The sequence below is a fragment of the Janthinobacterium sp. GW823-FHT01H08 genome, from assembly GCF_058797855.1.
The window spans coordinates 5808602-6033667 of the sequence record NZ_CM179504.1; the positions used below are offsets into that span (position 1 = coordinate 5808602).

Sequence of the window (225066 nt, forward strand, 5' to 3'; positions counted from 1 at the left end):
CCAGCGCGATATCGAGGCCGAGCGAACCGGTCGACACGACTTGCACTTCTTCGATCGGTGCGCTGGCATCCATGCGCATGACCGAACCTTTGCCAAACTGCTTCTCGATCTGCGCCAGTGCGGCGGCGAGCGCCTTGGCTTTTTCCGATGCGGGTACTACAGCTTTTTTATCGTCCATATGTTCTTTCAGCCGTTCTACAGTTGCGGATTCACGTGACGCATCTACGTGAACCGTGCAGCCTGCGATAGCGCCAGTGGGTTAAATTCTTTACACAGACAGTACTGTATAAAAAAACAGTGATCAATGCAAGCGGAACGTGGATTTGTTTTGAAACAGATCAATACAAGCCTGGTTTTTCACAAAAACTCGCCACCTTGCGGGAAATGAAACACAATACAAGCTTCTATGCCGCAAGCCGAGGAAGTCTCACCATGCGTATTTTACTTGCCGAAGATGACAGCGTACTGGCCGATGGCCTGACCCGTTCGCTGCGCCAGTCGGGCTATGCCATCGACTGTGTCAAAAATGGGCAGGAAGCCGATACGGCCCTGTCCACCCAGGAATTCGACTTGCTGATCCTCGACCTGGGCCTGCCGAAGATGTCCGGCCTGGAAGTGCTGCGCCGCCTGCGCGCGCGCGCCTCGCTGCTGCCCGTGCTGATCCTGACGGCCGCCGATTCCATCGAACAACGCGTGAATGGCCTCGACCTCGGTGCCGATGATTATATGGCCAAGCCGTTCGCCCTGTCGGAACTGGAGGCAAGAGTGCGCGCCCTGACGCGCCGCGGCGCCGGCGGCGGCGCCACCATCATCAAGCACGGTCCCCTCAGCTACGACCAGGTGGGGCGCAGCGCCTACATCAACGACCAGATGCTCGACCTGTCGGCGCGCGAACTGGGCTTGCTGGAAATCCTGCTGGGCCGCACCGGCCGCCTCGTCTCGAAAGAGCAGCTGGTCGACCACCTGTGCGAATGGGGCGAGGAAGTGTCGAACAACGCCATCGAAGTGTATGTGCACCGCCTGCGCAAGAAGATCGAGGTGGGCGGCGTGCGCATCGCCACCGTGCGCGGCCTCGGCTATTGCCTGGAAAAATACTCGGAAGCGGCGCGCCTGAACGCCGAAGCGGGCGAGTCGGCAGCCCCGGCCAGCGGGTCCGCCAGCAAGTGAAGGCGCGCGAGGCGCCAGCGGACGAGCCGGACGACGACGACTGGTTCGAGCCGCCCACGACGGAGCAGGACGACACCATCGAGCATTCGTTGTTCGGCGAAATCCTCGACTGGATGCTGGCGCCCTTGCTGCTGCTGTGGCCGATGAGCATCGCCATCACCTATCTGGTGGCCAAGGGCATCGCCAATCAGCCGTTCGACCATGCGCTGGAAGACAGCGTCACCGTGCTGACGCAACAGGTCAAGCAGGCCGACGGCGCGCTGCTGCGCCGTGTGCCGGACAAGAACAGCAATAACAAGGGCCGCGACTTCCTGCGCGGCGACGACGTCGACACCCTGTATTACCTGGTGGTGGGTCCGCGCGGCGAATACCTCGACGGCGACCGCGACTTGCCGCCGCCGCAGGACCCCGACAAATACCGCAGCGGCATGGTGCTGTTTCGCAACGACACCATCCACGGCACGCCCGTGCGCGTGGCGTTCAGCTATCTCGATATTCCCGCCGGCAACGACGATGAACCGCACCGCGCGCTGGTGCAAGTGGCCGAGACGCTGGAAAAGCGCGCCCAGCTGGCCAATGAAATCATCAAGGGCGTGATTTTGCCGCAGTTCATCATCCTGCCCGTGATCCTGGCCCTGGTCTGGTTCGCCCTGGCGCGCGGGCTGTCGCCGCTGGCGCAATTGCAGGAGCGCATACGCGCCCGGCCGCCCGACGATTTATCTCCCATCGAATCGGGCCAGGTGCCCGAGGAAATCACGCCGCTGGTTGGTTCGCTCAACGAGATGCTGGCGCGCCTGTCGCTGTCGATCGACATGCAGAAACGCTTCATCGCCGATGCGGCGCACCAGATGAAGACGCCGCTGGCCGGCATGCGCATGCAATCGGAGCTGGCACTGCGCCAGACCGACCACGACGAGATTCACCGCTCGCTGCTGCAGCTGGCGAAAAGTTCGGAAGCGGCCACGCGCCTGGTCAACCAGCTGCTGGCCCTGGCACGCGCGGAAAACCAGCCGCAGGCGGGCACGGCGTTCGAGCCGATCGAACTGAGCGAACTGGCGCGCGGCGTGGTGCAGGACTGGGTGCAAGCCTCGTTTGCCCAGCATATCGACCTGGGCTTCGAACAGCCCGCCTATTCGATCATGATTTCCGGCAATGCCATGATGCTGCGCGAGCTGCTGAGCAATCTGATCGACAATGCCCTGCGCTACACGCCAGCTGGCGGCAGCGTCACGGTGCGCGTGCGCAGCACCCTGGAACTGGCCATCCTGGAAGTGGAAGATACGGGGCCCGGCATTGCGCCGGCAGAGCGGGCTCACGTGTTCGAACGTTTTTACCGCATTCTTGGCAGCAATGTCGACGGCAGCGGCCTGGGGCTGGCCATCGTGCGCGAGATTGCGCAGCAGCATGGTGCCGAAGTCGATATTTTTAACAATCCGCGCGCCACTTCGCCGAAGTTGCCAGGCACCCTGCTGCGCCTGAGCATCGCCCTGCTGTTGCCGGAAGCGCCAAAAGAGGACGACATCACGTATGGATAAGCCCAGCCTTCCCGCGGCGCCGCTGCAGCCCGCGCGCGCGCCCGGCCCCGAACTGCAGGCGCGCCGCGATGTGCACTGGCGCAAGACGCGGCGCCTGACGGCCATCCTTCTGCTGATCTGGCTGCTGACGGGCTTTCTGACCGTGTTCTATGCGCGCGAGCTATTGCACCTGAACCTGTTCGGCTGGCCCTTGCCCTTCTATATGGCGGCCCAGGGCGCCTCGCTCGTCTACCTGGCCATCATCGCCTTGTATGCCTGGCGCATGCGGCGCCTGGACCGGGCTTTCCATGCCGAGGAGCAAGCATGAGCTGCCAGCGCAGCTTCTTTGCGCGCCTGTGCCGTTACTACCTGCTGTTTACCGCCGGTTTCGCCGCTTTCCTGCTGGCCCTGTCGGTGCTGGAACAGGAAGGCATGCCGCGCGCGTGGATCGGCTACCTGTTCATGCTCGTCACCATCACCCTGTACGCCACCATCGGCGTCATCAGCCGCACCTCGAACGTCACCGAATACTATGTGGCGGGGCGCCGGGTGCCGGCCATGTTCAACGGCATGGCCACGGCCGCCGACTGGATTTCGGCGGCCAGCTTCATCAGCCTGGCGGGCGGCCTGTACCTGAACGGCTTCGACGGCCTGGCCTTCATCATGGGCTGGACGGGCGGCTATTGCCTGGTGGCGCTATTGATCGCCCCCTACCTGCGCAAGTTCAGCCAATACACGATTCCCGACTTCCTCGCAGCACGCTACGGCAGCGGCACCGACAAACGGGGCGCCAGCGTGCGCGTGGTGGCCGTGGCCGCCACCATCATCGTGTCGTTCACGTATGTCGTGGCGCAGATCTACGCCGTCGGCCTGATCGCCTCGCGCTTCACGGGTGTGGATTTTTCCGTCGGCATCTTCCTGGGGCTAGCCAGCATCCTCGTCTGCTCCTTTCTGGGCGGCATGCGCGCCATTACCTGGACGCAGGTGGCGCAGTACATCATCATCCTCGTCGCCTTTCTGATTCCCGCCATGTGGCTGTCGGTCAAGCATGCGGACAATCCCGTGCCGCAGATCGCCTACGGCAAGGTGCTGCCGCAACTGAGCGCGCGCGAACACATGCTGGAAACGGACCCGAAAGAAAACGAAGTGCGCGCCATCTTCCGCCAGCGCGCGCAAAGCTACCAGGCGCGCATCGACGGCTTGCCCGGCTCCTGGGAGCAAGGCCGCCTGGCGGCCCAGCGCCAGCTCGACAGTTTGCGCCAGCGTAATACCTCGCTGTTCGACATCCGCAACGCGGAGCGCTACCTGATCGCCTATCCGAAGAGCCCCGACGAGGCACGCGTGCTGTGGCAGGCGATGCAGGCGCAAAACCAGAAACGCGCCGAGCCGATCATTCCGCACGCGCAACCGTTTCCCGCCGCCGACCGCGAGCAATCCGATATCAAGCGCAACAATTTCCTGGCCCTCGTGTTTTGCATGATGCTGGGCACGGCCGCCCTGCCCCACATCCTCATGCGATCGTACACCACGCCGTCCGTGCACGAAACGCGCGTGTCCGTGTTCTGGACCCTGTTCTTCATCCTGTTGATCTATCTCACGATTCCCGCGCTGGCCGTGCTGGTCAAGTACGACATTTACTCGGCCCTGGTCGGCACGCAATACGCGAACCTGCCCACCTGGGTATCGTACTGGGCCAACGTGGACAAGCTCAGTCCCCTGATCAGCATCGTCGACGTCAACCGCGACGGCATCGTGCAACTGGCGGAAATTTCCATCGACGCCGACGTGCTGGTGCTGGCCACGCCCGAGATCGCCGGCCTGCCCTACGTGATTTCCGGCCTGGTGGCGGCCGGCGGCCTGGCCGCCGCCCTGTCGACGGCCGACGGTTTGCTGCTGGCCATCTCCAACGCCCTGTCGCACGACGTCTATTACAAGGTGGTCGATCCCAGCGCCTCGACGCAAAAGCGCGTGACGATTTCCAAACTGCTGCTGCTGGCCGTGGCCTTCATCGCCGCCTATGCGGCCTCGCAAAAGCCGGCCGACATTTTGTCGCTGGTGGGCGTGGCCTTCTCCCTGGCCGCCTCGACCCTGTTCCCGCCGCTGGTGCTCGGTGTCTTCTGGCAACGCGCCAATTACCAGGGCGCGCTGGCCGGCATGCTGACGGGTTTTGGCATCTGCCTGTACTACATGCTGCATACGAGCACCATGCTGGGAGGCAATGCCAGCGGACAATGGTTCCATATCGCACCGATTTCCGCCGGCATCTTCGGCGTGCCGGCCGGCCTGGCCGCCGCCATCCTCGTCAGCTGGCTGACGCCGGCGCCGGGACGGCGCAGCAGGGGACTGGTCGAGCATATCCGGGCACCGGAATGAATAGGCAGGCAGGCCCGCCAGATCAATTCCCCTTGCGGCTTAGGGAAAAGACAGCGTCCCGCTAAAAAAGGAGTAGGCTGGAGGGCCGCTTTACTTACGAGGAGATCCCATGCCGTCTGGAAAAATTCTTGTTGCCCAGGGAGGCGGCCCCACCGCCGTCATCAACCAGTCGCTGGTGGGCGTGGTGCTTGAATCGCGGCGTTTCCAGCACGTCACGCGCGTGTACGGCGCCCTGCATGGCGTGCGCGGCATCATCAATGAAGAGTTCGTCGATCTGACGCAGGAAACCAGCCACAACCTGGAACTGGTGGCGGCCACGCCGTCCTCGGCGCTCGGTTCCACGCGCGACAAGCCCGATATTGCCTACTGCCAGCAAATCTTCGAAGTGCTGCGCGCGCACGAAATCGAGCACTTCTTTTACATCGGCGGCAACGACTCGTCCGACACGGTGCGCATCGTCAGCGAGGAAGCGCACAAGGCAGGCTATCCGCTGCGCTGCATCCACATCCCGAAAACCATCGACAACGACCTGGTGGGCAGCGACCACACGCCCGGCTTTCCCTCGGCCGCGCGCTTCGTCGCGCAAGCGTTCGCCGGCGCCAACCTCGACAACGCGGCCTTGCCCGGCGTGTACGTGGGCGTGGTGATGGGCCGCCATGCGGGCTTTCTGACGGCCGCCTCGGCGCTGGGCAAGAAGTTCCCCGACGATGGCCCGCACCTGATCTACCTGCCCGAGCGCGTCTTCGTGCTGGAGCAATTCCTTGCCGACGTGAAGGCCACCTATGAAAAGTATGGCCGTTGCGTGATCGCCGTGTCGGAAGGCATCCACGACGCCTCGGGCGAGCCGATCGCCAGCCTGCTGGCCAGGCAGGTGGGCAATGAAGTAGAGCGCGATGCGCACGGCAATGTGCAATTGTCAGGCACGGGCGCGCTGGCCGACCTGCTGTGCGACGAAATCAAGGCCAAGCTCGGCATCAAGCGCGTGCGCGGCGATACCTTCGGCTATCTGCAGCGTTCGTTCATCGGCTGCGTTTCCGACGTCGACCAGCGCGAAGCCCGCGAAGTGGGCGAGAAGGCCGTGCAGTTCGCCATGTGGGGCGACCGCGACGGCTCCGTCGCCATCAAGCGCACGGGCTTTTATTCCGTCGACTACGAACTGCTGCCGCTGACCGAGGTGGCGGGCAAGACGCGCACCATGGAAGACGAGTTCATCAGCGCCAGCGGCACGGACGTGACGGACGCCTTCCGCCTGTATCTGCGCCCGCTGCTGGGCTCGGGCATGCCCGATGCGTTCCGCCTCAGGGCGGCCAAGGTGGCGAAGGTCTTGAAACCTTAGCTGGACTCCGCCAGCAATAGCGGCCGCAGCTTGACGGCCGCCTCTTTGAGCTGCGGCACGTGCTGCATCAGCTGCTCCACGGACTTTCTCGCCACGGGCGCGTGGCAGGCGACGGCCGCCACGATGCGCCCGTCCGCGGCGCAGATGGGCACGGCCACGGCCACCATGCCGTGCACGAATTCCTCGTCGTCGATGCCGATGCCCAGCCGGGCGATGCGCACGATCTCGCGTTCCAGCAATGCTGGGTCGGTGATGCTCTTCGGCGTGCGCGCCTGCAGGTTTAGCATGGCCAGCAAGGCGCGCCGCTCCAGCAAACTCATGTGCGCCAAGAACAGCTTGCCGCTGGCCGTGCAATGCATGGGCGCGCGCGTGCCCAGCACCAGGTGCAGGCGCAGCGGTTCCTGCGTTTCCACGCGGTCCACGTAGACGACGGCATTGCCCTCGGGAATGGCCAAATTGCAGGTCTCGCCCGTGACGGCCACCAGGCTGCCCAGGATGCTGCGGCTCACGCGGATCAGGGCATTGTTGCGCAAGGTCGCCAGCGCCAGGTTGGTCGATGCGGCACCCGGTACATAGCCGCGCCCCACGGGCGTGCGCAGCACATAACCGTGCTGTTCCAGGGTATCGAGCAGACGCATCATGCTGGCCTTGGGCACCTGCATGCGCGCCGCCAGCTGCGACAAGGTCAGGGGCTGGCTGGCGCTGGCCAGGTGCTCGATCAGGCGCAGCACGCGCAAGCCGCGCGCCTCGTCGCCATGGCTGGCCGCCGCGCCGGCCCCAACCGCTCCACCCGCCGGGCTGTCTTCTTCGGCCTCGGCCTGCCGTTTTTGAAACGCATCATGCATGTTCTGTTTCACCTCTCGCGTATGCGGCGGTTTCCGCTTGTCCCGGTGCTGCACGTCTTTTATAAATGGAACCAGACGTTCCAAAAATAATCAATAAAGACCAGTGTATCGCAAAAAACGCCCGCCGAGGCAAGCTGATACCGCAACGCAGGAGACAAGCACCATGTTGCAAACACACTACGATTACATCGTCGTCGGCGCCGGTTCCGCCGGCTGCGTGCTGGCCAACCGCCTGTCGCACGACAGCAACAACCGGGTATTGCTGCTGGAAGCTGGCGGCAAGGACAACAATCCCTGGATACACGTGCCGGTCGGCTATTTCAAGACCATGCACGACCCGAAGCTGGACTGGTGCTACCGTACGGAAGCGGACGCCGGCATCGCCGGGCGCCAGTTGCAATGGCCGCGCGGCAAGGTGCTGGGCGGCTCCAGCTCGCTCAACGGCTTGCTGTATGTGCGCGGACAGAAAGAGGATTACGACCGCTGGGCCGAACTGGGCAACGCAGGCTGGAGCTATGCCGAGGTGCTGCCCTATTTTAAAAAATCGGAAGACCAGGAACGCGGCGCCAGCGATTACCACGGCGTGGGCGGCCCGTTAAAAGTGTCGGACCTGCGGCTGCGCCGTCCCATCGCCGAGCACTTCATTGCCGGCGCCACGGAAAGCGGCATCCCCTTCAATGCCGACTACAACGGCGCCACGCAGGAAGGCGTCGGCTACTTCCAGCAGACGGCCAGCAAGGGCTTGCGCTGGAGCACAGCCAAAGCCTTTTTGCGGCCCGCCCGCAAGCGCGCCAATCTGCGCGTGGAAGTGCGCGCGCAAATCACGCGCGTGCTGTTCGAGGGCAAGCGCGCCGTCGGCATCGAGTTCCGGCAGGATGGCCAGCTGCGCCAGGCGCGCGCCAGCGGCGAAGTGATTTTATGCGCGGGCGCCATCGGCTCGCCGCAAATCCTGCAATGCTCGGGCGTCGGGCCACGCACGCTGCTCGAGCAAGTGGGCGTGCCGCTCGTGCACGACTTGCCCGGCGTGGGACAGAACCTGCAAGACCATCTGCAAATCCGCCTCGTCTTCAAGACGCGCCTGAAAACCCTGAACGATGAAGTCAACAGCCTGTGGGGCAAGCTGTGGGTGGGCATGCAATATGTGTTTTCCCGCTCCGGCCCCCTCACTCTGGCAGCCAGCCAGGTGACGGTATTTACCCGATCCTCGCCCGAAGTGGAGCGGCCCGACATTCAGTTCCACATGCAGCCGCTGAGCGCCGACAAGCCGGGCGAAGGCGCCCATCCGTTTTCCGCGTTTACGTCGTCCGTGTGCCAGCTGCGTCCGCACAGCCGCGGCCACGTGTCGATCAAGTCCGCCGATCCCCTCGCCTATCCGGGCATCTACCCGAACTACCTGTCCGACCCGCGCGACCAGCGGACGGCGATTGCCGCCCTGCGCGTGGCCCGAAAAATCGCCTCCGCGCCGTCGCTGGCGCCGCACATCATTTCAGAGTTCGTGCCCGGCCCGCAGTTCGAGACGGATGCGCAGCTGCTGGACGCGGCACGGCGTTTCAGCCAGTCGATCTATCACCCGAGCGGCACCTGCAAGATGGGCCACGACGCCATGGCCGTCGTCGACGAGCGCCTGCGCGTGCACGGCATGCAGAACCTGCGCGTGGTCGACGCGTCGATCATGCCGGAAATCGTCTCGGGCAATACGAATGCGCCCACCATCATGATCGCCGAAAAAGCGGCCGACATGATCCTGGCGGACGCCGTGCGGCTGCCGCAGGCGGCCTGACCCACCCATTCCATTCCCGGCAAGGAGGATGTCAGCGGCGGGCAGGCGGCCCCGCCTCCAATGACCCGGCGACAAGCCAGGCATCAAACACATAATCGATATCGATTGGAGACTAGATATGGACAACAATCCCAGCAATCCGAAAAAAGCCCAAGAGCTGCGGAAAGTCGTGATGGCCAGCGTGATCGGCGCCACCATCGAATGGTACGACTTCTTTTTATACGGCGTCGTGGCCGGCATCGTATTCAGCAAACTGTATTTCCCGGGCGGCGATCCGCTCGTCTCGACCATGCTGGCCTACGGCACCTTCGCCGTGGGCTTTCTGTCGCGTCCCATCGGCGGCGTGATCTTCGGCCACTTCGGCGACAAGATCGGCCGCAAGAGCATGCTGGTCATGACCCTGATGATCATGGGCATCTCCACTTTCCTGATCGGCGTGCTGCCCACCTATGACTACATCGGCTACTGGGCGCCGGGCCTGCTGCTGTTCCTGCGCGTGCTGCAAGGCATCGGCCTCGGCGGCGAATGGGGCGGCGCCGTGCTGATGGCGTACGAATATGCGCCCCCAAAAGAGCGCGGCTTCTACGCCAGCCTGCCGCAGATCGGCCTGGCCATCGGCCTGTGCCTCGCCTCCGGCGTGGTGGCCATCCTGTCGTACAGCTTGAGCGACGCGCAATTCCTGTCCTGGGGCTGGCGCGTCGCCTTCATCCTGTCGGCCGCCCTCGTCTTCATCGGCATGTGGATACGCCTGAACGTGATGGAAACGCCCGAGTTCCAGGCCGTCAAGGAAAAGAACGCGGAGACGCAGATTCCATTTTTCGACCTGCTGAAGCGCTATCCGGGCAATGTATTAAAAGGCATGGGCGCGCGCTATATCGACGGCGTGTTCTTCAATATCTTCGGCGTGTTTTCCATCACCTATCTGACCAACACCATCAAGATAGACCGCACGGAAGCGCTGATGGGCGTGATGGCGTCGGCCGTCGTGATGTGCTTCTGCATCCCCTTCTTCGGCCGCCTGTCGGACCGCATCGGCCGCAGCAAGGTGTTTTTCTGGGGCTCCCTGATCACGGGCGTGTCGGCCATCCCCGCCTTCTGGATCATGCTGCACCACGCCGGCAATCCGCTGCTGCTGTGGTGTTCCGTGATCATCCCGCTGGGCGTGCTGTATTCGGCCGTGTACGGCCCGGAGGCGGCCCTCTTCTGCGACCTGTTCGACGCCAGGGTGCGCTACACGGGCATCTCCTTCGTGTACCAGTTCTCCGGCATCTTCGCCAGCGGCCTGACGCCCATCATCGCCACCTACCTGCTCAAGACGGGCAATGGCGAGCCGTGGCACATCGTCGGCTACATCCTGTTCGCCTCCCTCGTCTCGGCCGTCAGCGTGGCCATGATCGGCAGGGGCGGCTCGCAGCCGGATGGCCGCATGAAGCCGGCGCACGCAAGGTAAGCTGGCAACAGGCGTAAAAAAGCAGGCTCTCGAAGAGGCCTGCTTTTCTGCATTGCCGTCTCAAAATAATCATGCACGCCACCACATTTACTGCAAGTCAATTCCCCATAACATATATTCACTCAAAAAACTTTCTTATTTTCACAGAAAGGATTTTTTATAAAAATAAGTCCATTTGACATTCATCAAACCACCAGCACCAGCAGGACCTACCATAACCTTCCGAATTTAATAACGCATGCCCCGGCAAAAAATAGACATTTCAGGCTCCCTGCCAATTAAAAATAATCATACGTAATTTTCTGGCGCAGAAAATAATTTAATAAGGAGAGATAATGAAAAAATGTCTATTGAAAATCAATAGCAGTGGCAGCGATGTTGTGGCCCTGCAATTGGCTCTGGCAGAACGGGGGTTCAATCCCGGTGCGCAAGATGGCATGTTCGGGCAAGCAACGGCCGCCGCCGTGGTCGCCTTCCAGGAAAGCGAAGGCTTGCTCATTGATGGCGAAGCTGGCCCCCGTACCTTGTCATTGCTTGACCTGTGCGACAACGATGACTTGCCTGACGTCAGGACACAAGTTTCGGTGCAAGTGGTGAGCCAGATGTTTCCCGATACGCGCATCGATAACATCAAGCGCTATCTGCCGCCTGTACTCGATGCATTGGGCAATCATGGCCTGGGAGACAAAATCATGGTATTGGCCGCGTTAGCCACAATCCGGGCAGAAACAGAGGCATTCCTGCCTGTCGATGAAGGCATTTCCAGATACAACACCTCTCCCTCTTCCAGACGGCCCTACGATTTGTATGACTATAAAAAGAGTCTGGGTAATCAGGGGCCTCCCGACGGGGACCGCTTTCATGGCCGTGGCTTCATCCAACTAACAGGTCGCGACAATTATGCGCGCTATGGAACGCGTTTGACACCATCACAAGATTTATTGAATGCCCCCGAGCGTGCGAATATGCCTGAATGTGCGGCCAATATTCTGGCGCTTTTTCTCTCGGATAAAAAAATAGAAATAAAACAAGCATTATTGCAACACAATTTTATTTTAGCCAGAAAGCAGGTTAATAACGGCAGCAATGGCCTGGAACGCTTTACGTCCGCATATTTAGTCGGAGAAAAACTTATCAATAACGGATTCCAATAACGAACAAGCGCTGGTATGCAATTTCACGAAAGGACGGGATCATGAACACAAGCATAGAAAAACTCATTTTTCTTGCGCGTAAAGAAAAAGGAGTGCGCGAAGGCCCCATCAATAACACCGGACAGCGGATCGAAGAGTTTCAGTCAGCGACTTGGATGATGCCGGGTGCCTGGCCTTGGTGTGCAGCCTTTACAGCCTGGCTCATGCGCGAATGGCTGCACGAAGAAAGCGTGCGTGACGCGTTGGGCATCGATTCCGTCAACGCTGCCGAAAAGTGGCGCTGCCGCGACGCCAGTGCATTTGGCTGGGAAAAGTGGGCGGCACAGAAAAACATCGAGCTATTACCAGAAACAGAAGCCGCCAGGGCCGGCGACTTCGTTGTCTACGACTTTTCGCATATTGGCTTGGTCATCAAGGATCAACCTTCTCAAGCTGGTGCGATCACGACAATTGAAGGCAATACCAACGGCAAAGGTGAGCGCGACAGCAATAGCGGGGATGGCGTATGGGAAAAAACACGCGCGCGGTCGCTGACAAAATCGTACATCCGCCTGTTTGCGTAACGCGAGCAGCTGCATAAAAAAAAGCAGGCACACTGTCGAGTGCCTGCTTTTTTTCTGCCAGTGTGAGGCAAGGCATGAATGCCTTGCCTCATATGCCCTCAGCGCCAATAACGCTCAGATCACGATGGTCTGATGCTCATCGCCTACGCGGGCGCGGATGGTGCCGATGCGCGAGACGGTTTCGCCGGCCGCTTGCAATTGCGCGATGGCGGCGTCCGCGTTTTCCTGCGAAACGATGACGGTCATGCCGATGCCGCAGTTGAAGACGCGGTGCATCTCGGCGTCAGCCACGCCGCCGTGCTGTTGCAGCCACGTGAACAGCGGCGGCATGGTCCATGCCTTCGAGTCCAGTTCGGCCACCAGGCCAGGCTGCAGCACACGCGGGATGTTTTCCACCAGGCCGCCGCCGGTGATGTGCACCATGCCCTTCACTTCCATGGCATCCATCAGCGCCAGCAACGGCTTGACGTAGATGCGCGTCGGCTGCATCAGCACGTCGGCCAGCTTACGGCCATGGAAGTCGCCTTCCAGGTCCGGCTTCGCCACTTCGATAATCTTGCGCACCAGCGAGTAACCGTTCGAGTGCACGCCCGACGAGGCCAGGCCCAGCACCACGTCGCCCGGGGCGATCTTGGTGCCGTCGATGATTTTCGATTTTTCCACGGCGCCGACGGCAAAGCCTGCCAAGTCGTATTCACCGGCCGGGTACATGCTCGGCATTTCCGCCGTTTCGCCGCCGATCAGCGCGCAGCCCGCTTGTTCGCAACCCTGGGCGATGCCCTTGATGACGTCGGTGGCGATGGCCACATCCAGCTTGCCGCAAGCAAAATAGTCGAGGAAGAACAGCGGCTCGGCGCCTTGCACGAGGATGTCGTTGACGCTCATGGCGACGAGGTCGATGCCGACCGTGTCATGGCGGTTCAGTTCGAACGCCAGGCGCAATTTCGTGCCCACGCCGTCGGTGCCCGAGACGAGCACCGGTTCCTTGTACTTCTTGCTGATTTCAAACATGGCGCCAAAACCGCCCAGGCCGCCCATCACGCCTTCGCGCAGGGTGCGCTTGGCAAACGGCTTGATTGCTTCGACTAAAGCGTCGCCTGCGTCGATATCGACGCCAGCGTCACGGTAGGAAAGGGAAACATTAGAAGTCTGGTTCATGGTGTGGTGGCAGCGGAGGCGGTAAAATAGAAGGCGGATACCCGCCGGCACGCGCGCGCAAGCATGTTTTTCAACATCGTGCGGCAGGGCGCCAGCGGGTGAATTCGGTCGATCAAGACGCTATTTTATCAAACTGCCCCGCCATTTCGTAATTAACTGCCTTTTTTTAACGCAACAGCACAAACTCCATGCCATTCGCCATCACCGCCGAACAGAAGCAAACAGCATTTTGGATCGCGGTCTGGCTGGCATTTTTGCTGCTGCTCGTCAGCCTGGGCCCCATCCTGACGCCCTTCCTGGCCGCCGCCATCCTCGCCTACGTGCTCAATCCCGGCGTGGACCGCTTGCAGCGCCTGCATTACCGGCGCTTTTACGTGCCCCGTCCGCTGGCCGTGCTGGTCGTCGTAGTGTTGTTTTTCCTCGCCATCACGGCGCTCGTGCTGATCGTCGTGCCTGTGCTGCAAAAGGAAATCCCCTTGCTGCAGGCGCAGATTCCGCAATTCCTCAGCAAGGCGAACGAGTTCCTGGCGCCGAAACTGCGCGACCTGGGCATCCGCGTGCGCCTGGACGGCACGGGCATCAAGCGCATGCTGAGCCAGCAGATGGCCACCAGCGGCGATGAAATCTGGAGCACCGTGCTGGCCTCGGCCCGCATCGGCGGCACTGCCGTGCTGGGCTGGCTGGCCACCGTCGTGCTCATTCCCGTGGTGCTGTTCTATCTGTTGCTGGACTGGCATCCGATGCTGGCGCGCATCGCCGGCGCCGTGCCGCGCCGCTGGGTCGGCCGCACGGTGGGCATGGCGCAGGAAGTCGACACCCTGCTGGCGCAATACCTGCGCGGCCAGTTGCTCGTCATGCTGGTGCTGGCCACGTATTACTCGGTGGCGCTGGCCATCGCCGGTTTTGAAGTCGCATTGCCTGTGGGCATCATCACGGGCTTGCTGGTGTTCATCCCCTACCTGGGCTTCGGCCTGGGCCTGATGCTGGCGCTGATCGCCGCCCTGCTGCAGTTTGCCGACTGGAGCGGCGTCATCGCCGTGGCCGTCATCTATGGCTGCGGCCAGGTCATCGAGGGCTTTTTCCTCACGCCGCGCCTGGTGGGCGAGCGCATCGGCCTGAACCCGCTGGCCGTGATCTTCGCTCTATTGGCTTTCGGACAATTGTTCGGTTTCGTCGGCGTTTTGCTTGCTTTACCCGCTTCTGCCGTCCTGATGGTCGCTTTTAAGCATCTAAGACGCCACTACCTGTCCAGCACCTTCTATAATGCGTGACAAGGTGACTGACATAAGCGACATAAGCGACTGCGCGTCGCACTTTGCGGCCGGCGATGCTCACCGTACTCAAGTACGGTTGCGCTTCTCGGCCACAAATCGCTGCCGCTCGCTACGCTTCTATCAGGCACCCGACACAAAAATGTTAAACTAACAACAGCGACGACGACGCACAAGCAGTAATGAAAAACAGGACAAGGCGTACGCCATGAAACAACTGGTGCTCGATTTAGGCACAGACCAGGCGCACAGCCTCGATACCTTCGAGGTGGGACAGAATGCCGAAGTGGCGCAGCTGATGCGCCAGTTCGCCGCGCGCACGTCGCGCGAACATTTTGCCTACCTGTGGGGCGAACTGGCCGCCGGCAAGAGCCACCTGCTCAAGGCCCTGGCCAGCACCGAGCGCGCGCGCTACATTTCGCCGTTCTCGATCGAGTCCGAATTCGTGTATTCGCCCGACGTGGATCTGTACCTGCTCGACGACTGCGAAAAACTGTCGCCGCTGGCGCAGATCGATGCCTTTGCCCTGTTCAATGAAATCCGCGCCAACAAGGCCTTCATGGTGTGCAGCGGCGCCGTGCCGCCGGCCGTGCTGCCCGTGCGCGAAGACTTGCGCACGCGCATGGGCTGGGGCCTGATCTACCAGATCCACGGCTTGACGGACGATGAAAAAATCGCCGCCCTGACCCAGGCGGCCACCACCCGCGGCTTGACCTTGTCGCCCGGCGTGTTACCCTATCTGCTGTCCCATTTCCGGCGCGACATGCGTTCGCTGTCGACGATGCTGGACTCTCTCGACCTCTACTCCCTTGAAACCCAACGCCCGATCACCTTGCCATTGTTGCGCGAGTTGCTGCAGGCGGAAGCGAAAGAATGATGAATCTGGCCCTGTTTGACCTCGACCACACCCTGCTGCCCATCGACTCGGATCACGAGTGGGGCGAATTCCTGGTACGCATCGGTGCCGTGGACGCCGCCGAATTCACCCGCCGCAACGACGAATTTTTCGCGCAATACCAGGCCGGCACGCTCGATCCGGTGGAATACCTGGAATTTTCGCTCGGCACCCTGGCGCAATTCCCGCGCGAACGCCTCGAAGCGCTGCACCGCCAATTCATGGCCGAAGTGGTCTTGCCGGCCATCCGCCCGGAAGTCGTTGCCCTGCTGAAACAGCACCAGGACGCAGGCGATTTGCTGGCCATCGTCACGGCCACCAACCATTTCATCACCAAACCCATCGCCGATGCGCTCGGCGTCGAGCACCTGCTGGCTGCCATGCCCGAATATGACGACGCAGGCAATGTCACGGGCAAGCTGCTGGGCACGCCGACCCTGGGCGCGGGCAAGCTGACCCACACCCACGCCTGGCTGGAAAAGATGGGCAAGGAACTGGGGCAGTTCGAGCGCAGCTATTTTTACAGCGATTCGCACAACGATATTCCCTTGCTGTCGGTCGTGACCCACCCGGTCGCGACCAATCCCAACACCGCTTTGAGCGCACACGCATCCCTCCACGGCTGGCCATCACTCCACTTATTCAATGATTAAAAAATTCATCCGCAAGATCCTCGGCGTTAAAAAAGAGGCAGCGCGCGACACCACGGCACCCATCGTGCTCGGTCCTGCGCAACACGGAATCGATCCGAAACTGGTATCGTCGAATGCCATCCGCGTCACCAGCAGCCTGCAGGAAGCGGGCTTCGAGGCCTTTGTCGTCGGCGGCGCCGTGCGCGACCTGCTGCTGGGCGTCAAACCCAAAGACTTCGACATCGCCACCAACGCCACGCCGGAACAGGTCAAACGCTTGTTCCGCCGCGCCTTCATCATCGGCAAGCGCTTCCAGATCGTGCACGTGATGTTCGGCCAGGATTTGCTGGAAGTGACGACCTTCCGCGGCGCCGGCGCCGATTCCGCGCCCAAGGATGAACATGGCCGCGTCCTGCGCGACAACACCTTCGGTTTGCAGCATGAAGACGCGCTGCGCCGCGACTTCACCATCAACGCCATGTACTACAACCCGGCCACGCAGGAAGTGCTCGATTACCACGGCGGCGTGGAAGACATCCGCGCCAAGACCTTGCGCATGATCGGCAAGCCGGAAGAGCGCTACCGCGAAGACCCCGTGCGCATGCTGCGCGTGGTGCGCTTCGCCGCCAAGCTGAAATTCACCATCGAGCCGCACACGGCCGCGCCGATTCCCGTCATGGCGCCGCTGATCAACAACGTGCCGGCGCCGCGCGTGTTCGACGAAATGCTCAAACTGCTGATGAGCGGCCACGCGCTGGCCTGCCTGCAGCAGCTGCGCAAGGAAGGCTTGCATCACGGCCTGCTGCCGCTGCTCGACGTGGTGCTGGAACAGCCGCTGGGCGCGAAATTCGTCACCCTGGCGCTGGACGCCACGGACCAGCGCATCGCCGCCGGCAAGACCGTCTCGCCGGGCTTCCTGTTTGCCTCGCTGCTGTGGCACCAGGTGCTGGAAAAATGGACGGCCTACCGCGCCGCCGGCGAGTCGACCATCCCCGCGCTGCACCTGGCGGCCGACGACGTGCTCGATTCGCAGACGGAAAAACTGGCCTTGCAGCGCAAGATCGGTTCCGACATGCGCGACATCTGGTCGATGCAGCCCCGCTTCGAGCGCCGGGTCGGCAAGGCGCCGTACAAACTGCTCGAGCACCTGCGCTTCCGCGCCGGCTACGACTTCCTGCTGCTGCGCTGCGCCTCGGGCGAGATCGACGCGGACATCGGCGAATGGTGGACGGCCTTTTATGAAGGCGACGAGGAAACGCGCGAAGCGCTGCTCGTCAGCGCCAATGCCGCGCCGGGCGCCGTCAAGAAGAAGCGCCCGCCGCGCCGCAGCACGCGCAGCAAAACGGGCGGCGGCACCACCACCGGCAGCACCAGCGGCGAATAATGTCAGTGATCGCTTACATCGGCATCGGGGCCAACCTGGGCGACGCGCGCGCCAACGTGCAGGAGGCGATCGCGCGCCTGGCGCGCCTGCCCGGCGCCAGCTTGCTGGACGCCTCGGCCAGCTACCGCACGGCACCCATCGATTCCAGCGGCGACGACTACATCAACGCCGTGGCGCGCATCGCGACCACCCTGCCGGCGGAGGAACTGCTGCTGGCCCTGCACGCCATCGAGGCGGCGCACGGGCGCGAACGGCCCTACCGCAATGCCCCGCGCACCCTGGACCTGGACTTGCTGCTGTACGGCGATGCACAGATCGCCAGCGCCACCCTGACGGTACCGCATCCGCGCCTCACCGAGCGCGCCTTCGTGCTGGTGCCGCTGCTGGCCCTGGCGCCGGCCATCGCCGTGCCCGGCCTCGGCCCGGCGCAAGGCTACCTGGCGGGCGTGGAGGACCAGGCCATCAGCCAACTCTGAGCGCCACGCGGCATTGCTCTACAATGCCGCCCCTGCACGCCGCCCTATAAAGTACTACACTAGCGGCGTCGCAATAGCATCACCCCCCTTTCACTCTAGAGAATACCTATGTCCGCTTATTTGCAAGGAACAGATCTGGCCGCAAAAGACAAGGCCGCCACACCGGCGCCGGCGCCATCCAAGCCTGTCGCCAACAAGGCCGTGACCATCCATACCCTGGCCACGTTGCGCGCCGCCGGCGAAAAGATCTCCATGCTGACCTGCTATGACGCCAGCTTCGCGTCGCTGATGGACCGCTGCGGCGTGGAGATCCTGCTGATCGGCGATTCGCTCGGCATGGTCTGCAACGGCCTGAACTCCACCCTGCCCGTCACCGTGGCCGAACTGGCCTACCACACGGCGTCCGTGGCGCGCGGCAGCAAGTCGGCCATGATCCTTTCCGACCTGCCGTTCGGCGCGTACGGCACGCCTGAAACGGCCTATGCCAACGCCGTCATCCTGATGCAGGCGGGCGCGCACATGATCAAGATCGAAGGCGGCGCCTGGCTGGCCGAGACCGTCCGTTTCCTCACCGAGCGCGGCATCCCCATCTGCGCCCACATCGGCCTGACGCCGCAATTCGTGCACCAGCTGGGCGGCTATAAGGTGCAGGGCAAGAGCACGGAAAGCGCCGCCGAGCTGAAAAACGACGCACTGGTGCTGCAAAACGCGGGCGCCGCCATCGTGCTGATGGAAGCCATGCCGTCGCAACTGGGCAAGGAAGTGACCGACATGCTGACGATCCCCACCATCGGCATCGGCGCCGGTCCCGACTGCTCGGGCCAGGTCCTCGTCATGCACGACATGCTGGGCGTCTTCCCAGGCCGCAAGGCGCGCTTCGTGCGCAACTTCATGGAAGGCGCGGCCAGCATCGACGACGCCGTCACCGGCTATGTGAAGGCCGTCAAGGATGGCAGCTTCCCGGCGCTGGAACACTGCTTCTGATCCAGTCTATTGAGGCGATATCGCCCCGGCACTCGCCGGGGCGATTTTTTTTTCGCGCAGCGTTTCTGTCCGTACAAAGGCCACCTCCAGGCCAAAGAATTGCCCGATACGGTTCAGCGTCTGGATGGTCGGGTTGCCCTTGCCGCTCTCGATCTCCTTGATAACCTTCGTGCTCACGCCCCGATGCGTCGCAAACTCTGCCTGCGTCATGCGCGAGATGGCGCGCATTTCCTTGACGGCATGCTGTAGCGTGACGGCTCCTGCTTCAATGGCTTCGTAAAGCACTGCCCTGCGCTGCCGCAACTCTTCCTTGTCAACGGTCTTCTTTGTACGCGCCATGTCAGTGCTCTCCCAATGCCTTGAGCTGTTCGATCTGCCCGGCGATATGTGGCCGGAGGAAAGCAATGATGTCATCATCCACGCCAGCCTCCTGCATATGCTGTTCCAGCGCAACCAGGTGCTGGGAAAATCCGTATAGCGCGAGGCGGATCTGCTGGCGCTCCACGTCCGGCATGTCGATCGTAGCTAGTATCGTCGTCCAGTCATGCAGCTCGTTTTTGGTATCCGGGTGATACCAGCGGGCCGCGCGTGGTATGCCATCCGGGTCCAGGTACATCGGCGCAAAATCGAACAGCGGCGTGAGGCGCACCTCGGCACCAATTTGCTGCACCGCCGTATTGCGTGCGTGATTATCGGTATTGCGCATGGCCAGGTTCAAGATATCGCGTTTGAGAAATTCGATGGTTTCCGCAGTCTTGTCGCTGACGACGGCGCGCAGCGCCTGCAATAGGTCGAACTGGCTGGGCGTGGCTTCAAAGCCGACGATACCTGCCAGTGAAGCGGCGCTTTCCTGATGCAGTCGCAGCACTTTTCCATCGAGGATGCGGCGGTCAAAACGGGGAATGAACAAGGTATCGTCCTGGTAGCGCAACTGGCCTTCGGTGCGCAAGCCGACCGCGCGCGCCACAGTCATGTATGCGGCCTCATTCCGCAATACCTTGGCGTCGCTGGCGGTCTTTCCGCGCGGACGCTTGACGATGAAATGGGCAGCCGCATCCTGGTCCGCCAGGGCGCCATCGGCATGCCAGAGACCGGCATGGTCAGTGGTCAGAAGATATTTCGGCGCCGCTCCTTGCACCCCCAGACTGCCGGCGGCCAGCATGCCATGCATCAGCATGCGCTCATTGAAGGCATCGCCGCGACCTATGATCTCGTCCAGTGAAAAGCCGCTCAGCGGCTTGCCCTTGTCATGGCGATGCATATGTTGTGCGTAGTACTGCACGGCCTCGGCGATGCGCACGCGCCCGACGGGATTGAACGCGCCGGCGCACATCAGCGGAAAATCGGCAGCCGGACCATCGGCCAGCTGCAGCTGCCCAAGCAGATATGTCCGTCCGCTTCCCTGGGGAATCAGGTCAAAGATAAAGGCTGGCCATTGCGTCAGCTTCTGCATCTCTGCCGTGACGGGAAAACGCAGCGAGACAGGTCCACTCTCAAGCTTGAAGAAGGCATAATCGAGATCATACTCGAACAGGGCAGCGGTACGTGGATTGCCGCCTGCAGGCTCAAGCAAAGTCAGCGATGCGCAATCGTGCCACGCATCATCATGAAAAATTTGAAAATGGCATTGCATGGCCGCTCCAATTGGATCTTATAGTAGCTAATTGTGTTCAGTTTATCCTTAAATTAGCACTTATACGATCCAAATTTTAGCAAGTGCAGCGCCATGAAAAATTTAATAGCACCCAAAAGGACTATTTTAAGCCAAAAATACTCTTAATTAGCCCTTTTAAGTACCCTTATAGAAATTATCCCACCTGTATCCACGTCGTCTTCAGCTCCGTGTACTTGTCCAGCGCATGGAGCGACTTGTCGCGCCCGTTGCCCGACTGCTTGTAGCCGCCGAACGGCACGGTGATGTCGTCGCCATCGTACTGGTTGACGTGCACGGTGCCCGCGCGCAGGGCGCGCGACGTCTGGATGGCCTTGCTGATGTCCGAGGTCCACACGGCCGCCTGCAAGCCGTAGGGCGTGGCGTTGGCCTGTTGGATGGCTTCGGCGATATCCGTAAAGCCCAACACGGACAGGACGGGCCCGAAGATCTCTTCGCGCGCGATCGTCATGCCGGCGTCCACGCCGAAGATGGTCGGCTGCACGTAATAGCCGCCCGTATCAAGGCGCACGGCCTCGCCGCCGCCCAGCAATTGCGCGCCTTCGTTCTTGCCGGACGCGATATAGCCCATCACTGTTTGCATCTGCGTGGCGTCGACGATGGCGCCCATGACGGTGGCTTCATCGAGCGGATCGCCTGGCTGGAAGCGGGGCAGCATGGCCAGCGCCTTGGCGATAAATGCATCCTTGACCGATTCTTCCACGAACAGGCGCGAGGGCGCATTGCAGCTTTCGCCCTGGTTGAAAAAGATGGAGCCGACGGCGGCCGCCACGGCCTTGTCCAGGTCCGGACAATCGGCGCACACGATGTTGGCGGACTTGCCGCCCAGTTCCGTCCACGCCCGTTTCAGATTCGACTGGCCCGCCATCTGCACGATCAGTTTCCCCGTGCGCGTGGAACCCGTAAAGCCGATGCAATCGACATCCATGTGCAGCGCCAGCGCGGCGCCGGCCTCGTTGCCGTAGCCGGGCAGCACGTTGAAGACGCCCGCCGGCACGCCCGCTTCCAGCGCGATGTCGGCCAGGCGCAGGGCCGTCAGCGGCGATTTTTCCGACGGTTTCAATATCACGCTGTTGCCGGCCGCGAGGGCGGGCGCGATCTTCCAGGCGGCCATGATCATCGGGTAATTCCACGGCACGATGGCGGCGACGACGCCCACCGGTTCGCGCGTGATCAGGGCCAGGCTGTTGGCGGGCGTCGGGGCGATTTCATCGTAGACCTTGTCGATCGCCTCGCCATACCAGCGCAGGCAGTTGGCCGTGGCGCCCACGTCCACGCTCTGGCTGTACTTGATCGGTTTACCCATGTCCAGGGTTTCCATCAGGGCCAGCTCGGGACCGTATTTCTGCACCAGGTCGGCGAACTTGATCAATACCCGCTTGCGCTGCGCTGGCGATTTCCCGGCCCAGCGGCGGTCGTCAAAAGCGGCGCGCGCGGCCTGCACGGCCGCCTCCACGTCGGCGCCGTCGCAGCGGGCCACCTGCCCCAGCAGACGCCCGTCGATGGGCGACAGGTTGTCGAAAGTCCGGCCTGACCTGGCCGCGACCCGTTCGCCGTTGATGAAGGCGCGCCCATCGATCTTGATCTCTGCGGCCCGTGCATGCCAACTGGTGTTTTCCGTCATGGTCGTCTCCTGTGTCAGTTTACAAGCAGCTTACTCCTGGTCCGCCGAATACGCCGCGGACATCTGCTTGCGGCGTCTGCGGTCGGCGCGCGCCAGCATCACGGCATACACGATCACGGCAATCGTCACGACGAGGATGGTCAGCGCGGCGATGGCGTTCACGCGCGGGTCAAGCCCCAGGCGCGCGCGCGAGAAGATCACCAGCGGCATCGTCGTCGAACCGGGGCCGGACAGGAAAGCGGAGAGTACCACGTCGTCCAGCGACAGGGTAAACGTCAGCAGCCAGGCAGACGCCAATGCCTGCGTGATGTTCGGCAGGGTCACGAGGAAGAACACCTGGTGCGCGCGGCAACCGAGGTCCATGGCCGCTTCGGCCAGCGACTTGCTCATTTCCTGCAGGCGCGATTGCACCACCACGGCCGCATACGCCATGCCCAGCAAGGTGTGACCGAGCCAGATGGTCAGCACGCCCCGCTCGGGGAAACCGAAGACCTTTTGCATGGACACCAGCATCAGCAGCAGGGACAGGCCGATGATCACTTCCGGCATCACCAAGGGCGCGCTGACCATGGCGGAAAACACCGTGCGGCCGCGGAAGCGCTGGTAACTGCTCAAGGCAAAGGCGGCAAAGGTGCCGAGGATGACGGACGACGTGGCCGACATGAAGGCGATCTTCAGGGATAAACCGAAGCCCGAGATGATTTCCGCATCGCTCATCAACTCGCTGTACCAGCGCAGCGAGAAGCCGCTCCACACCATGTCCTGGCGCGAGCTGTTGAACGAGAAGACGATCAGCACGATGATGGGCAGGTAGAGGAACAGGTAGCCCAGCGAGAGCCAGCCGCGCCCGAACCAGCGCTGCAGGAAGGTACGTCCGTTCATGTGCGCTCTTCCTCGTCCTGGTCGGTCTTGTATTTGTTAAAAATGGCCATCGGCACGAGGATCAGCAGGATCACCAGCACCGTCACGGACGAAGCCATGGCCCAGTCGTTATTCGTGAAATACTCATCCCACAGCACGCGGCCGATCATCAGGGTTTCCGGGCCGCCCAGCAGCTCGGGAATCACGTATTCGCCCACGGACGGAATGAACACCAGCATGGCGCCGGCGATGATGCCCGACTTCGACAGGGGCACGGTGATGCGCCAGAACGCCTGCAGGGGCGTGGCGCCCAGGTCGGCCGCCGCTTCCAGATAGCGCACGTCCATTTTCACCAGGTTCGCGTACAGGGGCAGGATCATGAACGGCAGATAGGCATACACCATGCCGACGACCAACGAAAACGAGGTGTTCATCATATGCAGCGGTTCCTGCACCACGCCCAGCGCGATCAAGAGATCGTTGAGCAAGCCGTGATTGGCCAGGATGCCCTTCCACGCATACACGCGCAGCAGGAACGAGGTCCAGAACGGCAGCATCACCAGCATCATCAGCACGGGGCGGATGGCCGGCCTGGCGCGCGCCATGAAGTAGGCGAACGGGTAGCCGATGAACAGGCAAATGGCCGTGGTGATGGCCGCGTACTTGATGGAACTGAGGTAGGTGAGCAGATACAGTTCATCGGCGGCGATGAACAGATAGTTGGCGATTTTGACCTTCAGCACGACGATGCCGTCGACGTACGACAGCAAGCCGCCGAACGGACTGCCCGCCGTGTCCATGTCGGACAGGCTGATGCGCAGCACGATCAGGAACGGTACCAAAAAGGCGGCCGTCAGGAACAGCGCGGGCACGGCGATGACGGCGTTGCGCCCAGTGACCCAACGCAGGGTGACGAGCTTGCGCAGCGATTGCAAAATGGACGTCATGGTGGCCTCAGCTGGTCAGCACGACGATGTCGGCGCCGTCCCACCACACCCACACGCGCTGTTCGCGCTCGAGGCGCGCGGCGTCGTGGCGGGCCGCGTTGGTGCGCGAGACTTTCACCACCGTGCCGCTGTCGAGGCGCACGTGGTAGCTGGTTTCATTGCCAAAATACGCCATGGCGACGATCACGCCCTGGGCGCAGTTGTAGCCGTGTTCCGCTGGCGAAGCCCGTTCTTCCAAGGCGGGTGGTTCGGTCTGGATGCCGATCTTTTCGGGGCGCACGGCCACCGAGACATCCATGCCCAGGTTGCCCGTGATGCCATGCGCGACATAGTGGCGGCCGTCGGGCGTGTCGATGACCACGTGATCGGGTTCGTCTTCCGTGATGCGGCCGTCGAACAGATTGACGCTGCCGATGAAGTCGGCGACGAAGCGGCAATTCGGCGTCTCGTAGATTTCACCGGGCGCGCCCACCTGCAGGATGCGCCCTTCGCTCATGACGGCGATGCGCGTGGCCATGCTCATGGCCTCGTCCTGGTCGTGCGTGACCATCACGCACGTCACGCCCACCTGCTCGATGATGTTGACCAGTTCCATCTGCGTGCGTTCGCGCAGTTTCTTGTCGAGCGCGCCCAGCGGCTCGTCGAGCAGCAGCAATTGCGGACGCTTGGCCAGGCTGCGCGCCAGCGCCACGCGCTGCTGCTGGCCGCCCGACAGCTGGTGCGGCTTGCGCTTCGCGTATTGGCCCAGCTGCACCAGCGCCAGCATCTGTTCGACCCGCGCCGCCACTTCCGCTTTCGGCAAGCCGTCGCGGCGCAGGCCGAAAGCGATGTTGTCCCACACGGACAGGTGGGGAAACAGCGCGTACGACTGGAACATCATGTTGATGGGCCGCTGGTGCGGCGGCACGTCGACGATGCTGTTGCCCGCCAGGGCGATGCGCCCCGAGGTCGGCGTCTCGAAACCGGCCAGCATGCGCAGCAGGGTCGACTTGCCGCAACCTGAACTGCCCAGCAGGGCAAAGATCTCGCCCTTGTTGATCGTCACGGAAATGCCATCGACGGCGCGCACGCCATCGAATTCCTTGACCAGCTGATCAATCAGCAAGAAAGGCGCTTGGGCGTCGCTGGCCGACGCGGCAGGTGTTGCTATCGTCATGTGTGGGTAGCTTCTGGGTAAGAGGGTGTCAAAATGAAAAACTGGCCACTACAGGAGCGGCCAGGATGGAAGTTTAGCGGAACTGCCGCGATTCCGGTCCAAAAAACTTGAGTTAGCGTCTATTTGGGTGAAAAACTGACACCAACCCAAGAGCCAACCCCGGGGTCGTACCCTGAGGGTACGACCCCAGCCCTTGCGTTTGGGTTCAGCCAGAACCTACACCCAGCCCTTCGCCTTCACCTCGTCATATGTCTTGTCCAGGCACAGCCGTATCAGCGCCACCATCTCATCGATCTGCGCGCGCGTCATGACCAGGGGCGGGGCGACGATCATGCGCTCGCCCACGGCGCGCATGATGACGCCGTTGTCGAACATGTGGCCGCGGCAGATCATGCCCACGCCCTGGTCCTCGTCGAACAGCTCGTTGTCGTGCACGGTGGCGCCCTTTTTACGCACCAGGTTCAGGCCCGCGACGAGGCCGCAGCTGTCCGCATAGCCGACCAGCGGATGCTCGCCCAGGCTGGCAAAGCACTGCTTCAGGTACGGTCCCGTATCGTCGGCCACCTTGGCCACCAGCTGCTCTTCCTCGATGATGCGGATGTTTTCCAGCGCGGCCGCGCAGGCCACGGGGTGGCCGGAATACGTGAAACCGTGCGTGAATTCGCCGCCCTGCTCGATCAGCACCTTGGCGACCCTGTCGCCCACCAGCACGCCGCCCAGCGGCACGTAACCCGAGGTGACGCCCTTGGCAAACGTGATCAGGTCGGGCTTGATGCCGAACAGTTCGGAGCCGAACCAGCGCCCCAGGCGGCCGAAGCCGCAGATGACTTCATCGGCGATCAGCAAAATGCCGTACTTGTCACAGATGCGCTGGATCTCGGGCCAGTAGGTCGATGGCGGGATGATGACGCCGCCGGCCCCCTGCACCGGCTCGCCGATGAAGGCGGCCACCTTGTCGGCGCCGATTTCGAGGATCTTGTCTTCCAGCCAGCCGGCCGCCTTCAAGCCGAAGGCTTCCGGAGACAAGCCGTGGCCCGATTCCAGGTAATTGGGCTGGCCGATATGCGCGATGCCCGGTATCGGCAAGCCGCCCTGCGCATGCATGCCGTCCATGCCGCCCAGCGATGCTCCCGCCACCGTGCTGCCGTGATACGCGTTGTGGCGGCTGATGATGGTGTGGCGCTCCTTGTAGCCGAGGATATCCCAGTAGCGGCGCACCATGCGCAAATTCGTGTCGTTGCCTTCCGAGCCGGAACTGGTGAAGAACACGTGCTGGAACTGCGGCGGCGATATCTGCGCCAGCTTGGCCGCCAGCTGCGCGGCCGGCACGTTCGTCGTGCCAAAGAAGCTGTTATAGAAGGGCAGCGTCTCCATCTGTTTGTACACGGCTTGCGAAATCGACGTGCGGCCATAGCCCACGTTCACGCACCACAGGCCCGACATGCCGTCGACGATCTTCTTGCCCTGGCTATCCCACAGGTAGACGCCGTCGCCGCGCACCATCACCCTGGCACCCTTGCTTGCCAGGTCCTGGAAATCGGTGAACGGATGCAGGTAGTGGGCCGAGTCCATTTTCTGGATGGCGGCCGTGTCGTACACCTGCGGCGCCGCGTTCTTTTGCGCCACGGACGATACAAAAGCGGCGCTCGGCGCCAGCGGATTGTTGGATGTGCTCATGCGTGTTCCTTTTAAACGTGTAATAACAGGTGTTCGCGCTCCCACGGACTGATGACGGTCATGAATTCCTGGTGCTCCAGGTCCTTGATGGCCGCATACACGTCGATGAAGCGCTCGCCCAGCACCGTGCGCAGCTTGTCTTCCGCGCGCAGAAGCTGCAGGGCCTCGGGCAAGCCTTGCGGCAGCTCGAATTTCATGTCGTAGGCGCTGCCCACCATCATCGGCGTCGCTTCCAGCTGCTCCGTCATGCCGAGATAGCCGCAGGCCAGCGTGACGGCCAGGGCCAGGTAGGGATTCGCGTCGGCGCCGATGATGCGGTTTTCCACGCGGCGGTCCTGCACGCCCGACTCGGGCACGCGGAAGCCCACCGTGCGGTTGTCCAGGCCCCACTGGATGTTGATCGGCGCGGCCGTGTGGCGCACGATGCGGCGGTAGGAATTCACGTAGGGCGCGACGATGGCCATGGCCGACGGCATGTAGCGCTGCAGGCCCGCGATGTAATGCTTGAAGATGGGCGCGGCCGAACCGTCCTCGTTGCTGAAGATGTTCAGGCCCGTCTTCGCATCGACGACGCTCTGGTGCACGTGCATGGCGGAACCCGGCTCGCCCGCCATGGGCTTGGCCATGAAGGTGGCGTACATATCGTGTTTTAACGCCGCTTCGCGCAAGGTGCGCTTGAAGAAGAAGACCTTGTCGGCCAGGCCCAGCGGATCGCCGTGCAGGAAGTTGATTTCCATCTGACCCGCGCCGATTTCGTGGATCAGCGTATCGACGTCAAGGTTCATCAGTTCGCAGTAATCGTAGATATCCTCGAACAGCGGATCGAATTCGTTGACGGCGTCGATGCTGTACACCTGGCGGCTCGTCTCGGCCCGGCCGCTGCGCCCGATGGGCGGTTTCAATGGCAAATCGGGGTCCGTGTTTTTCGCCGTCAGGTAGAACTCCAGTTCCGGCGCCACCACGGGTTTCCAGCCCTTGTCCGCATACAGTTTCAGCACGCGCCGCAGCACGGAGCGGGGAGCAAAATCGACCAGCGCGCCATCGGCAAAATAGCAGTCGTGGATGACTTGCGCGGTGGGGTCCGTAGCCCACGGCACCATGGTGATGGTGGTGGGATCGGCCTTTAAAATCATGTCGCGGTCGGTGCTGGAAATGGCGCGGTCGTAGCCGCCATCGTCGACCGGGTAATTGCCCGTCACCGTCATGCCCAGTACCGCTTCCGGAATGCGCATGCCGCGCTCCTGGGTGAATTTCCCGCGCGGCAGGATCTTCCCCCGCGCCACGCCCGTCAAGTCGGGTACCAGGCATTCGATTTCCGTGACGCGCTTTTCATTGAGCCACAAATCCATATCCGTATAGGTGAAATTTTCGCGTATTGCCATGTTTCCCTCTCGCTGGTCTTGATCAAACACCGCGTGCTACTCGTGCGGTGCGCCTGTCATTCTGTCTTTCTGTGCTGCTCCTGGTAGTCGCGGCAAGCCTGGCCGAAGGCGCCGAACAGCCGCATGGACTGCGGATTGTCCTCGACCTGCCATTCCGGGTGCCATTGCACGGCCAGCGCAAAGCCGGCGGCGCTGGCCACCGTGTACGCTTCCACCAGGCCGTCGTCGGCCAGCGCTTCCACCAGCAAGCCATCGGCCAGCCGGGCGATGCCCTGGCCATGCAGGGAATTGACCATCATTTCGCTCTCGCCGCCCAGCAACCGTGACAGCACGCCGTCGGGCATCAGCTTGATGCGGTGCGCGGGCGCATACTGGCGCGCCAGCGGATCGAGCACGTTCTCGCGGTGGTCCTGCATGCCCGGCACCGCCTGCACGGCCTGGTGCAGGCTGCCGCCCAGGGCCACGTTGACTTCCTGGAAGCCGCGGCAGATGGCCAGCAGCGGCAACTGCAACGTCAGTGCGGCGCGGATCAGGGGCAAGGTGGTGGCGTCGCGCGCGGGGTCCTGCGGCAGGTCGGGATGCAGGATCTCTTCGCCATACAGGCGCGCGTCGACGTTCGAGGCGGAACCGGTCAGCATGACGCCGTCGGCGATCCGCAGCACCACTTCCAGGTCCGCATCGGCGCCCAGGGCCGGCAGCAGCAGCGGCATGCAGCCGGCGCCGCGCAGCACGGCGTGCAGGTATTTGTCCTGCGCCATGTGCCAGGCATGGCTGCCCAGCTGGCGCTGGCAGGCGGGAACGAGAACGATGGGATGGCGCATGGTGCTACCTCGCTGGCGTGACGATCCAATGACAGCGCCATGACAGCGCTGCCGCTCGCTTCACTGTACAGCAGAGCCGGTATAGTCGGCCACACCGATGGACGTGGCCAGCGGCGGCACACATCGCCTACACTACGGCTTTGCAATATTGCCTTTATTAAAATCATCATATGCCCGTCCGGCGCCAAACACCAGCGCCGCAGGCACAGTTGCCTACTTTCCCATGCATCCACACCGTTTTCCCGCCCTCCCGAACACCTTTTCCCCCTTGCGGGGGCAGCCATGAAGACCATGCCGTGGCGCGACTTCTTCGCCCTCGTGGTCAGCATCGGCGTGGTCGGCCTGGGCCTGGGAGCCACCATGCCGCTCACCGCCCTGACCCTGCACCAGCGCGGCGTGGGCACGGACATCATCGGCATGATCACGGCCGTCAGCGCCCTCGGCATCCTGGCCGCCTCGCCGTTCGTCTCGGGCTGGGTGGGGCGTTTCGGTGCGCGCGCCACCATGCTGGGCGCCGTCTGGGTGGCCTCGCTGGCGACGATCGCCATGCAGTTCAGCGACCACCTGCTGGCGTGGAGCGTGCTGCGCTTCCTGTTCGGCGGCGCCATGGGCGTGCTGTTTACCATCGGCGAAGCGTGGGTCAACCGCCTGGCGCCCGACAATTCGCGCGGGCGCGTGGTGGCCATGTACACCACCAGTTTTACCTTCTTCCAGCTGATCGGCCCCGCCCTCGTGGCCCTCTTCAACGACAAGATTGCGTGGAGCTTCGCCGCCTGCGGCCTGCTGTTTCTGCTGGCCGTGCCGGGCCTGATGCTGATCTCGAACAGCGGCCCGGAAAAGGAACCGCAAGAACACGGCGTGAAGTGGACCCTGATCCTGCCGCGCATGCCGATGATCGTGCTCGGTGCCGCCTTCTTTGCCCTGTTCGACACGCTGGCATTGAGCTTGCTGCCCCTGTATGCGATGGAGCACGGCATCGGCACGGACCTGGCCCTGCTGTCGGCCACCGTGGTGCTGGTGGGCGATACGGGCCTGCAATTCGCGCTGGGCTGGATGGCCGACCGTTTCGGCCGCGCCAGGGTGCACGCGGGCTGCGGCGTGGCCGTCTGCCTGCTGCTGCCGCTGCTGCCGTTTGCCGTCGGCACGCCATGGCTGTGGTGGACCCTGCTGCTGTTGCTGGGCGCGGCGGCGGGCGGCATCTACATGCTGGCGCTGGTGGCCTGCGGCGAGCGTTTCACGGGGCTGTCGCTGACCAGCGCCAGCGCCATCGTCAACGCCACCTGGGGCATCACGAGCGGCGGCGGTCCCCTGCTGACGGGCGTCCTGATGCAATCGGCGGGCGTAAACGCCCTGCCGGCCGTGATGTGGGTGTGCTGCGCCATTTTCGTCGGCAGCGCCGTGTGGGAGCGCAGGAAGGGGATCGTGTAACGCGCTATTTCTTTTCCAGCCGCTGCCGCAGCTCCTCGGCCACCGGATAGTCGGGATACGCCTGCCGGAACGCCGTCCACTCCTCGTGCGCCAAGGCACCCTCGCCCGCCTTGAGCAGGGCGTCGATCTTCACCAGCCACACGCCAGCGTCGAGTTTTGCGGGCGGCGGCATCGGCGCGGAGCGGGCCGCCACGGGAGCGGGCATGGCCAGCGCGCGCTGCACCGGCGCCTGACGCTGCAGGCCGGCCTCGGCCTGCATGACGGCTTGCTGCTCGATTGCCGCAGCAGGCGCCGGTGGTGGCGGCGGCGCAGGAGGAGTCACGGGTACGGTCACCGCCAGCGGAGGTGCTGACGGCACGGCTGCTACCGGCTCGGCCTGCACCGGCGGCCTCGGTGCCGCCTTGGCCATGGCGCGCGGTGCCGGTGCCGGCGGCGGCGCGGACTCAGTCGCAGGTGCAACGGCCGGTGCGGCTTCCCGCATCACCTCCTGCGTGACCGGTTCCCCGACCACGGGAAACTGCGCCGGCTTCGATCCGAACCAGTCCACGCCGATCAGGTTTACCGTCAGCAGCACGGCAGCGGCCAGCCCCAGTGGAACGCGCCAGCGCTGCAGGTAGTCCGGTGATTTCTTGGCCGGCAGAGTGCGCAGCACGCCATCGGCGCTGTCATTGGCCGCTGCCGGCTGGTGCAAGGCTTTTTCCGCGTCGGCCAGGATGGCCGCATCGAGCGCGCTGGAAGGCGCCGGCTGCGGCAGGCTGGCCAGCAGCGCGGTCAATTCCTCGTCATTCGGTTCGTCGTGATTGTGCGTATTCATGCCTGTCCTCCCGCGCCAGCGGCGCTGTCCAAGCCCGCGCGCAATTTCTGCATGGCGTAGCGCAGCCGGCTCTTGACGGTTTCCGCTTCCGCCCCCGTCACCGCGGCGATCTCGAGGATGCTCATGCCGCTGAACTGCTGCAGCACCAGCGCTTCCTTCTGTTCCGCCGGCAGCGCGGCGATGGCCGCATGCAGCCGCGCGTGCTGCTGTTTCTGCTCCAGCGACTGCGGCGGCGATGCGCCCTCGTCCGCCAGTTCGCCTGCCTCGCCGTGGTCCTGTCCTTCCCGCTGGCGCAGGAGGTCGATCAGGCGGTTGCGCGCGATCTGGTACAGATAGGTGCGAAACGCCGCCTGCGGCTGGTAGCCGGCGCGCGCCGCATGCAGGCTGGCCCACGCATCCTGCACGATCTCGTCCACCCACGCGCGGCGCGGCGAACGCCAGGCCACGAAGCGGTACAGGCCCTGGCTGTGGCGCCGGTACAGCTCGCGAAACGACGGCAGGTCGCCGGCGCTGTAGCGCAGCATCAGGTCTTCATCCGTCGCGGTCAATAAAGTGTCGGGCATGCGGACCAGTGTAGCCGAACTACGCGGCGGCGACAATTTCCCTGCGCCTTCAGCGCAAAGAGGAGGCATTGGGCGCATAGCTGACGCGGCGCACTTCGCGGATCTGTCCCTCCTTGAGCGCCCCTTCCACCAGTTCATAGCCGAGCAAGGCGAAGACGCGGCCCTGCAGGAACAGCGGACGCGCATTGCCGTACCAGTCGATGCACGACGCGCGGCAGCCGTCGTCCGGTGCCGGACCGGGCCGCGCCGCCAGCGCGCCCAGTTCACTCAATTGCAGGCCGCTGTTGCGCAGGTACAGGACGGAGGCGGCTGACTTGTTGAGGCCAGACCGTTCGTCCGCGCCCAGGATGGGCAGGCCGATCAAGCCCTCGCCGGCCGTTTGCGGCTTGTAGAAAAAGCCGTGGCTGCGCGACTCGCCCTGCGCCGCATCGGCGCGGATGTAGCGCGTGGCGACCGCCGCCTGCGCCCCCAGGCCGATGGTGCTGAAGTGCAGATCCCTGCCCTGCGCGCCGATCACCACGGCGTCATTGCCCAGCGCCTCGATGCGCTCCACGCCGTGCGGCAGCGACAAGGCTTGCACGCTGCCCGCATCGGCCCAGCGCAGTGCATACAGGGGCTGGCGTGGCCAGGCCTGGTCGGCCTTGCGGCGTCCTGCATTGCCGGGATTGCCGTACAACAGATAGGGCCCCACATAGCGGTTCTGCAGGCCGTAGCCGCCACCGCCGGGCAGCGGCTTGTAGCTGCCGGCCGGCGCACTGTCGCGGCCATCGGAAAACGACGCCAATGGCACACGCAGCAGGGCCATGTCGCCACGCCCCCGCGTGCCATCCCACATGGCGTCGCCCTGGCCCTCGGCGCGCAGCAGGACGTTCAGGTGGCCATCGCCGCTTTCGAGGAACGAGAACTGGTCGACGGGCGCGCCAGCCACCTTCAGGGCGCTGGGCGCCGAGCCGTCGAGGGGAATGCGGAACACGCCCGAGTCACTGCCCCGGCGCGTGGTCCACACGAAAACGGATTCGCCCGACACGTAAAACACGCGCCCCTGCGGTCCCATCACGGCCGTCGCTTCGCAGCGCATGTCGCGCTGCGCCAGGTCGCACACGGTGACCGTATGCAGGGTCAGACCAAAGCCCGGTTCGGGCTCTTCATCGGTGCGGTAAATGCGCGTGGCCGGCGCGATGCGCTTGAAGTCGGACGGCACGGCGTCGGGACGCCAGCGGCGCAGCGCGGGAAAGCCGCCAAACGGGTCGCCCCGGCGCAAATTCAGCGACAGGGGCGAATAGAACACCAGCTTGCCGCCGACCAGGCGGCTGGCGTAATTGCGCGACGAATAATAATCGTTGGAGCGCAAATGATACGTGGCGCGATAGGCCAGCTTGCCATCCGCACCGATGTCGAACAGGCCGATCTCCGTGCCGCCACGGCTGTAGCTGTAGCCGATCACCACGACCGTGTCGCCATCGATCAGCATCTCGTCATACCAGCTGCCCGACGGGTCGCTGCCCGGCGCGAATGCATCGAGCGAGGCGACGGGCTGCAGGGCATTGCCGCCCACCTGCACGGTAAACAGCTTGCCGCGCCGGAGCATCACCAGATGCTTGCCGTGCAGCTTGACGATGCCGCCTTCATCCACGCCCGCCGTCTGCACATTGGTGACCGATTCGGCCGCCTCTGCCGACGCCGCCGGCGCCGCTTTCGCCACCATTGGCGCTGGTGCTGGCGGCGGTGCGGGCGGCGCCGACATGTACTGCGCCGTGGCGCGCTGCAGTTTCTGCTGCTCCCGCAGCAAGGCCGCCTGGCGCGCCTGCAGCTGCTGCAGGTAGCTGCTCAAAGCTTGCTCGCTGGCGAACGGCGCCAGGGTCTTGCGCGGCGCCGTGCCGGCGGCATGGCTGCCTGCCGACAGCAGCAGGGACAGCATCAATATGATCTTGTGGGCGCTGGACATCGCTTCTGCTCCGGTTGATTGGGGTAATGACCATGAAACGGCATGCGCGGCGAAACGGGGTTAAAAAAGGTCAACTATTTTTGAAGGCCAGACGCCGCACGTGGGACGCAATCGTGCGCCCGGCAAAAAGGACTACCATGGACGATCACGCAACCACTGCTGAAAGTCTGCCATGCTCACACTGAAAGATCCCACGCTGCTACGCCAGCAATGCTACCTGAACGGACTATGGCTCGATGCCGACGGCGGCCAGCACGCCGACGTCCGCAATCCCGCCACGGGTGAAGTGATCGGCCATGTGCCCGTGATGGGCACGCAGGAGACAAGAAACGCCATCAGCGCTGCCAACGCCGCCTGGCCCGCCTGGCGCAAGAAGACGGCCAAGGAACGCGCAGCCGTGCTGCGCCGCTGGAATGACCTGATACTGGAAAACGCGGACGACCTGGCGCTGATCATGACGGCGGAACAGGGCAAGCCCTTGCTCGAAGCCAAAGGCGAAGTGCAATACGCCGCCTCCTTCATCGAATGGTTCGCCGAAGAAGGCAAGCGCGTCGCGGGCGACACCCTGCAGTCGCCGTGGCCGGACCGGCGCATCGTCGTGACGAAGGAGCCGATCGGCGTGTGCGCCGCCATCACACCCTGGAACTTCCCGGCCGCGATGATCACGCGCAAGGCAGGACCGGCGCTGGCGGCCGGCTGCCCGATGCTCGTCAAGCCGGCCGGCATGACGCCGTTTTCCGCGCTGGCGCTGGCCGTGCTGGCCGAACGCGCGGGTGTGCCTGCGGGCGTGTTCAATGTCATCACGGGCTCGTCGCAGGAGATCGGCGATGAGATGACGTCCAATCCCCTCGTGCGCAAGCTCAGTTTCACGGGATCGACGGAAGTGGGCCGCATGCTGATGCGCCAGTGCGCGCCGACGATCAAAAAGCTGTCGCTGGAACTGGGCGGCAATGCGCCGTTCATCGTCTTCGACGACGCCGACCTGGATGCGGCAGTGGAAGGCGCCATCGCCTCGAAATACCGCAACGCGGGCCAGACCTGCGTGTGCGCCAACCGGCTGTACGTGCAGGATGGCGTGTACGAGGCCTTTGCGCAAAAGCTGGTGACGGCCGTGCAAAAACTCAAGGTGGGCAACGGCGCCGACGAAGGCGTCACGCAGGGGCCGCTGATCGAGGAAAAGGCCGTAAAAAAAGTGGAGCAGCACGTGGCCGACGCACTGGCCAAGGGCGGGCGCCTGCTACTGGGCGGCAAGCGCCATGCGCTGGGCCACAACTTCTTCCAGCCCACCGTGATCGCCGACGTGACGAGCGACATGCTGGTGGCCAGCGAAGAGACGTTCGGGCCGCTGGCGCCCCTGTTCCGCTTCAAGACGGACGAGGAAGTCATCGCCCTGGCCAACAACACGGAATTCGGCCTGGCGTCCTATTTCTATTCGCGCGACATCGGCCGCATCTGGAACGTCGCCGAAGGCCTGGAATCCGGCATGGTGGGCGTGAACACGGGGCTGATCTCGACGGAAGTGGCGCCGTTCGGCGGCGTCAAGCAGTCGGGCCTGGGCCGGGAGGGATCGTCGTACGGGATCGACGATTACCTGGTCATCAAATACATCTGCATGGGCGGTATTTAACGATATGCCCGACGGCGCCGCCGCTATTCGAATCCCCGGATCCGGTCGCCGTTGAAATTCGGCAGGCGCCACTCGAAGTGCAAGGCCAGGAAGCGGAACAAAAAGCCCGCGCCGATGGACGACAGCTGCGCCACCGAGCTGTCGACCTCGAAGTGCAGCAGGCCGACATACAGGGCGCCCGTAAACAGGGCCACGGTGGCATACACTTCGCGCTGCAGCACGAGGGGAATCTGGTTGCACAGGATATCGCGCAGCAGGCCGCCGAAAACGCCCGTGATCATCCCCGCCAGCACGACGATGGCCGGATGCATCTTGGCCGACATGGCGATGTCGCAGCCGATCACGCAAAACGCCACCAGGCCCAGGCCGTCGACCAGCAAAAAGATGGCGCGCAGATGGTGCAGGTAGCGCGCGACAAAGGCCGTCACAATGGCCGCGCCGATGGTAAACAGCAGGTATTCGGGATGCGCGATCCAGCCCAGCGGATAGTGCCCCAGCAGCACGTCGCGCACGGTGCCGCCACCGAGCGCCGTGACGGTGCCGATCATGCAGATGCCGAACAAATCCATGCCGCGCCGCATGCCCATGATGGCGCCGGACATCGCTTCGGCGACAATCGCCACCAGGTAGATCGTATATAACAGCATGGTCTTACTCTTCCGAAAATGATTTGAGAATTTGTTCGCGTTCGCGCGCTTCGCTCAGGGTGCGCGCTTCATTCGTGCCCGTGCTGGAGCCGCCATCGCCGCCGGCGCCAGCGTCACCGTGCGCCATGCGCGTATCGGCACCGCCGCTGCCGCAGCCGACGCTGCTGTGGATAAAGGCGAAGTTATCCTTCAGGCAGTCGCCGGCCAGGTATTCGGCATACACGTAGTCGCCATCGAGCAGGGCCAGGCCAGGCGGTTCGGCCAGCACCTGCTCGCGGCGGCCCTGCACGGCTACCTGCATGTAGTCGCGCCAGACGGGCAGCGCCAGCGTCCCCCCGGTGGCGTTGCCCAGGCTCTTGGGCTGGTCGTAGCCTAGCCAGACGACGGACACGAGGCCCGAGGAATAACCGGCGAACCAGGCGTCATAGGCATTGTTCGAGGTTCCCGTCTTGCCGGCCGCGTCGCCGCGTCCCAGCGCCAGCGCGCCGCGTCCCGTGCCGCTCTTGACGACGTCGCGCAGCATGCTGTCCATGACGTAGGCATTGCGCGTGGAGATCACCTGCGTGCCCGGTGCCGGCTCGCCCTTGGCGCGCGGCGCCGCGTCGGAAAACAGCACCGCGCCGCTGCGGCTGCGCACTTCCTTGATCAGCTTTGGCGGCATCTGCACGCCGCCGTTGGCGAACACGGCATACGATTGCGCCAGCTGCAGCGGCGTGACGGCGCCCGCGCCCAGCGCCAGCGGCAGGGACACGGGATTGCGCGCGCCCTCGAAACCGAAGCGCGTGGCGTAGTGCTGCACGTAGCCGGGCCCCGCCGCCTGCATCAGGCTGACGGCGACGAGGTTTTTCGAGCGCACCAGGCCGCGCCGCACGCTGATGAAGCCTTCATAGTTGTTGCCGTAATTGCGCGGACGCCACGGCTGCGCCCCCGTTTCCCGCGGCAGCAGCAGGCGCTGCGTATCATCCACGGCCGTGCCGGGAAAATAGCCCTTTTCCAGCGCCGCCGAATACACGAAGGGCTTGAAGCTGGAACCGGGCTGGCGGTAGGCCTGCATGGCGTGGTTGTAGTGGTTGCGGTAGAAATCGAAGCCGCCCGCCATGGCGACGATTTCGCCGCTGTGCGCCTCGACGGAAATGAGCGCGCCTTCCATCTCGGGCAGCTGGCTCACGAGCCAGCGCTTTTTCGCCGCGTCGTGCACCACGCGGATGACGCTGTTTTCCAGGATGGCGCGCTTGCCGTCGAGCGGCAGCTTGCCGCCCAGGCGCGCGTCCGATGCCGTCAGCACGATCTCGTCGCCATTGCGCAGCTGCGCCGTCAGCTGGCGCTTGCCGCTCGTCTCGACCTTGCGCACCAGGGCGGCGCGCACCTCTCCGCTGTCGGGGTAGGCGGCCAGCTGGCGCGCCACGCTGTCTGCGGAGGTGGCCAGGCGCGCTTCCGGGCCGCGATAGCCGCGCCGCGCCTGCGCGTTCAATAGCCCATCGCGCAGCGACTTGTCGGCCGCCCGCTGCGGCGCCATGCGGATGGTGGTGGTCACGTCCAGGCCCATGCTGTAGGCGCCTTCGGGGTAGCTTTGCACGATCAGCTGACGCGCTTCCTCGACCGCATACGCGGCCGCGTGCACGGAGCTGTTGCGGTCCTTGTTCAGGGCCAGTTTTTCCGCCACGGCCGCGTCGTATTCGGCTGGCGTGATGTAGCCGAGTTCGCGCATGCGCTGCAGGATGTAATGCTGGCGCACGGTGGCGCGCTGCGGATTGGCGACGGGGTTATACGCCGACGGCGCTTTCGGCAGGCCGGCCAGCATGGCCGCTTCGGCGATGCTGACGTCGGCCAGCGGCTTGTCGAAATAGATGTTCGAGGCGGCGGAAAAGCCGTAGGAGCGTTCGCCCAGGTAGATCTGGTTCATGTACAGTTCCAGCAGCTTGTCCTTGCCGTAGTGCTGTTCCAGCTTGTAGGCAAGCAGCATCTCCGTCAGCTTGCGCTGCACGGTCTTTTCGCGCGACAGGAAGAAGTCGCGCGCCACCTGCATGGTGATGGTGCTGGCGCCCTGCGCATGATGGCCCGTGACGACGTTGGCCAGGGTGGCGCGCGTCAAGCCGTAAAAGTCGACGGCGCCATGCTCGTAGAAACGCGCATCCTCGATGGCCAGCAAGGCCTGGCGCATGCGCAGCGGGATCTCCTTCAGGGGCAGGAACTCGCGGCGCTCTTCGCCATATTCGGCCAGCAGCTCGCCTTCGCTGGAAAAAATACGCAGCGGCAGCGCGGGCTTGTACTGGGCCAGGTGCTCGACGGGCGGCAAGTCCTGCCATGCCTGGCGCAGCCACCAGCCGCCCGCGAGGGCGGCGGACAAGCCCAGGCCCAGGGTCAATCCCAGGCCGAATTTCAGACTGCGCGCCAGTTTCGATGACGGCTTGCGGGGCTTTGTATCTTGCGCTTGTGCTTCCATGAGGTGATTCCCTTGCTGCCAGGAGGCCGCGCTGCATACGCGTACGCGGCACTCCATCAAAGAGGCATTGTGCACTGCAACACACCCATCCTTATGAAAAGTAAGTATTATTTAGTATTGATAAATTTTTCTTATGTAAGGCAGCGGTCATGGATCTCAATCCCAAGCACACGGAAGCGTTCCGCGCCGTCGTCGAAACGGGCAGTTTCGAACAGGCGGCGCTGCGGCTGCACCTGACGTCGCCGGCCATTTCGCAGCGGGTGCGGGCGCTGGAAAGCCAGCTCGGCAATGCGCTGATCGTGCGCAGCCGTCCCGCGCGCGCCACGCGCATGGGCCAGCGGCTGATGCAGTATCTGAAGCGGGCCAAGCTGCTGGAAGCGGACTTGCAGGCGGAACTGGCGGTGCAGCAGGATGCCCCGCTGACCCTGGTGCTGGCGCTGAACGCGGATTCGATGGGCACCTGGTTCTTTCCCGCCCTGTCCGAGGTGTTGATACGCGAACGCGTGCTGCTGGACCTGACCGTGGAAGACCAGGACCACACGTATACCTTGCTGGAGACGGGCATGGCCATCGGCTGCATCAGCACGGAAGCCAAACCCATGCGCGGCTGCACGGCCGAACCGCTGGGCGTGATGCGCTACTGGCTGGTGGCCACACAAGCGTTCCGCCAGCAGTGGTTTGCGCACGGGCTGACGCGCAAGGCGGCGCGCACGGCGCCCGTCGTCGCCTACACGCGCAAGGATACCCTGCAGTCGTCGTTCCTGCTAGAGGCGCTGGGCTTGCCCGAAGGCGCCTACCCCTGCCATTACGTGCCCGGCGCCACCTCGCACTTCAACGCCATCCGCTACGGCCTCGGCTACGGCATGGTGCCGGAATTGCTGCTGAAAGCGAACACGGACGGCGAACTCGTGGAAATGCTCACGCCCAAGACCCCGGCCGACGTGGCCCTGTACTGGCACACGTGGAAAGTGCAGTCGCCGCGCATGGAGCAGCTGTCGCGGCAAATCATCGCGGCGGCGCGCAAGATCCTGAAATAAGTATGGTGAGATCACTACCGCTGCATGCCCCAGCGTTTCAAGGTGACGCGCTCCAAGGTGCGAAAACCGATGTTTTCCACGATTAAACCGATGACGATGACGGCCGCCAGGCCCGCAAACACCTTGTCCGTGTACAGCTCGTTGCGGTTCTGGAAGATGTACCAGCCCAGGCCGCCCTGCCCCGACGTGGTGCCGAATACCAGCTCGGCCGCGATCAGGGTGCGCCAGGCGAACGCCCAGCCTATCTTCAAACCCGAAACGATGGACGGCAAGGCGCCCGGCACGAGGATGTGCAGCACCAGCCGCAAGCCGTTCAAGCCGTAGTTGCGGCCCGCCATGCGCAGGGTCTCGGGCACGCCCTGGAAGCCCGCATACGTGTTCAGGGCCAGCGGCCACATCACGGAATGGACGATGACAAAGATCAAACTGGCGCGCCCCAGCCCAAACCACAGCAGGGCCAGCGGCAGCAACGCAATCGCCGGCAAGGGATTGAGCATGGCCGTCAGGGTTTCCAGCACGTCACGCCCGATGCGGCTCGACACGGCCAGCAAGGTCAGCACGAAGGCGGCCAACACGCCCACCGCATAGCCTTGCAGCAAAACGACAAGGGACGCGGTCGTGCGCGTGAGCAATTCTCCGCTGGCGATGCCGCCGATAAACGCCTGCGCCGTCTGCAGAAAGCTTGGCAAGAGTAGATCGTTTTGCGTCCAGCGCGCCGCCCCTTCCCACAGCAGGGCCAGGCTGAGCAAAATGAAGGCCTTGCGCCACAGCGCGTGCTGGCTCCAGCGCTGCCAGCGCGACAATGGCCGCTCGACGGTGACGCCGGCGGGCGGCGGTGCCGCATAGACGAATTCCTGGCGGATGGGCGGCTCCAGCAGCGCGCTCATACGGCCTCCCGCTGCGCGCCAGCTGCTTGCGGAACAGGAACAACTTCCTCATCGAACAGCAAGCCGTGGATGCGGCGGCTGGCAGCCTGAAATTCCGTACTGCCCGCGCTGTGCAAGCCGAACTGATGGCTGTTGAGTTCGGCGCGCACCCGGCCCGGATGGGGCGACAGCAGCAGGATGCGGTTGCCGACCACCAGCGCTTCTTCGATCGAATGCGTGACGAAGACGAGGGTAAAACGCAGCTCTTCCCACAGGCGGCTCAGCTCTTCCTGCATCTTGCGCCGCGTCAAAGCGTCGAGCGCGGCAAACGGCTCGTCCATCAACAGCACTTCCGGCTGCATGGCCAAGGCGCGCGCGATGGCCACCCGCTGCTTCATGCCGCCCGACAAGGTATGCGGATGAGCATCTTCAAAGCCGGCCAGGCCCACCTTGGCGATCCAGTGATGGGCACGCTCGCGGGCCGCCTGCTTGTCCAGCCGCTTGCTGGCCAGCAAGGGGAACATGACATTTTCCAGCACGGTCTTCCATGGCGGCAACTGGTCGAATTCCTGGAACACGACGACGCGCTCCGGCCCCGGCTTGCTGATAGGAACGCCCTGCATGGCGATGCTGCCCGCGCGCGGCGCGATGAAGCCGGCCACGGCTTTCAGCAAGGATGACTTGCCGCATCCCGATGGCCCCAGCAGCACGAAACGGTCGCCGCGGAACACGTCGAAACTGACGTCGTGCGTGGCGCGCACGGTGCGCTGTTCCGTGCGGTATTCCAGGCTGACATGTTTGACACTGAGCAAGGGCTCCAGCGCAAGCGGAGGACGTACGAGGTGAAAAGCAGGCGCGTTCATTTCAGCCTCCTTGCGTGATGGCAGGGTCGTCAAAGAAGTAATCGCGCCAGCTGTCGGGCAGGTTGCGGATGGCACTCACGCGGTGCAGGAATTGCGCCAGGCCATAGGTGTTTTGCGGCGCGATCTTGAATTGCACTTGCGGATTGGCAAAGATTTTCAACAGCAGATTACGGTCCACCTTGCTTTTATTGACCTTGATATAGATGTCGGCCGCGCCTTGCGGATTGCTGCTCGCGTACTGCGCCGCTTCAGCCAGGGCGGCGATGAAGGCGCGGTACGTCTTCGGATTGTCCTTGCGGTACTTTTCCGTCGCATACAGCAGGGTCGACGAGCTGGGTCCGCCCTGCACGTCATACGAATTCAGGATGATGTGGGCGTTCGGATTCTGCGCCAGTTCCTGCTCCTGGAACGGCGAATTGCCGAAATGGCCGCTCAATTCCGTGCCGCCGGCGATGATGGCCGCGGCCGCATCCGGATGCGGCAGGGTTTGCGTGATTTTATCCAGGCGGGCAAATTCCTTGTCGCCCCACTGCTTCGCCACGGCCATTTGCAATATCCTCGCCTGGACGGACACGGAGACGGCGGGCAAGGCGATGCGGTCCTTGTCCGTCAAGTCGGCCAGGGTTTTTACCTTCGGGTTGTTGCTGATCAAATAGTAGGGGAAATTACCGAGCGAAGCCACGCCGCGCACGTTCTGCCGTCCCTTGGTGCGGTCCCAGATCGTCAGCAGCGGCCCCAGGCCCGCCCCCGCGATATCGATATTGCCGGACAACAAAGCGTCGTTGATGGCAGGGCCGCCGGACAGGGTAATCCACTCGACTTTCACGTCCACGCCCTGCTGCTTGCCATGCTTTTCGATCAGTTTTTGTTCCTGCGCAATATTGAGCAGCAAGAAGGTGATGCCGTGCTGGCCCGCGATGCGGATCTGCCCTTCGGCCCGGGCCATGGGCATGGCCATGCACAGCATGGCGATGGCGGCGAGAAGGCGGCGGGAAAAGGTCAAGATCGGCAACATGGACACTCCTTGGGTCAGATCAACAGTCAAAAAATCAGTACGGCGCATCGCCTTCGATGGTGGTGCGGTAGAGTTTGCGGCGCTGGTCGAGCGGGCAGCCCGTCGCCAGGTGCATCAGCGAGCGGTTGTCCCAGAACACCAGGTCGTGCGGCTGCCAGCGGTGCACATACAGGTGCTCGGGGCGCACGCTGTGGGCAAACAGTTCGTCGAGCAGGGCGCGGCTTTCATCCTCGGGCAGGCCGACGATGCGCGTGGTGAAATGCTCGCTGACGAACAGGGCACGCCGTCCCGTTTCCGGATGCACGCGCACGACAGGGTGCGTTACGGGTTTGACTTCATCGATCTGCGCCTGCGTCAGCGCGGGCCGCCACGGGTTGCGGCGACGCAACTCCTCATACTGGCTCAGGTAGCTGTGCTCGGCGCGGGCGCTGCGTACGGCGTGGCGCAGCGCGCCCGGCAAGCTTTCCCAGGCCAGGTGCATGTTGGCAAACACGGTATCGCCGCCCTCGTCCGGCAACTCTTGCGCGTGCAGCATGGAGCCGAGGCTGGGCACTTCCTTGTACGACAGGTCCGAATGCCAGAAGTGACCCGCGTCACCCAGGCCGATGGGCTGGCCATCTTCGACGATGTTCGAGATGATCAGCACCTCCGGCTGCGTGGGCAGCTGGAACTGGCGCAGCACGTGGATTTGCAGGGGGCCGAAGCGGCGGCTGAAATCGACTTGCTGCTGCGGCGTGATGCGCTGGTCGCGGAACACCAGCACGTGATGGTCGAGGTGGGCGTGGTGCAGGCGCTGGAAGTCGCCCAGCGACAGCGGCTGCGCCAGGTCCAGCCCCAGCACTTGTGCGCCGAGCGGCGCGTCGAACGTTTCGATACGGAACTGGCTGGAAGAAAACGCGGATTTCAGGACGGCCGACATGGGAACTCGACTAGAGTCTGGGGAAGTCCACTGTATGCCGGCCTGCGTTCCTTGCAAACGAAGCATTTACTATATGGATATGCGCGGCGCGTTGCGCCATGCTGCAACAGGCGCTGTCACGCAATGGCGCAGCAGCAGGGACTTTGCCCGGGAATGGGGTGAGCATGCAACTTGCTTACCCACCAATCTTTACAATAGACCAGGAAAACCATGCGCACCTACGCCCTGATGCTCGCCGTTCTGTTCGCTGTTCCCGTCCACGCCCAGGACAGCCAGGATGAAAGTGATCTCAGCTACAAAGCCTATGTGCACAGCGACAAGCGCATCAAGTGTTTGTACGGCTATGCGGCCGACAAGACGGGCGACCATGCGGCGGCCGTCGCCATCTTTGAAGACTGTATACGGCGCTGGAACGATGTGTATTCGATGATTTGGCTGGCCCAGCTGTATGAAACGGGTATCGGCGTGACCAGGGACCTGGCGCAGGCGACGGCGCTGATGCGGCGCGGCGCCCATACCAACGATGACGCCGCCTATGCGCGGTTGGCGCGCTATCACTATGGCGTGGCGCTGGCCGAAGGCCGGGGCACGCCGCAGGACCTCCCCCAGGCCAGAACCTGGCTGCGCCAGGCGGCGCAGGAGGGCGTGCGAGAGGCGGCCGACTACCTGGGCCGCCTGGAAGGCGCCGCGCCATAGACGCGGCGCCAGCGCCGCTTACGCGATTGCTTCGTAGCGGGCCAGGCGGGTCGCCATGCGCGGCGCCAGCTCGTGGCCGGCCGTGACCGTCACTTCGAGGTCGTTCAGCAAGCCATCCTTCAAGCCGTAGACCCAGCCATGGACGCTGAGTTCCTGGCCCCGTTCCCACGCATCTTGCACGACGGTGGTCTGGCACACGTTCAAGACTTGCTCGACCACGTTCAGTTCGCACAGACGGTCGCCGCGCTGGCGGCTCGTCAATACGTCGCCCAGATAGCGCTCGTGCTTCTGGCCAACGTCCTGCACGTGGCGCAGCCAGTTATCGACCAGGCCGATGCGCGTGCCCGTCATGGCCGCATGCACGCCCTTGCAGCCGTAATGGCCGACGATGATGATATGTTTGACTTTCAGCACGTCCACGGCAAATTGCAGGACGGACAGGCAATTGAGGTCGGAATGCACGACCACGTTGGCAATATTACGGTGTACAAACACGTCGCCAGGCGCCATGCCCAGCAATTCATTGGCGGGCACGCGGCTGTCGGAGCAGCCGATCCACAGGTATTCGGGCGATGTCTGCGCTTCCAGGTTCTTGAAGAAGTTCGGGTCCTTCGCCACCATCGAGTCGGCCCAGCGGCGGTTACGCTGCAGCAGTTCCGCCAGGGCCGGGCCATTTTTCTGTTCGGTCATATCGCTCCCATTGTGTGCGTACGACTGAATTGGCCGCAGATCGCGCCCATAGGCCGGCGATGCGCGCACATTTCTCAGTCGTGATGAAAAAAACGCCGGGATGTTTCAGCATCCCGGCGCATGGTGTTACGTGTGCTTATTCAAAAAAATCCTTGACCTTGTCTTTCCAGGTCTTGCTTTGCGGACTGTGCTTGGCACCGCCCTCGGTCGTCGACTTTTCAAAGTCGCGCAGCAGGTCTTTCTGTTTTTCCGTCAGTTTCACCGGTGTTTCGATGGCCACGTGGCAGAACAGGTCGCCCGCGTAACCGGAACGCACGCCCTTGATGCCCTTGCCTTTCAGGCGGAAGGTCTTGCCCGACTGGGTGCCTTCCGGGATCGTGAACGACACTTTGCCGTTCAGGGTAGGCACTTCGATTTCGCCGCCCAAAGCTGCCTTGGTGAACGAGATCGGCATTTCGCAATGCAGGTCGTCGCCTTCGCGCTGGAATACGGCGTGCGGCTTGATGTGGATTTCCACATACAGGTCGCCCGACGGGCCGCCATTCGTGCCCGGTTCGCCGTTGCCGGACGAACGGATACGCATGCCGTTGTCGATACCGACTGGAATTTTGACTTCCAGCGTCTTGTTGCGCTTGATGCGACCGGCGCCGCCGCATGGCGTGCAGGGGTCGGTGATGACCTTACCGCTGCCATGGCATTTCGGGCAGGTTTGCTGGATGCTGAAGAAACCTTGCTGCATGCGCACCTGACCGTGACCACCGCAAGTACCGCAGGTGGTGGGCGACGTGCCCGGCTTGGCGCCGCTGCCATGACAAGTGTCGCACTTGTCCCAGCTCGGCACGCGAATCGTCGTGTCGAAGCCGTGCGCAGCTTGCTCCAGCGTAATTTCCAGGTTGTAGCGCAAGTCGGCGCCACGGTACACCTGTGGACCCGCATTGCGGCTGCGACCACCGCCACCGCCAAAGATGTCGCCGAAGATATCGCCGAAGCTGTCGGCAAAGCCGCCAGCACCGCCGCCGAAGCCGCCGCCACCGCCCATGTTCGGGTCCACGCCGGCGTGACCATAACGGTCATACGCATCGCGCTTTTCCGGATTGGTCAGCATCTCGTAGGCTTCTTTGACTTCCTTAAACTTTTCTTCCGATTCCTTGCTATCCGGATTGCGGTCCGGATGGTATTTCATCGCCAGTTTACGGTAAGACTTTTTGATCTCTTCTTCCGAAGCATTTTTTGCGACACCGAGTGTCTCGTAAAAATCACGCTTTGCCATGTTGTCGGCACCTTGCAGTCTATCTACTGATGTAAAAATTACACGAAAAAGCCGAGTCGAGTGCTGCACTGGGCAGCGACTCGGCTCGGCCGGTCTTCGCGGCTAATCCCGCGATGTAGCGTTCAGCCCGGCTGCCCCCGGTTCATGGGAGCGCAAGACAATTATTTGCTGTCTTTGACTTCCTTGAAGTCAGCGTCAACAACATCGTCCTGCTTGGCGCCTGCGTCCGATGCGCCAGCAGCTTGCTGTGCACCTTCCGCGCCGCCGGCAGCTTGCTGCGCTTGCATGTCGGCATACATTTTTTCGCCCAGTTTCTGCGATGCGCTCGACAGTGCTTCCACCTTGGCGTCGATCTCAGCCTTGTCGCCCGCCTTGATGCTTGCTTCCAGGTCGGTGATCGCCGCTTCAATCTTCTCTTTCTCGCCCGCGTCCAGCTTGTCGCCGTATTCGGTCAAGGATTTCCGGGTCGAGTGTACCAGAGCATCGGCCTGGTTGCGCGACTCGGCCAATTCTTTGACCTTCTTGTCTTCTTCCGCGTTCAGCTCGGCGTCTTTCACCATCTTCTGGATTTCAGCCTCGGTCAAGCCGGAATTGGCCTTGATCGTGATCTTGTTTTCCTTGCCGGTGGCCTTGTCTTTCGCGCCGACATGCAAGATGCCGTTGGCGTCGATGTCGAAGGTCACTTCGATCTGTGGCGTGCCGCGCGATGCTGGCGGGATGCCTTCCAGATTGAATTCGCCCAGACCCTTGTTGCCGGCGGCGATTTCGCGCTCACCCTGGAAGACCTTGATGGTCACCGCAGGCTGGTTGTCGTCGGCCGTCGAGAACACTTGGCTGAACTTGGTCGGAATCGTCGTGTTTTTGTGGATCATCTTGGTCATCACGCCGCCCAGGGTTTCGATACCCAGGGACAGAGGGGTGACGTCCAGCAACAGCAAGTCCTTGCGTTCGCCCGACAGGACCGAACCTTGAATCGCTGCGCCCACGGCGACGGCTTCGTCCGGGTTCACGTCCTTGCGTGGATCCTTGCCGAAGAATTCCTTCACTTTTTCCTGCACCTTCGGCATACGGGTCATACCGCCGACCAGGATGATGTCATCGATGTCCGACACTTTCACGCCAGCATCTTTGATGGCGGTGCGGCATGGTTCCATCGTGGCCGTGATCAGCTCTTCCACCAGCGATTCCAGCTTGGCGCGGGTCATCTTCAGGTTCAAGTGGACCGGTGCGCCGTTCGCCATGGCGATGTACGGCTCGTTGATCTCGGTTTGCTGCGACGACGACAATTCGATCTTCGCGCGCTCGGCCGAAGCCTTGATGCGCTGCAGGGCGATCGGATCTTTTTTCAGGTCGATGCCGTTGATCTTCTTGAACTCGTCGATGATGTAATCGATGACGCGCTGGTCGAAGTCTTCGCCGCCCAGGAAGGTGTCGCCGTTGGTCGACAGCACTTCAAATTGTTTCTCGCCATCAACATCTGCGATTTCGATGATCGACACGTCGAACGTACCGCCACCCAGGTCATACACGGCGATTTTACGATCGCCTTTTTCGGTCTTGTCCAGGCCGAACGCCAGCGCTGCCGCGGTTGGCTCGTTGATGATGCGCTTGACGTCCAGGCCAGCGATACGGCCGGCATCCTTGGTGGCTTGACGCTGCGAGTCGTTGAAATACGCAGGCACGGTGATGACGGCTTCGGTGACTTCTTCACCGAGGTAGTCTTCTGCCGTTTTCTTCATCTTGCGCAGGACTTCAGCCGAAATTTGCGGCGGCGCCAGTTTTTTGTCGCGTACGCCGATCCATGCATCGCCGTTGTCGGCTTTCATGATCTGATACGGCATCAGCGCGATGTCTTTTTGCACTTCTTTTTCGTCGAACTTGCGACCGATCAGACGCTTGACTGCGTACAGCGTGTTTTTCGGATTGGTCACGGCCTGGCGTTTCGCTGGCGCGCCGACGAGAATTTCGCCATCTTCTTGATAAGCAATAATCGACGGCGTCGTGCGTGCGCCTTCAGCGTTTTCGATTACCTTTGGTTGACCGTTTTCCATGATGGAAACGCAGGAATTCGTGGTTCCCAGATCGATACCGATAATTCTACCCATGATTTTTTTCCTTTTATTTGCTAGATTTCAGATGGTTCTTATATGTGGCAAAGCGGCATGGTTTCAAGGCTTGCTTGATGCCGCACTCTGATTATTTTGCTTGCGCGGTCGTGACAATGGCTGGACGCAGCAGGCGGTCCGCAATCATATAGCCCTTTTGCAGGACGGATACGATGGTATTGGCTTCCTGCTCCGCTGGCACCACGGCAACGGCCTGGTGTTTCATCGGATCGAGCTTTTCACCCTGCACTGGCAAGACTTCTACCAGGCGGTTACGCTCGAACGCGGCGTTCAGTTGCTTCAAGGTCATCTCGACGCCTTCTTTCAGCGATTCGATGGTCGGTGCTTCCACCGTCAGCGCCGTTTCCAGGCTGTCTTTCACCGGCACCATGGCTTCGGCAAAGCTTTCCACTGCGAATTTATGCGCTTTAGCAACATCTTCCTGCGCACGGCGACGAATATTTTCGCCATCGGCCTTGGCGCGCATGAAGGCATCGTGCATCTCTGCAAGACGCGCTTCGGTACTCGCCAGCTGCTCTTCCAAAGTAGGCTCTGCGGGAGTCGATGGGGCAGTCGCCGCGGCGTCCGCTTGCGGATTAGGTACAGCTTGGTTTTCCTGATCTTGCATCTAGAAAGCTCCTACAATCAATGACTTAAATGAGTTAGTCTAACTATCTTTACAACACTAACGGGCAGATGGGGCTATATCCTATTGTTTCAAGGGGTATACACGGCAAAACCAGAATTACAGCGATTCATGTTACAGCTTATTACAAAAGGCGACCCATTTCGGCCAGTGAGCCGTGCGCACCCCCTTGATTTTCCAGGCTTCCCCGGGCAAAGCGGGCATTCTACCAGCCCCGCCACGGCCATCGCCACTGGCGGCGTTGCTATCTGGATAGTACTTTTGTCGCGCCACACATGACAAAGCCGCGCAAGCGCGGCTTTTGATTGTGAAAAAATCAATTATCTTTAATTCGCCGCGCCCAGTGCCAGCGCCGCGGCGCGCGCCTGCTCGCCCGCCTTCTTGTCCGCGCCGCGCTGCGGTGCCGTCTTCATCGTCGGCCAGCCGATCATATGCTGCTCCGCAATTTCCGCCATGCCCGCGATCCAGGCCGGCGTTTCGTTCAGGCAGGCGATGTAATGGAAGTGCTGGCCGCCGGCCGTCTCGAAATCATGCTTGGCTTCCATGGCGATCTCTTCCAGCGTTTCCAGGCAATCGCTGGTAAAGCCCGGACACAGCAGGTCGACCCGCTTGACGCCCTGCTGCGCAAGCGCCACCAGGGTGGGCGCCGTGTACGGCTGCAGCCATTCGGCCTTGCCGAAGCGCGACTGGAAGGTCACCACGTATTGCTCTTTAGTTAATTTCAGCTTTTCTGCCAGCAATCGCGCCGTTTTCAGGCATTGGCAGTGGTAGGGGTCGCCCAGCAGCAAGGTACGCTTGGGCACGCCATGGAAACTCATCACCAGTTTTTCCGGACGGCCATGCGCTTCCCAGTGGTTCAGCACGGAATCGCGCAAGGCGTCGATATACGTGTCGTGCTCGTGATATTGCTTGATAAAACGCAATTCCGGCACATTGCGCACCGTGGCGTAATGGGCGAATACGGCGTCGTAGATGGACCCCGTCGTCGTACCCGAATATTGCGGATAGGCCGGCAGGATGGCGATGCGCTCACAGCCTTCGCTTTTCAGCTGGGCCAGCACGTCGGGCAAGGAAGGCGAACCGTAGCGCATGGCCATGGCCACGGTCACACCATCGTGACCACGTTCGGCCAGGGCGCCGGCCAGCAGTTTCGCCTGCTTTTGCGTGTGCACTTTCAGGGGCGAGCCCTCGCGCGTCCAGATCGACGCGTATTTCTTGGCCGACTGGCCCGAGCGGAAGGGCAAAATAATCAGGTTCAGGATGAACCACCAGACGAGGCGGGGTATCTCCACCACGCGCGGGTCCGACAAAAATTGCTTCAGGTAGCGCCGCACGGCCGACGAGGTCGGTGCATCGGGCGTGCCCAGGTTGACCAGCACCACGGCGCTGCGGTCGATGCTGCCATGCGTGTACGGCGGTTCTGTTTGAAATGACATGAAGGCTCTTCGAAGGCGTTGGATGGATTAGGCAGTTATTATAGTTACATTGCGTCAACATCGGGGGTCAGACCCTCAATGCCGCTAACGTCAAGCTCAGCGCTAACGCGTCCGGGGGTCTGACCCCGGATTTAAGCCTGCGTTCAAATCGCCAGCAATTCGCGGGCATGCTTGCGCGTGGTGGCCGTGATTTCCAGGCCGCCCAGCATGCGCGCCACTTCTTCCACCCTGGCCTTGGCGTCGAGCATGTCGATGCGCGACGCCGTCTTGCCGTTGTCCAGGGTGCTTTTTGCCACTTGGAAATGCTGATTGGCCTGGCTGGCCACTTGCGGCAAGTGGGTCACGCACAGCACTTGGCGTCCCTGCCCCAGGCGTTTTAATAAGCGTCCGACCACTTCGGCGACGGCGCCGCCGATGCCGCTGTCGACCTCGTCGAAGATCAGGGTCGGCGTGGTGGTGGCGTGCGAAGTGATGACGGAAATGGCCAGCGCGATACGCGCCAGTTCGCCGCCGGACGCTACCTTGGCCAGCGAACGGGGCGCCGTGCCCGCATGGCCTGCAACGAGAAACTCGACTTGCTCGAGGCCATGGGCGGCCGGATCGCACGGGTGCAGGGCGATTTCGAAGCTGCCGCCCGTCATGCTCAGTTCCTGCATGGCGCGCGTGACGGCTTGCCCCAGCTCCAGGGCGGCGGCGCGGCGCGTGGCGGACAATCGCTCGGCCACGGCGCGGTACTCGGCCTCGATCTTCGCTTCCTGGCGCAGCAAGCCCTCGATATCGGAAGCGTCGGCCAGGTGCTGCAGCTTTTCCGACAGCTTGGCGTGTTCCTCCGGCAATTCTTCTGGCGTGACGCGGAATTTGCGGGCCGTGCTGTGCATGGCTTCCATGCGCGCGTCGAGCTGGTGCAGACGCTCCGGATCCAGTTCCACGCGGTCCAGGTAATTGTTCAGCGCGTACACGGATTCCTGCAGCTGGATGCGCGACGACTCGATCAGGTCGACGATCGGCTGCAATTCCGCATCGACGGACACGAGCTTGCCCAGCTTCTGGTTCAGGGCCGACAGTTGCGACACGATCGGATGATCTTCCTGTTCCGAAATGATCGCCAGGGCTTCCTGCGCCCCTTCCAGCAGGCTGGCCGCGTGCGACAGGCGGCTGTGCTCGTTCGTGATCTCCGTCCATTCGCCGGGCTTGGCGGCCAGCTTTTCCAGTTCGCCCACTTGCCATTCCAGGCGTTCGCGCTCGTACAGCACGTTGGCGGCATTCGTTTCGAATTCCTCGCGCTGACGCACGAGGGCGCGCCAGCGCTTGTGCAGCGCCGCCACTTGCCGCGCATCCTGCTCCGCGCCCGCTTCGCGCGCCGTCGCCTGGCCGTCGAGCAAGGCGCGCTGCGCTTCGCTTTTCAGCAAGGACTGGTGCGCGTGCTGGCCGTGGATGTCGACCAGCATGTCGCCCAGTTCGCGCAGCTGGGCGGCCGTGGCGGGAATGCCGTTGATATACGCCTTCGAGCGGCCCGCATTGTCGATCACGCGGCGCAGCAGGGCGCCGCCATCGTCGTTGGCGAATTCATGCGCCACCAGCCAGGCCTGCGCCACTTCGCTGACGGAAAAATCGGCTGTGATGTCGGCCTTGGCCGCGCCTTCGCGCACCACGCTGGCGTCGCCGCGCCCGCCCAGCGCCAAAGTCAGCGCATCGATGAGGATGGACTTGCCGGCGCCCGTCTCGCCCGTCAGCACGCTGAAGCCGGCGGAAAATTCCAGTTCAATGGTATCGACAATGACAAAATCGCGAATGGACAGTGTATGGAGCATGGCTTCTGTGGTTAGGCGGCGCACCGCGGGTTGAGGTGGAGAAACTATTAGCTGAGCTTGCCCTCGCCCGACGGGTACTCATTCCAGTGCAGTTTTTCACGCAGGGTGTTGTAGTAGCTCCACCCTTCCGGATGCAGGAAGGTAATCGTATGGGGCGAACGGCGGATCAGGATGCGGTCTTGCTGCACCAGGCTGGCAAAGGTCTGCATGTCGAAATTGACGCTGATATCGCGCCCGCGCACGATTTCCACGACGATCTGGCTGGAATCGGGCAAGACGATGGGGCGGTTCGACAGCGCATGCGGGGCGATCGGCACGAGCACGATGCCGCCCAGGGTCGGATGCAGCAGCGGGCCGCCGGCCGACAGCGAATACGCGGTCGAGCCCGTGGGCGTGGAAATGATCAAGCCATCCGAACGCTGGTTGTACATGAAGTGACCGTCGACCTCGACGCGCAATTCGGCCATGCCGGCGCCGCCGCCGCGCGAGACGACGACATCGTTGACGGCCATGCCCACGTGAATCGACTCGCCGTCGCGCAGCACGCTGCCTTCGAGCAAAGTGCGGCGCTCGGCCTTGAATCGGCCGCCGAGAATTTGCGCCAGCACGGGCAGCATGCGCTCAAGCGGAATATCGGTCATGAAACCCAGGCGCCCCTGATTGATACCGATCAAGGGGACGTCGAATGGCGCCAGCTGGCGCGCAATGCCGAGCATGGTGCCGTCGCCGCCCATGACGATGGCGCAATCGGCGGCGGCGCCGATCTCGGCCGGCGACATGGCGCGCACGCCGGGAAACGCCAGGTTCAGGTGCGCGGCCGTCTCCGCCTCGAAGACCACCGTGTGGCCCAGCACTTGCAGGAAATCGACGATGCTTTTCACGGGCTCGGCAATGCCATCCGTATTCTGGCGCACGACCAGGGCAATGGTCTTGGCGCCAAGGTTGAAGCGCTCGCCCGGGGCTGGCAAGGTCGCGGCTGGCTGTTCGGCTCGCTGGTCGGCGTAGTTATCGACGGGCATAAAAATCTCGGTAATAAATTCGGTGGCAAGCCGCCCCAGGCTGTCGCGTCGCACGCCGCCATCGCATGATACTGTATATATCCACAGTATAGTGCGGCTGCCGTGTGCCCGCAAGGGGCGTTCTTGGTGTTGCACGCAGTGTAGCGCAGAAAAAGAATCATCCATGCGTGCGCCAGCGCTCCCTGGATGGACAAATCCGCTTGCAGGCAGCCTGGCTGCGGCAGGACACTGATCCCACGTCAATTCTTCTGTCAGGAGGCCATATGGTTACCCAGCATAGCGAACGCAAGATCAATACCGATGAAAAGGTCAAAAATGACGGCATCGACCGTCTGCCGCACGAGCGCGACGAATCGCCCGATGCGCAGAACGTGCGCCCACGCAAGATCATGCAGCAGGCGGCCAGCGACCTGGAGCAAGGGCTGGTCGATACGGACCTGCACGCCCAGCCGGGCGTGGAAAAGGTCAAGCCCTCCGCGCCGCAGCAAGCCCGTCCCGACGCGCAACTGGAACCAAAGAAGGCGCGCTGACTCCAACGGTCACGCTCTGCTACCCGCACTGTTCATGCTCCGGAGTACGCCATGCACCGTTACGCCTGTTCCTTCCTGCTGGCCGCTGCCTGCGGCGCCCATCTCGCCCACGCCCAAGCGCCCGCCATGCCCGTGGGCTTCGGCCCGCAGCCCACCCTGCCCGCACCGGACAAGCAGCTAATTCCCACCGTGAATGTGGCGCCCGTGCAGCGCTGGACGGCCGCGCAGCACCCCGCTGTCGCGGCGGGCCTGGCCATCCATGCGTATGCGCGCGACCTCGACCATCCGCGCTGGCTGTACGTCTTGCCGAACGGCGACGTGCTCGTGGCGGAAACGAACGCCCCGCCGAAGCCGGACGACAGCAAGGGCATCAAGGGTGCCATCATGCAGATGCAGATGAAAAAGGCGGGCGCGGCCACGCCCAGCGCCAACCGCATCACCCTGCTGCGCGGCGTCGACGCGAGTGGCGTGGCGCAGACGCGCAGCGTGTTCCTGCAAGGACTGAACTCGCCGTTCGGCATGGCCCTGGTGGGTAACGAGCTGTACATCGCCAATGCCGACGCCTTGATGCGTTTTCCTTACAAGGAAGGCCAGACAGCCATCACGGCGCCCGGCGTCAAGGTGATGGATTTGCCGGGCGGCCCCATCAATCACCACTGGACCAAGAACGTCATCGCCAGCCCCGACGGCAAATTTCTCTATGTTGCCGTCGGTTCGAACAGCAACGTGGGCGAAAACGGCATGGCGGCCGAAGATGGCCGCGCCGCCATCTGGCAATTCACGCGGGCCACGGGCAAGGCCCGCGTGTATGCGACGGGCTTGCGCAACCCCGTCGGCCTGGCCTGGCAGCCCAGGACGGGCGCCCTGTGGACGGCCGTCAATGAGCGCGACGAGCTGGGCAACGACCTGGTGCCCGACTACATGACGTCCGTCAAGGATGGCGCCTTCTATGGCTGGCCCTACAGTTATTTCGGCCAGCACGTCGACGCGCGGGTCAAGCCGCCTCGCCCAGAGCTGGTGGCCACCGCCATCGCGCCTGACTACGCGCTGGGCGCGCATACGGCCTCGCTGGGACTGGCGTTTTATGATGCCACGCTGCTGCCGGAACGCTACCGGGGCGGCGCCTTCATCGGCCAGCACGGCTCGTGGAACCGCAAGCCCTTCAGCGGCTATAAAGTCATTTATGTGCCCTTCGCCGATGGCGTACCCAGCGGGCCGCCGCAGGACGTCGTCAGCGGCTTCCTCGACGGCAATGGCAAGGCGCAGGGACGCCCCGTCGGCGTGGCCGTCGACAAGGCGGGCGCGCTGCTGGTGGCGGACGACGTGGGCAACGTCATCTGGCGCGTCACGCCGGCGCCGTGAACACATTGGCGCCGTGCATGCGCCCCCTGTGTGGCGCAACGAACGGAAGGGCAAGGATGCCACGCGCATGATGGACCTTCGAACCACGCAAGGAGTACATCATGAAAAAAACAGGATCAGCCGTCTGGAGTGGCGGCCTTAAGGATGGCAAAGGGTTTATTTCCACCCAAAGCGGCGCGCTCGACAATGTGGCTTATGGTTTCAACACGCGCTTCGAAGACGGTCCCGGCAGCAATCCGGAAGAACTGATCGGCGCGGCCCACGCGGCCTGCTTCACCATGGCCCTGTCCGGCCAACTTGGCGAGGCGGGATTGCGCGCCACCGCCCTGAAAACGACAGCCGACGTCAGCCTGGAAAAAATCGATGGCAGCTATGCCATCACGGCCGTGCACCTGACCCTGGTGGCCACCATTCCCGGCGCCACCGACGAAGCGTTCCAGGACGCGGCCCTGCGCGCCAAGCTCGGCTGCCCCGTATCGAAGCTGCTGGCCACGGAAATCACGCTGGACGCCCGTCTGGAGTAATTCCGGCAGACCGCCCGCTGCTGTCCAATCAGCGGACGGCAAGGGCGGTCTCGGCAAGAAAGCCGTAAAACGCATAAAATCCTGCCATTCCCCTCTCACCCTCAAGGATTTACGATGCGTATTTTGCACACCATGTTACGGGTCGGCGACCTGCAGCGCTCCATCGACTTTTACACGAACGTCCTGGGCATGAAACTGCTGCGCACCAGCGACAATCCGGAATACCAGTACACGCTGGCCTTCGTCGGCTATGGTTCGAATCCCGACCACGCGGAACTGGAACTGACGTATAACTATGGCACCACCAGCTACGAGCTGGGCACGGCGTACGGCCACATCGCCATCTCGGCCGACGATATCGTCGCCGCTTGCGACGCGGCACGCGCGAACGGCGGCAACGTCACGCGCGAACCGGGCCCCGTCAAGGGCGGCAACACGGTCATCGCCTTCATCACCGACCCGGATGGCTACAAGATCGAATTGATCGAGCGCAAGTTCGACGGCCAGGGCGGAGGCCTGTAACACCTCAGCCTGGCTCGGCGGCCGACGCAATGGCCGCACGCAGCCAGGCGATCCCCGCATCGCCGTCCGTGCGGCGGTGCCGTATCGCTTCAAACGCAAACGGCGCGATGGCAAACGGCGCGGAGCACAGCGCCAGCCCCTGCGCCTCAATGCCCTGCAAGGCACGCCGCGCCACCGTCAATATCAGATCCGTCCCCATCACGACATCCGGTGCGACCGTCCAGTACGGCACGCGCACAGCGATGCGGCGCGCCTGGCCCAGTTGCGCCAGCGCTGCATCGACTTCGGCCGCCATGCCGCCTTCGCCGGACGCCACCAGCACATGGGGGCGCGCCAGATAGGTCTGCAAGCTCAAGCTCTCGCCCGGCGCCAGGCTGGCCGGATCGAGCGCGCACATGAACGTTTCCTCGAATAAGGTTTCCCTGTGCAACTGCTCGGGCAGTTGCGGGAACACGCCCAGCGCCAGATCGATCTCGCCATCCTGCACGCCGGCCACCACGGCAGAACGGCTGGCATAGCTGACGGCCACGTCGATGCCGGGCGCTTCCACGCGCAAACGCCGCAGCAAAGCGGGCAAGATCAATGCCGCACCGTAATCCGACATGGCCAGGCGAAACACGCGCTGCGCCGTGGCCGCCTCGAAGACGGCGCCACCGAGCACGGAGCGCACGCTCTGCAGGGCTTCGGCCAGCGGCCGCGCCAATTCCAGGGCGCGCGCCGTGGGCTGGAAACCGCCTTTGCCGCGCAGCAGCAACGGGTCGTCGAGCAGATGGCGCAGGCGCGCCAGCGCATGGCTGACCGCAGGCTGGCTCATGTGCAGGCGTTCCGCCGCGCGCGACAGATGGCGCTCGCTCAGCAGCGCTTCGAGGATTACCAGCAAGTTCAAATCGACGGCGCGCAAATTATTCATTTGGTGCATAGTTTAATGACAAAATACGAATTGGATTTAATCATGACAGCATAATACGATGACGCCATCAACTCAACACGCAGGGAGTCGCACATGCACGGATGGATCACCTTGTTTGCCCCGCTGGCCATGCTGGCCGGCGCCGTCGTCCCCTTCCAGGCGGGCGCGAACGCCGCGCTGGGCCGCAATCTGGGCCACCCGCTATGGGCCACCATCGCCTCGCTGGCCGTCAGCGCCGTGCTCGCGTCACTCGTGATGCTGGCCTGGCGCGTGCCGGCGCCCGATTTGCACCTCGCCATGCGCGGGCCGGGCTGGTCCTGGCTCGGTGGCGCGGCCGGCGTGTTTTATATTACGGCCGCGCTGATGCTGGCGCCGCGCATGGGTTCCGGCCCCTTCATGGCAGCCGTCATCGGCGGGCAAATGCTGGCCGCGCTGGCCATCGACCGCTACGGCTTGCTGGGTTTTGCCATCAAGCATATTTCTCCGCTGCACTGGGCCGGCGCGGGCCTGGTGGTGGCCGGTGTCGTGCTGACCCAGTTCGCCAACAGCCGCGCCGTGTGAGCACACGTCAAGGCGAAAAAAAACCAGCGCCGTTGCCGGGGCTGGTTTTCATGTAGAGCAGAGCGCGCTTACTTGACGAGCAAGGCGTTGACGGGCATCAAGTCCGTTTCCTTCAAGGTGCCGGCGGCGGCCTTCAGGCGCAAGCCGTTCATGATGGTGTCATAGCGGGCTTTCGACAGGTCTTTTTGCGTCGAGAACAATTGTTTCTGCGCATTCAAGACGTCGATATTGATGCGCACGCCCACTTGATAGCCGAGCTGGTTCGACTCCAGCGCCGACTTGCTCGACACTTCCGCCGCTTCCAGCGCCTTGACTTGCGCCAGGCCGCTATTGACGCCGAGGAACGCCTGGCGCGCGCCTTGCGATGCCGTGCGGCGTGCCGTTTCCAGGTCGTTGCGGGCCTTGTTTTCCAGTGCGATCGATTCGCGCACCTTGCTCGTCACGGCAAAGCCGCTGAAGATGGGGATGCTCCACTGCACGCCGATGGCGTTATTGTTATTGCCGCTGCCGGTCCCGCCACCCGAAGTGTAAGTATGGCCCGTGTTGGCGATCAGATCCAGGGTCGGATAGTGGCCGGCGCGGTTGCGGCCGATGTCACGCTTGGCCGATTCCACGTTGAACTGGGCCGTGACGACGCTGTAGTTCTGCTCTTCCGCCGAGCTCACCCACGGCTCGATGGCGGCCGGTTCCGGCGCGCTGATGACCACGCCCGCGCGCATCGGCGCCAGGCTCGTCGGCGCTTCGCCGATGATGGTTTGCAGGGCGCTGCGCTTGTTGGCCAGGTCATTGATGGCGGCAAATTCCTGCGCCACCACCAGGTCATAGGCCGCTTGCGCTTCGTGCGTGTCGGTAATTGTTTGCGTGCCGACTTCGAAGTTGCGCTTGGCCGATGCCAGCTGCTCCGTCGTGGCCACTTTTTGCGCCTGCGTGGCGCCCAGGTTGTCCTGCGCGCTGAGCACGTCGAAATACGCTTGCGCCACGCGCGTGATCAAGTCTTGCTGGACTTGCGCAAATTGCGCTTCGGCAATCGCCTGCGCCAGCTTGCTTTGCTGGTAGGTTTCCCAACGGTCCCAGCGGAACAGCGGCTGCGCCAGGGTCAGGTTGTAGCTGTTCGCGCGGACGTTGACGGACGGCGAAGTGATCTTGTTGCCGCCATTGTTCTGGATGATCTGTTCCTGATTGCCGCGCGTATTGCTGCCCGAGGCGGAGATTTGCGGCAGCAAGCCTGCCAGCCCCTGCGGAACCCGCTCCATCCCGGCAGACAGGGCCGCGCGCGCGCTGGCGTACTGCGCGTCATTGGCCAGCGCCTGCTGGTACACCTGGATGAGATCGGCCGCCTGCGCTTGCAGCGAGCATGTCATCGAGACAAAGGCGCTGGTCATCAGCACGGCGATAAGGGGTTTCCGCATTGCATTTCTCCGTTGGAGTCGTCAAAAGTTGATGGAATCAAAAATCGGTTACAGCCTGCCTGGCGGCCGCGCCGGCAGGAGCGGGGTACAGGCCTCCGCAGGCATGCAGAAAAACATGCCTGGAAGTGCATCTACTGCGAATTCACTTAGTATTTCGGCATGGCGCTGTCGACTTGCAGCGCCCAGGCATGCACGCCGCCTGTCAAATTACTGATCTTGCCAAAACCATTGCGCTCCAGGAAGGCCGCCACTTGCATGCTGCGCATGCCGTGATGGCAAATGCAGACGATTTCGGCGTCTTCATCGAGGTCATCGATGCGCGCGGGAATCGAGTTCATCTGCATCAAGGTGGCACCGTCGAGGTGGCACAGGTCGAACTCCCACTGTTCCCGCACGTCCAGCAAGAACGGACGCGGGCGGGAAGGGTCAGCCAGCCAGGCGGCCAGCTGCGGTGCACTCAAATGCTCCATCGAATCGGTCGCCTCAGAACTGGAAATGCGACGGTGCCACGGCTTGCAGCGGCGTGACATTGGTTTCAAACAGCTTGCGCGTGTCATAGGCTTTGTCCGAGCTGCGCGTGATCAGGTGCGCCGACATGATCGGCGCTTCGCCGATGATGGCCAGGATGCGGCCACCGACTTTGACTTGTTGCAACAGCGCTTCCGGCAGCACGGCCAGGGCGCCGGACACGACGATCACGTCGTAGGGTGCACCCTTGCTCCAGCCCTGGGCGCCGTCGCCCAGTTCCACGGTCACGTTGGTCACGCCGTTGGCGGCCAGGTTCTGCTCGGCCAGGGCTTTCAATTGGGGAACGATTTCCACGCTCGTCACATGACGCGCCTTGTGCGCCAACAACGCGGCCATGTAACCGCTGCCGGTGCCGATTTCCAGCACATTTTCATGCTTCTTGACGGCTACGTCTTGCAAAATACGCGCTTCCAGCTTTGGCGTGAACATGCATTCGCCGCCGCCCAGTGGAATTTCCGTATCGACGAAGGCCAGGTTTTTATAGGCGGCCGGCACGAAATTTTCACGCTTGACCACGTTCAACAGCTCCAGCACGTCGATATCCAGTACGTCCCATGGACGGATCTGCTGTTCGATCATATTGAAGCGGGCTTGTTCGATATTCATCTTTGGACTCGGTAAGTGAAGTAATAATCCGCCATTTTATCGTTGAACTGGCTGAAAGCACATGTTAACCATAAAGGCGGGGAATGGAGGAAATTTGCGACGATCTGCAGATTTGGGGGGGCGAACCTTGGAAAAGGGGTAACTGAACGGTAGTAGCCAGGCCCGGTGCATCAGCTTTTCCCGGGTGCCTCCGCCTGCAGGCTGCGCAAGCTCATGTCGATAAAGGCATCCATATAGGCGAGCGGATCGATATCCTTGACCTCGCACGGCACGAAGGAGTGCGTCCACATCATGAGCATGGTGACGGGTGCGCTGAGGATGGTGCTGACCAGCACGGGATCGATCTGGCGGAATTCGCCCCGCTGCATGCCCCGTTCCAGCAGGCTGACGATCAGTCCATTGCCGCGCGCGACGACTTCTTCGTTGTAAAACTGCGCCAGTTCCGGGAAATTGTTCGCTTCGGCCAGCATCAGCTTGGTCAAACCGGCCAGTTTGGTGGCGCCGAACTCTTCCCACCACTGCATCATTACCTTGCGCAACAATTCGGCGCTGGTACTGTCCGAAGCGGCCATGCTGTCTTCCGCCTCGCCGATCGACTGCACGATATTGTCGCGCACGACGGCCTTGAACAGCTCTTGTTTATTCTCAAAGTACAGGTACAGGGTGCCTTTCGACACGCCCGCCCGCTTGGCCACATCTTCCAGGCGCGTCGATGCAAAGCCCCGTTCGACAAACAGGTCGAGGGCGGCAGCGAGTAATTCCTGCGGGCGGGCATCCTTGCGCCGCTCCCAGCGGGGCTTGGTATCAATCGGGGCTTGCATGTGTCTTTCCAAGTAACTTACTTTTGAGTCATTAATAGTAGCCCTGTCTACGGGCAAGGTCAAGCACGGGCGACGCGGGGCACCGCCCAGCATGCCGAACACGGGTATTGTACGCTCCGTACCGGCGTTGGCGACACCTCCTCTGGCGCAGGACCTGTCGCGCCAAAAGAAGCAGAATGCGTTTCAGCCCCCGTTTTGCGCAGTTCATCGCATTTCCACTGAGCAAGCGTGTCGGATTTGCTACCTTGTCATCGACGGCACGGCAGCCGCGGCGCGGCAGCCGGCTTTTTCCCACATTAAAACAATCATAAAGGAAACACCATGCGTATCTTGCTGGCCCTGTGCTGTGCCCTTGCCCTCGGCGGTTGCGCCATCGTCATCCACCCCAACGATGGCGAAGTGCGCCATGCCGATTCGGGTAGCAATGCCATCCAGGGCAACGAGCAAGTGAGCCGCGACGTGCGCCAGGTCAGCAACATCACCACGCTCGAGATCGACAGCATGAAGCGCATCGATATCAAGATCGACGTGCGCGTGGGGCCGGCAACATCGCTGGTGATCGAAGCGGACAGCAATCTGCAGCCGCGCATCCATAGCGAAGTGAGCGGCAATACCCTGCGCATCTGGAGCGATACGAACATTCGCAGCAGCAATGGCATCCACGTCATCTACACAACGCCGCAATTGAGGAAGATCACCATTTCCGGCTCGGGCCGCCTGGTGGCCAGCGGTTTCAATGGCGACGATTTCAGCCTGGAGCAGCGCGGTTCGATGAAGAGCGAATTGTCGGGCACCGTGGGACGCTTCGACGTGGCCAACAATGGCTCGGGCAGCATCAACGCGGCCGCCCTCGCCAGCGGCAACACGGACGCGGTGCAAAACGGTTCGGGCAGCATACAGCTGGGCAATGTACGCGGCGAACGCGTCAACGTGGCCGTCAACGGCTCGGGCAGCATCAGCGCCAGCGGCGCCGTGCAGCGTCTCGACGCCAACGTGAATGGCTCGGGCGACATCAACCTGGCTGCCCTGCGCAGCGACGTTGCCTATCTGGCGAGCAACGGTTCCGGCGACATCGACGTGACCGTCCAGAATGAAGTCAACGCCCGCGCCAGCGGTTCCGGCCGCATCACCGTGCATGGCGATCCGGCCCGCCGCACCCTGTCGGGCAAGCGCGTCAGCATCGTGCGCTAGGCAAGCGGCGGGAAGCGGCAGGCCGCGCCGACTTGCTATACTGTCGGCCCCTGATCCCTTTCCAGCCATCGCCATGCCGTCCTGCGCCTGCTCCCTGGCAGCCGGATGGCAAGCTGGTCGTCCACTAAAGAATAACCATGAACTGCCGCGACCACTGCGGAGCGTGCTGCATCGCTCCCTCCATCACCAGTCCGATACCGGGCATGCCGAACGGGAAACCCGCTGGCGTCCGCTGCGTGCAGCTGGGAGACGATAGCCGCTGCCGCATTTTCGGACAGCCGGAACGGCCGGCGTTCTGCGCAGGATTGCAGCCGTCGGCAGAGATGTGCGGCGCCAGCCGCGAACAGGCGATACGCTGGCTCGACGACCTGGAGCAGGCAACGGCGCCGCAGACTTGAAGAGAATGCCTAGGCCTTCGGCAACATGGTCAGCACCATGCGGAACTTGACGTCCCCGGACTGCATGCGCTGACAGGCTTCGGCCGCACGTTCCAGCGGCATGGTTACGATACGCGGACGCACGTCGGCCAGCACGCTGAAAGCAAGCGTCTTTTCATTGTCATACGGCGTGCCGGTGATCGAGCCGAGCACGCCGCGTTCGCCCACCACCAATTTACCGGAAGACACGAGCAGCGGATCCTTGCCCGCGCCCAGCACGACCAGCCGTCCGGCTGGCGCCAGGCCATCCATCAGCGCCGTCACGGCGGCCGCGCTGGAGACGGTGGTGATGACCGCCTGCGCCCCGCCATGCGCTTGCAGCACGGCGGCCGCATCCTCGGTCAGGCTGTCGACATACACGTGCGCGCCCAGCTCCAGCGCGTCCTGCGCAATATCGCCGCCGCGCCCGATCGCCACCACCTTGAAGCCCATGCGGCGCGCATACTGCAAGGCCATATGCCCCAGGCCGCCGATGCCCAGGATGGCGACCGTATCGCCCGCCTGCGCCCCGCTCTTCTTGAGCGCATTGAAGGTGGCGAGTCCGGCGCACAGGATGGGCGCCGCCTCTTCCGCATCAAGCTGCCCGGGAATGGATACCAGGCCGGTGGCGCGCGCCAGCATCATCTCGGCATAGCCGCCGTCGCGGCTGGCGCCCACGAACGGCTGGTCCTGACATAACTGGAAACGGCCTTGGCGGCAGGGCGGGCAGGCGTTGCAGTGGCCGCCCAGACGGCCGACGCCGACGCGCTGGCCGATTTGCCAGATGCCCGGCGTGTGTTCGCCCAGCGCGACGATGCGCCCGACCACCTCGTGACCGGGCACGCGCGGCGGCTGCAGCGCCGGGTCGGCGCCGTCGATATCGGCGCTGTCGGCGCCACAGATGCCGCAGGCTTCGACGGCGATCAAGACTTCGTCCACGCCAGGCAGCGGCGTGGCGCGCTCGACCAGTTCCAGCACGCCGGGGCGGCTCACTTGCATGGCGCGGTAAGTGGCTTTCATCTTCATTTCTCCTTCGTTGAGTTAAGTCACGGAATCGCCGGGCGCTGCTGCGCCGCTTGCCAGGCTTGCACGCCCAGAGCGGCCGCCTCGACCGCGCCGGCCAGATAGCCGGGAAAGCGCGGCGACCATTCGCTGGCGATGGCCGTCAGGCGGCCCTGCCAGGGACCGGCCGCAGGCGCCGCTGCCGGGGCGTGACCGTGCTCGCCGCCGGCGTCGAGGTCGGCGGCGGTGGCGGTCAGCGCATCCTGCGACCAGTCCTTGATGGCATCGGTGCGCGGCGCGGCCGCTTGCGGGCCGAACAGCCGTACCAGCTGGGCCCGGCAATGCGCCAGCAAGACCCCATCGTCCAGGCGCTGGCGCGTGCGTGCCGGCATGGCCAGGAAACCAAACAGGGCAGCGCTGCCGCCCGGCATCGAGGCATCATGGATCTCGCCCAGCGGCCCGCTCTGGCTGCGCGCCGAACCGGACAAGCCCTGTTCGCGCCAGAACGGCCGTTCGTAGACGGCGACGTACTTCGCATGGGGCGCCATCCAGGTGGCGGTGGCGGTCCACTCGCGCGCCAGCGCCGCAGGCAGGGCCGGCTCGTACGCGATACCGGCGGCAGCTAGGCGCGGCGGCAATGCCAGCAGCACGTGGCCGGCGCGCCACGCGGTGACGGCGCCCGCCGCATCCGCGCTCGCCACTTCGACGTGCTCGGCCGCATGGCGCAGGCGCAGCACCTGTTGTCCGGTGACGATGCGCGTGCTGCGCAAGGTGCCGTGCAAGGCATCGGTCAGCGCATTCATGCCGCCAATCAGGCGCATCGATGGCGGCGCGCTCGCGTACGTGCGCATGCGCACCGGCGCCTCCCCTGCGGCGCGCTGGTACAGCATGTCGCCCTGGTCGTACTGGGCGAAGCGCTGCAGCCCCAGCCCGTCGACCAGCTGGTGCAGCGCGCACTGCTGCTCGGGCCAGAACCAGGCCGGGCCCAGGTCGAAGCGGTCGCTGCCGCCAGCTGCCTGCATGCCGGCGATACGCCCGCCGATGAAATCGCGCGCTTCGAGCACGACGACATTGGCCACGCCCAGCCGCTCCAGCAAGTGGGCCGCGTACAGGCCGCTCAGGCCGGCGCCGATAATGATGATGCGTGCGTGTTGCATGCTGATCCTTTCAAAGTCGTGTCCGCCACATGCCGGACTTTCAGGTAAACGGTGGCTCCCTGCGCACCGGCAACGATGGCGGGCAAGGTGCCGGCAGGCAGGCGCATCCAGCTGCGCGGCGCGCAGGCATGCTGGCGTGCGCGCACCTCGCCCTCGAGCACCAGCAGTTCCTGACTGCCGCCTGCCTCGGCCAGCAAGGCTTCATGCGGCATCAGCCGCTGCAGGCTGACCTGCTCGGCAGCATCGTCGAACAGCGGACAGACGGCCCGCCCCCGCTGCTCGCGCCAGTTGGCGGGGTCGCGGGTGTCGATGCGGACGTGGCGCTGTTCGCGCGGCTGCATCTGCTGCAACTTGACGAAGATCACCGCCCCCGCGCCGCTCGACGGCCGGTGGCTGGAGCCGGGCGGATTGCGCAAATACCAGCCGGCGGGATAATCCACGCCGTCTTCGGAAAACGTGCCGTCGAGGACCAGGATTTCCTCGCCGCCCGGATGTCGATGCGGCGGGAAGAAGGATTCGGGCGCATAGCGCACGATGCTCGTTGCGCGCGCTTGCTCGGCGCCGATGCGATCGAGCATGATGCGCTCGACGCCGCCCTGCGGCGACGCGACCCAGCGGTACTGGTGCGGCGCCAGGATGACGGGGCGCGAAAAATCGGCATTGATCAGCATGACAAACTTCCAGAGTTGAAAAAAACGGCCAGCGCTTACTGCTTCGGCAGCTGTTGGTAGGCTTCCATCACGCGCGCCGAATACGTCAGCGCGGCGCCCGTATTGAGCGCGATCGCCACGCCGAGCGCTTCGGAAATTTCTTCCAGGGTCGCACCGGCTTCCACCGCTTTCTTCGTGTGCACCGAGATGCAGCCGTCGCAACGCGTGGTGATGGCCACCGCCAGCGCGATCAGTTCGTGGATCTTCGGCGCCAGGTGGCCGGTCTTGGCGGCGGCGCCGTCGATGGCCATCACGCCGCGCATCACGTCGGGGCTCTGGGCGGCGTAATCGCCGACTTTTTCCAGCAGGGAGTCGCGGTAGGTGTTCCAGTCTTGCATCATGATTGTTGCTCCAAAAAAGGGAATAGTAGGTAGCAGCGGGCGGGTGCCCGCTTACGCCACGGTATAAATGCGCACGTCGGGCGCCGCGTCCAGCAGCGGCGTGAGCGCCACCACCACGTCGCTGTTGAACAGCGCGCTTTGCAGATAGGCATTGGCGTTGCCCACGCTGTCGAAGCCATGCAGCACTTGCACGTCTTCCTCGCGGATCAGCAATTGCTTCGACTGCGCGCCCGCGATGCCGGCCAGGAACGGCGCCTTGTACTGCTGATAGACGCCAGCCGCCGCGGCGCGGTTGGCGTTGGCGATCTTGAGGGTGATTTGCAGATAAGCCATGCGATGCTCCTTGATGATCAGGTGAAGAAAAGGCGGGCAAGGCGGGCTTGCCCCAGGTATTTAGTTGCGGCCGGCCATCACGCCGCCATCGACGTCCCACACCGCGCCGGTCACCCAGGCGGCCTTGTCGGACAGCAGAAACGCCACCACTTCCGCCACGTCCAGCGGCGTGCCCACGCGGCCGATCGGGTGGAAACCGTTGAAGCCCTGCAGCGCCTCATGGACCTCCGCCTTCGGAATAAAACCTTCGTAGATCGGCGTCTGCACGACGGCTGGCGAGACGGCGTTGACGCGAATCTGCTTCGATGCCAGTTCCATCGCCAGATGCTGGGTCAGCGAGTGCAGGCCGGCCTTGGCCATCGAATACGCCGACGATGGCGTGGCGGCGATCGCCTGCTTGCCCCACATCGAGCCGATGTTGACGATAGACCCAGGGCGTCCGCCGGCGACCAGGTGCGCGGCCACCTTTTGCGTGATGAAGAACAAGGCCTTGTTGAGATTCATATACTGGTCGTAGTCGGCGGCGCCGTGTTCGAGGAACGGTTTGGGGAAGAACACGCCTGCCGCGTTGACCAGCAGATCGATGTCCGCATGCTGTTCGTCCAGCGTTTTGAGCAGCGCGGCCAGGCCCGCGTCGCTCGACAGGTCGGCGGTCACCGCCCACACCGTGCCGAGCGCCGACAATGCCTTGCGCGCCTCTTCGGTTTTCTCTGCGCGGTGGCCGACGATCACGGTGCTGCCGCCTTGCTCCAGCACCACGCGTGCCGTCGCCAGACCCATGCCGCTGGTGCCACCCACGACCAGCAGTTTCTTGCCTTCGAATTGCTTGCTCATTTTCATTCCTTTCCTATGCCCGCCGTCCAGGCAGGCGCTGTTGAAGAAAAACTTCCGGGCAGTTGTGTACTGCCGCGATGCAATGCATTCTGCGCTTGGCGGGGAACGGGAACAAACCAGATTAAATATCAGTCATTGAAAGAAAATCTTTAGTGGCACGGCTGCGGAGTGACTAAAATAGCCACGCAGAGACGCATAATCACGCGACACCATGGAAGAAAATCATGAAGACACCGATCCATCTGAACGCCTTGCGGGCATTCGAAGCCAGCGCCCGCCACCAGAGCTTTTCAGCCGCCGCCGCTGAACTCAACGTCAGCCCCGCTGCCGTGGGCCAGTTGGTGCGCAACCTGGAAGACTGGCTGGGCGCGCCGCTGTTCCATCGGCACACGGCGGGCAAGACGCGGCTGGTGGCGACGCAGGCCGCGGAGCGCGCGCTGCCGGATTTGCGCGCCGGCTTTGACCGCTTGCTGCTGGGTCTGGAAAGGCTCAAGGAAGGTTCGCTCAACGGGGTGCTGACGGTGACCGTCAGTCCCGCCTTCGCCGCCAAGTGGCTGTTGCCACGGATTGAACGCTTTCAATCGGTCTGCCCGGAAACCGACGTGCGGCTCGATACCAGTCTGAAGCCCGTCGATTTCGTCTCGCAACGCATCGATATCGGCGTGCGCTACGGCACCGGCAACTGGCCGGGACTGAGCGCCGACAAATTGATGGATGAAGAAGTCTATCCCGTGTGTTCGCCCGCGTTTCTGCAACAGCATGCGCCATTGCGGCAGCCGGCCGACCTGGCGCGGCAAACGCTGATTCACGACCTGTCGATGGATGGCCATGGCGATTTTCCAACGTGGGAAGCGTGGCTGCAGAAGGCGGGCGTGCGCGATAGCGCCGCCTCGCGCGGCATGAAGATCAACAATTCGGCGGCGGTGCTGCAGGCGGCGGCCGAGGGCCATGGCGTGGCGCTGGCGCGCAGCGTGATGGCGCATGACGATATCGCCTCCGGGCGGCTGGTACGCCTGTGCGGCGCGATGACTTTTCTTTCGCCGCTGGCCTACTACGTGGTCTACCGGCCGGAGTCCGCAGGCCTGCCGCGCCTGGCGACCTTTCGCGGCTGGCTGCTGGAAGAGGCAGGCAAGCAGGCCGCCGCGGTTGCACGGTAAGCCAGCCGTTGGCCGCCGTGACGCGCAGATAAGCATTGACCGCGTCTGCACGTTTGCGTATATTCATGCGCATTCCTGCACGTTTTAATTAAAATCCATGTCCGCCACTCTGCTCCTCAAACAACGCCACGCGCTGATCCAGCAACAATTGCATGCCGACGGCCGTGTGCTGGCGCTGGACCTGGCGCGCCAGCTCGACGTGTCCGAAGACACGATACGGCGCGATCTGCGCGAGATGGCGGCGGCCGGCCTGTGCCAGCGCGTGTATGGCGGCGCCCTGCCGCTGGCGCCCGATGGCGGCACCTTGACGCAGCGCAAACAGGAAGCGCCGGAACGCAAGGCGCGCCTGGCGCAGGCCGCCGTGTCCCTCGTGCGCACGGGCCAGGTGCTGTTTCTCGATGCGGGCTCGACCAACCTTGCCATCGCCGGCGCCTTGCCGCAGTTGGCGCTCACTGTCATCACCAATGCGCCGTCCATCGCCATGGTCCTGATGGAGCGTCCCGAAATCGAGCTGATCATGGCTGGCGGCCGGGTCGACCGCCGCGCCGGTGCCAGCCTGGGTCCGCAAGCGCTGCGCACGGTCGAGCGCATGCATCCCGACCTGTGCTTCCTCGGTGCCTGCGGCGCCGACGCGGACGCGGGCGTGACGGCGTTCAACTATGACGAGGCCGAGTTCAAGCGCAGCATCGCCGGCGCCAGCAAGGCGGTCGTCGTGGCCGTCACCAGCGACAAGCTGGGCACGGCCGCGCCTTTCGGCGTACTGGCCACGGGCTTGCTGCAGCACCTGGTGCTCGAAGCCGATGCCGATGCCGTGCACGCGGCTGCCTTTGAACGGCTGGGCGTGCAAGTGTTGCGCGCCCACGCCTGACTTATCCACCCCGACTCTTGAAAAGCTCCCCCATGCATCTCACCGGCACCCTGCAACAACGCGCCACGCGCCTGGTCTTCTTCGCCGCCGGCCTCGGCATGGCCGCCTGGGCCCCCCTGGTTCCCTACGCCAAGGCGCGCCTGGGCCTCGATGAAGCGACGCTCGGCATTTTGCTGCTGTGCCTGGGCGCCGGCTCGCTGTGCGCGATGCCGTTTACGGGCATGCTCACGGCCCGCTTCGGCTGCCGCAAGGTCATCGTCGGCGCCGGCCTGCTGCTGACCGCCATCCTGCCCGGCCTGGCGCTGGCCGCCACGCCGCTGCAACTGGGCCTGGTGCTGCTGGTGTTCGGCGCGGCCATGGGCACCTTCGACGTGGCCATCAATATCCAGGCCGTGATCATCGAAAAAGCCAACGGCGGCGCCATGATGTCGGGTTTTCACGCGCTGTTCAGCGTGGGCGGCTTTGCCGGCGCGGCCTGCATGGCCCTGCTGTTGTGGCTGGGACTGACGCCGGCCTGGTCCTGCGCGGTGGTGATGCTGCTGCTGTGCGGCGTGCTGGGCGCGGCGCAAGGCCATCTGCTGCCGACGGCGTCCGCCTCCGGCGAAAAGACGCCGCTGTTCGTCATGCCGCATGGCGCCGTCATTTTCATCGGTCTGCTGTGCTTTATCGTCTTCCTGGCCGAAGGCGCGATTCTCGACTGGAGCGCCCTGTTCCTGACCACCACGCGCGGCGTGGAAGAAGCCAAGGGCGGTCTCGGCTACGCCGCCTTCGCCATCGCCATGACGGTGGGCCGCTTCACGGGCGACAAGGTGGTCACACGCTTTGGCGGCAAGCGGGTGCTCACTTTCGGCGGTCTGTGCGCGGCGGCAGGCTTCTTCCTGGCCGTGGTGGCGCCGCATGCCAGTCTGGCCATGGCCGGCTTCGTGCTGATCGGCCTGGGCGCGGCGAACATCGTGCCCATCCTGTTCACGGCGGCGGGCCAGCAACATGCCATGCCGGCCAGCCTGGCGGTGGCGGCCATCACCACCATCGGCTATGCGGGCATCCTGGCCGGTCCGGCCGTGATCGGCTTCGTGGCGCACGCCACCAGCCTGAATATCGCCTTCGCCATGCTGGGCGCCGCCCTGCTGCTGGTGGCGGCCAGCGCGCGCCTGGTGGCGCCGGCCAAACAACGTTCCTGATCCTCCTTCTGCCTGTCGGACGATGCTAAAAAAGCGCCGCCCGACAGCGCCCAAATCGGCTCGACGGGCCTGCGGCATGGTAAGCTTCGACCCCGCGCACATTGCGGGCGCCACGCACACACCCCATCCTGTCAATTACACCCTTGTATACATCTATGGATCTCATTCTTGCGCTAAAAGCCATCATCATGGGGCTGGTCGAAGGTTTTACCGAATTCTTGCCGATTTCGTCCACGGGACATCTGATCCTGGCCGGCAGCCTGCTCGACTTTACCAAGGATGTCTCGAAAGAAGTCATGGATGTCTTCGAGATCGCCATCCAGGCCGGCGCCATCCTGGCCGTGTGCTGGGAATACCGCCAGCGCATCGGCAGCGTGCTGTCTACCTTCGGCAGCGAAGCGAAGTCGCGCAAGTTCGTGCTGAACGTGGCCATCGCCTTCCTGCCACTGGCGGTCATCGGACTGGCTATCGGCAAGATGATCAAGCATGCGCTGTTCAAGCCCGTTCCGGTCGCCATGGCCTTCATCATCGGCGGCATCGTGATTCTGCTGGTGGAGCGTCGCGCGCGCACCAATCCCGTCACCGTGCGCGTCAACTCGGTCGACGAAATGACGCCGTTCGACGCATTGAAAGTGGGCTGCGCGCAGGCGTTCGCGCTGATTCCCGGCACCAGCCGTTCCGGCTCGACCATCATCGGCGGCATGCTGCTGGGACTGTCGCGCAAGACGGCTACCGAATTCTCGTTCTTCCTGGCCATCCCCACCCTGCTGGCGGCCACCGCCTATTCTCTGTATAAAGCGCGCGACATCCTGTCGGCCACCGACGTGCCCCTGTTCGGCCTGGGCACCGTGGCCGCCTTCATTTCCGCCTTCCTGTGCGTGCGCTGGCTGCTGCGCTATATCAGCTCGCACGACTTCACGTTTTTTGCCTGGTACCGCATTGTGTTCGGCTTGCTGGTGTTGGCCAGCGCCCACTACGGCTGGGTTGTTTGGGCAGAATAAGGCACTATGAATCAAGATCTTAACCAGCGCGCGCTGCACCTGCTGCAAACCGTTTTCGGCTACCCGGCCTTCCGCGGCCAGCAAGCCGACATCGTCGACCACGTCAGTCATGGCGGCGACGCGCTGGTGCTGATGCCCACGGGCGGCGGCAAGTCGCTGTGCTACCAGATTCCCGCGCTGCTGCGCGATGGCGTCGGCGTCGTCGTCTCGCCGCTGATCGCACTGATGCAGGACCAGGTGGACGCGCTGGAAGAAGTCGGCGTGCGCGCCGCCTTCCTGAACTCCACCCAGACCTACGAAGAAGCGAGCCGCATCGAGCGCCTGGTGCGCACGGGCGGCATCGACGTCGTCTACGTGGCGCCCGAGCGCCTGATGACGCAGCGCTGCCTGGACCTGTTCCAGGCGTCGAAGATCTCCCTGTTCGCCATCGACGAGGCGCACTGCGTAGCCCAGTGGGGCCACGACTTCCGCCCCGAATACATCAAGCTGTCGGTGCTGCACGAGCAGTTCCCGGACGTGCCGCGCATCGCGCTCACGGCCACGGCCGACCCGCAGACGCGCGCCGAAATCGCGCTGCGCCTGCAGCTGGAAGACGCGCGCCAGTTCGTCTCGTCCTTCGACCGCCCGAACATCCGCTACCAGATCGTGGAAAAGGCGAATGGCCGCAAGCAGCTGCTCGACTTCATCAACACGGAACACGCGGGCGACTGCGGCATCGTGTACTGCCTGTCGCGCAAAAAAGTCGAAGAGACGGCGGAATTTCTGAACCAGAGCGGCATCCGCGCCCTGCCCTATCACGCCGGCATGGAGTACGCCAAGCGCAGCGCCAACCAGGCGCGCTTCCTGCGCGAGGAAAACATCGTCATGGTCGCCACCATCGCCTTCGGCATGGGCATCGACAAGCCCGACGTGCGCTTCGTCGCGCATCTGGATCTGCCGAAAAGCATCGAGGGCTATTACCAGGAAACGGGGCGCGCGGGCCGCGACGGCATGGCCGCCAACGCCTGGATGGCGTACGGCTTGCAGGACGTGGTGCTGCAGCGGCGCATGATCGACGAATCGGAAGCGGACGACACCTTCAAGCGCGTGCTGGGCGTGAAACTCGACGCCATGCTGGGCCTGTGCGAAACGCTCAGCTGCCGCCGCATGCGCTTGCTCGAATACTTCGGCGAACCGGCTTCGCCGTGCGGCAATTGCGACACCTGCCTGGTGCCGCCCGTGTCGTTCGACGGCACGGTGCCCGTGCAAAAACTGCTGTCGGCCATCTACCGCGTCGACCAGCGCTTCGCCGGCGGCCACGTGATCGACGTGCTGCGCGGCGTGGAGTCGGAACGCATCAAGACCTGGCACCACGATTCGCTGTCGGTCTTCGGCATCGGCTCGGACCTGGGCGAGGCGGAATGGAAATCGATTTTGCGCCAGGCTATCGCGCTCGGTCTCGTCTCGGTCGACCATGAACAATACAGCTCGCTGAAACTGACGGACGCCTCGCGCCCCGTGCTCAAGGGCGGCCAGAAAGTGCAGCTGCGCCAGTACCAGAAACCGGTGAAAACCAGCAAGCGCAGCACCAGCGTGGCGAAGGGTTATGTCGAGACGGACTTGTCCACCAGCGAGCAGGCGATCTTCGACAAACTGCGCTGGTGGCGCGTAGAGACGGCGCGCACCCACAACGTGCCCGCCTACGTGATTTTCGTCGACGCCACCCTGCGCGAAATCGCCAAGGCCAAGCCCACCTCGCTCGAGCAGATGCGCGGCGTGAGCGGCGTGGGCGAGAAAAAACTGGCCTCGTACGGCGACGAAATCGTCGCCATGATCCTGGAGATGATTTGATGGAAGCACTCTCGCCCGACCTGATTTACCAGGCCGTGAAAATCCTCGGCGCCCAGCCTGACGCCGAAGACGCGGTGGAAGCGCAAGTACGTACCCTGGTCGGCGACGACCTGACGGTGCGTCGCCTGGCCGACGTGGTACCGGAAGCCTTCGGCCTGGTGCTGGTGTCGCACCTTCCCGGCGCCGAAAACATGACCTTGCCCGCCACCTTCCGCGCGCAGGACGAGGACGGCGAATGGGTGGAGTTCCCCTTGCGCCGCGAGCCGATCTTTGTCGTCGCCGCGGATATCGCCCAGCATACTTTCCACAACGGCCCGCGCGCCCTGATCAAAAATCTCGCCGACCGCAGCTCCTTGCTGTCGGCCATCAACAAGGCCTTGAACGCGGGTGGCTCGCTCGATGGCACGACCCTGGGTCCGCCCTCCTTCTTCGGCCTGCCGGCATCGCTGTACCGGCCGGCGGCATCGGCCGAGACGCCCTGACCACTCCACCTAGCCCCTGCCCTTGACAAGAGAACGCCGCCGCGATGGAAACCAAATGGCTGGAAGACTTCATCTCGCTCGCTGAAACGCATAATTTCAGCCGTTCCGCGGCCCTGCGCCACGTGACCCAGCCGGCCTTTTCGCGGCGCATCCAGTCGCTGGAAAACTGGCTCGGCATCGACCTGGTCGACCGCACCTCGTACCCGACGCGGCTGACGCCCGCTGGCGCCGTGTTCTACGAGCAGGCGCTGGAAATGCTGGGGCAGATCAACGGCGTGCGCGCCCTGTTGCGCGGCAAGCGCGCGGCCACGCAAACGAGCGTCGACTTCGCCGTGCCGCACACCCTGTCGCTGACCTTCATGCCGAAATGGCTGACGGCGCTGGAAGAAGGTTTTGCGCCGATCAACAGCCGTTTGATGGCCCTGAACGTGCACGACGCCGTACTGCAGCTGGTCGACGGCGGCTGCGACCTGCTGCTGTGCTATCACCATCCGCGCCAGCCGGTGCAGCTCGATCCGGGCCGCTACGACATGCTGGTGATGGGCCGCGAAACCCTGCGCGCATATGCGCGCTGCGGCCAGGACAAGGTGCCGGACTTCGTCCTTCCCGGCAGCGCCAGGGAGCCGCTGCCCTTCCTCTCCTATACCAACAATGCCTACCTGGGGCGCATGGTGGAACTGCTGCTGGCCGACGCCAAGGCGCCCCTGTTCCTGGAAACCTGCTACGAAACGGACATGGCCGAAGGCTTGAAAATGATGGCGCTGGAAGGCCGCGGCATCGCCTTCCTGCCCGAATCGGCCGTCATGCGCGACGTCAAATACAAGCACCTGGCACGCGCCGACGGCGGCGCGCCTGGCTGGGAAATCGAGCTGGAAATCCGCTTGTACCGCGAGCGCCCGTCCAGCCTGCGCCCCGGCAAGCAGATCGTCGAAAGCCTGTGGCAATACCTGGTGCAGGTGCAGGAAAGCGCCGCGCGCGGCGGAAAAAAACGCCGGCGCGCGGCTGTCACCACCATTCCATCCTGACCTCCTAACTATGCAATAAATGCATAACCGGATGCGCACAAAGCATTGGCCGGGGCATGAGGCTATCGCCTACGATGCGGTTCCGCTGCGCGCAACTCAATTGATTGCGCCTACCACAGCATTTTTGAATGCCAGGAAAAATCGTAGCGAGCGGCAGTGATTTGTGGCCGAGAAGCGCAGCTGTACGAAGGTACAGCGAGCATCGCCGGCCGCAAAGCACGACGCGCAGTAGATTTTTCGGCATTACACCACCGTTTTGTCCAGGAGCTTATCAAGCATGACCAGCAAGCACGCACTTCCTTCCTACCTCAATCCTGAAGACCTGGGCCCATGGGGCGTCTACCTCGAGCAGATCGACCGCGTCACGCCGTACCTGGGCAACCTGTCGCGCTGGGTGGAAACGCTGAAGCGTCCAAAGCGCATCCTGACGGTCGACGTGCCTATCGAGCGCGATGACGGCACCATTGCCCACTACGAAGGCTACCGCGTGCAGCACAATCTGTCGCGCGGCCCGGGCAAAGGCGGCGTACGCTTCCACCAGGACGTTACCCTGTCGGAAGTGATGGCGCTGTCGGCCTGGATGACGGTCAAGAATGCAGCGGTCAACGTGCCATACGGCGGCGCCAAGGGCGGTATCCGTGTCGATCCGAAGACCCTGTCGCGCAACGAACTGCAACGCCTGACGCGCCGCTACACGAGCGAGATCAGCATGATCATCGGACCGAACAAGGATATCCCGGCGCCGGATGTCAACACGAATGAACAAGTCATGGCGTGGATGATGGACAGCTACGCCATGATCGGCGGCAATATGTCGACCGGCGTGGTGACGGGCAAACCGATCTCGCTGGGCGGCAGCCTGGGTCGCCGCGATGCGACGGGCCGCGGCGTATTCGTCGTCGGTTGCGATGCGGCCGCCAAGGTCGGCATGTCGCTCGAAGGCGCGAAAGTCATCGTGCAAGGTTTCGGCAACGTGGGCGGCGTCGCTGCACGCATGTTCGCTGAAGCCGGCTCGAAAGTGGTCGCGGTACAAGATCACAAGACCACCGTCGTGCATTCCGGCGGCTTGAACATCCCGCAACTGCTGGCACACGTGGCCGAAGTGGGCAGCGTCGAAGGCTTCCCGGGCGCCGAGGCATTCGTGCCGCGCGAAGATTTCTGGGGCATCGATTGCGACATCCTGATCCCGGCCGCGCTGGAACAGCAGATCACGGCCGAACGCGCACAAGTCATCCGCGCCAAGATCATCCTGGAAGGCGCCAACGGCCCGACCCTGCCTGCAGCGGACGACATCCTGACCGACCGCGGCGTGCTGATCGTGCCGGACGTGCTGGCCAACGCCGGCGGCGTGACCGTCAGCTACTTCGAGTGGGCGCAGAACTTCTCGAGCTTCTTCTGGACGGAAGAAGAAATCAACAGCCGCCTGACCCGCATCATGCGCGAAGCGTTCGACGCGGTATGGCAAGTGTCGCAAGAGAAGAAAGTGTCGATGCGTACCGCCACCTTCATCCTGGCGTGCACGCGCGTGCTGCAGGCGCGCGAAGTACGCGGCCTGTATCCATAATGGCTGCCTGAGAAAATGCCTGGGGCGTTGTTGCCTGCCCCTCGCCGTACTGGCGTACTGTCTTCGGATTTGCGCCTGGCCCCAGACATTTTTCAGGCGCCAAATGGCTGCCTGAGAAAATGCCTGGGGCGTTGTTGCTTCGCCTCGCCGTACTAGCGTACTGTCTTCGGCTTTGCGCCTAGCCCCATACATTTTTCAGGCGCCATTGAGTTACTGGCGCTGTTAAAAAAATCCCGCCACACTTGCGTGTGAGCGGGATTTTTTGTATCTGGCGGACTTTTTTACGCCGCGTAGCCTTGCGGATTCTGGTACTGCCAGCGCCAGTGGTCGCGGCACATGTCGTCGATATTTTTCTGCGCTTGCCAGCCCAGCAATTGCTTCGCCTTGTCGGCCGAGGCGTAGCAGCTGGCGATGTCGCCGGGGCGGCGCGGCACGATCTCGTAGGGAACCTTGCGGCCGCTGGCGGCCTCGAAGGCGCGCACGGTGTCAAGCACGCTGTAGCCGTGACCCGTGCCCAAATTGACGGTAAAGCCGCCCTCGGTGGAGAACAGGCGGTTCAGGGCGGCCACATGGCCCAGCGCCAGGTCGACCACGTGGATGTAGTCGCGCACGCCCGTGCCGTCCGGCGTGTCGTAGTCGTTGCCGAAGACGGCCAGCCGCTCGCGGCGGCCGACGGCCACCTGGGCGATGAAAGGCATCAGATTGTTCGGGATGCCGGCTGGATCTTCGCCGATCAAGCCGCTGGCATGCGCGCCGACGGGATTAAAGTAGCGCAACACACCGACTTGCCACTGCGCATCGGCATGCACGAGATCGGCCAGGATCTCCTCGACCATCAGCTTTGAGCGGCCGTACGGATTGGTCACGGACAGGCGCGACGATTCCACGATCGGCAAGGCTTCCGGATCGCCATACACGGTGGCCGACGAGCTGAACACAAAACGCTTCACGTTCGCCGCCGCCAGCACTTCCAGCAGCGCCACGGTGCCCGACACATTGTTATCCATATACATCAGTGGCTGCGCCACGGATTCGCCCACGGCTTTCAAGCCGGCGAAATGGATCACCGCATCGATGGCATGCTCGCGCAAGACGGCGGCCATGGCCGCGCGGTCGCGCACGTCCGCTTCATAGAAGGGCACGCTTTTGCCGGCAATGCGCTCCACGCGCGCCATCGCTTCGCGCGCGCTATTGCACAGATTATCCACCGCGACCACCTCAAAACCGGCAGCCAGCAATTCGATACAGGTATGCGAACCGATGAAACCGGATGCGCCGGTCACGAGTATTTTCTTGGACATAATATCAATCAATGCAAAAAAGATAAGACTAGCGGAATTTCCCCGCTTTGCCAAGCCCGCACAAGGCTGCGCAAGTAATAAAAAAGCCCGCCGCATTGCTGCGGCAGGCTTCATTTTTATGCAAATGGCAGGGGTGGGCAAGCCGCCATAATGCGTTTATTTCTTGATGAACACCAGATCCCACACCCCATGGCCCAGCTTCAAACCGCGGTTTTCAAACTTGGTCAGCGGACGATATGCCGGTTGCGGCGCATAAGCATCGGCGCTATTGCGCAGTTGCGGCTCGGCGCCCAGCACGTCCAGCATTTGCACCGCGTAATCTTCCCAATCGGTGGCGCAATGCAGATAGCCGCCCGGCGCCAGGCGGTCGGTCAATTGCTTGACGAATGGCGACTGGATCAAACGACGCTTGTTGTGGCGCGCCTTGTGCCATGGATCAGGGAAAAACACATGGATGCCGGCCAGCGAATTGGCTGGGATCATGTGCGTAAGCACTTCCACCGCATCGTGCTGCAGCAAGCGCAGATTCGTCAGCGACTCTTCGCCGATCAGCTTCAGCAGGCTGCCGACGCCAGGCGTATGCACTTCGACGCCGATGAAATCCTTCTCCGGCATGGCTTTGGCGATATGCGCCGTCGTCGCGCCCATGCCGAAACCGATTTCCAGGATCACGGGCGCCTTGCGGCCGAACACCTGCTCGAAATCCATGGACTCCTTGGCGAATGGCAACAGGAACTGCGGCCCCAAGGTCTCAAGCGCGCGCGCCTGCGCGACAGACAGCCGTCCCGCGCGGGTGACGAAACTGCGGATGCGGTGTTCGGTCGGATCGTACATCATCGGCCGCGCCGGGCCGTTTGCTGGGGTATCAGAAGACATGGGAATGGAGAAATAAGTAGCCGCGCCGCATCAAGCCAGGCGCCAGCGAAAAATGGAGCGGGTGAAGGGAATCGAACCCTCGTCGTAAGCTTGGGAAGCTCGACAAGGAACTCAACACCCATGCGGGCTTGCGGCCCGTTTCTGCTCCGCAAAGGTGACATTATAGCAGCCGCACAAGCGGCCATCCATGCGGTGTGGTTTGCGTTTGTGGAGCTAACTATTTCGGCTCTGACGACAACCGATTTGTCACCTAAGAACAGGGCGATCAATAGAACTCCAGAGGTAGACCTATCAATAGGACTGGTGCTCATTTATACTCAGTACAAATAAATCGAGTAGGTTTCGAAAAGACACATCCACATGCGTTTACAATGTTGTGAGTCAATATTTTATTGATACATAGGCAACTGTTTGATCAAATCAGTCCAGCAGATTTGGCCCTGTTCGCCGCTAAGGCCGACCAAACCTAAAACCTCGACTTGGACCTACAATGACCATAGGAAAATTGCAAGATGTAATCATTGACGTGGCCACATGGCACGCTGATGATCTCTATGCATCCTATCCTGAAGGTGCTCGATCAAAGGACGCTTACTTTCCTCCTACGGATGTCGAACACACATTTATCGAGAAGAATCGGCGCTACCTTTACAAACGTTCCAACAAAAAATATCCAGACCAATTGTGGGGAGAAATTGTTGCCTACCATATTGGGTGTTTACTCGACGTCACTGTCCCACCAGCCTTTGTTGCCAGAAATAGCAAAGAGGATGATTGCGCGGCTCTGATTGAATGGTTTTACGAAGACGGCAAAGCGATTTTTACTCCCGGCGGATCGTTTATGCAGGCCTTAATTCCAGAATTCGACCGCAAGCGGGGTGAGCTGCACAATTTTCATACTGTCCAGACCCTGGGTAGATTGTTCTCAATGACCCACAGTAGCACCGATAACTGGCAAGAAAAATGGGCGGAAGCGCTTCTGTTCGACGCTTTAATTGGAAACACTGATCGACACCAAGATAACTGGGGGTACTTGGCAGTAAAGCGAAACGATACTGTAATGTCTAGCTTTGCCCCTTTGTTCGACAATGGCACGAGCTTAGGTCATGAGAGGTTTCCTGCCCATATCGTCAAATGGACCGAAAATGATTACGCACGATATGTTGACAAAGGCACTCATCACATCCGCTGGCAAAAAGGGGATGAAAAAGGATGTGGGCACATTGAACTATTGTTAAAGCTCGTGCAACTGCAGCCGCTGTTGCAAGCTTTCATGTATGACAAAATGGCACAATTCGATGTGCCCGCGTTGGAAAAAAATTTAGATTTCCTGTGTACACTTCCGCTCTCTGTTGCCTTAACGCAAGAGCGAAAAAACATGTATATTAAACTCATAAAAATTCGGAAACAGAAAATCATGGCGGCGCTAGGATGAATCAGATCGAACACATAGTCGAACCTGCACGTCTTCTGCTAGTCTGGCGCGCTGGTCATGCGAAAAAATCCCCCAGCAGAAGGATTGTTGCTGAGATTGTTCGTCAGACTCCTGGTGAGTCGCCTACACTCCGCTATCTGGTCGACACACATGACTATGCTCATGCCATAGTTGACGGATTTATAGGCTATCCTGCATTCCCGATCAAAAATCCGGAGTATTCATCGGGTGTACTTGATTCATTTTTAAGGCGACTTCCGCCTCGGAAACGTGATGATTTCGAGACATACCTGCGACGTCATCGGTTGCCTTCGTCAGCTTCTTTGCCAGATATGGCACTGTTGGCTTATACCAATGCAAAGTTGCCGAGTGACTCATTTGAGCTTTTTCCTGACTTAACTAAGGCTAGACCCCCATTTGAGCTCATTATTGAAGTAGCAGGTTTTCGCCACCAACAAAATGTTTCGCCAGACGATCTTTACATTGGAGATCCCGTCACCTTCAAACGCGACAAAGATAACGCCCATGATGAAAATGCAGTTGCTATATTTCATAGCGGCAAACGCATAGGCTTCGTGGACAGAGCACAAGCTCCATCCTTCTGCTCGTGGTTCAAGAATGGCTTTTCTGTTTCCGGCAATATTGACCGAGTAAACAATCAATCAGGGCATCCAATCGTCTACATTTTCGTATCTGTACGATAGAGCTTTGCCATTGCATAAACACTGATGGTTTCATCCTGTGGAAAGCAAACTAGGCCGGCGGCATGGTCGAAATTATCGACAGCCGCCCGCCGCCGTCAAGCCAAAGATACACACCCCACTGGCTCGTTCCCAAGCTGACGCTTGACAAAGCTGTGTACATTGCACGCTTGGAGATGCTCGATGCCGACCTGTTTGAATGTCATGCCGTCAGCACGGAATTGAGCCGTGGCCGGACGGATTGCAGGTTGCCCCGCCGCTGGCCAGCACCGAATAAGCACGAGCCATGTGGCTTCGATACAGCCCCACCAGCACACGAAAACAGCCATTTCCACGCTACCTCACCACGCGCACGAAAAAGCGCTCAAAGTGCGTCAAAATGCGTCAAAACGCACGCCCCCTCTTCGCCCCGCCGCGCCAGTCCTCATGCGCCTTCGGCCATGGCGCACATTTGAGTCAAAAGAGCCCTATATAGCGGGCAGGTGTGGAGGGGGGACAACTGCGCGCGCCGGGCCGAAACGGGCCTTTTTCTTGCCTCAATAGCAACATAAATCATCTGGACGTGAAAAAGCCGCCTCGTGGGCGGCCTGTGCGGTGGCTGGGGCGCGCTGGCGTGGCTGGCCTGTCGCGGCCCCACCCCGCCGGCTATCGCGGCGTGACGGTCATCCTGGACGGCCGGCGCGCGCCTTCGCGGCCTGCTCCTTCTCGTAGTCGTCGCGACAATCGACGTTGCAGAACGGCAGACCGGGCGCCAGCGGCTCGTCGCAGTAGTGGCAGGCGCCGCGCGCCACCAGGGCGAGCCGTCCGCGCACGGCGGCCAGGCCGCGCGCCACCTCGGCAAAGATGATCTTGTCCGTGTTGTCGATATGGTCGCTCATGCCGCGCCCTCCCCGCCTCTGGCCAGGTCATACGGGGCGAAGCGCACCACTTCCACGCCGGCCCACTCATTGATCGCTTCGAACTGCGCCTGCAGCGGCACCAGCTCGTTGCGCGCGAAGACGCGCGCGGCCGGCTCGACGGCGCCAAAGCCGCCGGCATTGTTCGGCAGGATGCCCATCAGCTGGGGCGGCACGCGGTGCGCGGCCAGCTGGTCATCGCGCGTCACGCTCTTGATGTTGAAAAACTCGTCCTTGGCGGCCACGTCGGACACGGGCAGAATCTGGATGCCGTCCTTCTTGCCGTTCGGCGCGTACATGAACAGGTTGCGGAAGTTGCCCGGCCCCTTGCTGTCGCGCATGGCCTGGCGCAGGTTGTCCACGTCCTGCGTGTTGGCGGCGGCGTCGGTCATGTAGAAAACGAAACCCGCATGCGAGCCGTTCTTGTAGTACTTGCGGCGGAACAAGGTGGCCGCCTCGTTGAGCCAGGCCGATTGCAGGGCGCTCAGGTATTGCGGTACGCCGTACAGCTCCTGGTTGACGTCCGGCTCCATCAGGTGGAACACGCGGCCCTTGTCGAACTGGTGCACGGCCTGGTAGCCGTTCACGAAATAATAGGTATCCAGATCGACGCCGCGCCGCATGTACTTGGCCAGCGCATGCTGATAGCTTAGCGCCTTGCCGCTGCGGCTGGGCCGGTCTTCCAGGTAGGCATTGCCGAACGTCAGGAAGTCCAGGGCCATGCGCTTGAAGGCGTCGCGCGACAGGTACTTGCTGGGAATCAGGGTGGACGCCAGCACGTTGGCCTTGAAGTGGATGGCGCTGCTGTGGTGCACGCCGGCATTGAAGGACTTGGCCAGGCCGGCCAGATTGACGGGCGGCTCATACCAGTGGCCGTTCTTCCAGCATTCGAAGCAATCCAAAATGTCGGCGTGCTCGAGCACGGGCGTCGGGTCGCCGAAGGAAAACGCCTCGATGCCGGCGGCGGCCGGCGCCGTGGCCGTGACTGTGGCCGCTGTGGATGGCGCGCCCTGGGCCTGCCGGCCGCGCGCGCGCATGTGTCGTGCTTTGCTCAAGAATAAATCTCCATGAAAGAGTGGTGGTTGTCGGTGGTGCCTTCGAACGGCTCGTGATCGAGGGCGTGCATGCAGGCCCACGCCAGATCGGCGTGGCCGGTTTCATCGCTGCGGCCGGCGACATAGGTCACGTGCCGCCCGCTGGGGGTGAGGGTCTTGTGGATGGCCATGAAGGACTGCGCAATGTCGGTCCAGCCGGCGTCGAATTCCAGCCGGCCTTTACTGATGATGTTTTTGGCTTTTAGCACCATGCGGGTTTTGACTTCAGGCGAGTAGTTCAGGGCCGTGACGGCCGGGAAGAAGCCGCGCACGATCGGCAGCACGCCGATGCCCATGCCGGTCGTGTCGATGCCGATGTATTCGACGTTGTAGCGCTGCGTCATCTGGCGGATGGCGTCGGCGTGGTCCTCGAAGCTCTGCCCGCGCCACTGGTGGCGCTCCAGGATGCGGAACTTGCCGCCGGCCGTCATGGGCGGCGCCAGCACCACGCAGCCGGCGCTGTCGCCGTTCAAGGCCGGGTCGTAGCCGATCCACACGGGCCGGTTGCCGAACGGGCGCAGGCCCAGCAAGGGCTTGTAGTCGTCCCACTCGACCCAGGAATCGACCATGCAGCGCTGCAGCTCGGCCAGCGGAAAGACCGAGGCCGAGTCGTCGATGAAGTTGCACATCAACAGGTTGTCGAACTGGTCCGGGCTGTATTCGAAATTGCGCAGCTCGTCGATGTCGAACAGGTTGCAGCCGCCGCGCTCGGCGTCCAGGATGGTGACGATCTGGCGCCAGATCTTGTCCTCGCCCGTAAAACCCGACGACAGGCGGCCGTGGCTCACGTCGATATTCACCTGGTCGGCCTTGGCGCGGCGCTTGTTGAACAGCTCGCCCGTCCAGAACGGATAGGCCTGGTGCGTGGTCGAGGACGGCGTGGAAAAATACGTCTTGCGCCATTTCTTGTGAATGGCCATGCCCGAGGCCACCTTGTTCAACTCCTGGAAATTCTGCGTCCAGAAAAATTCATCGAAATAGAAATTGCCGTGGTAGCCCTGCGCCGTGCGCGCATTGGTGCCCAGGAAATACAGGTGCGCGCCGTTCGGCAGCACAATGGGGTCGCCCGTCAGCTCGATGCCGGCCGCTTCGCGCGCGAATTGCACGATGTATTGCTTGAAGACGTGCGCCTGGCTCTTGGAAGCGGACAGGAAGATTTGATTGCGGCCCGTCGCCATGGCGTCGGCCAGCGCCTCGCGCGCAAAGTACCAGGTGGCGCCGATCTGGCGGGACTTGAGGATGGCGCGCGTGCGCTGGTCGCCGTTGCGATACCAAACCTTTTGATAGTCGAACAGCGAATCCTGGAAGGCGTCGAGCAGCTCGATTTTCTGTTCTTCGCTGAAATCGTTGCGCGTCGGCTTCTTCTTCGGGCCGGCATTGCGGTTCGCCAGCTTCGGGTTGAGGTCCACCTCGTTACCGCCCGGCTGCTCGTAGCGGCGCACGCGCGCCATCTGCACGATGGTGCGGGCGAGTAAATCGATTTCCTTGTAATCGCTGCCGCTCTTGACCTCTTTTTCGATCAGTTTTACGAGACGCAGCTCGGCCGACGCCTCGACGTGCTCGATGGCCTGGGCCTTGTCCCATTCGTCGCGCAGCTTCCAGCTATTGATCGTGCTGCGCTTGATCCCCAGGTGGCGGGCGATGGATGAAATGCGCCAGCCCTTCCAGTACAGGGCGCGCGCGGCTCGGCGCGGCTCGGATTCGGGCACGGCCAGTTCGGCGATTATTTCGTCGGGTTTTTGTTCAATGACTAGCATGCCGCCAGCGTAGGCCGCGCGCGCGCGGAGCGGGGAAAGGCAAAAGTCGCTATGGCCCATAGCAACCCGCAGCGCATTGAATCGCAGCGCCAAGACGTTGACCATGGCGTTATCCGATCAACCGAGACACGCCACCATGCCTAAATCCCAATTCTTCCGCGTCGCCACCGAAGGCGCCACCACGGACGGCCGCAACATCGACCGCGCCACCATCGAGCAGATCGCCGCCACCTACAACCCGAAAACCTACGGCGCGCGCATCTGGCTGGAGCACATTCGCGGCATCCTGCCCGACAGCCAGTTCAAGGCCTACGGCGACGTGATCGCCGTCAAAGCCGAGGAAGTGGACACGGACAGCGGCAAGAAACTGGCCCTGTTCGCGCAGATCGAACCGACGCCGGAACTGGTGGCCATCAACAAGGCGAAACAAAAGCTGTACACCAGCCTGGAAATCCAGCCCGACTTTGCCGACTCGGCGCAACCCTACCTGGTCGGCCTGGGCGTCACCGACAGCCCCGCCAGCCTGGGCACCGATGCCCTGAAATTCTCCGCCGCCCGCAAGCAGCAAAGCACCAACCTGTTTACGTCGGCCGTCGAGGTCGAGCTGGAATTCGAAGAGCAAGGCATCAGGCTGGCCGACGCCGTGAAAAACCTGCTGTCGCGCTTTTCGAATAAATCCGGCACCGACGCGGCGCAGTTCGCCGACATCAGCGAAGCCGTGCAGGCGCTGGCCGGCCACGTCGTCACCGCCAACGACAACTACGCGGACGCCGTGACCCGCCTGGAGAAAGCCGAAACAGCATTGACGGCCACGCAGGACGAGCTGGCCGCCTTCAAGGCGCAGATGGACGCAGCGCCCGGCAACGGCCCGCGCCGCCCGGCCGCCACAGGCAACGACGGCGCCGTGCAGACCGAGTTTTAAGCGCCCGCGCCATCCACCAACACCTCATTCAACAACGGAGCACCGATATATGAAAAAGCAAACGCGCCAGGTCTTTGGCCAATACGAAACCCGCCTGGGCCAACTGAACGACACGGACAACGTGGCCAAGACCTTCAGCGTCACGCCCAGCGTGCAGCAAAAGCTGGAAAACAAGATGCAGGAATCGAGCGAGTTCCTGTCGAAAGTGAACATCATCGGCGTGGGCGAGCAGGAAGGCGAAAAACTGGGCCTGGGCGTGTCCGGCCCGATTGCCAGCCGCACCAACACCAAGGACAAGGAACGCGAAACGCGCGACCTGTCCACCCTGGACAGCACAAAATACCGCTGCGAGCAGACCAACTTCGACACGCATTTGAGCTATGCCAAGCTCGACGCCTGGGCCAAATTCCAGGACTTTCAATCGCGCGTCGCCAATGCCATCTTGACGCGCCAGGCGCTGGACCGCATCGTCATCGGTTTCAATGGCGTGAAAGTCATGGCCACCACTGACCTGGCCGCCAATCCACTGCTGCAGGACGTGAACAAGGGCTGGCTGCAGCACCTGCGTGAACAGGCGCCCGAGCGCGTGCTGGGCCTGGTGGCAGCCGGCATGCCGGGCAAGGTGGTCATCGGCGACGTGGACGGCGCCGACTATGCCAACCTGGACGCGGCCGTCACCGATGCCGTCAACCTGCTGGACCCGTGGTATCAGGAAGACACCAACCTGGTGGCCATCGTCGGGCGCAAGCTGCTGAACGATAAATACTTCCCATTGGTCAACACCAAGCAGGCGCCCACGGAAACCCTGGCGGCCGACATCATCATCAGCCAGAAACGCATTGGCGGCTTGCCGGCGGCGCGCGTGCCCTACTTCCCGGACAACGCGATCCTCATCACGCGCTTCGACAATCTGTCGATCTACTTCCAGGACGGCGCGCGCCGCCGCCGCGTGGTGGACGAGCCCAAGCGCGACCGCATCGAGAATTACGAGTCGTCCAACGACGCCTACGTGATCGAAGACCTGGGCCTGGCCGCGCTGGTGGAAAACATCGAGCTGAAAGACAAATGATGGCGAACCAATCCCCCGCCCTGCGCCACCGCGCGCGCATGCTGGCCGAGCGCACGGCCGGCGCCGCCGCGCCGCAGGGCGTGACCACCGGCACGGCCTACGAGCTGATGCTCTACAAGCTGGCCGATGACCGGCGCCGCCTGAAATCCATTCAGTCCGTCGAGCGCAAGATCGAGGTCAAGGCCACCTTGCTGCCGGATTACGCGCAATGGATCGACGGCGTGCTGGCCGGCGGCAAGGGCGCCCAGGATGATGTGTTTGCCACGCTGCTGGTGTGGCACATCGACACGGGCGAGTACGCGCGCGCCCTGGTCATGGCCGAATACGCCCTGGCGCACAAGTTCACGCTGCCCGACACCTACAGCCGCGACATCGCCACCCTGATGCTGGACGAGTTCGCCGAGGGCTACCTGCACGGCAAGCTTGCCGTCGATCCGCAGCACGCGGCCCAGGTGCTGGGCACCGTCGAACAGTTGACGGCGACCAGCGACGCACCGGACCAGGCACGCGCCAAGTTGCACAAGGCCATCGGCCTGGCCATGATCGCCGTGCTCGACCAGGCAGACGAGACGGACATCGCCCCGGAACTGGTGGCGCAGGCGGAAAACGCCATGGCTCAGTTGAAGCGCGCCCGCGCCCTGTCGGAGTCCTGCGGCGTCAAGAAGGATATGGAAAAGCTGGAACGGCGCCTCAAGCGCGCGGCCGGTTCCACGTAAAGAGCATCCCCCGCAGCACGGCGGCACGGGGGGATTCTGGCCACGCATTGGCAACAATCTCGGCCTGATGAACCCCGTCCACCGCCCCATTTTTGAAAGCGCCCCGTATGTCCTTCATGGCCCTGCCCCCGTCCATCCCGCCCGGCACCACCCCGGCGCCGCCGGCGCCTGCCGCCGGCATCATCGAGAACGACGGCTGGTTTCCCGACATCCTGCTCACCGACATGCGCGACACCATGCGCCTGGATGGCACCGTCACCGACGCGCGCCTGGTGCAAGCCGTGGTCGATGCCATCCTGCAGGTCAACCGCGAGCTGGCCGACTGGCAGGGCAAGCAGGCCGCTGCCGGCATCGCCGCCCTGGTGGACGTGCCGGCCACGCGCATCAACCGCGAATCCCGCCTACTGGCGCAGTACCGGCGCGCCGTCTACAGCACGGCGAAGGCCGACCTGATCGAGCGTTACCGCGACTACGACAGCACGGCCACCTCCGTCAGCGACAAGAAAAGCATGGAATGGCTCGACGAGGCGCCAGGCGCGCAGCGGCGCAATGCGCAATGGGCCATCGCCGATATCGTCGGGCGCACGCATTTGACCGTGGAATTGATCTGATGCAGGTACGCACGCAACAGCACGACACGGTGGACGCCCTGGTGTGGCGCTACCTGGGCGACGGCGCGGGATATGTCGAGCAGGCCTTGGCCCTGAATCCCGCGCTGGCGCGCCACGGCGCCGTGCTGCCGGCCGGCCTGCTCGTCACCCTGCCCGAACCGGCACCCAGCACGGGCCAGGTGGTGGCAGCCGATCTTGTGCAGCTATGGGATTAACGCAGCCATCCACCATTTTTACCCTCATGAAAAATCTATCTAACTTCACCTCGGAGTATCAAGTAATGTCCGCAGAATCGTTTGGTGGTTTCGCCACCCTGGTCAAACTGTACGGCTTCAAGGCGGCGCTGGGCATGGTCGGCGCGGCCATGCTGTACATCGTGCTGCCGCCCTTGAATGCTGACGGCACCTTCAACAAGGGCGAATTCGTCGCCCGCCTGGCCTGCGCGGGCGTGTTCTCGTGCCTGCTGGGCGGCACCGTGTACCAGCTGCTGTGCGCCCAGCTCCCGGCCATCGGCGCCATGGTCAACGCGTCTGCCATCGACCTGATCGTCGGCGCCCCCGGCTGGTGGGTATCGCGCGCCGTGGCGCTGTGGTTCCAGCGCCGCAGCGACAAGGACATCGCCGAGCTGGTCAAAGACGCGAAGGAACACTGATGGCCAGCACCGACAATCCGCTGATCGCGCGCACCATCGACGCCATCCTGCGCGCCGAAGGCGGCTATGTGAACGACCCGGCCGATAAAGGCGGCGAAACCAACTTCGGCATCACCTTGGCCGTGGCGCGTGCGAATGGCTACACGGGACCGATGCGCGACCTGCCCGTGGCTGTGGCGCGCGCCATCTACACGACGCGCTACATCACGGAGCCGAAGTTCGACCAGGTGCTGGCCCTGCATGCCGGCATCGGCGCCGAAGTGATCGACACGGGCGTGAACATGGGGCCGCACCGCGCGGCCGAGTTCCTGCAGCGTTGGCTGAACGGTTTTAACGACACGGGCGCCCGCTACCCGGCCCTGTTCGTCGACGGCCGCCTGGGCGCGCAATCGCTGGGCGCGTTGGCCGCCTTCCTGACATGGCGCGGCCAGGATGGCGCCACCGTGCTGCTGCGCGCCTTGAACGGCCTGCAGGCGGCGCGCTACCTGGACATCACCGAGGCCAACAAGAGCCAGCGCCGTTTCCTGTTCGGCTGGATCAAGGAACGGGTGGCCATGTGACCGCAACCACCTGGCGCCCGCTGGTGGCTTTTCTCCTGTGCGGCGCCCTCGCGGGCTGGACGGCCCAGGGCTGGCGCAAGGACGCCAGCATCGCCGAACTTCAGCGGGCGGCGGCCACATACAAAACCACCGCCGCCGCCGCACTGGCCCAGGCCACCGCCCGCGTGCTGATGCTGGAGCGCGCCGCCGGCGCCGCCCTGGTGCTGCGCGCCGAACAACTCACCCAGGAGCAAACCCATGCGAAAACTGAACGCGACCGTTTTAACGCTGACGTGCGCAGCGGCGCTGTGCGCCTGTCAATCCCCGTTGCCAGCGGCCAGTGCGCCGCCGCTGCAGATTCCACCACTGCCGCAAGCCATCGGATTGAAGCGCGCGCCGAACTTGACCCGGCGACTGCGGCAGCTCTTGACGCCATTGCCGGCGACGGCGACGACGCCGCCCGCCAGCTGAACGCCTGCATCGACGCCTACAACCTAGTGCGAGACACCTACCATGTACAAACCGAATAGCCTGCGCCAGCACCTGGCCGCCGCAATTCCCCAGTTGCAGCGCGACCCCGACCGCCTGCTGGTCTTTGCCGACGAGGGCAACGTGGTGGCGTCGGCCACCGCTTCGCTGTCCTTCGAATACCGCTTCAAGCTCAACCTGATCGTCACCGACTACGCGGGCGACGCCGACGCCATCATGGTGGCCCTGATCGCCTGGCTCAAAGTCCACCAGCTCGACCTGATGGCCAACGAGGAAACCCGCAAGCACGGCATCGCCTTCGAGGTGGACTTCAACAACCACGAAACGGTCGACATTTCCATCAAGCTCGACCTGACCGAGCGCGTGGCCGTCAAGACCGGCGAGGCGGGCCGCCTCGACATCAAGCACCTGGCCGAAATACAGCACATGCCGGCCTACGCGGATGAGTTCTGGAAGCTGTATGACGGCGACACCCTGCTGGCCGAATGGCGCACGCCCGAGGCCACGCCATGAGCGACGACCTGCACGCGCTGGAAGCCTGGGCCGGCGCCTTGCTGGCCAAGCTGCAGCCGGCCCAGCGCCGCGCCATCCATCACAAGGTGGCCATCGACCTGCGCCGCAGCCAAGCGCAACGCATCAAGGCCCAGCAGGGGCCGGATGGCGCAGCCTACCCGGCACGCAAGCGGCGCAAGGAATTTAAGGGGAAGAATGGGCGCATCAAGCGGCAGAAGGCCGCGATGTTTGCCAAGATTCGTACCGCAAAACACCTGAAGGTGAAGGTGACCGGCGACCAGATCGAAGTCGGCTTCTTTGGCTGGGTGGCACGCGTGGCACATGTGCATCAGTTTGGCCGGCAAGACCGCGTTACCAAAAAAGGGGCCGCCTACAAGTACCCGGAGCGGCCGCTGCTAGGCTTGAGTGAACCGGATCGGACGTTGATACGCGAATCTTTACTGCAACACCTGAGACACCCCTAATGGTGTGTGATTCGAACCTCAACAGACATCAATTTGCAAATTAGTTGAAGTGAGTGGAGCCTTCTTCGAGATGCTAAAATTAGCACAAAAATAGCATGCCAAATTTTTTCTCATCCATCCATTTTCAGAAGCTCCTTACTTTTGCAAATATCAACTTCCGAATCAAGGAATAAAATTGTCATTATACATAGATAAAAAACAGCCTTCCCATTATGGAGGTCCCAACCCTAACTTAGATGGTTGGATTTATATTGCATACGACTGCCGGCATTTGGATGAATCAAAAATTGGATTTACAACTAAATCTCTTTGGGGCAGAGTCCAGCAATCTACAACCAATCCCTACTATACTCTTTTCGCTGCTTTCCACGTTTCAGCCGAACAACATGGCGAAATTCGTTATATCGAACATTACTTGCAAAAAATAACAGGTGCCACCTCGATCCAACACCACTCAACTGGAAGCGAATCAGAATGGTTCAATTCTTCACCAGATGCAGTTTTGTCCCAAATGGTAGGAAAAGCGGTAAACGTATTAAAAAACGTTATGACGGAAGATTTAGAATTTGATTACACCAAACATGTATATATTCCAAACATAAATCCTTATGCAGCCAGATTGAAGCGTCAACAAGCTGAAGATTTCAAGAGATTTTCCGCTCCAGATATTTTTATTTACGATCTTGAAAAAGGTTGGTCAAAATGGCCAGAAAGACCTAATTTCCTTGCGGAGTTAGCCGCAATAGATATTGCTGCCGACATGCTAGTAGCTGGGCCCGATATTCTTGTAAGACGGCTAAACTACGATTATGCACTTCGCTAAAAAAATAGCAATTTCAAATCATAATAGATATCAAAAATACATATTAATTCTATTTTTTAATAGATAGGAACGCACTGAACCAAATCAACGCATAAATATCAATGGTAGTCGCTATCCTCTTTATCAACCCGTCCCCGCGTGCATCCGCACGCGGATTTCGGCAACATGCACTGCATGAACGCCGACCTGTCCGACCTCACCCGCCTGCTGCAAAACCTGATCCGCCTGGGCACCGTTGCCGAGGTCAACGGGGCCAAGGCGCGCGTGCGGCTCGGGCCGACACTCACCACGGAATGGCTGAAATGGGCCGCCCGACGTGCCGGCAGCACGCGCACCTGGTCGGCGCCCACGGTCGGCGAACAAGTCATCATCTTTTCCCCCGGCGGCGACCTGACGCGCGGCATCATTCTGCAAGCGCTGTACTCGCAGGCATTTGACGCACCCGAAACCAATCCCACCATCCACACCACGCATTACCCCGACGGGGCCGTGGTGCAGTACGACCATGCGGCCCACGCCCTGACGGCCACGCTGCCAGGCGGCACGGCCACCATCACCGCTGACAAGGTGACGTCGAACGCCCCAAGCACCATCTGCACGGGCGACCTCACCGTCATGCAAAACCTGATCGTCAACGGCGCCACCGCCCTGAACGGCGGCGTGAACGCCAAGGCCGGCGCCGCCGGCGGCGTGGCCATGGCCGTACAAGGCACGATCAAAGCCAGCGAGGACGTGCTGGCCGGCGCCATCAGCCTGGTCAAACATGCGCACGGCGGCGTCAAGGCCGGCGGCGACCAGTCGGGCGGGCCGCAAGCATGATGGGCATGCACGCCGCCACCGGGCGCAGCCTGACGGGCCTGGACCACCTGCGCCAGTCCGTGGCCGACATTCTCACCACGCCGATGGGTTCGCGCATTCGGCGCCGCCGCTATGGTTCCGAAGTGCCCGAGCTGATCGACCAGCCCCTCAACAGCGCGACGCAGTTGCGCATCTACGCCGCCACCGCCTTTGCCCTGCGCCGCTGGGAGCCTCGCTTGCAACTGGCCAGCGTACAGCTCACGCGCGACACGGACGGCGCCATCGCGCTGCTGCTGGACGGCACGGCCAACGGCCAGGGCATCACCCTGTCCGTGCCCGTCAAGCAAGGCGGCGCAGTATGAGCACGCCCATCGACCTGACCCAATTGCCGGCGCCCAGCGTGGTGGAAGCGCTGGACTTCGAAGCCATCCTGGCCGGCCGCAAGGCGCACCTGGTGAGCCTGCTGCCGGAAGCCCAGCGCGCCGCTGTCACGGCCCTGTTGGAGCTGGAATCGGAACCGGCCACCAAGCTGCTGGAAGAGAACGCGTATCAGGAAACCATCCTGCGCAACCGCGTCAACGAGGCGGGCAAGGCCGTCATGCTGGCGTTTGCGCTCGACGGCGACCTGGACCAGCTCGGCGCCAACGTCAATGTGGAGCGCTTGACCATCACGCCGGCCAATCCCAACGCCCTGCCGCCCGTGCTTGCGGTCATGGAAGACAACGACGCCTACCGCCTGCGCATCCAGGAAGCGCCGGACGGCCTGTCCGTCGCCGGCCCGAAAGCCTCCTACGAATTCCACGCCCGCAGCAGCGATGGCCGCGTCAAGGACGCGAGCGCCACCAGCCCGGCGCCGGCGCACGTCGTCGTCACGGTGCTGGCGAACAATGACACCGGCATCGCCGATGCCGCGCTCTTGGGCACCGTGGCGCGCGCGCTCAACGCCGAGGACGTGCGCCCCCTGGGCGACCGCCTGAGCGTGCAGGCCGCCCAGGTCATCGATTACCAGATCGAGGCGACCTTGTATATCGGCGTCGGGCCGGAAGTGCCGATTCTGCTGGACGCCGCGCGCGCCAACGCCGTGCGCGTGTCGCAGCCGCGCCGCCCGCTGGGCCACAGCATTTATCGCTCCGCCTGCAGCGCCGCCGTGCACGTCGAAGGCGTGCGCAAGGTGGTACTGGCCAGCCCGGCCCTTGATATCGAACTGGACGCCACCCAGGCCGCGCGCTGCACCGCCGTCAAGCTCAATGTCGTGGTGCTTGATGAATAAGCACGTTGCCACTCTTCCGCCGAACACCACGGCGCTGGAGCGCGCCATTGCCGTGGCCTGCGCCGAACTGGTCAACGTGCCCGTGCCGCTGCGCGACCTGTGGAACGCCGACCGCTGCCCCGTCGCCCTGCTGCCGTTCCTGGCCTGGGCCTGTTCCGTCGACCGCTGGGACGACGCCTGGCCCGAATCGATCAAGCGCGGCACCATCAAGGCGGCCTATTTCATCCACAAGCACAAGGGCACGATTGCCGCCGTGCGCCGCGTGGTCGAATCCCTGGGCTATCTGATCCGCATCACGGAATGGTGGCAGACCACGCCGCCCGGCGTACCGGGTACTTTCCGCCTCGATGTGGGCGTGCTCGACACGGGCATCACGGATGCCATGTTTCAGGAAATGGAACGCCTGATCGCCGACGCCAAGCCCGTCAGCCGGCATTTGACGGGCCTGGCGCTGTATCTGGAAACCCGTGGCCAGGTGCGGATCGGCCTGGCCACCTATCACGGCGATGCGATGACGGTTTATCCGTGGATCGCCGAAGAAATCGAAGTGCGCGGCACGCTGTTGCAGGGCGGCGCACCCCATACCATTGACACCATGACCATCTATCCATGAGCACATATTTCGCCATTCTGACGCAGGTGGGCGAGGCCAAGCTGGCCAACGCCATCGCCCTGGGCCACACCCTGAAACTGAAAAAAATGGGCGTCGGCGACGGCAACGGCGCCCTGCCGATCCCCGACCGCTTGCAAAAGGCACTGGTGCATGAAGTGCGCCGCGCCGACCTGAACCAGCTCGCCATCGATCCGGCCAACGCCAGCCAGATCATCGTCGAGCAAGTCTTGCCCGAGGACGTGGGCGGCTGGTGGCTGCGCGAAATCGGCATCTACGACGAGGCGGGCGACCTGTGCGCCGTGGCCAACTGCCCGCCCAGCTACAAGCCCTTGATGGTCGAGGGCAGCGGGCGCACGCAAGTGGTGCGCGTGGTGCTGATCGTCGCCAGCACGGCCGCCATCGAACTGAAAATCGATCCGTCCGTCATCCTGGCCACGCGCCAGTATGCCGATGAGCAGGACATCGTTGTCCGCGCCTACAGCGACACGCTGATGGCCCAGCACCTGGCCGCCCAGGACCCGCACCCGCAATACAGCCTAAAGGAGGTGAAGACGCTGGCCAAGTTTGACGCGTCGAAAAAACTGGTCAATGCCGATTTTGTACAGCAGGCGCAAGGAAACCTGGTGCGCGATGCCGAGGTCACTGAAAGCCGCACGCTCACCGCCGAGGATATGGGCTGCGCCCTGTACTTCCCGACTGCGGGCAAGGCCATCACCATTCCCGACCCGGTATCGCTTGGTATTCCCAACAATTCCGGCAAGTGCGTCAAGTTTTTCGGGCTGTTCAATGGCGGCACCATTCTTGCCGCGCCAGGCGTGAGCATTGGATTTGATGTCAGCAGTGTGCCGAGCATCACAATCAAGCCGGGACAATTCCTGACCCTTATGGCGACCGGGGCAAAGGTTTGGCAAGTCATCGACTCGACCGCCGAGCTGTGGCGCAACGCCGACTTTGCGGCAATGTTGTCTTCGAGCGGCTACCAGAAACAACCCGGCGGCATGATCCTGCAATGGGGCGGCGGCGCGCAGACACCGGAATCCGGCTATGTCGATGTGATCTTTCCGATTCCGTTTCCAAACGCGTGTTTTCACGTCTTCACTGGATATGAAGGGCAAGGCGGAAGCGGGTCCAGTCTGCCCAGCAACATCAACGTCGGTATGAGGACAAAAACGGGCTGTCGGCTGTTCACCTACAACGGAAATGCGCTGTCGGCCGGCATCACCCCATCCTATTTTGCGATTGGAAACTAATCATGCCCGTCAGATATTCCCCGAGCACAGGTTTTTTTTACCCCGTCAACATCACGTACCAGGATATCCCGTCCGATGTGTTTGAGGTATCCGAGGCGGACCATCTGGCCGCCCATGCCGCCCGCGCGTCGGGCGGATCGTTCAAGTTTGTCAAAGGCACGCTGCGCACCACGCCGCCGCCAGCCATTCCCTACGCTCAAGTGTCCGCCGCCTATCTCGATAGCGTTCGCGCGCGTCGTGACGCCATCCTCAACCGCCTGGCCGGCATCGGCTTTGCCGCCATGGCCAACGGCGACGCGGACACGGTGCGCGCCATCACGGCGGCACGTGCCTGCCTGCTCGACATCACCATCTGCCCGACGGTCGCCGCCGCGCAGGATATGGATACGCTGCAGGCGGCCGTCAGCGCCGAATTCACGCGCATCGCCGCCACCCTGTCCGACGAGGCGCGGCGCGCCTTCGATGAGGCCGGCACGGCAGCACCCCAGTAACGCCTTTTTTACCACTCACCAGGAGAGCCACATGGCCACCGACTACCACCATGGCGTGCGCGTCATTGAAATCAACGAGGGTTCGCGCCCCATCCGCACCGTGTCCACGGCCGTGCTGGGCCTGATCGCCACGGCCGACGATGCCGACCCGGCCGCCTTTCCGCTCGACACGCCCGTGCTCGTCACCAACGTGCTGGCCGCCATGGGCAAGGCCGGCAAGACCGGCACCCTGTACCGCGCGCTGGAAGCCATCGCCGCGCAGACCAAGCCCTTGTGCGTCGTCGTGCGCGTAGAACAGGGAGAAACGGAAGCGGAAACCACCACCAACGTGGTGGGCGGCGTGTCGCCGGACGGCAAGTACCTGGGCGTGAAAGCCTTGCTGGCCGCGCAAAGCAAACTCGGCGTGAAACCGCGCATCCTGGGCGCGCCGGGCCTGGACACCAAGGCCGTCACCAACGCCCTGGCCAGCGTGGCGCAGCAACTGCGCGCCTTCGTGTATGCCTCCGCGTACGGCTGCAGCAACGTGGTGGCCGCCACTACCTATCGCGGCCAGTTCGGCCAGCGCGAGGTCATGATTATCTGGCCCGATTTTGTGAACTGGGATACCGCCATCGACGAGGAGGCCAGTATTTCCGCCGTGGCCTACGCCATGGGCCTGCGCGCCAAGATCGACGAGGAAACGGGCTGGCACAAGACGCTGTCGAACGTGGTCGTCAACGGCCCGACCGGCTTGACCCAGGACGTGTTTTTCGACCTGCAAGACCCGGCCACCGACGCCGGCGTGCTCAACGCCAAGGAAGTGACCACCCTGATTAACATGGGCGGCTACCGCTTCTGGGGTTCGCGCACCTGCGAGGCGCCGGGCGGTTTCTTCTATTTCGAGAACTACACGCGCACGGCCCAGGTGCTGGCCGACACCATCGCCGAGGCGCATTTCGCCTTTGTCGACCTGCCCCTGCACCCGTCCCTGGTACGCGACATGCTGGAAAGCATCAATGCCAAGTTCCGCGACCTGAAATTACAGGGCTACATCATCGACGGCCACGCCTGGTATGACGAGCAATACAACGACAAGGACACCTTGAAGGCGGGCAAGCTGGCCATCGACTACGACTACACGCCCGTGCCGCCGCTGGAAAACCTGCGCTTCCAGCAGCGCATTACCGACCGCTACCTGGCCGACTTCGCCTCGCGCATCGCCGCTTAACCGACCCCGTGCCCGCCGGGCGCGGGCGCAACTGACCACTGGAGAACGCTATGGGCATGCCCCACAAACTGAAACAATTCAACGTATTTCAAAACGGCGTGCTGTTCATGGGCATGGTGCCCGAAATCACCTTGCCCAAGCTGAGCCGCAAGATGGAAGAGTACCGCGCCGGCGGCATGAGCGGCCCCGTGTCCGTGGACTTCGGCAACGAGGCCCTGTCGCTGGAATGGAGCGGCGGCGGCCTGATTGCCGAAGCCTTGAAGCAGTACGGCGCGCATGCGCACGGTGCGGTGATGCTGCGCTTTGCCGGTGCTTATCAGAACGACGAAGACGGCAACGTGGCCGCCGTCGAAGTTGTCGTGCGCGGCCGTTATAAGGAAATCGACATGGGCGGCGCCAAGATGGGCGACGACACCACGCACAAATACACGATGGCCTGCAGCTATTACAAGCTGATGATCGACGGCGCCACCGTCATCGAACTGGACTTCATGAGCGGCATCGAGAACATCGGCGGCGTCGATACCAATGCGGCCATCCGCAAGGCCAGCGGCCTGTAATCCCCCTTTTACTGACCACCACACCACAAGGACAACACCATGACCAACGATACCCAAAACCAATCCGTCATCGAACTGGACGAGCCGATCAAACGCGGCGACACCTTCATCACTTCGCTGACCGTGCGCAAGCCCAAGGCGGGCGCCCTGCGCGGCATTTCCCTGATCGAGCTGGCCAACCTGAACGTGTCGGCCCTGCAAATCGTGCTGCCGCGCATCACCGAACCGACCCTGACGGCGCACGACATCGCCAACATGGACCCGGCCGACCTGCTGGCCGTGGGCGTCGAGGTAGGCAGTTTTTTGGCGAGCAAAGCAGATCGCCTTTCGGTATCCCCGGCGAAGTAGAAGACGCCATGGCCGACATTGCCGGCGTCTTCCACTGGACGCCGGCAGCGATGGACGGTTTTACGATTGATGAACTGATGGCCTGGCGCGAACGCGCCCGGCAGCGAAGCGGAGCGGAATAGATGGCTGGTCGGGATCTGAAATTACAGGTGGTATTTGCAGCGCTGGACAAGATTACCGGCCCGCTGAAAAAAATCATGGGCGGCTCCAGCGACACGGCCAAGGCCTTGAAGGCCACCAGCGACCGCTTGCGCGAGCTGAACGCCCAGCAAAAGAACATCGGCAAATTCCGCGAGTTGCACGGCGGCCTGGACGCGACCCGCACCAAGCTGGAAGCGGCCCAGCAGAAGGTGGCCAGCCTGGCCACCAAGATGAAACAGACGGAAGCACCCACGCGCGCCATGACACGCGAGTTTAACGCCGCCGTCAAAGCGGCCGCCGCCTTGAAGACGGCCGGCCAGCAGCAGGCCCAGCAACTGCAGGTCATGCGTGAGCGGCTGGCGGGCGCCGGCATCGGCACCAAAGACCTGGCCAACCACGAGCGCACCTTGCGCCGCGAGATCGAGGCCACCAACAAAACCATGACCTTGCAGCAGCAGAAGCTGGCCAACGCCGCCGCAAAGCAGCAGCGCGTCACCAACGCCACCCAGCATGCCGATAAGCTGCGCAACAAGGCGGGCAACCTGGCCATGGCCGGCGCCGGCGCGACCGCCACGGGCGCCGTGCTGGGCGCGCCCATCGTGAAGGGGCTGAACGAGGCCAAGCACTATCAAACGGAAGTGGGCCGCGTCAACGCCCTGGGCCTGGGCGACAAGGTTTCAGCCGAGGCCGTCGCTTTCGCGCGCAACATGAAGACCTACGGCACCAGCCAGCTCGACAACCTGCAGTTGATGCGCGACGGCATGAGCGCCTTTGCCGACGTGCACCACGCGGAAATGGTCGCCCCTACCCTGGCAAAAATGAAATTTGCCAATCATGCCTTCTTCGGCGAGGCCGAGGGTGCCGACAACGAACGCAAGTTCATGGACATGCTCAAGGTCATCGAGCTGCGCGGCGGCCTGGAGAGCAAGGAAAAGTTTGAAGCCCAGGCCAACATCGTGCAGCAGGTCATCACCGCCACGGGCGGGCGCGTCGGGCCGAATGAATGGCTGAACATGATTAAAACAGGCGGCATCGCGGCCAAGGGCTTGAAGGATGACGCCTTCTACTACCAGATGGAACCGCTGGTGCAGGAGATGAGCGGCAACCGCGTCGGCACGTCCCTGATGAGCGCCTACCAGAACTTGTACCAGGGCCGCACCACCAAGCGCTCGGCCAAGAAACTGGAAGAATTTGGCCTGATTGGCGACAAGAGCAAGGTCACGCATGATAAAGCGGGACAACTTTCCTTCCTCAACCCTGGCGCGCTGCTGGGTTCCGAGCTGTTCCGCGAAAATCAGTTTGAGTGGATGGAAAAGGTGTTGTTGCCGCAACTGGCCAAGAAAGGCATCAAAGACAAGAACCAGGTACTCGACGCCATCGGTAGCATCTTTTCGAACCGCACCGCGTCGAACCTGTATTCGCAGATGTATTTGCAGCGCGGGCAAATCCACAAGAACGAAAAGCTCAACCGTGGTGCCGCCGATATCGGCCGGCTGGAAAAGCTGGGGCGCGACTCGGCCGCCGGCAAGGAACTGGAGGCGCAGTCCAAGCTGGCCAACTTGAAACTCACCATGGGCGAAAAGATCCTGCCGCTGTACGCGCAGGGGCTGGAAATGGCGATTTCCGCCGTCACGCGCCTGAACGGTTTCATGGAACGCAACCCGACCGTGGCCAAGGTCATGATTACCGCCTTTGCCATCCTGGCCGGCCTGCTGCTGGTGCTCGGCCCGCTGATGCTGGGCATTGCCGCCATGATCGGCCCGTATGCCATGCTGCACATCATGTTCGCCAAGATGGGCGTGACGGGCGGCGTGCTCACGCCCATCCTGCGCGGCCTGGGCGGCGCCTTCATGTGGGCCGGGCGTGCCGTGCTGTGGCTGGGCCGTGCCTTCATGCTCAATCCGATTGGCATCGCCATCACGGTCATCGCCGGTGCCGCCTTCCTGATCTATAAATACTGGGAGCCGATCAAGGGTTTCTTTACCGGCATCTGGTCGCACGTCAAGACCGCCTTTGCCGGCGGAGTCAAAGGCGTCAGCAGCCTGATCATCAACTGGTCACCGCTGGGCCTGTTCTATCGCGCCTTCGCGGGCGTGCTGGGCTGGTTCGGCATCGCGCTGCCAGCCAAATTCAGCGAGTTTGGCGCCAGCATCCTGCAGCGCATTACCGCGTCCTGGGCACCTATCGCCGCCTTCTTCGCCGATATCTGGTCGCGCCTGCGCACGGTGTGCGCCGGCGGCATGGGCAGCATCACGGCCCTGATTATCAACTGGTCGCCGGTCGGTGTGTTTTACCAGGCGTTCGCGGGCGTGCTGAGCTGGTTTGGCATCCAGCTGCCGGCCCAGTTCACCGAGTTCGGCGCCAATATCCTGCGCGGCCTGGTCAACGGCATCACGGGTTCCATGGGCGCCGTCAAGGACGCCATCAGCAATGCCGGGTCCAGCACCATTGCCTGGTTCAAGGAAAAGCTGGGCATCCACAGCCCGAGCCGCGTGTTTGCCCAGCTCGGCGACTACACCATGCAGGGTCTGGCCGTGGGCCTGGACCGCAGCGAGAGCGCGCCGATTGCCAAGGTATCGAGCATGGCGCAGCGCCTGACGCAACTGGGCGCCGGCATCGCCATCGGCACGGCCACCGCCCTGCCGGCCAGCGCCTTCGATACGCGCGCCCCGCTGTCCCAGGGCGGGTTCGGCGCCGGCATGACGATCCAGGGCGACAAGATCGAAATCACTTTCAACGTGCAGGCCGGCACCGATCCCCAGGCCATCGCCCGCGCTGTGAGCATGGCGTTAGAACAGCGTGACCGCGAAAAGGCGGCACGCATCCGCTCGTCCTTGCGCGACCACGATTAAGAAAGAAGCACACCATGATGATGATTTTAGGAATGTTCGTGTTCAGCCTGCCGACCCTGGCCTATCACGAGCTGCAGCGGCAAACGGAATGGAAGCACGCCAGCACGGCCCGCGTGGGCCTGCGCGACGCGCACCAGTACGTGGGGCCAGGTGACGACACCATTACCCTGTCGGGCTGGGTGGCGCCGGAACTGACCGGCTCCCTGTATTCGCTTGATGCCCTGCGCATGATGGCCGACACCGGTAAATCGTGGATTTTGATCCAGGGCACGGGCCGCATTCTCGGTTCCTACCGCATCACCAGCATGACGGAAGGCCGCACCATCCTGGACGGCAGCGGCGGCGCGCGGCGCGTGGAATTTTCGATTGCCCTGAAACGCGATGACGACGGCGTGCTGGCCATGGTGGGCCTGGGCGACATCGGCGACCTGAAAAACATGCTCAGTATCGACGGCATGACCAGCAGCATCGCGGGCGCGGCCAAGAATGCCGTGGGCAGCGTGGTGGGCAATGTGGTCGGCGGCATCACGTCGAAATACGGCGGCGTGGTCAGCAAGATGAAAGACAAGATCGGCGGCAGCATCAGCGGCGCCATCGGCAGCGCGGCGGACAAGTTCAAATGAGCGAGCATATCCCCGCCTTCAAGGTCAGCATCGAGGACAAGGATTTGACGGCCATCGTTTCTCCGCGGCTAATCAATCTCACCTTGACCCTGTGCCGTGGCGACGAGAGCGACCAGCTCGACATTTCGCTCGACGACAGCGACGGCAAACTGGCCCTGCCGCCGCGCGGCGCGCAGATCGCCCTGGCGCTGGGCTGGCAGGCGTCCGGCCTGGTGGATATGGGCAAGTTCACAGTCGACGAGGTAGAGCACAGCGGCGCGCCCGACACCATCACCTTGCGCGCCAGGTCGGCCAACCTGATCGACACCTTCAAACAGCAGCAGGAGCACAGCTTTCACAAGACCACCCTGGGCGCCATCATCGAGGCCATCGCCTTTCGCAACGAGCTGGCATCAAGCGTGTCGGCGCGCCTGCGCGATACCGCCATCGAGCACATCGACCAGACGCACGAAAGCGATGCGGCCTTCCTGCGCCGGCTGGGCAGGAAATACGACGCGGTGGCCACCGTCAAGAATGACACCCTGCTCTTCATTCCCATCAACCAGAGCCGCACCGCCAGCGGCAAGGCGCTGCCCGTCATCCCCATCACGCGCGCCCTGGGCGACGGCCACCGCTACCACAGCGCCGAGAGCGACGCCTACACAGGCGTGCGCGCCTTCTGGCATGACGAGCGCTATGCGCGCCGCCGCAGCGTGGTGGCCGGCGTTCCCGGCAACAGCAAGCGCCTGCGCACCACCTTCGCCAACGAGACGGACGCGCGCGCGGCGGCCGTGGCCGAATGGCAGCGCATCCTGCGCGGTCTGGCCACCTTTGAAATGAGCCTGGCCCTGGGCAACCCGGCCGTGTTCCCGCAATCGCCCGTGACCGTGACAGGTTTCAAGCCCGAGATCGACGCCACCGAATGGCTATCGGTCAAGGTCACGCACAGCCTGGGCGGCAGCGGCTTTACCACGCGGGTGGAATTTGAAACGAAGACGGAAGCGGTCGAGGCCGAGCGCGAGGACGAGAAAGACCCGGACGAAGGCATCACGGGCGTAGTGGCCAAGTGGAAGGATGTAGCGGCGAAGAAGAAAAAGGCGGGGCAGGAGCAGGCCGGCGCCACCGGCAAGCTCATGACGCTGGAACACACTTACAAAAGTAAGCAGGCCGCTAAACGGGCGGCTCTGCATGCGTGGAGGCATATTGAAGAAGTGCGGGACATCATCCGCGAAAACAGCGAGGAACCATAGGGGCATATAAGTGTAAACCCAACGATGTGATCCGATGGCCTACTATCTGATCCATATGCTCCGATTAGACAGTAGGTCGGTCACGCCATATCAGCTCGCCTGGTTATGCAATTTTGACATCGGCCAACAGGACAGTGGGCTCGTTTTTGATTTCAGCCGCTGCCTGGTGGAACATCTTGATCCCGAGAGACAGTTGCTTAATGTACTGGCCGCGCGCAGCAACAGTATTGAAAGCCGTTTGCGGATCGACGCCGCCTTTCTCAATGATTTCTACAGCCTTTTTCAAAAGCAGGCCGAGCTCATCTTTACGTTCAGCCTCGAGATACGCATACGTCTCGCTAGTTGCATTTAATGCAACTACAGCGGAGTCGGCGGCCGACATAGTCCGGCCAACGATTTCATTCACGATTTTCATTTCACACTCCAAATTATCAAAGTTTTAAAAGGTACAGGGAATACATTCAGCCGAGACACAACCAACGTGCAAAGTGCTGAAGGTGGTGCCAACAAATGATGCGCTCACGGAACGGCAGGCGCCACAACTGCTATACTGATAGCATGATTGCTAAACAAATCAAAATTCCGCTCTTCGTTCGTATTCCACGCGCGCTGGTGCAGAGGCTTAAAAGGTCAGCTTCCAGCAAAAACACTTCAATGTCGGTAGAGGTAGCGCGCGTATTGGAGGAAGGAATCCACACGTCCCTTCCACTTGAACTCAAGCATCAGGCCAATGCGATCCGGGCAAAATTATATAAAATGCAATTTGAGACTTTGGAGACATTGATACTGGATACTGTCGCCAATAAAGACGGAGCTGAAGCAGCAGACGCGTTGCTCTCCTTAGGTAATACAATCCGAACGATGCGGAACGAAAGGCAGCAGGCTGCTACGAATTTCCAACGCGAACTGGAAGGTCGGCAAGCGTCTCTTAAGGAATCGACGCAGCGATCACTAGGCGTTTTCGATGCACTACAACCTGGCTACGCAACAAGAGCCCCAGAGAGACTAGCTAAGGACGAGTGGCGCCGTCAAAATCTGATTAAAGCACTTGAAGCAAGAGGGTACGGCGCGCAAGCCCGGCTGGCCGTTTCCTTCGGGTGCACCCGAGGATATATAAGCCAGTTGTTGGCAGAGCCAGGTTCCAAGGGGCATCGAAGCATCACCGAGGAAACGGCTCGAAAGATCGAGGCAGCACTCGACCTGGACGATGGGGCGATAGACAACGTGCCGCCGGCATCTGACGTAGAGAAAATCCTTCACGCCGCAGGTGAGCTGAGCAAAGCTCTAAGAAGCATAAAAGACTGACCGACGGCAGCTCTTCCAGCGGTAGTATTCCCATCGCGAACAACGTGATTATTGGGCTTTGCGCCATTGGCTAACTCCAGCCGCCGTTCACCCAAGTTGGCGACGCATCAGAGGCAGTGGAAGAGCACTCGCATTTGATACCCGGCGCCGTCTCAATGACAATGCCGACAGTGAAAGCCTTCCCGTCGTAATAACATGAATTTCTAATGAATCTGTTTGCCGCCGTGGCCATCACTTCACACTTATACAGAGGCCAGCAGCAGGCAAACGCCAGTATGGAAAGTGTGGCGATTTTCCATCGGCTCACCCGCTTTAGCAGCGAGAACTTTCGTTTCTGCCATGAGTTGCGTTGACTATTTTTTTTTGCCGCCGACGTTGATCGTTTGGGGCGCTGTGATGTCTCCGTGAATCTGCTGGCCTACTTTGCCATGAAATACCATCTGGGTATTACGTTCTGCCGATTTTGCTGGCGGCACGTTCGTAGGTTCTGTAATCCCCTCAACAACGCCAAGTACGCGCGCTTTCCCACGCAAATCCAACTTACGATAGCCGACTAGCAACTCATTCTCGTCATCCGTCAATGCACTACTTGCCGCCGTACCATGCAGCACATATTGCGTATCAACACCCACTGATGCGATAGCAATTAGATAATCCGCACTTGGAAATCTCTTGTCTTGTTCGTAATTTATTTGCGTACCCTTCTCGACCTTCCCAACCAGTGCGAATTCCGGTTGAGTCATGCCAAGTCGTTTCCGTTCGCTTTTTAAGCGCTGCCCAAATGTATCCATATGTCGATCTTTTAGTTACAAAGTACAATTTTTTGTACTAAAGTGACGTCATTACCATGTGACGTATACAAATCATATCCTATGACATCTACCGCTCCAGTCACGCGCCAGCCGAAGAACGCACTTTCGCAGCCAATCCCGATTCGCTTGCTCCCCCCTGAGATCGAACGCGTCGAAAAATTTGCACAGCAAGACTCCCGTTCGCGAGCATCGTTTATGCGCCTGATGCTGCTACGTGGCCTTCAATCTTACGAGGCCGAACTCGAACAATTCTCCCTTATCCATCACGCTTAACTGCACAGGAGCAGGCCCATGTATCCCGATCCAAAACGCGTCCGCAACAACCGTGTCATGGTGCGCCTTGACGAATATGAGTATGACGTCCTGGCCGCCATCGCCAATTATCAGGGCGAGGAACTGGCTCCGTTTCTGCGGCAGCTCGCGCTTCGCCAGGCGGCAATAGTGCTTGGCTACGACAACAGTGCCACATTACCCGGCATTGCTGCCTAAATGAAGTCACCAATCAGCAACTTTTGAGCAGCCGAAAATATGCCCGACCGTTCCGTACCTGTAGAAACATGCGATGAAGACCAAGACACGTTTGAACGTGTCCGAATACAGCAGGGCTTGGACACCATCGACCAGGCTATCGAGTGGTTGATTAAGGATAACGTACGAATCGGGATTCGCAAGATGAGCGGCCGAGGCCGTGCCCTGTATCAAGTGAAAAGAAAGAACAAATGAGAGTCATCGGCCTGCCCTGCCCGCATTGCGAATACACCGTCCGCGCCGTCAAAAGCCGCACGATGTCCGCCATGTTCAAGGAAATTACCTACATGTGCCAGAACCCGGACTGCGGGCACTCCTTCGTGGCAGGCCTGGAAGTGCTGCGCACCCTCTCGCTGTCCGCCATGCCCAAGCCGGATATCCGCATCCCGATGTCCCAGCATGCGCGCACGGCGGCCACCAGCCAGCTGGCCCTGGATCTGACAGCGAGCTGCTGATGACTATCCCGATCCTCGCGCCACCGTAGCCCGGCCGCCGTAACTCCCCTCTTTTGCTGTGCCCTGCTGCGCTCCCTTTTGAGCGTGCGGGATTCGTTCAACCTGAAATAAGGAAAACCGATGGAAAACACGCTGCACGCCACCCGTCATGCCGACAAATCCATGGCATCAAGCACGATCCGCCCAACCTTGCAAAATTGCATTGTCCCCGTGGCACCAACGTGTTTTCTGCTGCAAGCCAGCGCGGGCATCGGCATCGCGGCGCTGACCGCCCGCATCCATGAGATTGCCAAGACCTACCACGCCTACGGCGCTGCCAATCTGACCTTCATCGTCAGCGATGCACATGCGCTGGAGCGTAACGGCTTTTTCGCGCCAGCCAAGCAACGCGACCTGGTCGGCAAGCTGCCCATCGAGGTGAACTACATTTTCGCCACTGAAGCGGGTTCCCGGCACTGCAGCGGCGCATCGCACACGCTCCCGTACTGGGCAGAACATTTTTTCAAGGCAGGAGCGCGCTGATGCAGCGCCTGGCCAAGACCTGCGGCATCTGGCTGCTGTCGCTCCTGATCGTCATTACTCCCGACGTGCTGCGGGCCATTGGCTTCATCAAGGACTGAACCATGCCGGCGTCCCTTATCGACAATCACCTGTCCTTCCAGCCTGCTGCCGAGATTCTGGCCGCGCGCGACAAGGACATGCCGACGCCGCCGGGCGCCGGGCATGCGCTGGCCGCCATCGCCGAAGCCAAGGCCCAGCTACGCAGCATCAAGCCGCGCAACCTGGCGCCCTTCATGGCCCAGGCCTGGGGATTGTCTCCACGCGGCGCACGCCGCTCCGTGCTGATCGCCGCCGGCATGGACGCCGACCGCTGGGAATCGCCCATCCACTCATTTACCGAGGAAGAGCGCATCGAACTACGCGCCGCCACCTCTGCCGCTATCCGTGTGTACGAAAGACTGTTGAATGCAATCTAAACAAATCCTGCTGCCTGCCCCGCAACGTCACGAAGCCTTCTTGCGATCCGCCCAGTTCGCGCCCGAGCTGGCCCGCATCCCGTACAAATGGCGCAACCGTGTCATCACGGCCGCCCTGGCCAAAATGGCCTGGTCGTCTTGGTACAAAGTCTATGAATCCGTCGCCACCAGCTTTGTGCGCGAGTTCGCCGAACAGTACGTGCCGGCCGGCGTGGACCTGTCGCAGAGCGATGCCGACATCGTGGCCACCGCCGAGCGCGCTGCCTCTGGCGTCACCAGAATGCTGTGGATGGCCATATCTGAAACGCATGCCCTACAGATCATGGAAGACGAATGCACTTCGTATGGCATCGAGCTGCCCGAGTTCGACACGCTGGCCGACACCATCGCCCGCCTGGTGGACGCCCGCTGGTGGCGCCGCCAGTTGCGCAAGCGGGTCAAGCGCGCCTTTGAAGCGGGAAATATCCGCCTCGGCTACGTGAACTATCGCGGCGAACCCTACGCCAGCAACGACGCAGTGCTGTCGCGCCTGGCGCAGAACCGCCGCAACGCGGCAGCGCTGGCCGCCACCCTGGTGCAGAACGAGAACGGCCAGCAATTCAGCATCGCCGAACTGGCAGAGAAAACGACGGCAAACAAGGCCATCCGGCGCGGCGAGCTGATGTTGCGCATCAACGGCTTTGAGCAGATCGCCCGCGAGTGCGGCGACCAGGGCATTTTTATCACCTGGACGTGCCCATCTCGCTTTCACGCCATGCAGCACAGCGGCAAGCCGAACGACAAGTTCGACGGCTCGACGCCGCGCGAGGCCAATGCATATTTAGGCAAGATGACATCGCTGTGCCGCTCCGCGCTGGCGCGCCGTGGCATCGGCCTGTACGGCTTTCGCATCGCCGAGCCGCACCACGATGGCTGCCCGCACTGGCATTTGCTGCTGTTCGTGCGCCCCACCGCGAAATACAAGACGGCCCACCTGCGGGACGTCGCAGGCCGCGCCATCCGCATCATGAAGCGCTACGCCTGGCGCGTGGACCGTGGCGAACCGGGCGCCTTCGCGCGTCGCCTGGACGTGAAACGCATCGACTGGGCCAAGGGCAGCGCCGCCGGCTATATCGCCAAGTACGTGGCCAAGAACATCGACGGCGTGGCCGAGCACAAGACGAAAGAAGGCTACGTCGTCACGGCCGACACCGAAGGCGATGTCGAGCTGACGCCCTCCGCGCGCGTCGAGTCCTGGGCCGCGTGCTGGGGCATCCGCCAATTCCAGCAATGGGGCGGCGCGCCTGTCACCGTGTGGCGCGAACTGCGCCGCATCGAGGAAAACATGCTCAACGAGGCGCCGGCCGCGATGCGCCGCGCCTGGGATGCCGTGCAAAAGATCGACGGCGAAAAGCGCGCCTGCTGGGCCGAATACCTGCGCGCCCAGGGCGGCGCCCTGGTGCCGCGCAAGGAACTGGTCGTCACGCTGGCCAAGGACGAAAAGACCGTCATCGGCCGCTACGGCGAAACCCAGCGCATCACGCCCTACGGCGTGCGCTGCAGCGATCTGATCGGTGTGGTCTTCAAGTCCGTGCGCCATACGTGGACGCCGGTACAGGCCACAGGCGCGCGCGGGGTGGCTGTTGGGGTTGCCGTTCCTCGGACTCGTGTAAATAACTGTACGCACCCCGTTGGCCCTGCCCCGGCCGCGCCGCCAGCGGCGCCTATCCCTGACCTGCCTGACGAGGCAAAAACAGCCGTGATTGCCGCCTGGGCGGCCGTCAACGCCTGCCCGTATCCCCGGCTGATCGTCCCCGACAACCCACCCAATGAAGGAAATGGCACATGAGCACCTTTGCCGTGATCGTTCGCACGCAAACCGAACGCTTTGAATATGCCGCGATTGCCGCTTCCAGCGGCGACGCGATCCAGGCCGCCCTCGACCACTTCGGCGTGTGCGGCGTTACCGCCAAACTGAAAGGAGCACCGCAATGCTGAACACCCTGACCAATTCGCCGCGGCAAATCGCCCTAGGCGACCGCGTTACGTTCGATACCGACGAAGGCTACCAGGCCGGCACCGTCAACGACCTGCGCCGCGACGTGGGCAATGGCGAGCTGCACGCCTGGGTGGAGCTGGATCACCAGTGGCCGGGCATGTTTCGGGCCGTGCCGCTGGCAGCAATCTTGCCCGCATTGAGTTAGGGACACGGTATGGCAAACCGCATCGCGACGAATGCCACCTTCCTGTCGATGGACGATATTTGCGCCCTGACCGGCCGGAAGATGAAAACGAAGCAAATTGAGGCACTGCGGAAGATGGGCCTCCCATTTTGGGTCAATGCCATCGGACGGCCGGTTGTCGCGGTCGCTGCAGTTGAGGGGCGCAAAGAAGCGCCACGGGAAAAAACATGGGTAATGCCAAGGATCAATAAAAATGGGCCGACGAAACACACGTAATTTGAACATGCCGCCGTGCATGCATCCGCGTACCCAGCGCAGCGGCAAGGTGTACTACTACATGTACACCAAAGACAAGCCGCGTAAGGAAATTCCACTTGGACCCGACTTCATCCTGGCACTTAGGAAGTATGCCGAGCTAAACATCGTGGTTGAGCCAACCGCCGGCGCGACGTTTTCCGATGTACAAAAGCGCTACCTGGTCGAGGCAGTGCCAAAGCTGGCCGTCAGCTCAGCCCGCATGTATCGATCAGACATCAAGCATCTGCTCGCAGCCTTTCACGAGGCACCGCTCGACCAGATCAAGCCTATGCACATTCGGCAGTTTCTCGATGACCATGCAGACAAGCCGACCACTGCGAACCGCTGCAAACGCGTATTTTCGACCATGTGGAACCATGCACGTGGTTGGGGTTATACAGACCTGCCAAACCCATGCGAGGGCATCCAGGGCCATTCTTTGGCAAAGCGAACCGTCTACATTACCGACGAGGTATTTGCAGCGGTACGCAAACATGCCAGTGCCCCACTACTCGATGCGATGGACTTGGCATACCTGACTGGCCAGCGTCCCGCCGATGCGTTGCGCATGACTGTGCGTGACATCGTCGACGGCTATCTGATCATCACGCAGCAAAAAACCAAGCAACCACTGCGCATCACGATTACAGGCGAGCTGGCCAAGCTGATGGAGCGGATCCGGGCACGCAAGGCGACGCACAAGATTGTGACAGGTGCCCTACTGACCAATATGCATGGTAAGCGCCTCACGGCGCCTGCACTGCGCACACAATTCGACGCGGCAAAGAAGCAAGCGGCAGAACATGCGCCCGAGTTGGCGCAGGACATCATGGCATTTTGGTTCTACGACCTGCGCGCGAAGGCGGCCGATGATACTTCGGATGACCGCGGCGATCAGGCAGCCAGCGATCTTTTAGGGCATGACAGTGTGAAAACGACTCAGCGGCACTACTTACGACGAGGCAAGATTGTGGCCCCGACGAAGTAGATTTATGCCAGCCGTACTTCTCAAATATCGACACTGACGGCCTTTAGGAAAATGACGAAAAATAGACGATTTCCGTCTATTTTTCAAAATCTATATCAAACCCTATTTTGGCCCTTTATGTGTATTTTTATGTGGTGTGAGGTTTAAAGTTTTTACTGCTACAACATTAAGGTGAGCCAGCGCAGCATTTACCGCAGATAAAGCATCATCCTCCGTCAGGTCGGTAGATACGGAAACCAGATAGCCTCCCATAACCGTTTTTATTAAAGTGCAAATACAACCTGGTACTGCGCTCAATGCAGCGATCACAGCTTGCAAGTTCGCGGGAGTTACGCCCTTTAATTCAAAGTAATAAGTATTCATTTTTAGGATATCAAATGGTTAAGGAATCTTCGTACTACCAAATGAGCCCGGTAGTGAACATATATTGATGGCTAGAAAGATATTCATATTCGTTAGCATCGAACACTTACTATGATATCTAACACATCGGCAGCCAAATGGTTGCCATAAACCAATAATAGCTCGGTAGCTTACCAAAATATCGATGAAAAAAAGTCACACATTACCACGCCAAACAAAACACTCCAGCTGGGCAAAAAGTGGACTTTTAAACATTATATTTTTCAGAGGTGTGTGAGAGGTTCAACCCCAAAAAAAATGGTTTGATACCGTTTTGTGGAGCAGTTTGGCTTTGAGGAGCGGCGAAAACGAGTTTTTCGCCATTTTTGACTGGAGCGGGTGAAGGGAATCGAACCCTCGTCGTAAGCTTGGGAAGCTTCTGCTCTACCATTGAGCTACACCCGCGAAGCCTGCATTTTACGCGGGATGGCGAGTACTTGGCAAATTTGTGGAGTGCCGCGCATGGCTGCGACGTCCTCTTCAGGACCTGGACCATATGGCAAACATGGATATCGTTTTCAACGATCAGGTCTTTGGACTTCCGGTCGTTGGCCAGCATTCTGTCGGCTCCGCCTGAGCAGCCCGGGACCTGGCTTGCCCCGCTAGTTCAGCTTTACAACGGCAATTGTTTCTCTTACATGTTTTATATCCTCAGTCCTGGCATAGCTTCAACGCATCCTGCCACTGCGGCAATCCGCAGAAGGTCTTCTTCAACCGTTCCGAAGACAGCACCGAATTGGCAGGCCGCCGTGCGGGTACCGGGTAGGCTTGCGCGAGTATCGGTCTGAGACGCGGCTTCTTGGCAATCGAGGCATGTGCCATGATCGCCTCAGTGAAGCCGAACCAGCTGGTTTGTCCTTGTGCCGTCAAGTGATATAAACCAGAGCGTTTGTCCCACCACGCTTGGCGGTTCGTGGCAACGACGCTTTGCGCCACGATATGCGCGGTGGTGTCGGCGATGGTGCGGCTCCAGGTGGGTGCACCGACCTGGTCGGAAACGATACTGAGCTCGTCGCGCTCCTGCGCCAGGCGGAGCATGGTCAGCAGAAAGTTCTTTCCATGCATGCTGTAGACCCAGCTGGTGCGCAGGATCAGATGCGGGATGCCGGCTGCCTGGATCGCCTGTTCGCCGGCCAGCTTGCTACTGCCGTACACATTGACAGGGCACGTCGGATCGGTCTCGACATAGGGACCGTTTTTCGATCCATCAAAGACATAATCAGTGCTGTAATGAATCATTGCAGCACCTAATTTTTTTGCTTCCTCGGCCATGACAGCCGGCGCCTCGCCATTGATGCGCATGGCCAACTCTGGCTCGCTTTCCGCCTTGTCGACGGCGGTGTAGGCGGCCGGGTTGACGATCAGCGTCGGCTTGATGCGGCGGATCATGTCGCGTACCTGGGTCAAATCGGCCAGATCCATCTGCCTGCGGTCGAGCGCTATGATTTCTCCCAGGCCTTGCAGGCTGCGTTCCAGTTCGTAGCCAACCTGGCCGGTTTTTCCTGTAATTAAGATACGGCTCATAATTGTTCCAGTGAATGCGGCACGGCTGTCTTGCCGTGCTCAGGCAAAGACGTCGGCATGGGCCAGCAACGTCGCGGCTTTGTCCTTGCCCGACAAGAGCGGTTCGCCGTCCAGCGGCCAGTCGATGCCGATTGCCGGATCATTCCACAAGATACTACGCTCAAATTCCGGCGCCCAGTAATCGGTGGTTTTGTACAAAAATTCAGCGTTGTCGCTGGTTACCAGGAAGCCGTGGGCGAAGCCTTCGGGAATCCATAGCTGGCGTTTGTTGGCAGCCGACAGCACCACGCCGACCCAGCGACCGAAGCTTGGCGAATTTTTACGCAGGTCGACAGTGACGTCGAATACTGCGCCGGCGGTGACGCGCACCAGTTTGCCTTGCGGCTGCTGGATCTGATAATGCAGGCCGCGCAACACCCCCTTGGCCGACTTGGAATGATTGTCTTGCACGAAAGAGCGCGTAACGCCGGTCAGTTCGGCAAAGCGCTTCTGGTTAAAGCTTTCATAGAAAAAGCCGCGGTCGTCACCGAATACCGTCGGTTCGAGTATCAATATGTCAGGTATGGCTGTGGTCTGGATTTGCATGGTATATCGGTATCGTATGAACTAGGTGGAAAGCGCAGCGCACCTCAGAATATTTTGTCGTCGAGCAAACGCAACAGATATTGACCGTAGGCGTTTTTCTTCAACGGCCGGGCTAGCTGCTCCAGTTTGGCGGCATCGATATATCCCTTGCGGTAAGCGATTTCCTCGGGGCAGGCAACTTTCAAGCCCTGGCGGTTTTCAATGGTAGCGATGAATTGGCCCGCTTCCAACAAGGATTCATGGGTGCCCGTATCAAGCCAGGCCATGCCGCGGCCCATCAATTCGACGTTCAATTGGCCGCGTTCCAAGTAGGCGCGGTTGACATCCGTGATTTCCAGCTCGCCACGCGCAGAAGGCACGATACTGGCGGCGATGTCGCAGACCTGGCTGTCGTAGAAATACAGGCCGGTGACGGCGTAATTCGATTTTGGCTTGAGCGGCTTTTCCTCGATGCTGACGGCGTGACGTTGCGCGTCGAAATCGATCACGCCATAGCGTTGCGGATCGGTGACATGGTAAGCGAACACGGTCGAGCCGCTGGTGCGTGCCGAGGCTACGCGCAACTGCGTTTCAAAGTCATGGCCATAATAGATGTTGTCGCCCAGAATCAGGGCCGATGGCGCATTGCCGACAAATTCTTTGCCAATGATGAACGCCTGTGCCAGGCCATCCGGCGTGGGTTGCACGGCGTAGCTGAGTTTGATGCCCCACTGGCTGCCGTCACCCAGCAACTCCTGGAAGCGCGGCGTATCTTGTGGTGTGGAAATGATCAGGATGTCGCGTATGCCAGCCAGCATCAGCGTGGTCAGCGGATAGTAGATCATCGGCTTGTCATACACGGGCAGCAGCTGCTTCGACACGGCCATGGTGACAGGGTACAGGCGCGTGCCGGAACCGCCTGCGAGGATGATGCCCTTGCGTTCGATGGCGTTTCCCATTATTGCTGCTCCTCGGCTGTGTCGCGTGCCGCGTAATTTTTCTCTACCCACTTCAGGTAATCGCCCGACTGCACATCACGTACCCAGACCTGGTTGTCCATATACCACTGGACGGTCTTGCGGATGCCAGTGGCGAAGGTTTCGGCCGGCTTCCAGCCCAGTTCGCGCTCGATCTTGCGCGCGTCGATGGCATAGCGACGGTCGTGGCCTGGGCGATCCAGTACGTAGGTGATTTGTTCGCGATAGCTGCCGGACGCCTTGGGATCGAGCGTATCGAGGATGTCGCACAAGATATGCACGACTTCCAGATTGGCCATTTCATTCCAGCCGCCCACGTTGTAGACCTCGCCCAGGCGTCCCGCTTCCAGGACGCGGCGGATCGCCGCGCAATGGTCGCCCACGTACAGCCAGTCGCGCACTTGCATACCATCGCCATAGATAGGCAAGGCCTTGCCGGCACGGGCATTGCTGATGATGAGCGGAATCAGTTTTTCCGGGAAATGGAAGGAACCATAGTTGTTAGAGCAGTTGGTGGTAAGCACCGGCATGCCATAGGTATGGAAATACGCGCGCACCAGATGATCGGACGCCGCTTTCGATGCCGAATAGGGACTGTTGGGCGCATACGGCGTCGTTTCCGTAAATGGCGGGTCGTTCGGTCCCAGGGTGCCGTACACCTCGTCGGTCGAGACGTGCAGGAAACGGAAGCCGTCCCTGGCGTCGCCTGTCAGGCCAGACCAGTAAGCACGTGCGGCCTCGAGCAGGCTGAAGGTGCCGTTGACGTTGGTGGTAATGAATTCGCCGGGGCTATGGATCGAGCGATCGACATGGCTCTCTGCGGCAAAATGCACGATGGCACGGGGCTGGTGTTCGGCCAGCAGGCGGGAGACGTGGGCAGTATCGCAAATATCGCCGCGTACGAAGATATGCCGCGGGTCTTGCTCCAGACTGGCCAGATTGCTGAGATTGCCAGCGTAGGTCAGTTTGTCAAAATTGATTACAGGCTCATCGTTGAGCGCCAGCCAGTCTCTTACAAAGTTGGAACCGATGAAGCCGGCGCCACCAGTCACTAAAATCATATTAATTTCCTTTGCTCACTTGAACGAATTCACAGGCGTTCCCGAGTGTGCAATCGTCGATGGACGACCTGACTGAACGTACTACTGCGACAGAATATTATGTGTTTGATATTTTTTTTGAATATTATGATACTCTCATTCGGGATTAATATGCGCAATCTTTCTTGAAGATGGCGTTAACCGTTTTCAGTAAAATAAAGACCCATTCTTGACATACCTGGCATCCTCAATGCCAGCGTGGCGCGCGACGATTTTAATGAGAGCGTGAATTAATCGGCCAGCGCTTCCAGGCGCTCGCGCACCTGGTTCAGATCCGTCTCGCGCATGCGCGCCGCCGTCTGGCGCAGGGATTTTTCCGCGCCGGCCACGCCGGCCGCCGCGGCCATCGACAGCCAGATATACGCCTGCTGCAAATCGAGCGGAGCGCCCTGGCCGCTTGCGGCCATCAGGCCCAGATTCATCTGCGCCCGCGCATGGCCCTGGCGCGCGGCCAGCGCATACCAATCCCAGGCGGCGGCATAGTCCTGCGGCACGTCCTGGCCATTGTCGTGCCGCAGGCCCAGCGCGAACTGGGCCAGGCTGTGGCCCTGGGCGGCGGCGCGGCAGTAACAGGCGCATGCCTGCTGGCTGTCGGGTGCAGGACCATCGTCGCGGTCGTGCAAGACGCCCTGCATGTATTGCGCCGGCGCGTAATCCTGCTCGGCGGCGCGGCGGTACCATTCCAGCGCCAGCGACAGATCCTGCGGCACACCCTGGCCATGCTCATAGCGCAGGCCCAGGTCGAACTGCGCGCGCACATGTCCCTGGTCGGCCGCCTTGCGGTACCAGAAGATGGCTTCCTGCGCATCGGCAGGCACGCCCTGTCCATGCTCATGCAGCAGTCCCAGCTGATACTGCGCGGCGGGGAAGCCCTGCTCGGCGGCCTGGCGGTAAAACGCTTGCGCCTGCGCGTAATCGTGGGCGCCATGTTCATGATGCAGGCCCAGGTTGTGCTGGGCCGCCGCATGACCCAGTCCCGCCGCCTTGACATACCACTCCAGCGCCGCCTGTTTATCGCAAGGCACGCCCTGGCCATTGTCGTAAATCAGGCCCAGGTTGAACTGCGAACTGGCGTGGCCCTGCTCGGCCGCGCGCCGGTACCAGCTGATCGCCTGCCGGCTGTCCTGCGGCAGCACGTCGCCATTTTCATAGCGCAGCGCCAGGTTGAACTGGGCCGGCGCATAACCCTGCTCGGCGGCCTTGCGCATCCAGGCCGTCGCCTGCTGGCGATCCTGGCGCACGCCCTGGCCATTGTCGTAGCGCAGACCCAGGTTGAACTGCGCACGCGCATAGCCCTGTTCGGCCGCCTTGCGGTACCAGGCGATGGCTTGCACGAAGTCCTGCGGCACGCCCTTGCCATTGTCATACATCATGCCCAGGTTGTTTTGCGCGCCCGCGTCGCCCTGTTCCGCCGCGCGGCTGAACCACAGCATGGCTTGCCCGCTATCTTGCGCGAGTCCCTGGCCCTTGGCATACAGCCAGCCCAGGTTGTACTGGGCCGCCGCGTAGCCCTGTTCGGCCGCCTGCTGGTACCAGTGCGCCGCCTGCGCAAAATCCTGCGGCACGCCCTGGCCCTTCTGGCACATCACGCCCAGGTTGTATTGCGCATGCTCGAGTCCCTGCGCGGCAGCCAGGCCGTACCAGTGCAGCGCCAGCGCATAGCTTTGCCCGATACCCTGGCCATTGAAATACATGAAGCCCAGGCTATGCTGGGCGTTCGCATTGCCTTTCTCGGCCAGTCCTTTCAGGCGCAGGTAATCAGCCGTGTAATGAGCAGCCGTGTAGCGGGGATCGGCAAGCGACACGGTCAAGCCTCGATGGTCAGCGTCGGGGACGGCGCGGGAGCGGCATCGGCGATCAGGCGGTTCTGCTCCTGCAGCACGCCGATAAAACTGCCCAGCGAAATGGGCCGGTGGTACAGATAGCCCTGCATCGTGGTGCAGCCCTTGTCCTGCAGGTAGCGCGCCTGCCCTTCCGTCTCCACACCCTCGGCGATCAGGTGCAGGCCCAGGCCGCGCGCAATCGAGATGATGGCCAGGATGACGGGATAGTGTCCGTGCTCGTCGTGGATTTCCTTCACAAACGACTGGTCGATCTTGATGGTGTGGATGGGGAAGCGATGCAGGTACGACAGCGAGGAATAGCCGGTGCCGAAATCGTCGATGGCCACCGACACGCCCAGCTGGCACAGCTTGTTCAACTGCTCGATCGCGTACTGCGGGTTGCGGATGCAGATGTTTTCCGTGATCTCGACTTCGATCTTTTCCGGCGCGATGCCGTAGCGCGTCAGCGCGCCGCGCATCTTCTCGAAAAAGTCGCCCCGGTCCAGGTATTGCGGCGACAAATTGAGCGACAGGCGCACGGCTTCGCCGCCAGCCGCGTTCCACTGCACCAGGTCGCGGCACAGGGCGCCCAGCATCCAGTCCGAGATCGGCAGCATCAAGCCGTTTTCCTCGGCGAACGGCAGGAATTCGCCGGCCGTCAGCAAGCCCCGCTGCGGGTGGTTCCAGCGCATCAGGCCTTCGGCGCCAACGATGCGGCCCGTCATCACGTCCACCTGCGGCTGGTAATACATCTCCAGCTGATTCAGCTCCAGCGCCTTGCGCAGGCTCTGCTCGAGCGCGATCTTCTGGTGCGACACGTCGAGCATGGACTCGTGATAGAAACTGTGGCCGTTCTTGCCCAGCGCCTTGACCTGGTACATGGCGATGTCGGCGTGGCGCAGCAGCTCGTCGATGGTCTCGCCGTCGCCCGGATAGATGGCGATGCCGATGGACGCCGAAATATGCACCTGGTTGCCATCGAGGTCGAACGGCTGGTGCAGGCATTCGAGGAATTTGTCGGCGATCAGGCGCGCATCCTGGCGGTCGCGCAGTTCCGGCAGCACGATGGTGAATTCATCGCCGCCCTGGCGCGCCAGGGTATCGCCGCGGCGCAGGCAATCCTTCAGGCGTAGCGCCACCTGCTGCAGCAGCTCGTCGCCCTTCACGTGCCCCAGGGTGTCGTTGACCAGCTTGAAACGATCGAGGTCGATGAACATCACGGCCAGTTCCGTCAGCTTGCGCCGCGCCTGGATGACGGCCAGCCCCAGGCGGTCCTTGAACAGCATGCGGTTCGGCAGGTCCGTCAGGATGTCGTGATAGGCCTGGTAAGAGATGACTTCCTCGGCGCGCTTGCGGTCGGTGATGTCGCGCGCCACGCCGTAGGTGCCGAAGTACTCCTGCTTTTTCGCTTCCTGGTCGTGGCCGTGCATGCCGATCGAGTTGAGCGGAATCGTCATCAGGGTGTTGTTGAAGGTCCGGTCGCTGCCGCTGCCGCTATGGCACTTCAGGCGCAGTTCCACATTGCGCGAGGCGCGCTCGTCGAGGCGGCGCTCGTTGAAGGCATAGCGCGCCCGCTCCTGGTCTTCATCGTGCACGAGAATCGAGTAATGGCTGCCGATCAGCTCCTCGCGGCTAAAGCCCAGCAACTGGTGCACCCTGTCGTTGATGAAAGTGATGCGGCCTTCGTGGTTCAGCGTATAGATGATGTCGGGCGAGCTGTCGACCAGGTAGCGGTACATCTTTTCCGAGTTTTCCAGCTGCAGCGCGATGCGCTCGTTCTCCAGCGCCAGCTGGCTCTTTTGCAGCGCGTTCTCCACCGTCTTGAGCAGCTCCTCGCGGCTGTAGGGCTTGCGCAGATAATCGTAGGCCCCGCGTTTGAGGGCGCCGATGGCCGCCTCGATGCCGACGTCGCCGCTCATGACGATCACGTCGCCCTCGATGCCGCGCCGGTTGATGTGGTCCATGATTTCATGGCCGCTCATGTCGGGCAGGCGCAAGTCGAGCAAGATCAGGTCGAAGCGCAGTTTCGACAACTGCGCCAGCGCCTCGCTGCCGCAGGTGGCCGTGTGCAGCTGGTAGCCGCGGTCCTTCAGCAATTCGTGGAGAGAGGCGAGCAGGCGGGGCTCGTCGTCGACCAGCAAAATGCGCGGGCTGTTTTCCAGGTCAAACGGAATGGCGGAGGAGTTCATGGACGTTACGAAGACATGGCGGTATTGCCGGGCGAGGGCAGCGCGGCTGCAGCGCTTGCCGGCAAGGGAATGGGCAGTAAAATTTCAAACGAGGTGCCGGACTTGCTGCTGCGGCAGCCAATCACGCCATGCAGGCGCGTGACCAGGTCATGCACGATGGACAAGCCCAGGCCGTGATGCGCGCCTGCCTTGCTGCTGCGCACTGGGGAAAACAGATTGGCCAGCACGTCCGGCGCCAGGCCTGCGCCATTATCGCTGACGCACAGCTCCAGGTACAGGCGGCGGTCGCGGTTCACGTGGCCACGGTTCGCCACTTCGATGCGCCCGCCATCAGGCAGGGCTTCGACGGCGTTTTTTAGCAGGTTGAGCAGGATTTGCTTGAGCATGTCGGCATCGGCCTCCACCTCGCATGGCGCGTCCTGCATGCGCGTGACCACCTCGATCTTCGGCGGCAGGAAGTCGGTGGCGCGGAACAGGCGCAGCACATCGTCGACCACGCGCGCGCAATCGGTCACGCCGCTGGCCGCCGCCGGCTGCAGATCGGCCAGGCCGCCGATCAGCTGGCCGACCCGGTCGATTTCCTCGTTCAGGATCGCCATTTCGCCCGACACCGGTTCCTGCTTCTCGAGCTTGTGATCGAGCACGCTCAGATAGTTCTTGATGATGGACAGCGGGTTATTCACTTCGTGCACGACGCGGCGCGACGCGGCGCGGTATTCCTCGGTCACGTGATCGAGCTGGCGCCGCGCCAGCCCGCGCGCGCTGATGGCCGTTTCCAGCGCCGTGGCGGCCTGGTTGGCATACGCGCGCAGGAAACCCTCGCGCTTCTGGCAAGCGGGAATCTGCCACGCCGCCACGCCGCCAATGAGCACGCCCAGGCTGCGCTGGCCCGACGCCAAGGGCACGCAGACCAGGCTGTCGGTACCGAGAATGCGGAACAGCTGCTCCTCGACGATGCCCAGCGCCGGCATGTCGCGTTTCAGGAACGCCAGCTGGCACTCCAGCGCCGAGGCGGCCAGGAGGCCGCCCTTGGCCAGCGGGATCGAGAAGCCGGCCAGGCGCTGCTGATGTTCGCCCGCCGCCACGCCGACGAGCGCATGGCCGGTGGGGTTTTGCAGCAGGATGACGGCGGTGTCGAAATCGAACAGAATGCGCGCCGAGCGCGTGATGGCTTCGAGCAGGCTGCTCTCGCCCTGCTGCCGGGCGAAGGTCTGGCCCACTTCGGACACCAGCACCATATTGCGCACTTCGTCGGACAGGCGCCGCTGCACCGGATCGACGGCTGGCGGCGCATAGGCGGGCGGCGTGGCGATATCGTCCGCGCCGGCCAGGTCGATGCCCAGGTGCTGCGCGGCCTGCTCCACCTGGCGCGCGACGCTGCCGGCCAGCTCGTCCAGTGTCTCGACGTCCAGCGCGCACAGGCTTGCCGCCTGCGTGATCGACTCCGCATCGTCGGCATGGCAGCACAGCAGGTGCGCCAGGCGCACGATGCGGATCAGGGGATGGCTCGCTTCCAGGCGCGCCAGCGGCTCATGGTGATACAGCACGCTGTCGGCCAGGAAGGAATCGAGATGCCAGCGCTCAATCAGCCAGGCGCCCGCTTCGGCATGCGTGATCTGCAAGGTACGCTGCTCCACCGCGCACAGGGCGGCATCGTCGCGCGCCGTGAAATTGAACGCGTATTCCTTCGGCGCCGTGGCCAGCAGGGCCAGGCGGCCCACGTTGTGCAGCAAGCCGGCCAGATATGCTTCCTCGACGTGCGGATAGGCCATGGCCTTGGCCAGCGCGCGCGCCATGACGGCGGCCGACAGCGAACTTTTCCAGAAGGCGCGCAAATCCGTGCTGCCGGAATGGGGAAAGCTGTTGAAGGTCTGGAAGACGGATTCGCTGATGACCAGGGTCTTGATCATGTCCGTGCCCAGCGACACGAGCGACTGTTCCAGGCTGACGACCTTGCTCTGCCGATGGTAGGCCGAGCTGCTGGCCACGCCGAGGATCTTGCTGGTCATGCCCGCATCCTTGGCGATCAGGGCGGCCAGCTCCGGCATGCCGGCATCGTCGGCCTGCAGGTGGGCGATCAGTTTGAGGAGGATCTGCGGCATGGCCGGCAGGCGGGCAATCAGCAGGCGATTGCGAATATCTTGATCAGATTGATGCATCGTATCAGGCATTGCCGGTTTGAAAAGGAAGAGCGCTCAGCAGCGAAGCGCGGCCACGTTCAGAGGAATCCTCCACTCCTGTAACCCAAAAAATGTCGCCTGAGAGGATGCCGGGAAAAGCAGTCATCTTATCATAAGCGCCGGATATTACTTGCAATATAGAAAATTAAGTTGAAATAAATCCAGCGTTCTGCGATGGAAACTTATGCCTTGAAGGAACCCAGCAAACGGTGGCGGAAGCGCCGCGATATCAGCCACAGCGCCAGCGCCAGGCCCGTAAACGCCAGCTGGCCCGACGCCAGCCACAGCACGGAACCGGACAGCAGCGGCGAGATCACGCCGGCCACCACGGCGCCCAGCAAGGTGCTGGCAAACGACTGGCACGAGGCCACCGTGCCGCGGATGTGCGGGAACAGGTCGAGCGCCAGCAGGGTCGCGCCCGGGCCCACCAGCGACATGCCGAAGGTATAGAAGAACAGGGGCAGCACCGACCAGGGCAAGGAGGGCGGCAGGAACAGGTGATACACGACATTGACGCTGGCGGCGCACAGCAGGAAGGCAAAGCCGATGCCGATCTGGCGCGCGAACGTGACCTTGCCGGCGATGCGGTTGGCCGCCGCGGCGCCCATGAAGATGCCGCTCACGCAGGGAATGAACAGCCAGGCGAATTGCGATGGCCCCAGGCCCAGCTGCTTGGGCAGCATTTCCGGCGCGGCCGTGATGAACAGGAACAGGCCCGCGAAATTGAGGGCGACGATGCCGGCCTTGATGTGGAACAGCGGCGAGCGCAGGATCTGGCCATAGCTCGACGCCAGGAAGCGGGGATTGAAGGGCTGGCGCTTTTCCATCGGCAGGGTTTCGGGCAGGCGCCAGTAGCAGAACGCCAGCAGCACCACCGTGTAGAAGGCGAGGAACAGGAAGATCGAGCGCCAGTCGAACCAGATGACGATCCAGCCGCCGAGAATCGGCGCCACGGCCGGCGCGATGGAAAAGATCATCGTCACCAGCGACAGCAGCCGCGCCGCCGCCGCATCGGCATACAGGTCGCGGATGATGGCGCGGCTGATCACCACGCCGGCGCCGGCCGAGACGCCCTGCATGATGCGGAAGAACCACAGGTAATGCACAGTGTGCGCCGAAGCGCAGCCCAGCGAACCGATGGCAAACATCAGCAGCGACACGAGAATGACGTTGCGCCTGCCGAAGGTATCCGAGATCGCGCCATGCCACAGCACCATGCCGGCAAAGGCCAGCATGTAGAACGTCAGCGACTGCTGCACTTCCAGCGGCGACGCCTGCAGCGAACCCTGGATCGCGCCAAACGCGGGCAGATAGGTATCGATCGACAGGGGACCCAGCATCGACAGCCCGGCCAGCATCATCGCCAGCGCACCGCGGCTCAGCGGCGCCATGTGGCTCGGTGTGGGAGGCGGAACGGGCGTGACCGGGTCGGGCGGCACATCGGCCGGAGGGGTGGGAAACATGGCGGATCCAAAGTGGCGCGCGGACCGGTTGCGGTCCGCGCGAGGTACTGCGTTACTACAGACGTCTACAGACGCCAAAATAGCTGATAAAACCGTCGCGAGCGGAAGGGAGAGGTGGCCGAGAAGCGCAGCCGTACACGAGTACGGCGAGCATCACAGGCCGCCTATCCCGACGCGCAGCAGATTTGATCAGTTATTTTTTGGCTTGGCTTCTTCGCGGCGGTTGTAACCGGCGACCATATCAAAGCGGAACAAACGGCATTCCAGCGCACCGTTGAAGAATGGCGTCTTGCGCGCTTCCTTCAGACGCAGCAGCTTGGGCAGGCCCAGGTCGGCCGTGAACAGGAACACGGTCCAGCCGGCGAAACGCTGCTTTAGGGTCGTGCCCATGGCCGAATAGAACGACGTCGACAGTTCATCTTCCGGGATGGTGCTGTCGCCGCGCACGCCGATACGCTCGCCGTACGGCGGGTTGGTCAGCATGATGCCCGGCACGTCGCTCGGCGGCTTGACTTCCTGCGCCTCGATCTGTTTCAGGGGCACGTCGAAGCGCACGCCGGCGCAACGCAGGTTATGGCGCGTCATGGCGACCATGTCGCCCGAAATGTCGCTGCCGAAAATGGTCGGTTCGGCCGGCAGCGGATTGACCTTGATGGCGTTTTTCATGGCATTCCACGGCGCGGGATCGAAGTCGTGGAAGTTTTCAAACGCGAACTGGCGCGAGGCGCCCGGCGGTATCCCTTGCAGCATCTGCGCCGCTTCGGCCAGGATGGTGCCGGAACCGCACATCGGGTCGAACAGCACCATGCCAGGCTTCCAGCCCGACACGCGCAGCAGGCCGGCGGCCAGGTTTTCGCGCAGCGGCGCGTCGCCCGTCTCTTCGCGCCAGCCGCGCTTGAACAAGGCTTCGCCCGAGGTGTCGAGATAGACGGTGAAGGTATGCGCGTCGAGGAAGCCGACGATGCGCATGTCCGGCGTCTTGGTGTTGACCGATGGACGCTCGTTGAACTGGTCGCGGAAGCGGTCGCAGATCGCATCCTTGATTTTCAATGTCGTGAATTCCAGGCTGCGCAGCGGCGATTTCACGGCCGTGACGTCAACGCGGATCGTGTGGTGCACGCCGAACCAGTCTTCCCAGGATTGCGCCAGGGTCAGGTCGTAAATATCGTTTTCCGTCTTGTAGCCGGAATGCGCCATGCGCATCAGCACGCGCGAAGCGATGCGCGAATGCAGGTTGATGCGGTAGGAATCGAGCAGGTCGCCGGAGCAATGGACGCCGCCCGGCACCTGGTTGTGCACCTTCATGGTCGCACTATCCTGAGCGATCTCGCCCAGTTCCTCGGCCAGCGCCGCTTCCATCCCGCGCGGGCATGGGCAAAAATATGAAGCCATGGTGTACCTTTTATCCGTTGAAAAACAATTAACTAAAAATTTCAAAACTTGTCGGATTACGCGCGCAGCGCCAATCCGACCTACATCCAATATCTTGCGCAGGTCGGCGCAGGTTGGCGTAGGTTGGCTTAGCCCGCCAGGGCGTAAGCCGACAAACACCGCTGCCGACTGAGCTTGTCGGATTACGCGCAAAGCGCTAATCCGACCTACATTGACATCTTTCCATAATTATTTCGCCAGCGCGCGCTCGACAAAATCGAGGCGGTCCTGCCCCCAGAACCCTTCGCCATCGACGATGTACCACGGCGAACCGAACACGCTGGCGGCCGTGGCCGCTTCCGTGTTGGCGTCGTATTCCGCCTGCACGCTGGCCGTCTCCGACGTTTTCAGCAACTGGCGGCCGTCGAAACCGGCGTCAAACGCGATCTGCACCAGGGTTTCCTCGTCGCCGATGTTGCGCTCCTCCGCCCACAGGCCGCGCATGATGGCGTGCGCCAGTTTCAGCGACGCTTCCACGCCGTGCGCCAGGCGCGTGGCGATGATCAGCTTGGCCGACGCTTCCGGCGACACGGGGAAGAACTTCGGCTGCAGGGTCAATGGCACCTGCAAAAAGGCCGACCAGCGCGCCAGTTCGGCCAGGCGGTACGCCTGGCGCTGCGGTGCGCGCTTGGCCAGCGGCAGGCCGCCCGAGACGCTGAAGACCTTGCCCAGGTCAAAGGGCCGCACGTCGATCTGTGCGCCCGTCTTCGCGGCGATGGCCATCAGGCGCGCGTGCCCCAGGTAGGTCCATGGCGAGTGGGGCGCAAAAAAATACTGCACGACTTTGCTCTGGCTTGCACTCATTTCGACTCCCTTAGAAAGGCTTGACCACGACCAGCACGACGACGGCCAGCAGCATCACCACCGGCACTTCATTAAACCAGCGGAACCAGGTGTGACTGCGCTTGTTGAGACCTTTTTCAAACTTGCGCAGGATGGAACCGCAAGCGTGGTGATAGCCGAGCAGCAGCACCACGAACGTCAGTTTGGCGTGCATCCAGCCCGGCATCTTCATGCCGCCCTGGCTCCCGCCATACAGCATCCACATCAACGCCAGCCCCAGCACCATCGCCGGCAGCGCCAGCAGCGACATGAAGCGGTACAACTTGCGCGCCATCAGCAGCAGGCGCTCGGTGGCCACCGTTTCCGTCTCCATCGCCAGGTTCACGAAGATGCGCGGCAAATAAAACAGGCCGGCGAACCAGGAAATGACGAAGATGATGTGGAAGGCTTTGGTCCAGAGAAAGAGCATGGGGTTCCCAGTGTCAGAGGTGGAGAGAAACAAGAGCACGGGCCGCCTTGTGGGCCGCCCGCGAATGAGACTATTTGCGTACTTCGCCGTGGCCGAAGACCACGTACTTGAGCGAGGTCAGGCCTTCCAGGCCCACCGGGCCGCGCGCGTGCAGCTTGTCGTTCGAGATGCCGATCTCGGCGCCCAGGCCGTATTCGAAGCCGTCGGCGAAACGCGTCGAGGCGTTCACCATCACCGAGGCGGAATCGACTTCGCGCAGGAAGCGCAGCGCATCGCTGTAGTCTTCCGTGATGATGGACTCCGTGTGCTTCGAGGAATACCGGTTGATGTGGTCCATCGCTTCGTCGATGCCGTCGACCACCTTCACCGACAGGATGGCGGCCAGGTATTCGGTGGACCAGTCTTCCTCGGTGGCCGCTACCAGGTGCGGATAAGCGGCGGCGGCCAGGATCGCATGGCTTTCCGGATCGGCGCGCAGTTCCACCTGTTTGGTCAGGTACAGTTCGGCCAGCTGCGGCAGCACGGCCGGTGCGATAGCGCGCGCCACCAGCAGGGTTTCCATGGTGTTGCAGGTGCCGTAGCGGTGGCACTTCGCGTTGAAGCCGATATTGATCGCCTTCCTGATATCGGCCTTGGCGTCGATGTAGACGTGACAGATGCCGTCGAGGTGCTTGATCATCGGCACGGTGGCCTCTTCCATCAGGCGCGCGATCAGGCCTTTGCCGCCGCGCGGCACGATGACGTCCACATACTGCGGCATGGTGATCAAAGCGCCGACGGCCGCGCGGTCGGTGGTGTCGATCACTTGCACGGCATCGGCAGGCAGGCCGGCGCCCAGCAAGCCCTCGGCTACCAGCTTGGCCAGCGCGCGGTTGCAGTGAATCGCTTCCGAGCCGCCGCGCAAGATCGTCGCGTTGCCGCTCTTGATGCACAGGCCGGCCGCGTCCACCGTCACGTTCGGACGCGCTTCATAGATGATGCCGATGACGCCCAGCGGCACGCGCATCTGGCCCACCTGGATGCCCGTCGGACGGAATTTCATGTTCGAGATTTCGCCGATCGGGTCGGCCAGCGACACGATTTGCGTCAAGCCTTCGACCATGGTGGCGATGGCGGCGTCGGACAGGGTCAGGCGGTCGAGCATGGCCGGCGCCAGGCCGGCGGCAGCAGCCGCATCGAGGTCGCGCTGGTTGGCCGCGCGCAGCAGATCGGCATCGCGCACGATGGCGGCGGCGATCAGGGTCAAGGCGCGGTTGCGCGTGGCGCTGTCGGCACGCGCCATGGCGCGCGAAGCGGCGCGTGCGCGCGTGCCCACGTCCTGCATATATTCTGTGATGTCCATGCTCGTATCCATATTGTAAAAAACTAGCCTCGGGCGATCTTCAGTCCCAGTTGCAGCATGGCGTCCCAGGCATCGCCCGCGTAGCCCTTGGCGCGCAAACCCTTGATCATCTTGTCCACCTGCGCCGCCTGCTGCAGCGCCGCTTCCAGCACGGGCAGCGAAATGCGCCGCAGGGCCGGTTCCATCATCCGCTCGCGCGGACCCCAGATGCGGTATTCCTTCAGCAGCGCGCCCAATGGACGCCCCTGCGCCATGCCGGCCTTCAATTTTAACAGCGTGCGGATTTCCTCGGAGACGGCCCACAAGACCAGCGGCAGCGCCTCGCCCTCGCCTTTCAAGCCTTCGAGCATGCGCACCAGGCGCGCCGGGTCGCCGGCCAGCATGGCTTCGGACAGCTTGAAGACATCGTAGCGGGCCACGTTCAGCACCGCGTCCTGCACTTGTTCGTACGTCAGCTTGCCCGCTGCGTGCAGCAAGCCCAGTTTCTGGATTTCCTGGTGCGCCGCGAGCAAGTTACCTTCCACCCGTTCGGCGATGAAGTCGATGCTGGCACGCTCGGCGCTTTGCCCCTGCGCGGCCAGGCGCTGCGATATCCACGCCGGCAACTGTGCCCGTTCCACATTCGGAATGTCGATATACACGGCCGCCTGCTGCAGGCTGGCGACCCAGGCCGCCTTTTGCGTGGCCCAATCCAGCTTGGGCAAGGTGATCAGGGTCAGGTTGTCGGGACTGAGGTTTTTCGCGTAGCTTTGCAGCGCCGCGCCGCCATCCTTGCCCGGCTTGCCCGTGGGGATGCGCAGTTCGATCAGTTTTTTATCGCCGAACAGCGACAGCTCCTGGTTCGCCGCCAGCAGTTCACCCCACTTGAAGCTGCGCTCCACCGTCAGCACGTCGCGCTCGGAGTAGCCCTGCGCGCGCGCCGCGCGGCGGATCTTGTCGGCCGCTTCCAGCGCCAGCAAGTGTTCGTCGCTGGTGATCACATACAGCTGCGCCAGCGGCTTGGCCACATGCCCATCGAGCGCATCTATCCGCAATTGCATGGCGTCCCCGTTACTGCTGCGGGGCGGCCGGCGCGGCCGGCGTCACGGGCGCCACCGACATGGCCGGCAGCACCGGCTTGATGGCGGCCAGGCGGCGCATGATCTGCTGCACCAGGTCGTTGCGCATGTCGCGGTACAGCGCCGCTTCCTCGGTTTCCTTGGCCAGTACCTGCCTGTCGTCGAAGGTGATGGGGCGCACCAGGCTGATGGTCGTCGGCGCCAGCAACTGGTTGCCGGCCTTGTCCACCACGCGGAAATTGATCGAATAGCCGAGTTGATACTCTTGTACGCGGCCGCTGGTGTTCAGGGACAAAATGGTCTTGGTACGATTCATCTCCGGATCGGAGATCACTTCAAGGACGGCGTCGGCGCCATCCCTGGTATTGACCACCTCCGTGCTGCCAATGGCGCGGATATAGCGCTTCAGGCCGATCGCCAGCGGCGACGAGTCGGGCAAGCCGATGTACATCGTCGCGAACGGCAGCATGAAACTGCCGTTCGAACCGCGCAAGTGAAAGCCGCAGGCCGACAGCAGGACGGTCAGGCCCAACGCCAGCACGGCGCGGCGGCCCAACAGCGATACTTGAGAGGAAGTCGTCATGATTACACCACGATGCTGATTAACTTGCCTGGCACGACGATGATCTTCTTCGGCGTGGTCTCGACGTACTTCTGCACACTTTCGCACGCCAGCGCGGCCGCTTCGATGCTGGCCTTGTCCGCATCCTTGGCCACCGTGATCGAGCCGCGCAGCTTGCCGTTCACCTGGATCATCATCTCGATCTCGGACTGCTCCAGCGCTTGCGGGTCGACCTGCGGCCAGGCTACGTTCAGCAAATCGCCGTGCACGCCCGCATAGCCCAGCTCTTCCCACAAGACGTGGGTGATGTGCGGCGCGACGGGATTGAGCAGGCGCAGGAAGATCGAGAAGCCTTCCGCGATCAGCGCCTTCGACTGCGCGCTATCGTCCAGCTTGGCCGATTCCAGCGTGTTGAGCATCTTCATGCAGGCCGACACCACGGTGTTGTACTGGATGCGCTTCAAGTCGTAATCGGCTTGCTGCAGCAGCTTGTGCAATTCGCGGCGCAGGTTTTTCTGCGCGTCGCCCGTGGCCGGTGCGGCGCCGCCAGCCAGTGCGGCCTGGATCGTTGCCGACTGGGCATAGCCGAAGTTCCACACGCGGCGCAGGAAGCGGTTCGCGCCTTCGACACCGCTGCCCGACCATTCCAGGGTCTGTTCCGGCGGCGAGGCGAACATGGTGAACAGACGGGCCGTGTCGGCGCCGTACTGCTCGATCTGCGCTTGCGGGTCGATGCCGTTGTTCTTCGACTTCGACATTTTTTCCGTGCCGCCGATTTCCACGGGCTGGCCGTCGGCTACCAGGACGGCGGACTGCGGACGGCCCTTGTCATCGAGCGACAAGCGCACGTCGTCCGGGTTGAACCAGGTGGTCTTGCCGGCGGCGTCCTTGCGGAAGTACGTTTCGTTGAGCACCATGCCTTGCGTCAGCAGGTTGACGAACGGCTCGTCGAACTTGACCAGGCCGAAGTCGCGCATGATCTTGGTCCAGAAGCGCGCGTACAGCAAGTGCATGACGGCGTGTTCGATGCCGCCGATGTACTGGTCCATCGGCATCCAGTAATCGTTGCGCGCGTCGACCATGGCGTCGTTCGAGCCTGGCGAGGTATAGCGCATGTAGTACCACGACGAATCGACGAAGGTATCCATGGTGTCCGTCTCGCGGCGCGCCGGCTTGCCGCACTGCGGGCAGTCGCACTGCAGGAAGGCTTCATATTTGTTCAGCGGGTTGCCCGTGCCGTCCGGCACGCAGTCTTCCGGCAACACCACCGGCAGGTCTTTTTCCGGCACCGGCACCACGCCGCAGTCGGCGCAATGGATCATCGGAATCGGCGTGCCCCAGTAGCGCTGGCGCGAAATGCCCCAGTCGCGCAGGCGGAACGTGGTTTTCTTTTCGCCCAGGCCCAGCTCCGCCAGGTCGGCGGCCACCGCATCGACGGCGGACGCGAAATGCAGGCCGTCGTATTTGCCGGAGGCGATGCAGACGCCGTCCTTGCTGCCATACGATTCCTGCCAGGCGTCCGTCGAGAACTCCTGACCCTTGACTTCGATCACTTGCTTGATCGGCAGATTGTATTTCTTGGCAAAGCCGAAATCGCGTTCGTCGTGCGCCGGCACCCCCATCACGGCGCCGTCGCCGTAGGTGATCAGCACGTAGTTGCCGACCCAGACTTCCACTTGCGCGCCCGTCAGCGGATGGGTGACGAACAGGCCGGTCGGCATGCCCTTCTTTTCCATCGTTGCCATGTCTGCCTCGATCACGGAACCGAGCTTGCATTCGGCGTTGAACGCGGCCAGAGCAGGATTCGTTTGCGCGGCGTGGATGGCCAGCGGGTGTTCGGCGGCCACGGCGCAGAAGGTCACGCCCATGACGGTGTCCGGACGGGTAGTAAAGACGTACAGCTTGCCGTCGCCGATCAGGGCGCCGTTCGCGTCCTTGATCGCATGCGGGAAGGCGAAGCGCACGCCCGTCGATTTGCCGATCCAGTTGGTCTGCATGGTGCGCACGCGCTCGGGCCAGCCCGGCAGCTTGTCATCGACATAGGCCAGCAGCTCTTCCGCGTAATCGGTGATACGCGCGTAGTACATGGGGATTTCGCGCTTTTCGATCAGCGCGCCGGAACGCCAGCCCTTGCCGTCGACCACTTGTTCGTTGGCCAGCACGGTCTGGTCGATCGGGTCCCAGTTCACGGTGCCCGTCTTCTTGTAGATGATGCCTTTTTCCAGCATCTTGAGGAACATCCACTGGTTCCATTTGTAGTATTCGGGCTTGCAGGCGGTCATTTCGCGCGACCAGTCGATGGCCAGGCCCATCGATTCCATCTGCTGCTTCATGTGAGCGATGTTCGAATACGTCCATTGCGCGGGCGGCACGTTGTTGGCCATGGCCGCGTTTTCCGCCGGCATGCCGAACGCATCCCAGCCCATCGGCATGAGCACGTTGTAGCCGTTCATGCGCAGGTAGCGGTACATCACGTCATTGATCGTATAGTTGCGCACGTGACCCATGTGCAGCTTGCCCGAAGGGTAAGGCAGCATCGAGCAGGCAAAATACTTGCCTTTTGGGAAACGCGGGTCGTGTTCGACGGCTTTATAGGCGTCGATCGCCTTCCAGTGCGATTGGGCGGCTTGTTCGACGTCGGCGGGACTATATTTATCTTGCATGATGTGCGGCCAATAGTGGATATGAACCGAGCATTATACTGGTTGTCGCCGCCCGATAGCGCGGCGCGCTGGCGGCCCGGGCCGGCAAATTTTGGCAAGCGCACAATTATGCTGTGTAATATATGGGCAATCTTGTTCTTTGCATCAAAGCCGGCCATGATCGTCTACCAGGAATATCCGCCCCTCCCCGCCCTGCACCCCTGGCTGGACTGCGTCTGGACCTGCCGCGTGCAGACGGGCGCCACGCCCTTCACGCACCAGGTCTTGCCCGACAATTGCATCGACATCCTGTGCCAGGACCAGCAGGACGCCAGCTTTGCCGTCGGCATGATGACGGCGCCCGTCACCGTCGTCAACCAGGGTCTGGTGCAGACGGTGGCGGCCCGCTTCAAGCCGGGTGCGGCGGCACGCTTCTTCCAGCTGCCCTTGTGCGAACTGAGCGATGGCCGCACGGGATTGCAGCAGCTGTGGGGCCGCGAGCTGGCGGCGCGCCTGGGCGACGCGCTATGGTGCGAGCCCTTGAGCAATGCACAAAGGGTTTCTATTTTGCAAGAATATCTGCTGCTGCGCCTGCGCACCGCGCCGCCACGGCGCCAGGCCGGCGCGGCCGAACATGCCATCGCGGCCATTGAGGCGGCATCGGGGCAGGTGCGCGTGGATGGCCTGGCGCAGCAGCTGGGCGTGTCGCGCCAGCACCTGGCGCTGCAATTTCGCCAGCAAGTGGGCATCAGCCCGAAGCTGTTTGCCCGCATCTGCCGTTTCCGCGCCGCCAGCCAGGCCATGCAAAGCGTGGCGGGACAGCAGGACTGGGCGCAGGTGGCCTTGCAATATGGTTATTTCGACCAGTCGCACCTGATCCACGACTTCCAGGAATTCGCCCGCAGCTCGCCCGACGCGTGGCTGACGGGCCGGCGCGCGTGAGCACCTTCCATTTTTCCAATCGCCACGCGCACGCCGGTGGCATGATGGCGTTATTCTTCATTCACCAGGAGCAGAACATGATCAAGGGCTTGCGCACCGTCACCTATCCCGTCCCCGACCTGGACAAAGCCAAAGCCTGGTACAGCCAGGTATTCGGCACGGCACCGTATTTCGACCAGCCGTTCTATGTCGGCTTTGCCATCGGCGGCTTCGAGCTGGGGCTGCTGCCGGACGGCCAGCCTGGCACGCAGGGCAGCGTGACGTACTGGGGCGTGGATGGCATCGAGCAGGAAGTCGAACGCATCGTGGCACTGGGCGGCAGCCTGCACCATCCGATCACTGACGTGGGCGACGGCATCCGCACGGTGGAATTGCTCGACCCCTTCGGCAACCAGATCGGCCTGATCGACAATCCCCACTTCGATACGGCCAAGGTCGTCTAGGCCGCCTCGTCTTGCAGCCATACGCGGAACTGCTGCAAGGCCAGTTTCTCATGTGCCGCCTCGGGCGTGATCAGGTAATACGCGCGCTGGCCGCGCAGTGGGCGCTCGCATGCGATGCGCAGCTCGCCGCGCGCCAGTTCCGCTTCGACCAGCATACGGGGCAGCAAGACCACGCCCTGCCCCTGCACGGCCGCCATGGCCAGCATGGAAAACAACTCATAGCGGGCGCCATAGCGCGCCAGTTCCCCATCGACCTGCATGGCGTCAAACCACTGACGCCAGGCGCCCGGGCGCGTACTTTGCTGCAACAAGGTCAGTTCCAATAAATCCTGCGGCTGCCAGGCGCTGCGCGCCGCCAACAGGCGCGGGCTGGCGACAGGCACGATTTCTTCGTGCATGAGCAAGGTGGCGCGCGTGCCGGGCCAGCGCGCCAGCTGCTCGGGCGTGCCCGCGTACAAGGCGCCGTCGTATTCCGTATCGGCAAACATGAACGGCTTTGTATAGGCATCGATATGCACGACGATATCGGGGTGCAAACCGGCCAGCGACGACAGCCGCGGCATCAGCCAGCGCGTGGCAAACGTGGGCACGGACGCGAGCTGCAGCGCCCCGCCGCCGCCCTGGCGCGCCATGGTGTCGAGCGTGTCGCGCTCCAGGCCGTCGAGACGGGCCGCGATCTGGCGCGCATACGCAGCGCCGGCGCTGGTCAGCAGCACGCCATGGCGCGTGCGCTGGAACAATTGCACGCCAAGAAAGCTTTCCAGGGAAGATATCTGGCGCGACACGGCGCTTTGCGTCAGCGACAGTTCGCGCGCCGCATGCGTGTAGCTCTGGTGGCGCGCGGCCGCTTCGAAACAATTTAGCGCTTGCAGCATGGGAATTTTGCGTGACATGGGGGTATCGGGCCGGTGAAAGGCTCCAGTATGCCGCAAGATATGCGCATCACGCATGTCTGGGTGCAAAAAAATCGTTTGCGCAAGGCTAGGCAAAAACCTACCATGAGCCATATTCAATCTTGCGCCGATCACCGGCGCTCACCTGCGAGGCCTGTGATGAGCAAAACCGTATTCGACTGGAATTCCCCCCTGCTGCTGGAAGAACAACTGACGGGCGACGAACGCGCCGTGCTGGAAGCGGCCCGCGACTATTGCCAGGGCAGCCTGGTGCCGCGCGTGCTTGAATCGTTCCGCCATGGCCGCACGGACGCCGCCATCTTCCGCGAAATGGGCGAGCTGGGCTTGCTGGGCACGACGATACCCGAAGAATACGGCGGCGCCGGCCTGAACTACGTCTGCTACGGCCTGGCCGCGCGCGAAGTCGAGCGCGTCGATTCGGGCTACCGCTCGATGATGAGCGTGCAATCGTCGCTGGTGATGGTGCCGATCAATGCCTTCGGCAACGAAGAAACCAAGCAGAAATACCTGCCGAAACTGGCGACGGGCGAATTCATCGGCTGCTTCGGCCTGACGGAACCGAACCATGGTTCCGACCCTGGCAGCATGGTCACGCGCGCGCGCAAGGTGCCGGGCGGCTACAGTATCTCCGGCGCCAAGATGTGGATCACCAACAGCCCGATCGCCGACGTGTTCGTCGTCTGGGCCAAGGACGATGAAGGCGCGATCCGCGGCTTCGTGCTGGAAAAAGGCTGGAAAGGCCTGTCGGCGCCGGAAATCCACGGCAAGGTGGGCTTGCGTACCAGCATCACCGGCGAAATCGTCATGGATGAAGTATTTTGCCCGGAAGAAAACGCCTTCCCCGACGTGCGCGGCCTGAAAGGTCCATTTACTTGCCTGAACAGCGCCCGCTACGGCATCGCCTGGGGCGCGCTGGGCGCGGCCGAAGACTGCTACCTGAAGGCGCGCCAGTACACGATGGACCGCCAGCAATTCGGCCGCCCATTGGCTGCGAACCAGCTGGTGCAAAAGAAACTGGCCGACATGCTGACGGAAATCACCATGGGCTTGCAAGGGTGCTTGCGCCTGGGCCGCATGAAGGATGAGGGCTCGCCCGCCGTGGAAATCACGTCCATCATGAAACGCAACAGCTGCGGCAAGGCACTGGACATCGCCCGCATGGCGCGCGACATGATGGGCGGCAACGGCATTTCCGACGAATTCGGCGTCATCCGCCACCTGGTCAACCTGGAAGTGGTGAACACCTATGAAGGCACGCACGATGTGCACGCGCTGATCATCGGCCGCGCCATCACCGGCATCGCCGCCTTCAGCAACTGATGGACGCCCTGGCTTCCACCCTCGCCTCCACCCTGCGGCCCGCGCCGTTGACGGGCTTGCGCGTGCTCGACCTGTCGCGCGTGCTGGCCGGCCCGTGGGCCGGGCAAATGCTGGCCGACCTCGGGGCCGACGTCGTCAAGGTCGAGCAGCCGGGACGCGGCGACGACACGCGCTCCTGGGGTCCGCCATATCTGAAGGACGCGGACGGCCGCGATACGGCCGAGGCCGCTTACTTCCAGTGCGCCAACCGCAACAAGCGCTCCTTGTGCATCGACCTGGCTGCCCCTGAAGGGCAAGCCCTGGTGCGCAAGCTGGCCGCCGAATCGGACGTGCTGCTGGAAAATTTCAAGCTCGATGGTTTGAAGCAATACGGCCTCGATGCGGCGAGCTTGCTGGCGCTCAACCCGCGCCTCGTGTACTGCTCCATCACGGGTTTCGGCCAGGATGGGCCGTATGCGGCGCGCGCCGGCTATGACTTCTTAATCCAGGGCATGGGCGGCTTGATGAGCATCACGGGCGTGCCCGATGGCCAGCCGGGCGCCGGACCGCAAAAAGTGGGTGTGGCGCAAACGGACATCCTGACGGGCCTGTACGCCACCATCGCCGTGCAGGCCGCATTGGCCGAACGCGAGCGCTCGGGCCTGGGCCAGCATATTGACCTGGCCCTGCTCGACGTGCAAGTGGCCGCGCTGGGCAACCAGGCCGCCAACTACTTGTGCGGAGGCAAGGTGCCGCAGCGCATGGGCAATGCGCATCCGAACATTGTTCCGTATCAAGACTTTCCCACGGCCGATGGCGACATGATTCTGGCGATCGGCAACGATGGACAGTTTTCGCGTTTTTGCGCCGTCGCCGGCCACCCGGAATGGGCGCAGGACGAACGCTTCGCCACCAACCCGCAGCGCGTGGCGCACCGGGCGGTGTTGATACCGTTGATGCGCCAGACCACGGTCATGCGCACGACGGCAGAGTGGATCAGCGCGTTCGAGGCGCAAGCCGTGCCGTGCGGCCCCGTCAACCGCATCGACCAGGTCTTTGCCGACCCGCAAGTGGTGGCGCGTGGCTTGAAAGTGGAGATGCCGCATCCGACGGCGGGCACGGTGGCGCTGGTGGCCAATCCCGTGCGCCTGTCCGGCTCGCCGGTGCAATACCGCTTGCCGCCGCCCTTGCTGGGGCAGCATACGGACGAGGTATTGCAGCAGTGGCTGGGGTTGGACGGTGCGGAGATTGACGGCTTGCGTGAGCGCAAGGTGGTGTAAATGTTGGTCGTCTGGACGTAGGTCGGATTGGCGCTTGCGCGTAATCCGACTTGCACAGCCAACAATGTTGTCGGATTACGGCCCGCAGGGCCTAATCCGACCTACGATTCCATTCACTTGAGTACCAGTTTCAATGCCGGTTTTTCACCGTAATCGTCATAGCGCTCATTGATGCCGGCGATGCAAAATGTGATTTCTTCCAGCAAATCAGGCACTTTCGCCTTCATCGCGTCAGCGTCCTGCACCACGATGTCCAGCACTTCGTTCGGTTTCAAACGGAACTGCGTCATGTTTTCATCGTCGCGCAAGTAGCTGAGGCAATCGACCCAGGCATCCATGCTGTTGCCGTAGAACGCGGGGAAACCGAAGGCTTGCACGCATTGCGCGTGAAAGCTCGCTTCATCGGTGATGTCTTTTCCATTCAGGATGGCTGTGGCCATAGTCTTCCTCAGTTCTTCAGCGACAGCACATCCTGCATGTCGAACAGGCCCGTCGGCTTGTCGGCCAGGAAACGCGCGGCGCGCAGGGCGCCGTGGGCGTAGGTGACGCGGCTGCTCGATTTGTGGCTGATCTCGATGCGCTCGCCGATGCCGGCAAACAGCACCGTATGGTCGCCGACGATATCGCCGCCGCGGATGGTAGCAAAGCCGATGGTCGACGGATCGCGTTCGCCCGTCACGCCTTCGCGGCCGTACACGGCGCATTCCTTCAGGTCGCGGCCCAGGGCGCCGGCCACCACTTCACCCATTTGCAGGGCCGTGCCCGACGGCGCATCGACCTTGAAGCGGTGATGCGCTTCGATGATTTCGATGTCGTAGCCTTCGGACAGGCTTTTCGCGGCCAGTTCCAGCAGCTTCATGGTGACATTCACGCCCACGCTCATGTTCGGCGCGAACATGATGGCCGTCTTTTCGGCGGCGGCGGCAATGGCGGCCTTGCCCGCGTCATCGAAACCGGTGGTGCCGATGATCATCTTGATGCCATGCTCGGCGCAATACGCCAGGTGCTGCAAAGTGCCTTCGGGGCGCGTGAAGTCGATCAGGTAATCGGCATTGGCCAGGCCGGTGGCCAGGTCCGACGCGATCAGCACGCCGGCAGGCTTGCCGAGAAAGGCGGCGGCATCCTGGCCGACGCTCGGCGAGCCGGCGCGGTCGAGGGCGCCGGCCAGCACGGCGTCGGGTGCGTTGCTGACCGCTTCGATCAGGATATGGCCCATGCGGCCGCTGGCGCCAGCGATGGCAATTTTCAGTTCAGTCATTTTATTCTCTTACAACAACTTATTTGGTGGGTTCGGCGGCAGGCGTCGGTGCTGGCTCGGCGGCAGGCGCCGTTGCTGGTGCTGGTGCAACGTCAGGCTTGCTCACAGGAATGGCAGGAGCGGCATCGGCCGGTACCGGCACGGCGCTCGGCGCCACGGGCGATGGCACGACGGCGGCAGGCACGTCAGCCTTGGCGACCTTGGCGAATGGCGACGGACCGGCGATGCGGTCGATATACTCTTTCTCCGTCGGCAAGTTGCCGCCTTCGAAACGTTCAACCTTGCCATCCTTGCCGAAGTACACGACCACGCGGCTGCTGGTGGTTTCGCCACTGCCCCGCGCCAGGCGGAATGGATAATCCCAGCGGTCGGCATGGAAGATATCGGTCAGCAGCGAAGTGCCGAGGACGAAACGCACCTGGTCGCGCGTCATGCCTACTTTCAACTGGGCCAGCATCTCTTCGGAGACAAAGTTGCCTTGTTGAATGTCAGGACGGTAGGGCGAGAAAAACCACATGAATTTTTGCAGCGGCGTAATGGTGGTCGTTTGTGCGCCCTGTTCGGGAACCAGTTCCTTGCCTTCTTTTTGAGCAGCTGCCGGCTTTTCGCCAAGAATGCCACGGTTGGCGCAGCCGGACACGGCCAGCGCGACACAGACCATGCCTGCCACGACTGGTGCTCGAAATGAAATACGGTGCCAGAGAGATGGCAATACAGCCGGGGTTACGCGCATAAATGACCTCAATTGGATGAACAAAACGCCAGGAGTGACCGGCCCGCCAAAAAAAAGCATATTTTGGCACTCTCCGACAAAACGCTATATGATAAAGCACCTGACCCACATACGAGCAACAAACATGAGTAACAATCCTAGTGATCTCAAGGCAAGCGGCCTGAAAGCCACCCTGCCACGGCTGAAGATACTCGATATCTTCCAGAGTAGCCCGGTACGCCACCTGACCGCGGAAGACGTCTACAAGATTCTGCTGGCCGACAATATGGATGTCGGCTTGGCAACTGTCTACCGTGTCCTCACGCAATTCGAACAAGCCGGCTTGCTTAACCGCAACCATTTTGAAACCGGCAAGGCGATTTTCGAACTCAACGAAGGCTCCCACCATGACCACCTGGTGTGCCTCGACTGTGGCCGGGTCGAAGAATTCTTCGACGAAGAAATCGAAATCCGCCAGCAAAAAGTGGCCGAAGAGCGCGGCTTCAAGATCGCCGAACACGCCCTGGCCATCTACGGCAACTGCACCAAGACAGCTTGCCCGCACAAAACAGCCTGACCCACGCCGGCCGTTCCCGCAAGGGGCCGGCCGGCGCAGCATTGAACCGCATCAATGATGGCTGAGCGCGCTCGACAGCAGCTTGGCCGTGATGTCGACGATCGGAATGACGCGCTCGTAAGCCATGCGCGTCGGTCCGATCACTCCCAGCGTTCCCACGATCTTGCCGTTGACTTCATACGGCGCCGTCACCACGCTCATCTCATCCATCGGCACCAGGTTCGATTCGCCGCCGATGAAAATCTGCACGCCCGTCGCCTTGCTCGACACGTCGAGCAGCTGCATCAAGCCCGTCTTTTGCTCGAACATGTCGAACATCTGGCGCAGCGAATGCATATTCGATGACAGATCGCTCACGCTGAGCAAGTTGCGCTCGCCGGAAATGACCATGTCGTCGCTATGGTCGGCCATCGCTTCGCTGCCCGCTTCTACGGCCGCCTGCATCAAACTGCCCATGTCGTCGCGCAACTGGCGCAGCTCGCCTTGCAGGCGCACGCGCACGGCGTCGAACGACAGGCCGCCATAATTCTGGTTGATGTAATTAGCCGATTGCACCAGTTGCGCCGGCGTATAGTCGGCCTCCGTCAGCAATAAACGGTTCTGCACATCGCCGCCGGGCGCGACGATGACGAGCAGGATGCGCTTTTCGGACAGGCGCAGGAATTCGATTTGCTGGAACACGGATTCGCGGCGCGGGCTGAGCACGACGCCGGCGAACTGCGACAGCGACGACAGCATCTGCGCCGCGTTGGCGATGGTTTTTTGCGGCTGCGGCGTCTGCAGGCGCATGCGCGACTCCACCAGGTGCTCGTCCAGGTGCCGGACGGTCAGCAAGGTGTCGACAAAGATGCGGTAGCCGCGCGGCGTGGGGATGCGTCCGGCCGAGGTATGCGGACTGGACACATAACCGAGCTCTTCCAGGTCGGCCATGATGTTGCGGATCGTGGCCGGCGACAGGTCGAGGCCGGAAATTTTCGACAAGGCGCGCGAACCGACCGGCAGGCCGTCGGCGATATATCGCTCGACCAGGGCTTTCAGCAGTGTTTGGGCACGTGTATCGAGTTGCATGGTGTCTTAGGTAAGCAAATATTCTTTAAACAAGCATATTGTTAAGCAAGCGGCAACGAAAGCGGCCGAACGTGCATCAACAGCGCCTATTATGCACGTTCGCCCGTCCGACGGCGATCAATCTTCCAGCTGCCCCTGCAGCCACAGCAGCAATTCATCAAAGTTGGCGCAGATGGCGTCGGGCTGCACGCCGGCGGCCAGATGGGCATCGCTGCCCTTGCGGTTCATCCACACGGCACGCATGCCCGCCCCTTGCGCCCCCGTCACGTCGAAATACAGGTCGTCCCCCACATACACGGCCTCATGCGGCGCCACGCCCAGCGCGGCGCAAGCGGCCAGGAAGATGCTGGCGTCAGGCTTGGCGACGCCGAAATCGCTGGCGGCAATCGACACTTTAAAATGCTGCGCCAGGCCGATAATTTCAAGGTCCGCATTGCCATTCGAGATCGAGCCGACCAGCATGCGCTGCCCCATCCAGGCCAGGCCGGGCAAGACATCGTCATACGGCTGCACGCGATGGCGCGCCGCCAGGAACTGCGCGATGGCGCCGTCGACCAGGGCGGGATCTTCGCCGGCGGCCTCAAAGGCGGTCAGCAATCCCGCGCGGCGCAGCTCGATCAAATTGCCATGGAAATGCGGTTGTTCATTGAGCATGGCCAGACGGTGCTGGCGCAACAGCTCGATGGAAAACTGCTGCGCCACCTTGGGCGCATGCGTGGCCAGCCAGTCGTGCAGCAGGGTTTCGGCGGCGGCAATCACGGGCGCGATGGGCCACAAGGTATCGTCGAGGTCGAACAGGATGGCCTTGGGCGGCACGGCAGGTTTTACAGGGGCAAGAGACATGGAACTCACTATATAGATGCCGCGTCACGGTGCGCAGCCCGCAGCTATTGTCGCACCGATCGCCGCCGCCGGCATGGCGGCGCCCCCATGAAATGGGGCCGGGCCGGCGCTTCCCGGCGAAAAATTGTTACAGGGTGATACAAGGCAAGATCATCCGGCTTGCCAGATAGACTAAAATAGGCGCCATTCCAATGCGGCGCCAGCGTCCGCGTTGCGCTACCCAACCTAATTCGTTTTGGAGAATGTATGAAAAATTTGTACCTGCGCTCGATGCTGGCGGCGGCTTGCGCCGTCACATTGGCGGCCTGCGGCGGCAGCGGCGGCAATCTGTATCTGAGCGGCCAAGTCGTCAATCTGGCAAAAGATGGCCTGATTCTGCTGAATGACGGCGAACGCCTGCCTGTCACCTCAGGCCAGACTTCCTTTGTTTTCACCAAGCTGGTCAGCACCGATGACCGCTACGATATCACCATCGCGCAACAGCCAAAAGGCGCCGTGTGCACGATTACCAATGGCGCCGGCAAGGCATCGAGCTATACCGTGACCACGGCCCAGGTGATTTGCGTGACCAATACCTACCCGCTGAGCGGCACGATCACGGGCCTGACCGCCGACGGTTTGACCCTGGCCATCGGCAATATCACCACCAGCCCGCTGAAAGGCAGCACCAGCTATACGTTCCCGAATGTCAACGACGGCATTGCCTACAATATTTCCATCGCGACGTATCCAACGGGCCAGACGTGCAGTTTCGTGGGTTCTGCCAGCGCCAACGGCCGCGATGTCGTCGGCACCATGGGCTCAGCCGCCACGACCGGCGCCGCACTGAACTGCACGGCGCAGTAAGCCACGCGATTCGTCACCACTATATTGGATTGGAGAAATACATGAAGTTATCCTGCCTGCGCCCTATCGCCGCGCTGCTGTTGACCCTGGGATTGGCTGCTTGCGGCGGCAAGGCCTCGTATGATGTCAGTGGCACCGTCAGCAATTTGAACACCGAAGGCCTGGTCCTGGTCAATGGCGGCGATCCGCTCCCGATCAAAGCCGGCCAGACCTCGTTTACCTTTGGCAAGCGCATCGACTATGGCACCGACTACAACATCACCGTGCAGACCCAGCCAGCCCACATGACTTGCACCGTCAGTGGCGGAACCGGCTCGGCCGGTCACTACGTCAGTATCCAGGCATCGGTTTCCTGTGCGCGAAACGCGTACACGGTAGGCGGCACGGTGACTGGCCTGACAGCCGACGGCCTGGTTCTGATCAACGGCAATGCGCAAACCACGGTGGCCAAAGGCAGCACGACCTTCACTCTGGCATCGCCTGTTGCCGATGGCGACAAGTATGGCATCAGCGTATTTACCCAGCCTACCGGCTTGAAATGCACCGTGGCACCCAACACGGGCGTCGGTGTGATGGGTGAAGCAAACGTGACCACCGTGCAGATCGCCTGCAATCCAGGCTAAGACTGTGGCGCTGGCAGCCGCGACGCGGCTGCCAGGAAGAGATATCACGAAAATCTATATTTGATATTCGAAAGATAAATTGGAGTTATATGTGGCGATGCAGCATAATGCATCTGTCTCCTCCAACTCTTCCAAGAATTGGATTTAGCCCGCTTTCACCAGCGGGCTTTTTTTTGTCCAAAATTCCTCAGGCGGGTTTATCCAAGCCCGGCTGCAGCATCTGCACGATGCTGGAGAAATCCTGCTGCGCATAGCCGGCTTGCGCATGCATCTGGTACAGCTGGCGCACCAGCCCGCCCAGGGGCGTGGGCGCGTTCGCCGACAGGGCCGACTGCTGCGCCAGACCCAGGTCCTTCAGCATCAGCGCCGTGCCGAAGCCGCCCGTGTAATTGCGCGACGCGGGCGTGCCGTCCATGACGCCGGGCCACGGGTTGTACACTTCCAGGGTCCAGTTGCGCCCCGAACTCTTGCCCATGATGTCGGACAAGACTTTCGGATCGAGGCCATGCGCCACTCCCAGGTTCAGCGCCTCGGCCGTCCCCGCCATCAGTATGCCCAGCAGCATGTTGTTGCAAATCTTCGCCACCTGGCCCGCACCCGCCTCGCCCGCATGGAAGATGTTCTTGCCCATCTTTTCCAGCAGGGGACGCGCCTGCTGCAAGGCAGCCTCGCTGCCGCCGACGATGAAGGTCAGCGTGCCGGCCGCCGCGCCCGCCGTGCCGCCCGAGACGGGCGCATCGATCATGGCAAAGCCCCGCTCGCTGGCCGCCTGCGCCACTTGCCGCGCCACGTCGGCGGCGATGGTGCTGCAGTCGATGAACAGGGCACCGGGCTTGGCCGAATCGAGCACGCCGCCTGCCGCCAGGTACAGTTCCTGCACGTGCTTGTTGGCTGGCAGCATGGTGATGACGGCGTCCGCCGTCTGCACGGCTGCGCTGGCGGATGCGGCCGCCGTGGCGCCCGCCTCGACCAGCGACGCCACAGCCGCCGGCGCCAGGTCGAACACGGACACGTGGAAGCCGGCGGCCACCAGGTTGCGGGCCATCGGCGCGCCCATGTTGCCCAGGCCGATGAAAGCGATATGTTGCATATGTGTCTCCTGTTGTTCTTTTAATGCAGGTCGCGCAAAGGATGGCTATCCCATGGCGCCGTGAAATATTCATTGAGATACGTCTCGCTGACCTCGGCCAGGCTGGCCGGCTGCCACTGCGGCGCGTTGTCCTTGTCGATCAGCAAAGCACGCACGCCTTCGCTGAAGTCTGCATGGGCGCAACATTGCACGGCGACAATGAGTTCCAGCTGGAACACTTGCGCCAGGCTCATGTGCCGCGTGCGCTCGCGCATGGCCCACACCAGGGCGGCCGAAGTGGGCGCGCCCTTGTCCAGCGAGTGGGCCGCCTTTTGCAGCCAGACCGAATCGCCGTCATACGCGGCGATGGCGGCCACCACTTCGGGCAAAGTGGGCGCTTGCGTCAGCGCCGCGATGGCGTCGAAGTTGGCGCGCACTTCGGACACGGGCAGCATGGAGGCTGGCGCCGAGAAGCCACGCAGCAGGCGGTCCAGCTGCTCGCTGTTCACCTGCGGACTGGCTTGCCATTGCGCCAGCGCCAGCGCGTCGAGCACCATGTTCCGCTCTTCCTGGCGCAGGAAATAGTCGCCCAGGCCCGTAAACAGGGCGTCGGACGCGTTCATGGGCGCGCCCGTCAAACCCAGGAACAGGCCGCTGCGCCCTGGCATGCGGCCCAGGAACCAGCTGCCGCCCACGTCGGGGAACAGGCCAATCGTGATTTCCGGCATGGCGATACGCGTGCTTTCCGTCACGACGCGGTGGCTGGCACCGGCCATCAGGCCCAGGCCGCCGCCCATGACGATGCCGCCGCCCCACACCAGCAGCGGTTTCGCATACGTATGGATGCGGTGGTCGAGCCGGTATTCCTCGGCAAAGAAGGCCAGCGCCTGCGGGTTCGGCACGACACCCGATTGCTCGGCCACGGCCGAACGCAGGCTGCGCACGTCGCCGCCCGCGCAAAAGGCCTTGTCGGTCGACGAGTGCAGCACCACGCAGGCGACGGCAGAGTCACCGGCCCAGCGCACGAGAGCGCCGTCGATGGCGCGTATCATGTCCAGGGTCAGCGCGTGCAGGGATTTGGGCGCGTCGAGGGTGATGACGCCCAGCTTCATGCCGCCGGGACAGTCGCGCTCCTCGATTTTCACGGTTTCAGGCAAAGTCTCAACCATTCTTCCACTCCGCCGGACGTTTTTCCAGGAACGCCTGCACGCCCTCTTTCTGGTCTTGCGTATCGAACAAGCCGAGGAACAGGGTGCGTTCGTCCGGCAAGGAGTTGACCAGCGGATGGCTGCGCGCGCCCTGGATCAGGGTCTTGCATGCCGTCACGCTGCTGGGACTCTGGCGCGCCACCTTGGCGGCCAGGGCCAGCGCCGTGGCGGCAGCCTTGCCGGTTGGCACAACTTCCTCGACGAGGCCGATGGCCAGGGCCTTGGCCGCATCGACTCTCTCGCCGCACAAAATCATGCGCTTGGCCCAGCCTTCGCCCACCAGCCACGGCAAATGCTGCGTGCCGCCCGCGCATGGCAGCAAGCCGACCGAGGCTTCCGGCAAGGCCATCTGCGCGTGCTCCTCGGCGATGCGGATATCGCAGGCCAGCGCGCATTCAAGACCGCCGCCCATGGCATAGCCATTGATGGCGGCGATGCTGACGCCGCGGAATGCGGACAGCGCCTCGAACGCTTCGCCAAAGGCCGCGGCCATGGCGAAGGCCGTGTCCTTGTTACCGTCGGCAAACACGTTCAGGTCGGCGCCGGCCGAGAAGAACTTGGCGCCGCCGCCCGTGATCACCAGCGCGTACACGTCGGCGTCCGCATTCAGGTCGGCCACCAGTTCCTTCAGGGCGTTCAGGCTGGCCAGGGTCCACGTGTGGGCGGGCGGGTTGTCGAGGGTCACCAGGGCCGTATGGCCACGGCGTTCCAGCAGTAAATTTGTATACACTTTGCTCATCGTAAGGTCTCCGTGGCGCCGTCTTTCAAAATCGCTCGCGCGACGATCAGGCGCATGATTTCATTCGTCCCTTCCAGGATCTGGTGCACCCGCGTGTCGCGCACGTGGCGCTCGAGCGGATACTCGCGGATGTAGCCGTAGCCACCGTGCAATTGCAACGCATCGTTGGCGACATTAAAACCCACATCCGTCGCGAAACGTTTTGCCATGGCGCAATATGCCGTCGCATCCGGGCTTTCCTGGTCAAGTTTCCAGGCTGCCAGGCGCACCATCTGGCGCGCCGCCACCAGTTCCGTCAGCATGTCGGCCAGCTTGAATTGCAGGGCCTGGAACTGAGCCAGCTCGCGGCCGAACTGCGTGCGCTCCTTCATATACGTTTGCGCGCGCGTGAGGGCCGCCTGCGCCGTGCCCACCGAGCACACGGCGATGTTGATGCGCCCGCCGTCGATGCCCTTCATGGCAATCGTAAAGCCTTCGCCTTCCGCGCCCAGCAAGTTGCCAACAGGCACTTTCACCTGGTCGAAGCTGATGATGCGCGTAGGCTGGCTGTTCCAGCCCATCTTTTCTTCTTTCTTGCCATACACGATGCCGGGCAAATTCGCCGGCACGGCAAAGGCGGAAATGCCGGCCGCGCCCTCGCCGCCCGTGCGTGCCATGACGATCAGCATATCCGTCTGCCCCGCGCCCGAGATAAACGCTTTCGTACCGTCCAGCAGATAAAAGTCGCCCTCCTTGACGGCTTTCGTGCGCAAGGACGCCGCATCCGAGCCCGACTGCGGTTCCGTCAGGCAATAGCTGGCCAGCTTCTGGCCGGCAGCCAGGGCCGGCACCCACTCGTCGCACAGGGCTTCCTGCCCCCAGCGCGACAGCATCCAGGTGGCCATGTTGTGGATGGTGATGTAGGCCGTGGTCGAGGTGCAGCCGCCGGCCAGTTCCTCGAAGACGATGGCCGCGTCCTGGCGGGAGAGGCCCAGACCGCCCCAGCGCTGCGGCGTGTACAGGCCGCAAAAACCCATCTCGCCCGCCTTGGCGATGGTTTCCACGGGGAAGATCGATTCCGCATCCCAATGGGCCGCGTGCGGCGCCAGTTCGCCTTCGGCAAACGCGCGCGCCGCCTGCTGGAACTCGCGCTGCTCGTCGCTCAATTCAAAGTCCATGGCAGCTCCTTACTTGAGGCTGATGGTGGTGTTGACCTTGCCCACCGAGGCCGCATCCGTGAACCAGCGCTGGGTAATCGTCTGCGTCTGCGTGTAGAACAACACGACCTGCTTGCCGAACGGGCCCAGGTCGCCCAGCTTGGAGCCGCGCGAGCCCGTAAAGCTGAACAGGGGAACGGGAACGGGAATCGGCACGTTGATGCCGACCTGGCCCACGTCGATTTCTTCCTGGAAATAGCGCGCGGCCGCGCCGCTCTGCGTGAACAGGGCCGTGCCATTGCCGTTCGGATTCGCGTTCACCAGCGCAATCGCTTCATCGAGCGTGTCGACTTCGACGACGATCAGGACGGGACCAAAGATTTCCTGGTCATACACGACCATGCCGGGTTTTACGCCGGACAAGATCGTCGGGCCGACGAAGTTGCCGTTCGGATAGCCATCGACCTTCACGTCGCGGCCATCGAGCGTCAGCACGGCGCCCTGCTCCACGCCCTTGGCGATCAGGCCAAACACGCGTTCTTTCGCCGCGCACGAGATCACGGGGCCCAGGTCCGGATTATCCTTGCCCGCGCCCACCGTCAGGGTTTGCGCCTTGGCGGCCAGTTCCGGCAGCCACTCGCGCGCCTCGCCCACCAGCACGGCGACGGACGCCGCCATGCAGCGCTGGCCGGCCGCGCCGAAACCGGCGCCCAGCAACTGGTTCAGGGTCTGTTCTTTATTGGCGTCCGGCAAGACGACGGCGTGGTTCTTGGCGCCCATCATGCATTGCGCGCGCTTGCCGTTCAGGCTGGCGCGCTGGTACACATGCGTGCCCACCTTGCTGGAGCCGACAAACGAGATCGCCTTGATGTCCGGATGGTCGCACAGGGCGTTGACCACGTCTTCGCCGCCGTGGATGACGTTCAACACGCCAGCCGGGATGCCCGCCTGCAAGGCCAGGCGCACGAGTTTTTCCGTCACGAGCGGGTCTTGCTCCGATGGTTTCAACACGAAGGTATTGCCGCAGGCAATCGCCATCGGGAACATCCACAGGGGGATCATGGCGGGGAAATTGAATGGGGTAATGCCGGCGCACACGCCCAGCGGCTGCATCACGCTGTAGGTGTCGACGCCGCCGGCCACGTTTTGCGCGTATTCGCCCATTTGCAGGGTGCCGATATTGGCCGCATGTTCCACCACCTCCAGGCCGCGGAAGACGTCGCCTTCCGCGTCGAGCAAAGTCTTGCCCTGTTCCATCGTCAGGGTGGCGGCCAGGTCGGCCATGTTTTCGCGGATCAGCTGCTGCAATTTCAAGAAAATGCGGGCGCGGGCGCCGATCGGCGTCTTGCGCCAGGTTTTGAAGGCGCGCTGGGCCGAGGCGATGGCCGCGTCGACTTCATCGGACGTGGCGAACGGCACCTTGGCCAGGACTTCCTGCGTGGCGGGGTTGACGACGTCGCGCCAGACGGTGGTGCGGGATTCGACCCACTCGCCGTTGATCAAGAGGGGAACGGTCGGAATTGTGTTTTGCGTAGTCACTCGGAGTCTCCTGGTTGGTATAGGTCTGTTTGCATTATTCGCACAATCCAGCCTGCAAACAAGGCGTGAAAATGCGAGATAATGCAAAGACGAATCTGTTAATCTGCAAAGATTGTAAATTTGCAGATTCCACAAACGGGGAAGAGGAAACGCGATGGCAAAGGTTTTCATGGGCGTGCGCCTGCAGCGGCTGCGCGAGGAACGGCGCATGACGCAGGTGGCGCTGGCCAAGGCCCTGGGCATCTCGCCCAGCTACCTGAACCAGATGGAGCGCAACCAGCGCCCGCTGACGGTGCCGATCCTGCTGCGCATCGGCACGGTGCTGGGCGTTGACCCGCAAATCTTTTCCGAACACGACAGCGCCAGCCTGGTGGCGGACGTGCGCGACGTGTTCGGCGAATTGCCCGACGCGCCGCCCACCTCGATGGCGGAATTGAAAATGCTGGTGGAAAACATGCCGGAACTGGCGCGCTCGATTTTGCTCCTGCAGCGGCGCTACCGGGTGATGGCGGAACGGGCCGATACGCTGGCCGCGCGCCTCGACGACGGCAGCCGCGGCGCCAGCTCGGCGGCGCCCTCCACGGACGAGGAAGTGCGCGAATACCTGAACCGGCGGCAAAACTACATCGATGAGCTGGACCGGGCGGCCGAACGGGTGGCGGGCGAACTCGATCCCTCCCTGCGCACGCTCGACGCGCTGCAAGGCCGGCTGCTGGAGCGCCACGGCATCCAGGTGCGCTTGTCCGATGGCGACGCGGGCATGGTGCGCAAGCACCGCTACGACGCGCAACACCATATCTTGTTTCTGCCCGACACCCTGACGGGCGGCCAACGCGCCTTCCAGATGGCGGCGCAAATCAGCCTGCTCGAACACAGCGACCTCATCGACGCCCTGGTGCTGGCGGCAGGACTCTCGGGCGCGGCCGCGCAGACGGGCGCGCGCCTGGCGTTTTCCAATTATTTCGCCGGCGCCCTCTTGATGCCGTACCAGCGTTTTTTACAGGCGGCGGAAACGCGCGCCTACGACATCGAACGCCTGGCGCACCAGTTCGGCGTGGGCTTCGAGGCCGTGTGCCACCGTTTGAGCACCATGCAGCGCCCCGATGCGGCGGGGCTGCCGTTTTTCTTCGTGCGCGTCGACCGCGCGGGCAATGTCTCGAAGCGCCAGTCGGCCACGGACTTTCACTTTTCACGGGTGGGCGGCACCTGCCCGCTGTGGATCGTGTACGACGCCTTCAGCCATCCGGGCCAGGTGCTGACGCAAGTGGCCAGCATGCCCGACGGCTGCACGTATTTATGGATCGCGCGCCAGGTCAGCACGGCCTCGCCAGGCTTCCGGGCGCCCGGCAAGACGTTTGCCGTGGCGCTGGGCTGCGACATCTCGCAGGCGCACCGGCTGATCTATTCGAAGGGACTCGATTTGCACGACCCTTCCAGCGCCACGCCGATCGGCACGGGCTGCAAGGTGTGCGAGCGCCAAAGCTGCCCGCAGCGGGCGTTTCCGTCGCTGCTGGCCCCGCCACCGGCATCGGCCTGATTTACCCGACGACTCTTGCCCGCAACACGTCGAATTCGCGCGCAAATTCCGCGCGCCAGTCGCGCCGCGTGGACTCGTCTATCCAGGCCGCGTCCAGGCCATTCAACATGAAGCCCCGCATGTCGTCGAGACCGAAGCCGAATTCGCGCATCATCATCCAGGCGCCCGTCGGCGTCACGTGGTGCAGGGTCGGATCGTCCGTATTCGGATGCAGTTTCAGGCCCAGCTTGGCCATGGCGCGGATCGGGTGATCGAGCGCCCAGCGCTCGGGGACCAGGGTGCGCAGATAATACGAATTGGTGGGCACCACGGTGAAGACAAGTCCCCGTTCCACGCAGCGCTGCGCCAGCTCCGGGTTGTCGACGATCGTGTAGCCATGGTCGACCCGGTCCACCTGCAATTCGTCTATCGCCGTCGCCACATTCATCCACGGCATGCCGAATTCGCCCGCATGCGCCGTGCACTTGAAGCCGGCGGCGCGCGCAGCGCGGTAGGCTTCGATGAACAGTTCGGGCGGACGGTCGTTTTCGCGGTAGTCGATGCCGATGCCGATCACTTCCGGCGCGCGGTAGGCCTTCATCCACTCCACCATCTGCACGGCTTCGGCGGGAGCCGCTTCACGGTCGATGCTGGGGATCAGACGGCCGATCACGCCAAAATCCCTTTGCGCATCGCGGATGGCGGCCACGATGGCGTCCTGCGCCGACTCGTAGCGGATGCCCGACACGCGCACGGTGCCGGTCGGATTCCAGAAGAACTCCGCATAGCGCACGCCGTGGCCATGCACGTCTTCCAGGTATTCGTAGGCGAGGCAATACAGGTCCGTCGGCGAGACGATCAGGTGCGCGTCGAGCGCGCGCAGCACGCGCAGCACGCCGACGGGCTTGTCGCCGCGCGTGTAAAACGCGTCGATTTCCTCAGGGGTGACGACATGGCCCGTCTTGGCGGCCAGCGCGCGGAAAGTGGCTTGCCGCACCGTGCCGAACAGGTGGCAATGCAGCTCCACCTTCGGCATGGCGCGTAAAAACTGTTCGATGCTCAGGGGAGAATTAGACATGAAGCTCGTTTCGTAGTGAAGTGGGTCAGACGAGAATGGCGGCCAGGCGGCGCATCAGGCGCTCGATGGCGGCGGGGCCATCGGCCAGCATCGCCACTTGCGTGTTGATGGCGGCGCGGCGCGGCACGCGGAATTCGCACACCGTCATGCCGCGCGTCAGTTCGCCCGTCAATTCGATGGCCACGTGAGCCGGCTGGAACTGGAACAGCTGCGGCGCTTCCAGGTACAGGGCCACCACGGGGTCGTACATGGGCATGGGCACGGAACCGTCGCTGCTCCGGATGCGCACATACGCTTCCAGGTAGCCGGCCAGACGTAGCGCGCGCGGCGTGCCGAGGGCGCGCAGGCGTTCCACTTCCGCATTCGTCACCAAGAGCTGGCGGCACAGGTTCAGACCGAACATGCGCAGCGGAATGCCGGATTTGAACACCTGGGCGGCCGCTTCCGGGTCCGCATAGATATTGAATTCGGCCGCCGCCGTATGGTTGCCCTGGTCGGTCGAGCCGCCCATCAGGATGATTTCGACGATCTTGCCCGCGATATCGGGCGCCTTGGCCAGCGCGGTTGCGATATTCGTCATCGGCGCGATCGCCATGATGGTGATCTGGCCGGGATGCTTGCGCACGGCGGCGATCAGCGCGTCGACGGCGTGGCCCGCAGCGTCACTGGCGGCACCGGGCGGCAGGATGTCGCCCGTGGTCGGCATGCCGCTGTCGCCCAGGATGCGCTGCGCCGTCTCGATGACGCCGGCCAGCGGTTCTTCGCAGCCGCGGTAGATCGGCACCGTCAAGCCGTCATGGGCCTTGATGCGCAAGGCGTTGTCGTAAGTGATGGCGACGGGTGCATTGCCCGCCACCACGCTCACGCCCAGCCACTCGATGTCGGGATTGCTGCCTAAGAGCAGCATCGTCAGCCAGTCGTCGAAACCGGGATCGGTGTCGAGCCAGATCTTTTTCAAGGCTTGGGTCATGATGGTCTCAGGTTAAAAAATCAGGCAGCCAGCCACAGGGCGCTGTCGGAGGGCAGTACGAAGGAGACGGCCGTGCCTTCGCGCCAGGCGGCGCCGCCGGCCGCGCAAATGCCCTTGACCTGGCCCAGCGGCGTTTGCAGCAGGTATTCGACGGTGTCGCCCAGGAAACCGCGCGCCAGCACGGTGCCAGGGTACTGGCCTGCCGCGTCGTCGGCGGCGCAGACGCGCACCTTGTCCGGACGCCAGCCCAGCACCGTGGTGCCGGCAGCGACGGGGGACGTGTACGGCAGGCTGGCACCGGCGTGGTGCAGCGCGCCGTCGCGGTAGTCGAACAGGTTTTCGAAACCCATGAAGTTGGCGACGAAGCGCGTGGACGGCGTATTGAACACGGCTTCCGGCGCGGCCAGCTGCTCGATGCGCCCGCCATTCATGACGACGATGCGGTCGGACAGGGCCAGCGCTTCTTCCTGGTCGTGCGTCACGTACAGCATGGTGATGCCCAGTTCGCGCTGGATGCGGCGCAGCTCGGCGCGCATCTGCACGCGCAGCTTGGCGTCCAGGTTCGACAGCGGTTCATCGAGCAGCAGCAGGGCCGGTTCGACGACGATGGCGCGCGCCAGCGCCACGCGCTGCTGCTGGCCGCCCGACATCTGCGCCGGCAAACGCGTCTCGAACCCCGTCAGTCCCACGGCGGCGATCACGGCTTCCACTTTCGTTTTCAGCAGCGCCGGCGCCACCTTGCGCAGGCGCAGGCCGAAGGCGATGTTGTCGTACACGTTCAAGTGCGGGAACAGCGCATACGACTGGAAGACCATGCCGATATTGCGTTTATTCGGCGCCAGCTTGCCGATTTCGCGGCCGTCGAGCACGATGCGGCCTGACTGCAGCGGCATCAGGCCGGCAATGGCGCGCATGGTGGTGGTCTTGCCGCAGCCGCTGGGGCCCAGCAGGGAAATCAGCTCGCCCTGCTCGACGTGCAAGTCCAGGTCTTTCACGGACGTCGTGTTCTTGGCGTAGCCGAGGTTCAGCTTGTGCAGTTCCAGATAACTCATCGTGTGTTGCCTCTTACATGTATTTAGAAATGCCCAGCACCTTCTCGGTCACCATCACGAAGGCCATGGTGAACAAGACCAGCAAGGTCGACAGGGCAGCGATCGACGGATCGAAACTGTTTTCCATATGGCCCAGCATCTCGATCGGCAAGGTGCTGATGCCGGGGCCCGTGAGGAACAGCGAGACGGGCACCTGGTTGAACGAGGTGACGAAGGCGAGGAAGAAGGCGGCGATCACGGCGTTGCGGATATTCGGCAGCACGATCATGAAAAACGCGCGCAGGCGCGACGCGCCCAGGGTGATGGCCGCATCCTCGATATCCACGCGCAGGTTGACCAGGCTGGCGTACACGACACGCACCGAGTACGGAATCAGCAGCGCGATATGGCCGATCAAGAGGCCCACGTACACGGGCGCATTGATCGTCAGCACCAGGTGGTGCAGCAAGCCCAAACCGACCAGGATGGCGGGAATGATCAGCGGCGATGTCAGGATTTGCCGGATGGCGCCGATACCGGGCGGCGGCATGCGCGAAAACGCATACGCGACGGGGATGCCCAGCAACAGCGCGATGACGGTGGCGATCAGGCCGATTTCCAGGCTGGTCTGGAAGGCGCGGCGGAACTCGGGCGCCGACCACACTTCGAGGATCCAGCGCAGCGAATACGATTCGGGCGGGAAGGCCAAGGTTTCGCCGCCGGAAAAGCCGGCCAGCACGACGATGGCGAAGGGTCCCAGCAGGAACAAAAACACCAGCCATAAAACGGCACGTGAAAACAGGCTTTCTTTCATACGGAACTCCGGCTCGAGGAAATACGTTTAAGGCCGGCATTCACCAGCAGGGTCATGCAGACGAGGATGACGGCGATCACATTCGCGGCGCCGAAATCGCTCTCCACGCTGACCTTCTGGTACAGCAGCGTTTCCAGCATCAGCACCTTGGTGCCGCCCAGGAGGGCCGGCGTCACGTAGGCCGTCACGCAGCCCGTAAACACCAGGGTGCCGCCGACCACCAGGCCTTCCTGCGTCAGCGGCAGGGTGACCTTGCAGAATACTTGCCATGGATTCGCGCCCAAAGTCGCCGCGGCCGGTTCCACGTCGCGCGGCAGGTTTTCCAGCGCGCCCGCCAGCGACATCAGCATCAAGGGCAGCAGCAATTGCAGCAGGCCGACAAAGACGGCGAATTCGCTGAACAGCAAACGCAGCGGCTCGTCCGTGAAACCCATGTTAACGAGCGCCGCGTTGAGGGCGCCATTACGGCCCAGCAGCACGATCCACGCATAGGTACGCGCGATCGGCGAGACCATCAGCGGCAGAATCATCATGCCGACCACCAGACCGCGCCACTTCGGCGACACGCGCGCCACGGCTTGCGCGGCCGGATAGCCGAGGATGATGGACGCCAGGGTCACCAGCGCGGCGATGCGCAGGGTGCGCCAGAAGATGGTGCGGTTGAATTCCTGCGAGAAGAATGCAACGAAGCGCTCAACACCCCACTGCATGCCGTCGCCGACGCGGAAGGCGTCGACCAGCAAGGCCAGCACGGGCAGCAGGAAGCAGACGACGATAAAGATCAGCGCCGGCAGGACCAGCAGCAGTCCCAGGCGCTTTTTTGGATCAGCAAACATGGTGTTTTCTCCTCGTCACCACTATTTGCTCATGGCCTTGTTCCACTGCGTCATCCAGTTGCTGCGCTGTTTGATGATGGTTTCCGGCTTGACGAACTTCAGCGAGCTGATTTGATCGGCGCCATAGGTATTGAATTGCGCGGCCGCCACCGACAGGCGCACGTCCTTGTTGACGGGCGAGTCGACCAGGTTGGTCGCCAGCTGCGTCTGCACTTCCTTGGACAGCCAGAAATCCATCAGCTGGTAGGCCAGGTCCGCATTCTTTGACCCGGCAACGATGCCCATCACGTTCATGCCGGCCGCCTGGCCTTCGGCCGGGATGCTCCATTTCAGGGGCAGGCCCGTCTTGAGCATTTGCGACCAGGTAAAGCGCGCCACGGGCGCGGCCCAGATTTCATCCTGCGCAAACAGGGCGGCCAGCTGCGCGCTGTTTTTCGAGAACGTGACGACGTTGCCCTTCATGCCGACGATCTTGGCAAAGCCCGTGGCGTAGTCATCCGTCTTGCCGCCCCAGGCCGCATCAGCCATGCGCAGCATCAAGGGGCCCTGCGTGGTGCTCACGTCGGGGAAGGCCACGCGGCCCTTCAGTTCGGGGCGCCACAGGTCCTTCCAGGACGTCAGCGGGGCAACCTTGTCGCTGCGGTACACCAGGCCGACCGAGTACAGCGTGTAGCCGACGGCGAAGTTGCCGCCGATAGGGTTTTTCGCCACGTCGTACAGGGCTTTGTAATTGCTCAGCTTGGAGTAATCCATGGGCTGGATCACGCCCTTTTGCGCCGCTTCCAGCATGCCGGAATCGGACAGCAGCACCAGGTCGATGACCGGGTTCTTGGCGTGCACCACCAGCTTGGCGATGCGGTCCGCATTATTCCCCGTTTCCACCTTGATATCGCAACCGCATTTGGCCTTGAACGGCTCGTACACATACTTCATGAACAAGGGCTGGGCAATCGGATAGGCCGAAATGACCAGCTCGCGTTTTTCCGCGTGGGCGGCGTTGGCCAGCAAGCCTAGGCTCAACGCCAACATGAGGTGCTTTTTCAAGATGCTTCCTTTCAGGGGACGGCGCTGCGGAACAGCGCCTGTAAAGATGAATCAGAATCAGAAATAATGTCGCATGCCAACGATCAGCACGCTTTGCGTCTTGCCGCCCGAGGCGCCGAAGCCGAACACGCGGGCGAACGTCGCATCGCCGGCCGCTTTCTGGTAGCTCCAGGTGATGGCGACATCGGTGCGCTTGGACAGGAAGTAATCGGCCTGGAAGTTAACCTGGTGCCATTTCGGCGTCTTGTTGATCACGTCATATTTACCAGTCGTATAGAAATACGACGCGCCCAGGTTCAACGCTTCCGTCAGCTTGTGGTTCACGTTCAAGTCCACGTTCTGCAGGGTCAGATTGCTTTGATCCAGGTAGTGGTAGCGCACATTGGTGTACAAGGCGCCAAACTTGGTCTTGCCCACATTATAAAAGCCTCCCGTGCCGGCGATGGCCTGGCTGTCCACGCCGGCGCCCTTGACGGCGCTCTTGTTAAAGATCAACAGGGAACTGGCATAATCATTGCCGATGGCGCCATTCGGCGCATCGGGGCTGTTCGGGCGATCCATCTTGGTGTAGGCGACGGCCCAGCTGAAGGCATCGACCTTGTAGCCGGCGCCCATGCTGTAGACGCGGTTGCGGTTCGAATCTTCCGGGTTCTCGCTGAAACCATACAAGCCCGTGAACGACAGGTTGCTGATATTCGGGCTGACATACTTGACGGCGTTTTGCACGCGCAGGTTGTTGTAGCCATTGTCGTTGTCGCCGATGTGCACGCCGTTACTGGCGATGACCACGGGACCCAGCAGATCCTTGACGGCTTCGTACTGGCGGCCCAGGGTCAAGGTGCCCTTGTCGTTGCTGGACAAACCCACATACGACTGGCGGCCGAACAGACGGCCGCTTTGCGAAGCCGTGCCCGTCATCACGTTAAAACCGTTTTCCAGCACGAAGATCGCCTTGGTGCCGTCGCCCAGGTCTTCCTGGCCGCGGAAACCGATGCGGGGATTCTGATTCGTGCCGCTCAGCGCATGCGTGCGGCTGCCTTTGCCCTCATCCGACACATACCCGATACCGGCCGACAGCAGTCCATACACTTGCACGCTGCTTTGCGCCTGCGCCGCACCCTGCGCCGCCAGCAAGCCACCCACTACCATCGTTCCCGTCATCCATTTGTTCATCGCCGCCACCCTAAAAAGAATAAACCCTGAGTTTTTTTGGAATTATTTTATTGATGCATCCCTTGCATGGCGCGCCGCCGCACGTGCCGGCACCGCATTCCAGGCGCTTCTCCCGAATATTGTTGCTTTCAAGACAAGTAAGGACCAGTCCAGAATATGGTAAATTGCGGGATAAGAAAATTTGTTTATTTTTATAAATCCATTACTTTTTCTAATAAGCAACGCCCATGCATGAACTGAGCAAGAAAATTTCATTACGACATTTACAAGCGTTTTCCACCCTAGCCCGGGTAAACAGCTTCAGCAAGGCTGCACAGGAATTGTGCGTGACCCAGCCGGCCCTCAGCGCGTCGATCAAGCTGCTGGAAAATCAATTGGGAAAAAAGTTGTTTAACCGCACAACCCACCAGCTGGAATTGACGCGCGAAGGCAAGCTGGCGCTCGAATACGCCACGCATTTATTGAATACGGCCAGCAACACCTTTGCCGATATCCAGCGCGCCATCGGCAGCGGCCGGCATCGCATCCGCATCGGCGCCATCCCCTCGGCCATGGCGATGACGGCCGTGGTGGTGGCGCGCTACTGCGAGCAGCATGGAGATGAAGTGGAAATCGTCCTGTCGGACATGCCCAACGACGGCTTGCTGCATGCGCTGCATTCGGGCCAGCTGGACTTTTGCGTGGGCATCGAGGTGCCCGGTTCCGTGTCGCTGGAAAGCGTGGGCCTGTTCGAAGACGAGCTGGTCTTGGTGACGGCGGGACGCCATGCGCTGGCGCCGCTCAAGGAAGTGCGCTGGGAACAGCTGGCGGGCCAGGAAATCGTTGTATTTACCAAGGGCAGCATCTGGGAGTTCGCCTCGAGCGCGCTGCGCCAGCATGGCCTGAGCCCGTCGAGCCTGTACCAGATGATCCACAGCGAGTCGCTGTACGGCGTGGTGCGCGCCGGCATCGCCGTCGGCATCATGCCCAGCCTGTACACGACCTTCCTCAACGACGAGGACCTGCATGTGGCACCGCTGCGCCAGCCCACCTGCAAGCGCAAGATCGCCCTGATGCGGCGCAATGAAATCAGCCGCAACCACCATGTGGACGACTGTTTTTCAGCGTTGCGCCAGGATTTGCAGCAGGTCGACCAGTGGTTTTAAGTTAAAACTCAAGCAGGCGCCTTCAGCAGATTCGCCAAGGCAACATACTGCTCCAGCCCCACGGTTTCCGGACGCAGGGTCGGGTCGATGCCGGCCGCCTTGATCTGCTCTTCCGTAAACATCCCGGCCAGGCAATTGCGGATCACCTTGCGGCGTTGCGAAAAGGCCTTCATGACCACGGCTTCCAGCGTGGCCTGGTCGCACGCGAGGCGCTCGGCCACGGGGATCATGCGCACGATGGCCGATTCCACCTTCGGCGGCGGATCAAACGCCGTCGGCGGCACGATGAACAGCAGCGACATCTTGTAGCGCCATTGCAGCATCACGGACAGGCGGCCATACGCCTTGCTGCCCGGTTCGGCCACCATGCGCTCGACCACTTCCTTTTGCAGCATGAAATGCTGGTCCTGCACCAGCGGCGCGAAGTCCGCCAGGTGGAACAGCAGGGGGCTGGAAATGTTATATGGCAAGTTGCCCACGATGCGCAGCTTCTGGCCGGCCGGCACGGGGATTTGCGCGAAATCGAATTTCAGCGCGTCGCCCGAATGGATCGTCAGCTTGGCCGGATTAAACGTTTTTTCCAGACGCACGATCAGGTCGCGGTCCAGTTCCACCACATGCATCTGTTTCAAATGGCGCAGCAGCTGCTCCGTCATGGCGCCCAGGCCGGGGCCGATCTCGACCATGGCATCGTCCGGCTGCGGCGCGATGGCGGCTGTGATGTCATCGAGGACGAAGCGGTCATGCAGGAAGTTCTGGCCAAAGCGTTTGCGGGCAACGTGTTTCATAATGTGTTTTCTATCAATGCGGTAAAGCCGGCACAGGCCGGCGGGATCGTTGAGCAGGCAGCGTCGGGTTACGCCTTGCGGCTAACCCGACCTACGCTCTGGTCGGGGTGCTGGCGCGCAGCATGTCGAGCGCCGTTTGCAGGGCTTGCTCCATGCTGTGGCAATCGGCCAGGCCCAGTCCTTGCGCGGCCAGGTCCAGCGCCGTGCCGTGGTCGACCGAGGTGCGGATCAGCGGCAAGCCCAGGGTGATATTGATGCCGCGCCCGAAGGTCGCGTATTTCAGCACCGGCAAACCCTGGTCGTGGTACATGGCCAGCACGCAGTCGGCGTCCGCCAGATATTTTTGCTGGAACAAGGTGTCGGCCGGGTACGGTCCGCGCGCATCGATGCCGCGCGCTTGCGCCGCGGCAATCGCCGGGGTGATGACATCGATTTCCTCGCGTCCCAGATACCCGCCCTCGCCCGCGTGCGGGTTCAGGCCGGTGACGAGGATACGCGGCGCGGCGATGCCGAATTTCTGTTGCAAATCAAGCTGAATGATATCCAGCGTGACGGCCAGGCTGTCCATCGTGATGGCAGCGGACACGTCCTTCAATGGCAAATGCGTGGTGGCCAGCGCCACGCGCAGGGTCGGCTCGCCGTGGCCCGGTTCGCCGGCCAGCATCATCACCACTTGCGGCGTGCCGGTTTTTTCTGCCAGGTATTCCGTATGGCCGGAAAAGGCCACGCCCGCGTCGTTGATCGTGCTCTTTTGCAAGGGGGCCGTGACCATGGCGCCAAACCAGCCCGCCTGGACACCCTCCACGGCCGCGTCCAGGGTAGCGAGCACGGAACGCCCGTTTTCCTTGTCCAGCACGCCAGGAATGACATTGTTCACAGTGGGAATATCGATCACGGCCAAGCGGCCGGGACCGAACTGGGGCAAGCCGCTGTTGCGCACGGCTTGCAGCGACAGCGCCGCCAGGCGGATCTCCGGATCGATCAGGCTGGCCGTCAGCGCCAGGAAGGCGGCGTCGCCCAGCAGGATGCAGTTGACTTCATTGCGCATGGCCCAGGCGGCGCGTATCGAGATTTCCGGACCGACACCGGCCGGTTCGCCACAGGTAATGGCGATGGCCGGACGGCGTGCAACAGGCAAGTTACTCATGCGCAATCAGTCAGCAGCATTACTGGTCGTCCGCGCGGAATTCGACGTAAGCACGGTCGCGCACTTCGCGCGCCCAGTTTTCCGTCGCTTCTTCCAGCTTGCGTTCGCGCAAGGCATTGCGTGCGGCAGCGCGTTTCTTCTCTTTCGAGACGTCGTCGCTCTTACGTTCCAGCACTTCGATCAGATGGAAGCCAAAGCTCGATTCGATCGGCTGGCTCACTTCGCCCGGTTTCAGCGCATTCATCGCCGTTTCAAATTCCGGCACGGTGTCGCCCGGATACAGCCAGCCCAGGTCGCCGCCTTTGGCCGCGGAACCGTCGTTCGAGAACAAACGGGCCAGGTCTTCGAACTTGGCGGCCTTGTTGTCGAGACGTTCTTTCAATTCCAGCAGTTTGCGCTTGGCTTCGGCCGCCGACAGGGTTGGCGTCACTTTCAGCAGGATATGGCGGGCATGCGTCTGCTGCACGGCGGCGACAGCTTGTGCCTCGGCAGCGCTGCGGCGGTCCACCAGTTTCAGGATATGGAAGCCCGTGTTGCTCTTGATGATAGGCGTGATCTGGCCAGGCTTCAATTTCAGCAACTGTTCCGTGAACAGGGGCGGCAGGCGGTCGCTCTGGCGCCAGCCGATATCGCCGCCGCTCAGCGCATCGCTGGCGTCGGAATAGGTGGCGGCCATCTTGGCGAAATCGGCGCCCGTGCGCAACTGGCGGCTGACTTCTTCGGCGCGCGCGCGGCGTGCGGCGATCTGTTCGGGGCTGGAATTTTCCGGAATGCGCACGAGAATTTGCGCCAGGTTCAGCTCCACCTGTTCGCTGGCTGCCGCTTTTTCCGCTTCCAGGAAGTTATCCACTTCGGAATCGGAAATCTGGATCTTGGCGTCGACTTCGTGCTCGCGCAGGCGCTGCATGATGATTTCATCGCGGATTTCTTCGCGGAAGGTCGCAAACGGCGTGCCTTCCTTTTCCATCTGGTTGCGCAGCTCTTGCACCGTCATCTTTTGCTGTTCAGCAATACGGCCAATCGCGCGGTCCAGGGTCAGGTCATCCACGCGCACACCCATTTCCTTGGCCAGCTGCATTTGCGCGCGCTCGACAATCATGCGTTCGAGCAACTGGCGGCGCAGGTCGGCAGGGTCGGGAAGCGGGATATTCTGCGCCTTCATGCGCTGCTCCACGCTCTTGATGCGGGCCGCCACTTCATTGCGCGTGATCACATCGTCATTGACGACAACGGCGATGGAGTCGATGGTCTGGCCACTGCTCGACGCAGGGGGCGTGAAGCCCTTGACTGGCGCTGGGGCAGCGGCAGCGGGCTTGGCCGCAGGCGCTGGCGCAGCCTGTTGCGCCCAGACACTACTGGTCGTGGCGCCGGAAATGGCGCACAACAAAACCGTTGCAATTTTGAGTTGGTGCATACTGGCATTACGCATAATGTGTAGAGCGCTCATGAGTTCAGGTGAATAAAAAAACCGGTTTGTGCCAGCGCCGGGGACACCGGCGGCGGCAACGGTGACTATCTTAACGGAGTGGCTGGCTCAATGTCTGGTAACCAGGGATAGTTTTTGTAAAAGTTTCCAGGCCATTCGCACCCAGGCCCAGCCCACTCGACAAGCCCGTCAATTCCAGCTGGAAGAAGATCGGCGTCGAGACAGTCTTGGTCGTCGTCACGAAACGCTGCGCCCCCATGCGGAACACCCAGCAGTCGCCCTTGTATTCGAGGCCGACCAGGCTTTCCAGCATGCTGCGATCCTTGATGGAGTAACTGATGCGGCCCACGCCATACAGGCGGTCCGTCAACGGCCACTGCGTCGACACTTCCGCATTACGCAGTACGCCACGTTGAAAACGGTTACTGAAATTCAATACTTTCTTGGCACCAGGCTGATATTGCAAGGTGTAGTTGTAGCTCATCAACTGGCGATCGCTGGGATTGTACTGCACCAGACTGTCGACGGTCCAAGTCTCGGACACGCGGCCCGTTGCGGCCAGCAGGATATCGGAACGCGACTGGTTGACGGGCGTCGTCGAATTGAGCTGCACGCGCTGGTCGGCAAAATAGAAACGCTGACCGAAGGTCAGGCGCATGCGCTCCGTGCCGTCCGATTGCAGGAAACGCGATACGACGGCGGCCGTGACCTGGTTGGCGTCGCCGATGCGGTCGCTGCCGACAAAACGGTTTTCCGTGAAGATTTGCGTCAGGTTGAACGTCCCATCGGCCGTATCGAAGTTCGGAAACTGCGACTGGTCGCGGTACGGCGTGTAGACGTAGAACAGGCGCGGCTCCAGGGTTTGCGTGCCGCCCTTGGTGCCAAACAGATTCGTGTCGCGTTCAAACACCAGGCCGCTGTCGACCGAGAAGGTCGGCACGGCGCGCGTAAACGAGGTAGTTTTAAACAGCGCCTTGGTCCGGGCGTCATTGTCGAGCTGATACGCGCTGGCATTGAGCATCAGCTTGGGCGTGATGAAGTAGCCAGGGCGCATGATGGGAAAACTCACCTGCGGCACGGCCACGAGACGCGAGCCTTGCACCTGTGTCGGATGCGCGAAGCGCGTCGCTTCCGCGTCAAAGGTCCAGTCGAAACCGCCCCAGACATCGTATTTGCCAGCATGGAAGTTCACCGCCGGCAAACGGTCATACGGGCGTGGCACGACCACGTTGGGATCGGGATCCTGCAGCACCTGGTAATTCTGCACGCGCGCCGTCAGGCTCCAGTCCTCGGTACGGTAATCGGTGCGCAATTCGCGCAGCAACTGGCGCTCGGTGGCGGTGGCGACGGTTTTCGAAAAATCGTTCGGGTAATTATCGTCCGACGCCTCGCGCAGATCCCAGCTGTAAGTCCAGCCCTTGGCCAGCGCCTGCTCATGCTTGGACTTGATCATGTAGCGGTTGGTCTTGGTCTGCTTGTCGTTCGGCAAAAATTCAAACGAGGTTTCACCGCTGTACAAGCCGGCATCCGTCTCGCCCATGTAGCGGCCCGTCGCACCGAGCTGAATGCCGCGCCGCTGGATGTAGCGCGGATACAGAGTCAGGTCGCGGTTCGGCGCGATGTTCACGTAATACGGCATCAGCAGCTCGAAACCGTTCTTCGAGGCAAAGCCCGGCGTGGGCGCCAGCCAGCCCGAGCGGCGCGCACCCGACAGCGAAAACGACATGCCCGGCGTGCCCAGGATCGGCACGTCCTTGAAATAGATGATGGTCTTGCTGCCCGTGCCCACGTCGCGGCCCGTATCGAGGTTCAAGGTGCTCGATTTCAGGTACCAGTCCGGATTCGGCCCTTCGCAGGTACTGTAGGTGCCTTCGATAACATTGGCTTCGTCTGGATTGATGAAGTCGACGCGCTCGGCCTTGCCCTGGCCGCCGCCCACTGCGAAGCGGTAAGTCGGGTTGAGCAGGAAACCCTTGCCGGTCTCCATGTTCAGCTTCAGGACATCACCCGTGTAGTAATCGCCGAAACGCCACATCTTGATATGGCCCTCGGCGTCGAACTGATCTTCAACTTGTTTGTAACAAGCTGTATCGGCCGTCATTTTTGTGGTTTTTCCGCGCTCAATCACGACATTCTGGTCGAGATTGATCTCTCTTTCCGGTCGACCGTTCATGCTGTTCGCCGTCATGACGGTAGGCGCGTCGGGATCTTCCACATGAACCGGACGCGGTGCTTTCTGGGCGTGGACAGGCACCGTCGTGGCGGCGACGAGCGCGCTGATGGCGAAAGCCCAGCGCTGCGAAGGGGGGGAGGCCGAAAACCAGCTCATGAATTGGAAGGGGCAAGCACCATTGACAGGCGATTTTTTGATTTGAATCCCTTATTATATGGGAATCTGTGCGACACGCCTTAAAGCTCGGGTAGCTGGCCCCGGTCGCAACGCAGCAGTAACGGCTAGCAGCGCAGGAACTGCGCAGGCAAATCCCTGGTTTACCAGTGATAAAACAGTGAGGGGCTCCCCGGAGTACCCATTCTTGGCAAGACAAGACACGCTACGAGAAGGTGCCTTGTCAGTCTTATACGCCCGCCGAATCACCGGCGAGTCGCTATTCCTTTGCCTGCTTTGTTTACATAAAACATTGAAACTGTAGTTTATTTGCAAAGCTTGTGGATATTTTACATTTGCTTACAATTTTCTATATTTCAACAGTTCTCTGCAAGACTCGGTTTTCTCTCAGCTGAGTCATACCCGAGTGAAACTCTTCGATATCTTGTCATGCTTCAGTGTTGCAACTGCTGCCATGACCGGATGTACGACCATCTGTCACCTACTTGAGTGTGCGTCGCCGGTAACGGCGGGGTGCAAAGCCTCAGAGACAACGTACCCCCATTCTTTTCCGGCAGCCCGGCGTGCGAACGCCTGGCTGGAGACTGCGAGCAGCGATGCGGTCTAGGGGCTAGGTGAGTGCTGCAAGGGCAATGTTATGTGAACCATCGTTTGAACCCTCGTAAATATTAATAGGCCAAAGCTGCTGGCAGGCCTAAACCAAACGGTACGTGGCTGGTTATCTCCGTGGATTCTGGGGATACGTCGTCATTCAGCCACCGGGGGAAAGATGGGCCCTAAACAGCCAGTCGCGATGTAGCTGTCGCGTCGATATCGTTGGGAACGTGGTAAGCCCGATTCCCTGCCGCTCGATCAACGAACCGAGATAGCGGCAAGCAAACCGCAAGGCACGCCCTTGGGGGAGCGGGTAGAGGAGGATGGAGAAAGCGAATGCTGGGCTGTAATGGTCCGGATAGGGATTCAAAATTTGTCCCGGCCTGAAAGGGTGCCCACTTCCATCTGGTGTAATAGTCGTCATACGACTGTACTGGCTCCAGGCAGTCATCATTTTCAACCACCCCGAAGGGATGCAGCTCTCCCCTCGGGGATACGCTGTGTCTCGTCGGAACAACTACACGAGGTTCAGCATGAAAGTAACCGCTAGCAGTCTTGCAGGTTCTGCGTCCTCGCACGTGCCAACTGAATGGGTCGCCATCAACTGGCGGCTCGTACAACGCAACGTGAGAGCCATGCAGCATCGATTAACGAAGGCTACACAGGAAGGCAACTGGCGCAGGGCGAAAGCGCTGCAAAGGTGGCTAACCCACTCGTTCAGCGCAAAAGCGCTGGCAGTCAAACGAGTGACAGAGAATCAAGGCAATCGAACCGCAGGCGTGGACCAGCAGTTGTGGGACTCAGCAACGCAGAAGTTCGCTGCCATTGCACAGTTGAAGAAACAAGGCTATCGGCCCCTGCCATTACGGAGGGTCTTTATTCCCAAGTCAAATGGAAAGATGCGCCCACTGGGCATCCCTACCATGCGGGACCGGGCGATGCAGGCACTTCACCTGTTGGCCTTGGATCCGGTCTTGGAAACGCTGAGTGATCCCAACTCATACGGGTTTCGCAAAAATCGCTCAACGGCCGATGCGATGTCGCAAATTTTTCTCCAGACCTGCCGGAAAGTCTCGGCAACCTGGGTGTTGGATGCGGATATCGAAGGTTTTTTCGACAATATCAACCATCAATGGCTGGTCGACAATGTCTTCATGGATAAGTTGATCCTGTCTAAATGGCTGAAATCCGGGGTAGTTGACCGGAAGCAATTGATGGCAACCACAGCTGGAACGCCACAGGGCGGCATCATCAGCCCTGCCCTTGCGAATTGGACGTTGAACGGCCTGGAGACTGAACTGATTGCGCACCTCGGTGCGAAATTCGGCAAGTCAAAGGCAGGCAAGCTCAAAGTCGGTGTCGTGCGATATGCGGACGATTTTGTCGTTACCAGTGGATCGAAGGAATTGCTGGCGACGGAAATCAGGCCTTGGATCGAAGCATTTCTTGCAGTCAGAGGATTGCGACTGTCCAGTGCCAAAACCAAGATCGTGCACATCGATGAGGGCTTCGACTTCCTGGGGTGGAACTTCCGAAAATATTCCGGGACACTGCTCATCAAGCCAAGTAAGAAGAACATGAAAGCTTTCTATGAAAAGCTGAGGAAGACGATCAGCGAAAACATCGGGGCGAAGCAGGAGAATCTCATTCGATTGCTGAACCCCATGCTACGGGGCTGGGCGCAATATCACAGCCCTGTCGTCGCCAAAGAGGCGGTTTCGACGATGGAGTCACTGCTGTACTGGCGGCTTCGTCGCTGGGCCATGCGCAGGCATCCGAAGAAAACCGACAGTTGGATACGCGACCGATACTGGCGCCCAACCGAGAGTGGAAATCGGATGTTTGCAGCGGACGTTGTCACAAAAAATGGCAATAAGGCCATGAAGGAACTGTACTCGTTACCAGGTACAGCGATTCTGCGTCACACGAAGATCAAGGGCGGCTATCACCCCTACGATCCGCAATGGGAACTGTACGGCGAAACCCTTCGGCAGGAACGCATGTTGAAAAACATGTCTTACCGGCGCGAGTGGGCCAAGCTCTACCTCGACCAACGTGGCTTGTGCGCTCTGTGTGGATACGAGATGAACATGGAAACCGGATGGCATGACCACCACATAGAACACCGTGTGGCAGGTGGTTCCGACGCCCTTGGAAATCGCGTATTATTGCACCCAAATTGCCATATAAATGTGCACGCAAACGATTTACAAGTTGCGAAGCCGGTCCCTGCATAGGGACTTTTATTATGCTTGAGCCGTGTGCGGTGAAAGTCGCACGCACGGTTCTTAGGGGGGAGAGCTTCCAGCAATGGGGTTCTCCTACCCTCCGCACCATCAACCCGATTCCACAGGCCGCTTAATGTCATTCTCCCCCAATTCCTCCACCGCGCCGGTCTCCGCCGACGCTCGCCTGACCCTGTTGAAAGCCTGGTTGACCTCGCTTAACCTCGTCGCGCCCGAATCCGCCCGTCCCGCTTCCAGCGATGCCAGCTTCCGCCGCTACTACCGTCTCGATGTGCTGCCAAGCAACACAACATTGCCAGGAAAGACACTGATCGCCATGGATGCGCCGCCTGAGCGCGAAAACGTGCCCGCCTTTGTCAAGGTGGCCGGCTTGCTGAAAGGCGCCGGCGTGTCCGTGCCCGACATCATCGCGCAAGACCTGGAACAGGGCTTCCTGCTGCTGTCCGACCTGGGCACGACCACGTATCTGGACGCCCTGAACCACGACAACGCCAGCGTGCTGTACGCCGAAGCGCTGGAATCCTTGATGAAAATCCAGCTGGCCAGCGCCCCCGACGGGCTGCCCGAATTCGACCGCGCCTTCATCCTGCGCGAAATGAATCTGTTCCCGGAATGGTTTATCGGCAAGCACCTGGGCGCCACCTTGACGGATGTGCAACAAACCCAGCTGGACAAGGTCTTCGAAGCCATCACGGCGAATATCTTGTCGCAGCAGCAAGTATTCATGCACCGCGACTACCATTCGCGCAATTTGATGCACATCAACGATGGTTCGATCCCCAATCCCGGCATCCTCGACTTCCAGGACGCCGTCTTCGGTCCCGTCACCTACGACATCGCCTCGCTGCTGCGCGACGCCTATATCCAGTGGGATGAAGAACTGGTGCTCGACTGGGTGATCCGCTACTGGCAGCGCGCCAAGCAGCTGGGCTTGCCGGTGAATCCCGACATCGACGCCTTCTACCGCGATTTCGAATTCACGGCCCTGCAGCGCCACCTGAAAATCCTCGGCCTGTTCGCGCGCCTGAACTACCGCGACGGCAAGGATCTGTACATGGGCGACCTGCCGACCGTGCTCGACTACGTGCGCAAGACGGCCAACCGCTACACGGAACTCAAGCCGCTGGTGCGCTTATTGGACGCCCTGGAAAACAAGACCCCACAAGTGGGCTATACATTCTGATGACTTCAGAGCAATTTACAAAATAAATCAGAAAACGAGTATTCCATGAAAGCCATGATCTTTGCCGCAGGCCGCGGTGAACGGATGCGTCCGCTTACCGATACCTGTCCCAAACCGCTGCTGAAAGTGCGCGGCCGTCCGCTGATCGTCTGGCATGTGCTGAATCTGGTGCGCGCCGGCATCACGGACATCGTCATCAACCATTCCCACCTGGGCCATTTGATCGAGGAAACCCTGGGCGACGGCAGCGCGTATGGCGCGCGCATCGCGTACTCGCCCGAGACCACGCCGCTGGAAACGGCGGGCGGCATCGCCCAGGCGCGTCACTTGCTGGGCGAGGAACCGTTCCTCGCCATTTCCGGCGACATCTATTGCCCGTATTTCGACTTCAAGCAAGTGCTCGACGTGCTGGCCGACAAGGATGTGCTGGGCACGCCGTATCCGGCCGACCAGCGCGACATCGCATGGACCTACCTGGTGCCCAATCCCGACTTCCATCCCAAGGGCGACTTCGGCCTGACCTTGTTCTCGATCAACAATACAGACGAAACCAAGTGGACCTTCGCCAATATCGGCGTGTACCGTCCTGAAATGTTCGACGGCATCGCGCCCGGCAGCCACGCCAGACTGGGCGATTTGCTGCGCCAGTACGCGGATCAGGGCCGCGTGGGCGGCGAAGTCTATACCGGAGAGTGGACGAATGTGGGTACGCCGGCGCAGCTCGATGTACTCAACGGCGTCACGGCCAAGGCCAGCGCAACATGATGGCCAATTACGCGGCACGGCGCGCGGCGCTGCTGGCGCAGATGCTGCCGGGCAGCGTGGCCATCCTCGCCACAGCGCCCGAAGTGCCGCGCAACAGCGATTGCGATTATCCGTACCGCCACGACAGCTATTTCTATTACCTGAGCGGCTTTACGGAACCCGACAGCGCCGTGGCCCTCGTGGCCGCCAGCGCCACAGCCCCGGCGCGCGCCATCCTGTTTTGCCGCGCCAAGAATACGGAGCGCGAAATCTGGGACGGTTTCCGCCACGGGCCCGAGGCGGCGCGCGCCACTTTCGGCTTTGACAGCGCCTTTCCCATCGAGGAACTCGACGTCGAAATGACGCGCCTGCTGGCCGACGTCCCCGCCATCTACTATGCGCTGGGCGGCAGCCTTGATGCGCAGGTGAAGCTCTGGCGGCACAACGTGCGGCAAAAGGCCCGCAGCGGCGTCACGGCGCCCGCCATCGCGCATGACATCAATGGCATGCTCGACGCCATGCGCCTGCTGAAAGACACGCAGGAACAGCAGCTGATGCGCCGCGCCGCCGCCATTTCCAGCGCCGCGCACGTACGCGCCATGCGCGCCACGCGGCCCGGCCTGCACGAATATGCGCTGGAAGCGGAGCTGCTGTACGAATTCCGGCGCAGCGGCGCGCAGTTTCCCGCCTATTCCTCCATCGTCGCGGGCGGCGGCAACGCCTGCATCCTGCACTACAGCGCCAATAACGCGGTATTAAAAGACGGCGAGCTGGTCTTGATCGACGCCGGCTGCGAACTCGATGGCTATGCCTCGGACATCACGCGTACCTGGCCCGTCAACGGCCGTTTCAGCGGCCCGCAGCGGGCGCTGTACGAACTGGTGCTGGCGGCCCAGCAGGCGGCGCTGGACATGGTGCGCCCCGGCTTGCCGCACAGCGCCATCCACGAAGCGGCCGTGCAAGTGCTGGCGCAAGGCATGCTCGACCTGGGTTTGCTGGACCGGCAAAAAAGCGGCGGCGTGCAGGACGTCATCGCCAACAAGGCCTATATGCCCTTCTACATGCACGGCACCAGCCACTGGCTGGGCATGGACGTGCACGACGTGGGCGCCTACCGCGACACGGATGCGCCCGGCAAGCCGTGGCGCGCGCTCGAAGCGGGCATGGTGCTGACGGTCGAACCGGGCATCTACGTGCGTCCGGGTACGGGCGTGCCGGAGCAGTTCTGGCATACCGGCATCCGCATCGAAGACGATGTGCTGGTCACGCCGCAAGGCCATGAAGTCTTCAGCTCGGCGCCCAGGAGCGTCGCTGAAATCGAACAACTGATGTCACAGGATTAACCCCGCCGCATGCATACACCGTCCACTTTCGATCTCGCTATCTGCGGCGCCGGCCCCGTCGGCATGGCCCTGGCCGCCCTGCTGGTGCAGCGCGGCAGCCGCGCCGCCGGCATCGCCCTGCTCGATGCCAAATCCATCGAACAGGCCCGGCGCGACCCGCGCACCATCGCCCTGTCGCACGGCAGCCGCCAGATACTCGAGGAAGCGGGCGCCTGGCCCGTCGAGGCGACGCCCATCCACCAGATCCACGTGTCGCGCCGCAGCCAGTTCGGGCGCAGCCTGATGGACCGCAGCGAGCATGGCGTCGAGGCGCTCGGCTACGTGGCCCGTTACGGCGCCGTCGTCAGCGCGCTGGCCGACGTGTGCGAGCGCCTGGGCGTGGCCAGCCTGCGTCCGGCGCTGGTGACGGGCAGCGCGGAGGATGCCGATGGCGTGTCCGTGCAGATCGACCAGGCGGGCGCCGCATCGACCTTGCGCGCCAGCCTGCTGGTGCAGGCCGAGGGCGGCCTGTTCGGCCAGCAGCCGGAACGCGCCGTCAGCCGCGATTATGGCCAAAGCGCCATCATTGCCCATGTGCGTACAAGCGCCCCCATCGCCCACCGCGCGTATGAACGCTTCACCGACGAAGGTCCGCTGGCGCTGCTGCCGCAGGACGACGGCTACGCGCTGGTGTGGTGCGTGCCGCCCACGCGCGCCGAACAATTGCTGGCCCTGGACGACGCTGCCTTCCTGGCGCGCCTGGGCGCCGCCTTCGGCAGCCGCCTGGGACGCTTTAGCCACACGACGGCGCGCCTGGCCTATCCGCTGGGCCTGAACGCGCAGGCGAACGGCACGGCGCGCACGGTCGCCATCGGCAATGCGGCGCAAACCCTGCATCCGGTGGCGGGACAGGGCTTGAACCTGGGCCTGCGCGACGCCGCCGTGCTGGCCCGCGTGCTGGCGCAGGACAGCAGCCCGGCCGGGCTGGAACGCTACGCTAGCCTGCGCCAGGCCGACCGGGGCCTGACCGTGCGCGTCACCGACACCATGGCGCGCATCTTCACGGGCAGCGCCCCCACGCAAGGCTTGCTGGGCCTGTCGCTGGGCTTGCTGGACGTTTTCAGCCCCGCGCGCAAAAGCCTGGCCACCCTGATGATGTACGGCCGCCGCTGAACCTTAACAATAAGTAAAGGGCACGGGCGAAAAAGAAACAGGGAACATCTCCGGCATGGAGTAAACGGCCTGCGGATGCGACAATGGCTGTCACCTGGTTTTTGGCGACCGTTCCATGACAGATGCATTGCCCGCAGCACCGCCTGCCGTTCTTCCCGAAGTGCTCTTTTCCCGCCTGCTGGAAGACGCCCTCGACGCCGTCATCATCATCGATGAACATTGCCGCATCCGCTATATCAATGGCGCCATGCAGGCGCTGTCGGGCTATGCCAGCGGGGAATTGCTGGGGCAGACCCTGAACGGCCTGCTGCCCGACGCCGTCGGCGCGCAGCACGACAACCACGTGATCAATTACATCCGCAGCTCGCGCACCTCCAGCGTGCTGGGCAAGATACGCGAATTCGCCATCCGCCACCGCGATGCGCAAATGATTCCCATCGAAATGAAGGCGCTGGACCTGGGCGTGGTGGACGGCATCCGCTATTTCGGCGCCTTCTTGCTCGACGTGCGCGAACGGCGCGAACTGGCGGCAAAGAACGCCAGCTTGCTGGCGCAGCTGGAACAGCAGGCGCTGCACGATGCGCTGACGTCGCTGCCCAACCGGCGCGCCTATGAAGCGCAAGCCGAGCAGGCGATGGCGCGCGCGGCACGCAGCGGCGCCGCCCTGACCGTGGGCGTGGCCGACCTCGACCATTTCAAGAAGATCAACGACCGCTACGGCCATGCCGTGGGCGACGCCGTGCTGCGCACGGTGGCGCAGGCACTGCGCGACACGGGACGCATCACCGACGTGGCGGCGCGCCTCGGCGGCGAGGAGTTCGGCCTGCTGTTCCCCGACGCCAGCCTGCGGCAGGCGCACAAGGTGGCCGAACGCATCCGCGCCGCCGTGGCCGCCGCCATCACGCCTTTGCCCGATGGCGGCGAACTGCAGGTGACCATCAGCATCGGCGTGGCCTCCCTGACGGCCGGCGCCAGCCTGGACGCGGCCATGTCGGATGCCGACAAGGCCCTGTACGCGGCCAAGCACCAGGGACGCAATAAAGTCGTCGCAGCCTGAAGACAAGCGTAGGTCGGATTAGGCGGGGCCGCCGAGGCCGAAGGCCGTAATCCGACAACATTGTTGGCCCCAATACGTCGGATTACGCGGGGCTTTGCCCCGCTAATCCGACCTACGGCAAAAAATACCGCTTATTCGACTGCCTTGAGCATATCCTCGATCACCTTCTTGGCGTCGCCAAACACCATCATCGTGTTCGGCTGGTAGAACAGGTCGTTGTCCAGGCCCGCATAGCCGGACGCCATCGAGCGCTTGTTGACGATGATGCTCTTGGCCTTATAGGCTTCGAGGATCGGCATGCCGGCGATCGGCGATTTCGGGTCCTTTGCCGCCGGGTTGACGACGTCGTTCGCGCCCAGCACCAGCACCACGTCCGTCTGGCCGAATTCGCCGTTGATGTCTTCCATCTCGAAGACCTGGTCATACGGCACTTCCGCCTCGGCCAGCAGCACGTTCATATGGCCCGGCATGCGCCCCGCCACGGGGTGGATCGCGTACTTGACGGTGACGCCCTTGTGCGTGAGCTTTTCCACCAGTTCTTTCAACGAGTGCTGCGCGCGCGCCACGGCCAGGCCGTAGCCGGGCACGATGATGACGGTTTCCGCATTGCTCATGATGAAGGCGGCGTCGTCGGCCGAACCCGATTTAACCGGGCGCTGTTCCTGCGCGCCGGCTGCGCCTGCGGCCGGCGCATCGCCGCCGAAACCGCCCAGGATGACGTTGAAGAACGAGCGGTTCATGGCCTTGCACATGATGTACGACAGGATCGCGCCGGACGAACCGACCAATGAGCCGGCGATGATCAGCATCGAGTTATTCAGCGAAAAACCGATGCCGGCAGCAGCCCAGCCCGAGTAACTGTTGAGCATCGATACCACCACCGGCATGTCGGCGCCGCCGATGGGGATGATGATCAGCACGCCCAGCGCGAAGGCGATGAGGGTCATGATGACGAACGGCGTCCAGGCCGGCTCCACCCCGTCGGCGAAGCAGAACGCCAGGCCCAGGCCCACCATCACCAGCGCCAGCACCAGATTGAGCATGTGCTGGCCCTTGAAACTGACGGGCGCGCCCTGGAACAGGCGGAACTTGTATTTGCCCGACAGCTTGCCGAAGGCGATCACGGAACCGGAGAACGTGATGGCGCCGACAAAGGTGCCGATGAACAGTTCGAAGCGGTTACCGATGGGCAGCGCCTCGCCGTGTTTCGCGATATTGAAGGCCCACGGTTCCGACACGGCCGCCACGGCGATGCACACGGCCGCCAGGCCGATCAGCGAGTGCATGGCCGCCACCAGTTCCGGCATCTTCGTCATTTCCACGGTTTTCGCCAGATAGGCGCCGATGGCGCCGCCCGTGACGATGCCGATGATGACGAGGGTCAGGCCCATGCCGCCCGTTTGCTGTTCCTTCAGTTTCAGGATCAGCGCCACGGTGGTGACGGCGGCAATGGCCATGCCGCTCATGCCGAAGGCATTGCCGCGGCGCGCCGTCGATGGCGACGACAGGCCTTTCAGGGCCTGGATGAAGCACACCGAGGCGATCAGGTACATCATCGTTACCAGGTTCATGGTGACGAAGCTCATGGCGTGACTCATTCTTTTGCTCCTTGCTTGGCCTTCGGTTCTTTTTTACGGAACATCTCGAGCATGCGCTGCGTGACGAGGAAGCCGCCGAACACATTGACGGCGGCCAGCGCCACGGCCAGGGTGCCGGCCACTTGCGCCAGCGGACCATCGGTCAGGCCGGCCGCCAGCATGGCGCCGACGATGATGATGGCGGAAATGGCATTGGTGACGGCCATCAGCGGCGTATGCAGCGCCGGCGTGACGGTCCAGACGACGTGGTAGCCGACATAAATGGCCAGCACGAAGATGATCAGGTTGGTGATGGTGTGACTGATTTCCATGATGTTGTTCTCTCCGGCGCCGCGTTATTTTCTGAGGATGTCATTGCCCGCGCAAACCAGGCTGGCCTTGATGATTTCATCCTCGCGGTCGATCAGCAATTGATCGTCCTTGTCGATGATGAGCTTTAAGAAGTCCAGCACGTTGCGCGCATACAGGGCCGAAGCGTCGGCCGCCACCAGGGTCGCCAGGTTCGGCTCGCCGACGATATACACGCCGTGCTTGAGCACCGTCTTGCCCAGCTCGGACAGGGGGCAGTTGCCGCCCTGCTCGACGGCCAGGTCGACGATGACGGAACCCGGTTTCATGGCTTTTACCGTTTCTTCTGAAATGAGCACGGGCGCGGCGCGGCCGGGGATCAGGGCCGTGGTGATGATGATGTCGGCCAGTTTCGCCCGTTCGTGCACCAGTTCGGCCTGGCGCCGCATCCAGTCGGCCGGCATGGCGCGCGCATAGCCGCCCGAACCCTTGGCGATTTCCTTTTCTTCCTCAGTGAGGAAGGGCACGTCGAGGAACTTGGCGCCCAGCGATTCCACTTGTTCCTTGACGGGCGGGCGCACGTCGGACGCCTCGATGACGGCGCCGAGGCGCTTGGCCGTGGCGATCGCCTGCAAGCCGGCCACGCCCACGCCCATGATCAGCACGCGGGCCGCCTTGACGGTGCCGGCCGCCGTCATCAGCATGGGCATGAAGCGCTGATAGGTATTCGCCGCCACCAGCACGGCCTTGTAGCCGGCGATGTTCGCCTGCGACGACAGCACGTCCATCGACTGCGCGCGCGTGATGCGCGGCACGGCTTCGAGGGCGAAGGCGGACAGGCCGGCCGTCGCCATGGCGGCGATATTGTCGGCGTCAAACGGGTTCAACATGCCGATCAGCACCGTGCCGCTGGCCATCAGGGCCCGTTCGCCGGCGTCCGGTGCGCGCACCTTGAGCACGATGGCGCAGCCATAGGCTTCCTGGGCGGTACCGATCTGCGCGCCGGCGGCAGCATACGCCTCGTCGGGAATCGAGGCTTGCACGCCCGCCCCCGACTGCACGACGACTTGATGCTTGGCTGCCAGCTTCTTGACTGTCTCGGGCGTGGCTGCCACCCGGGTTTCACCAGGCCGTGTTTCGGCCGGTATGCCTATCCTCATGATGCCTCCGCTAATTGATAAACTGACTAGAATCTAACACGGAAAGCAGCGCGTTAAACGTTTGTGAACCAGCAACTTTTAGTCGTACGACACTAATTTCATCCGCATCCATGATTTGTTTCACCATGCGGCGCGGCGCCCATATTGTGGGAAAGGTGTGTCAATCTCACCACAGTCGAACAAGCGTGCGCGCTTGTTTTGACCACAGGGAAAGCCTATATTAGCGGGCGCTTCCTGCCATCTTGCCAACTAAGCCCCCATGCTAGTGCGCTCCCCGGGAAAGACGTAAGTACCTCCCACCGCTATTTGCTAAAACGTTGTCATTTATCAATATGTCCGCGCAACAAAAGGCCGGCTTCAAACCGCGCGCGCAGAACAAGATAAAATGTCGGCTCTTTCAAGGATGGAATCATGCCGAGAATCTGGAAACCCTCTGTCACCGTGGCCGCCATCGTCGAGCGCGATGGCCTGTTTTTACTGATTGAAGAAGAGACCAGCGAAGGCATCAAGCTCAACCAGCCAGCCGGCCACCTCGACCCGTTCGAGTCGCTGGAACAGGCGGTGATCCGCGAAACGCTGGAAGAAGCGGCCTACGATTTCATCCCCACGGCACTGGTCGGCATGTACATGTCGCGCTACCAGTCACTGCGCACGGGCGAGGACGTGACCTATCTGCGCTTCACCTTTTGCGGCACGGCCGGCGCCGAACACGATCGCCCGCTGGACGAAGGCATCATCCGCACCCTGTGGATGACGCGCGACGAGCTGGCGGCGTGCCAGGAGCGCCACCGCAGTCCGCTGGTGCTGCAGTGCGTGGACGAATACCTGGCTGGCCGGCGCGCGCCGCTGGCCCTGCTGCACACGCATGCGTCCGTTTTCAATAGCGCATAGCAATACGCATTGCCATATTATTAAAGTACACTGGAAAGCAAGATGAGCAAGAAGAAAGTCGTGATCGGCATGTCGGGCGGGGTCGATTCCTCGGTCGCGGCATGGATGCTGAAGGAACAAGGCTATGAAGTCATCGGCCTGTTCATGAAAAACTGGGAAGATGACGACGATTCGGAATACTGCTCCACGCGCCAGGACTGGATCGACGCGGCCAGCGTGGCCGACGTCATCGGCGTCGATATCGAAGCCGTCAATTTCGCTTCCGAATACAAGGACCGCGTGTTCGCCGATTTTCTGCGCGAGTACCAGGCCGGCCGCACGCCGAATCCGGACGTGCTGTGCAACGCCGAAATCAAGTTCAAGGCCTTCCTCGACCACGCCATGACCCTGGGCGCCGACCTGATCGCCACCGGCCACTATGCGCGCGTGCGCCAGGCGCCGACCGATGCGGGCCGTTATGAACTGCTCAAAGCCGTCGACGCCAGCAAGGATCAAAGCTATTTCCTGCACCGCCTGAACCAGGCGCAGTTGTCCAAGACCTTGTTTCCGCTCGGTGAAATCCCGAAGACGCAGGTGCGCCAGATCGCCGAGCAACTGGCGCTGCCGAACGCGCAGAAGAAGGATTCCACGGGCATCTGCTTTATTGGCGAACGCCCGTTCCGCGAATTCTTGAACCGCTACCTGTCGTACAAGCCGGGCCCGATGAAAACGGCCGACGGCAAGACGGTGGGCGAACACGTGGGACTGAGTTTCTATACCCTGGGCCAGCGCAAGGGCATCGGCATCGGCGGCGTGAAGTCGTACCAGAACGCGGACGGCAGCAGCGACGCCTGGTATGTGGCGCGCAAGGATATCGTCAACAACACCCTGTGGGTGGTGCAGGGCCACGACCACCCGTGGCTGCTGTCGCCATCGTTGACGGCCGATCAGGCCAGCTGGGTCGCCGGCACGGCGCCGCAGGCAGGCGCCCTGTCCGCCAAGACGCGCTACCGCCAGGCCGACGTGGCCTGCCAGCTGCTGCCGGAGGGGAATGAACACTTCGGCCTGGCCTTCGACCAGGCGCAATGGGCCGTCACGCCGGGCCAATCGGCCGTGCTGTACGACGGCGATGTGTGCCTCGGTGGCGGCATCATCGCCAGCGCGACGGGCCTGGCCGGCGTTTAGGAGTTGTTGCCTTGCGCAGCGGCGGCCAAGGCCTGCTGCTTGCGCACCATCGCAATGACGGTATTGCGCACGGTTTTCAGGACCGTGTCGGCCATGAACGGTTTCACGATGAAGCCCGACACGCCCATCGCGTGGGCCGCCTGCAGCGAGGCGGCGTCGATGCCGCCCGAGACCATGAAAATGAGCGTCTTCGGATACTGGGCGCGGATGGTTTGCACAATATTCGTCCCATCTTCCACCTGCTCGCGCGCGATGCAGACGAAATGCGGGTGGTGCTTGACCAGCAGCGCCAAGCCCAGCGCGCTCGTATGCGTCTGCCCGCAGACATCGTAGCCGCCATCGGTCAGGACCGTGTTCAGCAGGCCGCGCGCCACGGCGCTGCTATCGATCAGGACTGTCTTTAACATCATGATTACTTCCCTTGCTTGATTTTCTATTGCGAGTTCCACTCAGAGAGCGCCCATCAAAATGCTCAGGGCTAGGCGCGTTGCCGAAGACAGTACGAATGTACGACGAGGCAAGGCAACAACACCATGAGCTTTTTTTGGGCGCTCTACTTTTCCCACGCCAGCTTGTTCCAGGTGACGCCCAACGTCACGTCGGTCTTGAGTTCGACCAACTTTCTTGAAAGATACAGTATTTCCCGCTCTTTTCGCAGGCTTTCACCGAGCGCGCCAGGCAAAATGCCCGCGCCGGCCATCACGGCGTCGATATTGCCGTAAGCGCGCAACAGTTTCGCGCCCGTCTTCAGGCCGATCTTCGACACGCCGGGAATGCTGTCGGTGACGTCGCCCATCAGCGCCAGCAGGTCGGGCAGCAGTTCCGGCGGCACGCCGAACTTTTTCTCGACCCAGGCGTGGTCGTGCCAGACGCCCTTGAAATGGTCCCACACGAGCGCGCCGTGGGCGATCAGACCGTGCAAATCCTTGTCGGTGGTGGCGATGACGGCCGCGCCGCGCCCCTCGTGCAGCCAGCGCATGACGGCCGTGCCGATCACGTCGTCGGCCTCGACCTCGGGGATGCTGACCACGTGCATGCCGAAGCTGGCCAGGGTGGCGTAAAAGCCGGGCAAGGCGTCGCGCAGCACTTGCGGCATCGGCTGGCGCCCCTCGCGGTAGCCGGCATACAGGGCGTGGCGCCAGGTCGGGCCGCCAAAGTCGAAGGCCGGCAGGATGTGCGTCGGCTCATGGTCGTTGATGAGGGTGCGAAACGACGACAGCGCATGGCGCAGCGCGATCTCCGCCTTCAGGTCGGAATCGGGTTCAGGACTGGCTTCGTAGACGCGGCGTACGATATTCAAGCCGTCGATAGCGAGGAGTCTGGCCATGCGGTAAGTGGATACTGGTTGAATCGATCATTTTACCGTATGGTTCCCCGCACATCGGGCTTGAATACCCTTCATTTGGCGAAATCGTAGGGCCCGCCCCGTTCCAGGGCGCGCTGGTAGGGCGGGCGTGCATGGATGCGCTGCAGGAACGCCGTCAGCTTCGGCAGGCGCTCGTCGAGCCCGCCGCGCATGGCGGCCGCTTCCAGCGGAAAGCTCATCTGGATGTCGGCCGCCGTGAACTCATTGCCGGCAAACCATTTGCCTTTCTCGAGTTCCGCTTCCATGTAGGCCAGCTGGCTGTTGATATTGGGCGTGATGAAGCTGCTCTTGACCTTGCTGGCGATGCCGCGCGCGATCGGTTTGACGAAAAACGGCATCGGCGACGATTCGACCTTGTCGAACACCAGCTTCATCAGCAGCGGCGGCATGGCCGAGCCTTCCGCGAAATGCAGCCAATAGGTCCAGCGCAGCTTCTCGGGCGTGCCCGCCGCCGGTATCAATCGGCCATTGCCGTAGCGCTCGACCAGATACTCGATGATGGCGCCCGATTCGGCGATGGTGTTCGCGCCGTCCGTGATCACGGGCGACTTGCCCAGCGGATGCACGGCCTTCAGCGAAGCGGGCGCCAGCATGGTTTTCGGGTCGCGCTGGTAGCGTTTGACCTCGTAGTCGAGGCCCAGCTCCTCGAGCAGCCAGAGCACGCGCTGCGAGCGCGAATTGTTCAGATGGTGGACGACGATCATGGCGATTTCCGTTGGCAATGGTTGAGTCCCAGTATAGCCGGGACGGGAAAATCGCGGCGACAGGGGCCGCACACCAAAAATAATTGCGAAAAACACTATTTTCAATTGATAACTTTTCAATCTTCCCTTATCTTGTTTTGTTTCCAATAAGTAAGGAAACTCCCCCGTGGATTTCGATACCAACAACACCACGCCCAAGCGTGAAGCCATTACCTTCAGCGCCACCGGCAGCGAATACTTCCGTATCTGGATCGTCAACCTGCTGCTGAGCATTGTCACCCTGGGCATTTATTCCGCCTGGGCCAAGGTGCGCCGCAACCGCTATTTCTATTCCAGCACCCACCTCGCTGGCAGCAGCTTTGAATACCACGGCAATGCCGTCGCCATCCTGAAGGGCCGCATCGCGGCAGTGGTATTGATCGGCGGCTACAACATCGCCTTCCAGATCTCGCCCATCGTCGGCCTGATCATGCTCGTGCTGATGATGGCCGTGCTGCCATGGCTGGTCTGGAAAAGCCTGCAGTTCAAGCTCTACAACACCAGCTACCGCGGCATCCGCTTCGGCTTCGACGGCAGCGCCAGCGAAGCCTACAAATACTTCCTGTGGCTGCCCATCCTGAACACCTTCACGGCTGGCCTGATGACGCCGTTCCTGCACCAGCGCCTGAAGCGCTTCCAGCACACACAGAGCCGCTTCGGCAGCAGCAATTTCAGCTTTGACGCCTCGGTTGGCAGCTTCTACAAGACCTATCTGCTGTTCTTCGCCCTGCTGCTGGCCGGTTTCCTGGTCCTGATCTTTGTCGTCTTCGCCAGCGTCTTCGCCACCTTTGCCACCGATGCCAACGATGTCACCAAGGCCGGCAGCATCTTCGGCGCCGTGGCGGCCCTGTATGCGTGGGCCTTTATCGTGCTGCCGCTGTTCCTGACCATGATCCAGAACCTGATCTGGAACCATACGCGCCTGCAGCAGCACCAGTTCCAGTCGCAGCTGACCTGGGGCCGCACCACGTTCGTCATGCTGACCAACCTGCTCGGTATCGTCGTCACCCTGGGCCTGTTTTCGCCATTCGCCCAGGTGCGATGGCTGAAGTACCGCCTGGAAGCGACGTCGATGCTGGTGCACGGCAGCCTGGACGCCTTTGTCGCCGCCACCGGCGAGCAAGTCTCTGCCACGGGCGAAGGCATGGTCGATCTGCTGGACTTCGACCTGTCGCTGTAGCATGACGCTCGATCACCACGCGCCGGGCGCGGTCCCCGTGCCCGCGCGCTATTTCGACGGCCAGACCTCGCGCCTGTACCACGTCACGCTCAGCGTGCGCGATGGCATGGCCGTGCTGGCCGGCGACATCGAGCGCAGCTGCCCGCTGGGCGAGCTGCACGTGTCCGAACGCAGCAGCCACGCCGTGCGCAAGGTCAGCTTTCCCGACGGCGCCTACCTGGAGATCGCCGACCAGGCGGCCTTCAACGACGTGCTGCATGAGACGGGCCACCGCGACGGCTGGGTCGTGCGGCTGCAGCAAAGCTGGCGCGGCGCCCTGCTGGCCACGGTCGCCACCGTACTGGCCCTGTGGCTCAGCTATCAGTACCTGCTGCCCGTGGTGGCGAAGGGCGTCGCGTATGCGATTCCCCAGTCCGTCGAGCGCCAGCTGGGCCAGGGCGTGCTCGATTTCCTCGACGGCCACGTGTTTGAGGCAAGCAAGCTCGATGGCGCGCGCCAGCAAGCCTTGCGCGCCCGTTTCGCGCGCCTGGCCACGCCCGGCGACAGTGCGCCCGCGCACCGCATCGTTTTCCGCAAAAGCAAGATCGGTCCGAACGCGTTCGCCCTGCCGTCCGGCGACATCGTGCTGACCGATGAAATGGTGGAACTGATGCCGGACGACGACGCCATCATGGGCGTACTGGCGCATGAACTGGGCCATTTGCAGCAGCGCCACCTGACGCGCCGCCTGATCCAGACCTCGGCCGTGGGCGCCGGCGCGGCGCTGCTGTTCGGCGACGTCTCGACCGTGGTGGCGACCTTGCCGCCGCTGCTGCTGGACTTGAAGTATTCGCGCGATGTCGAGCGCGAGGCGGACGACTACGCGATTGCCATGCTGCGCCAGAACGGTATTCCCCTGGAACACCTGGCGCAGGTGTTTGTCGCCCTGGGCAAGCTGGACGAAGGCACGCCCTACCTGTCGAGCCACCCGGCCAGCGCCGAACGCATCGAGCGCATCCGCGCCGCACAACGCTAAGTACCGTGCGCGGCGTCCTATGGGCGCCGCGTTCTTTCCCACCAGCACGTTCCGCGAATCGAAGGTAGACTCAGCAATATCAGTCTGACTTTCCCGGAGTGCCCATGCACCTAGTACCATTTCGCTACCTGACCTTCATTGCGACGGCAGCCATCTTTGTCCTGTCCCTGTTTTACTATGACCATTACTGGCTGCCCGTGCTGGCCGGTGCGCTGACCCTGGTCGGCATCAGCGATCTGCTGCAAACGAAGCGCGCCCTGCGCCGCAACTACCCCATCCTTGCGCATTTCCGCTTCTTTTTTGAGAGCATCCGCCCCGAAATCCGCCAGTATTTCCTGGAAAGCGACAGCGAGGCGACGCCGTTTTCGCGCAGCCAGCGCAGCATCGTCTACCAGCGCGCCAAGGAGCAGACGGACAAGCGCCCGTTCGGCACCCAGCTCGACGTGTATGAAGCAGGCTACGAATGGATCAACCACTCCATCGCCCCCGCCAAGGTCACGGGCCACGATTTCCGCATCGAGATCGGCAACCACCCTGACTGCCCGCGCGCCAAGCCGTATTCGGCCAGCGTCTTCAATATCTCGGCGATGAGCTTTGGCGCCCTGTCGGCCAACGCCATCCTGGCCCTGAACGGCGGCGCGCACAGCGGCGGCTTCATGCACGACACGGGCGAAGGCAGCATCAGCCCCTACCACCGCGAAAACGGCGGCGACCTGGTGTGGGAAATCGGTTCCGGCTACTTCGGCTGCCGCAACCAGGACGGCACGTTTTCGGAAGAGCGCTTCATCGCCAACGCCAGCTCGGAGCAGGTCAAGATGATCGAGCTGAAAATGTCGCAGGGCGCCAAGCCGGGCCACGGCGGCGTGCTGCCCGGCCCGAAAGTGACGATCGAGATCGCCACCACGCGCGGCGTGATGGTGGGCGAGGATTGCGTCTCGCCGGCGGCGCACAGCGCCTTTTCCACGCCACTGGAAATGCTGCACTTTATCGACCGCCTGCGCACGCTCTCGGGCGGCAAACCGACGGGCTTCAAGCTGGCCATCGGCCATCCGTGGGAATTCTTCGCCATCGTGAAAGCCATGCTGGAAACGGGCATCACGCCCGACTTCATCGTCGTCGACGGCAGCGAAGGGGGCACGGGCGCGGCACCCCTGGAATTTACGGACCACGTGGGCACGCCGCTGCAGGAAGCGCTGGTACTCGTGCATAACACCCTCGTGGGCGCCAACCTGCGCGCGAAGATCAAGATCGGCTGCTCGGGCAAGATCATCACGGCCTTCGACATCGCCCGCTTGCTGGCGCTGGGCGCCGACTGGTGCAATTCGGCGCGCGGCTTCATGTTCGCGCTGGGCTGCATCCAGTCGCAAAGCTGCCACACGGACCGCTGCCCTACGGGCGTGGCCACGCAAGACCCGCAGCGCCAGCGCGCGCTGGTGGTGCCCGACAAGATCGCCCGCGTGGCGCACTTCCATCAGAACACCATGAAGGCGCTGGCCGAACTGATCGCCGCCGCCGGCCTGGCGCATCCGCAGGAACTGCGTCCGCACCACCTGGTGCGGCGCATCTCGCCGAACCAGGTGAAACTGGCGTCGGCCCTGCTGCCCTTCCTGGAAGCGGGCCAGTTGCTCGACCCGAGCCAGCTGCCGCAGCTGCCGCCCGTGTTCGGCCTGTACTGGCCCAAGGCGCAATCGGCCTCGTTCCAGCGCCTCGATTGATACGGTGTTTGCGCTAGTGGAGCAATACCACTTAATAACCACTTGCGCAAAAACCCAAATCCAATACAATACCAAAACAAGTACAAAACCAAGGCAGCTTTTCCGGTGACCGCCACGATGCGCCACCACGGTGCCAGAATACGTATGCCGTCGTCACAATCAATACCGGAGGAGTTGCAGCATGGAGCAGGGTTTGCGCGAGAAAATAGGACAGTTGTTCATGGTGGGCTTCGACGCCCTGCAGGCGGACGAGCATATCAAGGCCTTGATACGCGAAAAGAAGGTAGGCGGCGTGATCCTGTTCCGCCGCAACGTGCACACGCCCGCGCAAGTGTCGGCCCTGTGCCGCGAACTGCAGGAGATCAACGCGGAAGTGTCCGACATCCCGCTCTTGATCTCCATCGATCAGGAAGGCGGCATGGTGATGCGCATCGAGCAGGGCGTCACGCCGATTCCCGCGGCGATGGCCTTCCAGGCGGCCGGCTCCATCGAAGACTGCGAACGCATGAACCAGATCAGCGGCGATGAGATGCGCCAGGTGGGCATCAATATGCTGCTCGCGCCCGTGCTGGACGTGAACAACAACCGCAACAACCCCGTCATCGGCGTGCGCGCGTATGGCGAGGATGCCGCCACCGTCATCGACTACGGCATGGCCGCCATGCGCGGCCAGCGCGCCAGCGGCGTGGCCGTCACCGCCAAGCACTTCCCCGGCCACGGCGACACGGCCATCGACACGCATTACGCCATGGCGCTGGTCCCGCACGACAAGGAACGCCTGCGCGCCGTGGAACTGGCGCCGTTCCGCGCGGCCATTGCCGGCGGCGTGGACGCCATCATGACGGCGCACGTGGTCTTCCCCGCCTTCGAGGCCGACACCAGCGTGCCCGCCACCCTGTCGAAGGGCGTGCTGACGGACCTGCTGCGCGGTGAAATGCAATACAAGGGCGTGGTCATCACCGATTGCCTGGAAATGGCGGCCATCGCCGACGGCATCGGCATTCCCCAGGGCGCCATCGCCACTTTGCAGGCGGGCGCCGACATCGTCCTCATCTCGCACCGCGAAGCGCAGCAGACGGCGGCCATCGAGGCCGTCATCGCCGCCGTGGAGCACGGCGACATTGCGATCTCCCGCATCGACGCGGCTTGCGCGCGCGTGGCGGAACTCAAGCGCAACCGCGCCGTGCGCGACTGGCGCGAACGTCCTGTCGCCCCGCCGGCGCTGATGCAGCCGGCCGCCATGGCCCTGTCGCAGCTGCTGCAAAAGGCGGCGCTGCGCGTGCAGGGCGACTACCGCCCGCTCGACGCCAGCCTGCCCGTGACCCTGCTGACGGTGGAAGTGCGCTCGCGCAGCGAGATCGACGAAGTGGCGCTGGGCCGCAACAAGGAAGCGCGCAGCTCGATGCTGCCGGCGCTGCTCGAAGCGGGCCTGGACGTGCGCGAATATGCCTTGTCGGCCGAGGCACTGGACGACGAGGTCAACGAAGCCATCGCCTTTGCGCAAGGCGCGCGGCAGATCGTGCTGCAAACGTATAACGCCATGTTCGTCGACGGCCAGCGCCGCCTGGTCGAAGCCCTGCCGCACGATAAACTGTGGCTGGTGGCGGGCCGTTTGCCCTACGACCTGGACCTGGCGCCCCACGCGCAAGGCCGCCTGGCCGCCTTCGGCTGTCGCCCGGCCGCGCTGGTGCCGGTCGTCGACAAGCTGGCCGGCAAGGCGTAAATCCACGCCGCCCTCTCGCACATGCCGGGTATTGCCCGGCATTTTTTTATACCGCGTCGCAATCGAAGCGCACGCCCGTCATCTGCTCGCTGAGCGCCCATAGCCGGCGTGCCTGCGCGGGGTCGGCCGCCCAGCGCCGCACGCCCGGCCCCGTGCTGTCGTCCGCCGCCAGGGTAGCAATATCGCAATCCTCGCAATACACGCCGCCCAGACCCTCGAGCTGCGCGCTGGTGGCGCACCAGACGGCGGTGGCGGCGCCCTGCGCCACACTCTTGAAACCCGATTGCGGCGGCGGATTCACCTGGCCCTCGTCATCGAGCGCCCCGACCCGGCGCAAGTCGTCGCGGTCCAGATGGCGCACCAGCGGCGTCAGGATGGCGCCCGGATGCAGCGAGAAGGCGCGCACGCCGTGCGCCGCAGAGCGCCGATCCAGCTCCACGGCAAACAAGGCATTGGCGCTTTTCGACTGCGCATACGCGCGCCATTTATCGTACGGCTGGCGCAGGAAATGCGGGTCATCCAGGTCGACGCCCGCCTGCCGGTGTCCCAGCGACGACACGCACACCACGCGCGCACCCTGCGCCTGCCGCAGGGCGGGCCACAGGAGCGCCGTCAGCTGGAAATGCCCCAGGTGATTCGTCGCGAACTGCGCCTCGTAGCCACGCGCATCGCGCAGCAAGGGCGTGGCCATGATGCCGGCGCCGTTGACCAGCACGTGCAAGGCACGGCCGGTGGCAAGAAAGGCGGCGGCAAAGGCGTCGATCGATTGCGGATCGAGCAGGTCGAGCGCGGCGACCTCCACGCCGGCCATGCCGTCCAGGGCCGCTTGCGCCTGATGCGGGTCGCGCGCCGGCACCAGTACCCTGGCACCGGCACCGGCCAGCACGCGTACCGTTTCCAGCCCCAGGCCCGACGCGCCGCCCGTGACGATGGCCTGCATGCCGGACAGGTCGCGCCCGGCCAGCGCCTCGGTGGCGGTCGTGGCGGCATCAAAACCGCAGCGCAGGGGAGTTTGTTTGTTGTCGATACTGTCCATGGGATCGGCCTTTGCAAGTGGCGCCAGTCCGAATGGCTGGCGAGATGGATATGTTGCGCGCAAAGAACTGGACTGTGAATGGCGTAAAATCTTCAATACTATCGCCATCGTCCAGAATTGCCCCCCATCATGGATTTGCTCTCCGATGTACTTTCGCTGTTTGATACGCGCAGTTCCTATTTTGCCGGTCTGAAGGCGGGCGGCGAGTGGGCCATCGACTTTCCGCCGCCGGACGGCATCAAGTTCAACGCCGTGATAGAAGGCGGTTGCTGGCTGACGGTCGCGGGCATCGACGCTCCCGTGCAGCTGCAGACGGGCGACTGCTTCCTGCTGGCGCCGGGGCGCGCGTTCACCCTGGCCAGCACACCCGGCTTGCCGGCCGCGCCGGCGCTGGACGTGTACCGGCACGCGCAGCACGGCGTGGCCCGCCACGGCGCGCCGCAGCACGATTTTTTTCTCATCGGCGGACGCTTCAGCTTTGGCGACGAAGCGGCCATCCTGCTCGACTGCCTGCCGCCGCTGCTGCACGTGCGCGGCGATACGGACCAGGCCAGCGTGCTGCACTGGGCCTTGCAACGCCTGGCGCAGGAACTACAGGCGACGGCGCCCGGCGCGGCGCTGATGACGCGCCACCTGGGCCACATGATGCTGCTGCAGATGCTGCGCCAGTATCTGGCAGCGCAGGCCTCGCACCCGGCAGGCTGGCTGTTCGCGCTGGCCGATCCCCGGCTGCGCGCGGCCATCGAGGCCATGCATGCGCAACCGGCCCACCGCTGGACCTTGGCGCAGCTGGCCGCCGTCGCGGGCCAGTCGCGCTCCGCCTTTGCCGTGCATTTCAAGAACAGGGCGGGCGTGACGCCGCTCGACTACCTGCTGCGCTGGCGCATGCGCCTGGCCACGCGGCGCCTGAAGGACAGCGGTGCGCCCATCGCCGCGATCGCGCAGGCGCTGGGCTACGATTCCGACAGCGCCTTCAGCCACGCCTTCAAACGCGTCATGGCCTGCTCGCCGCGCCAGTACCGGCTGCGCCACGCGGGCGCGCAGGCGTAAAAAAACCCGCGGTGGCGGGTTTGAACAATACAGGCTCAGCGCGCCGCGACGGGTGGCAGGGCCGCCACCGCCAGCAAGGCAAAGGGTGCGAGGACCAGGCCGATGCCGAACCAGAGTCCCCCGTGGCGGCCGCGCCGGCTGGCCAGCAGCCAGGTAGCGATCGCAAACAAAAACATGAAGATCAACAGTATCGCCATTGCCACTCCTTGCCATGCGGAAAGCCCAGTGTAGCCCACGGGCACGCCCGTGACCAGACGTACATCAATCCTGGCGCTGCACCTGCATCAGGATCACGCGCTTGCTGCTGCCGTCGGCCGGCGGCGTGGCGGACGGTGGCGGCGGACTGTCGCAGGAGCCGCAGGAACCGCAGCCGCTGCCGCAGCCCGGCGCCACCTTGAAGAAGGTCGACATCTTCGCCTCATCGAGGCCGCAGCGCACCAGGCCGCGCACGATGGCGCGGCGCACGCCCGCCGGCAGGTACTTGGTCGAAAAATGCAGCAGCGCGGCTGCGACGATCAGGGCGACGATGAGGGTTTGCCACATGGTTTCTCCTAAGCGCCCAGCAACAGGGCGACGCGGTACGTGATGAACGAGGCGGCATACGCGAGGGCGAACATATAGCCGGCCATCAGCAGCGGATAGCGCCAGCCGCCCGTTTCGCGTTTCACCACGGAGAGGGTCGACAGGCACTGCGGCGCGAACACATACCAGGCCAGCAATGACAATGCAGTGGCCATCGACCACGAATGGGCGATCAGCGGTTCCAGGGTGGACGCCAGCGCGTCGCCCGTTTGCGACAGCGCATACACGGTGCCCAGGGCACCGACGGCCACTTCGCGCGCCGCCATGCCCGGCACCAGCGCGATGCAGATCTGCCAGTTGAAGCCGATGGGCGCGAAGATCACTTCCAGACCGCGGCCCAGGATACCGGCCAGGCTGTAATAGATGGGCGGGTGGATCGCGTTGTCCGGCGCGCCGGGGAAGGTGCTGAGGAACCACAGGATGATCATCAGGCTCAGGATGATGGTACCGACGCGCGTGAGGAAGATCTTCGCGCGCTCCCACAGGCTGACGGCCAGGTTGCGCAGATGCGGCCAGTGGTACGCGGGCAGTTCCAGCAGCAGCGGCTGGTTGCCGCGCACGCCCATGCTGCGCTTCATGACCCAGGCCACGGCCATGGCCGAGATGATGCCGGCGAAGTACAGCACGAACAGCACCAGGCCTTGCAGGCTCAGATAGCCCCATACCTGGCGCTGGGGAATGAAGGCGGCGATGATCAGCGCATACACGGGCAGGCGCGCCGAGCACGTCATCAGCGGCGCGATCATGATGGTAACGAGGCGGTCGCGCGGATTCTGGATGGTGCGCGCCGCCATCACGCCGGGGATGGCGCAGGCAAAGCTCGACAGCAGCGGGATGAAGGCGCGGCCCGACAGGCCCACGCCGCCCATCAGGCGGTCCAGCAAAAAGGCCGCGCGCGGCAGGTAGCCGCAGTCTTCCAGGCTCAGGATGAAGAAGAACAGGATCAGGATTTGCGGCAGGAACACCAGCACGCTGCCGACGCCGCCGATGATGCCTTCGACCAGCAGGCTTTTCAGGTGGCCATCGGGCATGTTCGCCGTCAGCAGGGCGCCCAGGTGGCCCACGCCGTCCGTGATCATTTCCATCGGCGTGGCAGCCCAGGCAAACACGGCCTGAAAGATCAGGAACATCAGCACGGCCAGGATGATGGGGCCGAAGACGGGATGCAGCACCACGTCGTCGATCTTTTCCGTCAGGTTGCCGCTGTCGCGCGTGTCGTTGCTGACGGCGGCCAGGATGCGGCGCACTTCGCGCTGCGTTTCTTCGACGGTCACGGCGTCGATGGCCGCCAGCGGTTTCGCCTCCACCACCGGCAGCGGCAGCATGGCGTCGATGGCATCCAACAAGGCTTTTTCGCCATCGTGCTGCACCGCGACGGTTTCCACCACGGGCATGCCCAGTTCCTGCGACAGCCTGGCCGTGTCGATCAGCATGCCGCGCTTGCGCGCCACGTCTGTCATGTTCAGCGCCAGCAGCATGGGCAGGCCCAGGCGCTTAACTTCCAGCACCAGGCGCAGGTTCAGGCGCAAATTGGTGGCATCGACGACGCAGATGATGGCGTCCGGTCGTGGATCGCCGCGGCGCAGCCCGCCCACCACGTCGCGCGTGATAGCTTCGTCTGGCGTGGTGGCCGACAGGCTGTAGGCGCCCGGCAAATCGAGCACGCGCACGGGCTTGCCGCTTGGCGACGTGAAATGGCCTTCCTTGCGCTCGATGGTCACGCCGGCGTAGTTCGCCACTTTCTGGCGCGCGCCCGTCAAACGGTTGAACAGGGCCGTCTTGCCGCAGTTCGGATTGCCCAGCAAGGCGATTTGTGGCTGGTGCGGCGGCTTGTGCGCGCCCGCTTCCACGATAGTTTCTACGGCACCCATATTTATTCCGGTTGAAGCAGCGGTTGAATCGTGATCAGCGCCGCTTCGAAGCGGCGCAGTGCGAACGTGGCATTGCCGACCTTGATGGCCAGCGGATCGCCGCCAGGAATACCGCGCTTGAGCATGCGGATTCGTTCGCCGGGAACGAATCCCAGCTCCATCAACCGGCGGACGAGGTCGACGCCGTCTTCCGTCTGTCCTGCCGCGTTGGGCGTGATATGCAACACCGTGCCGCTCTGGCCGACTGCCAGCGCGTCGAGCGTCATCAGGGGTGGAACTAGAGTCATGAGCAAATTCCGTTCAAATTAAGAACACCGGGGACAGACTGCTGCGCCTGGCGCATGCCCTGATGTTGTGAGGTAAAACGCAACTGTTGCGCATTACCGACAAGCGGCCTTTCAATGTGTCCAGACGGCGACCGTCCGAGACAATACCAGCATTATAAACATGAATGCGAATTGTTTTTATTTAGCCCGGAGAGCCGCCCCTGCCAAGGGCTGCGCCATGCGCGCAAAGCGCAGATCAAGCTGCCGCGCCAGGCCGCCAACTGCCGCACACTTGATCAAAATCGCTTGCATTGTCCTGCACTTTGCGCGACAATGAAACGTAATGATAATGATTCTCATTAAAACACTAGCAACAATGCTTTCAAGCACTAGTGTGTGTTCATCCTCCAGCCAGAAGGTGTATCAATGATTGTATGTGTCTGCAACAACATATCTGATCGTGAAATCCGTCAAGCCGTCGATCTTGGCCTGTCCAGCATGGCCGAACTGCGCCGCGACTTGGGCGTGGCCACCTGCTGCGGCAAATGCCACACCTGCGCGCGGGAAGTGCTGAACGATCACCTGAACGCCACCGTGGCGCTGCAAGAAACCGTATTGATGCGAGCTGTACTGACAAACTAAAGAAAGCGATGAACGCCATGACGATGATGCCCCCGCCCGTAACGGTGCAGGCCGTGCAGCAATTTGCCGACTTCGACAAGAAGCGCAACAAATTCGCGCCGCTGATGGCCATCGTCGTCCTGCATATCGCCGGCTTTTACGCCATCCAGAGCGGCCTGCTGAGCCGCGTCGTCACGGCGGCCATGCCGACCATCACCACCATCAGCATCATCGCCCCGCCGGCGCCACCGAAACCGCCGGCGCCGTCCGTACCGAAAACCGTGGAACTGAGCGCGCCCGTGCCGCGCGCCGTGATCCCGCCGCTGCCGCTGATCGCCGTGGCGCCGAGCGAGCCGACGATCACGCCGCCGCAGCCGACGCGCGCCGAAGCGGCGCCCGTCGCCACCGCCGCGCCGACGGCGCCAGCCGCACCGTCGCCGACGCCACCGGCACCAGCGACGCCGCGCACCGTCAGCAGCGTCGAATACATCAAGGCGCCGCAGCTGATCTATCCGAATCTGTCGCGCCGCCTGGGCGAAAGCGGCACCGTGGTGCTGCGCATCCTGATCAATGAAAAGGGCTTGCCCGAGCAAATCCTGATCCAGAAATCGACCGGCTACACGAACCTCGATGAAGCAGGCCGCCAGGCCGCGCAGCGCGCGCTGTTCAAGCCGATGATCGAAAACGGCAAACCCGTCCCCGTGTACGTGCTTGTCCCCCTGACCTTCCAGCTGAGCTAGCCTTCCTGCGGCCCTAGTGCCGCTGCCAGCCCGCAAGCATCGCACCCTGTGCCCTGCTTGCTTTTTTGCGCCCGTTTTTAGTCAAGCGATTTGCTTGTTTCAGTCTGCCAGCCTACATCCCCGGGCCAGGCAGACTTTTTTTTGCCCGCTATGGGGTCAGACCCTCAACACCGCCAACGCAAGGTTCAGCGCCAACTTCACCGGGGGTCTGACCCCAGCCTTACATCTCCGCCCACATGCGCAGCAGATTGTGATAATGCCCCGTCAGTCCCACGGTGGCCGGCGAATCGCCGTGTTCTGCGCGCACGCTCTGGATGTTCTGATCGAGCTCGAACAGCATGCTGCGCTTCCAGTCCTCGCGCACCATGCTTTGCGTCCACAGGAAAGAGCAGATGCGCTCGCCGCTGGTGACGGGCAGCACCTGATGCACGCTGCTCGACGGATACACGATCACGTCGCCGGCCGGCAGTTTCACTTCATGCGTGCCATACGCATCGACCACCACCAGCTCGCCGCCCTCGTACTCGTCCGGCTCGCTCAAGAACACGGTCGACGAGACGTCGGCGCGCATCGACTGCATGCCGTTTTTCGGCGTGCGGATGGCGCCGTCGATATGCAGCCCATAGTGCTCGCCGCCCGCATAGCTGTTGAAGAAGGGCGGCAGGATGCGCAGCGGCAGCACGGCGGCAAAGAACAGGGGATTGGCCATCAGCGCGCGGCTGACGATCTCGCCCAGCTCCAGCGCCAGCGGCGACCCTTCGGCCAGCTGGCGGTTGCGCTTGACTTGCGCGCCTTGCGCCCCGACGCTGGCGCGCCCGTCGACCCAGTCCGTCTGCGCCAGGCGCTGGCGAAACTGCGTCACCTGTTCCGGCGTCAGCACGCCGGGTATATGCAGCATCATCTTGCTATCCTTTTTTCAGTAAATATCGCTGCCTGATTATCGCATCGCCGGCAGCGGCCAAGAAGCCACAAAAGCAAGAATGGCCCAACATTTCCCGCCTGTTCAGCGCGGTCAGGCACGCGATCCGGCAGCGCCAAAAGCGGGCCAGAAACGCGAATGAGAATGGCCTTCATTTTCCTTAACAAATAAAAAACGGCGCAAGTGGGCAATCCACTTGAGAATGGGTTTTATTCGCACGATATTTACGTTAAAAAGACGGAAAAATGCCGTTTAGCACCGAAAACCGCCCATATTTTGCGCTATCATGCGGGCATAGCGAAACCGGCAACCTGCGCGCCACCAGGCAGCCCTGCGCCACCCGGCCGTGAACGCCAGCAGCCTGCGGTTTCATCATCGAACGCGACACAGAACAAAGGAAATGCCATGAAGGGCGATAAAGAAGTCATCCGCATGCTCAATGCACAGCTCACCAACGAACTGTCGGCCATCAACCAATACTTCCTGCATGCGCGCATGTACAAGCACTGGGGCCTGGAAAAGCTGGGCAAGAAGGAATACGAAGAATCGATCGGCGAAATGAAACACGCCGACAAGCTGATCGACCGCATCCTGATGCTCGACGGCCTGCCGAACCTGCAAGCGCTGCACAAGCTGCTGATCGGCGAGAACACGCCGGAAATGCTGGAATGCGACCTGAAGCTGGAACGCGCCGCGCACGCCACCGTCAAGGAAGGCATCGCCATCAGCGAAAAAGCGGGCGACTACGTCTCGCGCGACCTGTTCCTGATGATCCTGGAAGACACGGAAGAGCATATCGACTGGCTCGAAACGCAGATCGACCTGATCGCCAAGGTCGGCATTCAGAATTACCTGCAAAGTCAGATGGCGATTGAGGAGTAATTGCTCTTCGAGGCAGATAAAAAAACCGGCAGAGCCGGTTTTTTTACGTCCGTCCTCAAGTCTTTGTGGCCTGCGGCGGGCGCAGCTTGACGAACAGCACCGCCACCGCCGCGCACAGCAGCAGGGCGCCGGCCAGCCGGATGACGTTCTCCGGATTGCCGCCCAGCCAGCTGCGGTAATACAGGGGCAAGGTGAATATCTGGATGATCATCGGAATGACGATGAACATATTAAAAATGCCCATGTAGACGCCCGTACGCTCGGGCGGAATGCAGCCGGCCAGCATGATGTAGGGATTGCCCATGATGCTGGCCCAGGCCAGGCCCACGCCCAGCATGGGCAGCAACAGCAGCGCCGGACTGTGGATCAGCGGGATGCTCAGCATGCCCACGCCGGCCGCGCACAGGCACAGGCTGTGCATGCGCTTGGGGCCGAAGCGGCGCGTGAACGGCACCAGCGCAAAGGCGGCGACAAAGGCCACGAAATTGTAGAAGGCGCCCACCTGCCCGTTCAGCAGGCCCGCGTCGCGAAAGCCTTGCGACGCGGGGTCCGTCGTGTGAAACAGGGTCGCCGACAGCGACAGGGCAATGTACTGCCAGTAGCAGAACATGGCGTACCACTGGAACAGATTGACGAGGGCCAGCTGCTTCATCGTCGGCGGCATGTCGCGCAGGGCCGCGCCGATATCGGCCAGCGTGTGGCGCCAGCCCGGCGGGCGGCTGCGGATGGCCGCCAGTTCGGCGGCCGTAAGCGGATTTTCCGGCGTCGTCTTCAGGGTCCACAGCACCGAGGCGAGCGAGAACACGGCGCCGATCAGGAAGGCGGCGATGACGATGTGCGGAATATGGCTGCCATTGACGGCATCCTTGTTCATGCCCAGCATGACCAGCAGCGACGGCGTCAGATAGGCCAGCGTTTGCCCCAGCCCCGTAAACGCGCTTTGCGTGAGAAAACCCAGCGAATGCTGCTTCTTGTCGAGCTTGTCGCTGACAAAGGCGCGGTACGGCTCCATCGTCACATTGTTGGCCGCATCGAGTATCCACAGCAGGCTGGCGGCCATCCACAGGGTGGGACTGAACGGCATGGCCAGCAGGCCCAGGCTGCACAGGATGGCGCCGATCAGAAAATAGGGCGTGCGGCGTCCCCAGCGCGTCACCGTGCGGTCGCTCATCGCGCCGATCAGCGGTTGCACGAGCAGCCCCGTCATGGGTCCGGCCAGCCACAGGTACGGCAGGCTCGCCTCATCGGCGCCCAGGTATTTATAGATGGGGCTCATGCTGCTTTGCTGCAGCCCAAAACTGAACTGGATGCCGAAAAATCCGACGTTCATGTTGACGATCTGCCAGAACGACAGATGCGGACGGTGCGCGCTGGCGTCGCTCATGCTGGCTCCCGATCTTGCTCCCGCTCCAGCCACAGCATATGCCATGGCTGCAGGCCTACCGTGCCGGCCAGCACGCTGCCATCGAGGCTGTTGCGCCATTCGCCCGCGGGCAAAGTGAAACGCTGGCTGGCCCCGCTGAAGTTGCTCAGGTTGAGAAATCCGTCGCCGCGCAGCAGCGCCAGCACGGCCGGCGTGTCGGCGCACAGCACGCTGCGCGGCGCGGCGGCGGCCAGGGCCGGCAAGCGCCCGCGTACGTCGATCAGCTGGCGCAGCGCCAGGTACAGCCGGCCGCTGGCGCTCACGCCATCGTGGCGCCATGCCAGCAGGCTGTCGTCGAACGCGGGACGCTGCAGCCAGCGGCTGTCCATCGCCCTGTCGGCCCGCTGCGTGTAGCTGCGATCGTTTGTCATGCCCAGTTCATCGCCCATGTACAGCACGGGCAAGGCGCCAAAGCTCAATGCCAGGCCATGCAGCAGCAGCAGGCGCCGCAACGCGTATTCCTGCTCCTGCACCGTGACGGCGCTTTCCAGTCCGGCCAGCGAGGCGGCCATGCCGTTGCTGCCATGCGCCTTGTCGGCGCTGCTGCTCTGGAAGGCGGCGCCGCGCGCATAGCTGCCGGTGGCGCCGGCAAAGAACTGCGCGATGCGCGCCAGGCGCGCCGGCCCGTTCGCGCTCGCCTCATTGAGCAGCACGTTCCAGCCGATGTCGTCGTGGCAGCGCACATAACTGAGCCAGCTTGCGGCCGGCGGCAGCGGCGGCGTGGCGGCGATCACCTGCTGCAGCAAGTCCGTGCTTTCCTCCGCCAGCGCGCCCCAGCCGGCGGCCATCAGGCTGCTGTGATAGGCGATATGGCACTCGGGCGCCGCATCGCTGCCAAAGTAGGCGGGCAGCTTGGGCGTGGGCACGATGGCTTCGGCCTTGAGCAGCACACCGGGCGCGACGATGGCGGCAAGCGCCCGCAGGGCTTGCAGCAGGCTGTGGGCTTCGGGCTGGTTCATGCAGTCCGTGCCGTCGCGCTTCCACAGGAAGGCCGTCGAATCGAGGCGGAACACTTCGATGCCCTTGTTGGCCAGGCCCAGCATGGCGCCGGCCATGGCCGCGAAGACGGCCGGATTGGCGTAGTTCAAATCCCACTGGTAGGGATAGAACGTGGTCCAGACCCAGCGCTGCAGCTCCGGCACGAATGTAAAATTACCGGGCGCCGCCTGTGGAAAGACCTGGCCCACGGTGCGCTCGTAGCGGTCCGGCTGCACGCGGTCGGGATAGGTGTGGAAAAAATCGCACAGCAGCGGGTCGCCCGCCTTGGCGCCCAGCGCCCACGCATGGTCGTCGGCCACATGATTGAGGATCAGGTCCGAGCACAGGCTGATGCCGGCCGCGCGCAGTTGCGCCGTCAATGTCAGCAAGTCGGCATTGCTGCCCAGGGCGGGGTCGACTTCCTCGAAGCTGGCGACGGCAAAACCGCCATCGCTTTCGCCGGCCCGCGCACGCAAGAACGGCAGCAGGTGCAGATACGTCACGCCCAGTTCGCGCAGGTGGCCGATGCGCGCCGCCACGCCCTGCAGGTTGCCGCCGAAGCGCTGCACGTAGGCGCTGTAGCCCAGCATGGACTGGCTGGCAAACCAGTCCGGCTGTTCTTCGCGCTGCGCATCCTGGCGCAGCAGCGCCGGCGCGCGCGCCGCATACAGCCGCCCCACGCTTTCCATCAGATCGCCCAGCCAGGGCAGGAAATCAGGCCGCTGGCCATACAGGCTGCCCAGGCGGTCGAGCAAGACCGCCTCCTGGCGCGCATAGCGGCGCGCCGCATCGGCGCGCAAGTGCGTGGGGAGCGGCGCCAGCAGGCGCGCCAGGGGGCTGCGTATCGACATCATGAATCCTATCCTTGCTTAAAATGCGTATTTCAGGCTGACCTTGACGGCGCGCCCGGTGATCGAGCGGGCCGCATGGCCATCGCCCTCGACTTCCGTATAGCCGATCTTGTTGAGCAGATTGTTCGCCGTCAGCGCCACCTGCATTTGCGGCGTAAGCTGGTAATTGACGAAGGCGTTGAGCACCTGGTAGGCGGGCAAGGTGATCGTGTGCGCATCGTCGCCCCATGACTTGCCCGTGCCGACCAGGCTCGCGCCCAGGGTGGCGGCTCCCCATTCATAGGTGGGCGCGATCTGGTACACGACGCGCGCCTGGCGCCGCGGCGTATTGCCGATCAGCGCCACGTCGGCCGCCGCCGTGCCCGTGATCTCGGCATCCGTGAACGTCAGGCCGCCATTGATGCGAAAGTCGCCGGCGCTGTAGGCCGCTTCCAGTTCCACGCCCTTCGCTTCATAGCTGTTGGCCGTGCGCAGCTGGGTGGTCGCTTCGTAATTGCTTTCCCTGGTCTTGGCCTGGAATACGGTGACAAAGGTGCTCAGGGGACCCTGGCGCCATTTCACGCCGCCTTCGAGCTGGCGCACGGTGTTGATGGCCACCGGCACGCTGCCATCCAACGGCGTGCCGAACAGGATGCGGTCGGCATTGAAAGCCACGCCTTCGCTGACGCGGGCAAACACGGCCAGGCTGGCTTGCAGCTTGTAGTTCGCGCCCAGCGAGTACGACGTGTGGCCCAGGGTGTAGTCGACCTGCTGCACCGTCGACGGCAGATAGGCTTGCGCGCCGGTGGCGATATTGGCCGTGCCGCTGGCATGCTGGCGGTCTCGCCGCAGGCCGCCGTCGAGGTTCAGCGCGCCGCTTTCCCAGGCCAGATTCAGGTAGGGCGAGGTCGTGCGGTACTCCATGTCGACGGCGCGCGAACAGCAGGCGCCGAAGGCCGGGCCGATGTAGCCGGGCGTGCTGCTGGCCGTTTGCAGCAGCGCCGGCTGGTCGCCCGTGGCCTGCATCAGGTATTCATTGAAGTTCCAGGTCAGGCCCAGCTTTTGCTGCGACAGGTACAGGCCGGCCGTGGTGGTCAGCTTGCCGCTGTCGAGCACGAACGTCCTGGCCAGCTTGGTATCGCTCAGAGTATTGCTGGCGTCGTCGATCGAGGTATTGAACACCACGGCGGAAAACGCGCGGCCCGTGTAGGGCTTGCCCTGGTTCGGGCCGCTGGCAAACACATAGCTGCCGTCGCTGCCGTTATTCGACGGGAACACGCCGATGAAGCGCCCCGAATTGTCGGCGTAGCGGAAGTTTTCGCTCACGCTCCAGCCCTGCCCCAGCTTGAACGATGCCTCCAGGCCCACGGTATCGCTTTTGACGTGCAAGCCGTCGTTGACGCGGGTGGCCACGCGCTGGTTATCCTTGTTCAGCACCATGTCGGGCACCCAGTACGGCGAATAGAAGCTGGCCTTGCGCGGATCGATGCCGGCGATTTCCCCGATGCGGCCATCGCGCACGCTGACCGGCACCGGCAAGGCCGTGGGCGACTGGTCGTCGAGGTGCTTGAACGACAGGCGCACAAAGCCGCTGTCGAATTCATGCGTGACATTGCCGCGGATCTGACCGCCCTTTTCGCTGTTGACGCCGCTGTGGCGGATGCCTTCGCCCGTGCGCCAGGAGCCGCCGATGAAGAAGCGCGTGCGCTCCGACACCGGCGCGCCATAATCGAAGTCGACCCTCGTCTGGTCGTAGCCCAGGCCGCGGCTGATGGCCACGCTGCCGCCCTTCTCCTTGCCGTTCTTGCTGATGAAATTGATGATGCCGCCCGGCGAATTGGTGGCCAGGGTGGAGGCCGAACCGCCGCGCACCACTTCCAGGTGGTCGAGCGTGGAATCGATCTTGACGAAGCTGTCGGGCGTGGTGAAGTTGAAGTCGCCGAACTGCAGCACGGGCAAGCCGTCTTCCTGGATCTGCACATAGCGCGCGCCGCCGGCGGAAATGGGCAGGCCGCGCACGGTGATGTTGGCATTGCCTTCGCCGCCCGAGGACTCGGCCCGCAAGCCCGGCACCGAGCGCAGGACTTCGGCGGCGCTGGTCGGTGCATTGTGCAGGATGGTGTCGAGTTCCATGCTGCTGACGGAATTGCTCGATTTCATTTTGGACGTGCCGCCGGTGGTGCCCGTGACCACGATGCGTTCCAGGTTCAGGCCATCGGCAGTGGCGGCGCTGGCGATGTCGCTTGCCGATTGCGCCTGGGCGGCGCCCAGTTGCAGCATGGCCAGGGCGACGGCTGCGGCCATGCCGCCGCGTTGAGCAGTACGTGTCTTCATCTTGTCTCCAGTGTTGTATGCCGATACGTCGAGGTATCGGCTTGTTATGAGTCCTGGCTGCCGCATGCCGTGGCGCGCTGCCTGGGCCGGTACGTCATTATTCAACGAATAAGAATTTATTGCAATCGATTGCAATCTAGCGCTGCAACATGGGAATGTTGTTGTTTTTAAGAGAAAACTACGGGCGACACAGAGGGAATAACGCAGGATCGGACGTGAATCCAGCGTTTTTCATGCTGCGGCGCAGCATGAAAATAAAAGAGGAAATTAGAAATTATTGCAATCGGTTGCAATCACTTGCGGCACGCTTCAGCGGCCCGAGGCGCGTACGATCAGCTCAGTTGGCAATTGGCGGGATGGCGCAGGCGCGCCGTCGACCAGCGCCAGCAGCGAAGCCACCAGCGCGCGCCCGGCGGTGCGGATCGGCTGGCGCACGGTGGTCAGCGGCGGATGGAAATACGCGGCCAGTTCGATATCGTCGTAGCCGACCACGGCCACCTGTTCCGGTACGGCCACGCCGCGCGCGCGCAGGGCGTTGATGGCGCTCATGGCCAGCAAGTCGCTGCAGGCAAAGATGGCGTCGAACGGCAACTGGCGGTCCAGCAGTTCCTGCACGTCCGTCGCGCCGCCCTGCGGCAGGAAGGAGCCGGCCACGTACAGTTGCGGGTCGGGCGCCAGCCCTTGCGCGGCCAGCGCCTGCGCATAGCCCTGGTGGCGCTGCGCCACTTCGGGCAGCTTGGCGTCGCCAAAGAAGGCGATGCGCCGGCGCCCCGCCGCCAGCAAGTGTTCCGTGGCCAGTCTGCCGCCGGCGACGTTATCGCCGCCGACGGTGCAATACAGCTGCTGCGGCAATTGCGCGCCCCACACGACGATGGGCACCTGGCGCGCGGCCAGCTGGTTCAGTTGTTCATGGTGGCGCCACTGGCCGATCAGGATGATGCCGATCACGCGGCCGCTATCGAAGGACTGGGCCGCCGCGTCGAGCGTTTCGGCATCGACGCGTGAAATGAGCATATCGAAGCCCTGCTCCGTCAGCGCATCGGCCAGGCTGCCCAGCATGCTGAGGAAAAAAGGATCGGACAGGTGCTGGCGCGTGGCAGCGTCATACGGCACCACCACGCCCACCGTGCGGTTCTGTTTCAGGCGCAGGTTTTGCGCGCCGATATTGATGGAATACTTGAGCGAACGGGCCAGCGCGATGACGCGCGCGCGCGTCTCTTCATTGACCAGCGAACTGCCGCTTAGCGCGCGCGACACGGTCGACGTGGACACGCCGGCCAGGCGTGCGATATCGGCCATCTGCAGGCGTTGCTGCGCCTTCGAGTCGGAACCGGTCATCGTGCGCTCACTGCGGCGCGGTGTCCTTGAACGATGGGCGCTCGGACAGTTTGTCGAACAGGCGCGCCAGCGCCGGGTGATCCGCGCGCCAGTCGATTTCCGGGAAGCGGAAGCTGAGCCAGCCCAGGGTACAACCCACGGCCACGTCGGCCAGGGTGTAGTTCTTGCCGGCGCAATACGCGCTCTCGCCCAGGCGCGCCTCGAGCGCCGCCAGGCCCAGCGTGACTTTGTCCAGCTGGCGCTCTATCCAGGCGGCGCTTTGCTGCTCGGGCGGGCGCTGCGTGCGCTCCAGGCGCACCAGCACGCCCGCGTCGAGGATGCCGTCGGCCAGCGCTTCCCAGTTCTTGATATCGGCCCGTTCGCGGCCATTGCCGCCGGCCGGCAGCAGTTTACAGACGGGCGTGAGCGTGTCGAGGTATTCGACGATGACTTTCGAGTCGATCAAGGTGCTGCCATCTTCCATCACCAGGCAGGGCACCTTGCCCAGGGGATTGGCCTGGGCGATGCGGGTTTCCGGCACCCACACGTTTTCCAGCTCGAAGACATAGTCGAGCTTTTTTTCCGCCAGCACGATACGGGCTTTGCGGACATACGGGCTGGCGAGGGAACCGATCAGTTTCATAGCTACTTTAAGGTAAAGGATCAGCAAGCAGTATAGCATCGGCGGCAGCGGTGTTTGGCGGCACGCGCCCAGCCGTCTCCATGGTGTGGCAGGCATGCCGCATCGGGGCCGGATTCAGCCAAATTGCGGTGCGCCGGCGCCCGATGGACGGCTGGCCAGCGGCCAGCGGTGGTAAAATCGTCCTTTACTGTGGCGCCGTCAGTATTGCTGTATTGCAATAGCCCTGCCCTCCCCGCGCGCCACACGCCAACCGTTTCTTTAACTTGCGTCCGCTCTCATGACTTCTACTACTCCGTATTCCACGCTGTCGGCCCTGTCTCCGCTCGATGGCCGCTACGCCAGCAAGACCGATCTGCTGCGCCCGATCCTGTCCGAAGCCGGTTTCATGCACCACCGCGTGAAAGTGGAAATCTCCTGGCTGCAGGCGCTGTCGCAAGCCGGTTTCGCCGAAATCAAGCCGTTCTCGGCCGAAGCGAGCGCCCTGCTCGACAAGATGGCGGCCGACTTCTCGGAAGCCGACGCGGCTCGCATCAAGGCCATCGAAGCGGTCACCAACCATGACGTCAAGGCCGTCGAGTACTGGCTGAAGGAACAAGTGGCGGACGTGCCGGAACTGGTGGCGGCGTCGGAATTCATCCATTTCGCCTGCACCTCGGAAGACATCAACAACACCTCGCACGGCATGATGCTCAAGGCCGCGCGCGACGGCGTGATGCTACCGGCATTGAACGGCCTGGTAGCCAAGCTGACGCAGATCGCGCACGATAACGCCGATGTGCCGATGCTGTCGCGCACGCACGGCCAGACGGCCAGCCCGACCACCCTGGGCAAGGAATTCGCCAACGTCGTGGCCCGCCTGCAGCGCGCCGTGAAGCGCATCGCGCAAGTGGAAATCCTCGGCAAGATGAATGGCGCCGTCGGCAACTACAACGCCCACCTGTCGGCCTATCCCGGCTTCGACTGGCCCGCATTCTCGCAGGCCGTCATCGAACAGCGCCTGGGCCTGGTCTTCAACCCATACACGATCCAGATCGAACCGCACGACTACATGGCCGAACTGTTCGACGCCTTCGCGCGCGCCAACACGATCCTGCTGGACCTGAACCGCGACATCTGGACGTACGTCTCGCTGGGCTACTTCAAGCAGAAACTGAAAGCGGGCGAAATCGGCTCGTCGACGATGCCGCACAAGGTCAACCCCATCGACTTCGAAAACTCGGAAGGCAACCTGGGCCTGGCCAACGCCGTGCTCAAGCACCTGTCGGAAAAACTGCCCGTCTCGCGCATGCAGCGCGATTTGACCGATTCGACCGTGCTGCGCAACATTGGCGTGGGCCTCGGCTACACCTTGCTGGCGTATGACAGCTGCCTGCGCGGCCTGAACAAGCTGGAAGTGAACCACGCGCGCCTGGCGCAAGACCTGGACGCGACCTGGGAAGTGCTGGCCGAACCCGTACAAACCGTGATGCGCCGCTATGGCATCGAAAACCCGTACGAGCAGCTGAAAGAGCTGACGCGCGGCAAGGGCATCTCGAAGGAAGCGCTGCAAACCTTCGTCAATGGCCTGGCCATTCCGCAGGATGCCAAGGACGTGCTGCTGACCATGACGCCGGGCAACTACATCGGTATCGCGGCGCAATTGGCCAAAGCCATCTAAGCAGTTTTCACATGGGGATCGTCCGATCCCACTCCCGCGGGGCGGCCAGCACACAAATGCTGCCCGCCCCGCGGTTTTTCCGGCAATCTTTCTTGTAGAATCTCCAGCACGCAGCGCAATTTGATTTTCTTTGGTATATTAGGCCGAATTAGTCCTAATACGTACTACATTCAAGAAAGCCATCGATGCAACGCTACACCACCACCGCCATCATCCTGCACTGGCTGACCGCCCTGCTGATCATCAGCGCCTTCGTCATGGGCCTGGTCATGACGGATATTCCCGGCCTGACGCCCACCAAGCTCAAATATTTCTCCTGGCACAAATGGCTGGGCGTGACCGTGCTGGCCATCGCCGCCATCCGCCTGCTGTGGCGCAAGGCCAACGTGCCGCCGCCGCACCCGGCCAGCATGGTTGCCTGGCAAAAGAAGGCGGCCGACGCCATGCACGTGCTGCTGTACATCCTGATCTTCGCCGTACCCATCTCCGGTTACCTGTACACCCTGGCCGCCGGCGTGCCGGTGGTCTACCTGGGCCTGTTCCAGCTGCCCGTCCTCATGGCGCCGAATCCGGAACTTAAGCCGCTTTTAAAAGAGATTCATTATGTTCTGAACATGACGATGGCAGCCGCCGTGGCCGCCCATGTGCTGGCGGCGCTGAAGCACCAGTTCATCGACCGTGATGGCGTCCTCAAGCGCATGCTGCCCTGACATCGACGTCCCCTTGCTCACTGAAACTACAGGAAAAAAACAAGATGAAAACCACCCAACGCATCGTCCTCGCTTCCCTGCTGGGCCTGTCCGTGGCCGCCACCGCCGCCACCCTGCTGAAAGTCGACCCCGCCAAGACCAGCGTGTCGGCCGTGTTCAAGCAAATGAACGTGCCCGTGGAAGCGAAGTTCAAGAAATTCAATATCGCCATCGATTACAACCCGGCCACGCCGGATGCCTCGAAAGCGTCGGTGGAAATCGAGACCGCCAGCATCGATATCGGCGACCCCGAGTACAACAAGGAAGTGGCGAAGAAAGAATGGTTCAACTCGGCCCAGTTCCCGAAAGCCACCTTTGTCTCGAGCAGCATCAAGGCCGCCGGCGCGGGCAAGCTGACGGTCACCGGCAAGCTGAGCATCAAAGGCAAGACCACCGACGTGACCTTCCCCCTGGCGGTAAAAGCCGACGGCGGCAAATACGCGTTTGACGGCGCCCTGCCGATCAAGCGCCTGACCTACAACATCGGCGAAGGCGAGTGGAAAGACACGAGCATGGTTGCCGACGAGGTCACGATCAAATTCCACGTCGCTGCTCAGTAACACCTGAGAAAACGTCCATGGCTGCGTTGCTCTTGCCTCGTCGTACTATTCGTACTGCCTTCGGCAAGGCGCCTTGTCCTGAACGTTTTTCAGGCGTTACCAAAAACAACTCCACAACCTGTTCAACTTTAGGATCTGCATGAAACTTTCGCACTTGATGATCGCCGTGCTGGCAGCTGCTGGCGCGGGTTCGGCCATGGCCGCTACCGACACCTACAACCTCGACCCGACGCACACCTTCCCCAGCTTTGAAGCCGATCACATGGGCATGTCGGTGTGGCGCGGCAAGTTCAACAAGACCAAGGGGACGGTCGCCCTGGACCGCGTCGCCAAGACGGGCAGCCTGGACCTCGTCATCGATGCCGATTCGATCGATTTCGGTCTCGATGCCATGAACACGCACGCGAAAAAAGCGGACATGTTCAACGTCGAGAAATTTCCGCAAATCACCTACAAAAGTACCTCGCTCAAGTTCAACGGCGAGCAGTTGGTGGAAGTCGATGGCGAACTGACCTTGCTGGGCGTGACCAAGCCCGTCAAGCTGAATGTGAGCAAGTTCAAGTGCATCATGCACCCGCGCTACAAGCGCGAAGTGTGCGGCGCCGACGCCACGGCGGAATTCAAGCGCAGCGACTTTGGCTTGAACTACGGCATGCCGGCGTTCTCGCCGGAAGTCAAGCTGGCCATCCAGGTCGAAGCGATCAAGGCCGATTAAACACCGCCTTTCCGCAGGACAAGCCCGCCTCGCTGCCCGCAGCCAGGCGGGCTTTTGCATGCACGACGAGAATCCGCTGGACTTTTCTATCGTGCGGCATCACTATCGATTGGCATGATGTTGTTCTGACATGACACACCCACTTATCCACCGCGGAGGACCACATGAATTTCATTATCTGGATCGTTATTGGCGGCGTCATCGGCTGGCTGGCCAGCATGGTCATGAAAACCAATGCACAACAGGGCATCTTCCTCAATATCGTCGTCGGCATCGTTGGCGCCTTCCTGGGCGGCTGGCTGCTGGCGCCCCTGTTCGGCACGGGCACCATCAATAGCGACAATTTCAGTCTGGCTTCGCTGCTGGTCTCATTCCTCGGCGCCGTCATCCTGCTGGGCATCGTCAATCTTTTACGCCGCGGCAAAATACGCTAAGCAGGCAAACAGCTGCGCATCAGCAAGTGGCCGGGCCGCGCAAGCGCCCGGCCATTTTTCATTGCCGCTAGGACACGTATGGACAATACCACAGCGGCCGCACGGAAAAATGCGCGTTGGCGGCCGGTTCCTGCCCCTGCGCCACCTAAAATCATGTCGTTCAAGCAACCACGTATGAACATACCCTCCGGAAAATGTGATTGACTAGTGCGGGTTCGATACGGATACTCTATGTCGCCCGCTGCACAATCAGCGGGTACTCCGCTGATTCCGACTTCCCTACAATGTAAAAGAACAGAACTCGAATGAAAAAATCTCTCATCGCGCTCGCCATCCTGAGCAACTTCGCACACGCCGACGAAGGCATGTGGATGCCCCAACAGCTGCCACAAGTAGCCAAGGAACTGAAAGCCGCCGGACTGAAACTCGATCCGACCACCCTGACCAAACTGACCGAATTCCCGATGGGCGCCATCGTCAGCCTGGGCGGCTGCTCGGCGTCGTTCGTCTCGCCGCAAGGCCTGGTTGCCACCAACCACCATTGCGTCTACAACAGCGTGGCGGTCAATTCGACCAAGGAGCGCGATTTGCTGGCCAACGGTTTCCTGGCCAAGACCTTCGCTGAAGAATTGCCGGCCGCCCCGGGCAGCCGCATCTTCGTCACCTCGGCCGTGACCAATGTCAGCGACAAGATCATCAGCGCCGACGTGGCCAAGCTGCAAGGCAAGGCACGCATCGACGCGATCGAGAAAAACCAGAAGAAACTGGTTGCAGAATGCGAAAAAGAAGCGGGTTTCCGCTGCACCGTGTCGAGCTACTACGGCGGCCTCGAGTTTTACCTGATCAAGCAACTGGAAATCCGCGACGTGCGCCTGGTGCACGCGCCACCAGCGGGCGTGGGTAAATTCGGCGGCGACACCGACAACTGGATGTGGCCGCGTCACACGGGCGACTACGGTTTCTACCGCGCCTACGTCAGCAAAGACGGCAAAGCTGCCGACTTCAGCAAGGACAACGTGCCGTACCAGCCAAAACACGTGCTGAAACTGGCCAAGGATGGCTTGAAAGAAGGCGATTTCGTCATGGCGCTGGGCTACCCGGGCCGCACCAACCGTCACCGCCTGCCATCGGAAGTGGCGTTCACGTTTGACTGGAACTACCCGGCCTTCGTGAAAGCGTCGGGCGAAACCCTGGCCATCATCGCGCGCGAAACCAAGGATAACAAGGACGTTGCCCTGAAATACGCGGGCCAGGTTGCCGGCGTGAACAATTACTACAAGAACCGCCAAGGCATGCTGGACTCGTACGCCGGCAGCGACTTCCTGGCGCGCAAGACGACGGAACACGAAGCCCTGAAAACCTGGGTCAACGCCAATCCTGCCCGCAAGGCGGAATTTGCCGGCGACATCGAGCAAGTGGAAAAGCTGATCGCCGAGCGCGATGCCGACACCAAGCGCGATTTCTTCCTCAGCTATGCGCAGCCACGCCTGCTGAGCACTGCACGCAGCCTGTACCGTTTGTCGAACGAAGGCACCAAGGCCGATACGGAACGCAAGTCCGGCTACCAGACGCGCGATTTGCCACGTCTGTCGTCGAGCATCACGTCGGTCGAGCGCACCTACGATGAAAAAGTCGACAAGGCGCTGGTACTGAACAGCCTGACCAAGTACGCCGCGCAACCAGCCGCACAGCGCCGTGCCAGCTTCGACGCCGCCATCGGCATCAAGGATGGCATGTCGCAAGCCGATCTGGCCGCCGCCCTGGACAAACTGTATGCGGGCAGCAAGCTGGCCGACAAGGAAGAACGCGCGGCATGGTTGAAACGCACGCCAGCCGAATTCCAGGCCAGCAAGGACAGCTTCATCCAGGCCGCCGTCGCCATGTACCCGGATTCGCTGAAAAACGAAGCGGAAGACGAAGAACTGGCCGGCAAGATCCAGCAAGCCTACGCCAACTACATGAAAGCAAAAATCGCCTTCATGAAGAGCAAGGGCCAAGCCGTCTATCCTGACGCCAACAGCACCCTGCGCGTGACGTTCGGCCGTGTTGCCGGCCGTGACCATGGCGCCGACGGCACCACCTGGACCGCCTTCACCACCGTCAATGGCGTCGCCGCCAAAGCCACGGGCGAAGGCGAGTTCAATGCGCCGGCGAAACAACTGGCCGCGATCAAGGCCAAGGACTTCGGCAAATTCGTCGATCCGAAGCTGAAAACCGTGCCGGTCGACTACCTGGCCACCCTGGACATCACCGGCGGCAACTCCGGTTCGGCTGCCCTGAACGCAAAAGGCGAATTCATCGGCCTGGCATTCGACGGCACCTTGGACTCGATCATTTCCGACTGGGACTACAACAAGGCCAACACCCGTTCGATCCAGGTCGACCTGCGCTACATGCTGTGGAACATGAAACACATCGACCACGCAGACAACCTGCTGAAAGAAATGGGCGCCGAGTAATTCGCGGATAACAACAACTAATAAGCCCGGCAACGGGCGGTTGTTCCCTGAGCCACTCCTGCGGGAGTGGCTTTTTTTTTTGCCTAACGTTTTACTTTGCTAAAGCGGTAAGGCACGGCTTGCTCCTCGCCAAATACTTGCGCGCTGCCGCTTCCCAGCGGCAACATGACCCTCCGGCCCTCCTGCAGCAGCAAGGCCAGGTCGGCGCCGGGAAAGCGCTGCGCCAGCAGCGGATAGGCTTGCCGGGCGATGCGCGCGGCGGGAATCACGATGCGGTAATCGCCGTCGCCAAAGTCCAGCAGCAGCGCGGCCACCTCATCCGGCCCCGGCAGCGCCGTGATGCGCAGGCGCGTGCTGCCCTTGACGAGCTCGCAAGCCGACCATACGGGCAAGACACGCTGCGTCGCGCCGACCCGCAACTGCGGCGCCTGCCCCGCCTCCGCCGACGTCAGCAAGACGTCGGGCCGCTCCTCCGATACGGCGCCATCGACGGCCAGCAGCCAGCCCCGGTATCGTATCAGCGCGCCCTGTGCGGCGGCGGTCACGGAGCCGCCCTGCACCACCGGTTCCTTGCTCGCAGGCAAGCGCAACGGCGCCGCCTGTGCCGCCAGGCAAGCCCACCACACCAGCGCTGCCAACACTGCCTTGCCCATGCCGCCTCCCTTGCGCGTGAAACGTATTCATAACACAAGTGCGGCCCGGCCCATCTGCCGCGCCTCAAGGCGCCGACGCCGGTGCTACAATTGGCCCCTAGCGGGCGTACTTACCCAGCGCGCCTTCCCCCTCCCAGACTCAGACCGCTATGCCACCAGACTTGCGCACGACCTACGAACTCGGTAACCACAACCAGACCACGACCTGGCTGGAATGCATCACCTTCTATCAAGATCTCGCCGCACGCTACCCGCAAGTGCTGCACTTCGAACAGATCGGCCTGTCCGATTCGGGCGTGCCCATCCACGCTGGCGTCATCAGCGCGGACGGCGTATTCGACCGCGAACAGATCAAACGCGCGGGCCGCACCGTGTTCTTCAACAACAACGGTATCCATCCGGGCGAACCGGAAGGCATCGACGCCTGCATGGCCATCGTGCGCGACCTGTGCACGCAGCCGGAACGCCTGGCGGCGCTGGGCAGCACCGTGCTGCTGTTCATTCCGATCTACAACGTCGATGGCAGCCTGAACCGCGCCAACACGTCGCGCGTAAACCAGGATGGCCCGGAGCAATTCGGTTTCCGCGGCAATAGCCGCCACCTGGACTTGAACCGCGATTTCATCAAGTGCGACAGCCTGAACGCGCAAGTGTTCAACCGCCTGCTGTCCAGCTGGGACCCGGACGTGATGGTCGACACCCACACGTCGAACGGCGCCGACTACCCGTACACGATGACCCTGATCCACACGCAGACGGATAAGCTGGGCAATGGCCTCGGCCCCTTCCTGCAAGACACCATGCTGCCGCACATCTTTGCGCAGATGGAACAAGCCGGCTGGCCCACCTGCCCTTATGTGAACCCCGTCAAGGATAGCCCGGACCACGGCATCGCCGAATTCCTCGAAGTGCCCCGTTTCTCGACGGGTTTTGCGGCCTTGCATCACGTCATCGGTTTCATGCCGGAAACGCACATGCTGAAACCGTTTGCCGACCGCTACGCGTCCATGCGCGCCCTGCTCGACATCTGCATGGCCTTTACCATCGAACATGGCGAACAGATCAGGCAACTGCGCGCGCAAGCCAAGGCAGCGGGACGCACGCAAGCCGAGTGGCCGATCCACTGGAGCATGAACGAGGAACAACCGTCGACCTTCCCTTTCAAGGGCTACGCGGCCAAATACACGGCTAGCGTGCTGGGCGACTACCAGCGCCTGTCGTACGACCGCTCGCAGCCGTGGGAACGCGACATCGCCTACTACAACCGCTTCGATGCGGACGTCACCGTGGCCGCGCCGAAAGCCTATGTCGTGCCGCAAGCGTGGCGCGAAGTCATCGAGCGTCTGCGCTGGAACGGCGTCGACATGACACGCATCACCACCGAACAGACGGTAACGGCGCGCTACTACCACATCGCCAACGTCGGCACGCGGGCCACCGCCTACGAAGGCCACATGTTCCACGACAATGTAGAACTCGAAGCGCGCACGGGCCAATTCACCGTGCAGGCGGGCGATTATGTCGTCAGCCTGGACCAGGACAACGCCCGCTACGCCGTGGAAACGCTGGAACCGCAGGCACACGACAGCTTCTTCCGCTGGGGCTTCTTCAACAGCGTGCTGGAGAAGAAAGAGGCGTTTTCCGATTACGTCTTTGAAGACATGGCGTCGGAACTGCTGCGCGATGAGCCTGCGCTGGCGTCCAAGTTTGCCGAGTGGAAGGCTGCGAATCCGGCCTTGCTGAGCAATCAGGAAGCCGTGCTGGACTTCATTTTTGAACACTGCCAGCGCTTTGCCGAGCCGGAATGGCGGCGCTATCCCGTCATCGCCCTCATGTAACTGGGGACCGTAGCGAATGCAACATCCTGGCGCCGCATCGGAGACCCCGGTGCGGCGCCTCTTTCTGTGCCCTGCCCACAAGGTAATCCCATGCACTACGCACTGAACCTGCGCACCTTTATCTACAGCCATTATTTTTACCTGGGCTTGCGCGTGGCCATCGGCCTGGTCGGCCTGACCTTGCTGACCCTGGAAATCAGCGACAGCGCCACCGCCATGACAGTGTGCATCGGCGCCCTGTGCACGACCCTGATGGACATGCCCAGCCCCCTGCGCCACAAGTTCAACGAAATGCTGGCCTCGGTGCTGCTGTGCAGCGCCGTCACTTTATTGATCAGCCTGTGCGGTCCCGTGCAGTGGCTGCTGATGACGGTGCTCGTGGTGGTCAGCTTTCTTGCCAGCATGATGGTGGTGTACGGCAAGAAATCCATGCCCTTGCAACTGGCCGCCCTGTTCATCATGACCATGTCGATGGAACACCAGATGACGTGGCAGCAATCGTTTCACCATGCGGGCCTGTTCATGCTGGGCGGCTTGATCTATCTGGCCTATGCCATGGCCATCGCCTGGGTCTTGCGCCACCGCATCAAGCAGCAAGTACTGGCCGAAGCCCTGTTCGAATTAGCCGCCTACATCGACATCAAGGCCGATTTCTACGACACGCGTTTCAATTTGACGGAACAGTTCAACAAGCTGGTGCGCCATCAAAGCATTCTGGCCGACCGCCAGCAGGCGTCGCGCGACCTGATTCTGCGCAGCCACAAGAACAGCAAGGACGCCATCGTCGTACAGGTGCACGTGTGCATGCTCGATTTGTATGAACTGATCCTCTCCACGCACACGGATTACGCGCTGCTGCGCCAGCACCTGGCCGACTCCGACGTCTTGAAATCCTTGCATGACCTGGCCTACAAGGCTGCGCGCGACATCGAAGCCGTGGCGTATGCCGTCACGCGCAAGCGCGCCTCGTATGCGCAGATCAGCTACGACAGGGAATGGGCCGAGATCGAAGCGGAAATCGCTCGCCTGCATGCAAAAGGCGACGGTGCGCAGGAAGCGCTGGCCACCCTGCGCGCGCAGCGCAACAAGATCCGCGCCATTTTGAAAATGATCGCCGAGCTGCATCTGGCGACGCAAAAAGTCTATGCCGACGTGCCGTTCTGGAGCGGCGCGGACATGGCGCCGTTTTTGTCGCAGCAGAAATACGAACTGAAGACCCTGCTATCGAATCTGCGCCTGGATTCGCCCGTGTTCCGCTTCGCCCTGCGCGTGTCGATGGCCATCTCCGTGGGATTACTGATCGGCCACTGGCTGCCGTATGCGGCGCACAGCTACTGGATCGTCCTGACCATCGTCATCATCCTGCGCCCCACCTTCAGCATGACGCGCCAGCGCCGCGCCGACCGCATCATCGGCACCATCATCGGCTGCATCATCACGGCCATCGTGATCCGCTTCGTGCACAGCAATATCGTGCTGATGGCCATTTTATTCCTCTCCATCGTGGCCACGCCCACCTTCATCTATCTGCGTTACCGCTACACGGCGATTGCCGTGAGCCTGATGATCTTGCTGCAAATGCACCTGGTGGCGCCCAGCAACCCGAACCTCGTCAGCGAGCGCCTGATCGACACCCTGATCGGCGCGGCGGTGGCCACCGTGTTCAGCTTTGTGCTGGCCAACTGGGAATACCAGAGCCTGCCGCGCCTCGTGCGCCAGGTACTGAATGTGAACCTCAGCTATATGCAAGCCAGCTTCGCGCTGCTGCAGGGAAAATGCTTCGATGATTTTGCCTACCGCATCGAACGCAAGCGCTTGATGGACAGCCTGGCCGCGCTCAGCTCGGCACTGGTGCGCATGCTCGACGAACCGGCTAGCAAGCAGCGGGCCGTGGAAGACATCAACCTGTTCATCGTGCAAAATTACTTATTGGTGGCCCACGTGGCGGCCCTGCGCTCGATCCTCGGGCGCCACGCCAGCCAGCTGCCCGTCACACCCGTCAACGCCCTACTCGGCCATAGCCACACGCAAGTGTGCCTGACCCTGTCGCGCGCGCTGGAGCAGCTCGATGACAAGGCCGCCATCAGCGCGCCGCTGGCCGCCCCTGCCGCACCGCCCGTCAGCGACGTGGCCTGGTCGGGCTGGCCGCTGGTGCAGCGCCGTATTCGCCTGTTGCAGGCGGATGCGGACAAGATCGTGGTACATAGCGCGGCGATCGTGCATATTGTGGCCCCGCGCACCTGACAAAAAGTCCATGGCGTTGTTGCCGCGCCTCGCCGTACATTCGTACTGCCTTCGGCACGGCGCCTAGCCCTGAACATGTTGTCAGCTGCTTTATCCAGGCTGGCCTGCCTTGGCAGGCCACTGATCACTACTTCAAATACCGTTCAAACCAGCCGATAGTACGTTTCTGCAAGTCGCGCTGGTGCTCGGGCTTGCGGAAGGAATGGCCTTCGCCGTCGTAGATGAACAGGCTGGACGGCACGCCCATGGCGCGCAAGCCGTGCCAGAATTCCAGCGACTGGGCGGCCGGCGTTTCCACGTCGCGCTCGCCCACGTAGATCAGGGTTGGCGTCTTCGCCGCCTTGATCGATTCGATAGGCGAAGCCTTGCGGTACACGGCCGGGTTGTCATACGCGGAAGCGCCAAAGAACGGGATCATCCACTGGTTGATGCCATTCTGGCCGTAGTAACTGATCCAGTTCGACACGCCCGCCCCCGCCACCGCCGCCTTGAAACGGTCGCTGTGCGTGACGCCCCACATGGTCATGAAGCCGCCGTATGAGTGGCCGATCAGGCCCAGGCGCTGACCGTCGATGGGCGCCACTTTTTGCGCGGCGTCAATGCCGGCCAGGATATCGCGCCAGTCGCCGCCGCCAAAGTCGGCCATATTGGCACGCGTAAATGCCTGACCCTGGCCAAAACTGCCGCGCGGATTAGGCAGGAAGACGAAATAGCCTTTTTGCGTCAATTCGTGGATCAGCGTGCTCGCTCCCACGTAACGGGGCGAGGCGGCCGCGCCGGGGCCGCCATGCACGTTGACGATCATCGGGTAGCGCTTGCCCGCGTCCGCCTTCAACGGCCCCAGCAGCCAGCCTTGCACCTTGTATTGCTCGTTGTTCCAGCCCACGTTCTGCACCGTCAGTTGCGGCGCAAAGCCGTCATTGTCGCGCGTGATCTTTTTCAGCTGGCCCACCGGTCCCGCCACCAGATAGCTGGCGTGCGTAAAGTCTTCCTGTGCCGCCGCCGCTTGCAAGCCATCGGCGCTGAACGACAGACGGCCATCGCTGCCGCCGCTGCTCAGTTCTCCGAGCAGCACGGGCTGGGCGGGACCCGTTTGCGCATCGACGGGCACGAGCGCCAGCTGCGAATCGATCAAGGCCGTTGCCAGCAAGCCGGCACCGCGCCAGACGACGCCATTGAAGGTGCCGCGATAGTCTGGTGTGAGATTGCGCGGCGTGCCGCCGGCCAGTGCCACGGTATAGATATCGCCGCCGATGGAGCCAAAATCGCTCATCAGGCCGCCGATGAAGGCCACCGTCTTGCCGTCAGGTGAAACGGAAGGCAGGTTCAGCTGCATGGCCGGCGACGCGATCACGCGCAAGGCGCCCGTGTCCCCATCAATATGGCTGAGCTTGGCAACCCACCAGTTGCTGTCGCCATTGCCTTGCGCGCTGGTGGCGACAAAACCGCGGCCATCGGGCGTCCAATTATATTCATACACATAGGTGTCGGCGGGTGACAGCAGGCGCAGCTCGCCGCCGCTGACAGGCACGACGGCGATGCGCTGGGCATCGTCTTCGCTGCCCACTTCGCCCACCTGGCGCGCGCCCGCCTCCACGGCGCCGGCCAGCTTGCGCGCGCCCACCGTCGCCAGCAGCGCCAGCTGCTTGCCGTCAGGCGACCAGCGTGCCGTGCTGGCCACGCCTTTGATACTGGTCAACACGCGCGCCTGCGCCTGTGTCATTGTGGCCAGGTACAGATGCGCCGTGCCCGCCTTGGCGTCGTAGCCGACAAAGGCCAGCTGCCTGCCATCGGGCGACCAGCTGGGCTTGTCGTAGGAACACACGGCGCACGGGTCGAATTGCTGCACGATGGCGCCGTTGGCGGCGTCGCGCACGACGATGGCCGCGTGCGGACGCTGCGGCTGTTCACCCACCTTGCTCGACTCGATGGCGGCGATGCGCTGGCCATTGGCCGACAGGGCCACGGCGCGGTAATCGCGCAATGCCGGCCCGCTGGCAGGCGCGGCTTGCGCCATGGTTCCCAGAAAGCTGCTTGCCAGCAAGCCGCAGGCGGCCAGATCAGTTATTTTCATCATGTAAATTCCGGTTAGAAATAAAAAAAACCGCCGGCAAGCGCGGCGGTTTTGGATGGAACAGGCTGCATCAGCGGGCCTTCTTGCCCAGGTGCGAATGCCGCATGCTGTACAGGAAGTAAATGGCCACCGTGACCGCCATCCACACGCTGAACACGACAAACGTCGTATGCGGCAAATCGCGCATGATGTACAGGCAAGCCAGTACGCTCAGGCCGGGAATCACGTACGGCCCGAACGGCACGCTGAAGCCTTCGATGCGGTTGGCGCCCTGCTTGTGGCGCAGTACGGGCACGGCGATCGAGACCACCATGAACGCCGTCAGGGTGCCGATGCTGACCATGTCCCACAGGTAAGTCGCATCGACGGAACCGGCCACCAGAGCCACCACCAGGCAGACGATGATGGTATTGCTGACCGGCACCAGGGTGCGCGGGTGGATCTTCTGAAACGATTTCGGGATCAGACCGTCGCGGCTGACGGCAAACAGGATGCGCGTCTGGCCGTAGATCGTCACCAGGGTTACGCTGAAGACGGAAATGACGGCACCGGCCGACAGCACCAGCGCGGGCCAGGTCTTGCCCGTCACGTTTTGCAGGATCACCGCCAGGCCCGCTTCCTGGCCTTCGAACAATTTCGCCTGTTGCGCACCGAGGGCGGCCACGGCGACCAGCAAATAAAACACGGTAACGATCAGCAAGCCATACAGGATGCCGCGCGGCACATTGCGCTTGGGATCTTTCACTTCATCGCCCGCCGTCGCCACCGTATCGAGGCCGATGAAGGAGAAGAAGACGGTGCCGGCAGCAGCGGTGACGCCCGTCATGCCGGCAAAGCCCTTGCTATTGTCGGTATTAAAGAACGGTACGAAGTTGTCGGCATTAAAACCGGAAAAGGCAATGGCAATGAAGAACACGAGGATAGACAGCTTGATGATGACCATGATGGCGTTCATCAGGGCCGATTCCTTGGCGCCGCGCAGCAGCAAAAAGCCGCACATGCAGATCAAAAAGATGGGCGGCAGGTTGATGTGGCCGGAGTGGAACTCCATGCCATGCGGGCCGGAAACGATCATCGGCGTGCGCAGCATCTCGGGGATATGCCAGCCGAAGGCATTTTCCAAGAAATTATTCAGGTAGGACGACCAGCCGATGGCCACGGCACTGCCCGCCAAGCCGTATTCGAGCAGCAGGCAGGCAGCCATGATGAAGGCAAGAAACTCGCCCACGGTGGCGTAGGCAAACGAATACGAGGAGCCGGAGGCGGGGATGCGGAACGACAATTCCGCATAACACAAGGCCGTCAGGCCGGCCGTGATGGCGGCGATCAGGAAGGACAGGACGACCGATGGGCCCGCCTTGGGCACGGCTTCGACCATGGTAAAGAAGATGCCCGTGCCGATGGTGGCGCCGACGCCGATCATGGTGAGGGAAAACAGGCCGATGGAGCGGCTCAAGCCGCTGCTGCTGAGGCCTTCACCATATTCGACCGTGGTATCGATCGGCTTGGTGCGGCAGAGTTTCTGGACCAGGGTTTGGCTCACTAGACTTCCTTTATGAGGCATGCACTTGAACACCTGCCAAAACCTACTGCGCGTCGCGATTCGCGGCCTGCGATGCTCACTGTGCATTCGCACAGCTGCGCTTCTTAGCCACAACTCACTTCCGCTCGCTACGGTTTTGTCAGGTGTTGTTCGGAACATGACGGGTAAAAACACATAAAAACGGCGCTCCGGCCCTACCTGGCAAAAAACCGGAAAGATCGCGTCCATTTTCAAAACTAAGCGATTATAGGGCTTTCACCGGCTCAGCTAAACAGAACTTTGATGCAAGGAAACAACGCCAGGCGTGCGCCAGCAAAGCCGCAACAGTGCTGGCGCAGAAGAAGTTGCTTCTATGAAAGAAAAAGCGCGCCGCTGCAGTGGCAGGGGCGCGCTTTTGATTCAGCTCAACTACGCTGGTTTACTTCTTGACGTGCGGCGCATCGGCCGCAGGCCAGCCCGCTTCGTAGCCTTGCGGCACGTCGTCGCGCCGGTCTTTCGGCGCCAGGCCCAGCGCGTAATACAGCACCGTCAACAGGATCAGCCAGGCCGGTCCCACCATCAGGGCGATGCGCGTATCGGGGAAATACGCCATCAGGCCGATCACCAGCGCCAGGAACGCGAGCGAAATCCAGGAACCATACGGCGCGAACGGCATGCGGAAGGCCAGGTTCTTGATTTCCAGCGGCGTCAAGGTCTTGCGGAACTGGATCTGCGTGACCAGGATCACGCCCCAGGTCCAGACGGCGCCGAAGGTCGAGATCGAGGTGACCCAGATAAACACTTTTTCCGGCACCATGTAGTTCAGCAGCACGCCCAGCAGCAACGCCACGACGGACACGAGGATGGCGCGGCGCGGCACGCCGCTGGCCGTCGTTTCCGCAAACGCCTTCGGGGCCTGGCCTTGCAACGCCAGGTTGTACAGCATGCGGCCCGTGCTGAAGATACCGCCATTGCACGACGACAAGGCTGCCGTCAGCACGACGAAGTTGATGATGCCGGCGGCCGTCTTGATGCCCAGGCGTTCGAACGTCATGACGAAGGGGCTGCCGGTGGTGCCGATTTCATTCCATGGGTAGATCGACAGGATGACGAACAGCGCGCCGACATAGAAAATCAGGATGCGCCAGAACACGGAATTGATAGCGTCGGGAATCGATTTCTTCGGGTTCGCCGCTTCGCCGGCCGTCAGGCCGATCATTTCCACGCCCAGGTAGGCAAACATCACCATCTGCAAGGACATCAGCACGCCTTGCGCGCCATTCGGGAAGAAGCCGCCATGCGTCCACAGGTTCGAGATGCCGATGGCCACGCCGCCGTTGCCGAGACCGAAGACGATCATGCCCGTGCCGCCGACAATCATCAGGATGATGGTGACGACCTTGATCAGGGCGAACCAGAATTCGAACTCGCCGTAGGCTTTCACGGCCAGCAGGTTGATGGCGCCCATGGAACCGAGGGCCGCCAGGGCCCAGATCCAGCGCGGCACGTCGGGGAACCAGATGCCCATGTAAATGGCGACGGCGGTAATTTCCGCCACACACGTGACCAGCCACAGGAACCAGTAGTTCCAGCCCGTCAGATAGCCTTGCAGGGGGCCCAGGTAATCCTGGGCATAGCGGCTGAAGGAACCGGCAACCGGGTTGTGCACGGCCATTTCGCCCAGCGCGCGCATGATCATGAAGATGACCGCGCCACCGATGATGTACGACAGCATGATGCCGGGACCGGCCATCTTGATGGCGTTGCCGGAACCCAAAAACAGGCCCACGCCAATCGCGGCGCCCAGCGCCATCAGGCGGATTTGCCGCTCGCCCAGGCCGCGGTGCAAGCCTTGTTCACTCGTTTTCATTACGTGTCTCCGTTTTTTTCTTGAATACACCGATCCCTCCACCCCAATGGCGGTTCCGCTCTTGCTGGAAAGGAGGAAAGGGCTAGCCGGCGGCAATCGCCGGCATGCTCATGTGTTCAGGCTACTGCGTCAGGCCAGTTCGGCGATCAGCTCGATCTCGACGCAAGCACCCAGCGGGATTTGCGCCACGCCAAAGGCGGAGCGGGCGTGCTTGCCGCTATCGCCGAAGACTTCGACGAACAGTTCCGAGGCGCCATTGGTCACCAGGTGCTGTTCCGTGAATTCGGAGGTGGAATTGACCAGGCTCATGACCTTGACGATGCGCTTGACCTTGTTCAAGTCGCCGCCGCATGCATCTTGCAGGGTGGCGATCAGTTCGATGGCGATGCCGCGCGCAGCGATCTTGCCTTCTTCCGTGGTGACGTCCTTGCCCAGTTGGCCAACCCAGACCTTGCCATCCTTCTTGGCCAGGTGGCCGGACAGGAAGACGGTGTTGCCCGTGCGGGCATGCATCACGTAGGCGGCAGCTGGGGCGGCGACGACTGGCAATTCAATGTTGAGGGCTTTGATTTTTTCGTAAAACGACATGCTATTTCTCCAAGAAAACAATATAAGCGAAACCAAAATTCATGCACGGCAGGGCACGCAGGATGACGCCCTGGCAGCGCGGTAGTGACCGACAACAGTGCCAGATTAAACGTCATCATATTGGTGAACCAGCAGTTTTAGTTCACAAATAGGCCCGGTTATTCAGTGGATTATACCGACAATCAAACAAAATTCAGCATCGGTTCATGAAGCATGCTCTACAGGCATCGAGCGTGACTTTTTTCATTAAATTGTCACTTGTGCAATGTCAAGCCCTCGGGGTCAAGATTTATTGCCTCCAAAAATGCCTGGTCGTGCGAAACCACAAGTAACGCCCCCTGGTATTGCAGCAGCATCTGCTCCAGCGCCTGCAGGCTGGCCAGGTCCAGATGATTGTCCGGTTCGTCGAGCAGCAGCAGTTGCGGCGGCGCCTGCGCATACAGCTCGGCCGCCAGCGCCACCTTCATGCGCTCGCCGCCGCTGAGCAAACGGCTGGGCATGGTGGCGCGCGCGCCGGCAATGCCCAGCAGCGCCAGCCGCGTGCGCAGCTCGCCTTCCGGCAAGATACTGTTGCGTGCCTGCAAGCGTTGCACGGCGCTGCACTCGCCGTCTTGCAGCCCAGCATGCTGGTCCAGCCAGGCCACCTGCGCATAGCAGCGCGGCTCGCCGCTGGCGGGCGCCAGTTGTCCGGCGATCACGCGCAGCAGGGTCGACTTGCCGCTGCCATTGTCGCCCGTCACGGCCAGGCGGCGCGGCCCGCTCAAGACCAGGTTCACAGGCTGCGCCTGGCCATGCGGCAAGACCAGCTCGCGCAGCTCCAGGATCAGCTTGCCGTTCGGCACGGCGCTCTCGGGCGCCAGCAGCAGCCGTTCGGCCTCGGGCGCACAGCGGGCGCTGGCATCCATCACGCGCTGCTGGCGCGCCTGCTGCGCCTCTTGCGCTCGCACGCGCAGCTTGCCCTGGCTATCCTGGCTTTTCTCCTTTTTCGCGTCGAGCAGCAGCTTGCTCTGGTTGCCTTCGCGCCCTTCCCTCTCGCCGCGTCCGACTCGGCGCTGCTGGCGCTCGGCGTGCTGTTGCGCTTCACGCTGTTCGCGTCGGGCACCAGCCTTTTCCGCCTGCAGGGCCGCAGCAAAACCGGCCTGTTCCAGCGCGCGCTGCTGCGCATACAGCGCGTAATTGCCGCCATAGCTGCGCAAGCCCTGCGGCGACAGCTCGGCGATTGCATCGACGTGCTCGAGCAAGCCGCGGTCATGGCTGATCAGCAGCAAGCCGCCCGGCCAGCGCGCCATCTGCGCCACCAGGCGGGCGCGCTGCCGCGTGTCAAGGTGGTTGCTCGGTTCATCGAGCACCAGCCAGTCCGCCTGCGACAGCCAGGCGCCCTGCAGCGCGATGCGCTGGCGTTCGCCGCCGCTCAGGCTGGCCGTTGATGTATCGGCATCGACATGGCGCAAATCGAGCGCATCAAGCGCCTGGCGCAATCGGGCCTGGGCATCCCAGCGTTCGCCCACCAGTGCATAGTCGGCCTCGTCGATGCTGCCGGCGGCGATGCGCGCCAGCGCGGCCAGCAAGTCGTCCATGCCGGCCAGCGCCGCCACCGTGCGATAGCGCTCCGGATCGAGCTCCTGCGCCACGTAATGCACGCTGCCGTCACAGCGCACGGCGCCAGAAGACGGCTGCGCCCGGCCTGCCAGCAGGCGCGCGAGCACGCTCTTGCCCACGCCGTTATCGCCGACGAGGCCGATACGTTGCGGGGCAAAAGAAAATTGCAAATCGGAAAACAAGGCGCGGCCATCGGGCAGCACAAAGGAAAGACGGTCGAGTTGCAGTAATGCGGACATGGATACTCCTTGAGCAAGGCTGGCGAATCCGCGCGGCGCAATGGCGCGCTGGCGGGATGGGCAAGGCCGTGCACAGCACGGCAGTATCAATGGCGCATGTCGAAGCGTCCTGGAGAAATGGATGAAGAAGCGTCAGTGTAGCAGACGAGACACGTTAGCGCTGGCCCAGGGTCGTGTCGCCGAACAGGTTCTTGTATTCGCGCGGCTGCGAACGCCAGTACTGCGGCGGCGCCGACACTTGCGCGCCCAGCTGGGCCGCCGCATGCCAGGGCCAGCGGGGGTCGAACAGGATGGCGCGCGCCAGCGCCACCATGTCGGACTGGCCGTGCGCGATGATGTCTTCGGCTTGCTGCGCTTCCGTGATCAGGCCCACGCTGATGGTGGGCAAGCCGCTGTCGCGCTTGATGCGTTCGGCAAACGCCACCTGATAGCCGGGTCCCACGGGAATCTGCTGCTGTGGCGAAATACCGCCGCTGGAGACGTGGATGAAATCGGCGCCCAACTGCTTGAGTTCCTGCGCGAAACGCACGCTTTGTTCGATGTCCCAGCCGCCCTCGACCCAGTCGGTGGCGGAAAGGCGCACGCCCACGGCCATGCTGGCCGGCACGGCGGCGCGCACGGCTGCATAGACTTCCAGCGGAAAGCGCATGCGGTTGTCCAGGCTGCCGCCATACGCATCGCTGCGCTGGTTGGACAGGGGCGACAGGAATTGGTGCAGCAGATAGCCGTGCGCCGCATGCAGTTCGATGCCCTCGATGCCGAGCGCATGCACGCGCTGGGCCGCGGCGACAAACGCTCCCTTGATCTGCAGCAAGCCCATCTCGTCCAGGGCGAGCGGCACGGTTTCGCCCGGTGCGTGGGCGATGGCCGAAGGCGCCACCGTTTGCCAGCCGCCGTCGGCCAGATGCACGCAGGTGCCGCCCTGCCACGGCGCACGGCTCGACGCCTTGCGTCCCGCATGGCCCAGCTGCACCACCAGCGGGATCGGGGAGTGGCGGCGGATCGCCTGCACCACCTTGGCCAGCGCCGTTTGATTCGCGTCCGACCACAGGCCCAGGTCGTCGGCCGAGATGCGTCCCTCGGGCGAGACGGCCGTCGCTTCCGTCATCAGCAGCCCCGCGCCGGACAGGGCCAACTGGCCCAGGTGGATCATGTGCCAGTCGGTGGCGTTGCCGTTGTCGGCCGAGTACTGGCACATGGGCGCGATGGCGATGCGGTTGGCCACGTGCAGCGGCCCCAATGCAAACGGAGTGAATAGCTGGCTCATGGCGGACTTTCGGAAAAGGGGAAGCACCGATTCTACTGTGCTTTGGAAAGTGCGGCTTACACCTGCTTACGTTTGATACAGCGCAAGGGCTAGCCTTGGGCAGGCGGGGCCGCTAATCTGGACACATCAACAACGCCCGCAATACCACCCCAGGAGAGCACATGAACACGACGACTACCGCCAGCCGCATCCACCCCTTGATGGCCGGCGCCGCCATTTCCGTGACGGTCCTATGCCTGGTGGGCGCGGCGTCCATCGCCGGCATCCTGCCCAATTCGCGGGCGAATGTACCTGCCGTACGTGCCGACGTGGCCGCCATGACGCCGGCGAACGCCGCTGCGCTGGCAGCGCCCGCGACTGCTCCCGTAACCGCACCGCTGGCCGCTCCCGTGGTGGCGCAAGCTGCTCCGGCACCAGCCCCGGCCCCCGTCGTGCACAAGCGCGTCGTGCACCACACGCAAGTGGCGCAGGCCCGTCCTGCCTACCGTGACAACAATGACGGCTACCGCGACACGGCCTACCGCGAACCGGTCCGCCAGCAGCAGCCTGCGCCGGCGCCGGCACAACCGAACTACGTGGGCATCGGCACGGGCGCCGTCATCGGCGGCTTGATCGGCAATCAGGTCGGTGGCGGCCGCGGCAAGGCGCTGGCGACGGTGGCCGGCGTGATCGGCGGCGGCATGCTGGGCAATGCGGTGCAAAACCAGGTTCAGCAGCAACCGCAGCAATAATCAGTCTCAGTCGTACGGGCCAAGATAATCGAGCTTGCCCACGGCCACGCCATTGTTGCGCAGGATGGCGTGGACCATGGAGACGTGGAAATAGAAATTCGGCAAGGCAAAGCTGAGCAGGTAATCGTCGCCCGAGAATTTTGTCCCCTCGTCTGTCCAGTTCAGCACCACTTCCTTCTGCGCGCTGCCCGCCATCTGGCCCGCATTGACGCTGTCGATATAAGCGATGGTGTTGGCGATGCGTTCCTGTAACTGCTCGAACGACGCTTCATTATCCTCGAACTTCGGCGCCGGCACGCCGCTCAGGCGCTCGACCGACATCTTCGACGTATCGCTGGCGCGCTGCACCTGCGCCGTCAAGTCCAGCATGTCGGGCGCCAGCTGCGCACCCAGCAAAATCTCGGGCACGATGCCGTCTTCCTCGACATGCGCTTGCGCTTTTTCCAGCAGGGCCGAGACGACCCGCAAGCCGCGGATGAAGACGGGGATGGTTGCCTGATACATGGACACGGACATGGGGAACTCCTGATAGTGAACGATGAGTCAGTGTACCCGAGGCGCTGTCTTCCGGCAGCGCGCACAATGCCACTCCTGTGCGTCAGCGCACCGAGCGGCTCAGTTCATCCTACTTTTCCAGATTCACCTTGCCATCGGGCGCATGAGCGGGCTGTTCCGCTGGTTCCGGCTGCGGTGCTGGCTGCGGCTGCGGCGTGTCCTTGCGCTTGCCGCCGAAGAACTTGACGATGGCCGCACCGGCACCGACCACGGCCAGGATCAGCACTTTCTTGAAGGCCAGCAGCAGCGCCAGCAGTTTGCCGAACAGGCCCAGCTTGCTGGCCACGCCACCGGCCACCAGCGCCGCCAGGCCGTATTCGGCCACCTTGTCCGTCTTGCTGTCGAAATCCGTGTAGCGGTTACCGTCGGTAAATTCCGTGAACGCCGTCACTTGCTGCATCTCTTTCTTGATCGCTTCGATCTGCTGCATGCTGGCAATCGCATTCAGGTTCAGTACGCCTTCGCGCCCCAGCACGCGCACGTTGTAGTTCAGCGAGTGTTCGCCGCCATCGACCATCAAATCCTTGGCCCAGTACAGCTTGTGCGTATCCTTGGCATAGCTGGGTTTTTCCGCCCAGCCCATCAAATGGATGCCCGGATAACCCTGCTTCTTGCGCTCCGCATTGTTTTCCAGCACGGATGCCTGCATATCCTTGAGCAATTCGTCGTATTTGATGCTGTCCGCATCGTCATCCTTGATATGCCCTTCCTTTTCATACGTGACGATCACGCCCCAGCTATCGCGCTCGAGCACGCTGGTCTTGGCGGGCACGATCATGCCCAGCGATTCCATGCCCGGTGGATTACCCCAGGCATCGACCAGCACGCGCTCGGCGTCCGTCGGCGACAAGTAACGGAAGTTGGCGGGCAAATCCAGGGTGGCGATGCCGCCCGGCAAGGTGATCTTGCCGCGCTGCAGGTGCAGCTGGGCGAGGAATTGCTCGGCCGTCATTTCCGGTGCGGCCGCCTTCTCATCGGCAGGGGCGGCAGCCGTGAGGCCGGAGAGGGTCAGGCACAGCAAGGCTGTCAGCAGGCGTTTCAACATGATTGGTCCAAAAAATTGCAAAGGGTAAATATTTTAAACCAATCAATTGCTTAATGGATAATTATTTCTGTGCGGCATTTTTTATGAAAAAAGCGCCAGGCGGGTTTCCCCGGCTGGCGCCAAATGCTGTGTGAGGACTGGACGATCACGCCACGCGCACCACCATCAATCCGGCGCGCAAGCCCACGCGCACATCGGGGTTCGGGAACACCACCAGCTCTTCCGCGTGCCGCACCGTGTAGACGTGGTCGCCATCGCTGGCGATCACGGCGTGCTGCGGCAGGGAGGTGAAATTCTGCGTGCCGCGATCGAAGGCCATGCGGAACTCCTCGCTGTGCTTGATGATTTCCTGCGCCACCTTGAACACGTGCGGTTGCGCCTTGACGGGCTGCGCAGGCAGGCCGCGCAACAGGCCGTCCAGCGCCCGCGACACGTCGTCGAACAGCGATAAATCGTTCTGCCCCAGGGTGCCCACGCGGCCCAGCTCCACCGTGCTGGCGGCCGCGCCGCAATGCTCGGCCGAATAATAACTGTAGGTGCCGGCCGACTGCGGGTTCATGATGATGGCGCCGATGGCCGCCTGGCCCAGCCAGGCTATCAGCTGCGCCTTGGCCTCGTCGGCCACCAGGTCCGGCACGATGGCAAACGTGGGGTACACGGAAGGCCGGATGGCCGTGTGCAAATCCAGGTGCCAGCGCGCGGGACCGGCCGCGTCAAAGAACGCTTTGGTCGCAGCGATCATTTCATCGGCGCGCGCGCTTTCCGCCGCTTGCGCCAGGCCGCCCCGCACGGGACGGAACATGCGATTGAGGTCGGCGTCGATGAAACGCTTGCCGGCCCGGATCGCGTCGACATTGCCCACGCAGACGAGCAAATCGACGGCCAGCTGCGACGCATCGCGCGACAGGGCGTCGAGCAGATGCGCGAGCACTTCGATCGGCCCCGTCTCGTCGCCATGCACGCCGACAGAAACGGCCACGCTGGCGCGGCCCTTATCGGCTTGCGGCTTGACCACTTGCAGCATGCCGGGCGCCGGCAAGGCCACCGTGAAACCGGCGTTGGCGAACAGCTGCGCCACACCGCTGAAATCGGCCTGCGCCAGCGCCTGCACGGCTGGCGGCAAGCCGCCAGCGCCCTCTACTAGCTGTGTTGCATCTTGCGTCATTACACCGCCGCTTCCGCTGGGGTTTTCGCCGTGATTTTATTCACGGCTTCCGACAAGGTCCACACGTCCAGCATGGCTTGCTCCAGTTCCGTCGCCGCCACATAGGCCGACAGGCCCAGCGCGCCCGTCACCGCATCGACGGCCTGGCCTGCATTGCCTTGCTCGGCGCGCGCCAGCACCTGCGTCAGCAGACGCTGTTGCGTGCGGCGCAGGGCTTGCTGCGCATAGTTGCGCAACTGTTCCTGCGACTTGCCTTGCGCGGCCAGCTTCAGGCCACGCTCCAGGGTGTCGATGCCCGCCTGGCTGCGCAGAGCAAGGCCCACCTGCAGGAAGGCCGCCAGGTCCATCGAGGCAGGGCGCGGCACGGACAGGGCCGGGAACAGGAAGCCGGCAACGACTTCCAGCGCATCGACCGCATCCCACGCTTGCACGAAGGCCGGCGTCAAGCCCGGCACCAGCGCCGCTTCCGACTTGATGCCGACGGCTTTGAGCAGCTCGCGCTTCGATTCCGCGCCAAACAAACGCGTGAGTTCGGCCAGGCCCGCGCCGCGCAACTGCTCGGCCGGCACGGACAGCACGCCGGCGATCATCGTTTGCTGCAGCACGCGCGTTTGCGCATCGACCTTGATCGACACGTCGCGCGGCACCGTCAGGGCATCCGCGTCGAGCGCGTCGAACACGGGCGCCAGGTTCAGCGCCACCCATGCCTGGCCCCAGGCCAGGATCACGGCCGACTCGTCCACGCCGTGTTCCGCCGCCAGGTTGCGGATCATCAGCGGGCCGCAGCGGTTGATCACTTCATTGGCCAGCACGGTCGCCAGGATGGCGTTGGCCAGCGGGTGGTCGAGCGCCGAACGGGTTGCCACCAGCAAGGATGGGAAGTAGGGTTTGAGCACCGGCTCGGCCCACGTTTCGTCCGTCAGCGGCAGGGCGGACAGGATGCGCTTGAAACGGTTCTTCACGTTGGCGATCACCACCGCCAGTTCCGGCGTGGTCAGGCCCCGGCCATCGGCCTTGCGACGCGCCAGTTCGGCCACCGACGGCAGTTGCTCCAGTTCGCGCGACAGGGCGCCTTCTTCTTCCAGGCTGGCGATCAGGGCGGCATAGCCATCCTGCACGGCGCTCTCGCCTTGCGCCTGCAATTCGCGCACCAGCAAATGCGTCTGCTGCGTGTTGTCGCGCAAGACCAGGCGCTCGACGTCGTCCGTCATCGCATACAGCTCGCGGTTGCGTTCCGCTTCCGTCAGCTTGCCCGCATTGACTTCCACGTCCAGCCAGATTTTCACGTTCACTTCATGGTCCGAGCAATCGACGCCGGCCGAATTGTCGATCGCATCGGTGAAGATGCGTCCGCCCGCCAGCGCGAACTCGATGCGGCCCGCCTGCGTCGCACCGAGGTTGCCGCCTTCGGCCACGACCTTGACGCGCAGCTCATTGCCATTGACACGGATATGGTCATTCGCGCGGTCCTTCACCTGTGCGTGCGTCTCGGTCGAGGCCTTGATGTAGGTGCCGATGCCGCCGTTGTAGAACAGGTCCACCGGGGATTTCAGGATGCGGTGCATCAGTTCTTCCGGCGCCAGCGAGGTCTCGGCGATATCGAGCGCGGCGCGGATCTGCGGCGACAGCTCGATCGTGCGGGCGGAACGCGGATACACGCCGCCGCCTGCCGAGATCAAGTCCTTGTTGTAGTCGTCCCACGACGAGCGCGGCAAGGCGAACAGGCGCGCGCGTTCCTCGAACGAGACGGCGACGTCCGGTGTCGGGTCGAGGAAGATATGACGGTGGTCGAATGCGGCCACCAGTTTCAGCTGGCGCGACAACAATACGCCGTTGCCGAACACGTCGCCCGACATGTCGCCCACGCCGACCATGGTGATCGGGGTGGTGTTCAGGTCGTGGTCCATTTCATAGAAGTGGCGCTTCACGGCTTCGAATGCGCCCTTGGCCGTGATGCCCAGTTTCTTGTGGTCGTAGCCGTTCGAGCCGCCCGAGGCGAACGCGTCGCCGAGCCAGAAACCGCGCTGCACGGCGATGCCGTTGGCGATGTCCGAGAACGTGGCCGTGCCCTTGTCGGCAGCGACCACCAGGTACGGGTCGGCGTCGTCGAAGCAGACGGTATCGACTGGCGCGACGATATTGCCCAGCGAACGGTTGTCCGTCACTTCCAGCAGGCTGGAAATGAACAGGCGGTAGACGGCTTCGCCTTCGGCCGCGATGGTTTCGCGCACGGCGTCCTTCGGCATCATCTTGCAGACAAAGCCGCCCTTCGCGCCGGCCGGCACGATGACGGCGTTCTTGACCATCTGCGCCTTGACGAGGCCCAGCACTTCGGTGCGGTAGTCTTCCATGCGGTCGGACCAGCGCAAGCCGCCGCGGGCGACAGGGCCGCCGCGAAGGTGCACGCCTTCGAAGCGGCGCGAGAACACAAAGATCTCGCGGTAAGGACGCGGTTCCGGCACCAGCGCCAGGCTGCTGGTGTCGAACTTGAAGATGATCTTGTCGCCTTGTTGGTTGTTCTGGAAGTAGCTGGTGCG

The 225066-nt window shown here is 62.5% G+C and carries 215 protein-coding genes, 1 tRNA gene and 1 pseudogene (2 of these 217 only partly in view); 104 read left to right on the top strand and 113 right to left on the bottom strand.

What is annotated here, in order from left to right; genetic code table 11:
• A protein-coding gene (gene recA, locus AC3RCG_RS26075; RefSeq protein WP_070220389.1) for a recombinase RecA crosses the window boundary here: on the bottom strand, window positions 1-178 show its beginning. It extends 926 nt beyond the left edge of the window; only the first 178 of its 1104 coding nucleotides appear in the window; it begins with the start codon at window positions 176-178; the stop codon falls past the left edge of the window.
• Between the two features lie 254 nt (window positions 179-432).
• On the opposite strand from recA, the gene AC3RCG_RS26080 reads away from it, so the two are divergent.
• The 5 genes from AC3RCG_RS26080 to AC3RCG_RS26100 all read left to right on the top strand — a co-directional run bounded on the left by AC3RCG_RS26080 (window position 433) and on the right by AC3RCG_RS26100 (window position 6390).
• Entirely contained in the window at window positions 433-1167 is a 735-nt protein-coding gene (locus tag AC3RCG_RS26080) for a response regulator (protein ID WP_070220391.1), read from the top strand.
• The gene (locus AC3RCG_RS26085) at window positions 1164-2702 is read left to right on the top strand and encodes a sensor histidine kinase (protein ID WP_257217983.1); all 1539 of its coding nucleotides are present in this window, start codon (window positions 1164-1166) and stop codon (window positions 2700-2702) included. The genes AC3RCG_RS26080 and AC3RCG_RS26085 overlap by 4 nt, the downstream gene beginning before the upstream one ends.
• The gene (locus AC3RCG_RS26090; protein WP_099409075.1) at window positions 2695-3009 is read left to right on the top strand and encodes a DUF4212 domain-containing protein; all 315 of its coding nucleotides are present in this window, start codon (window positions 2695-2697) and stop codon (window positions 3007-3009) included. Before AC3RCG_RS26085 ends, AC3RCG_RS26090 begins: the two co-directional genes overlap by 8 nt.
• A complete protein-coding gene (locus AC3RCG_RS26095; RefSeq protein WP_492402224.1) occupies window positions 3006-5054 on the top strand; it encodes a sodium:solute symporter family protein in 2049 nt (682 codons plus the stop codon). Before AC3RCG_RS26090 ends, AC3RCG_RS26095 begins: the two co-directional genes overlap by 4 nt.
• A gap of 109 nt (window positions 5055-5163) precedes the next feature.
• The gene (locus AC3RCG_RS26100) at window positions 5164-6390 is read left to right on the top strand and encodes a 6-phosphofructokinase (RefSeq protein ID WP_070290904.1); all 1227 of its coding nucleotides are present in this window, start codon (window positions 5164-5166) and stop codon (window positions 6388-6390) included.
• On the opposite strand, the gene AC3RCG_RS26105 is transcribed toward AC3RCG_RS26100, so the two are convergent.
• Window positions 6387-7235, bottom strand: a complete 849-nt coding sequence (locus tag AC3RCG_RS26105) for an IclR family transcriptional regulator (RefSeq protein WP_492402223.1) — start codon at window positions 7233-7235, stop codon at window positions 6387-6389. The two genes, AC3RCG_RS26100 and AC3RCG_RS26105, sit on opposite strands and share 4 nt — an antisense overlap.
• A 163-nt stretch (window positions 7236-7398) precedes the next feature.
• On the opposite strand from AC3RCG_RS26105, the gene AC3RCG_RS26110 reads away from it, so the two are divergent.
• The 4 genes from AC3RCG_RS26110 (at window position 7399) to AC3RCG_RS26125 (ending at window position 12182) form a co-directional block, all read left to right on the top strand.
• Complete coding sequence (locus AC3RCG_RS26110) at window positions 7399-9015, top strand: GMC family oxidoreductase (protein WP_492402222.1); 1617 nt, start codon at window positions 7399-7401, stop codon at window positions 9013-9015.
• 118 nt (window positions 9016-9133) lie between these two features.
• Window positions 9134-10465: an MFS transporter gene (locus AC3RCG_RS26115; protein WP_121670558.1), complete on the top strand. Its 1332-nt coding sequence runs from the start codon at window positions 9134-9136 to the stop codon at window positions 10463-10465.
• A gap of 335 nt (window positions 10466-10800) precedes the next feature.
• Window positions 10801-11619 (top strand): peptidoglycan-binding protein, encoded by an 819-nt coding sequence (locus tag AC3RCG_RS26120; protein ID WP_070290901.1) that lies wholly within the window; start codon window positions 10801-10803, stop codon window positions 11617-11619.
• Window positions 11620-11660: 41 nt separating this feature from the next.
• The gene (locus AC3RCG_RS26125) at window positions 11661-12182 is read left to right on the top strand and encodes a CHAP domain-containing protein (RefSeq protein ID WP_492402221.1); all 522 of its coding nucleotides are present in this window, start codon (window positions 11661-11663) and stop codon (window positions 12180-12182) included.
• 114 nt (window positions 12183-12296) lie between these two features.
• Here AC3RCG_RS26125 and purM read toward each other — a convergent pair whose 3' ends face one another.
• Entirely contained in the window at window positions 12297-13340 is a 1044-nt protein-coding gene (purM, locus tag AC3RCG_RS26130) for a phosphoribosylformylglycinamidine cyclo-ligase (RefSeq protein ID WP_034788683.1), read from the bottom strand.
• Window positions 13341-13528: 188 nt separating this feature from the next.
• On the opposite strand from purM, the gene AC3RCG_RS26135 reads away from it, so the two are divergent.
• The 6 genes from AC3RCG_RS26135 (at window position 13529) to panB (ending at window position 18982) form a co-directional block, all read left to right on the top strand.
• Window positions 13529-14611, top strand: coding sequence for an AI-2E family transporter (locus AC3RCG_RS26135; protein ID WP_070220405.1), 1083 nt, complete (start codon window positions 13529-13531; stop codon window positions 14609-14611).
• Window positions 14612-14819: 208 nt separating this feature from the next.
• Window positions 14820-15488: a DnaA regulatory inactivator Hda gene (gene hda, locus AC3RCG_RS26140; protein ID WP_058048421.1), complete on the top strand. Its 669-nt coding sequence runs from the start codon at window positions 14820-14822 to the stop codon at window positions 15486-15488.
• Window positions 15488-16159: a histidinol-phosphatase gene (locus AC3RCG_RS26145; RefSeq protein WP_070220747.1), complete on the top strand. Its 672-nt coding sequence runs from the start codon at window positions 15488-15490 to the stop codon at window positions 16157-16159. Before hda ends, AC3RCG_RS26145 begins: the two co-directional genes overlap by 1 nt.
• On the top strand, window positions 16152-17522 hold the full coding sequence (pcnB, locus tag AC3RCG_RS26150) for a polynucleotide adenylyltransferase PcnB (protein ID WP_070311685.1): 1371 nt from the start codon (window positions 16152-16154) through the stop codon (window positions 17520-17522). The genes AC3RCG_RS26145 and pcnB overlap by 8 nt, the downstream gene beginning before the upstream one ends.
• A complete protein-coding gene (folK, locus tag AC3RCG_RS26155; protein ID WP_492402220.1) occupies window positions 17522-17998 on the top strand; it encodes a 2-amino-4-hydroxy-6-hydroxymethyldihydropteridine diphosphokinase in 477 nt (158 codons plus the stop codon). The genes pcnB and folK overlap by 1 nt, the downstream gene beginning before the upstream one ends.
• 108 nt (window positions 17999-18106) lie before the next feature.
• Window positions 18107-18982, top strand: a complete 876-nt coding sequence (gene panB, locus AC3RCG_RS26160; protein ID WP_175445216.1) for a 3-methyl-2-oxobutanoate hydroxymethyltransferase — start codon at window positions 18107-18109, stop codon at window positions 18980-18982.
• A 6-nt stretch (window positions 18983-18988) separates the two neighbouring features.
• On the opposite strand, the gene AC3RCG_RS26165 is transcribed toward panB, so the two are convergent.
• From AC3RCG_RS26165 to AC3RCG_RS26205, 9 genes are all read right to left on the bottom strand, one after another.
• Window positions 18989-19321: a helix-turn-helix transcriptional regulator gene (locus tag AC3RCG_RS26165; protein ID WP_492402219.1), complete on the bottom strand. Its 333-nt coding sequence runs from the start codon at window positions 19319-19321 to the stop codon at window positions 18989-18991.
• A gap of 1 nt (window position 19322) precedes the next feature.
• The gene (locus tag AC3RCG_RS26170) at window positions 19323-20615 is read right to left on the bottom strand and encodes a type II toxin-antitoxin system HipA family toxin (protein ID WP_492402218.1); all 1293 of its coding nucleotides are present in this window, start codon (window positions 20613-20615) and stop codon (window positions 19323-19325) included.
• Window positions 20616-20790: 175 nt separating this feature from the next.
• Window positions 20791-22278, bottom strand: coding sequence for an aldehyde dehydrogenase (locus tag AC3RCG_RS26175; protein ID WP_492402217.1), 1488 nt, complete (start codon window positions 22276-22278; stop codon window positions 20791-20793).
• 30 nt (window positions 22279-22308) lie between these two features.
• Window positions 22309-23160 (bottom strand): ABC transporter permease, encoded by an 852-nt coding sequence (locus AC3RCG_RS26180; RefSeq protein WP_492402216.1) that lies wholly within the window; start codon window positions 23158-23160, stop codon window positions 22309-22311.
• Window positions 23157-24086, bottom strand: coding sequence for an ABC transporter permease subunit (locus AC3RCG_RS26185; RefSeq protein ID WP_492402215.1), 930 nt, complete (start codon window positions 24084-24086; stop codon window positions 23157-23159). The genes AC3RCG_RS26180 and AC3RCG_RS26185 overlap by 4 nt, the downstream gene beginning before the upstream one ends.
• 7 nt (window positions 24087-24093) lie before the next feature.
• Window positions 24094-25242, bottom strand: a complete 1149-nt coding sequence (locus tag AC3RCG_RS26190) for an ABC transporter ATP-binding protein (RefSeq protein ID WP_474293075.1) — start codon at window positions 25240-25242, stop codon at window positions 24094-24096.
• 216 nt (window positions 25243-25458) lie between these two features.
• A complete protein-coding gene (locus AC3RCG_RS26195; RefSeq protein WP_492402214.1) occupies window positions 25459-26919 on the bottom strand; it encodes an aspartate aminotransferase family protein in 1461 nt (486 codons plus the stop codon).
• 11 nt (window positions 26920-26930) lie between these two features.
• Window positions 26931-28301, bottom strand: a complete 1371-nt coding sequence (locus AC3RCG_RS26200) for a glutamine synthetase family protein (protein ID WP_035822563.1) — start codon at window positions 28299-28301, stop codon at window positions 26931-26933.
• Between the two features lie 56 nt (window positions 28302-28357).
• Window positions 28358-29122, bottom strand: a complete 765-nt coding sequence (locus AC3RCG_RS26205) for a gamma-glutamyl-gamma-aminobutyrate hydrolase family protein (RefSeq protein WP_070311694.1) — start codon at window positions 29120-29122, stop codon at window positions 28358-28360.
• Window positions 29123-29404: 282 nt separating this feature from the next.
• Here AC3RCG_RS26205 and AC3RCG_RS26210 point away from each other — a divergent pair, with 282 nt between their 5' ends.
• Window positions 29405-30550: an MFS transporter gene (locus AC3RCG_RS26210; RefSeq protein ID WP_492402213.1), complete on the top strand. Its 1146-nt coding sequence runs from the start codon at window positions 29405-29407 to the stop codon at window positions 30548-30550.
• A 4-nt stretch (window positions 30551-30554) separates the two neighbouring features.
• Here AC3RCG_RS26210 and AC3RCG_RS26215 read toward each other — a convergent pair whose 3' ends face one another.
• From AC3RCG_RS26215 to AC3RCG_RS26225, 3 genes are read right to left on the bottom strand one after another with little or no spacing between them, the layout of a single operon-like run.
• Window positions 30555-31364 (bottom strand): hypothetical protein, encoded by an 810-nt coding sequence (locus AC3RCG_RS26215; protein WP_492402212.1) that lies wholly within the window; start codon window positions 31362-31364, stop codon window positions 30555-30557.
• Window positions 31361-31927 (bottom strand): sigma-70 family RNA polymerase sigma factor, encoded by a 567-nt coding sequence (locus tag AC3RCG_RS26220; RefSeq protein WP_070311697.1) that lies wholly within the window; start codon window positions 31925-31927, stop codon window positions 31361-31363. The genes AC3RCG_RS26215 and AC3RCG_RS26220 overlap by 4 nt, the downstream gene beginning before the upstream one ends.
• A gap of 49 nt (window positions 31928-31976) precedes the next feature.
• Window positions 31977-33872 carry a beta-propeller domain-containing protein gene (locus tag AC3RCG_RS26225; protein WP_492402211.1) on the bottom strand — a complete coding sequence of 632 codons (1896 nt, stop codon included), beginning with the start codon at window positions 33870-33872 and terminating at the stop codon, window positions 31977-31979.
• Between the two features lie 172 nt (window positions 33873-34044).
• Here AC3RCG_RS26225 and gabD point away from each other — a divergent pair, with 172 nt between their 5' ends.
• Entirely contained in the window at window positions 34045-35499 is a 1455-nt protein-coding gene (gene gabD, locus AC3RCG_RS26230) for an NADP-dependent succinate-semialdehyde dehydrogenase (RefSeq protein ID WP_492402210.1), read from the top strand.
• A gap of 23 nt (window positions 35500-35522) precedes the next feature.
• Here gabD and AC3RCG_RS26235 read toward each other — a convergent pair whose 3' ends face one another.
• Both AC3RCG_RS26235 and AC3RCG_RS26240 read right to left on the bottom strand, forming a co-directional pair.
• Window positions 35523-36146 (bottom strand): trimeric intracellular cation channel family protein, encoded by a 624-nt coding sequence (locus AC3RCG_RS26235; protein ID WP_492402209.1) that lies wholly within the window; start codon window positions 36144-36146, stop codon window positions 35523-35525.
• Between the two features lie 4 nt (window positions 36147-36150).
• Window positions 36151-38589, bottom strand: a complete 2439-nt coding sequence (locus AC3RCG_RS26240) for a penicillin-binding protein 1A (RefSeq protein ID WP_492402208.1) — start codon at window positions 38587-38589, stop codon at window positions 36151-36153.
• Window positions 38590-38738: 149 nt separating this feature from the next.
• Here AC3RCG_RS26240 and AC3RCG_RS26245 point away from each other — a divergent pair, with 149 nt between their 5' ends.
• Complete coding sequence (locus AC3RCG_RS26245; protein WP_099409056.1) at window positions 38739-39626, top strand: HTH-type transcriptional regulator ArgP; 888 nt, start codon at window positions 38739-38741, stop codon at window positions 39624-39626.
• Between the two features lie 14 nt (window positions 39627-39640).
• On the opposite strand, the gene AC3RCG_RS26250 is transcribed toward AC3RCG_RS26245, so the two are convergent.
• The 4 genes from AC3RCG_RS26250 to AC3RCG_RS26265 form a co-directional block, all read right to left on the bottom strand.
• The gene (locus AC3RCG_RS26250) at window positions 39641-40513 is read right to left on the bottom strand and encodes an ABC transporter permease (protein ID WP_492402207.1); all 873 of its coding nucleotides are present in this window, start codon (window positions 40511-40513) and stop codon (window positions 39641-39643) included.
• On the bottom strand, window positions 40510-41355 hold the full coding sequence (locus tag AC3RCG_RS26255; RefSeq protein ID WP_070311703.1) for an ABC transporter ATP-binding protein: 846 nt from the start codon (window positions 41353-41355) through the stop codon (window positions 40510-40512). Before AC3RCG_RS26255 ends, AC3RCG_RS26250 begins: the two co-directional genes overlap by 4 nt.
• A gap of 1 nt (window position 41356) precedes the next feature.
• Window positions 41357-42322 (bottom strand): ABC transporter substrate-binding protein, encoded by a 966-nt coding sequence (locus AC3RCG_RS26260; protein WP_409028719.1) that lies wholly within the window; start codon window positions 42320-42322, stop codon window positions 41357-41359.
• Between the two features lie 82 nt (window positions 42323-42404).
• Complete coding sequence (locus AC3RCG_RS26265) at window positions 42405-43289, bottom strand: TauD/TfdA dioxygenase family protein (protein ID WP_492402205.1); 885 nt, start codon at window positions 43287-43289, stop codon at window positions 42405-42407.
• A 210-nt stretch (window positions 43290-43499) separates the two neighbouring features.
• Between AC3RCG_RS26265 and AC3RCG_RS26270 the strand changes: the two genes are divergently transcribed.
• Window positions 43500-43985 (top strand): tetratricopeptide repeat protein, encoded by a 486-nt coding sequence (locus tag AC3RCG_RS26270; protein ID WP_070220450.1) that lies wholly within the window; start codon window positions 43500-43502, stop codon window positions 43983-43985.
• A gap of 18 nt (window positions 43986-44003) precedes the next feature.
• Here the strand turns inward: AC3RCG_RS26270 and can are convergent, their stop codons facing one another.
• The 7 genes from can to AC3RCG_RS26305 all read right to left on the bottom strand — a co-directional run bounded on the left by can (window position 44004) and on the right by AC3RCG_RS26305 (window position 52962).
• Window positions 44004-44675 (bottom strand): carbonate dehydratase, encoded by a 672-nt coding sequence (gene can / locus AC3RCG_RS26275; protein WP_034788731.1) that lies wholly within the window; start codon window positions 44673-44675, stop codon window positions 44004-44006.
• Window positions 44676-44811: 136 nt separating this feature from the next.
• Window positions 44812-45945 (bottom strand): molecular chaperone DnaJ, encoded by a 1134-nt coding sequence (gene dnaJ / locus AC3RCG_RS26280; RefSeq protein WP_034745985.1) that lies wholly within the window; start codon window positions 45943-45945, stop codon window positions 44812-44814.
• Window positions 45946-46106: 161 nt separating this feature from the next.
• The gene (dnaK, locus tag AC3RCG_RS26285; protein WP_070290878.1) at window positions 46107-48050 is read right to left on the bottom strand and encodes a molecular chaperone DnaK; all 1944 of its coding nucleotides are present in this window, start codon (window positions 48048-48050) and stop codon (window positions 46107-46109) included.
• A 91-nt stretch (window positions 48051-48141) separates the two neighbouring features.
• Window positions 48142-48678: a nucleotide exchange factor GrpE gene (gene grpE, locus AC3RCG_RS26290; protein WP_034788734.1), complete on the bottom strand. Its 537-nt coding sequence runs from the start codon at window positions 48676-48678 to the stop codon at window positions 48142-48144.
• 344 nt (window positions 48679-49022) lie between these two features.
• Window positions 49023-50132, bottom strand: a complete 1110-nt coding sequence (hemH, locus tag AC3RCG_RS26295) for a ferrochelatase (RefSeq protein WP_492402204.1) — start codon at window positions 50130-50132, stop codon at window positions 49023-49025.
• 143 nt (window positions 50133-50275) lie between these two features.
• Complete coding sequence (gene recN, locus AC3RCG_RS26300) at window positions 50276-51943, bottom strand: DNA repair protein RecN (RefSeq protein WP_070220456.1); 1668 nt, start codon at window positions 51941-51943, stop codon at window positions 50276-50278.
• Between the two features lie 47 nt (window positions 51944-51990).
• Window positions 51991-52962, bottom strand: a complete 972-nt coding sequence (locus AC3RCG_RS26305; protein ID WP_227742053.1) for an NAD kinase — start codon at window positions 52960-52962, stop codon at window positions 51991-51993.
• A gap of 263 nt (window positions 52963-53225) precedes the next feature.
• On the opposite strand from AC3RCG_RS26305, the gene AC3RCG_RS26310 reads away from it, so the two are divergent.
• The 4 genes from AC3RCG_RS26310 (at window position 53226) to gloA (ending at window position 55900) form a co-directional block, all read left to right on the top strand.
• A complete protein-coding gene (locus AC3RCG_RS26310; RefSeq protein WP_492402203.1) occupies window positions 53226-53492 on the top strand; it encodes a hypothetical protein in 267 nt (88 codons plus the stop codon).
• A gap of 51 nt (window positions 53493-53543) precedes the next feature.
• Complete coding sequence (locus AC3RCG_RS26315) at window positions 53544-54854, top strand: PQQ-dependent sugar dehydrogenase (RefSeq protein WP_492402202.1); 1311 nt, start codon at window positions 53544-53546, stop codon at window positions 54852-54854.
• Window positions 54855-54955: 101 nt separating this feature from the next.
• Window positions 54956-55378 carry an OsmC family protein gene (locus AC3RCG_RS26320; protein ID WP_070220462.1) on the top strand — a complete coding sequence of 141 codons (423 nt, stop codon included), beginning with the start codon at window positions 54956-54958 and terminating at the stop codon, window positions 55376-55378.
• Between the two features lie 114 nt (window positions 55379-55492).
• Window positions 55493-55900 carry a lactoylglutathione lyase gene (gene gloA, locus AC3RCG_RS26325; RefSeq protein WP_070311709.1) on the top strand — a complete coding sequence of 136 codons (408 nt, stop codon included), beginning with the start codon at window positions 55493-55495 and terminating at the stop codon, window positions 55898-55900.
• 4 nt (window positions 55901-55904) lie between these two features.
• Here gloA and AC3RCG_RS26330 read toward each other — a convergent pair whose 3' ends face one another.
• Window positions 55905-56810 (bottom strand): LysR substrate-binding domain-containing protein, encoded by a 906-nt coding sequence (locus AC3RCG_RS26330; protein ID WP_492402201.1) that lies wholly within the window; start codon window positions 56808-56810, stop codon window positions 55905-55907.
• Between the two features lie 93 nt (window positions 56811-56903).
• Here AC3RCG_RS26330 and AC3RCG_RS26335 point away from each other — a divergent pair, with 93 nt between their 5' ends.
• Window positions 56904-57371, top strand: coding sequence for a DMT family transporter (locus tag AC3RCG_RS26335; protein WP_492402199.1), 468 nt, complete (start codon window positions 56904-56906; stop codon window positions 57369-57371).
• Between the two features lie 68 nt (window positions 57372-57439).
• Here AC3RCG_RS26335 and AC3RCG_RS26340 read toward each other — a convergent pair whose 3' ends face one another.
• The 4 genes from AC3RCG_RS26340 to AC3RCG_RS26355 all read right to left on the bottom strand — a co-directional run bounded on the left by AC3RCG_RS26340 (window position 57440) and on the right by AC3RCG_RS26355 (window position 60735).
• Entirely contained in the window at window positions 57440-58780 is a 1341-nt protein-coding gene (locus AC3RCG_RS26340; protein ID WP_070220470.1) for a TolC family outer membrane protein, read from the bottom strand.
• 146 nt (window positions 58781-58926) lie between these two features.
• Window positions 58927-59250, bottom strand: coding sequence for a rhodanese-like domain-containing protein (locus tag AC3RCG_RS26345; protein ID WP_034788759.1), 324 nt, complete (start codon window positions 59248-59250; stop codon window positions 58927-58929).
• A gap of 13 nt (window positions 59251-59263) precedes the next feature.
• On the bottom strand, window positions 59264-59914 hold the full coding sequence (locus tag AC3RCG_RS26350) for a protein-L-isoaspartate O-methyltransferase family protein (RefSeq protein ID WP_230501791.1): 651 nt from the start codon (window positions 59912-59914) through the stop codon (window positions 59264-59266).
• A 170-nt stretch (window positions 59915-60084) separates the two neighbouring features.
• A complete protein-coding gene (locus tag AC3RCG_RS26355) occupies window positions 60085-60735 on the bottom strand; it encodes a TetR/AcrR family transcriptional regulator (RefSeq protein WP_326459767.1) in 651 nt (216 codons plus the stop codon).
• A 321-nt stretch (window positions 60736-61056) separates the two neighbouring features.
• Between AC3RCG_RS26355 and AC3RCG_RS26360 the strand changes: the two genes are divergently transcribed.
• Together AC3RCG_RS26360 and AC3RCG_RS26365 are read left to right on the top strand one after the other, a co-directional pair.
• Window positions 61057-61926: a head GIN domain-containing protein gene (locus AC3RCG_RS26360; protein ID WP_492402198.1), complete on the top strand. Its 870-nt coding sequence runs from the start codon at window positions 61057-61059 to the stop codon at window positions 61924-61926.
• 137 nt (window positions 61927-62063) lie between these two features.
• On the top strand, window positions 62064-62324 hold the full coding sequence (locus AC3RCG_RS26365) for a YkgJ family cysteine cluster protein (RefSeq protein ID WP_070220477.1): 261 nt from the start codon (window positions 62064-62066) through the stop codon (window positions 62322-62324).
• 9 nt (window positions 62325-62333) lie between these two features.
• On the opposite strand, the gene AC3RCG_RS26370 is transcribed toward AC3RCG_RS26365, so the two are convergent.
• Genes AC3RCG_RS26370 through AC3RCG_RS26395 form a run of 6 tightly spaced genes read right to left on the bottom strand, consistent with a single transcriptional unit; the run spans window position 62334 to window position 66719 of the window.
• Window positions 62334-63362: an alcohol dehydrogenase gene (locus AC3RCG_RS26370; protein WP_492402197.1), complete on the bottom strand. Its 1029-nt coding sequence runs from the start codon at window positions 63360-63362 to the stop codon at window positions 62334-62336.
• Between the two features lie 26 nt (window positions 63363-63388).
• Entirely contained in the window at window positions 63389-64501 is a 1113-nt protein-coding gene (locus tag AC3RCG_RS26375) for a flavin monoamine oxidase family protein (protein WP_492402196.1), read from the bottom strand.
• The gene (locus AC3RCG_RS26380; protein ID WP_492402195.1) at window positions 64462-65172 is read right to left on the bottom strand and encodes a cupin domain-containing protein; all 711 of its coding nucleotides are present in this window, start codon (window positions 65170-65172) and stop codon (window positions 64462-64464) included. The genes AC3RCG_RS26375 and AC3RCG_RS26380 overlap by 40 nt, the downstream gene beginning before the upstream one ends.
• A 35-nt stretch (window positions 65173-65207) precedes the next feature.
• A complete protein-coding gene (locus tag AC3RCG_RS26385; protein WP_070220483.1) occupies window positions 65208-65552 on the bottom strand; it encodes a carboxymuconolactone decarboxylase family protein in 345 nt (114 codons plus the stop codon).
• Between the two features lie 51 nt (window positions 65553-65603).
• Window positions 65604-65885, bottom strand: a complete 282-nt coding sequence (locus tag AC3RCG_RS26390) for a hypothetical protein (RefSeq protein WP_070220486.1) — start codon at window positions 65883-65885, stop codon at window positions 65604-65606.
• A gap of 60 nt (window positions 65886-65945) precedes the next feature.
• Window positions 65946-66719 (bottom strand): SDR family NAD(P)-dependent oxidoreductase, encoded by a 774-nt coding sequence (locus AC3RCG_RS26395; RefSeq protein WP_492402194.1) that lies wholly within the window; start codon window positions 66717-66719, stop codon window positions 65946-65948.
• A 224-nt stretch (window positions 66720-66943) separates the two neighbouring features.
• Here AC3RCG_RS26395 and gcvA point away from each other — a divergent pair, with 224 nt between their 5' ends.
• The 8 genes from gcvA to AC3RCG_RS26435 all read left to right on the top strand — a co-directional run bounded on the left by gcvA (window position 66944) and on the right by AC3RCG_RS26435 (window position 75827).
• Window positions 66944-67876, top strand: a complete 933-nt coding sequence (gene gcvA / locus AC3RCG_RS26400; RefSeq protein WP_121670571.1) for a transcriptional regulator GcvA — start codon at window positions 66944-66946, stop codon at window positions 67874-67876.
• A 97-nt stretch (window positions 67877-67973) separates the two neighbouring features.
• On the top strand, window positions 67974-68744 hold the full coding sequence (locus AC3RCG_RS26405; protein ID WP_492402193.1) for a DeoR/GlpR family DNA-binding transcription regulator: 771 nt from the start codon (window positions 67974-67976) through the stop codon (window positions 68742-68744).
• 32 nt (window positions 68745-68776) lie between these two features.
• The gene (locus AC3RCG_RS26410) at window positions 68777-69925 is read left to right on the top strand and encodes an MFS transporter (protein WP_492402192.1); all 1149 of its coding nucleotides are present in this window, start codon (window positions 68777-68779) and stop codon (window positions 69923-69925) included.
• A 155-nt stretch (window positions 69926-70080) separates the two neighbouring features.
• On the top strand, window positions 70081-70926 hold the full coding sequence (locus AC3RCG_RS26415; RefSeq protein WP_070220493.1) for an undecaprenyl-diphosphate phosphatase: 846 nt from the start codon (window positions 70081-70083) through the stop codon (window positions 70924-70926).
• A 6-nt stretch (window positions 70927-70932) separates the two neighbouring features.
• Window positions 70933-72756, top strand: a complete 1824-nt coding sequence (gene recQ / locus AC3RCG_RS26420) for a DNA helicase RecQ (protein ID WP_070220494.1) — start codon at window positions 70933-70935, stop codon at window positions 72754-72756.
• The gene (locus AC3RCG_RS26425; protein ID WP_070290863.1) at window positions 72756-73238 is read left to right on the top strand and encodes a hypothetical protein; all 483 of its coding nucleotides are present in this window, start codon (window positions 72756-72758) and stop codon (window positions 73236-73238) included. The genes recQ and AC3RCG_RS26425 overlap by 1 nt, the downstream gene beginning before the upstream one ends.
• 44 nt (window positions 73239-73282) lie before the next feature.
• The gene (locus AC3RCG_RS26430; RefSeq protein ID WP_070290862.1) at window positions 73283-74263 is read left to right on the top strand and encodes a LysR family transcriptional regulator; all 981 of its coding nucleotides are present in this window, start codon (window positions 73283-73285) and stop codon (window positions 74261-74263) included.
• 277 nt (window positions 74264-74540) lie between these two features.
• Window positions 74541-75827 (top strand): Glu/Leu/Phe/Val family dehydrogenase, encoded by a 1287-nt coding sequence (locus tag AC3RCG_RS26435; protein ID WP_070220497.1) that lies wholly within the window; start codon window positions 74541-74543, stop codon window positions 75825-75827.
• Between the two features lie 281 nt (window positions 75828-76108).
• Here AC3RCG_RS26435 and galE read toward each other — a convergent pair whose 3' ends face one another.
• Both galE and trmB read right to left on the bottom strand, forming a co-directional pair.
• Window positions 76109-77128 (bottom strand): UDP-glucose 4-epimerase GalE, encoded by a 1020-nt coding sequence (gene galE, locus AC3RCG_RS26440; protein WP_492402190.1) that lies wholly within the window; start codon window positions 77126-77128, stop codon window positions 76109-76111.
• Window positions 77129-77284: 156 nt separating this feature from the next.
• Window positions 77285-77965 carry a tRNA (guanosine(46)-N7)-methyltransferase TrmB gene (gene trmB / locus AC3RCG_RS26445; protein WP_070220500.1) on the bottom strand — a complete coding sequence of 227 codons (681 nt, stop codon included), beginning with the start codon at window positions 77963-77965 and terminating at the stop codon, window positions 77285-77287.
• Between the two features lie 529 nt (window positions 77966-78494).
• Between trmB and AC3RCG_RS26450 the strand changes: the two genes are divergently transcribed.
• Together AC3RCG_RS26450 and AC3RCG_RS26455 are read left to right on the top strand one after the other, a co-directional pair.
• Complete coding sequence (locus tag AC3RCG_RS26450) at window positions 78495-79439, top strand: HipA domain-containing protein (RefSeq protein ID WP_492402189.1); 945 nt, start codon at window positions 78495-78497, stop codon at window positions 79437-79439.
• Window positions 79436-80143 (top strand): HIRAN domain-containing protein, encoded by a 708-nt coding sequence (locus tag AC3RCG_RS26455; protein ID WP_492402188.1) that lies wholly within the window; start codon window positions 79436-79438, stop codon window positions 80141-80143. Before AC3RCG_RS26450 ends, AC3RCG_RS26455 begins: the two co-directional genes overlap by 4 nt.
• 659 nt (window positions 80144-80802) lie before the next feature.
• On the opposite strand, the gene AC3RCG_RS26460 is transcribed toward AC3RCG_RS26455, so the two are convergent.
• Genes AC3RCG_RS26460 through AC3RCG_RS26470 form a run of 3 tightly spaced genes read right to left on the bottom strand, consistent with a single transcriptional unit; the run spans window position 80803 to window position 83887 of the window.
• Window positions 80803-81018 carry a hypothetical protein gene (locus AC3RCG_RS26460; RefSeq protein WP_492402187.1) on the bottom strand — a complete coding sequence of 72 codons (216 nt, stop codon included), beginning with the start codon at window positions 81016-81018 and terminating at the stop codon, window positions 80803-80805.
• A complete protein-coding gene (locus tag AC3RCG_RS26465) occupies window positions 81015-82073 on the bottom strand; it encodes a phage portal protein (protein WP_492402362.1) in 1059 nt (352 codons plus the stop codon). Before AC3RCG_RS26465 ends, AC3RCG_RS26460 begins: the two co-directional genes overlap by 4 nt.
• Window positions 82074-82087: 14 nt before the next feature.
• Window positions 82088-83887 carry a terminase ATPase subunit family protein gene (locus AC3RCG_RS26470; RefSeq protein WP_492402186.1) on the bottom strand — a complete coding sequence of 600 codons (1800 nt, stop codon included), beginning with the start codon at window positions 83885-83887 and terminating at the stop codon, window positions 82088-82090.
• A gap of 136 nt (window positions 83888-84023) precedes the next feature.
• On the opposite strand from AC3RCG_RS26470, the gene AC3RCG_RS26475 reads away from it, so the two are divergent.
• From AC3RCG_RS26475 to AC3RCG_RS26590, 24 genes are all read left to right on the top strand, one after another.
• Window positions 84024-84809 carry a GPO family capsid scaffolding protein gene (locus tag AC3RCG_RS26475; protein WP_492402185.1) on the top strand — a complete coding sequence of 262 codons (786 nt, stop codon included), beginning with the start codon at window positions 84024-84026 and terminating at the stop codon, window positions 84807-84809.
• Between the two features lie 49 nt (window positions 84810-84858).
• Window positions 84859-85878: a phage major capsid protein, P2 family gene (locus AC3RCG_RS26480; protein ID WP_492402183.1), complete on the top strand. Its 1020-nt coding sequence runs from the start codon at window positions 84859-84861 to the stop codon at window positions 85876-85878.
• The gene (gpM, locus tag AC3RCG_RS26485) at window positions 85875-86594 is read left to right on the top strand and encodes a phage terminase small subunit (protein ID WP_492402182.1); all 720 of its coding nucleotides are present in this window, start codon (window positions 85875-85877) and stop codon (window positions 86592-86594) included. Before AC3RCG_RS26480 ends, gpM begins: the two co-directional genes overlap by 4 nt.
• A 107-nt stretch (window positions 86595-86701) precedes the next feature.
• On the top strand, window positions 86702-87205 hold the full coding sequence (locus tag AC3RCG_RS26490; protein WP_492402181.1) for a head completion/stabilization protein: 504 nt from the start codon (window positions 86702-86704) through the stop codon (window positions 87203-87205).
• Window positions 87205-87420, top strand: a complete 216-nt coding sequence (locus tag AC3RCG_RS26495; RefSeq protein WP_492402179.1) for a tail protein X — start codon at window positions 87205-87207, stop codon at window positions 87418-87420. Before AC3RCG_RS26490 ends, AC3RCG_RS26495 begins: the two co-directional genes overlap by 1 nt.
• Before the next feature lie 65 nt (window positions 87421-87485).
• Window positions 87486-87857, top strand: a complete 372-nt coding sequence (locus tag AC3RCG_RS26500) for a hypothetical protein (protein ID WP_070224671.1) — start codon at window positions 87486-87488, stop codon at window positions 87855-87857.
• Window positions 87857-88417: a glycoside hydrolase family 108 protein gene (locus tag AC3RCG_RS26505; RefSeq protein ID WP_492402177.1), complete on the top strand. Its 561-nt coding sequence runs from the start codon at window positions 87857-87859 to the stop codon at window positions 88415-88417. The genes AC3RCG_RS26500 and AC3RCG_RS26505 overlap by 1 nt, the downstream gene beginning before the upstream one ends.
• A complete protein-coding gene (locus AC3RCG_RS26510; protein WP_492402175.1) occupies window positions 88414-88926 on the top strand; it encodes a lysis system i-spanin subunit Rz in 513 nt (170 codons plus the stop codon). The genes AC3RCG_RS26505 and AC3RCG_RS26510 overlap by 4 nt, the downstream gene beginning before the upstream one ends.
• Window positions 88910-89398: a phage tail protein gene (locus tag AC3RCG_RS26515; protein WP_492402173.1), complete on the top strand. Its 489-nt coding sequence runs from the start codon at window positions 88910-88912 to the stop codon at window positions 89396-89398. Before AC3RCG_RS26510 ends, AC3RCG_RS26515 begins: the two co-directional genes overlap by 17 nt.
• The gene (locus AC3RCG_RS26520; RefSeq protein ID WP_492402172.1) at window positions 89395-89862 is read left to right on the top strand and encodes a phage virion morphogenesis protein; all 468 of its coding nucleotides are present in this window, start codon (window positions 89395-89397) and stop codon (window positions 89860-89862) included. Before AC3RCG_RS26515 ends, AC3RCG_RS26520 begins: the two co-directional genes overlap by 4 nt.
• A gap of 175 nt (window positions 89863-90037) precedes the next feature.
• Window positions 90038-90685: a GIY-YIG nuclease family protein gene (locus tag AC3RCG_RS26525; RefSeq protein WP_143450693.1), complete on the top strand. Its 648-nt coding sequence runs from the start codon at window positions 90038-90040 to the stop codon at window positions 90683-90685.
• A 165-nt stretch (window positions 90686-90850) separates the two neighbouring features.
• Complete coding sequence (locus AC3RCG_RS26530; RefSeq protein ID WP_492402171.1) at window positions 90851-91504, top strand: phage baseplate assembly protein V; 654 nt, start codon at window positions 90851-90853, stop codon at window positions 91502-91504.
• 5 nt (window positions 91505-91509) lie between these two features.
• Entirely contained in the window at window positions 91510-91845 is a 336-nt protein-coding gene (locus AC3RCG_RS26535) for a GPW/gp25 family protein (RefSeq protein WP_492490394.1), read from the top strand.
• On the top strand, window positions 91842-92753 hold the full coding sequence (locus tag AC3RCG_RS26540) for a baseplate assembly protein (protein ID WP_492402168.1): 912 nt from the start codon (window positions 91842-91844) through the stop codon (window positions 92751-92753). The genes AC3RCG_RS26535 and AC3RCG_RS26540 overlap by 4 nt, the downstream gene beginning before the upstream one ends.
• Window positions 92746-93366: a phage tail protein I gene (locus AC3RCG_RS26545; RefSeq protein ID WP_492402166.1), complete on the top strand. Its 621-nt coding sequence runs from the start codon at window positions 92746-92748 to the stop codon at window positions 93364-93366. Before AC3RCG_RS26540 ends, AC3RCG_RS26545 begins: the two co-directional genes overlap by 8 nt.
• Window positions 93367-93392: 26 nt before the next feature.
• Window positions 93393-94616 carry a phage tail protein gene (locus AC3RCG_RS26550; RefSeq protein WP_492402165.1) on the top strand — a complete coding sequence of 408 codons (1224 nt, stop codon included), beginning with the start codon at window positions 93393-93395 and terminating at the stop codon, window positions 94614-94616.
• Window positions 94617-94618: 2 nt separating this feature from the next.
• Window positions 94619-95107 carry a hypothetical protein gene (locus AC3RCG_RS26555; RefSeq protein ID WP_492402163.1) on the top strand — a complete coding sequence of 163 codons (489 nt, stop codon included), beginning with the start codon at window positions 94619-94621 and terminating at the stop codon, window positions 95105-95107.
• A gap of 31 nt (window positions 95108-95138) precedes the next feature.
• Window positions 95139-96314, top strand: a complete 1176-nt coding sequence (locus AC3RCG_RS26560) for a phage tail sheath protein (RefSeq protein ID WP_492402162.1) — start codon at window positions 95139-95141, stop codon at window positions 96312-96314.
• Window positions 96315-96364: 50 nt separating this feature from the next.
• Entirely contained in the window at window positions 96365-96874 is a 510-nt protein-coding gene (locus tag AC3RCG_RS26565; RefSeq protein ID WP_456148785.1) for a phage major tail tube protein, read from the top strand.
• Window positions 96875-96913: 39 nt separating this feature from the next.
• Window positions 96914-97222 (top strand): phage tail assembly protein, encoded by a 309-nt coding sequence (locus AC3RCG_RS26570; protein ID WP_492402161.1) that lies wholly within the window; start codon window positions 96914-96916, stop codon window positions 97220-97222.
• An 8-nt stretch (window positions 97223-97230) separates the two neighbouring features.
• Window positions 97231-97344, top strand: a complete 114-nt coding sequence (locus tag AC3RCG_RS26575) for a GpE family phage tail protein (protein WP_071650284.1) — start codon at window positions 97231-97233, stop codon at window positions 97342-97344.
• Window positions 97345-100215 carry a phage tail tape measure protein gene (locus AC3RCG_RS26580; RefSeq protein ID WP_492402160.1) on the top strand — a complete coding sequence of 957 codons (2871 nt, stop codon included), beginning with the start codon at window positions 97345-97347 and terminating at the stop codon, window positions 100213-100215.
• Between the two features lie 14 nt (window positions 100216-100229).
• A complete protein-coding gene (locus tag AC3RCG_RS26585) occupies window positions 100230-100838 on the top strand; it encodes a phage tail protein (RefSeq protein ID WP_492402159.1) in 609 nt (202 codons plus the stop codon).
• On the top strand, window positions 100835-102067 hold the full coding sequence (locus AC3RCG_RS26590; RefSeq protein WP_492402158.1) for a phage late control D family protein: 1233 nt from the start codon (window positions 100835-100837) through the stop codon (window positions 102065-102067). Before AC3RCG_RS26585 ends, AC3RCG_RS26590 begins: the two co-directional genes overlap by 4 nt.
• Before the next feature lie 103 nt (window positions 102068-102170).
• Here the strand turns inward: AC3RCG_RS26590 and AC3RCG_RS26595 are convergent, their stop codons facing one another.
• Window positions 102171-102482 (bottom strand): hypothetical protein, encoded by a 312-nt coding sequence (locus AC3RCG_RS26595; protein ID WP_492402156.1) that lies wholly within the window; start codon window positions 102480-102482, stop codon window positions 102171-102173.
• A 143-nt stretch (window positions 102483-102625) separates the two neighbouring features.
• Between AC3RCG_RS26595 and AC3RCG_RS26600 the strand changes: the two genes are divergently transcribed.
• Complete coding sequence (locus AC3RCG_RS26600) at window positions 102626-103372, top strand: hypothetical protein (protein ID WP_492402154.1); 747 nt, start codon at window positions 102626-102628, stop codon at window positions 103370-103372.
• A gap of 353 nt (window positions 103373-103725) precedes the next feature.
• Here the strand turns inward: AC3RCG_RS26600 and AC3RCG_RS26605 are convergent, their stop codons facing one another.
• A complete protein-coding gene (locus AC3RCG_RS26605; RefSeq protein ID WP_492402153.1) occupies window positions 103726-104163 on the bottom strand; it encodes a helix-turn-helix domain-containing protein in 438 nt (145 codons plus the stop codon).
• Between the two features lie 312 nt (window positions 104164-104475).
• Between AC3RCG_RS26605 and AC3RCG_RS26610 the strand changes: the two genes are divergently transcribed.
• The 9 genes from AC3RCG_RS26610 to AC3RCG_RS26650 all read left to right on the top strand — a co-directional run bounded on the left by AC3RCG_RS26610 (window position 104476) and on the right by AC3RCG_RS26650 (window position 109591).
• Window positions 104476-104673 carry a hypothetical protein gene (locus tag AC3RCG_RS26610; protein ID WP_492402152.1) on the top strand — a complete coding sequence of 66 codons (198 nt, stop codon included), beginning with the start codon at window positions 104476-104478 and terminating at the stop codon, window positions 104671-104673.
• Between the two features lie 230 nt (window positions 104674-104903).
• Window positions 104904-105167, top strand: a complete 264-nt coding sequence (locus AC3RCG_RS26615) for an Ogr/Delta-like zinc finger protein (RefSeq protein ID WP_492402151.1) — start codon at window positions 104904-104906, stop codon at window positions 105165-105167.
• 120 nt (window positions 105168-105287) lie between these two features.
• Complete coding sequence (locus AC3RCG_RS26620; RefSeq protein ID WP_492402150.1) at window positions 105288-105689, top strand: hypothetical protein; 402 nt, start codon at window positions 105288-105290, stop codon at window positions 105687-105689.
• Window positions 105690-105790: 101 nt separating this feature from the next.
• Window positions 105791-106144, top strand: coding sequence for a hypothetical protein (locus AC3RCG_RS26625; protein ID WP_034745810.1), 354 nt, complete (start codon window positions 105791-105793; stop codon window positions 106142-106144).
• Window positions 106134-107972, top strand: a complete 1839-nt coding sequence (locus AC3RCG_RS26630) for a replication endonuclease (protein WP_492402148.1) — start codon at window positions 106134-106136, stop codon at window positions 107970-107972. The genes AC3RCG_RS26625 and AC3RCG_RS26630 overlap by 11 nt, the downstream gene beginning before the upstream one ends.
• The gene (locus AC3RCG_RS26635) at window positions 107969-108121 is read left to right on the top strand and encodes a hypothetical protein (RefSeq protein ID WP_492402147.1); all 153 of its coding nucleotides are present in this window, start codon (window positions 107969-107971) and stop codon (window positions 108119-108121) included. Before AC3RCG_RS26630 ends, AC3RCG_RS26635 begins: the two co-directional genes overlap by 4 nt.
• The gene (locus tag AC3RCG_RS26640) at window positions 108115-108327 is read left to right on the top strand and encodes a hypothetical protein (RefSeq protein ID WP_492402146.1); all 213 of its coding nucleotides are present in this window, start codon (window positions 108115-108117) and stop codon (window positions 108325-108327) included. The genes AC3RCG_RS26635 and AC3RCG_RS26640 overlap by 7 nt, the downstream gene beginning before the upstream one ends.
• 9 nt (window positions 108328-108336) lie before the next feature.
• Window positions 108337-108582, top strand: coding sequence for a DUF4224 domain-containing protein (locus tag AC3RCG_RS26645; protein WP_492402144.1), 246 nt, complete (start codon window positions 108337-108339; stop codon window positions 108580-108582).
• 19 nt (window positions 108583-108601) lie between these two features.
• The gene (locus AC3RCG_RS26650; RefSeq protein ID WP_492402143.1) at window positions 108602-109591 is read left to right on the top strand and encodes a tyrosine-type recombinase/integrase; all 990 of its coding nucleotides are present in this window, start codon (window positions 108602-108604) and stop codon (window positions 109589-109591) included.
• A gap of 102 nt (window positions 109592-109693) precedes the next feature.
• Here the strand turns inward: AC3RCG_RS26650 and AC3RCG_RS26655 are convergent, their stop codons facing one another.
• The 17 genes from AC3RCG_RS26655 to leuS form a co-directional block, all read right to left on the bottom strand.
• Window positions 109694-109954, bottom strand: coding sequence for a hypothetical protein (locus AC3RCG_RS26655; RefSeq protein ID WP_492402142.1), 261 nt, complete (start codon window positions 109952-109954; stop codon window positions 109694-109696).
• A 370-nt stretch (window positions 109955-110324) separates the two neighbouring features.
• Window positions 110325-110398, bottom strand: a tRNA-Gly gene (locus AC3RCG_RS26660).
• A gap of 246 nt (window positions 110399-110644) precedes the next feature.
• Window positions 110645-111517 (bottom strand): dTDP-4-dehydrorhamnose reductase, encoded by an 873-nt coding sequence (gene rfbD / locus AC3RCG_RS26665; RefSeq protein ID WP_492402140.1) that lies wholly within the window; start codon window positions 111515-111517, stop codon window positions 110645-110647.
• A 39-nt stretch (window positions 111518-111556) separates the two neighbouring features.
• A complete protein-coding gene (rfbC, locus tag AC3RCG_RS26670) occupies window positions 111557-112102 on the bottom strand; it encodes a dTDP-4-dehydrorhamnose 3,5-epimerase (protein WP_070220504.1) in 546 nt (181 codons plus the stop codon).
• Between the two features lie 44 nt (window positions 112103-112146).
• Window positions 112147-113040, bottom strand: coding sequence for a glucose-1-phosphate thymidylyltransferase RfbA (gene rfbA / locus AC3RCG_RS26675; protein ID WP_070220506.1), 894 nt, complete (start codon window positions 113038-113040; stop codon window positions 112147-112149).
• The gene (gene rfbB / locus AC3RCG_RS26680) at window positions 113040-114125 is read right to left on the bottom strand and encodes a dTDP-glucose 4,6-dehydratase (RefSeq protein WP_492402361.1); all 1086 of its coding nucleotides are present in this window, start codon (window positions 114123-114125) and stop codon (window positions 113040-113042) included. The genes rfbA and rfbB overlap by 1 nt, the downstream gene beginning before the upstream one ends.
• Window positions 114126-114388: 263 nt before the next feature.
• The gene (locus AC3RCG_RS26685) at window positions 114389-115963 is read right to left on the bottom strand and encodes an SEL1-like repeat protein (RefSeq protein ID WP_492402138.1); all 1575 of its coding nucleotides are present in this window, start codon (window positions 115961-115963) and stop codon (window positions 114389-114391) included.
• Window positions 115964-115965: 2 nt separating this feature from the next.
• Entirely contained in the window at window positions 115966-118170 is a 2205-nt protein-coding gene (locus AC3RCG_RS26690; RefSeq protein WP_070220512.1) for an EAL domain-containing response regulator, read from the bottom strand.
• A 5-nt stretch (window positions 118171-118175) separates the two neighbouring features.
• Window positions 118176-120329 carry an HDOD domain-containing protein gene (locus AC3RCG_RS26695; RefSeq protein ID WP_070220757.1) on the bottom strand — a complete coding sequence of 718 codons (2154 nt, stop codon included), beginning with the start codon at window positions 120327-120329 and terminating at the stop codon, window positions 118176-118178.
• A 203-nt stretch (window positions 120330-120532) separates the two neighbouring features.
• Entirely contained in the window at window positions 120533-121813 is a 1281-nt protein-coding gene (locus tag AC3RCG_RS26700; protein ID WP_200880291.1) for a multidrug effflux MFS transporter, read from the bottom strand.
• A 189-nt stretch (window positions 121814-122002) separates the two neighbouring features.
• Complete coding sequence (locus AC3RCG_RS26705; protein WP_373631582.1) at window positions 122003-123205, bottom strand: THUMP domain-containing class I SAM-dependent RNA methyltransferase; 1203 nt, start codon at window positions 123203-123205, stop codon at window positions 122003-122005.
• 228 nt (window positions 123206-123433) lie between these two features.
• Window positions 123434-124048, bottom strand: coding sequence for a 2-hydroxychromene-2-carboxylate isomerase (locus AC3RCG_RS26710; protein WP_070220516.1), 615 nt, complete (start codon window positions 124046-124048; stop codon window positions 123434-123436).
• Window positions 124049-124058: 10 nt separating this feature from the next.
• On the bottom strand, window positions 124059-124496 hold the full coding sequence (locus AC3RCG_RS26715; RefSeq protein WP_070220518.1) for a CopD family protein: 438 nt from the start codon (window positions 124494-124496) through the stop codon (window positions 124059-124061).
• Window positions 124497-124566: 70 nt separating this feature from the next.
• Window positions 124567-125850, bottom strand: coding sequence for a glutamate-5-semialdehyde dehydrogenase (locus AC3RCG_RS26720; protein ID WP_409027669.1), 1284 nt, complete (start codon window positions 125848-125850; stop codon window positions 124567-124569).
• An 11-nt stretch (window positions 125851-125861) separates the two neighbouring features.
• A complete protein-coding gene (gene holA / locus AC3RCG_RS26725) occupies window positions 125862-126878 on the bottom strand; it encodes a DNA polymerase III subunit delta (protein WP_058048018.1) in 1017 nt (338 codons plus the stop codon).
• Between the two features lie 10 nt (window positions 126879-126888).
• Entirely contained in the window at window positions 126889-127479 is a 591-nt protein-coding gene (locus tag AC3RCG_RS26730) for an LPS-assembly lipoprotein LptE (RefSeq protein ID WP_070220522.1), read from the bottom strand.
• 2 nt (window positions 127480-127481) lie between these two features.
• On the bottom strand, window positions 127482-130121 hold the full coding sequence (leuS, locus tag AC3RCG_RS26735) for a leucine--tRNA ligase (RefSeq protein ID WP_492402136.1): 2640 nt from the start codon (window positions 130119-130121) through the stop codon (window positions 127482-127484).
• Between the two features lie 132 nt (window positions 130122-130253).
• Between leuS and AC3RCG_RS26740 the strand changes: the two genes are divergently transcribed.
• Together AC3RCG_RS26740 and AC3RCG_RS26745 are read left to right on the top strand one after the other, a co-directional pair.
• Entirely contained in the window at window positions 130254-131042 is a 789-nt protein-coding gene (locus tag AC3RCG_RS26740; protein ID WP_492402135.1) for a DUF6597 domain-containing transcriptional factor, read from the top strand.
• Window positions 131043-131083: 41 nt separating this feature from the next.
• Window positions 131084-131485: a VOC family protein gene (locus tag AC3RCG_RS26745; protein ID WP_227742056.1), complete on the top strand. Its 402-nt coding sequence runs from the start codon at window positions 131084-131086 to the stop codon at window positions 131483-131485.
• Here AC3RCG_RS26745 and AC3RCG_RS26750 read toward each other — a convergent pair.
• Window positions 131482-132378: a LysR substrate-binding domain-containing protein gene (locus tag AC3RCG_RS26750; protein ID WP_070220526.1), complete on the bottom strand. Its 897-nt coding sequence runs from the start codon at window positions 132376-132378 to the stop codon at window positions 131482-131484. The two genes, AC3RCG_RS26745 and AC3RCG_RS26750, sit on opposite strands and share 4 nt — an antisense overlap.
• A 159-nt stretch (window positions 132379-132537) precedes the next feature.
• Here AC3RCG_RS26750 and AC3RCG_RS26755 point away from each other — a divergent pair, with 159 nt between their 5' ends.
• Both AC3RCG_RS26755 and AC3RCG_RS26760 read left to right on the top strand, forming a co-directional pair.
• Window positions 132538-133719 carry an acyl-CoA dehydrogenase gene (locus AC3RCG_RS26755; RefSeq protein WP_070220528.1) on the top strand — a complete coding sequence of 394 codons (1182 nt, stop codon included), beginning with the start codon at window positions 132538-132540 and terminating at the stop codon, window positions 133717-133719.
• Window positions 133719-134978: a CaiB/BaiF CoA transferase family protein gene (locus AC3RCG_RS26760; protein ID WP_409027665.1), complete on the top strand. Its 1260-nt coding sequence runs from the start codon at window positions 133719-133721 to the stop codon at window positions 134976-134978. The genes AC3RCG_RS26755 and AC3RCG_RS26760 overlap by 1 nt, the downstream gene beginning before the upstream one ends.
• Window positions 134979-135091: 113 nt before the next feature.
• On the opposite strand, the gene AC3RCG_RS26765 is transcribed toward AC3RCG_RS26760, so the two are convergent.
• The 3 genes from AC3RCG_RS26765 to AC3RCG_RS26775 are packed head-to-tail and all read right to left on the bottom strand — an operon-like array spanning window position 135092 to window position 136897.
• On the bottom strand, window positions 135092-135418 hold the full coding sequence (locus AC3RCG_RS26765; RefSeq protein ID WP_070290850.1) for a barstar family protein: 327 nt from the start codon (window positions 135416-135418) through the stop codon (window positions 135092-135094).
• Between the two features lie 8 nt (window positions 135419-135426).
• On the bottom strand, window positions 135427-136236 hold the full coding sequence (dapB, locus tag AC3RCG_RS26770; protein WP_099374061.1) for a 4-hydroxy-tetrahydrodipicolinate reductase: 810 nt from the start codon (window positions 136234-136236) through the stop codon (window positions 135427-135429).
• A 19-nt stretch (window positions 136237-136255) separates the two neighbouring features.
• Window positions 136256-136897, bottom strand: coding sequence for an outer membrane protein assembly factor BamE (locus AC3RCG_RS26775; protein ID WP_070220536.1), 642 nt, complete (start codon window positions 136895-136897; stop codon window positions 136256-136258).
• A 196-nt stretch (window positions 136898-137093) separates the two neighbouring features.
• Between AC3RCG_RS26775 and fur the strand changes: the two genes are divergently transcribed.
• Complete coding sequence (fur, locus tag AC3RCG_RS26780; RefSeq protein ID WP_034745717.1) at window positions 137094-137525, top strand: ferric iron uptake transcriptional regulator; 432 nt, start codon at window positions 137094-137096, stop codon at window positions 137523-137525.
• A gap of 51 nt (window positions 137526-137576) precedes the next feature.
• Here fur and hrcA read toward each other — a convergent pair whose 3' ends face one another.
• Window positions 137577-138593, bottom strand: coding sequence for a heat-inducible transcriptional repressor HrcA (hrcA, locus tag AC3RCG_RS26785; RefSeq protein ID WP_034745713.1), 1017 nt, complete (start codon window positions 138591-138593; stop codon window positions 137577-137579).
• Window positions 138594-138710: 117 nt separating this feature from the next.
• A complete protein-coding gene (locus tag AC3RCG_RS26790) occupies window positions 138711-139436 on the bottom strand; it encodes an HAD family hydrolase (protein ID WP_070220538.1) in 726 nt (241 codons plus the stop codon).
• A 246-nt stretch (window positions 139437-139682) separates the two neighbouring features.
• Between AC3RCG_RS26790 and AC3RCG_RS26795 the strand changes: the two genes are divergently transcribed.
• Window positions 139683-140282, top strand: coding sequence for a hypothetical protein (locus AC3RCG_RS26795; RefSeq protein WP_070220540.1), 600 nt, complete (start codon window positions 139683-139685; stop codon window positions 140280-140282).
• A gap of 41 nt (window positions 140283-140323) precedes the next feature.
• The gene (locus AC3RCG_RS26800) at window positions 140324-140905 is read left to right on the top strand and encodes a hypothetical protein (RefSeq protein ID WP_070220542.1); all 582 of its coding nucleotides are present in this window, start codon (window positions 140324-140326) and stop codon (window positions 140903-140905) included.
• A gap of 187 nt (window positions 140906-141092) precedes the next feature.
• Here the strand turns inward: AC3RCG_RS26800 and mmsB are convergent.
• The 5 genes and pseudogenes from mmsB to AC3RCG_RS26825 form a co-directional block, all read right to left on the bottom strand.
• A pseudogene (gene mmsB / locus AC3RCG_RS26805) lies at window positions 141093-142001 on the bottom strand (3-hydroxyisobutyrate dehydrogenase); the annotation flags it as partial.
• Window positions 142002-142015: 14 nt separating this feature from the next.
• Window positions 142016-143143, bottom strand: coding sequence for an enoyl-CoA hydratase/isomerase family protein (locus AC3RCG_RS26810; protein WP_070311740.1), 1128 nt, complete (start codon window positions 143141-143143; stop codon window positions 142016-142018).
• The gene (locus AC3RCG_RS26815) at window positions 143136-143921 is read right to left on the bottom strand and encodes an enoyl-CoA hydratase (protein WP_070311741.1); all 786 of its coding nucleotides are present in this window, start codon (window positions 143919-143921) and stop codon (window positions 143136-143138) included. Before AC3RCG_RS26815 ends, AC3RCG_RS26810 begins: the two co-directional genes overlap by 8 nt.
• Window positions 143918-145078 carry an acyl-CoA dehydrogenase family protein gene (locus AC3RCG_RS26820; RefSeq protein WP_230501739.1) on the bottom strand — a complete coding sequence of 387 codons (1161 nt, stop codon included), beginning with the start codon at window positions 145076-145078 and terminating at the stop codon, window positions 143918-143920. Before AC3RCG_RS26820 ends, AC3RCG_RS26815 begins: the two co-directional genes overlap by 4 nt.
• Window positions 145079-145087: 9 nt before the next feature.
• A complete protein-coding gene (locus AC3RCG_RS26825; RefSeq protein WP_409027658.1) occupies window positions 145088-146596 on the bottom strand; it encodes a CoA-acylating methylmalonate-semialdehyde dehydrogenase in 1509 nt (502 codons plus the stop codon).
• Between the two features lie 154 nt (window positions 146597-146750).
• On the opposite strand from AC3RCG_RS26825, the gene AC3RCG_RS26830 reads away from it, so the two are divergent.
• Window positions 146751-148133, top strand: a complete 1383-nt coding sequence (locus AC3RCG_RS26830; RefSeq protein WP_070290844.1) for a short-chain fatty acyl-CoA regulator family protein — start codon at window positions 146751-146753, stop codon at window positions 148131-148133.
• Window position 148134: 1 nt separating this feature from the next.
• Here the strand turns inward: AC3RCG_RS26830 and AC3RCG_RS26835 are convergent, their stop codons facing one another.
• Genes AC3RCG_RS26835 through AC3RCG_RS26865 form a run of 7 tightly spaced genes read right to left on the bottom strand, consistent with a single transcriptional unit; the run spans window position 148135 to window position 155058 of the window.
• Window positions 148135-149190 carry an adenosine deaminase family protein gene (locus AC3RCG_RS26835; RefSeq protein ID WP_492402133.1) on the bottom strand — a complete coding sequence of 352 codons (1056 nt, stop codon included), beginning with the start codon at window positions 149188-149190 and terminating at the stop codon, window positions 148135-148137.
• 25 nt (window positions 149191-149215) lie between these two features.
• Window positions 149216-150160 (bottom strand): nucleoside hydrolase, encoded by a 945-nt coding sequence (locus AC3RCG_RS26840; protein ID WP_492402132.1) that lies wholly within the window; start codon window positions 150158-150160, stop codon window positions 149216-149218.
• A 20-nt stretch (window positions 150161-150180) separates the two neighbouring features.
• Entirely contained in the window at window positions 150181-151212 is a 1032-nt protein-coding gene (locus AC3RCG_RS26845; protein ID WP_070220558.1) for an ABC transporter ATP-binding protein, read from the bottom strand.
• Window positions 151213-151225: 13 nt separating this feature from the next.
• Entirely contained in the window at window positions 151226-152005 is a 780-nt protein-coding gene (locus tag AC3RCG_RS26850) for an ABC transporter permease (RefSeq protein WP_035822719.1), read from the bottom strand.
• A complete protein-coding gene (locus AC3RCG_RS26855) occupies window positions 152002-152841 on the bottom strand; it encodes an ABC transporter permease (protein ID WP_230501731.1) in 840 nt (279 codons plus the stop codon). The genes AC3RCG_RS26850 and AC3RCG_RS26855 overlap by 4 nt, the downstream gene beginning before the upstream one ends.
• A gap of 21 nt (window positions 152842-152862) precedes the next feature.
• Entirely contained in the window at window positions 152863-153885 is a 1023-nt protein-coding gene (locus AC3RCG_RS26860) for an ABC transporter substrate-binding protein (RefSeq protein WP_230501729.1), read from the bottom strand.
• 57 nt (window positions 153886-153942) lie between these two features.
• Window positions 153943-155058 carry a porin gene (locus AC3RCG_RS26865; protein ID WP_227742059.1) on the bottom strand — a complete coding sequence of 372 codons (1116 nt, stop codon included), beginning with the start codon at window positions 155056-155058 and terminating at the stop codon, window positions 153943-153945.
• Window positions 155059-155285: 227 nt separating this feature from the next.
• On the opposite strand from AC3RCG_RS26865, the gene AC3RCG_RS26870 reads away from it, so the two are divergent.
• Window positions 155286-156203 (top strand): LysR family transcriptional regulator, encoded by a 918-nt coding sequence (locus tag AC3RCG_RS26870; RefSeq protein ID WP_070220566.1) that lies wholly within the window; start codon window positions 155286-155288, stop codon window positions 156201-156203.
• Between the two features lie 8 nt (window positions 156204-156211).
• Here the strand turns inward: AC3RCG_RS26870 and rsmA are convergent, their stop codons facing one another.
• The 4 genes from rsmA to AC3RCG_RS26890 form a co-directional block, all read right to left on the bottom strand.
• Entirely contained in the window at window positions 156212-156991 is a 780-nt protein-coding gene (rsmA, locus tag AC3RCG_RS26875; protein WP_070220568.1) for a 16S rRNA (adenine(1518)-N(6)/adenine(1519)-N(6))-dimethyltransferase RsmA, read from the bottom strand.
• A gap of 91 nt (window positions 156992-157082) precedes the next feature.
• Entirely contained in the window at window positions 157083-158138 is a 1056-nt protein-coding gene (pdxA, locus tag AC3RCG_RS26880) for a 4-hydroxythreonine-4-phosphate dehydrogenase PdxA (protein ID WP_121670618.1), read from the bottom strand.
• A 19-nt stretch (window positions 158139-158157) separates the two neighbouring features.
• Entirely contained in the window at window positions 158158-159552 is a 1395-nt protein-coding gene (locus tag AC3RCG_RS26885; RefSeq protein ID WP_227742060.1) for a peptidylprolyl isomerase, read from the bottom strand.
• Window positions 159553-159655: 103 nt separating this feature from the next.
• Entirely contained in the window at window positions 159656-161893 is a 2238-nt protein-coding gene (locus AC3RCG_RS26890) for an LPS-assembly protein LptD (protein ID WP_070220574.1), read from the bottom strand.
• Between the two features lie 1145 nt (window positions 161894-163038).
• Here AC3RCG_RS26890 and ltrA point away from each other — a divergent pair.
• From ltrA to AC3RCG_RS26920, 6 genes are all read left to right on the top strand, one after another.
• On the top strand, window positions 163039-164742 hold the full coding sequence (ltrA, locus tag AC3RCG_RS26895) for a group II intron reverse transcriptase/maturase (RefSeq protein ID WP_492402127.1): 1704 nt from the start codon (window positions 163039-163041) through the stop codon (window positions 164740-164742).
• Window positions 164743-164866: 124 nt separating this feature from the next.
• On the top strand, window positions 164867-165934 hold the full coding sequence (locus AC3RCG_RS26900; protein WP_492402125.1) for an aminoglycoside phosphotransferase family protein: 1068 nt from the start codon (window positions 164867-164869) through the stop codon (window positions 165932-165934).
• A 45-nt stretch (window positions 165935-165979) separates the two neighbouring features.
• Window positions 165980-166699, top strand: coding sequence for an N-acetylmuramate alpha-1-phosphate uridylyltransferase MurU (gene murU, locus AC3RCG_RS26905; protein WP_492402124.1), 720 nt, complete (start codon window positions 165980-165982; stop codon window positions 166697-166699).
• Complete coding sequence (locus tag AC3RCG_RS26910) at window positions 166699-168021, top strand: aminopeptidase P N-terminal domain-containing protein (protein WP_492402360.1); 1323 nt, start codon at window positions 166699-166701, stop codon at window positions 168019-168021. The genes murU and AC3RCG_RS26910 overlap by 1 nt, the downstream gene beginning before the upstream one ends.
• A 9-nt stretch (window positions 168022-168030) precedes the next feature.
• Window positions 168031-169173, top strand: coding sequence for a UbiH/UbiF/VisC/COQ6 family ubiquinone biosynthesis hydroxylase (locus tag AC3RCG_RS26915; RefSeq protein ID WP_492402122.1), 1143 nt, complete (start codon window positions 168031-168033; stop codon window positions 169171-169173).
• Window positions 169174-169288: 115 nt separating this feature from the next.
• Window positions 169289-170230 (top strand): GGDEF domain-containing protein, encoded by a 942-nt coding sequence (locus tag AC3RCG_RS26920; RefSeq protein ID WP_492402121.1) that lies wholly within the window; start codon window positions 169289-169291, stop codon window positions 170228-170230.
• Between the two features lie 131 nt (window positions 170231-170361).
• Here AC3RCG_RS26920 and AC3RCG_RS26925 read toward each other — a convergent pair whose 3' ends face one another.
• The 3 genes from AC3RCG_RS26925 to AC3RCG_RS26935 are packed head-to-tail and all read right to left on the bottom strand — an operon-like array spanning window position 170362 to window position 173276.
• Window positions 170362-171816: an NAD(P)(+) transhydrogenase (Re/Si-specific) subunit beta gene (locus AC3RCG_RS26925; RefSeq protein ID WP_070220594.1), complete on the bottom strand. Its 1455-nt coding sequence runs from the start codon at window positions 171814-171816 to the stop codon at window positions 170362-170364.
• An 8-nt stretch (window positions 171817-171824) separates the two neighbouring features.
• Window positions 171825-172139 (bottom strand): NAD(P) transhydrogenase subunit alpha part 2, encoded by a 315-nt coding sequence (locus tag AC3RCG_RS26930; protein WP_034745644.1) that lies wholly within the window; start codon window positions 172137-172139, stop codon window positions 171825-171827.
• 24 nt (window positions 172140-172163) lie between these two features.
• A complete protein-coding gene (locus AC3RCG_RS26935) occupies window positions 172164-173276 on the bottom strand; it encodes a Re/Si-specific NAD(P)(+) transhydrogenase subunit alpha (protein ID WP_070220596.1) in 1113 nt (370 codons plus the stop codon).
• A 411-nt stretch (window positions 173277-173687) separates the two neighbouring features.
• Here AC3RCG_RS26935 and AC3RCG_RS26940 point away from each other — a divergent pair, with 411 nt between their 5' ends.
• Together AC3RCG_RS26940 and mnmA are read left to right on the top strand one after the other, a co-directional pair.
• Window positions 173688-174167 (top strand): NUDIX hydrolase, encoded by a 480-nt coding sequence (locus AC3RCG_RS26940; protein ID WP_010401817.1) that lies wholly within the window; start codon window positions 173688-173690, stop codon window positions 174165-174167.
• Between the two features lie 42 nt (window positions 174168-174209).
• A complete protein-coding gene (mnmA, locus tag AC3RCG_RS26945) occupies window positions 174210-175331 on the top strand; it encodes a tRNA 2-thiouridine(34) synthase MnmA (protein ID WP_070220598.1) in 1122 nt (373 codons plus the stop codon).
• Here mnmA and AC3RCG_RS26950 read toward each other — a convergent pair.
• The 3 genes from AC3RCG_RS26950 to AC3RCG_RS26960 form a co-directional block, all read right to left on the bottom strand.
• Window positions 175328-175738, bottom strand: a complete 411-nt coding sequence (locus AC3RCG_RS26950; protein WP_070220767.1) for a response regulator — start codon at window positions 175736-175738, stop codon at window positions 175328-175330. The genes mnmA and AC3RCG_RS26950 overlap by 4 nt on opposite strands.
• Window positions 175739-175884: 146 nt before the next feature.
• Entirely contained in the window at window positions 175885-176658 is a 774-nt protein-coding gene (locus AC3RCG_RS26955; protein WP_070220600.1) for a 5'-3' exonuclease, read from the bottom strand.
• 71 nt (window positions 176659-176729) lie between these two features.
• Window positions 176730-177401, bottom strand: coding sequence for a glutathione S-transferase (locus AC3RCG_RS26960; RefSeq protein ID WP_492402119.1), 672 nt, complete (start codon window positions 177399-177401; stop codon window positions 176730-176732).
• A 166-nt stretch (window positions 177402-177567) separates the two neighbouring features.
• Here AC3RCG_RS26960 and AC3RCG_RS26965 point away from each other — a divergent pair, with 166 nt between their 5' ends.
• The 4 genes from AC3RCG_RS26965 to nagZ all read left to right on the top strand — a co-directional run bounded on the left by AC3RCG_RS26965 (window position 177568) and on the right by nagZ (window position 183073).
• Window positions 177568-178620 (top strand): YjgN family protein, encoded by a 1053-nt coding sequence (locus AC3RCG_RS26965; protein ID WP_070311500.1) that lies wholly within the window; start codon window positions 177568-177570, stop codon window positions 178618-178620.
• A gap of 1 nt (window position 178621) precedes the next feature.
• On the top strand, window positions 178622-179635 hold the full coding sequence (locus AC3RCG_RS26970) for a M48 family metallopeptidase (protein ID WP_070311501.1): 1014 nt from the start codon (window positions 178622-178624) through the stop codon (window positions 179633-179635).
• A 104-nt stretch (window positions 179636-179739) separates the two neighbouring features.
• A complete protein-coding gene (locus AC3RCG_RS26975) occupies window positions 179740-181350 on the top strand; it encodes an FMN-binding glutamate synthase family protein (protein WP_492402117.1) in 1611 nt (536 codons plus the stop codon).
• A gap of 181 nt (window positions 181351-181531) precedes the next feature.
• Entirely contained in the window at window positions 181532-183073 is a 1542-nt protein-coding gene (nagZ, locus tag AC3RCG_RS26980) for a beta-N-acetylhexosaminidase (protein ID WP_492402116.1), read from the top strand.
• A gap of 46 nt (window positions 183074-183119) precedes the next feature.
• Here nagZ and AC3RCG_RS26985 read toward each other — a convergent pair whose 3' ends face one another.
• Window positions 183120-184100 carry an oxidoreductase gene (locus AC3RCG_RS26985; protein ID WP_492402359.1) on the bottom strand — a complete coding sequence of 327 codons (981 nt, stop codon included), beginning with the start codon at window positions 184098-184100 and terminating at the stop codon, window positions 183120-183122.
• Window positions 184101-184238: 138 nt separating this feature from the next.
• On the opposite strand from AC3RCG_RS26985, the gene AC3RCG_RS26990 reads away from it, so the two are divergent.
• The gene (locus AC3RCG_RS26990) at window positions 184239-185159 is read left to right on the top strand and encodes an AraC family transcriptional regulator (RefSeq protein WP_492402114.1); all 921 of its coding nucleotides are present in this window, start codon (window positions 184239-184241) and stop codon (window positions 185157-185159) included.
• Between the two features lie 35 nt (window positions 185160-185194).
• Here AC3RCG_RS26990 and AC3RCG_RS26995 read toward each other — a convergent pair whose 3' ends face one another.
• The 4 genes from AC3RCG_RS26995 to AC3RCG_RS27010 form a co-directional block, all read right to left on the bottom strand.
• On the bottom strand, window positions 185195-185356 hold the full coding sequence (locus tag AC3RCG_RS26995) for a hypothetical protein (RefSeq protein WP_162995789.1): 162 nt from the start codon (window positions 185354-185356) through the stop codon (window positions 185195-185197).
• Between the two features lie 64 nt (window positions 185357-185420).
• A complete protein-coding gene (locus tag AC3RCG_RS27000; protein WP_070220612.1) occupies window positions 185421-185702 on the bottom strand; it encodes a hypothetical protein in 282 nt (93 codons plus the stop codon).
• Window positions 185703-185710: 8 nt separating this feature from the next.
• Window positions 185711-187612: a ferrous iron transporter B gene (gene feoB, locus AC3RCG_RS27005; protein ID WP_492402113.1), complete on the bottom strand. Its 1902-nt coding sequence runs from the start codon at window positions 187610-187612 to the stop codon at window positions 185711-185713.
• 2 nt (window positions 187613-187614) lie between these two features.
• Window positions 187615-187899, bottom strand: a complete 285-nt coding sequence (locus AC3RCG_RS27010; RefSeq protein WP_070220616.1) for a FeoA family protein — start codon at window positions 187897-187899, stop codon at window positions 187615-187617.
• A 405-nt stretch (window positions 187900-188304) separates the two neighbouring features.
• Here AC3RCG_RS27010 and AC3RCG_RS27015 point away from each other — a divergent pair, with 405 nt between their 5' ends.
• Window positions 188305-188520 (top strand): (2Fe-2S)-binding protein, encoded by a 216-nt coding sequence (locus AC3RCG_RS27015; protein WP_034745611.1) that lies wholly within the window; start codon window positions 188305-188307, stop codon window positions 188518-188520.
• 17 nt (window positions 188521-188537) lie between these two features.
• Window positions 188538-189239 carry an energy transducer TonB gene (locus AC3RCG_RS27020; RefSeq protein WP_070220769.1) on the top strand — a complete coding sequence of 234 codons (702 nt, stop codon included), beginning with the start codon at window positions 188538-188540 and terminating at the stop codon, window positions 189237-189239.
• Window positions 189240-189459: 220 nt separating this feature from the next.
• Here AC3RCG_RS27020 and AC3RCG_RS27025 read toward each other — a convergent pair whose 3' ends face one another.
• Window positions 189460-190140, bottom strand: coding sequence for a Fe2+-dependent dioxygenase (locus AC3RCG_RS27025; RefSeq protein WP_035822772.1), 681 nt, complete (start codon window positions 190138-190140; stop codon window positions 189460-189462).
• Window positions 190141-190563: 423 nt separating this feature from the next.
• Between AC3RCG_RS27025 and bfr the strand changes: the two genes are divergently transcribed.
• Entirely contained in the window at window positions 190564-191040 is a 477-nt protein-coding gene (gene bfr / locus AC3RCG_RS27030) for a bacterioferritin (RefSeq protein ID WP_034745609.1), read from the top strand.
• 55 nt (window positions 191041-191095) lie between these two features.
• Here the strand turns inward: bfr and AC3RCG_RS27035 are convergent, their stop codons facing one another.
• The 5 genes from AC3RCG_RS27035 to AC3RCG_RS27055 all read right to left on the bottom strand — a co-directional run bounded on the left by AC3RCG_RS27035 (window position 191096) and on the right by AC3RCG_RS27055 (window position 198565).
• Window positions 191096-192424: an MFS transporter gene (locus tag AC3RCG_RS27035; RefSeq protein ID WP_070311504.1), complete on the bottom strand. Its 1329-nt coding sequence runs from the start codon at window positions 192422-192424 to the stop codon at window positions 191096-191098.
• Complete coding sequence (locus AC3RCG_RS27040; protein ID WP_227742061.1) at window positions 192421-194295, bottom strand: alpha-amylase family glycosyl hydrolase; 1875 nt, start codon at window positions 194293-194295, stop codon at window positions 192421-192423. The genes AC3RCG_RS27035 and AC3RCG_RS27040 overlap by 4 nt, the downstream gene beginning before the upstream one ends.
• 15 nt (window positions 194296-194310) lie before the next feature.
• Window positions 194311-196605: a TonB-dependent receptor gene (locus AC3RCG_RS27045; RefSeq protein ID WP_492402111.1), complete on the bottom strand. Its 2295-nt coding sequence runs from the start codon at window positions 196603-196605 to the stop codon at window positions 194311-194313.
• Window positions 196606-196914: 309 nt separating this feature from the next.
• Window positions 196915-197943, bottom strand: coding sequence for a LacI family DNA-binding transcriptional regulator (locus AC3RCG_RS27050; RefSeq protein WP_070220621.1), 1029 nt, complete (start codon window positions 197941-197943; stop codon window positions 196915-196917).
• Window positions 197944-197950: 7 nt separating this feature from the next.
• The gene (locus tag AC3RCG_RS27055) at window positions 197951-198565 is read right to left on the bottom strand and encodes a glutathione S-transferase N-terminal domain-containing protein (protein ID WP_492402110.1); all 615 of its coding nucleotides are present in this window, start codon (window positions 198563-198565) and stop codon (window positions 197951-197953) included.
• 277 nt (window positions 198566-198842) lie between these two features.
• Here AC3RCG_RS27055 and purB point away from each other — a divergent pair, with 277 nt between their 5' ends.
• The 6 genes from purB to AC3RCG_RS27085 all read left to right on the top strand — a co-directional run bounded on the left by purB (window position 198843) and on the right by AC3RCG_RS27085 (window position 205139).
• On the top strand, window positions 198843-200222 hold the full coding sequence (purB, locus tag AC3RCG_RS27060; RefSeq protein ID WP_070220631.1) for an adenylosuccinate lyase: 1380 nt from the start codon (window positions 198843-198845) through the stop codon (window positions 200220-200222).
• A gap of 185 nt (window positions 200223-200407) precedes the next feature.
• Window positions 200408-200932, top strand: coding sequence for a cytochrome b (locus tag AC3RCG_RS27065; RefSeq protein ID WP_070220633.1), 525 nt, complete (start codon window positions 200408-200410; stop codon window positions 200930-200932).
• Between the two features lie 44 nt (window positions 200933-200976).
• A complete protein-coding gene (locus tag AC3RCG_RS27070; protein ID WP_070290826.1) occupies window positions 200977-201531 on the top strand; it encodes a YceI family protein in 555 nt (184 codons plus the stop codon).
• A 139-nt stretch (window positions 201532-201670) separates the two neighbouring features.
• Window positions 201671-202246 carry a YceI family protein gene (locus AC3RCG_RS27075; RefSeq protein WP_492402108.1) on the top strand — a complete coding sequence of 192 codons (576 nt, stop codon included), beginning with the start codon at window positions 201671-201673 and terminating at the stop codon, window positions 202244-202246.
• 164 nt (window positions 202247-202410) lie between these two features.
• Entirely contained in the window at window positions 202411-202680 is a 270-nt protein-coding gene (locus tag AC3RCG_RS27080; protein ID WP_034778894.1) for a GlsB/YeaQ/YmgE family stress response membrane protein, read from the top strand.
• A 305-nt stretch (window positions 202681-202985) separates the two neighbouring features.
• Window positions 202986-205139 carry a S46 family peptidase gene (locus AC3RCG_RS27085; protein ID WP_070220636.1) on the top strand — a complete coding sequence of 718 codons (2154 nt, stop codon included), beginning with the start codon at window positions 202986-202988 and terminating at the stop codon, window positions 205137-205139.
• An 83-nt stretch (window positions 205140-205222) separates the two neighbouring features.
• On the opposite strand, the gene AC3RCG_RS27090 is transcribed toward AC3RCG_RS27085, so the two are convergent.
• Window positions 205223-205792: a hypothetical protein gene (locus tag AC3RCG_RS27090; protein ID WP_492402106.1), complete on the bottom strand. Its 570-nt coding sequence runs from the start codon at window positions 205790-205792 to the stop codon at window positions 205223-205225.
• Between the two features lie 149 nt (window positions 205793-205941).
• Between AC3RCG_RS27090 and AC3RCG_RS27095 the strand changes: the two genes are divergently transcribed.
• The gene (locus AC3RCG_RS27095) at window positions 205942-207630 is read left to right on the top strand and encodes a M14 family zinc carboxypeptidase (protein WP_492402105.1); all 1689 of its coding nucleotides are present in this window, start codon (window positions 205942-205944) and stop codon (window positions 207628-207630) included.
• Window positions 207631-207720: 90 nt separating this feature from the next.
• On the top strand, window positions 207721-209874 hold the full coding sequence (locus AC3RCG_RS27100) for an FUSC family protein (RefSeq protein WP_492402103.1): 2154 nt from the start codon (window positions 207721-207723) through the stop codon (window positions 209872-209874).
• 127 nt (window positions 209875-210001) lie between these two features.
• On the opposite strand, the gene AC3RCG_RS27105 is transcribed toward AC3RCG_RS27100, so the two are convergent.
• From AC3RCG_RS27105 to AC3RCG_RS27130, 6 genes are all read right to left on the bottom strand, one after another.
• Window positions 210002-211951, bottom strand: a complete 1950-nt coding sequence (locus tag AC3RCG_RS27105) for a S9 family peptidase (protein ID WP_492402101.1) — start codon at window positions 211949-211951, stop codon at window positions 210002-210004.
• Between the two features lie 67 nt (window positions 211952-212018).
• Window positions 212019-213491, bottom strand: a complete 1473-nt coding sequence (locus AC3RCG_RS27110) for an amino acid permease (RefSeq protein WP_083287022.1) — start codon at window positions 213489-213491, stop codon at window positions 212019-212021.
• A 418-nt stretch (window positions 213492-213909) separates the two neighbouring features.
• Window positions 213910-215340 (bottom strand): amino acid permease, encoded by a 1431-nt coding sequence (locus tag AC3RCG_RS27115; protein ID WP_492402100.1) that lies wholly within the window; start codon window positions 215338-215340, stop codon window positions 213910-213912.
• 129 nt (window positions 215341-215469) lie between these two features.
• Window positions 215470-215928 carry a RidA family protein gene (locus AC3RCG_RS27120; RefSeq protein WP_058048365.1) on the bottom strand — a complete coding sequence of 153 codons (459 nt, stop codon included), beginning with the start codon at window positions 215926-215928 and terminating at the stop codon, window positions 215470-215472.
• Window positions 215929-216182: 254 nt separating this feature from the next.
• Window positions 216183-217766 carry an ATP-binding cassette domain-containing protein gene (locus tag AC3RCG_RS27125; RefSeq protein ID WP_492402098.1) on the bottom strand — a complete coding sequence of 528 codons (1584 nt, stop codon included), beginning with the start codon at window positions 217764-217766 and terminating at the stop codon, window positions 216183-216185.
• Between the two features lie 154 nt (window positions 217767-217920).
• Complete coding sequence (locus AC3RCG_RS27130) at window positions 217921-219033, bottom strand: NADH:flavin oxidoreductase/NADH oxidase (protein ID WP_492402096.1); 1113 nt, start codon at window positions 219031-219033, stop codon at window positions 217921-217923.
• 161 nt (window positions 219034-219194) lie between these two features.
• On the opposite strand from AC3RCG_RS27130, the gene AC3RCG_RS27135 reads away from it, so the two are divergent.
• Window positions 219195-219764 (top strand): glycine zipper 2TM domain-containing protein, encoded by a 570-nt coding sequence (locus AC3RCG_RS27135; RefSeq protein ID WP_492402095.1) that lies wholly within the window; start codon window positions 219195-219197, stop codon window positions 219762-219764.
• Between the two features lie 6 nt (window positions 219765-219770).
• On the opposite strand, the gene AC3RCG_RS27140 is transcribed toward AC3RCG_RS27135, so the two are convergent.
• From AC3RCG_RS27140 to AC3RCG_RS27155, 4 genes are all read right to left on the bottom strand, one after another.
• Complete coding sequence (locus AC3RCG_RS27140; RefSeq protein WP_046684523.1) at window positions 219771-220280, bottom strand: DUF1993 domain-containing protein; 510 nt, start codon at window positions 220278-220280, stop codon at window positions 219771-219773.
• A 109-nt stretch (window positions 220281-220389) separates the two neighbouring features.
• Window positions 220390-221364: a DUF2167 domain-containing protein gene (locus AC3RCG_RS27145; protein ID WP_070290818.1), complete on the bottom strand. Its 975-nt coding sequence runs from the start codon at window positions 221362-221364 to the stop codon at window positions 220390-220392.
• A gap of 145 nt (window positions 221365-221509) precedes the next feature.
• Window positions 221510-222529 carry a succinylglutamate desuccinylase gene (locus tag AC3RCG_RS27150; protein ID WP_492402094.1) on the bottom strand — a complete coding sequence of 340 codons (1020 nt, stop codon included), beginning with the start codon at window positions 222527-222529 and terminating at the stop codon, window positions 221510-221512.
• Window positions 222529-225066 carry the 3' portion of an NAD-glutamate dehydrogenase domain-containing protein gene (locus AC3RCG_RS27155; RefSeq protein ID WP_492402093.1) on the bottom strand. Its footprint extends 2190 nt past the window's final position, so the window shows 2538 of its 4728 coding nt (coding positions 2191-4728); the start codon falls outside the window, past its right edge — the gene reads right to left on this strand; its stop codon occupies window positions 222529-222531. The genes AC3RCG_RS27150 and AC3RCG_RS27155 overlap by 1 nt, the downstream gene beginning before the upstream one ends.

What these genes read in the sequence shown, in the direction of transcription:
- AC3RCG_RS26090 (WP_099409075.1), top strand. Translation starts at nt 2,695, where the DNA reads ATGGATAAGCCCAGCCTTCCCGCGGCGCCGCTGCAGCCCGCGCGCGCG.
- feoB (WP_492402113.1), bottom strand. Translation starts at nt 187,612, where the DNA reads ATGGGTGCCGTAGAAACTATCGTGGAAGCGGGCGCGCACAAGCCGCCG.
- grpE (WP_034788734.1), bottom strand. Translation starts at nt 48,678, where the DNA reads ATGCAAGATCAGGAAAACCAAGCTGTACCTAATCCGCAAGCGGACGCC.
- AC3RCG_RS26100 (WP_070290904.1), top strand. Translation starts at nt 5,164, where the DNA reads ATGCCGTCTGGAAAAATTCTTGTTGCCCAGGGAGGCGGCCCCACCGCC.
- AC3RCG_RS26125 (WP_492402221.1), top strand. Translation starts at nt 11,661, where the DNA reads ATGAACACAAGCATAGAAAAACTCATTTTTCTTGCGCGTAAAGAAAAA.
- AC3RCG_RS26950 (WP_070220767.1), bottom strand. Translation starts at nt 175,738, where the DNA reads ATGTTAAAGACAGTCCTGATCGATAGCAGCGCCGTGGCGCGCGGCCTG.
- AC3RCG_RS26720 (WP_409027669.1), bottom strand. Translation starts at nt 125,850, where the DNA reads ATGGATACGAGCATGGACATCACAGAATATATGCAGGACGTGGGCACG.
- AC3RCG_RS26760 (WP_409027665.1), top strand. Translation starts at nt 133,719, where the DNA reads ATGGACGCCCTGGCTTCCACCCTCGCCTCCACCCTGCGGCCCGCGCCG.
- AC3RCG_RS27150 (WP_492402094.1), bottom strand. Translation starts at nt 222,529, where the DNA reads ATGACGCAAGATGCAACACAGCTAGTAGAGGGCGCTGGCGGCTTGCCG.
- AC3RCG_RS26350 (WP_230501791.1), bottom strand. Translation starts at nt 59,914, where the DNA reads ATGAATATCGAACAAGCCCGCTTCAATATGATCGAACAGCAGATCCGT.
- AC3RCG_RS26765 (WP_070290850.1), bottom strand. Translation starts at nt 135,418, where the DNA reads ATGGCCACAGCCATCCTGAATGGAAAAGACATCACCGATGAAGCGAGC.
- trmB (WP_070220500.1), bottom strand. Translation starts at nt 77,965, where the DNA reads ATGATGTACGATCCGACCGAACACCGCATCCGCAGTTTCGTCACCCGC.
- AC3RCG_RS26340 (WP_070220470.1), bottom strand. Translation starts at nt 58,780, where the DNA reads ATGCGGAAACCCCTTATCGCCGTGCTGATGACCAGCGCCTTTGTCTCG.
- AC3RCG_RS26185 (WP_492402215.1), bottom strand. Translation starts at nt 24,086, where the DNA reads ATGACGTCCATTTTGCAATCGCTGCGCAAGCTCGTCACCCTGCGTTGG.
- AC3RCG_RS26745 (WP_227742056.1), top strand. Translation starts at nt 131,084, where the DNA reads ATGATGGCGTTATTCTTCATTCACCAGGAGCAGAACATGATCAAGGGC.
- rfbA (WP_070220506.1), bottom strand. Translation starts at nt 113,040, where the DNA reads ATGGGAAACGCCATCGAACGCAAGGGCATCATCCTCGCAGGCGGTTCC.
- AC3RCG_RS26205 (WP_070311694.1), bottom strand. Translation starts at nt 29,122, where the DNA reads ATGCGCCATCCCATCGTTCTCGTTCCCGCCTGCCAGCGCCAGCTGGGC.
- leuS (WP_492402136.1), bottom strand. Translation starts at nt 130,121, where the DNA reads ATGCAAGATAAATATAGTCCCGCCGACGTCGAACAAGCCGCCCAATCG.
- AC3RCG_RS26415 (WP_070220493.1), top strand. Translation starts at nt 70,081, where the DNA reads ATGGATCTCATTCTTGCGCTAAAAGCCATCATCATGGGGCTGGTCGAA.
- ltrA (WP_492402127.1), top strand. Translation starts at nt 163,039, where the DNA reads ATGAAAGTAACCGCTAGCAGTCTTGCAGGTTCTGCGTCCTCGCACGTG.
- AC3RCG_RS26405 (WP_492402193.1), top strand. Translation starts at nt 67,974, where the DNA reads ATGTCCGCCACTCTGCTCCTCAAACAACGCCACGCGCTGATCCAGCAA.
- AC3RCG_RS26320 (WP_070220462.1), top strand. Translation starts at nt 54,956, where the DNA reads ATGAAAAAAACAGGATCAGCCGTCTGGAGTGGCGGCCTTAAGGATGGC.
- AC3RCG_RS26390 (WP_070220486.1), bottom strand. Translation starts at nt 65,885, where the DNA reads ATGGCTTATCTGCAAATCACCCTCAAGATCGCCAACGCCAACCGCGCC.
- AC3RCG_RS27145 (WP_070290818.1), bottom strand. Translation starts at nt 221,364, where the DNA reads ATGTTGAAACGCCTGCTGACAGCCTTGCTGTGCCTGACCCTCTCCGGC.
- can (WP_034788731.1), bottom strand. Translation starts at nt 44,675, where the DNA reads ATGACCGAACAGAAAAATGGCCCGGCCCTGGCGGAACTGCTGCAGCGT.
- AC3RCG_RS26775 (WP_070220536.1), bottom strand. Translation starts at nt 136,897, where the DNA reads ATGGTCTGTGTCGCGCTGGCCGTGTCCGGCTGCGCCAACCGTGGCATT.
- AC3RCG_RS27015 (WP_034745611.1), top strand. Translation starts at nt 188,305, where the DNA reads ATGATTGTATGTGTCTGCAACAACATATCTGATCGTGAAATCCGTCAA.
- AC3RCG_RS26535 (WP_492490394.1), top strand. Translation starts at nt 91,510, where the DNA reads ATGCACGCCGCCACCGGGCGCAGCCTGACGGGCCTGGACCACCTGCGC.
- AC3RCG_RS26710 (WP_070220516.1), bottom strand. Translation starts at nt 124,048, where the DNA reads ATGAGTGCAAGCCAGAGCAAAGTCGTGCAGTATTTTTTTGCGCCCCAC.
- AC3RCG_RS27140 (WP_046684523.1), bottom strand. Translation starts at nt 220,280, where the DNA reads ATGTCCGTGTCCATGTATCAGGCAACCATCCCCGTCTTCATCCGCGGC.
- AC3RCG_RS26200 (WP_035822563.1), bottom strand. Translation starts at nt 28,301, where the DNA reads ATGGCAATACGCGAAAATTTCACCTATACGGATATGGATTTGTGGCTC.
- AC3RCG_RS26530 (WP_492402171.1), top strand. Translation starts at nt 90,851, where the DNA reads ATGCACTGCATGAACGCCGACCTGTCCGACCTCACCCGCCTGCTGCAA.
- AC3RCG_RS27085 (WP_070220636.1), top strand. Translation starts at nt 202,986, where the DNA reads ATGAAAAAATCTCTCATCGCGCTCGCCATCCTGAGCAACTTCGCACAC.
- AC3RCG_RS26170 (WP_492402218.1), bottom strand. Translation starts at nt 20,615, where the DNA reads ATGCAATGCCATTTTCAAATTTTTCATGATGATGCGTGGCACGATTGC.
- AC3RCG_RS26220 (WP_070311697.1), bottom strand. Translation starts at nt 31,927, where the DNA reads ATGCCCGACACTTTATTGACCGCGACGGATGAAGACCTGATGCTGCGC.
- AC3RCG_RS26830 (WP_070290844.1), top strand. Translation starts at nt 146,751, where the DNA reads ATGGCAAAGGTTTTCATGGGCGTGCGCCTGCAGCGGCTGCGCGAGGAA.
- AC3RCG_RS26600 (WP_492402154.1), top strand. Translation starts at nt 102,626, where the DNA reads ATGATTGCTAAACAAATCAAAATTCCGCTCTTCGTTCGTATTCCACGC.
- AC3RCG_RS26730 (WP_070220522.1), bottom strand. Translation starts at nt 127,479, where the DNA reads ATGACGACTTCCTCTCAAGTATCGCTGTTGGGCCGCCGCGCCGTGCTG.
- AC3RCG_RS26640 (WP_492402146.1), top strand. Translation starts at nt 108,115, where the DNA reads ATGCTGAACACCCTGACCAATTCGCCGCGGCAAATCGCCCTAGGCGAC.
- AC3RCG_RS26845 (WP_070220558.1), bottom strand. Translation starts at nt 151,212, where the DNA reads ATGAGTTATCTGGAACTGCACAAGCTGAACCTCGGCTACGCCAAGAAC.
- AC3RCG_RS26995 (WP_162995789.1), bottom strand. Translation starts at nt 185,356, where the DNA reads ATGGCGATACTGTTGATCTTCATGTTTTTGTTTGCGATCGCTACCTGG.
- AC3RCG_RS26540 (WP_492402168.1), top strand. Translation starts at nt 91,842, where the DNA reads ATGAGCACGCCCATCGACCTGACCCAATTGCCGGCGCCCAGCGTGGTG.
- AC3RCG_RS26855 (WP_230501731.1), bottom strand. Translation starts at nt 152,841, where the DNA reads ATGTTTGCTGATCCAAAAAAGCGCCTGGGACTGCTGCTGGTCCTGCCG.
- dnaJ (WP_034745985.1), bottom strand. Translation starts at nt 45,945, where the DNA reads ATGGCAAAGCGTGATTTTTACGAGACACTCGGTGTCGCAAAAAATGCT.
- AC3RCG_RS26190 (WP_474293075.1), bottom strand. Translation starts at nt 25,242, where the DNA reads ATGACGATAGCAACACCTGCCGCGTCGGCCAGCGACGCCCAAGCGCCT.
- AC3RCG_RS26240 (WP_492402208.1), bottom strand. Translation starts at nt 38,589, where the DNA reads ATGGAAGCACAAGCGCAAGATACAAAGCCCCGCAAGCCGTCATCGAAA.
- AC3RCG_RS26635 (WP_492402147.1), top strand. Translation starts at nt 107,969, where the DNA reads ATGAGCACCTTTGCCGTGATCGTTCGCACGCAAACCGAACGCTTTGAA.
- AC3RCG_RS26115 (WP_121670558.1), top strand. Translation starts at nt 9,134, where the DNA reads ATGGACAACAATCCCAGCAATCCGAAAAAAGCCCAAGAGCTGCGGAAA.
- purM (WP_034788683.1), bottom strand. Translation starts at nt 13,340, where the DNA reads ATGAACCAGACTTCTAATGTTTCCCTTTCCTACCGTGACGCTGGCGTC.
- AC3RCG_RS26270 (WP_070220450.1), top strand. Translation starts at nt 43,500, where the DNA reads ATGCGCACCTACGCCCTGATGCTCGCCGTTCTGTTCGCTGTTCCCGTC.
- AC3RCG_RS26370 (WP_492402197.1), bottom strand. Translation starts at nt 63,362, where the DNA reads ATGAAAGCCACTTACCGCGCCATGCAAGTGAGCCGCCCCGGCGTGCTG.
- AC3RCG_RS26180 (WP_492402216.1), bottom strand. Translation starts at nt 23,160, where the DNA reads ATGAACGGACGTACCTTCCTGCAGCGCTGGTTCGGGCGCGGCTGGCTC.
- galE (WP_492402190.1), bottom strand. Translation starts at nt 77,128, where the DNA reads ATGTCCAAGAAAATACTCGTGACCGGCGCATCCGGTTTCATCGGTTCG.
- AC3RCG_RS27000 (WP_070220612.1), bottom strand. Translation starts at nt 185,702, where the DNA reads ATGTGGCAAACCCTCATCGTCGCCCTGATCGTCGCAGCCGCGCTGCTG.
- AC3RCG_RS26615 (WP_492402151.1), top strand. Translation starts at nt 104,904, where the DNA reads ATGAGAGTCATCGGCCTGCCCTGCCCGCATTGCGAATACACCGTCCGC.
- holA (WP_058048018.1), bottom strand. Translation starts at nt 126,878, where the DNA reads ATGCAATTGCGGATAGATGCGCTCGATGGGCATGTGGCCAAGCCGCTG.
- AC3RCG_RS26215 (WP_492402212.1), bottom strand. Translation starts at nt 31,364, where the DNA reads ATGAATACGCACAATCACGACGAACCGAATGACGAGGAATTGACCGCG.
- AC3RCG_RS26645 (WP_492402144.1), top strand. Translation starts at nt 108,337, where the DNA reads ATGGCAAACCGCATCGCGACGAATGCCACCTTCCTGTCGATGGACGAT.
- AC3RCG_RS26245 (WP_099409056.1), top strand. Translation starts at nt 38,739, where the DNA reads ATGGATCTCAATCCCAAGCACACGGAAGCGTTCCGCGCCGTCGTCGAA.
- AC3RCG_RS26260 (WP_409028719.1), bottom strand. Translation starts at nt 42,322, where the DNA reads ATGCTGTGCATGGCCATGCCCATGGCCCGGGCCGAAGGGCAGATCCGC.
- AC3RCG_RS26575 (WP_071650284.1), top strand. Translation starts at nt 97,231, where the DNA reads ATGGCCGACATTGCCGGCGTCTTCCACTGGACGCCGGCAGCGATGGAC.
- AC3RCG_RS26900 (WP_492402125.1), top strand. Translation starts at nt 164,867, where the DNA reads ATGTCATTCTCCCCCAATTCCTCCACCGCGCCGGTCTCCGCCGACGCT.
- AC3RCG_RS26870 (WP_070220566.1), top strand. Translation starts at nt 155,286, where the DNA reads ATGCATGAACTGAGCAAGAAAATTTCATTACGACATTTACAAGCGTTT.
- AC3RCG_RS26315 (WP_492402202.1), top strand. Translation starts at nt 53,544, where the DNA reads ATGCACCGTTACGCCTGTTCCTTCCTGCTGGCCGCTGCCTGCGGCGCC.
- AC3RCG_RS27040 (WP_227742061.1), bottom strand. Translation starts at nt 194,295, where the DNA reads ATGATGTCGATACGCAGCCCCCTGGCGCGCCTGCTGGCGCCGCTCCCC.
- AC3RCG_RS27115 (WP_492402100.1), bottom strand. Translation starts at nt 215,340, where the DNA reads ATGAAAACGAGTGAACAAGGCTTGCACCGCGGCCTGGGCGAGCGGCAA.
- AC3RCG_RS26450 (WP_492402189.1), top strand. Translation starts at nt 78,495, where the DNA reads ATGACCATAGGAAAATTGCAAGATGTAATCATTGACGTGGCCACATGG.
- AC3RCG_RS26555 (WP_492402163.1), top strand. Translation starts at nt 94,619, where the DNA reads ATGCCCGTCAGATATTCCCCGAGCACAGGTTTTTTTTACCCCGTCAAC.
- AC3RCG_RS26840 (WP_492402132.1), bottom strand. Translation starts at nt 150,160, where the DNA reads ATGACCCAAGCCTTGAAAAAGATCTGGCTCGACACCGATCCCGGTTTC.
- AC3RCG_RS26605 (WP_492402153.1), bottom strand. Translation starts at nt 104,163, where the DNA reads ATGGATACATTTGGGCAGCGCTTAAAAAGCGAACGGAAACGACTTGGC.
- mnmA (WP_070220598.1), top strand. Translation starts at nt 174,210, where the DNA reads ATGAGCAAGAAGAAAGTCGTGATCGGCATGTCGGGCGGGGTCGATTCC.
- AC3RCG_RS27130 (WP_492402096.1), bottom strand. Translation starts at nt 219,033, where the DNA reads ATGAGCCAGCTATTCACTCCGTTTGCATTGGGGCCGCTGCACGTGGCC.
- AC3RCG_RS27065 (WP_070220633.1), top strand. Translation starts at nt 200,408, where the DNA reads ATGCAACGCTACACCACCACCGCCATCATCCTGCACTGGCTGACCGCC.
- AC3RCG_RS26790 (WP_070220538.1), bottom strand. Translation starts at nt 139,436, where the DNA reads ATGTCTCTTGCCCCTGTAAAACCTGCCGTGCCGCCCAAGGCCATCCTG.
- AC3RCG_RS27055 (WP_492402110.1), bottom strand. Translation starts at nt 198,565, where the DNA reads ATGAAACTGATCGGTTCCCTCGCCAGCCCGTATGTCCGCAAAGCCCGT.
- AC3RCG_RS27070 (WP_070290826.1), top strand. Translation starts at nt 200,977, where the DNA reads ATGAAAACCACCCAACGCATCGTCCTCGCTTCCCTGCTGGGCCTGTCC.
- folK (WP_492402220.1), top strand. Translation starts at nt 17,522, where the DNA reads ATGTCAGTGATCGCTTACATCGGCATCGGGGCCAACCTGGGCGACGCG.
- AC3RCG_RS26410 (WP_492402192.1), top strand. Translation starts at nt 68,777, where the DNA reads ATGCATCTCACCGGCACCCTGCAACAACGCGCCACGCGCCTGGTCTTC.
- murU (WP_492402124.1), top strand. Translation starts at nt 165,980, where the DNA reads ATGAAAGCCATGATCTTTGCCGCAGGCCGCGGTGAACGGATGCGTCCG.
- AC3RCG_RS26235 (WP_492402209.1), bottom strand. Translation starts at nt 36,146, where the DNA reads ATGCTGTTATATACGATCTACCTGGTGGCGATTGTCGCCGAAGCGATG.
- AC3RCG_RS26715 (WP_070220518.1), bottom strand. Translation starts at nt 124,496, where the DNA reads ATGCTCTTTCTCTGGACCAAAGCCTTCCACATCATCTTCGTCATTTCC.
- AC3RCG_RS26925 (WP_070220594.1), bottom strand. Translation starts at nt 171,816, where the DNA reads ATGAGCTTCGTCACCATGAACCTGGTAACGATGATGTACCTGATCGCC.
- AC3RCG_RS26915 (WP_492402122.1), top strand. Translation starts at nt 168,031, where the DNA reads ATGCATACACCGTCCACTTTCGATCTCGCTATCTGCGGCGCCGGCCCC.
- AC3RCG_RS26480 (WP_492402183.1), top strand. Translation starts at nt 84,859, where the DNA reads ATGAAAAAGCAAACGCGCCAGGTCTTTGGCCAATACGAAACCCGCCTG.
- AC3RCG_RS26460 (WP_492402187.1), bottom strand. Translation starts at nt 81,018, where the DNA reads ATGAGCGACCATATCGACAACACGGACAAGATCATCTTTGCCGAGGTG.
- AC3RCG_RS27050 (WP_070220621.1), bottom strand. Translation starts at nt 197,943, where the DNA reads ATGACCGGTTCCGACTCGAAGGCGCAGCAACGCCTGCAGATGGCCGAT.
- AC3RCG_RS26700 (WP_200880291.1), bottom strand. Translation starts at nt 121,813, where the DNA reads ATGTTTCCCACCCCTCCGGCCGATGTGCCGCCCGACCCGGTCACGCCC.
- hda (WP_058048421.1), top strand. Translation starts at nt 14,820, where the DNA reads ATGAAACAACTGGTGCTCGATTTAGGCACAGACCAGGCGCACAGCCTC.
- AC3RCG_RS26990 (WP_492402114.1), top strand. Translation starts at nt 184,239, where the DNA reads ATGGATTTGCTCTCCGATGTACTTTCGCTGTTTGATACGCGCAGTTCC.
- AC3RCG_RS26375 (WP_492402196.1), bottom strand. Translation starts at nt 64,501, where the DNA reads ATGCAACACGCACGCATCATCATTATCGGCGCCGGCCTGAGCGGCCTG.
- AC3RCG_RS26120 (WP_070290901.1), top strand. Translation starts at nt 10,801, where the DNA reads ATGAAAAAATGTCTATTGAAAATCAATAGCAGTGGCAGCGATGTTGTG.
- AC3RCG_RS26110 (WP_492402222.1), top strand. Translation starts at nt 7,399, where the DNA reads ATGTTGCAAACACACTACGATTACATCGTCGTCGGCGCCGGTTCCGCC.
- AC3RCG_RS26435 (WP_070220497.1), top strand. Translation starts at nt 74,541, where the DNA reads ATGACCAGCAAGCACGCACTTCCTTCCTACCTCAATCCTGAAGACCTG.
- AC3RCG_RS26500 (WP_070224671.1), top strand. Translation starts at nt 87,486, where the DNA reads ATGTCCGCAGAATCGTTTGGTGGTTTCGCCACCCTGGTCAAACTGTAC.
- recQ (WP_070220494.1), top strand. Translation starts at nt 70,933, where the DNA reads ATGAATCAAGATCTTAACCAGCGCGCGCTGCACCTGCTGCAAACCGTT.
- AC3RCG_RS26330 (WP_492402201.1), bottom strand. Translation starts at nt 56,810, where the DNA reads ATGAATAATTTGCGCGCCGTCGATTTGAACTTGCTGGTAATCCTCGAA.
- AC3RCG_RS26425 (WP_070290863.1), top strand. Translation starts at nt 72,756, where the DNA reads ATGGAAGCACTCTCGCCCGACCTGATTTACCAGGCCGTGAAAATCCTC.
- AC3RCG_RS27095 (WP_492402105.1), top strand. Translation starts at nt 205,942, where the DNA reads ATGCCACCAGACTTGCGCACGACCTACGAACTCGGTAACCACAACCAG.
- AC3RCG_RS26935 (WP_070220596.1), bottom strand. Translation starts at nt 173,276, where the DNA reads ATGAGGATAGGCATACCGGCCGAAACACGGCCTGGTGAAACCCGGGTG.
- AC3RCG_RS26475 (WP_492402185.1), top strand. Translation starts at nt 84,024, where the DNA reads ATGCCTAAATCCCAATTCTTCCGCGTCGCCACCGAAGGCGCCACCACG.
- AC3RCG_RS26565 (WP_456148785.1), top strand. Translation starts at nt 96,365, where the DNA reads ATGGGCATGCCCCACAAACTGAAACAATTCAACGTATTTCAAAACGGC.
- AC3RCG_RS26265 (WP_492402205.1), bottom strand. Translation starts at nt 43,289, where the DNA reads ATGTCGGCCGTCCTGAAATCCGCGTTTTCTTCCAGCCAGTTCCGTATC.
- recN (WP_070220456.1), bottom strand. Translation starts at nt 51,943, where the DNA reads ATGCTCCATACACTGTCCATTCGCGATTTTGTCATTGTCGATACCATT.
- purB (WP_070220631.1), top strand. Translation starts at nt 198,843, where the DNA reads ATGACTTCTACTACTCCGTATTCCACGCTGTCGGCCCTGTCTCCGCTC.
- AC3RCG_RS26750 (WP_070220526.1), bottom strand. Translation starts at nt 132,378, where the DNA reads ATGTCACGCAAAATTCCCATGCTGCAAGCGCTAAATTGTTTCGAAGCG.
- hemH (WP_492402204.1), bottom strand. Translation starts at nt 50,132, where the DNA reads ATGTCATTTCAAACAGAACCGCCGTACACGCATGGCAGCATCGACCGC.
- AC3RCG_RS26195 (WP_492402214.1), bottom strand. Translation starts at nt 26,919, where the DNA reads ATGAGCACATCCAACAATCCGCTGGCGCCGAGCGCCGCTTTTGTATCG.
- AC3RCG_RS26430 (WP_070290862.1), top strand. Translation starts at nt 73,283, where the DNA reads ATGGAAACCAAATGGCTGGAAGACTTCATCTCGCTCGCTGAAACGCAT.
- AC3RCG_RS26455 (WP_492402188.1), top strand. Translation starts at nt 79,436, where the DNA reads ATGAATCAGATCGAACACATAGTCGAACCTGCACGTCTTCTGCTAGTC.
- AC3RCG_RS26470 (WP_492402186.1), bottom strand. Translation starts at nt 83,887, where the DNA reads ATGCTAGTCATTGAACAAAAACCCGACGAAATAATCGCCGAACTGGCC.
- AC3RCG_RS26395 (WP_492402194.1), bottom strand. Translation starts at nt 66,719, where the DNA reads ATGAGCAAGCAATTCGAAGGCAAGAAACTGCTGGTCGTGGGTGGCACC.
- AC3RCG_RS26225 (WP_492402211.1), bottom strand. Translation starts at nt 33,872, where the DNA reads ATGTCCAGCGCCCACAAGATCATATTGATGCTGTCCCTGCTGCTGTCG.
- hrcA (WP_034745713.1), bottom strand. Translation starts at nt 138,593, where the DNA reads ATGCAACTCGATACACGTGCCCAAACACTGCTGAAAGCCCTGGTCGAG.
- AC3RCG_RS26545 (WP_492402166.1), top strand. Translation starts at nt 92,746, where the DNA reads ATGAATAAGCACGTTGCCACTCTTCCGCCGAACACCACGGCGCTGGAG.
- AC3RCG_RS26815 (WP_070311741.1), bottom strand. Translation starts at nt 143,921, where the DNA reads ATGAGCAAAGTGTATACAAATTTACTGCTGGAACGCCGTGGCCATACG.
- AC3RCG_RS26610 (WP_492402152.1), top strand. Translation starts at nt 104,476, where the DNA reads ATGTATCCCGATCCAAAACGCGTCCGCAACAACCGTGTCATGGTGCGC.
- AC3RCG_RS26975 (WP_492402117.1), top strand. Translation starts at nt 179,740, where the DNA reads ATGCACCTAGTACCATTTCGCTACCTGACCTTCATTGCGACGGCAGCC.
- AC3RCG_RS26865 (WP_227742059.1), bottom strand. Translation starts at nt 155,058, where the DNA reads ATGAACAAATGGATGACGGGAACGATGGTAGTGGGTGGCTTGCTGGCG.
- AC3RCG_RS26310 (WP_492402203.1), top strand. Translation starts at nt 53,226, where the DNA reads ATGGTTACCCAGCATAGCGAACGCAAGATCAATACCGATGAAAAGGTC.
- AC3RCG_RS26835 (WP_492402133.1), bottom strand. Translation starts at nt 149,190, where the DNA reads ATGTCTAATTCTCCCCTGAGCATCGAACAGTTTTTACGCGCCATGCCG.
- AC3RCG_RS26210 (WP_492402213.1), top strand. Translation starts at nt 29,405, where the DNA reads ATGAAGACCATGCCGTGGCGCGACTTCTTCGCCCTCGTGGTCAGCATC.
- bfr (WP_034745609.1), top strand. Translation starts at nt 190,564, where the DNA reads ATGAAGGGCGATAAAGAAGTCATCCGCATGCTCAATGCACAGCTCACC.
- pdxA (WP_121670618.1), bottom strand. Translation starts at nt 158,138, where the DNA reads ATGAGTAACTTGCCTGTTGCACGCCGTCCGGCCATCGCCATTACCTGT.
- AC3RCG_RS26800 (WP_070220542.1), top strand. Translation starts at nt 140,324, where the DNA reads ATGAAGTTATCCTGCCTGCGCCCTATCGCCGCGCTGCTGTTGACCCTG.
- AC3RCG_RS26620 (WP_492402150.1), top strand. Translation starts at nt 105,288, where the DNA reads ATGGAAAACACGCTGCACGCCACCCGTCATGCCGACAAATCCATGGCA.
- AC3RCG_RS26850 (WP_035822719.1), bottom strand. Translation starts at nt 152,005, where the DNA reads ATGAAAGAAAGCCTGTTTTCACGTGCCGTTTTATGGCTGGTGTTTTTG.
- AC3RCG_RS26385 (WP_070220483.1), bottom strand. Translation starts at nt 65,552, where the DNA reads ATGATGCAAGACTGGAACACCTACCGCGACTCCCTGCTGGAAAAAGTC.
- AC3RCG_RS27120 (WP_058048365.1), bottom strand. Translation starts at nt 215,928, where the DNA reads ATGTCGTTTTACGAAAAAATCAAAGCCCTCAACATTGAATTGCCAGTC.
- AC3RCG_RS27075 (WP_492402108.1), top strand. Translation starts at nt 201,671, where the DNA reads ATGAAACTTTCGCACTTGATGATCGCCGTGCTGGCAGCTGCTGGCGCG.
- AC3RCG_RS26380 (WP_492402195.1), bottom strand. Translation starts at nt 65,172, where the DNA reads ATGCTGATCAATGCCGATTTTTCGCGCCCCGTCATCCTGGCGCCGCAC.
- AC3RCG_RS26695 (WP_070220757.1), bottom strand. Translation starts at nt 120,329, where the DNA reads ATGCATCAATCTGATCAAGATATTCGCAATCGCCTGCTGATTGCCCGC.
- AC3RCG_RS26580 (WP_492402160.1), top strand. Translation starts at nt 97,345, where the DNA reads ATGGCTGGTCGGGATCTGAAATTACAGGTGGTATTTGCAGCGCTGGAC.
- AC3RCG_RS26335 (WP_492402199.1), top strand. Translation starts at nt 56,904, where the DNA reads ATGCACGGATGGATCACCTTGTTTGCCCCGCTGGCCATGCTGGCCGGC.
- AC3RCG_RS27080 (WP_034778894.1), top strand. Translation starts at nt 202,411, where the DNA reads ATGAATTTCATTATCTGGATCGTTATTGGCGGCGTCATCGGCTGGCTG.
- AC3RCG_RS26095 (WP_492402224.1), top strand. Translation starts at nt 3,006, where the DNA reads ATGAGCTGCCAGCGCAGCTTCTTTGCGCGCCTGTGCCGTTACTACCTG.
- AC3RCG_RS26820 (WP_230501739.1), bottom strand. Translation starts at nt 145,078, where the DNA reads ATGGACTTTGAATTGAGCGACGAGCAGCGCGAGTTCCAGCAGGCGGCG.
- AC3RCG_RS27045 (WP_492402111.1), bottom strand. Translation starts at nt 196,605, where the DNA reads ATGAAGACACGTACTGCTCAACGCGGCGGCATGGCCGCAGCCGTCGCC.
- AC3RCG_RS26145 (WP_070220747.1), top strand. Translation starts at nt 15,488, where the DNA reads ATGAATCTGGCCCTGTTTGACCTCGACCACACCCTGCTGCCCATCGAC.
- AC3RCG_RS26910 (WP_492402360.1), top strand. Translation starts at nt 166,699, where the DNA reads ATGGCCAATTACGCGGCACGGCGCGCGGCGCTGCTGGCGCAGATGCTG.
- AC3RCG_RS26630 (WP_492402148.1), top strand. Translation starts at nt 106,134, where the DNA reads ATGCAATCTAAACAAATCCTGCTGCCTGCCCCGCAACGTCACGAAGCC.
- AC3RCG_RS26970 (WP_070311501.1), top strand. Translation starts at nt 178,622, where the DNA reads ATGACGCTCGATCACCACGCGCCGGGCGCGGTCCCCGTGCCCGCGCGC.
- AC3RCG_RS26585 (WP_492402159.1), top strand. Translation starts at nt 100,230, where the DNA reads ATGATGATGATTTTAGGAATGTTCGTGTTCAGCCTGCCGACCCTGGCC.
- AC3RCG_RS26625 (WP_034745810.1), top strand. Translation starts at nt 105,791, where the DNA reads ATGCCGGCGTCCCTTATCGACAATCACCTGTCCTTCCAGCCTGCTGCC.
- pcnB (WP_070311685.1), top strand. Translation starts at nt 16,152, where the DNA reads ATGATTAAAAAATTCATCCGCAAGATCCTCGGCGTTAAAAAAGAGGCA.
- AC3RCG_RS26465 (WP_492402362.1), bottom strand. Translation starts at nt 82,073, where the DNA reads ATGCGCGCGCGCGGCCGGCAGGCCCAGGGCGCGCCATCCACAGCGGCC.
- AC3RCG_RS26250 (WP_492402207.1), bottom strand. Translation starts at nt 40,513, where the DNA reads ATGAGCGCGCTGCTGGAGCCGCCCATCCGCCAGGAATTCGTCTATGCG.
- AC3RCG_RS26105 (WP_492402223.1), bottom strand. Translation starts at nt 7,235, where the DNA reads ATGCATGATGCGTTTCAAAAACGGCAGGCCGAGGCCGAAGAAGACAGC.
- AC3RCG_RS26810 (WP_070311740.1), bottom strand. Translation starts at nt 143,143, where the DNA reads ATGGTTGAGACTTTGCCTGAAACCGTGAAAATCGAGGAGCGCGACTGT.
- dnaK (WP_070290878.1), bottom strand. Translation starts at nt 48,050, where the DNA reads ATGGGTAGAATTATCGGTATCGATCTGGGAACCACGAATTCCTGCGTT.
- AC3RCG_RS27025 (WP_035822772.1), bottom strand. Translation starts at nt 190,140, where the DNA reads ATGATGCTGCATATACCCGGCGTGCTGACGCCGGAACAGGTGACGCAG.
- AC3RCG_RS26755 (WP_070220528.1), top strand. Translation starts at nt 132,538, where the DNA reads ATGAGCAAAACCGTATTCGACTGGAATTCCCCCCTGCTGCTGGAAGAA.
- rsmA (WP_070220568.1), bottom strand. Translation starts at nt 156,991, where the DNA reads ATGAAACACGTTGCCCGCAAACGCTTTGGCCAGAACTTCCTGCATGAC.
- AC3RCG_RS26345 (WP_034788759.1), bottom strand. Translation starts at nt 59,250, where the DNA reads ATGGAGCATTTGAGTGCACCGCAGCTGGCCGCCTGGCTGGCTGACCCT.
- AC3RCG_RS26490 (WP_492402181.1), top strand. Translation starts at nt 86,702, where the DNA reads ATGTCCTTCATGGCCCTGCCCCCGTCCATCCCGCCCGGCACCACCCCG.
- AC3RCG_RS26655 (WP_492402142.1), bottom strand. Translation starts at nt 109,954, where the DNA reads ATGAATACTTATTACTTTGAATTAAAGGGCGTAACTCCCGCGAACTTG.
- AC3RCG_RS26360 (WP_492402198.1), top strand. Translation starts at nt 61,057, where the DNA reads ATGCGTATCTTGCTGGCCCTGTGCTGTGCCCTTGCCCTCGGCGGTTGC.
- AC3RCG_RS26080 (WP_070220391.1), top strand. Translation starts at nt 433, where the DNA reads ATGCGTATTTTACTTGCCGAAGATGACAGCGTACTGGCCGATGGCCTG.
- AC3RCG_RS26960 (WP_492402119.1), bottom strand. Translation starts at nt 177,401, where the DNA reads ATGATCGTCGTCCACCATCTGAACAATTCGCGCTCGCAGCGCGTGCTC.
- AC3RCG_RS27010 (WP_070220616.1), bottom strand. Translation starts at nt 187,899, where the DNA reads ATGACTCTAGTTCCACCCCTGATGACGCTCGACGCGCTGGCAGTCGGC.
- AC3RCG_RS26135 (WP_070220405.1), top strand. Translation starts at nt 13,529, where the DNA reads ATGCCATTCGCCATCACCGCCGAACAGAAGCAAACAGCATTTTGGATC.
- panB (WP_175445216.1), top strand. Translation starts at nt 18,107, where the DNA reads ATGTCCGCTTATTTGCAAGGAACAGATCTGGCCGCAAAAGACAAGGCC.
- AC3RCG_RS26650 (WP_492402143.1), top strand. Translation starts at nt 108,602, where the DNA reads ATGCATCCGCGTACCCAGCGCAGCGGCAAGGTGTACTACTACATGTAC.
- AC3RCG_RS26515 (WP_492402173.1), top strand. Translation starts at nt 88,910, where the DNA reads ATGTACAAACCGAATAGCCTGCGCCAGCACCTGGCCGCCGCAATTCCC.
- AC3RCG_RS26495 (WP_492402179.1), top strand. Translation starts at nt 87,205, where the DNA reads ATGCAGGTACGCACGCAACAGCACGACACGGTGGACGCCCTGGTGTGG.
- AC3RCG_RS26930 (WP_034745644.1), bottom strand. Translation starts at nt 172,139, where the DNA reads ATGGAAATCAGTCACACCATCACCAACCTGATCATCTTCGTGCTGGCC.
- AC3RCG_RS26920 (WP_492402121.1), top strand. Translation starts at nt 169,289, where the DNA reads ATGACAGATGCATTGCCCGCAGCACCGCCTGCCGTTCTTCCCGAAGTG.
- AC3RCG_RS27020 (WP_070220769.1), top strand. Translation starts at nt 188,538, where the DNA reads ATGACGATGATGCCCCCGCCCGTAACGGTGCAGGCCGTGCAGCAATTT.
- AC3RCG_RS27105 (WP_492402101.1), bottom strand. Translation starts at nt 211,951, where the DNA reads ATGATGAAAATAACTGATCTGGCCGCCTGCGGCTTGCTGGCAAGCAGC.
- AC3RCG_RS27035 (WP_070311504.1), bottom strand. Translation starts at nt 192,424, where the DNA reads ATGAGCGACGCCAGCGCGCACCGTCCGCATCTGTCGTTCTGGCAGATC.
- dapB (WP_099374061.1), bottom strand. Translation starts at nt 136,236, where the DNA reads ATGACTGAACTGAAAATTGCCATCGCTGGCGCCAGCGGCCGCATGGGC.
- AC3RCG_RS26305 (WP_227742053.1), bottom strand. Translation starts at nt 52,962, where the DNA reads ATGCCCGTCGATAACTACGCCGACCAGCGAGCCGAACAGCCAGCCGCG.
- AC3RCG_RS26560 (WP_492402162.1), top strand. Translation starts at nt 95,139, where the DNA reads ATGGCCACCGACTACCACCATGGCGTGCGCGTCATTGAAATCAACGAG.
- rfbC (WP_070220504.1), bottom strand. Translation starts at nt 112,102, where the DNA reads ATGCAAATCCAGACCACAGCCATACCTGACATATTGATACTCGAACCG.
- AC3RCG_RS27135 (WP_492402095.1), top strand. Translation starts at nt 219,195, where the DNA reads ATGAACACGACGACTACCGCCAGCCGCATCCACCCCTTGATGGCCGGC.
- AC3RCG_RS27100 (WP_492402103.1), top strand. Translation starts at nt 207,721, where the DNA reads ATGCACTACGCACTGAACCTGCGCACCTTTATCTACAGCCATTATTTT.
- AC3RCG_RS26795 (WP_070220540.1), top strand. Translation starts at nt 139,683, where the DNA reads ATGAAAAATTTGTACCTGCGCTCGATGCTGGCGGCGGCTTGCGCCGTC.
- AC3RCG_RS26595 (WP_492402156.1), bottom strand. Translation starts at nt 102,482, where the DNA reads ATGAAAATCGTGAATGAAATCGTTGGCCGGACTATGTCGGCCGCCGAC.
- AC3RCG_RS26520 (WP_492402172.1), top strand. Translation starts at nt 89,395, where the DNA reads ATGAGCGACGACCTGCACGCGCTGGAAGCCTGGGCCGGCGCCTTGCTG.
- gloA (WP_070311709.1), top strand. Translation starts at nt 55,493, where the DNA reads ATGCGTATTTTGCACACCATGTTACGGGTCGGCGACCTGCAGCGCTCC.
- AC3RCG_RS27090 (WP_492402106.1), bottom strand. Translation starts at nt 205,792, where the DNA reads ATGGGCAAGGCAGTGTTGGCAGCGCTGGTGTGGTGGGCTTGCCTGGCG.
- AC3RCG_RS26955 (WP_070220600.1), bottom strand. Translation starts at nt 176,658, where the DNA reads ATGGCCAGACTCCTCGCTATCGACGGCTTGAATATCGTACGCCGCGTC.
- rfbD (WP_492402140.1), bottom strand. Translation starts at nt 111,517, where the DNA reads ATGAGCCGTATCTTAATTACAGGAAAAACCGGCCAGGTTGGCTACGAA.
- gabD (WP_492402210.1), top strand. Translation starts at nt 34,045, where the DNA reads ATGCTCACACTGAAAGATCCCACGCTGCTACGCCAGCAATGCTACCTG.
- AC3RCG_RS26890 (WP_070220574.1), bottom strand. Translation starts at nt 161,893, where the DNA reads ATGAGCTGGTTTTCGGCCTCCCCCCCTTCGCAGCGCTGGGCTTTCGCC.
- AC3RCG_RS26365 (WP_070220477.1), top strand. Translation starts at nt 62,064, where the DNA reads ATGAACTGCCGCGACCACTGCGGAGCGTGCTGCATCGCTCCCTCCATC.
- AC3RCG_RS27125 (WP_492402098.1), bottom strand. Translation starts at nt 217,766, where the DNA reads ATGTCCGCATTACTGCAACTCGACCGTCTTTCCTTTGTGCTGCCCGAT.
- fur (WP_034745717.1), top strand. Translation starts at nt 137,094, where the DNA reads ATGAGTAACAATCCTAGTGATCTCAAGGCAAGCGGCCTGAAAGCCACC.
- AC3RCG_RS26705 (WP_373631582.1), bottom strand. Translation starts at nt 123,205, where the DNA reads ATGGCTTCATATTTTTGCCCATGCCCGCGCGGGATGGAAGCGGCGCTG.
- AC3RCG_RS26355 (WP_326459767.1), bottom strand. Translation starts at nt 60,735, where the DNA reads ATGCAAGCCCCGATTGATACCAAGCCCCGCTGGGAGCGGCGCAAGGAT.
- AC3RCG_RS26505 (WP_492402177.1), top strand. Translation starts at nt 87,857, where the DNA reads ATGGCCAGCACCGACAATCCGCTGATCGCGCGCACCATCGACGCCATC.
- nagZ (WP_492402116.1), top strand. Translation starts at nt 181,532, where the DNA reads ATGGAGCAGGGTTTGCGCGAGAAAATAGGACAGTTGTTCATGGTGGGC.
- AC3RCG_RS26165 (WP_492402219.1), bottom strand. Translation starts at nt 19,321, where the DNA reads ATGGCGCGTACAAAGAAGACCGTTGACAAGGAAGAGTTGCGGCAGCGC.
- AC3RCG_RS26175 (WP_492402217.1), bottom strand. Translation starts at nt 22,278, where the DNA reads ATGACGGAAAACACCAGTTGGCATGCACGGGCCGCAGAGATCAAGATC.
- AC3RCG_RS26885 (WP_227742060.1), bottom strand. Translation starts at nt 159,552, where the DNA reads ATGCACCAACTCAAAATTGCAACGGTTTTGTTGTGCGCCATTTCCGGC.
- gpM (WP_492402182.1), top strand. Translation starts at nt 85,875, where the DNA reads ATGATGGCGAACCAATCCCCCGCCCTGCGCCACCGCGCGCGCATGCTG.
- AC3RCG_RS26255 (WP_070311703.1), bottom strand. Translation starts at nt 41,355, where the DNA reads ATGAACGCGCCTGCTTTTCACCTCGTACGTCCTCCGCTTGCGCTGGAG.
- AC3RCG_RS26570 (WP_492402161.1), top strand. Translation starts at nt 96,914, where the DNA reads ATGACCAACGATACCCAAAACCAATCCGTCATCGAACTGGACGAGCCG.
- gcvA (WP_121670571.1), top strand. Translation starts at nt 66,944, where the DNA reads ATGAAGACACCGATCCATCTGAACGCCTTGCGGGCATTCGAAGCCAGC.
- AC3RCG_RS26690 (WP_070220512.1), bottom strand. Translation starts at nt 118,170, where the DNA reads ATGAACTCCTCCGCCATTCCGTTTGACCTGGAAAACAGCCCGCGCATT.
- AC3RCG_RS26940 (WP_010401817.1), top strand. Translation starts at nt 173,688, where the DNA reads ATGCCGAGAATCTGGAAACCCTCTGTCACCGTGGCCGCCATCGTCGAG.
- AC3RCG_RS26590 (WP_492402158.1), top strand. Translation starts at nt 100,835, where the DNA reads ATGAGCGAGCATATCCCCGCCTTCAAGGTCAGCATCGAGGACAAGGAT.